This is a genomic window from Pseudomonas arcuscaelestis (genome assembly GCF_016881005.1).
Taxonomy (GTDB): Bacteria; Pseudomonadota; Gammaproteobacteria; order Pseudomonadales; family Pseudomonadaceae; genus Aquipseudomonas; species Aquipseudomonas arcuscaelestis.
Genome location: NZ_JACOPV010000008.1, coordinates 1 through 217,454, shown reverse-complemented (window position 1 = coordinate 217,454; position 217,454 = coordinate 1). Strand labels below are relative to the sequence as shown.

Annotated in this window: 287 protein-coding genes and 1 pseudogene (1 of these 288 running past the window's edge); 214 read left to right on the top strand and 74 right to left on the bottom strand. The window is 55.5% G+C overall.

Features of this window, described 5'->3' with window-relative positions:
- The 25 genes from H8F21_RS14630 to H8F21_RS14510 all read left to right on the top strand — a co-directional run.
- Positions 1-2,022, top strand: the 3' portion of a protein-coding gene (locus tag H8F21_RS14630) for a helix-hairpin-helix domain-containing protein (protein ID WP_236043028.1). 189 nt of this gene lie to the left of the window's left edge; only the last 2,022 of its 2,211 coding nucleotides appear in the window; its start codon lies off the left edge, out of view; it ends in the stop codon at positions 2,020-2,022.
- Positions 1,994-2,446, top strand: coding sequence for a hypothetical protein (locus H8F21_RS14625; protein WP_203584730.1), 453 nt, complete (start codon positions 1,994-1,996; stop codon positions 2,444-2,446). The genes H8F21_RS14630 and H8F21_RS14625 overlap by 29 nt, the downstream gene beginning before the upstream one ends.
- Positions 2,447-2,450: 4 nt before the next feature.
- Complete coding sequence (locus H8F21_RS14620) at positions 2,451-4,250, top strand: type IV secretory system conjugative DNA transfer family protein (RefSeq protein ID WP_203584729.1); 1,800 nt, start codon at positions 2,451-2,453, stop codon at positions 4,248-4,250.
- A gap of 39 nt (positions 4,251-4,289) precedes the next feature.
- On the top strand, positions 4,290-4,631 hold the full coding sequence (locus H8F21_RS14615; protein ID WP_203584728.1) for a hypothetical protein: 342 nt from the start codon (positions 4,290-4,292) through the stop codon (positions 4,629-4,631).
- Positions 4,632-4,721: 90 nt separating this feature from the next.
- On the top strand, positions 4,722-5,072 hold the full coding sequence (locus H8F21_RS14610; protein WP_203584727.1) for a hypothetical protein: 351 nt from the start codon (positions 4,722-4,724) through the stop codon (positions 5,070-5,072).
- 4 nt (positions 5,073-5,076) lie between these two features.
- The gene (locus H8F21_RS14605) at positions 5,077-5,457 is read left to right on the top strand and encodes a hypothetical protein (protein ID WP_203584726.1); all 381 of its coding nucleotides are present in this window, start codon (positions 5,077-5,079) and stop codon (positions 5,455-5,457) included.
- A 16-nt stretch (positions 5,458-5,473) separates the two neighbouring features.
- Positions 5,474-5,857, top strand: coding sequence for a hypothetical protein (locus tag H8F21_RS14600; RefSeq protein WP_203584725.1), 384 nt, complete (start codon positions 5,474-5,476; stop codon positions 5,855-5,857).
- Positions 5,858-5,859: 2 nt separating this feature from the next.
- On the top strand, positions 5,860-6,492 hold the full coding sequence (locus H8F21_RS14595; RefSeq protein ID WP_203584724.1) for a hypothetical protein: 633 nt from the start codon (positions 5,860-5,862) through the stop codon (positions 6,490-6,492).
- Entirely contained in the window at positions 6,489-7,283 is a 795-nt protein-coding gene (locus H8F21_RS14590) for a hypothetical protein (protein WP_203584723.1), read from the top strand. Before H8F21_RS14595 ends, H8F21_RS14590 begins: the two co-directional genes overlap by 4 nt.
- Positions 7,280-8,845 carry a TraB/TrbI/VirB10 family type IV secretion system protein gene (locus H8F21_RS14585; protein ID WP_203584722.1) on the top strand — a complete coding sequence of 522 codons (1,566 nt, stop codon included), beginning with the start codon at positions 7,280-7,282 and terminating at the stop codon, positions 8,843-8,845. Before H8F21_RS14590 ends, H8F21_RS14585 begins: the two co-directional genes overlap by 4 nt.
- A gap of 91 nt (positions 8,846-8,936) precedes the next feature.
- Positions 8,937-9,260, top strand: a complete 324-nt coding sequence (locus tag H8F21_RS14580) for a TraV family lipoprotein (RefSeq protein ID WP_203584721.1) — start codon at positions 8,937-8,939, stop codon at positions 9,258-9,260.
- Positions 9,248-9,736, top strand: a complete 489-nt coding sequence (locus tag H8F21_RS14575; protein ID WP_203584720.1) for a hypothetical protein — start codon at positions 9,248-9,250, stop codon at positions 9,734-9,736. The genes H8F21_RS14580 and H8F21_RS14575 overlap by 13 nt, the downstream gene beginning before the upstream one ends.
- Positions 9,729-12,608, top strand: a complete 2,880-nt coding sequence (locus H8F21_RS14570) for a VirB4 family type IV secretion system protein (RefSeq protein ID WP_203584719.1) — start codon at positions 9,729-9,731, stop codon at positions 12,606-12,608. The genes H8F21_RS14575 and H8F21_RS14570 overlap by 8 nt, the downstream gene beginning before the upstream one ends.
- A complete protein-coding gene (locus tag H8F21_RS14565; RefSeq protein ID WP_203584718.1) occupies positions 12,592-12,966 on the top strand; it encodes an outer membrane protein assembly factor BamD in 375 nt (124 codons plus the stop codon). The genes H8F21_RS14570 and H8F21_RS14565 overlap by 17 nt, the downstream gene beginning before the upstream one ends.
- Before the next feature lie 4 nt (positions 12,967-12,970).
- Positions 12,971-14,293 (top strand): hypothetical protein, encoded by a 1,323-nt coding sequence (locus tag H8F21_RS14560; protein WP_203584717.1) that lies wholly within the window; start codon positions 12,971-12,973, stop codon positions 14,291-14,293.
- Positions 14,274-14,933, top strand: a complete 660-nt coding sequence (locus tag H8F21_RS14555; protein WP_203584716.1) for a hypothetical protein — start codon at positions 14,274-14,276, stop codon at positions 14,931-14,933. Before H8F21_RS14560 ends, H8F21_RS14555 begins: the two co-directional genes overlap by 20 nt.
- The gene (locus tag H8F21_RS14550; protein ID WP_328824483.1) at positions 14,930-15,613 is read left to right on the top strand and encodes a lysozyme family protein; all 684 of its coding nucleotides are present in this window, start codon (positions 14,930-14,932) and stop codon (positions 15,611-15,613) included. The genes H8F21_RS14555 and H8F21_RS14550 overlap by 4 nt, the downstream gene beginning before the upstream one ends.
- Positions 15,582-16,379, top strand: a complete 798-nt coding sequence (locus H8F21_RS14545; protein ID WP_203584715.1) for a thioredoxin domain-containing protein — start codon at positions 15,582-15,584, stop codon at positions 16,377-16,379. Before H8F21_RS14550 ends, H8F21_RS14545 begins: the two co-directional genes overlap by 32 nt.
- Before the next feature lie 7 nt (positions 16,380-16,386).
- Positions 16,387-17,268, top strand: coding sequence for a conjugal transfer protein TraF (gene traF, locus H8F21_RS14540; protein WP_203584714.1), 882 nt, complete (start codon positions 16,387-16,389; stop codon positions 17,266-17,268).
- A 1-nt stretch (position 17,269) separates the two neighbouring features.
- Positions 17,270-18,652, top strand: coding sequence for a hypothetical protein (locus H8F21_RS14535; protein WP_203584713.1), 1,383 nt, complete (start codon positions 17,270-17,272; stop codon positions 18,650-18,652).
- A complete protein-coding gene (locus tag H8F21_RS14530) occupies positions 18,652-20,679 on the top strand; it encodes a hypothetical protein (RefSeq protein ID WP_203584712.1) in 2,028 nt (675 codons plus the stop codon). The genes H8F21_RS14535 and H8F21_RS14530 overlap by 1 nt, the downstream gene beginning before the upstream one ends.
- Positions 20,680-20,843: 164 nt before the next feature.
- Positions 20,844-21,794, top strand: coding sequence for a hypothetical protein (locus H8F21_RS14525; protein WP_203584711.1), 951 nt, complete (start codon positions 20,844-20,846; stop codon positions 21,792-21,794).
- Positions 21,791-22,339 carry a hypothetical protein gene (locus tag H8F21_RS14520; RefSeq protein ID WP_203584710.1) on the top strand — a complete coding sequence of 183 codons (549 nt, stop codon included), beginning with the start codon at positions 21,791-21,793 and terminating at the stop codon, positions 22,337-22,339. Before H8F21_RS14525 ends, H8F21_RS14520 begins: the two co-directional genes overlap by 4 nt.
- A 67-nt stretch (positions 22,340-22,406) precedes the next feature.
- Entirely contained in the window at positions 22,407-22,823 is a 417-nt protein-coding gene (locus H8F21_RS14515; protein ID WP_203584709.1) for a hypothetical protein, read from the top strand.
- Positions 22,820-23,080 carry a hypothetical protein gene (locus H8F21_RS14510; protein ID WP_203584708.1) on the top strand — a complete coding sequence of 87 codons (261 nt, stop codon included), beginning with the start codon at positions 22,820-22,822 and terminating at the stop codon, positions 23,078-23,080. Before H8F21_RS14515 ends, H8F21_RS14510 begins: the two co-directional genes overlap by 4 nt.
- Here H8F21_RS14510 and H8F21_RS14505 read toward each other — a convergent pair.
- From H8F21_RS14505 to H8F21_RS14490, 4 genes are all read right to left on the bottom strand, one after another.
- Positions 23,077-23,676, bottom strand: a complete 600-nt coding sequence (locus tag H8F21_RS14505) for a hypothetical protein (protein ID WP_203584707.1) — start codon at positions 23,674-23,676, stop codon at positions 23,077-23,079. The two genes, H8F21_RS14510 and H8F21_RS14505, sit on opposite strands and share 4 nt — an antisense overlap.
- Entirely contained in the window at positions 23,669-24,739 is a 1,071-nt protein-coding gene (locus H8F21_RS14500; protein ID WP_203584706.1) for a ParM/StbA family protein, read from the bottom strand. The genes H8F21_RS14505 and H8F21_RS14500 overlap by 8 nt, the downstream gene beginning before the upstream one ends.
- A gap of 15 nt (positions 24,740-24,754) precedes the next feature.
- Positions 24,755-25,546 (bottom strand): hypothetical protein, encoded by a 792-nt coding sequence (locus H8F21_RS14495; protein ID WP_203584705.1) that lies wholly within the window; start codon positions 25,544-25,546, stop codon positions 24,755-24,757.
- Between the two features lie 2,333 nt (positions 25,547-27,879).
- Positions 27,880-28,212 carry a hypothetical protein gene (locus tag H8F21_RS14490; protein WP_203584704.1) on the bottom strand — a complete coding sequence of 111 codons (333 nt, stop codon included), beginning with the start codon at positions 28,210-28,212 and terminating at the stop codon, positions 27,880-27,882.
- A gap of 465 nt (positions 28,213-28,677) precedes the next feature.
- On the opposite strand from H8F21_RS14490, the gene H8F21_RS14485 reads away from it, so the two are divergent.
- From H8F21_RS14485 to H8F21_RS14465, 5 genes are read left to right on the top strand one after another with little or no spacing between them, the layout of a single operon-like run.
- Entirely contained in the window at positions 28,678-29,409 is a 732-nt protein-coding gene (locus tag H8F21_RS14485; protein WP_203584703.1) for a helix-turn-helix domain-containing protein, read from the top strand.
- Entirely contained in the window at positions 29,406-30,794 is a 1,389-nt protein-coding gene (locus tag H8F21_RS14480) for a hypothetical protein (protein ID WP_203584702.1), read from the top strand. The genes H8F21_RS14485 and H8F21_RS14480 overlap by 4 nt, the downstream gene beginning before the upstream one ends.
- Positions 30,787-31,098: a hypothetical protein gene (locus H8F21_RS14475; RefSeq protein ID WP_203584701.1), complete on the top strand. Its 312-nt coding sequence runs from the start codon at positions 30,787-30,789 to the stop codon at positions 31,096-31,098. Before H8F21_RS14480 ends, H8F21_RS14475 begins: the two co-directional genes overlap by 8 nt.
- A 51-nt stretch (positions 31,099-31,149) precedes the next feature.
- Positions 31,150-31,746, top strand: a complete 597-nt coding sequence (locus H8F21_RS14470; protein ID WP_203584700.1) for a hypothetical protein — start codon at positions 31,150-31,152, stop codon at positions 31,744-31,746.
- Between the two features lie 12 nt (positions 31,747-31,758).
- Positions 31,759-32,997: a hypothetical protein gene (locus H8F21_RS14465; RefSeq protein WP_203584699.1), complete on the top strand. Its 1,239-nt coding sequence runs from the start codon at positions 31,759-31,761 to the stop codon at positions 32,995-32,997.
- Positions 32,998-33,061: 64 nt separating this feature from the next.
- Here H8F21_RS14465 and H8F21_RS14460 read toward each other — a convergent pair whose 3' ends face one another.
- Positions 33,062-34,618, bottom strand: coding sequence for a GGDEF domain-containing protein (locus H8F21_RS14460; RefSeq protein WP_203584698.1), 1,557 nt, complete (start codon positions 34,616-34,618; stop codon positions 33,062-33,064).
- Positions 34,619-34,831: 213 nt separating this feature from the next.
- Here H8F21_RS14460 and H8F21_RS14455 point away from each other — a divergent pair, with 213 nt between their 5' ends.
- The 9 genes from H8F21_RS14455 to H8F21_RS14415 all read left to right on the top strand — a co-directional run bounded on the left by H8F21_RS14455 (position 34,832) and on the right by H8F21_RS14415 (position 42,057).
- The gene (locus tag H8F21_RS14455; protein WP_203584697.1) at positions 34,832-35,965 is read left to right on the top strand and encodes a hypothetical protein; all 1,134 of its coding nucleotides are present in this window, start codon (positions 34,832-34,834) and stop codon (positions 35,963-35,965) included.
- 283 nt (positions 35,966-36,248) lie between these two features.
- Entirely contained in the window at positions 36,249-36,767 is a 519-nt protein-coding gene (locus tag H8F21_RS14450; RefSeq protein WP_203584696.1) for a hypothetical protein, read from the top strand.
- Between the two features lie 93 nt (positions 36,768-36,860).
- Complete coding sequence (locus H8F21_RS14445) at positions 36,861-37,406, top strand: hypothetical protein (RefSeq protein ID WP_203584695.1); 546 nt, start codon at positions 36,861-36,863, stop codon at positions 37,404-37,406.
- A gap of 182 nt (positions 37,407-37,588) precedes the next feature.
- Positions 37,589-37,732: a hypothetical protein gene (locus H8F21_RS14440; protein ID WP_203584694.1), complete on the top strand. Its 144-nt coding sequence runs from the start codon at positions 37,589-37,591 to the stop codon at positions 37,730-37,732.
- Between the two features lie 699 nt (positions 37,733-38,431).
- On the top strand, positions 38,432-38,983 hold the full coding sequence (locus H8F21_RS14435; protein ID WP_203584693.1) for a hypothetical protein: 552 nt from the start codon (positions 38,432-38,434) through the stop codon (positions 38,981-38,983).
- 138 nt (positions 38,984-39,121) lie between these two features.
- Positions 39,122-39,424, top strand: a complete 303-nt coding sequence (locus tag H8F21_RS14430) for a hypothetical protein (protein WP_203584692.1) — start codon at positions 39,122-39,124, stop codon at positions 39,422-39,424.
- Positions 39,425-39,682: 258 nt separating this feature from the next.
- Positions 39,683-40,252 (top strand): hypothetical protein, encoded by a 570-nt coding sequence (locus H8F21_RS14425; RefSeq protein ID WP_203584691.1) that lies wholly within the window; start codon positions 39,683-39,685, stop codon positions 40,250-40,252.
- A gap of 160 nt (positions 40,253-40,412) precedes the next feature.
- Positions 40,413-41,438 (top strand): protease SohB, encoded by a 1,026-nt coding sequence (sohB, locus tag H8F21_RS14420; RefSeq protein ID WP_203584690.1) that lies wholly within the window; start codon positions 40,413-40,415, stop codon positions 41,436-41,438.
- A 202-nt stretch (positions 41,439-41,640) separates the two neighbouring features.
- Positions 41,641-42,057 (top strand): hypothetical protein, encoded by a 417-nt coding sequence (locus H8F21_RS14415; protein ID WP_203584689.1) that lies wholly within the window; start codon positions 41,641-41,643, stop codon positions 42,055-42,057.
- 239 nt (positions 42,058-42,296) lie between these two features.
- On the opposite strand, the gene H8F21_RS14410 is transcribed toward H8F21_RS14415, so the two are convergent.
- The gene (locus H8F21_RS14410) at positions 42,297-42,476 is read right to left on the bottom strand and encodes a hypothetical protein (RefSeq protein ID WP_203584688.1); all 180 of its coding nucleotides are present in this window, start codon (positions 42,474-42,476) and stop codon (positions 42,297-42,299) included.
- Positions 42,477-42,867: 391 nt separating this feature from the next.
- On the opposite strand from H8F21_RS14410, the gene H8F21_RS14405 reads away from it, so the two are divergent.
- Both H8F21_RS14405 and H8F21_RS14400 read left to right on the top strand, forming a co-directional pair.
- Positions 42,868-43,242: a hypothetical protein gene (locus H8F21_RS14405; protein WP_203584687.1), complete on the top strand. Its 375-nt coding sequence runs from the start codon at positions 42,868-42,870 to the stop codon at positions 43,240-43,242.
- A gap of 54 nt (positions 43,243-43,296) precedes the next feature.
- Entirely contained in the window at positions 43,297-45,408 is a 2,112-nt protein-coding gene (locus tag H8F21_RS14400) for a hypothetical protein (protein ID WP_203584686.1), read from the top strand.
- A gap of 160 nt (positions 45,409-45,568) precedes the next feature.
- On the opposite strand, the gene H8F21_RS14395 is transcribed toward H8F21_RS14400, so the two are convergent.
- The 15 genes from H8F21_RS14395 to H8F21_RS14325 form a co-directional block, all read right to left on the bottom strand.
- Positions 45,569-46,765, bottom strand: coding sequence for a Fic family protein (locus H8F21_RS14395; RefSeq protein ID WP_236043025.1), 1,197 nt, complete (start codon positions 46,763-46,765; stop codon positions 45,569-45,571).
- 293 nt (positions 46,766-47,058) lie between these two features.
- Entirely contained in the window at positions 47,059-47,511 is a 453-nt protein-coding gene (locus H8F21_RS14390; RefSeq protein WP_203584685.1) for a hypothetical protein, read from the bottom strand.
- A 168-nt stretch (positions 47,512-47,679) separates the two neighbouring features.
- Positions 47,680-47,949 carry a hypothetical protein gene (locus H8F21_RS14385; protein ID WP_236043024.1) on the bottom strand — a complete coding sequence of 90 codons (270 nt, stop codon included), beginning with the start codon at positions 47,947-47,949 and terminating at the stop codon, positions 47,680-47,682.
- Positions 47,950-47,995: 46 nt separating this feature from the next.
- Positions 47,996-48,181 (bottom strand): hypothetical protein, encoded by a 186-nt coding sequence (locus H8F21_RS14380; protein WP_203584684.1) that lies wholly within the window; start codon positions 48,179-48,181, stop codon positions 47,996-47,998.
- A 90-nt stretch (positions 48,182-48,271) separates the two neighbouring features.
- On the bottom strand, positions 48,272-48,424 hold the full coding sequence (locus H8F21_RS14375; RefSeq protein WP_203584683.1) for a hypothetical protein: 153 nt from the start codon (positions 48,422-48,424) through the stop codon (positions 48,272-48,274).
- 16 nt (positions 48,425-48,440) lie between these two features.
- Positions 48,441-48,782: a hypothetical protein gene (locus H8F21_RS14370; RefSeq protein WP_203584682.1), complete on the bottom strand. Its 342-nt coding sequence runs from the start codon at positions 48,780-48,782 to the stop codon at positions 48,441-48,443.
- A 9-nt stretch (positions 48,783-48,791) separates the two neighbouring features.
- The gene (locus H8F21_RS14365; RefSeq protein ID WP_203584681.1) at positions 48,792-49,037 is read right to left on the bottom strand and encodes a hypothetical protein; all 246 of its coding nucleotides are present in this window, start codon (positions 49,035-49,037) and stop codon (positions 48,792-48,794) included.
- A 16-nt stretch (positions 49,038-49,053) separates the two neighbouring features.
- On the bottom strand, positions 49,054-49,773 hold the full coding sequence (locus H8F21_RS14360) for a hypothetical protein (protein ID WP_236043021.1): 720 nt from the start codon (positions 49,771-49,773) through the stop codon (positions 49,054-49,056).
- Positions 49,774-50,001: 228 nt separating this feature from the next.
- On the bottom strand, positions 50,002-50,247 hold the full coding sequence (locus H8F21_RS14355) for a hypothetical protein (protein ID WP_203584680.1): 246 nt from the start codon (positions 50,245-50,247) through the stop codon (positions 50,002-50,004).
- Positions 50,248-50,423: 176 nt separating this feature from the next.
- On the bottom strand, positions 50,424-50,981 hold the full coding sequence (locus H8F21_RS14350; RefSeq protein WP_203584679.1) for a hypothetical protein: 558 nt from the start codon (positions 50,979-50,981) through the stop codon (positions 50,424-50,426).
- A 99-nt stretch (positions 50,982-51,080) separates the two neighbouring features.
- Entirely contained in the window at positions 51,081-51,494 is a 414-nt protein-coding gene (locus tag H8F21_RS14345) for a hypothetical protein (RefSeq protein ID WP_203584678.1), read from the bottom strand.
- 333 nt (positions 51,495-51,827) lie between these two features.
- The gene (locus tag H8F21_RS14340) at positions 51,828-52,061 is read right to left on the bottom strand and encodes a hypothetical protein (protein ID WP_203584677.1); all 234 of its coding nucleotides are present in this window, start codon (positions 52,059-52,061) and stop codon (positions 51,828-51,830) included.
- A gap of 8 nt (positions 52,062-52,069) precedes the next feature.
- Positions 52,070-52,363: a hypothetical protein gene (locus tag H8F21_RS14335; RefSeq protein WP_203584676.1), complete on the bottom strand. Its 294-nt coding sequence runs from the start codon at positions 52,361-52,363 to the stop codon at positions 52,070-52,072.
- Complete coding sequence (locus H8F21_RS14330; protein ID WP_203584675.1) at positions 52,360-52,659, bottom strand: hypothetical protein; 300 nt, start codon at positions 52,657-52,659, stop codon at positions 52,360-52,362. Before H8F21_RS14330 ends, H8F21_RS14335 begins: the two co-directional genes overlap by 4 nt.
- A 287-nt stretch (positions 52,660-52,946) precedes the next feature.
- The gene (locus H8F21_RS14325; protein ID WP_203584674.1) at positions 52,947-53,405 is read right to left on the bottom strand and encodes a helix-turn-helix domain-containing protein; all 459 of its coding nucleotides are present in this window, start codon (positions 53,403-53,405) and stop codon (positions 52,947-52,949) included.
- Positions 53,406-53,722: 317 nt separating this feature from the next.
- Here H8F21_RS14325 and H8F21_RS14320 point away from each other — a divergent pair, with 317 nt between their 5' ends.
- From H8F21_RS14320 to H8F21_RS14270, 12 genes are all read left to right on the top strand, one after another.
- Positions 53,723-54,199 carry a phage protein NinX family protein gene (locus H8F21_RS14320; protein ID WP_203584673.1) on the top strand — a complete coding sequence of 159 codons (477 nt, stop codon included), beginning with the start codon at positions 53,723-53,725 and terminating at the stop codon, positions 54,197-54,199.
- A gap of 453 nt (positions 54,200-54,652) precedes the next feature.
- Entirely contained in the window at positions 54,653-55,183 is a 531-nt protein-coding gene (locus H8F21_RS14315; RefSeq protein ID WP_203584672.1) for a hypothetical protein, read from the top strand.
- Positions 55,184-55,301: 118 nt separating this feature from the next.
- Positions 55,302-55,694, top strand: a complete 393-nt coding sequence (locus H8F21_RS14310) for a hypothetical protein (protein ID WP_203584671.1) — start codon at positions 55,302-55,304, stop codon at positions 55,692-55,694.
- Between the two features lie 4 nt (positions 55,695-55,698).
- Positions 55,699-55,965 (top strand): hypothetical protein, encoded by a 267-nt coding sequence (locus tag H8F21_RS14305; RefSeq protein WP_203584670.1) that lies wholly within the window; start codon positions 55,699-55,701, stop codon positions 55,963-55,965.
- 234 nt (positions 55,966-56,199) lie between these two features.
- On the top strand, positions 56,200-57,114 hold the full coding sequence (locus H8F21_RS14300; RefSeq protein WP_203584669.1) for a hypothetical protein: 915 nt from the start codon (positions 56,200-56,202) through the stop codon (positions 57,112-57,114).
- A 192-nt stretch (positions 57,115-57,306) separates the two neighbouring features.
- A complete protein-coding gene (locus H8F21_RS14295; RefSeq protein ID WP_203584668.1) occupies positions 57,307-57,822 on the top strand; it encodes a hypothetical protein in 516 nt (171 codons plus the stop codon).
- A 4-nt stretch (positions 57,823-57,826) separates the two neighbouring features.
- Positions 57,827-59,254 (top strand): hypothetical protein, encoded by a 1,428-nt coding sequence (locus tag H8F21_RS29605; protein ID WP_236043020.1) that lies wholly within the window; start codon positions 57,827-57,829, stop codon positions 59,252-59,254.
- Positions 59,255-59,859: 605 nt separating this feature from the next.
- Complete coding sequence (locus H8F21_RS14285) at positions 59,860-60,510, top strand: hypothetical protein (RefSeq protein WP_203584667.1); 651 nt, start codon at positions 59,860-59,862, stop codon at positions 60,508-60,510.
- Between the two features lie 286 nt (positions 60,511-60,796).
- Positions 60,797-61,072 carry a regulator of G-protein signaling domain-containing protein gene (locus H8F21_RS14280; protein ID WP_203584666.1) on the top strand — a complete coding sequence of 92 codons (276 nt, stop codon included), beginning with the start codon at positions 60,797-60,799 and terminating at the stop codon, positions 61,070-61,072.
- A gap of 237 nt (positions 61,073-61,309) precedes the next feature.
- Positions 61,310-62,356, top strand: a complete 1,047-nt coding sequence (locus H8F21_RS14275) for a hypothetical protein (protein WP_236043019.1) — start codon at positions 61,310-61,312, stop codon at positions 62,354-62,356.
- Positions 62,248-62,580, top strand: a complete 333-nt coding sequence (locus H8F21_RS29600; RefSeq protein WP_328824484.1) for an HNH endonuclease — start codon at positions 62,248-62,250, stop codon at positions 62,578-62,580. Before H8F21_RS14275 ends, H8F21_RS29600 begins: the two co-directional genes overlap by 109 nt.
- A 184-nt stretch (positions 62,581-62,764) precedes the next feature.
- Positions 62,765-63,007, top strand: coding sequence for a hypothetical protein (locus tag H8F21_RS14270; protein ID WP_203584665.1), 243 nt, complete (start codon positions 62,765-62,767; stop codon positions 63,005-63,007).
- Between the two features lie 77 nt (positions 63,008-63,084).
- Here the strand turns inward: H8F21_RS14270 and H8F21_RS14265 are convergent, their stop codons facing one another.
- The 5 genes from H8F21_RS14265 to H8F21_RS14245 form a co-directional block, all read right to left on the bottom strand.
- Positions 63,085-63,450 (bottom strand): hypothetical protein, encoded by a 366-nt coding sequence (locus H8F21_RS14265; protein WP_203584664.1) that lies wholly within the window; start codon positions 63,448-63,450, stop codon positions 63,085-63,087.
- A gap of 54 nt (positions 63,451-63,504) precedes the next feature.
- Positions 63,505-63,921: a hypothetical protein gene (locus H8F21_RS14260; protein WP_203584663.1), complete on the bottom strand. Its 417-nt coding sequence runs from the start codon at positions 63,919-63,921 to the stop codon at positions 63,505-63,507.
- A 96-nt stretch (positions 63,922-64,017) separates the two neighbouring features.
- The gene (locus H8F21_RS14255; protein WP_203584662.1) at positions 64,018-64,392 is read right to left on the bottom strand and encodes a hypothetical protein; all 375 of its coding nucleotides are present in this window, start codon (positions 64,390-64,392) and stop codon (positions 64,018-64,020) included.
- A 108-nt stretch (positions 64,393-64,500) separates the two neighbouring features.
- On the bottom strand, positions 64,501-64,884 hold the full coding sequence (locus H8F21_RS14250; RefSeq protein ID WP_203584661.1) for a hypothetical protein: 384 nt from the start codon (positions 64,882-64,884) through the stop codon (positions 64,501-64,503).
- 7 nt (positions 64,885-64,891) lie between these two features.
- Positions 64,892-65,305: a hypothetical protein gene (locus tag H8F21_RS14245; protein WP_203584660.1), complete on the bottom strand. Its 414-nt coding sequence runs from the start codon at positions 65,303-65,305 to the stop codon at positions 64,892-64,894.
- 420 nt (positions 65,306-65,725) lie between these two features.
- On the opposite strand from H8F21_RS14245, the gene H8F21_RS14240 reads away from it, so the two are divergent.
- From H8F21_RS14240 to H8F21_RS14175, 14 genes are all read left to right on the top strand, one after another.
- Entirely contained in the window at positions 65,726-66,442 is a 717-nt protein-coding gene (locus H8F21_RS14240) for a hypothetical protein (protein WP_203584659.1), read from the top strand.
- 320 nt (positions 66,443-66,762) lie between these two features.
- Positions 66,763-67,026: a hypothetical protein gene (locus H8F21_RS14235; protein WP_203584658.1), complete on the top strand. Its 264-nt coding sequence runs from the start codon at positions 66,763-66,765 to the stop codon at positions 67,024-67,026.
- Positions 67,027-67,322: 296 nt separating this feature from the next.
- The gene (locus H8F21_RS14230; RefSeq protein WP_203584657.1) at positions 67,323-68,033 is read left to right on the top strand and encodes an ATPase, T2SS/T4P/T4SS family; all 711 of its coding nucleotides are present in this window, start codon (positions 67,323-67,325) and stop codon (positions 68,031-68,033) included.
- A 214-nt stretch (positions 68,034-68,247) separates the two neighbouring features.
- Entirely contained in the window at positions 68,248-68,766 is a 519-nt protein-coding gene (locus H8F21_RS14225) for a hypothetical protein (protein ID WP_328824477.1), read from the top strand.
- Positions 68,767-68,823: 57 nt separating this feature from the next.
- Positions 68,824-69,258 carry a hypothetical protein gene (locus tag H8F21_RS14220; protein WP_203584656.1) on the top strand — a complete coding sequence of 145 codons (435 nt, stop codon included), beginning with the start codon at positions 68,824-68,826 and terminating at the stop codon, positions 69,256-69,258.
- A complete protein-coding gene (locus tag H8F21_RS14215; RefSeq protein WP_203584655.1) occupies positions 69,248-69,616 on the top strand; it encodes a hypothetical protein in 369 nt (122 codons plus the stop codon). The genes H8F21_RS14220 and H8F21_RS14215 overlap by 11 nt, the downstream gene beginning before the upstream one ends.
- A gap of 214 nt (positions 69,617-69,830) precedes the next feature.
- A complete protein-coding gene (locus H8F21_RS14210) occupies positions 69,831-70,055 on the top strand; it encodes a hypothetical protein (RefSeq protein WP_203584654.1) in 225 nt (74 codons plus the stop codon).
- Positions 70,056-70,257: 202 nt separating this feature from the next.
- Positions 70,258-70,914, top strand: coding sequence for a Bax inhibitor-1 family protein (locus H8F21_RS14205; protein WP_203584653.1), 657 nt, complete (start codon positions 70,258-70,260; stop codon positions 70,912-70,914).
- Positions 70,915-70,999: 85 nt separating this feature from the next.
- Positions 71,000-71,689 (top strand): hypothetical protein, encoded by a 690-nt coding sequence (locus tag H8F21_RS14200; protein ID WP_203584652.1) that lies wholly within the window; start codon positions 71,000-71,002, stop codon positions 71,687-71,689.
- A gap of 406 nt (positions 71,690-72,095) precedes the next feature.
- Positions 72,096-72,398: a hypothetical protein gene (locus H8F21_RS14195; protein WP_203584651.1), complete on the top strand. Its 303-nt coding sequence runs from the start codon at positions 72,096-72,098 to the stop codon at positions 72,396-72,398.
- A gap of 119 nt (positions 72,399-72,517) precedes the next feature.
- Positions 72,518-72,739 (top strand): hypothetical protein, encoded by a 222-nt coding sequence (locus tag H8F21_RS14190; protein WP_203584650.1) that lies wholly within the window; start codon positions 72,518-72,520, stop codon positions 72,737-72,739.
- Between the two features lie 127 nt (positions 72,740-72,866).
- On the top strand, positions 72,867-73,514 hold the full coding sequence (locus H8F21_RS14185) for a hypothetical protein (RefSeq protein ID WP_203584649.1): 648 nt from the start codon (positions 72,867-72,869) through the stop codon (positions 73,512-73,514).
- Between the two features lie 71 nt (positions 73,515-73,585).
- Positions 73,586-74,095: a hypothetical protein gene (locus H8F21_RS14180; protein ID WP_203584648.1), complete on the top strand. Its 510-nt coding sequence runs from the start codon at positions 73,586-73,588 to the stop codon at positions 74,093-74,095.
- A gap of 526 nt (positions 74,096-74,621) precedes the next feature.
- Positions 74,622-75,680: a hypothetical protein gene (locus tag H8F21_RS14175; RefSeq protein WP_203584647.1), complete on the top strand. Its 1,059-nt coding sequence runs from the start codon at positions 74,622-74,624 to the stop codon at positions 75,678-75,680.
- Between the two features lie 81 nt (positions 75,681-75,761).
- Here H8F21_RS14175 and H8F21_RS14170 read toward each other — a convergent pair whose 3' ends face one another.
- The 4 genes from H8F21_RS14170 to H8F21_RS14155 all read right to left on the bottom strand — a co-directional run bounded on the left by H8F21_RS14170 (position 75,762) and on the right by H8F21_RS14155 (position 77,703).
- Positions 75,762-76,130, bottom strand: coding sequence for a hypothetical protein (locus tag H8F21_RS14170; protein WP_203584646.1), 369 nt, complete (start codon positions 76,128-76,130; stop codon positions 75,762-75,764).
- Between the two features lie 418 nt (positions 76,131-76,548).
- Positions 76,549-76,752, bottom strand: a complete 204-nt coding sequence (locus H8F21_RS14165) for a hypothetical protein (protein ID WP_203584645.1) — start codon at positions 76,750-76,752, stop codon at positions 76,549-76,551.
- Between the two features lie 138 nt (positions 76,753-76,890).
- The gene (locus tag H8F21_RS14160) at positions 76,891-77,373 is read right to left on the bottom strand and encodes a ParB/RepB/Spo0J family partition protein (protein WP_268963066.1); all 483 of its coding nucleotides are present in this window, start codon (positions 77,371-77,373) and stop codon (positions 76,891-76,893) included.
- A 78-nt stretch (positions 77,374-77,451) separates the two neighbouring features.
- The gene (locus tag H8F21_RS14155) at positions 77,452-77,703 is read right to left on the bottom strand and encodes a hypothetical protein (protein ID WP_203584643.1); all 252 of its coding nucleotides are present in this window, start codon (positions 77,701-77,703) and stop codon (positions 77,452-77,454) included.
- Positions 77,704-78,178: 475 nt separating this feature from the next.
- Here H8F21_RS14155 and H8F21_RS14150 point away from each other — a divergent pair, with 475 nt between their 5' ends.
- Positions 78,179-79,156 carry a class I SAM-dependent methyltransferase gene (locus H8F21_RS14150; protein WP_328824476.1) on the top strand — a complete coding sequence of 326 codons (978 nt, stop codon included), beginning with the start codon at positions 78,179-78,181 and terminating at the stop codon, positions 79,154-79,156.
- Between the two features lie 94 nt (positions 79,157-79,250).
- Positions 79,251-79,511, top strand: coding sequence for a hypothetical protein (locus H8F21_RS14145; RefSeq protein ID WP_203584642.1), 261 nt, complete (start codon positions 79,251-79,253; stop codon positions 79,509-79,511).
- Between the two features lie 33 nt (positions 79,512-79,544).
- Here H8F21_RS14145 and H8F21_RS14140 read toward each other — a convergent pair whose 3' ends face one another.
- Positions 79,545-80,525: a hypothetical protein gene (locus H8F21_RS14140; protein WP_203584641.1), complete on the bottom strand. Its 981-nt coding sequence runs from the start codon at positions 80,523-80,525 to the stop codon at positions 79,545-79,547.
- 467 nt (positions 80,526-80,992) lie between these two features.
- Between H8F21_RS14140 and parS the strand changes: the two genes are divergently transcribed.
- Positions 80,993-81,442, top strand: coding sequence for a type II RES/Xre toxin-antitoxin system antitoxin (gene parS / locus H8F21_RS14135; protein WP_236043018.1), 450 nt, complete (start codon positions 80,993-80,995; stop codon positions 81,440-81,442).
- Positions 81,442-81,939 carry an RES family NAD+ phosphorylase gene (locus H8F21_RS14130; protein ID WP_203584639.1) on the top strand — a complete coding sequence of 166 codons (498 nt, stop codon included), beginning with the start codon at positions 81,442-81,444 and terminating at the stop codon, positions 81,937-81,939. The genes parS and H8F21_RS14130 overlap by 1 nt, the downstream gene beginning before the upstream one ends.
- A gap of 111 nt (positions 81,940-82,050) precedes the next feature.
- Here H8F21_RS14130 and H8F21_RS14125 read toward each other — a convergent pair whose 3' ends face one another.
- From H8F21_RS14125 to H8F21_RS14105, 5 genes are all read right to left on the bottom strand, one after another.
- Positions 82,051-82,287 (bottom strand): hypothetical protein, encoded by a 237-nt coding sequence (locus H8F21_RS14125; protein ID WP_203584638.1) that lies wholly within the window; start codon positions 82,285-82,287, stop codon positions 82,051-82,053.
- Between the two features lie 276 nt (positions 82,288-82,563).
- Positions 82,564-83,160: a hypothetical protein gene (locus tag H8F21_RS14120; protein WP_203584637.1), complete on the bottom strand. Its 597-nt coding sequence runs from the start codon at positions 83,158-83,160 to the stop codon at positions 82,564-82,566.
- A 4-nt stretch (positions 83,161-83,164) separates the two neighbouring features.
- Entirely contained in the window at positions 83,165-83,356 is a 192-nt protein-coding gene (locus H8F21_RS14115) for a hypothetical protein (RefSeq protein WP_203584636.1), read from the bottom strand.
- A gap of 15 nt (positions 83,357-83,371) precedes the next feature.
- Positions 83,372-83,590, bottom strand: a complete 219-nt coding sequence (locus H8F21_RS14110; RefSeq protein WP_203584635.1) for a hypothetical protein — start codon at positions 83,588-83,590, stop codon at positions 83,372-83,374.
- A 15-nt stretch (positions 83,591-83,605) separates the two neighbouring features.
- Positions 83,606-83,767, bottom strand: coding sequence for a hypothetical protein (locus H8F21_RS14105; RefSeq protein WP_203584634.1), 162 nt, complete (start codon positions 83,765-83,767; stop codon positions 83,606-83,608).
- A gap of 299 nt (positions 83,768-84,066) precedes the next feature.
- Between H8F21_RS14105 and H8F21_RS14100 the strand changes: the two genes are divergently transcribed.
- The 3 genes from H8F21_RS14100 (at position 84,067) to H8F21_RS14090 (ending at position 85,772) form a co-directional block, all read left to right on the top strand.
- The gene (locus H8F21_RS14100; RefSeq protein ID WP_203584633.1) at positions 84,067-84,330 is read left to right on the top strand and encodes a hypothetical protein; all 264 of its coding nucleotides are present in this window, start codon (positions 84,067-84,069) and stop codon (positions 84,328-84,330) included.
- 255 nt (positions 84,331-84,585) lie between these two features.
- The gene (locus H8F21_RS14095) at positions 84,586-85,167 is read left to right on the top strand and encodes a hypothetical protein (protein WP_203584632.1); all 582 of its coding nucleotides are present in this window, start codon (positions 84,586-84,588) and stop codon (positions 85,165-85,167) included.
- A gap of 191 nt (positions 85,168-85,358) precedes the next feature.
- The gene (locus H8F21_RS14090; protein ID WP_203584631.1) at positions 85,359-85,772 is read left to right on the top strand and encodes a hypothetical protein; all 414 of its coding nucleotides are present in this window, start codon (positions 85,359-85,361) and stop codon (positions 85,770-85,772) included.
- Positions 85,773-86,103: 331 nt separating this feature from the next.
- Here the strand turns inward: H8F21_RS14090 and H8F21_RS14085 are convergent, their stop codons facing one another.
- Both H8F21_RS14085 and H8F21_RS14080 read right to left on the bottom strand, forming a co-directional pair.
- Entirely contained in the window at positions 86,104-86,361 is a 258-nt protein-coding gene (locus tag H8F21_RS14085) for a hypothetical protein (protein WP_203584630.1), read from the bottom strand.
- 438 nt (positions 86,362-86,799) lie between these two features.
- Complete coding sequence (locus tag H8F21_RS14080; protein ID WP_203584629.1) at positions 86,800-86,970, bottom strand: hypothetical protein; 171 nt, start codon at positions 86,968-86,970, stop codon at positions 86,800-86,802.
- Positions 86,971-87,388: 418 nt separating this feature from the next.
- On the opposite strand from H8F21_RS14080, the gene H8F21_RS14075 reads away from it, so the two are divergent.
- The 3 genes from H8F21_RS14075 (at position 87,389) to H8F21_RS14065 (ending at position 88,713) form a co-directional block, all read left to right on the top strand.
- Positions 87,389-87,814, top strand: coding sequence for a hypothetical protein (locus H8F21_RS14075; RefSeq protein ID WP_203584628.1), 426 nt, complete (start codon positions 87,389-87,391; stop codon positions 87,812-87,814).
- Positions 87,815-87,991: 177 nt separating this feature from the next.
- Positions 87,992-88,312 carry a hypothetical protein gene (locus H8F21_RS14070; protein WP_203584627.1) on the top strand — a complete coding sequence of 107 codons (321 nt, stop codon included), beginning with the start codon at positions 87,992-87,994 and terminating at the stop codon, positions 88,310-88,312.
- Positions 88,313-88,467: 155 nt separating this feature from the next.
- Entirely contained in the window at positions 88,468-88,713 is a 246-nt protein-coding gene (locus H8F21_RS14065; RefSeq protein WP_203584626.1) for a hypothetical protein, read from the top strand.
- A gap of 93 nt (positions 88,714-88,806) precedes the next feature.
- Here the strand turns inward: H8F21_RS14065 and H8F21_RS14060 are convergent, their stop codons facing one another.
- From H8F21_RS14060 to H8F21_RS14050, 3 genes are all read right to left on the bottom strand, one after another.
- Positions 88,807-89,031: a hypothetical protein gene (locus H8F21_RS14060; protein ID WP_203584625.1), complete on the bottom strand. Its 225-nt coding sequence runs from the start codon at positions 89,029-89,031 to the stop codon at positions 88,807-88,809.
- A 2-nt stretch (positions 89,032-89,033) separates the two neighbouring features.
- Positions 89,034-89,243 carry a hypothetical protein gene (locus H8F21_RS14055; RefSeq protein ID WP_203584624.1) on the bottom strand — a complete coding sequence of 70 codons (210 nt, stop codon included), beginning with the start codon at positions 89,241-89,243 and terminating at the stop codon, positions 89,034-89,036.
- 397 nt (positions 89,244-89,640) lie between these two features.
- Positions 89,641-90,705, bottom strand: coding sequence for a hypothetical protein (locus H8F21_RS14050; protein ID WP_203584623.1), 1,065 nt, complete (start codon positions 90,703-90,705; stop codon positions 89,641-89,643).
- Between the two features lie 503 nt (positions 90,706-91,208).
- Here H8F21_RS14050 and H8F21_RS14045 point away from each other — a divergent pair.
- The 5 genes from H8F21_RS14045 (at position 91,209) to H8F21_RS14025 (ending at position 95,060) form a co-directional block, all read left to right on the top strand.
- A complete protein-coding gene (locus tag H8F21_RS14045) occupies positions 91,209-91,541 on the top strand; it encodes a hypothetical protein (RefSeq protein WP_203584622.1) in 333 nt (110 codons plus the stop codon).
- Between the two features lie 295 nt (positions 91,542-91,836).
- Positions 91,837-92,214: a hypothetical protein gene (locus H8F21_RS14040; protein ID WP_203584621.1), complete on the top strand. Its 378-nt coding sequence runs from the start codon at positions 91,837-91,839 to the stop codon at positions 92,212-92,214.
- Positions 92,215-92,461: 247 nt separating this feature from the next.
- A complete protein-coding gene (locus H8F21_RS14035) occupies positions 92,462-93,094 on the top strand; it encodes a hypothetical protein (RefSeq protein ID WP_203584620.1) in 633 nt (210 codons plus the stop codon).
- Positions 93,078-93,725 (top strand): hypothetical protein, encoded by a 648-nt coding sequence (locus H8F21_RS14030; RefSeq protein WP_203584619.1) that lies wholly within the window; start codon positions 93,078-93,080, stop codon positions 93,723-93,725. The genes H8F21_RS14035 and H8F21_RS14030 overlap by 17 nt, the downstream gene beginning before the upstream one ends.
- Before the next feature lie 87 nt (positions 93,726-93,812).
- On the top strand, positions 93,813-95,060 hold the full coding sequence (locus H8F21_RS14025) for a hypothetical protein (protein WP_203584618.1): 1,248 nt from the start codon (positions 93,813-93,815) through the stop codon (positions 95,058-95,060).
- Between the two features lie 87 nt (positions 95,061-95,147).
- Here the strand turns inward: H8F21_RS14025 and H8F21_RS14020 are convergent, their stop codons facing one another.
- A complete protein-coding gene (locus tag H8F21_RS14020) occupies positions 95,148-95,450 on the bottom strand; it encodes a hypothetical protein (RefSeq protein WP_203584617.1) in 303 nt (100 codons plus the stop codon).
- 435 nt (positions 95,451-95,885) lie between these two features.
- Here H8F21_RS14020 and H8F21_RS14015 point away from each other — a divergent pair, with 435 nt between their 5' ends.
- Positions 95,886-96,674, top strand: coding sequence for a hypothetical protein (locus tag H8F21_RS14015; protein ID WP_203584616.1), 789 nt, complete (start codon positions 95,886-95,888; stop codon positions 96,672-96,674).
- A 291-nt stretch (positions 96,675-96,965) separates the two neighbouring features.
- Here the strand turns inward: H8F21_RS14015 and H8F21_RS14010 are convergent, their stop codons facing one another.
- Entirely contained in the window at positions 96,966-97,826 is an 861-nt protein-coding gene (locus tag H8F21_RS14010; RefSeq protein ID WP_203584615.1) for an Ig-like domain-containing protein, read from the bottom strand.
- Between the two features lie 492 nt (positions 97,827-98,318).
- Here H8F21_RS14010 and H8F21_RS14005 point away from each other — a divergent pair, with 492 nt between their 5' ends.
- Together H8F21_RS14005 and H8F21_RS14000 are read left to right on the top strand one after the other, a co-directional pair.
- Positions 98,319-99,026 (top strand): ATP-binding protein, encoded by a 708-nt coding sequence (locus H8F21_RS14005; RefSeq protein ID WP_203584614.1) that lies wholly within the window; start codon positions 98,319-98,321, stop codon positions 99,024-99,026.
- A 127-nt stretch (positions 99,027-99,153) separates the two neighbouring features.
- On the top strand, positions 99,154-99,858 hold the full coding sequence (locus H8F21_RS14000; protein WP_203584613.1) for a hypothetical protein: 705 nt from the start codon (positions 99,154-99,156) through the stop codon (positions 99,856-99,858).
- Here H8F21_RS14000 and H8F21_RS13995 read toward each other — a convergent pair.
- Entirely contained in the window at positions 99,855-100,181 is a 327-nt protein-coding gene (locus tag H8F21_RS13995; RefSeq protein ID WP_203584612.1) for a hypothetical protein, read from the bottom strand. The genes H8F21_RS14000 and H8F21_RS13995 overlap by 4 nt on opposite strands.
- A 266-nt stretch (positions 100,182-100,447) precedes the next feature.
- On the opposite strand from H8F21_RS13995, the gene H8F21_RS13990 reads away from it, so the two are divergent.
- From H8F21_RS13990 to H8F21_RS29770, 4 genes are all read left to right on the top strand, one after another.
- Positions 100,448-100,864, top strand: a complete 417-nt coding sequence (locus H8F21_RS13990; RefSeq protein WP_203584611.1) for a hypothetical protein — start codon at positions 100,448-100,450, stop codon at positions 100,862-100,864.
- Positions 100,865-100,996: 132 nt separating this feature from the next.
- Positions 100,997-101,755 carry a GNAT family N-acetyltransferase gene (locus H8F21_RS13985; RefSeq protein ID WP_203584610.1) on the top strand — a complete coding sequence of 253 codons (759 nt, stop codon included), beginning with the start codon at positions 100,997-100,999 and terminating at the stop codon, positions 101,753-101,755.
- A 79-nt stretch (positions 101,756-101,834) separates the two neighbouring features.
- The gene (locus H8F21_RS13980; protein ID WP_203584609.1) at positions 101,835-102,323 is read left to right on the top strand and encodes a hypothetical protein; all 489 of its coding nucleotides are present in this window, start codon (positions 101,835-101,837) and stop codon (positions 102,321-102,323) included.
- A gap of 673 nt (positions 102,324-102,996) precedes the next feature.
- A complete protein-coding gene (locus tag H8F21_RS29770; RefSeq protein WP_268963065.1) occupies positions 102,997-103,122 on the top strand; it encodes a hypothetical protein in 126 nt (41 codons plus the stop codon).
- A 25-nt stretch (positions 103,123-103,147) separates the two neighbouring features.
- On the opposite strand, the gene H8F21_RS13975 is transcribed toward H8F21_RS29770, so the two are convergent.
- Positions 103,148-103,528, bottom strand: a complete 381-nt coding sequence (locus tag H8F21_RS13975) for a hypothetical protein (RefSeq protein ID WP_203584608.1) — start codon at positions 103,526-103,528, stop codon at positions 103,148-103,150.
- A gap of 374 nt (positions 103,529-103,902) precedes the next feature.
- Between H8F21_RS13975 and H8F21_RS29595 the strand changes: the two genes are divergently transcribed.
- Both H8F21_RS29595 and H8F21_RS29590 read left to right on the top strand, forming a co-directional pair.
- Entirely contained in the window at positions 103,903-104,835 is a 933-nt protein-coding gene (locus H8F21_RS29595; protein WP_236043016.1) for a phosphoadenosine phosphosulfate reductase domain-containing protein, read from the top strand.
- A 56-nt stretch (positions 104,836-104,891) separates the two neighbouring features.
- Positions 104,892-105,728 carry a hypothetical protein gene (locus H8F21_RS29590; RefSeq protein WP_236043015.1) on the top strand — a complete coding sequence of 279 codons (837 nt, stop codon included), beginning with the start codon at positions 104,892-104,894 and terminating at the stop codon, positions 105,726-105,728.
- Between the two features lie 18 nt (positions 105,729-105,746).
- Here H8F21_RS29590 and H8F21_RS13965 read toward each other — a convergent pair whose 3' ends face one another.
- Both H8F21_RS13965 and H8F21_RS29585 read right to left on the bottom strand, forming a co-directional pair.
- On the bottom strand, positions 105,747-106,070 hold the full coding sequence (locus tag H8F21_RS13965; protein ID WP_203584607.1) for a hypothetical protein: 324 nt from the start codon (positions 106,068-106,070) through the stop codon (positions 105,747-105,749).
- A 416-nt stretch (positions 106,071-106,486) separates the two neighbouring features.
- Complete coding sequence (locus H8F21_RS29585; RefSeq protein WP_236043014.1) at positions 106,487-107,485, bottom strand: hypothetical protein; 999 nt, start codon at positions 107,483-107,485, stop codon at positions 106,487-106,489.
- Between the two features lie 184 nt (positions 107,486-107,669).
- Between H8F21_RS29585 and H8F21_RS13955 the strand changes: the two genes are divergently transcribed.
- The 11 genes from H8F21_RS13955 to H8F21_RS13905 all read left to right on the top strand — a co-directional run bounded on the left by H8F21_RS13955 (position 107,670) and on the right by H8F21_RS13905 (position 113,231).
- The gene (locus H8F21_RS13955; protein ID WP_203584606.1) at positions 107,670-108,146 is read left to right on the top strand and encodes a hypothetical protein; all 477 of its coding nucleotides are present in this window, start codon (positions 107,670-107,672) and stop codon (positions 108,144-108,146) included.
- A 74-nt stretch (positions 108,147-108,220) separates the two neighbouring features.
- Positions 108,221-108,418, top strand: a complete 198-nt coding sequence (locus H8F21_RS13950; protein ID WP_203584605.1) for a hypothetical protein — start codon at positions 108,221-108,223, stop codon at positions 108,416-108,418.
- A gap of 179 nt (positions 108,419-108,597) precedes the next feature.
- The gene (locus tag H8F21_RS13945; RefSeq protein ID WP_203584604.1) at positions 108,598-109,098 is read left to right on the top strand and encodes a hypothetical protein; all 501 of its coding nucleotides are present in this window, start codon (positions 108,598-108,600) and stop codon (positions 109,096-109,098) included.
- A gap of 61 nt (positions 109,099-109,159) precedes the next feature.
- Positions 109,160-109,441 (top strand): hypothetical protein, encoded by a 282-nt coding sequence (locus tag H8F21_RS13940; protein WP_203584603.1) that lies wholly within the window; start codon positions 109,160-109,162, stop codon positions 109,439-109,441.
- A gap of 132 nt (positions 109,442-109,573) precedes the next feature.
- Positions 109,574-109,774 (top strand): hypothetical protein, encoded by a 201-nt coding sequence (locus tag H8F21_RS13935; RefSeq protein WP_203584602.1) that lies wholly within the window; start codon positions 109,574-109,576, stop codon positions 109,772-109,774.
- A gap of 175 nt (positions 109,775-109,949) precedes the next feature.
- Complete coding sequence (locus H8F21_RS13930) at positions 109,950-110,324, top strand: hypothetical protein (protein WP_203584601.1); 375 nt, start codon at positions 109,950-109,952, stop codon at positions 110,322-110,324.
- A gap of 88 nt (positions 110,325-110,412) precedes the next feature.
- A complete protein-coding gene (locus H8F21_RS13925; protein WP_203584600.1) occupies positions 110,413-110,703 on the top strand; it encodes a hypothetical protein in 291 nt (96 codons plus the stop codon).
- 90 nt (positions 110,704-110,793) lie between these two features.
- Positions 110,794-111,573, top strand: a complete 780-nt coding sequence (locus H8F21_RS13920; protein WP_203584599.1) for a hypothetical protein — start codon at positions 110,794-110,796, stop codon at positions 111,571-111,573.
- A gap of 155 nt (positions 111,574-111,728) precedes the next feature.
- A complete protein-coding gene (locus H8F21_RS29580; protein WP_236043012.1) occupies positions 111,729-112,376 on the top strand; it encodes a hypothetical protein in 648 nt (215 codons plus the stop codon).
- A 121-nt stretch (positions 112,377-112,497) separates the two neighbouring features.
- Entirely contained in the window at positions 112,498-112,875 is a 378-nt protein-coding gene (locus H8F21_RS13910) for a hypothetical protein (RefSeq protein WP_203584598.1), read from the top strand.
- A gap of 80 nt (positions 112,876-112,955) precedes the next feature.
- Entirely contained in the window at positions 112,956-113,231 is a 276-nt protein-coding gene (locus H8F21_RS13905) for a hypothetical protein (protein ID WP_203584597.1), read from the top strand.
- 107 nt (positions 113,232-113,338) lie between these two features.
- On the opposite strand, the gene H8F21_RS13900 is transcribed toward H8F21_RS13905, so the two are convergent.
- Positions 113,339-113,611, bottom strand: a complete 273-nt coding sequence (locus tag H8F21_RS13900; protein ID WP_203584596.1) for a hypothetical protein — start codon at positions 113,609-113,611, stop codon at positions 113,339-113,341.
- Positions 113,612-113,625: 14 nt separating this feature from the next.
- Positions 113,626-114,336: a CPBP family intramembrane glutamic endopeptidase gene (locus tag H8F21_RS29825; protein WP_203584595.1), complete on the bottom strand. Its 711-nt coding sequence runs from the start codon at positions 114,334-114,336 to the stop codon at positions 113,626-113,628.
- A gap of 209 nt (positions 114,337-114,545) precedes the next feature.
- Between H8F21_RS29825 and H8F21_RS13890 the strand changes: the two genes are divergently transcribed.
- Positions 114,546-115,586, top strand: coding sequence for an SMEK domain-containing protein (locus tag H8F21_RS13890; protein ID WP_203584594.1), 1,041 nt, complete (start codon positions 114,546-114,548; stop codon positions 115,584-115,586).
- A gap of 286 nt (positions 115,587-115,872) precedes the next feature.
- On the opposite strand, the gene H8F21_RS13885 is transcribed toward H8F21_RS13890, so the two are convergent.
- Positions 115,873-116,289, bottom strand: a complete 417-nt coding sequence (locus H8F21_RS13885; protein ID WP_203584593.1) for a hypothetical protein — start codon at positions 116,287-116,289, stop codon at positions 115,873-115,875.
- 223 nt (positions 116,290-116,512) lie between these two features.
- On the opposite strand from H8F21_RS13885, the gene H8F21_RS13880 reads away from it, so the two are divergent.
- On the top strand, positions 116,513-117,157 hold the full coding sequence (locus H8F21_RS13880; protein ID WP_203584592.1) for an SOS response-associated peptidase: 645 nt from the start codon (positions 116,513-116,515) through the stop codon (positions 117,155-117,157).
- Between the two features lie 135 nt (positions 117,158-117,292).
- Here the strand turns inward: H8F21_RS13880 and H8F21_RS13875 are convergent, their stop codons facing one another.
- From H8F21_RS13875 to H8F21_RS13855, 5 genes are all read right to left on the bottom strand, one after another.
- On the bottom strand, positions 117,293-117,688 hold the full coding sequence (locus H8F21_RS13875; protein WP_203584591.1) for a hypothetical protein: 396 nt from the start codon (positions 117,686-117,688) through the stop codon (positions 117,293-117,295).
- A 71-nt stretch (positions 117,689-117,759) separates the two neighbouring features.
- A complete protein-coding gene (locus tag H8F21_RS13870) occupies positions 117,760-118,155 on the bottom strand; it encodes a hypothetical protein (RefSeq protein ID WP_203584590.1) in 396 nt (131 codons plus the stop codon).
- 127 nt (positions 118,156-118,282) lie between these two features.
- A complete protein-coding gene (locus tag H8F21_RS13865; protein ID WP_203584589.1) occupies positions 118,283-119,287 on the bottom strand; it encodes a hypothetical protein in 1,005 nt (334 codons plus the stop codon).
- A gap of 82 nt (positions 119,288-119,369) precedes the next feature.
- Entirely contained in the window at positions 119,370-119,822 is a 453-nt protein-coding gene (locus H8F21_RS13860; RefSeq protein WP_203584588.1) for a hypothetical protein, read from the bottom strand.
- Positions 119,823-119,834: 12 nt separating this feature from the next.
- Positions 119,835-120,065 carry a hypothetical protein gene (locus tag H8F21_RS13855; protein WP_203584587.1) on the bottom strand — a complete coding sequence of 77 codons (231 nt, stop codon included), beginning with the start codon at positions 120,063-120,065 and terminating at the stop codon, positions 119,835-119,837.
- Positions 120,066-120,390: 325 nt separating this feature from the next.
- Between H8F21_RS13855 and H8F21_RS13850 the strand changes: the two genes are divergently transcribed.
- From H8F21_RS13850 to H8F21_RS13840, 3 genes are all read left to right on the top strand, one after another.
- A complete protein-coding gene (locus tag H8F21_RS13850) occupies positions 120,391-121,380 on the top strand; it encodes a ParB/RepB/Spo0J family partition protein (RefSeq protein WP_203584586.1) in 990 nt (329 codons plus the stop codon).
- A gap of 131 nt (positions 121,381-121,511) precedes the next feature.
- The gene (locus tag H8F21_RS29570; RefSeq protein WP_236043011.1) at positions 121,512-121,889 is read left to right on the top strand and encodes a DUF6283 family protein; all 378 of its coding nucleotides are present in this window, start codon (positions 121,512-121,514) and stop codon (positions 121,887-121,889) included.
- 114 nt (positions 121,890-122,003) lie between these two features.
- Positions 122,004-122,465, top strand: a complete 462-nt coding sequence (locus tag H8F21_RS13840; protein WP_203584584.1) for a hypothetical protein — start codon at positions 122,004-122,006, stop codon at positions 122,463-122,465.
- A gap of 809 nt (positions 122,466-123,274) precedes the next feature.
- Here the strand turns inward: H8F21_RS13840 and H8F21_RS13835 are convergent.
- Positions 123,275-123,787: a toprim domain-containing protein gene (locus H8F21_RS13835; RefSeq protein ID WP_203584583.1), complete on the bottom strand. Its 513-nt coding sequence runs from the start codon at positions 123,785-123,787 to the stop codon at positions 123,275-123,277.
- 95 nt (positions 123,788-123,882) lie between these two features.
- Positions 123,883-124,311 carry a hypothetical protein gene (locus tag H8F21_RS13830; RefSeq protein WP_203584582.1) on the bottom strand — a complete coding sequence of 143 codons (429 nt, stop codon included), beginning with the start codon at positions 124,309-124,311 and terminating at the stop codon, positions 123,883-123,885.
- 140 nt (positions 124,312-124,451) lie between these two features.
- Between H8F21_RS13830 and H8F21_RS13825 the strand changes: the two genes are divergently transcribed.
- Positions 124,452-125,765, top strand: a complete 1,314-nt coding sequence (locus tag H8F21_RS13825) for a phospholipase D family protein (protein ID WP_203584581.1) — start codon at positions 124,452-124,454, stop codon at positions 125,763-125,765.
- Between the two features lie 13 nt (positions 125,766-125,778).
- On the opposite strand, the gene H8F21_RS13820 is transcribed toward H8F21_RS13825, so the two are convergent.
- The 3 genes from H8F21_RS13820 to H8F21_RS13810 all read right to left on the bottom strand — a co-directional run bounded on the left by H8F21_RS13820 (position 125,779) and on the right by H8F21_RS13810 (position 127,682).
- Positions 125,779-126,039 (bottom strand): hypothetical protein, encoded by a 261-nt coding sequence (locus H8F21_RS13820; RefSeq protein WP_203584580.1) that lies wholly within the window; start codon positions 126,037-126,039, stop codon positions 125,779-125,781.
- Entirely contained in the window at positions 126,029-126,352 is a 324-nt protein-coding gene (locus H8F21_RS13815) for a hypothetical protein (RefSeq protein ID WP_203584579.1), read from the bottom strand. The genes H8F21_RS13820 and H8F21_RS13815 overlap by 11 nt, the downstream gene beginning before the upstream one ends.
- A 646-nt stretch (positions 126,353-126,998) precedes the next feature.
- Positions 126,999-127,682, bottom strand: coding sequence for a GNAT family N-acetyltransferase (locus tag H8F21_RS13810; RefSeq protein ID WP_203584578.1), 684 nt, complete (start codon positions 127,680-127,682; stop codon positions 126,999-127,001).
- Positions 127,683-127,878: 196 nt separating this feature from the next.
- Between H8F21_RS13810 and H8F21_RS13805 the strand changes: the two genes are divergently transcribed.
- From H8F21_RS13805 to H8F21_RS13750, 13 genes are all read left to right on the top strand, one after another.
- Positions 127,879-128,232, top strand: coding sequence for a hypothetical protein (locus H8F21_RS13805; protein ID WP_203584577.1), 354 nt, complete (start codon positions 127,879-127,881; stop codon positions 128,230-128,232).
- An 83-nt stretch (positions 128,233-128,315) separates the two neighbouring features.
- Positions 128,316-128,930, top strand: a complete 615-nt coding sequence (locus tag H8F21_RS13800) for a hypothetical protein (protein ID WP_203584576.1) — start codon at positions 128,316-128,318, stop codon at positions 128,928-128,930.
- Positions 128,931-129,114: 184 nt separating this feature from the next.
- Positions 129,115-130,116: a hypothetical protein gene (locus tag H8F21_RS13795; RefSeq protein ID WP_203584575.1), complete on the top strand. Its 1,002-nt coding sequence runs from the start codon at positions 129,115-129,117 to the stop codon at positions 130,114-130,116.
- Between the two features lie 189 nt (positions 130,117-130,305).
- Complete coding sequence (locus H8F21_RS30180) at positions 130,306-130,623, top strand: DUF5983 family protein (RefSeq protein WP_459565140.1); 318 nt, start codon at positions 130,306-130,308, stop codon at positions 130,621-130,623.
- Between the two features lie 56 nt (positions 130,624-130,679).
- Positions 130,680-131,006: a hypothetical protein gene (locus H8F21_RS13790; protein WP_203584574.1), complete on the top strand. Its 327-nt coding sequence runs from the start codon at positions 130,680-130,682 to the stop codon at positions 131,004-131,006.
- Between the two features lie 679 nt (positions 131,007-131,685).
- Complete coding sequence (locus H8F21_RS13785; RefSeq protein WP_203584573.1) at positions 131,686-132,477, top strand: hypothetical protein; 792 nt, start codon at positions 131,686-131,688, stop codon at positions 132,475-132,477.
- A 259-nt stretch (positions 132,478-132,736) separates the two neighbouring features.
- Positions 132,737-132,991 (top strand): hypothetical protein, encoded by a 255-nt coding sequence (locus H8F21_RS13780; RefSeq protein WP_203584572.1) that lies wholly within the window; start codon positions 132,737-132,739, stop codon positions 132,989-132,991.
- A 50-nt stretch (positions 132,992-133,041) separates the two neighbouring features.
- A complete protein-coding gene (locus H8F21_RS13775) occupies positions 133,042-133,611 on the top strand; it encodes a hypothetical protein (RefSeq protein WP_203584571.1) in 570 nt (189 codons plus the stop codon).
- 191 nt (positions 133,612-133,802) lie between these two features.
- Positions 133,803-134,393, top strand: coding sequence for a glutathione S-transferase family protein (locus tag H8F21_RS13770; RefSeq protein WP_203584570.1), 591 nt, complete (start codon positions 133,803-133,805; stop codon positions 134,391-134,393).
- A gap of 50 nt (positions 134,394-134,443) precedes the next feature.
- Complete coding sequence (locus H8F21_RS13765; protein ID WP_203584569.1) at positions 134,444-134,791, top strand: hypothetical protein; 348 nt, start codon at positions 134,444-134,446, stop codon at positions 134,789-134,791.
- Complete coding sequence (locus H8F21_RS13760; RefSeq protein ID WP_203584568.1) at positions 134,788-135,306, top strand: NADAR family protein; 519 nt, start codon at positions 134,788-134,790, stop codon at positions 135,304-135,306. Before H8F21_RS13765 ends, H8F21_RS13760 begins: the two co-directional genes overlap by 4 nt.
- Positions 135,307-135,364: 58 nt before the next feature.
- Positions 135,365-135,625, top strand: coding sequence for a hypothetical protein (locus H8F21_RS13755; protein WP_203584567.1), 261 nt, complete (start codon positions 135,365-135,367; stop codon positions 135,623-135,625).
- Positions 135,626-136,481: 856 nt separating this feature from the next.
- Complete coding sequence (locus H8F21_RS13750) at positions 136,482-136,976, top strand: hypothetical protein (RefSeq protein ID WP_203584566.1); 495 nt, start codon at positions 136,482-136,484, stop codon at positions 136,974-136,976.
- A gap of 88 nt (positions 136,977-137,064) precedes the next feature.
- Here the strand turns inward: H8F21_RS13750 and H8F21_RS13745 are convergent, their stop codons facing one another.
- Positions 137,065-137,520: a hypothetical protein gene (locus H8F21_RS13745; protein WP_203584565.1), complete on the bottom strand. Its 456-nt coding sequence runs from the start codon at positions 137,518-137,520 to the stop codon at positions 137,065-137,067.
- A 990-nt stretch (positions 137,521-138,510) separates the two neighbouring features.
- Between H8F21_RS13745 and orn the strand changes: the two genes are divergently transcribed.
- The 3 genes from orn to H8F21_RS13730 all read left to right on the top strand — a co-directional run bounded on the left by orn (position 138,511) and on the right by H8F21_RS13730 (position 140,186).
- Positions 138,511-139,104, top strand: coding sequence for an oligoribonuclease (orn, locus tag H8F21_RS13740; protein WP_203584564.1), 594 nt, complete (start codon positions 138,511-138,513; stop codon positions 139,102-139,104).
- Positions 139,105-139,222: 118 nt separating this feature from the next.
- Positions 139,223-139,612, top strand: a complete 390-nt coding sequence (locus tag H8F21_RS13735) for a hypothetical protein (protein ID WP_203584563.1) — start codon at positions 139,223-139,225, stop codon at positions 139,610-139,612.
- Between the two features lie 49 nt (positions 139,613-139,661).
- Positions 139,662-140,186, top strand: coding sequence for a hypothetical protein (locus H8F21_RS13730; protein ID WP_203584562.1), 525 nt, complete (start codon positions 139,662-139,664; stop codon positions 140,184-140,186).
- A 126-nt stretch (positions 140,187-140,312) separates the two neighbouring features.
- Here H8F21_RS13730 and H8F21_RS13725 read toward each other — a convergent pair whose 3' ends face one another.
- Positions 140,313-140,738 (bottom strand): hypothetical protein, encoded by a 426-nt coding sequence (locus tag H8F21_RS13725; RefSeq protein ID WP_203584561.1) that lies wholly within the window; start codon positions 140,736-140,738, stop codon positions 140,313-140,315.
- Positions 140,739-141,443: 705 nt separating this feature from the next.
- Between H8F21_RS13725 and H8F21_RS13720 the strand changes: the two genes are divergently transcribed.
- The 44 genes from H8F21_RS13720 (at position 141,444) to H8F21_RS13505 (ending at position 169,746) form a co-directional block, all read left to right on the top strand.
- Positions 141,444-141,953, top strand: coding sequence for a hypothetical protein (locus H8F21_RS13720; RefSeq protein WP_203584560.1), 510 nt, complete (start codon positions 141,444-141,446; stop codon positions 141,951-141,953).
- A gap of 88 nt (positions 141,954-142,041) precedes the next feature.
- A complete protein-coding gene (locus tag H8F21_RS13715; RefSeq protein WP_203584559.1) occupies positions 142,042-142,677 on the top strand; it encodes a hypothetical protein in 636 nt (211 codons plus the stop codon).
- Positions 142,678-142,738: 61 nt separating this feature from the next.
- A complete protein-coding gene (locus H8F21_RS13710; protein ID WP_203584558.1) occupies positions 142,739-143,257 on the top strand; it encodes a hypothetical protein in 519 nt (172 codons plus the stop codon).
- 291 nt (positions 143,258-143,548) lie between these two features.
- Positions 143,549-143,896 carry a hypothetical protein gene (locus H8F21_RS13705; RefSeq protein ID WP_203584557.1) on the top strand — a complete coding sequence of 116 codons (348 nt, stop codon included), beginning with the start codon at positions 143,549-143,551 and terminating at the stop codon, positions 143,894-143,896.
- A gap of 119 nt (positions 143,897-144,015) precedes the next feature.
- Entirely contained in the window at positions 144,016-144,294 is a 279-nt protein-coding gene (locus H8F21_RS13700; RefSeq protein WP_203584556.1) for a hypothetical protein, read from the top strand.
- Between the two features lie 131 nt (positions 144,295-144,425).
- Entirely contained in the window at positions 144,426-145,109 is a 684-nt protein-coding gene (locus H8F21_RS13695) for a hypothetical protein (protein WP_203584555.1), read from the top strand.
- A 134-nt stretch (positions 145,110-145,243) separates the two neighbouring features.
- Positions 145,244-145,933 carry a hypothetical protein gene (locus H8F21_RS13690; RefSeq protein ID WP_203584554.1) on the top strand — a complete coding sequence of 230 codons (690 nt, stop codon included), beginning with the start codon at positions 145,244-145,246 and terminating at the stop codon, positions 145,931-145,933.
- 152 nt (positions 145,934-146,085) lie between these two features.
- Entirely contained in the window at positions 146,086-146,394 is a 309-nt protein-coding gene (locus tag H8F21_RS13685; protein WP_203584553.1) for a hypothetical protein, read from the top strand.
- Positions 146,395-146,472: 78 nt separating this feature from the next.
- A complete protein-coding gene (locus H8F21_RS13680; RefSeq protein WP_203584552.1) occupies positions 146,473-146,946 on the top strand; it encodes a hypothetical protein in 474 nt (157 codons plus the stop codon).
- A gap of 129 nt (positions 146,947-147,075) precedes the next feature.
- Positions 147,076-148,002, top strand: a complete 927-nt coding sequence (locus H8F21_RS13675) for a hypothetical protein (protein WP_203584551.1) — start codon at positions 147,076-147,078, stop codon at positions 148,000-148,002.
- A 58-nt stretch (positions 148,003-148,060) separates the two neighbouring features.
- Positions 148,061-148,426 (top strand): hypothetical protein, encoded by a 366-nt coding sequence (locus tag H8F21_RS13670; protein ID WP_203584550.1) that lies wholly within the window; start codon positions 148,061-148,063, stop codon positions 148,424-148,426.
- A 75-nt stretch (positions 148,427-148,501) separates the two neighbouring features.
- Entirely contained in the window at positions 148,502-149,194 is a 693-nt protein-coding gene (locus H8F21_RS13665) for a hypothetical protein (RefSeq protein ID WP_203584549.1), read from the top strand.
- A 363-nt stretch (positions 149,195-149,557) separates the two neighbouring features.
- On the top strand, positions 149,558-150,040 hold the full coding sequence (locus H8F21_RS13660) for a hypothetical protein (protein ID WP_203584548.1): 483 nt from the start codon (positions 149,558-149,560) through the stop codon (positions 150,038-150,040).
- 27 nt (positions 150,041-150,067) lie between these two features.
- Positions 150,068-150,379, top strand: a complete 312-nt coding sequence (locus H8F21_RS13655) for a hypothetical protein (protein ID WP_203584547.1) — start codon at positions 150,068-150,070, stop codon at positions 150,377-150,379.
- A gap of 224 nt (positions 150,380-150,603) precedes the next feature.
- Positions 150,604-151,209, top strand: coding sequence for a hypothetical protein (locus H8F21_RS13650; protein ID WP_203584546.1), 606 nt, complete (start codon positions 150,604-150,606; stop codon positions 151,207-151,209).
- A gap of 113 nt (positions 151,210-151,322) precedes the next feature.
- Positions 151,323-151,679, top strand: coding sequence for a hypothetical protein (locus tag H8F21_RS13645; protein WP_203584545.1), 357 nt, complete (start codon positions 151,323-151,325; stop codon positions 151,677-151,679).
- A gap of 196 nt (positions 151,680-151,875) precedes the next feature.
- Entirely contained in the window at positions 151,876-152,250 is a 375-nt protein-coding gene (locus H8F21_RS13640; protein WP_203584544.1) for an Arc family DNA-binding protein, read from the top strand.
- A gap of 211 nt (positions 152,251-152,461) precedes the next feature.
- A complete protein-coding gene (locus tag H8F21_RS13635; RefSeq protein ID WP_203584543.1) occupies positions 152,462-153,097 on the top strand; it encodes a hypothetical protein in 636 nt (211 codons plus the stop codon).
- Between the two features lie 51 nt (positions 153,098-153,148).
- Entirely contained in the window at positions 153,149-153,475 is a 327-nt protein-coding gene (locus H8F21_RS13630; protein ID WP_203584542.1) for a hypothetical protein, read from the top strand.
- A 138-nt stretch (positions 153,476-153,613) separates the two neighbouring features.
- On the top strand, positions 153,614-154,198 hold the full coding sequence (locus tag H8F21_RS13625) for a hypothetical protein (protein WP_203584541.1): 585 nt from the start codon (positions 153,614-153,616) through the stop codon (positions 154,196-154,198).
- 205 nt (positions 154,199-154,403) lie between these two features.
- Positions 154,404-154,850, top strand: coding sequence for a hypothetical protein (locus H8F21_RS13620; RefSeq protein WP_203584540.1), 447 nt, complete (start codon positions 154,404-154,406; stop codon positions 154,848-154,850).
- Between the two features lie 138 nt (positions 154,851-154,988).
- On the top strand, positions 154,989-155,435 hold the full coding sequence (locus H8F21_RS13615; RefSeq protein WP_203584539.1) for a hypothetical protein: 447 nt from the start codon (positions 154,989-154,991) through the stop codon (positions 155,433-155,435).
- Positions 155,436-155,473: 38 nt separating this feature from the next.
- Positions 155,474-155,908 (top strand): hypothetical protein, encoded by a 435-nt coding sequence (locus H8F21_RS13610; protein WP_203584538.1) that lies wholly within the window; start codon positions 155,474-155,476, stop codon positions 155,906-155,908.
- Positions 155,909-156,005: 97 nt separating this feature from the next.
- Entirely contained in the window at positions 156,006-156,497 is a 492-nt protein-coding gene (locus tag H8F21_RS13605) for a hypothetical protein (protein WP_203584537.1), read from the top strand.
- Positions 156,498-156,596: 99 nt separating this feature from the next.
- Positions 156,597-157,427 carry an RNA polymerase sigma factor RpoH gene (gene rpoH / locus H8F21_RS13600; RefSeq protein WP_203584776.1) on the top strand — a complete coding sequence of 277 codons (831 nt, stop codon included), beginning with the start codon at positions 156,597-156,599 and terminating at the stop codon, positions 157,425-157,427.
- Between the two features lie 28 nt (positions 157,428-157,455).
- Positions 157,456-157,731 (top strand): hypothetical protein, encoded by a 276-nt coding sequence (locus H8F21_RS13595; RefSeq protein ID WP_203584536.1) that lies wholly within the window; start codon positions 157,456-157,458, stop codon positions 157,729-157,731.
- 139 nt (positions 157,732-157,870) lie between these two features.
- Positions 157,871-158,194: a hypothetical protein gene (locus tag H8F21_RS13590; protein ID WP_203584535.1), complete on the top strand. Its 324-nt coding sequence runs from the start codon at positions 157,871-157,873 to the stop codon at positions 158,192-158,194.
- Positions 158,195-158,411: 217 nt separating this feature from the next.
- Complete coding sequence (locus tag H8F21_RS13585) at positions 158,412-158,909, top strand: hypothetical protein (protein WP_203584534.1); 498 nt, start codon at positions 158,412-158,414, stop codon at positions 158,907-158,909.
- Positions 158,910-159,055: 146 nt separating this feature from the next.
- On the top strand, positions 159,056-159,376 hold the full coding sequence (locus H8F21_RS13580; RefSeq protein WP_203584533.1) for a hypothetical protein: 321 nt from the start codon (positions 159,056-159,058) through the stop codon (positions 159,374-159,376).
- Positions 159,377-159,402: 26 nt separating this feature from the next.
- A complete protein-coding gene (locus H8F21_RS13575) occupies positions 159,403-159,846 on the top strand; it encodes a hypothetical protein (protein WP_203584532.1) in 444 nt (147 codons plus the stop codon).
- Positions 159,847-160,047: 201 nt separating this feature from the next.
- Complete coding sequence (locus tag H8F21_RS30015; RefSeq protein WP_413243034.1) at positions 160,048-161,067, top strand: Ig-like domain-containing protein; 1,020 nt, start codon at positions 160,048-160,050, stop codon at positions 161,065-161,067.
- A gap of 263 nt (positions 161,068-161,330) precedes the next feature.
- Positions 161,331-161,789, top strand: a complete 459-nt coding sequence (locus tag H8F21_RS13565; RefSeq protein ID WP_236043010.1) for a GntR family transcriptional regulator — start codon at positions 161,331-161,333, stop codon at positions 161,787-161,789.
- Positions 161,782-162,132, top strand: a complete 351-nt coding sequence (locus tag H8F21_RS13560; RefSeq protein ID WP_203584529.1) for a hypothetical protein — start codon at positions 161,782-161,784, stop codon at positions 162,130-162,132. Before H8F21_RS13565 ends, H8F21_RS13560 begins: the two co-directional genes overlap by 8 nt.
- Before the next feature lie 166 nt (positions 162,133-162,298).
- Positions 162,299-162,727, top strand: a complete 429-nt coding sequence (locus H8F21_RS13555) for a hypothetical protein (RefSeq protein ID WP_203584528.1) — start codon at positions 162,299-162,301, stop codon at positions 162,725-162,727.
- Between the two features lie 164 nt (positions 162,728-162,891).
- A complete protein-coding gene (locus H8F21_RS13550) occupies positions 162,892-163,137 on the top strand; it encodes a hypothetical protein (protein ID WP_203584527.1) in 246 nt (81 codons plus the stop codon).
- 27 nt (positions 163,138-163,164) lie between these two features.
- Positions 163,165-163,710, top strand: a complete 546-nt coding sequence (locus H8F21_RS13545; protein ID WP_203584526.1) for a hypothetical protein — start codon at positions 163,165-163,167, stop codon at positions 163,708-163,710.
- 201 nt (positions 163,711-163,911) lie between these two features.
- A complete protein-coding gene (locus H8F21_RS13540; protein WP_203584525.1) occupies positions 163,912-164,430 on the top strand; it encodes a hypothetical protein in 519 nt (172 codons plus the stop codon).
- Between the two features lie 64 nt (positions 164,431-164,494).
- On the top strand, positions 164,495-164,977 hold the full coding sequence (locus H8F21_RS13535; RefSeq protein WP_203584524.1) for a hypothetical protein: 483 nt from the start codon (positions 164,495-164,497) through the stop codon (positions 164,975-164,977).
- A gap of 2 nt (positions 164,978-164,979) precedes the next feature.
- A complete protein-coding gene (locus H8F21_RS13530) occupies positions 164,980-165,348 on the top strand; it encodes a hypothetical protein (RefSeq protein WP_203584523.1) in 369 nt (122 codons plus the stop codon).
- Between the two features lie 21 nt (positions 165,349-165,369).
- Entirely contained in the window at positions 165,370-165,789 is a 420-nt protein-coding gene (locus tag H8F21_RS13525; RefSeq protein ID WP_203584522.1) for a hypothetical protein, read from the top strand.
- Between the two features lie 88 nt (positions 165,790-165,877).
- Positions 165,878-166,294, top strand: a complete 417-nt coding sequence (locus H8F21_RS13520) for a hypothetical protein (RefSeq protein ID WP_203584521.1) — start codon at positions 165,878-165,880, stop codon at positions 166,292-166,294.
- Positions 166,291-168,231 carry an AAA family ATPase gene (locus H8F21_RS13515; RefSeq protein ID WP_203584520.1) on the top strand — a complete coding sequence of 647 codons (1,941 nt, stop codon included), beginning with the start codon at positions 166,291-166,293 and terminating at the stop codon, positions 168,229-168,231. The genes H8F21_RS13520 and H8F21_RS13515 overlap by 4 nt, the downstream gene beginning before the upstream one ends.
- 71 nt (positions 168,232-168,302) lie before the next feature.
- A complete protein-coding gene (locus H8F21_RS13510; RefSeq protein WP_203584519.1) occupies positions 168,303-168,857 on the top strand; it encodes a hypothetical protein in 555 nt (184 codons plus the stop codon).
- Positions 168,858-169,107: 250 nt separating this feature from the next.
- Complete coding sequence (locus H8F21_RS13505; protein WP_203584518.1) at positions 169,108-169,746, top strand: hypothetical protein; 639 nt, start codon at positions 169,108-169,110, stop codon at positions 169,744-169,746.
- A 136-nt stretch (positions 169,747-169,882) separates the two neighbouring features.
- On the opposite strand, the gene H8F21_RS13500 is transcribed toward H8F21_RS13505, so the two are convergent.
- On the bottom strand, positions 169,883-170,689 hold the full coding sequence (locus tag H8F21_RS13500) for a cold-shock protein (protein WP_203584517.1): 807 nt from the start codon (positions 170,687-170,689) through the stop codon (positions 169,883-169,885).
- Positions 170,690-170,888: 199 nt separating this feature from the next.
- Here H8F21_RS13500 and H8F21_RS13495 point away from each other — a divergent pair, with 199 nt between their 5' ends.
- From H8F21_RS13495 to H8F21_RS29565, 12 genes are all read left to right on the top strand, one after another.
- Positions 170,889-171,350 (top strand): hypothetical protein, encoded by a 462-nt coding sequence (locus H8F21_RS13495; protein WP_203584516.1) that lies wholly within the window; start codon positions 170,889-170,891, stop codon positions 171,348-171,350.
- 45 nt (positions 171,351-171,395) lie between these two features.
- Entirely contained in the window at positions 171,396-171,773 is a 378-nt protein-coding gene (locus H8F21_RS13490) for a hypothetical protein (protein WP_203584515.1), read from the top strand.
- 408 nt (positions 171,774-172,181) lie between these two features.
- The gene (locus H8F21_RS13485) at positions 172,182-172,436 is read left to right on the top strand and encodes a hypothetical protein (RefSeq protein WP_203584514.1); all 255 of its coding nucleotides are present in this window, start codon (positions 172,182-172,184) and stop codon (positions 172,434-172,436) included.
- Between the two features lie 36 nt (positions 172,437-172,472).
- The gene (locus H8F21_RS13480) at positions 172,473-172,955 is read left to right on the top strand and encodes a J domain-containing protein (protein WP_203584513.1); all 483 of its coding nucleotides are present in this window, start codon (positions 172,473-172,475) and stop codon (positions 172,953-172,955) included.
- A gap of 94 nt (positions 172,956-173,049) precedes the next feature.
- Positions 173,050-173,472, top strand: a complete 423-nt coding sequence (locus H8F21_RS13475; protein ID WP_203584512.1) for a hypothetical protein — start codon at positions 173,050-173,052, stop codon at positions 173,470-173,472.
- 235 nt (positions 173,473-173,707) lie between these two features.
- Positions 173,708-174,064, top strand: a complete 357-nt coding sequence (locus tag H8F21_RS13470; RefSeq protein ID WP_203584511.1) for a hypothetical protein — start codon at positions 173,708-173,710, stop codon at positions 174,062-174,064.
- Positions 174,061-175,725 (top strand): SNF2-related protein, encoded by a 1,665-nt coding sequence (locus H8F21_RS13465; RefSeq protein WP_203584510.1) that lies wholly within the window; start codon positions 174,061-174,063, stop codon positions 175,723-175,725. The genes H8F21_RS13470 and H8F21_RS13465 overlap by 4 nt, the downstream gene beginning before the upstream one ends.
- Before the next feature lie 72 nt (positions 175,726-175,797).
- Positions 175,798-176,331 carry a hypothetical protein gene (locus H8F21_RS13460; RefSeq protein ID WP_203584509.1) on the top strand — a complete coding sequence of 178 codons (534 nt, stop codon included), beginning with the start codon at positions 175,798-175,800 and terminating at the stop codon, positions 176,329-176,331.
- Positions 176,332-176,395: 64 nt separating this feature from the next.
- Entirely contained in the window at positions 176,396-176,887 is a 492-nt protein-coding gene (locus H8F21_RS13455) for a hypothetical protein (protein ID WP_203584508.1), read from the top strand.
- Between the two features lie 154 nt (positions 176,888-177,041).
- Complete coding sequence (locus H8F21_RS13450) at positions 177,042-177,692, top strand: hypothetical protein (protein WP_203584507.1); 651 nt, start codon at positions 177,042-177,044, stop codon at positions 177,690-177,692.
- 225 nt (positions 177,693-177,917) lie between these two features.
- A complete protein-coding gene (locus tag H8F21_RS13445) occupies positions 177,918-178,220 on the top strand; it encodes a hypothetical protein (RefSeq protein ID WP_203584506.1) in 303 nt (100 codons plus the stop codon).
- A 19-nt stretch (positions 178,221-178,239) separates the two neighbouring features.
- Positions 178,240-178,662: a DUF6283 family protein gene (locus tag H8F21_RS29565; RefSeq protein WP_236043009.1), complete on the top strand. Its 423-nt coding sequence runs from the start codon at positions 178,240-178,242 to the stop codon at positions 178,660-178,662.
- Positions 178,663-179,049: 387 nt separating this feature from the next.
- Here the strand turns inward: H8F21_RS29565 and H8F21_RS13440 are convergent, their stop codons facing one another.
- The 4 genes from H8F21_RS13440 to H8F21_RS13425 are packed head-to-tail and all read right to left on the bottom strand — an operon-like array spanning position 179,050 to position 184,520.
- Complete coding sequence (locus H8F21_RS13440; protein WP_203584505.1) at positions 179,050-179,493, bottom strand: hypothetical protein; 444 nt, start codon at positions 179,491-179,493, stop codon at positions 179,050-179,052.
- Positions 179,477-181,528, bottom strand: a complete 2,052-nt coding sequence (locus H8F21_RS13435; RefSeq protein ID WP_203584504.1) for a hypothetical protein — start codon at positions 181,526-181,528, stop codon at positions 179,477-179,479. Before H8F21_RS13435 ends, H8F21_RS13440 begins: the two co-directional genes overlap by 17 nt.
- A complete protein-coding gene (locus H8F21_RS13430) occupies positions 181,528-183,246 on the bottom strand; it encodes a hypothetical protein (protein WP_203584503.1) in 1,719 nt (572 codons plus the stop codon). The genes H8F21_RS13435 and H8F21_RS13430 overlap by 1 nt, the downstream gene beginning before the upstream one ends.
- The gene (locus tag H8F21_RS13425) at positions 183,243-184,520 is read right to left on the bottom strand and encodes a site-specific integrase (RefSeq protein ID WP_203584502.1); all 1,278 of its coding nucleotides are present in this window, start codon (positions 184,518-184,520) and stop codon (positions 183,243-183,245) included. The genes H8F21_RS13430 and H8F21_RS13425 overlap by 4 nt, the downstream gene beginning before the upstream one ends.
- Before the next feature lie 36 nt (positions 184,521-184,556).
- On the opposite strand from H8F21_RS13425, the gene H8F21_RS13420 reads away from it, so the two are divergent.
- The 7 genes from H8F21_RS13420 to H8F21_RS13390 all read left to right on the top strand — a co-directional run bounded on the left by H8F21_RS13420 (position 184,557) and on the right by H8F21_RS13390 (position 188,470).
- Complete coding sequence (locus H8F21_RS13420; RefSeq protein WP_203584501.1) at positions 184,557-184,958, top strand: hypothetical protein; 402 nt, start codon at positions 184,557-184,559, stop codon at positions 184,956-184,958.
- Positions 184,959-185,043: 85 nt separating this feature from the next.
- Entirely contained in the window at positions 185,044-185,397 is a 354-nt protein-coding gene (locus tag H8F21_RS13415; protein WP_203584500.1) for a hypothetical protein, read from the top strand.
- Between the two features lie 13 nt (positions 185,398-185,410).
- Complete coding sequence (locus tag H8F21_RS13410; protein WP_203584499.1) at positions 185,411-185,857, top strand: hypothetical protein; 447 nt, start codon at positions 185,411-185,413, stop codon at positions 185,855-185,857.
- Between the two features lie 151 nt (positions 185,858-186,008).
- Positions 186,009-186,506, top strand: coding sequence for a hypothetical protein (locus tag H8F21_RS13405; RefSeq protein WP_203584498.1), 498 nt, complete (start codon positions 186,009-186,011; stop codon positions 186,504-186,506).
- A 157-nt stretch (positions 186,507-186,663) separates the two neighbouring features.
- Positions 186,664-187,152, top strand: coding sequence for an Arc family DNA-binding protein (locus H8F21_RS13400; protein WP_203584497.1), 489 nt, complete (start codon positions 186,664-186,666; stop codon positions 187,150-187,152).
- A gap of 241 nt (positions 187,153-187,393) precedes the next feature.
- Positions 187,394-188,050: a hypothetical protein gene (locus H8F21_RS13395; protein ID WP_203584496.1), complete on the top strand. Its 657-nt coding sequence runs from the start codon at positions 187,394-187,396 to the stop codon at positions 188,048-188,050.
- A 63-nt stretch (positions 188,051-188,113) separates the two neighbouring features.
- Positions 188,114-188,470, top strand: coding sequence for a hypothetical protein (locus H8F21_RS13390; RefSeq protein WP_203584495.1), 357 nt, complete (start codon positions 188,114-188,116; stop codon positions 188,468-188,470).
- A gap of 208 nt (positions 188,471-188,678) precedes the next feature.
- Here the strand turns inward: H8F21_RS13390 and H8F21_RS13385 are convergent, their stop codons facing one another.
- Positions 188,679-189,059 carry a hypothetical protein gene (locus tag H8F21_RS13385; RefSeq protein WP_203584494.1) on the bottom strand — a complete coding sequence of 127 codons (381 nt, stop codon included), beginning with the start codon at positions 189,057-189,059 and terminating at the stop codon, positions 188,679-188,681.
- Positions 189,060-189,185: 126 nt separating this feature from the next.
- Positions 189,186-190,544: a glyoxalase superfamily protein gene (locus H8F21_RS13380; RefSeq protein ID WP_203584493.1), complete on the bottom strand. Its 1,359-nt coding sequence runs from the start codon at positions 190,542-190,544 to the stop codon at positions 189,186-189,188.
- A 287-nt stretch (positions 190,545-190,831) separates the two neighbouring features.
- Between H8F21_RS13380 and H8F21_RS13375 the strand changes: the two genes are divergently transcribed.
- Positions 190,832-191,641, top strand: coding sequence for an N-6 DNA methylase (locus tag H8F21_RS13375; RefSeq protein ID WP_203584492.1), 810 nt, complete (start codon positions 190,832-190,834; stop codon positions 191,639-191,641).
- Between the two features lie 71 nt (positions 191,642-191,712).
- A complete protein-coding gene (locus tag H8F21_RS13370; RefSeq protein WP_203584491.1) occupies positions 191,713-191,976 on the top strand; it encodes a YebG family protein in 264 nt (87 codons plus the stop codon).
- A gap of 38 nt (positions 191,977-192,014) precedes the next feature.
- Here the strand turns inward: H8F21_RS13370 and H8F21_RS13365 are convergent, their stop codons facing one another.
- Positions 192,015-192,278 (bottom strand): sulfurtransferase TusA family protein, encoded by a 264-nt coding sequence (locus H8F21_RS13365; RefSeq protein ID WP_203584490.1) that lies wholly within the window; start codon positions 192,276-192,278, stop codon positions 192,015-192,017.
- A gap of 192 nt (positions 192,279-192,470) precedes the next feature.
- On the opposite strand from H8F21_RS13365, the gene H8F21_RS13360 reads away from it, so the two are divergent.
- Both H8F21_RS13360 and H8F21_RS13355 read left to right on the top strand, forming a co-directional pair.
- Entirely contained in the window at positions 192,471-192,680 is a 210-nt protein-coding gene (locus tag H8F21_RS13360; protein WP_203584489.1) for a hypothetical protein, read from the top strand.
- A gap of 267 nt (positions 192,681-192,947) precedes the next feature.
- Complete coding sequence (locus tag H8F21_RS13355; RefSeq protein WP_203584488.1) at positions 192,948-193,340, top strand: hypothetical protein; 393 nt, start codon at positions 192,948-192,950, stop codon at positions 193,338-193,340.
- Positions 193,341-193,348: 8 nt separating this feature from the next.
- Here the strand turns inward: H8F21_RS13355 and H8F21_RS13350 are convergent, their stop codons facing one another.
- Positions 193,349-194,644 carry a hypothetical protein gene (locus H8F21_RS13350; RefSeq protein WP_203584487.1) on the bottom strand — a complete coding sequence of 432 codons (1,296 nt, stop codon included), beginning with the start codon at positions 194,642-194,644 and terminating at the stop codon, positions 193,349-193,351.
- Between the two features lie 1,349 nt (positions 194,645-195,993).
- Here H8F21_RS13350 and H8F21_RS13345 point away from each other — a divergent pair.
- From H8F21_RS13345 to H8F21_RS13255, 19 genes are all read left to right on the top strand, one after another.
- Positions 195,994-196,746 carry a hypothetical protein gene (locus tag H8F21_RS13345; RefSeq protein WP_203584486.1) on the top strand — a complete coding sequence of 251 codons (753 nt, stop codon included), beginning with the start codon at positions 195,994-195,996 and terminating at the stop codon, positions 196,744-196,746.
- 187 nt (positions 196,747-196,933) lie between these two features.
- A complete protein-coding gene (locus tag H8F21_RS13340) occupies positions 196,934-197,296 on the top strand; it encodes a hypothetical protein (RefSeq protein ID WP_203584485.1) in 363 nt (120 codons plus the stop codon).
- 180 nt (positions 197,297-197,476) lie between these two features.
- On the top strand, positions 197,477-198,640 hold the full coding sequence (locus H8F21_RS13335; protein ID WP_203584484.1) for a phosphoadenosine phosphosulfate reductase domain-containing protein: 1,164 nt from the start codon (positions 197,477-197,479) through the stop codon (positions 198,638-198,640).
- A 311-nt stretch (positions 198,641-198,951) separates the two neighbouring features.
- On the top strand, positions 198,952-199,182 hold the full coding sequence (locus H8F21_RS29560) for a cupin domain-containing protein (RefSeq protein WP_236043007.1): 231 nt from the start codon (positions 198,952-198,954) through the stop codon (positions 199,180-199,182).
- Positions 199,183-199,184: 2 nt separating this feature from the next.
- Positions 199,185-199,640: a hypothetical protein gene (locus H8F21_RS13325; RefSeq protein ID WP_413243039.1), complete on the top strand. Its 456-nt coding sequence runs from the start codon at positions 199,185-199,187 to the stop codon at positions 199,638-199,640.
- A 186-nt stretch (positions 199,641-199,826) separates the two neighbouring features.
- On the top strand, positions 199,827-200,030 hold the full coding sequence (locus tag H8F21_RS13320) for a hypothetical protein (RefSeq protein WP_203584481.1): 204 nt from the start codon (positions 199,827-199,829) through the stop codon (positions 200,028-200,030).
- Entirely contained in the window at positions 200,027-201,118 is a 1,092-nt protein-coding gene (locus tag H8F21_RS13315; RefSeq protein ID WP_203584480.1) for a COG3904 family protein, read from the top strand. The genes H8F21_RS13320 and H8F21_RS13315 overlap by 4 nt, the downstream gene beginning before the upstream one ends.
- 199 nt (positions 201,119-201,317) lie before the next feature.
- Positions 201,318-201,509, top strand: a complete 192-nt coding sequence (locus H8F21_RS13310; protein WP_203584479.1) for a hypothetical protein — start codon at positions 201,318-201,320, stop codon at positions 201,507-201,509.
- Between the two features lie 26 nt (positions 201,510-201,535).
- Complete coding sequence (locus H8F21_RS13305) at positions 201,536-202,150, top strand: YkgJ family cysteine cluster protein (protein WP_203584478.1); 615 nt, start codon at positions 201,536-201,538, stop codon at positions 202,148-202,150.
- Between the two features lie 115 nt (positions 202,151-202,265).
- Complete coding sequence (locus H8F21_RS13300; protein WP_203584477.1) at positions 202,266-202,772, top strand: DUF1643 domain-containing protein; 507 nt, start codon at positions 202,266-202,268, stop codon at positions 202,770-202,772.
- A gap of 442 nt (positions 202,773-203,214) precedes the next feature.
- Complete coding sequence (locus tag H8F21_RS13295) at positions 203,215-203,547, top strand: hypothetical protein (protein WP_203584476.1); 333 nt, start codon at positions 203,215-203,217, stop codon at positions 203,545-203,547.
- Between the two features lie 120 nt (positions 203,548-203,667).
- Complete coding sequence (locus tag H8F21_RS13290) at positions 203,668-204,276, top strand: hypothetical protein (RefSeq protein WP_203584475.1); 609 nt, start codon at positions 203,668-203,670, stop codon at positions 204,274-204,276.
- Between the two features lie 9 nt (positions 204,277-204,285).
- Complete coding sequence (locus H8F21_RS13285; RefSeq protein WP_203584474.1) at positions 204,286-205,113, top strand: hypothetical protein; 828 nt, start codon at positions 204,286-204,288, stop codon at positions 205,111-205,113.
- A gap of 173 nt (positions 205,114-205,286) precedes the next feature.
- A complete protein-coding gene (locus H8F21_RS13280) occupies positions 205,287-205,520 on the top strand; it encodes a hypothetical protein (RefSeq protein ID WP_328824470.1) in 234 nt (77 codons plus the stop codon).
- A gap of 11 nt (positions 205,521-205,531) precedes the next feature.
- Complete coding sequence (locus H8F21_RS13275; protein WP_203584472.1) at positions 205,532-206,143, top strand: hypothetical protein; 612 nt, start codon at positions 205,532-205,534, stop codon at positions 206,141-206,143.
- A 54-nt stretch (positions 206,144-206,197) separates the two neighbouring features.
- The gene (locus tag H8F21_RS13270) at positions 206,198-206,578 is read left to right on the top strand and encodes a hypothetical protein (RefSeq protein WP_203584471.1); all 381 of its coding nucleotides are present in this window, start codon (positions 206,198-206,200) and stop codon (positions 206,576-206,578) included.
- 62 nt (positions 206,579-206,640) lie between these two features.
- Positions 206,641-207,525, top strand: coding sequence for a hypothetical protein (locus H8F21_RS13265; RefSeq protein WP_203584470.1), 885 nt, complete (start codon positions 206,641-206,643; stop codon positions 207,523-207,525).
- A gap of 68 nt (positions 207,526-207,593) precedes the next feature.
- Positions 207,594-208,208 carry a DUF262 domain-containing protein gene (locus H8F21_RS13260; protein WP_203584469.1) on the top strand — a complete coding sequence of 205 codons (615 nt, stop codon included), beginning with the start codon at positions 207,594-207,596 and terminating at the stop codon, positions 208,206-208,208.
- 188 nt (positions 208,209-208,396) lie between these two features.
- Positions 208,397-209,539: a TniQ family protein gene (locus H8F21_RS13255; RefSeq protein ID WP_203584468.1), complete on the top strand. Its 1,143-nt coding sequence runs from the start codon at positions 208,397-208,399 to the stop codon at positions 209,537-209,539.
- A 48-nt stretch (positions 209,540-209,587) separates the two neighbouring features.
- Here the strand turns inward: H8F21_RS13255 and H8F21_RS29820 are convergent, their stop codons facing one another.
- Positions 209,588-210,298 (bottom strand): TnsD family Tn7-like transposition protein, encoded by a 711-nt coding sequence (locus tag H8F21_RS29820; RefSeq protein WP_328824469.1) that lies wholly within the window; start codon positions 210,296-210,298, stop codon positions 209,588-209,590.
- A 402-nt stretch (positions 210,299-210,700) separates the two neighbouring features.
- Positions 210,701-211,132: pseudogene (locus H8F21_RS30010) on the bottom strand (TniQ family protein); the annotation flags it as partial.
- Between the two features lie 846 nt (positions 211,133-211,978).
- Here H8F21_RS30010 and H8F21_RS13245 point away from each other — a divergent pair.
- The 3 genes from H8F21_RS13245 to H8F21_RS13235 are packed head-to-tail and all read left to right on the top strand — an operon-like array spanning position 211,979 to position 216,161.
- Positions 211,979-212,812 (top strand): PDDEXK family nuclease, encoded by an 834-nt coding sequence (locus H8F21_RS13245; protein ID WP_236043006.1) that lies wholly within the window; start codon positions 211,979-211,981, stop codon positions 212,810-212,812.
- The gene (locus tag H8F21_RS29550; protein ID WP_236043005.1) at positions 212,809-214,821 is read left to right on the top strand and encodes a transposase; all 2,013 of its coding nucleotides are present in this window, start codon (positions 212,809-212,811) and stop codon (positions 214,819-214,821) included. The genes H8F21_RS13245 and H8F21_RS29550 overlap by 4 nt, the downstream gene beginning before the upstream one ends.
- Entirely contained in the window at positions 214,818-216,161 is a 1,344-nt protein-coding gene (locus tag H8F21_RS13235) for an ATP-binding protein (RefSeq protein ID WP_236043003.1), read from the top strand. The genes H8F21_RS29550 and H8F21_RS13235 overlap by 4 nt, the downstream gene beginning before the upstream one ends.
- Positions 216,162-216,287: 126 nt before the next feature.
- Here H8F21_RS13235 and H8F21_RS29765 read toward each other — a convergent pair whose 3' ends face one another.
- Complete coding sequence (locus tag H8F21_RS29765; protein WP_268963064.1) at positions 216,288-216,413, bottom strand: hypothetical protein; 126 nt, start codon at positions 216,411-216,413, stop codon at positions 216,288-216,290.
- Positions 216,414-216,954: 541 nt separating this feature from the next.
- Between H8F21_RS29765 and H8F21_RS13230 the strand changes: the two genes are divergently transcribed.
- On the top strand, positions 216,955-217,209 hold the full coding sequence (locus tag H8F21_RS13230) for a hypothetical protein (protein WP_236043002.1): 255 nt from the start codon (positions 216,955-216,957) through the stop codon (positions 217,207-217,209).
- The last annotated feature ends 245 nt before the right edge of the window (positions 217,210-217,454 follow it).

Genomic DNA, 217,454 nt, shown 5'->3' with positions numbered 1-217,454 from the left:
TGGAGTCCAGATCTCCCAGGTGGGGATTTCGATACGGCATCATTTTCGTCGATGCCGCCCAAAGCGCTGGAAACCCTACCCCGATACCTCACCAGCTTGACTCAGAACCGGGTGCCGATCGCTGCGACCATCAAAGCAGTGCAACACTTCGGCGAAAACCTCATCGACGTGCTCGAACGCGCCCCGGGCCGCCTCGTTGAAGCAGGTGTATCTGAGCACGATGCCACAGTGTTGGGTTCAACGTGGGAAACGGAACGGTCACACCAACTTGCATTGGCACAGATCGACCTGGAAGGCATCCCGCCTGAAAAGCTCGCCACACTCCAGCGTCGACTTGGCTACGCGACAGACCTGAACACAGTTCTGCGCCAAGACCCATACCTACTGTACGTCCATTTCGACGACATGATGTTCACAACAGCCCAGTCGCTTGCTAAGCGCTTCCGGGTCACCAATGACACTGTATCAGCGGTTAAAGGCGCAATCGTAGCAGTGCTTCGCAGGGAGGCCTGGCTGGGCCATAGCTACATCGAGGGTGTTCCACTAATCGATGCTGTATCGAAGCTACTCAACCTAGATCGCCAGACCCTATTCCCCCTGATCAAGGAAGGGGTGACAGAGCTGAGCCGGGCGAAGGTTGCGCGTGCGGAAGATCGCAAGCTTCAGCTTTTCAACCTCTACGAGATTGAGAAGTCATTGGTTGAGAAAGCGATCGGATGGACGAAGCTGAATGCCGATGAGCTCGAGGACCTTGTGCCTTCCGACGATATGGCCATCAAGCTGCTGCGCCCGCTCAAGTTAGGCGCGCCGGCCTCAAGAAGCCTCGCCGCTGGACTGTGCTGCCTCATGAGCGAGCGCCTGGCGCTGGTGCAATGCGAGACCCTAGACGACCAGTTGACGATCGTGGAGGGCATTCAGCTGTATCTGAATGGGTTTGGTACCGACGCGCTCATCACAGCTGCATCCCGTGAAATGGTGACGGAATTAAGCAGTCGATTGGGGGATGAAGCCCAGGTGTTGAGTTACGCGGAGCTCATCGGGCTTGACCCTGTAACTGGCGTGCCACAGCAACACAAAGCAAACCCCATCCCTACTGACGTAGTAGTTGTCGTAGGCACTGACGCAATGGGTATTGAAGAGATCGATTCATTACTGGATGCCATGCCGGCGACAGGCCGGATCTTCATGCTCGGCGCACCGAAAGACCTCCCATCCCAAAACGTTGGCCAACCTTTCGATGAGTTGGCAAAGGTCCCTGAGATCCGTACGTTTATTGCCAGTTTCTGGCTCCCGGCACGCTCAGAAAATCGCTTGGCAGCTAAGAACGTGTGGTCTGGCTCGATCAAACCTGACGACAGCTTTGTTCCTGGCAGGCCCATCTGCTGGCTGAAAGCACCGCGAGATAGTATCCAGGCGGTGGTAAATGTCCTGCTGCAGCAGCTGTCTGACGCATGCGAGATCTCGCCTCTTCATGACATCAAAACAGTGGTCGCCAGACAGCACGCCGATGTACCAGGTTCAGATGCCATAACCTGGCTTACACGATCTATTGCTAACGAATTCATCGGTCCAGATGAGCCGGTGCAGTTTCATGGTAAGGCCCTCTTCAAGGGTATGCCTGCGTTAGTGCACCAACCCCTTTCTCTTGAACACCCAGCGTTCTCAATCTTCGAAGCCACTGAGTTGTCGGCCGAGCAAATGGTTGCGACGCCGCGGACCGGCAACTCAGTGGTCCTGGACCACAAGCGCAGCCTGAACCTCTTCCATGGAGCGGTGTTAACACCAAAATTCATCCGCGGCCGGGTGTATGAATTCGTGATCCTCATCGTGCTTAAGGAGCACATGGGTCTGTTCAATGCTGAGCTCCTATCTACCCTGCTGAACAGTGCTAAACGGTCGCTGATCCTGGTAGGCGAATTGGACGGTATCGCTGAAAGTTTCCCGGGCGATGAGCCCACCCGAGTTCGTTCCCTGCTTTCTAAATGGATGGAAAATGATGGCGACCAAATTGAGCAGTACTGAGCCAGGCCCCGTGTACCTGCACGAACTGGAAAATCGACAGCAGCTTGATAACTGGCTTTCCAAGCAAACCTTGCGGGCAACTGGGCGTGAAGACTTCTGGCAGGACGTACTGGGATACACAGTATCTGCTGCCCTCCTCGCCATTCACCTCCAGCCAGAACGCACCCGGCCAGGTCAAAAAACCGAATTCGAAATGCTCGTTTCCGCATTGAACGACTTCAACATCCTGGCAAACCTAATTTCCTGCATTGACGCCGGAGCCTCAGCGCTGCACGAGGATGGGAGCGCCTACCTCAACGAGGTTATCGACTACTGGAGTGTGAGTAGCCCCGAGCTCAGGGCCCGACAGTATCGGCATTTGCTACACCTCTCATCTCAGAAGATTCAAACGCTCGCCGCGTCAACTCTTCGTTCAGCCGGGTAAGCATATGTCGATCAAATCTGCCCGCCTTAACGCACGGGATGCGGCCAAGCTCAAAACGCAGCAGGCACGCAGCATCGCATTGAGCCTTCCGCTTGTTGGTGCAGCGATCCCTTTCCTCCCTTTGCCCCTATCACTTGCGATCGCAGTTGGCTGCGCTGCTTGGACGTTGTACCTCGACCGTCGTGACAATGAAGCCGAGGCGCCACTAGTCTGGGATCGCAGCTACACACAGTCTGATCTCGCGGATTGCGATTTCCAACGCTCTACTTTCCTGGGCAAGACGATGCCGTGGGTCGAGTGGAAGGAGCGGGTTGACGCTGTAGCGAATGAGAAAGGCGTGTCGAGCGCCGATGACGTGCGTCAATCACTCATCGAGGCTTATCCAAGCATGATCCCGTTCATGCTGTCAGATGACATCATGACACGGCATATGGCGCTGCTCGCCGCGACGGGTACCGGTAAGACCGAACTGATTCTCGCTATCATCCAGCAACAGATAAAAAAAGGGGCTGGCCTTCTGCTAGTAGAAGCCAAGGCCGATTCTGACTTATCAGGCGCCATTTACGCCATGATGGAGGCTGCGGGCCGCCTCGATCAATTCAAGCTGGTCACATTCGAATTCCCGGAGATAAGTCACACCTACAACCCATTCTTTGCTGGGGGCGTGCGGGCTACCCTTTCTACCGCAATGAAAATGCAGGCCGCTTCGAAGGAAGAGTTCTGGACAGACGTTAACCGGTACTCGCTCTCGGCCGCTATCCTCTGCATGAAGCTTCAGCCGGGTGAGCCGGCGTTTCACATTAAAGACCTCATTGCGGTCCTGTCTGACTTCGACTTGCTCCAACGGTATGTCAAAACGATCCGGGAAGCGGATTCTGACGCTCACAAGGATGGTAAGGAATTCCTACTCTCCTACATGCGCTACTGGTACGACGAGGAGAAAGCTGAGTGGAACCGGAAACAATTCAAGACACTGCTTCAGGGGGCGATCTCCAAACTCTCGGCCTTCGCACACTCTGAATACTCCAGAATCGTTAACACGTACAACCCTGACGTTGACCTGAAGGACGCCATCCTAAACGGAGAGGTAGTAGTACTTTCCATGTCTGCCCTCGCCGACAAAGATGGCGTGGAACTTATGGGCAAACTGTTCATCTCGGACCTGGCCAGGGCCATCGGTGAAATTCAACTCCAGAAGCTGAAACCACTGATGATCTGCCCTGCCATCTTCGACGAATACGGCTCGTTTGCCGAAGAAGGTCAGATCACTCTATTTCAGCTCGCTCGAAGCGCAAACGTCCCGATCATCATTGCATTCCAGGGCGTCGGCTTTCTTCAGCAGAAGTCCGCCCCATTCGTTGAAATGGTACTCGGCAACTGTTGGACGCATATTTATTGCGACATTCGAGATGCGGAGACCAGAGCATTTGCATGCAAGCTCGCAGGCACGACACTTAGACAGTTTGAGCAGGAAACACAGGGCACGAGCTCTGGCGCAAGCCACAGTTCAGAGCAGTCCGGCATCATCTCGAACGAGAACACAGGCGCCAGCAGCAGCGTCGGTTCGAAGGCGACGCGAGAGGACCTCCTCCAGCCGGATGACTTCCAGACGCTAGATCAGGGTGATGGCATTGTCATTGCCAAATCCGGCACTTACCGCATCCGAATGCCTATGGTCCGAAGCTCTTTCCCCAACGTTCACTTCCGCGACATGAAGCTGACGAGGCGCCACTCCCGTGGCCGCACAGGTATCAACGCCTGGGCGAGCTTCACCGAAACGAACCGCAGACTGCTCGATCTCTGACAAAAACATTTCGCATGCAGAATCTTTTTAGGGGGCAACATGACTTGGCTTGAGAAGATCAGGAACTGGGATTACAGCCTTGATGGCGTAATCACGTGGATCCTGAACCTGATGGAATTCCACGCCCAGCGCGCTGGTATCTGGGGGTACATAGGTGTTGTGGTGTTCATCATCGCGGTAGGCCTCGCCTTTCCGGCAACCAGGGGTGTCACAAGCCTGATCATCAGCGGCATATTCCGGATGTTCTTCACCTTCATCCAAAACGTACTGACCCTTTTGACAGCAGACCTCTTCAAGTTCTTTGGGCGGATTCTCCTGGCCATGTTCCACCGCACGCGGCGCTGGATCGTCGACCTGGCAAGTCGCACCACTCGCAACTGAGTAGAAAACCCGGGCAATCCGGGTTTTTTTTTCTGAAAACCTCAGAAATGGGGCAGTCCCTTTCCACTATTTAGTGAAAGGAGATTCCTCATGAAAGCCATCTTTTTAGCCATCTGCATTTCGACTGTTGCGCTCAGCGCGACGGCTTCTGAATTTGCGGGTGATTCCTACGTCATCGACCAACGCGACCCCAAGTACCAAGCCGCTATCGAGCACCTATCGAGCGCGAGCCAAGCACTTCGCCTTGCCCAAGACGAGTTGAAAAAAGCTGAGGCCTCCCACCCCCTTCCTGGTTTGGATCTGGTGCGAATGCTGAGCCAGGTCCGACCCGTGGAAGAAACCATCAACGTAGTTCTTAGCCCGGAGGTAAAGCGCCTCCGCTACCAGGAACTTACGCCTGATGGTCAGTTTTTCACTACCCCCCCTCGACTTGGAGATTGAGACGATGACCGTCAATGGATTCACCCCATCACTACGCCTGGAGGAAATGAGGCGGTTCATGGTCAGCATGTTTTTGCTGCTTGCCGTGGCCGCCTTATTCCTCATTCCGGAGTTGGCACACGCCGCTGATACGTCGTGGAACGGCCAGTTCGGCCCGGATTCGACCCTGACGAAAAACACCAACGCCAGTTTGCAAGGTTGGTGGAAAACCGCTGCCGGCTGGGGTCTCTGGATCTCTATCGGTTGCCTGCTCTTCTCCATCTTCTTCATGGGGGGGAAGTGGTGGTGGATCCCCGTTTGCGTCTTCCTTGTCTGCCTGTTTGGTGAGAAAGCAATCACGCAAGTAGCTAGCTGGGCTGGCTTCGCCGACTTCGCTACCACCTGACGAGACGAGCTCACAAATGCACTTTAGAACCACAGCAGACAGCGATACCTACGCATATGCAACTTCTCCATTGAACTTTGGTGGAGTCGAAAAAGAAGACCTTCTGTTCTGGATGCTCCCGATGGCGATCGCAAACCAGTTCATGGACGACCCGTTTTATGCATTTGCGATCGGTTGCTTCTGCTTGTGGCTCTACAAGCGACTCACTATGAACACCCCCCCGGGGCACATGGTACTTCGCTTGAGTGTGTGGATGGGTCAGCTCGAAAACGGCGAGCTTGCCGAGATGTATCCAGCGATGAAAAAGATTGCCCGATTTATGAACAGGTTCTTAACCAATCTTTGGCTAGAAGTTGGACTCCTGCCCTCCCCAACCTATTGCAACCGATACGAGCCATAAGAATGAGTGAGAAATACGGGGTACCACTTCGATACTTTAACCTCCTCGGCCGGGGGGAATTATCTTCGAACAGAATCAGCGTTGCATTCATCGCTGTCTCGCTCGTGCTGTCTGCTGTAATCGCATTCCTGATCAACGTAAACATTGAGCTGCAAAGAACTAACGTAGAGCTCCAGGGCAAGCGCGTAATGTATGGCTACCCTAACGCTGAAGGCATTTTCATCAGCGAGAATGAAATCCCTGAGCGCCATATTGCAGCGTTCACCGCTGTATTCCTGGATAACTTCTACAACTTCACCCCTGAATCCTCATTCACCAATGCGAATGAGGCATTACGACTGATGTCGCCACGACTGCGGGCCGTGCAGGAAGAGCCTTTGAAGCTGGTTGCCAAGCAATCTGCTCAGCAGCAAATCACGCAGGTTTTCGTACGGACTTCGCCATACAAGTATGAAACCTCGCCCCAAGGCTACATCGTTTCGTTTCAAGCCCAACGCTACCGCGCGACGCTGAACACCGTATTTGGCAAGGCCAAGTTCAACGTAAAGATTTTGCTCAAGCCAGTTAAGCCGTCCAAACACTTCGAGTGGGCCATCGTCGCTGACGATATGCAGACTCAGGAGATCACGCAGTGAAAAAAACCATTCTGGCTGCGATGGTTGCCGCAGTCCTTGCTACACCCGTTTTTGCAGTTGAGGAATGCAACCGTTCCCCACGCTCTGTTGTGTATGAAAACTCACCTGTTGACGTATACATCTCGAATGACACCCAACGTGCAGAAGTGATCTTTCCAGAATCATATCTGCAGGGTGTCAACCGCGAGCGTCCAGACGGACTTGAATTGTATCCAACGCCGATCAAGAACAAGCTCGCGTTCAATAGCTTGGACACACAGTACGTCGGATTGGTAACTGTTGACGGGGCCTCTGGACAATCCTACTTGATCAACCTGATTACACGCCCAGGTTGCGCAGATAGTCAGGTATCAATTGAACTCCAAGCTCCTGTTGATCGATCTCAGCTTGAGCGGAATGGTAAGGGCCATGTCAAGGGTCTAATGAACTATATGTTCGACGGCACCGTACCCAATGGCTATCGCAAGAACAACTTTTCAAAGCTCACAAAACAGCAACGCGTGGTATTCCGTCAAGGGTCTGTTGAGTTCTCACTCCAGTCCCAACTGGTTGGACCAAAATACACTGGCACCACTTACGAAGTAGTCAACCGAGGTCGTACCGCATTCAAAGTTGCGATCGACCAAATCGACTATTCAAACAAAGCCGTTCGGGAGTCCATCGGTATTGCCCGGCAGGTTTCCATGTTGCCATCCTCTCGTGTATTGGGCCCATCCCCTGAATACATTTCCGAGATCTACGGGGACTCCCACCGCGGGCTGCTCTTCATCGTGTCGGAGAAGAGCAAATGAGTGCTAACCCACCAAGCCCATCAGGGCCGAACAAAAAGCTTATCTGGATCTTCGCGGCCATCGGTGGGGGCATGTTCCTCTTTGGCAAGTGGACGGAAACCAAATCCTCTGAAAAACCGGTAGCTGGGGTGCAGGCCCCTGCCCCCATCGATGCGGGCCCTACGGGCGTTAACCAGATCACTGGCCAAGATGCGGATGCTGCCCTCGTCCAATTCAGCAAACAGCTTGAGGCAATGAAGGCTGATGCCGCCCGCGCACAGAACGACCGGCTCAAGAGCGATAAAGCTCGTGACCAGCAGATGCGCGAGATGCAGCAGCAAAACAACGCTCAAACGCGCGCGCTTAGCGAAGAGATCGCCGATCTGAGAAAGAAAGGCGTGGACGATCTCTATGCCGCGATAAACAAGAAGGACACTTCAACCAATAGCTTTCCTGACGTACCAGGGATGAAGGTGCCTTCGGGCGGCCTGTCGTTTGATGGTGATCTTGATCTAGGGCCGGCCACTGGCCCATCCAGCGCTCCTGTACCGCCGCCGAACCCATACGGACCGAACTACATCGTTCTGACCCCATCAATCCAGGCCCGGACAACTTTCCAAGGCGACAGCGGTGGCGGCCCAGGTACCCAGTCAGAATCGTCCCTGTTCGCCGACATGTCGGCACCAGGCGCGAATAACCAAAACGCCCACGCCGCAAACGGGAACCTCAACGCTCAGTTCAACGATGTGTATGGGCAGCCGGCAACCAATCAGCAAGCTTTTCAAGGCGCGCCGCAACCGGCTGCTCAACCCGCTGCTCAACCCGTTGCATTAACACCTGAGCAAGCCGCGGCAAAGAAAAAGGCCGAAGGTAAATACACGATCGAAGGCTTCTCGTTTGTTGAAGTCACGACACTCCACGGCGTCAGTTGCCCAATTGGCGCGAATGCACCCGGTGCATCCGACGGCAACAAGATCCCTGCACGACCTGTTGTGCTCCCAATTCACGGCATCTTCCACGGGCCCAATGGCGTAGTCCGCGATGTCGGTACAGCGCACTTGATGGGCTTGTGTTCGGGGGAGAGAACCTCGTCCTCCTCAACCGGCCGAGCAACCATCAAGGTAGAGCGAATGAGCTACTGGGATGCCTCTGGTGGCGCTCAGATGGTTACAGCTAGCGGTTACATCGTAGATATGCGCGATAACGAAGCGAACGTTTACGGGAAGCTGGACAAGGCCTCAGGCCGTACCCTGGCCCTCCAATCCGCCGCGGCTGCAGCTGCTGCATATGCGACGACTCTGAGTTCGGCAGAGTTCACCAATACCAGCTCCGTGCAGAACGGAACGTCCAGCGCCACTAGCCAACTCACTGGAGATGCCACCAAAGCAGCAGTTTCACAGGGCATTGGCGCTATGTTCCAAAAGATCAGTGACCGCTTTGAAGCAGAAGCAGACGCGGCGGTTGATACCGTGCTGGTAGAGCCAGGCATCCGTTTGCGCTTCATCACCACACAGCCGATCGATGTAGTTAAACCCCTCGAACCCTTCGACATCGACGCTTCGATGTACGACACGCTGATTTGAGGTGGCAGTAATGACGACTTCCACTTCCCCATGCCGATCTCCGCGTCGCCAGATCTCCGAAGCGACACGAACCAATCGCGAGCCAACGACCATGAAGAAATTTCTTGTCCTTTCCGCTGTGGCACTGGCTCTCACGGGTTGCGCTTCTGACGATGAGCCATTCCGTAAAGGCGCGACCATGGATCAAATCTACGAGACCGTGAACTCGTCTGGAGGCCAGGACACCGTCCGCCTGCTTCGCGAAGGCCTCCGTGCTCGCCCTGAACTCGGTGCCAGTGATCCGTACTACCCAATCCGAAACCCTGATGTTGTCGCGCCTGTTTGGGTGGTCCCGTACGCCGACAAGAAGACAGGCGTGAAGCACGGCGGCCGGTGGGACTACGTGATCATGGAGGAAGCAGATTGGGCAAATTAATCAACGGCTTCGGCCTCAGCCTCGCATTCCTGGTCACCCCTTTGGTTAATGCCGAAGGGATCACCCAGGAACACAAGGATGCAATTCGTGAGCACTACGAGAAGCTGATCCTGGGTAGCGGTCAGGACCTGACCGTGCGCCAGCCGGATGTCGATCTGTATCGGAAGATTTTCCAGAAGCCGAACGTTCTGGATACGCGCCCGCTGCCACCCCCTGACCAGATTCCATGGCCTCAGATTTTCAAAAATCAGAACCTGACCTTGGGTGAAATTCTCAAGCTCGCTTCCGCGGCAAGTGGGTACGACGCGGTGTTCGACCCTGCTATCAACCAGAACCAGGTCGTACTGCTGAACACAGCGCCTAACTCGCTCCGTGACATAGCCGAGTACGTAACCCGGGTAAGCACGGCTCAGATCACCGTATATCCAGAAGCGCGAAAAATTACCGCAACCCAGAAGGTACCTTCCAATGGCTGAGAAGCAGAATTTGCACCTCTTCGACTCAGAGCTGGCAGGCTTAGGTCGACGTAACTACCAGGGCGGAATGCCGATTCAGCTGCTGTCGGATGCGTTTCTGTATGAAGCCCAAGGGCGCTACTTCCATACCCTGGATGGTCGCTTTGCGAAAATCTGGAAGATCTCGGGCATTGACGCATCGATGCTGAACAACGAGGGCCTGTTCGACGTTACGGGGTGCTTCGCCGACATCTTGAATAAGTACCCGGCCGGGAGCACTGGGCAGCATATTCGCCATACCCACCGAGACATCCGATCGATCCTTGGCGTTTACCAGGATCAAATTGACCCTGAAGCAGGCGAATTTGCTGCCGAGATCGCTCGCTCGATTATGAGCCGCCAATTCAAGGCCGCAGTGTCGAGCAACGGTTTTTTCGGTGACGCATCAGAAGCCACGATCAACCAGATGAAAGCAGATGCACTCGCGGAACTCGGCGATGAAACTGACGAAGACGTGCGTGCAACAGCATCTGAAGCGATCAAACGCGAGGTCCGGGAGGGCCGCTTCCCCCACGTTTCTGACTTCTACATCGTTTTCATGTGGGAACCCGAATACATCTTCGGGAAATTCTTTGACAACACCGTCAAGGCCTGCCTAGCGGCCGTAGGTCTTGCCGATGCAAATAAAATGGCGGAGCGCTCCTATAACGGCCATGCAAAGATCTTTGGCCAACACTGCACTGAGATTGAGCAGGCTCTCGCCACATACAACTTCAATCCTGAAGTCCTGACTGGTCAAGGCTACCTCAACCTTCACTATGCCCTGATGAACCCAGTGCGAAGCTTTGAGATCGAGCCACCGAAATACCGGGCCGACATCCCAATTCTTGAAGCCCTATCCAACCCGAATATTGTGGAGACACGCGATAACCTCGCGGCAACCGCAACCTTCGCGCATGTACAAACCGAGACCGATGGCTGGACCATCCATGACCGTAACGTGCCCTACTACATCAGGCCGGTATCGGTTATGGGCAAACCTATTCGCAGCACCCCTGGCATGCTGCAGACAGCTATGGCAGGCATCGAGTCCGAAAGTCTCGTGACCATGAACTGGAGCATTCCGCGTCCCGTGGTCGTCGCAAGTCGCTTAGCAATTCGCGGCCGAATGATCGCTGCTAAAGAGTCTATGCGAGTCGGTGACCGCGAAACTCGTGATCGCCAACGTGCCGACTTGGACGCAGTGCGTAACAAGGTGTCCTCGGAAAACGCCAGCAACCGAGAGCAGTTCTTTGACCTGTCCGTCCACATCAATCTGATGGGGTTCAACAAAGACATCATTGACGACCAGGCAATGGCTCTTGAGCGCCGGCTATGGCGCATTGGCCATAAAGAAATGCTCCGGGGTGACGCTGTCGTTCGAAACAGCATGCCGTTCAACTTCCGCACGACGAGCATGAAAATGCTCAAACGAAGCATCCCGCATCTCACTGAAAGCGTGTCGCACATGGCACCGCTATTTGTTGAGTACCAGGGCGTGGCGGACCCGGCCATCTTGATGAACAACAGAGCTGGCCAGCCTATCTTCCTTGATCTCTGGGGCCACAATGTCAACACGGCTCACTCACTGATCTGTGGGACTACCGGTTCGGGCAAGTCGTTTACGTTCAACAACCTTCTGATGGCGCTACGCGTAAAGTACCGACCTAAGGTTTGGATCATCGACAAAGGCGATTCGTACGAAAGCCTCTGTTTGGTGTTGAACGGCAACTACGTCCGCCTCACTACTGAGTCGTTTGTAGAGCCAGTTTCTGGTCGCACTATCGACCCTATCTGTATCAACCCATTCGCTCTCAAAAAGGACGAGAACGGCAGGCACGAGCTACCTGAGCTTGATGAGAAGTTCTTCGTTGCTCGTATGTTGATCATGATGATGGAAGCCGGCGACGGCTCAGGAACGACAAAGTCGAATCTGACAAAGGTCACTACCTCCCTTCTCTACCAGGCCCTTGATGATTTCTACCGTGACTGGGTAGAAACACGGCCGATGGATGAGCCGCGCTTTAGGGACTTCATCCCTTACCTCATTGATACGGACTTCGAAGAACAAAAGGGTAAGGTCCTCGCTGAGAACCTGACGCTTTACTACGGGAACGGGCCGTTCGCAGCGATCTTCGATGGATATCTCGATGTCGACTGGGAGAACGACTTTACGGTGCTCGAGACACAGCGCATGTCGAAGTCACCCGCCCTCGGGGTTGTAACGCTGGCCCTTTTCCGCCAGATCGACCTGTACTGCAAATTCAAGCTGCAGCGTAGCCGCAAAAAGGTAGTAGCGGTCGACGAGGCCTGGGCCACCCTATCCGACCCGAACGCGGCCAAAGCGCTTTCCAGCTTCTATCGTGAACTACGTCGTTACGGTGCTGGCTGCCTGTTGATCAGCCAGACCGTTAAGGACTTCGTGAACCTGATCAAGGCTGAAACAAGCGGCGGTGGCGACTCCCAGGACGGCATTCTGGAAAACACCAGTCACTACTTCTTCCTCGCCTGCTCAGAGTCGGATTACCGCGTGGCCAAGGAGGAGCTTGCATTTTCCGATGAGGAAATCGATCTGTGGCGCTCACTCGCATCGCTACCGCCGATGTACTCCGAGGTGTTCTATCGGATGCGCACCAGTCAAAGCCTCTACTACTCAGGCGTATTCAGGCTGTTCTCGGCTCCGATGACCTTGTGGATCGCTAGCTCTCACCCCGATGACTACAACATGCGCGAGCTCAAAGCCAAAGAGCTTGTGGAAACACTAAGACTCGAACCTTCCGACGCGCGCCAGAAGGCGATCATCGAACTTTCAAAAACTCATCCCTTCGGAGCCCGTTATGGCCAAGTTGTTTAAGGCTGCCGCTTTCCTGTGCGTCGCCCTCACCGCTGGTTGCTCATCAAAGTATGAGCCCCGCGAGACCATTGTTGATACCGAGGAGAAGCCTACAAAGGAAATGTACGCGCCCAAGACTGAGCTAGAGCGCCGTGCATATTCCGAGGGTGTCAGCCAGGTTCTGACTGACATGAAAGGCAAAATGCGCGCGCGCGACCGGTTCACCTGGGATGCCCCCCAGATCCAATGCGGCGTAAAGATTCCTGGACGTGTGGTTAACGGGATGCTGATCCCAGAGCATGAAGAATGCGTCCAAATTGCCCCGGGCCGCTGGTCCGAAGAGGCCCCAACCTTCCTTCCTGTACTCGGCGGAAATTAAGAACATGAGTGAGCCAAAAAAACCAAGTGCCTTGGGTGATTTGATCAACGTAATCACTACTGGCGCTGCGAGCCTTACCGCCGGCAAGAAGAAAAAGCCTGACCAAGGCGCAGAGTCTGAGCCGCCAATCACGGAGCCTACAGATATCACTAGCGAGCCGCGGCCGCTAATCGATGAACTTGAGGACCCCCTCCATATCGATGAGCAAGATCAGGAGCAGCCAGGTACACCCGCGAAAAAGGGGATGACGACCAAGAAAAAGGTAGCATTGCTAGCGGTCGTCGTCTGCGCTGGCGTATTGGCGCAGAACGGTTTCTTCATGCCCGACAACCAGGCAATCAATCCGCCCGCAGAGCAGACAGCGAATGCGACAACACAATCGAGCGACGATCTGCCGGCCATGCCGCAGCTGCCCGATAGTGGGTTGAGTTCCGAACCTGCCTCTCCTCTGGGGGGCGGGACGCAGGCTGATGCCGATGTGGGTCAGACTCTGGATCAGCTCGATCTCGATGGACCATTCCAAAAACCGCTGGCGAATCCTGACCAAAACAAAGTTACCAGTGAAGCAACACCACCACCTGGTGATGGTTTCGGCTTCCCTGTGCCCCCATCTGAGATGACCCCGCCCCCACTGGAAGTCAGTAAAGCACCATCTCTCGAGACGCCTGCAGGTGACATGGTTAGTCCCTTTGGTGGAAGTACCGAGGCGGTACCGGCACCAGTTCAAACACCAACTCCTGCTGACCCAAGCAACGTGTTCGGAAGCATTCCGACCACGCCAGCTGCGATGCCAATTGCAGCGGAAACTCCAGCTGAAAAACGCGACCCTGTTTTGGGTAGCACTTCATCAAAAAACCCGGATAGTGGTGACCAGCCGAGTCAGAACAACGGCATGGTCAATGTGAAAGAGATGGAAGCTCAGCTTGCGAAGAAGGACGGAGAGATCAAGTCCCTTAAGGCGCAGCTAGAGCTAGCAGCTAAACAGGCGCCGAAGTCCCAAAGCGCTAAGCCGGCAGCGGCTCACATCCCTAAACATAAACCTGTTGTTGCGCAGCGACCTTCGCCACGGGTGACAACCCCTGTGGCCAAGGTCGCTCCAAGGCCGAAACTCTGTGTGAAAGCGGTAGCCCCACCAGCACGTAACTGCCCTACGTGCGTAGCACATGCCTTTGTCGTCGATACCGGCGCTGAAAGCATGGTTGGTCAAGGTGATTTCTTGGCCGGGTACCGCGTGTCCATCACAGGGGATCGCCTCGATCTACAGAACTCGGATGGCCATGTAGTACACAAGTTCTGGAGTCAACCAAATGGGTGCCCGTCGATTTAACATTCATGAGCAGATCAGCAGCGCGGATGAGCTGTTCCTGGCCCGTCTAGCTGCTGAGGTCTCTGAGTGTCATTTTCGCGCACCCAACTTGATCGAAGTGCGCTGGGGTATCCCCAGCGCCAGCGAAGCCGATGAGCCGAAGCTGGAGCCGGGCAGACTAACGAAGGCCCAGCTCGCCGACCTTGAAGCAGCAGTGAATCTGTTTGTTAACCGGCATTACCACGATGCCCGCACGGCCTTAGAACCTTTCGTAGACATGAACCACGAAGAGGCTTCAAAGCTATACATCAAGGTCCTGCAGAAGCTCCGAGTACCCGACTGGGACAAGACCGCCAGGCGAATCAACCGCGTCAGTACGGATACCCTCTTTGTACCTGCGGGCAGTACCGAGGTAATCGATGGTCAAAAGGTATTCCTGATTCACCAGGGTCTCAGCAAGTCCATTGGCCACGACGCACCGCGGTGTGTGGTCAAGTACGTAATTCATCACGAAATGCTCCATGAGCAACTGGGTACCAGCGCAGACAACCCTCATCCACCCCTATTCCGGAGGTTAGACCGCAGCTTTCCTGAGCGCGTGCGTTCGGTACGCTGGCTCCAGAAACACAGCTTTTCAACAATCGATGGTGGTCCGCTGTGATTCGGTGGTCACTGCTTCTGTTGATGGTTTACACAAGTTGGGCGTACAGCTCGCCGTATGACGCGGTTATTGATGCTGCTGCTCAAAGACACGGTGTCGACCGACTGCTTCTTCGCGCTATTGCAGCCCATGAGTCTAGGAAAAATCCATGGACGTTCAACGCTGATGGCGAGTCGTTCCAGTTCAAGAGTAAAGACCGCGCAGTAAGTGTGCTCTGGTCACTCACAAAAGCTCCATGGCTTGTGAAATCGGTACTGCACAACGGAAAGGTTTCCCGCCGATTTTTCGCAACACAAGGTGCAGCAGAACTCTATGCGAACTACGCCCGTACTTCAGGCCTGCGTCTTCGCACAGATGACAGCAGGAAACTTAGTAGGGGAGAACTTCGGGTACGGAAACTTAGATTGATCAATACCGACATCGGCATAGCTCAGGTGAACTACAAGTGGAATGGTCAAGGCATCGCGACTGTTCAGACTTGGTTTGATCCAGCGTACAACCTGGATTTTGCTGCAGCTCGAGTTGCAAAACTAAAGAAGAAGCACGGAAACGAGATACTCGCCGCTGGTTATTACCATTCAGCCACGCGAACAGCGCGCGAGGTATACCTCGGGTACCTGATCCCAAAATACAAAGAGGAGAAACGTCTTGCGTCCGTATCTTTGGCTGCTGTTCGCTAGTTTGATCTCAACTCACGTGTTAGCGGGCCCAGTTGGGCCCAATGCAGACCAGCGTGTAGGCGAAGGTTTAATGGCAGCGCTTAAAGGTGAGAAGCAGAAAGCCTGGGACATCCTTTTCCCAGAGGCTAAAGCAGGAAACATTATTGCGATGTTCCACCTTGGCAACCTGATGCTCCGCTCACCTGAATATCCAGACAACTTGCCACGAGCCGAAAAGTTTTTTAAAGCCGCCGCGGACCGAGGTCACAAAGGTAGTGCAGCAATGCTTGCCCAAGTAGAAGGAATGCTGGCCAGACAAAATGGTACCCCAACTATAGCGGGAACAAGCGGACTTCCAATGCCGAAAGACATTGCAGCTGCAAAGCAGGCTCAGGCGCGTATGCAGGCACAGGTTGGTAGATTTGTTGGTGAGCAAGAATCGGTCGCGCCAACTGCAACTATCAAAATGTTCATTGCTGACAACGCTAGCTCAGCGGGTGACCTAGTCGAGATTGCTAAAGATGCAAAAGCTCGCTTTGGTCAACAGGTCGCTTTTGAGTACTACGTCCTGATTGACCAGGCAAATTGGGACCCGCGCCGTGTCTTTACCCCAGCATCAGGCTCAGTTCCGTTAACTGGCTTCCGCCCGGACATGAATGGAGTGGAGGCCAGTAAATACGGTATTCGATCTACACCGGCAATTGTGATGGTCCCACAAAAGGGACGAGCGAAAATTTTGAGCGGCGCTCAGTCAGTAATAACCGAACTATCTGCTGTTCTCAGGTAAGGAAATTATGAAGAACTCTATAAAATTGGCCTTAGCGTTCATTGCTGGAGGCCTGGCCGTCAATGCGCCATCCGTACTGTCAGATGCCAACAATCCTAATGAGGTACTGACAAACGCTATCGCTGTTGCGATGGCGAAGGTTGACAAGTTCAACGAGGATCGTGAGAACGCTGAGCTGGACAAGCTACCGAACATTCTCGATTGCCAGAACATGGACTGGATGCGCAATTGTTCTGAGCTGAACCGCAATGCCAAGAAAAACCCTCAAGCGCCTATGCGCATGATTGGAAAATCCGGTATTGAATTCAACTTCCAGCCCGGCACACCAAGTGCTGTGATAAACCTACAGTTGAATCAGACCCCAGAGGCAGCTGCAGAGCTGGTCTCGTATATGGACAACACGTGGGGCGAGTATCATAAGTCAGCCGAACTGTACAAAATGGCCATGTGGAAGAATGGCGATCTCAAGAACATCAAAGGTTTGGATGCCGCAACTGAAAAGTCAGCTGCGGTCAAATACATCGACACTGACAACGTAAGCATGTCTGTATTTGTAGAGTCGACCTGCCCAGTATGTGAAAAGCAACTACAGATCCTTTCTACTGTGCAGAAAAAATATCCAAAACTTAAAATCAAGGTATTCCAACTCGATGGCGACCGCGATGCGTTCCTCAAACATGTGACACAACGGGGTCTTACTGGGCGTGTACTTACCCGGGAGGAAAGTATCAACATCCAGAAGCTCGGTGTGACCTCGTGGCCGATTTCCTGGATCGACAACACAAAGGTAAATCGACGTAAAAGCCTGGTGGGTAACCGTACACTCAAACAACTTGAAGATCATTTCCAGGCAATGACTTACATACAGCCAGAAAAAAAGGGCGCATAACATGAAGAATATTAAATTCAAGAGCGTCCTGGCTGTCACAATTTCAGCGTTGGTATCGTTGAGCGCTGTTGCGGCGCCGTCTGAAATCGTAAAGGATTCATCCGATTCACCGTGGGATCGCCGAATGGACGACGTCACCGGACTGTTTGGCGAGACGGTCAAAGGCAGTGCCGTCAGTGATGCAAGCAAGACAAGCAGCTTTGCGTTTGACACCTTTGCCCCTTTCCAGGATCAAAGGACAGACGTTGTTAGTGGCTATGCAGCCACAGAAGTCGGCGTTGGCTGTAATGGCTTGAACCTTGGCACTGTTCTCGATGGTCAGATCGGACAGTACGCAGAGATGGTTGAACAGTTCATACAGAACGCTCCTTCACTGGCCATCATGTTTCTCGCTTATAGCCAGCCGACTGTAAAGTCTGTGATCGATCAGTTGAATACCGTTGGTCAGTTTGGTCTCGACCTCTCTAACCTCACCTGCTCTGGTGTACGGTCACTTGCCGACAAGGCCTACGACGAGAAGAAGCAAGCTCTAGCCGAGGCCGATTGCACGGTTGACGAGGGTTTCAAAAGCTCGAAATGCATGGCAGGCGAAGGGCTGACCGGATCCTTGATCAGCCAGATGAATGAGTTCAAACAGAAAACATCGGATCGCGCGAACAGCCTAATGGGTGGGGTCTCGAGTGCGACCGGCGGGTTAGTTGGTTGGAAATCTTCAGTATCTGGCGGAACCAATAATGGTGCAGGCACTGGCTCTGGCCTCGGCGGTGATAAAGCATCAATTTCCAGTAAATCCTGCAGCGGCGGTGCACCTGAAGGCAGTGCAGGTCTTGTGCTTGCAGCTTCTGAACTTGGTTGCGAAGACATCAAAAAGTACGGCGCGCTCGTCCCCTCCTATAGCGTTCAAGGGGATGCGGCTTCCGTAAGCCCGCGGTCGTTAACAATCGAGAGTCTCTCTAAGTCCTTGACTACGGAGTACATGGAGCTCTACCACTCGGTTTATTCCGCCGACTCATCCAGCTTCAAGAACACTAAATCTTATAAAGAACTCATCTCTCGTTCTGAGATTGTTGTGAGTGACCACGAACATCAATTCATGCGGAACCTTGCTAAAGGCAGCCCGGCAATGTTCATCGCTACTGAGCGGCAACTTGCGACCCTTGCAATGCTTAAAGAGCTTGATGATGTGATTTCAAAGATCGAGATCGGGGTTTCGAGCGGTATTGCTAACCAACCTGACAATGTAATTCTGAGCACCGAGGTTGTTGAACGAACCAAATACTCGGTCTTCGGTCTTCGTCAGCAATACAAGGCACTTCAGGCTCGAATTCAGCACGACCAAGATCGGCAGAAAGTTGTTAACGGCATGCAGCGGATGACTCAGTAATGGCTACCGAATCAGATGTACCCAACTATGACTATCTACAGATAGTCAACTCAAACTTTGGCGAGCTGGTCAGCCATTACATCAACATGTGGCAGGCCTATAATCAGTCCTTCACTCAGGCGGCAATGAACCTCTGCCTCTGGGGTGGTCTGGCATGGGTCAGTCTATTGACTATGAAGGCCCCAGTCGACCGACTCAAGACCGCAGCAAGCGCTGCTGGTGTTGTGCTTCTGGTTGCAATGCTATTACAGCCAGGCAACTACAACATAGGACCAGCTGGCGGATCCGTGGGGCTTTCCGCAGGCGCTGGTTGGTCTGTGCAACTCATTGGCAACATTTATCAACTGTTTAAATCAGCACTCGATAGTGTTAACCGAGAGACCGCGATGGAGCTTGCATTTGAAAATGCATACCATGTTACGGATGAAGGTACTCTCAGAAAATTTAACGATAGCCCTGTTCGCGAGATGTATGAAGATTACATAACACAATGTCAATCCGCTCTCGCCTCCACTGCAGGAACAGAACCAGACACAAGGGCGCTGGGTAAATTTGTTGGACTTTTCGGGTCTACGGGGATTAACCAGATAGAGGTTAACCAGATTACCAAGGACAGTTATGAAGCAATCAAGGCAGGTGGGCCTGCAAACAGCAAAGCTCTAAGTATGTATGTAGGCGGAAACATCTGGAATGGTTACCAGATGCTGAAGAAAGACTACGAGGTTGCTGGAAATGTAGACAAGGCTAGAACCATGCTTGGGAGAATTCCTGAGGATGCAAACCCGTTCCGGGATGGTACGAAGTCGTACCTTATGCCGTCAGAGGAGTATTGGGTAAGACAGTATTTCCCCGATAAAAAGAACGAGGGGAGATTAGAATTCGAGAAGGCTACTGAAAATGATAATAACAAAATGTACAGAAACCCAACACTGACTGATACATCTCCTATAACCCCAGAGCAGGAGGTCAGGTTTTACCCTAAAGACTGTCTACAGATGTACGGGATGGTTCATAAGGCTGTTGCGAATTGGACCAATGCTGTGAGCAGAGAAATCCCTACAGCCAAACGATCGGCATTTATGCGCGACGGAATTCATGCCCAGGAATTGATGATCAAAAATATTGAGAACCTTGCTGAGCAAAGGAAACTTGATAAGGAAAATCCGTCCGCAATTCCTCTTTTCGGCTCTGAAACCCGTTCCGGCCAAGCTTTCAACTGGGGTGTCGATGACACTGCGAAGTCGCTCATGACTAAAATCCAAGACATTGGAATGTGGTTTAAGCAGTGGATGCTAACGTTCAAGATCCCTACAATGATCAACGGATGCGCGATGCTCGCTGGGATTTTGGTGGTTTTATTCCCAGTCATCTGTGTATTTGCCGTTTTTGTTAACCCCAGTATTCTCATTAGTTACGTGAAAATCCTGGCGTTTTCGTTCATGATTCCACTCATTAATAATCTTTGCCTGACAATGGCAGCTACCTTGCTGGCAATGAACAGCGAGTTAATGACAGGCCTGACAGCGGGTAATTTTTCAGAAAACTATCCGTTGCTCATATCCGCTAGTTCTGCCCAGTACATTATTTTCATGGCACTGACTGCAGTCGAAATCATCATCGCTAAAATGCTGATCTGGGATGATGTAAAAGGCCTTTCCGGGTTCAACCCTGGCGGTGCAGCTACTGGAATGGCTGCAACTGGCGGCGCCGTGGTCGGCACAGCAATCAAGATCGGCAGTAAAGCTTTGAGCATGCTCCGCGGCCCAGCCAAGCTAGTAGGCGCTGCAGGCAAAGCTGCTAACGCTGCCAAAGGAGTCGGTGGTGGTGGAGGTGGCGGTCTTGGTGGCCCGTACTCTACGGGAGGCATGAATGTGAGATTCACTCCACCTGCACCTTCCAAAAGCTCGTACTCAGCTGCCGGGAGTCAACTTTCACGGAGCCCGACCCCCACGAAGCCTGCCCAACCCTCTGGCCCCTCAGGGCCGACGACCCCGCCGGCACCAACACCAGGCACCCCTAAACCCTGAAAACAAGCCCGCGCAAGCGGGCTTTCTTTTGGAAATGCGGGACAGGCATTGGTGTCAATTCGCTTACACGCTCATAATCCGCCCCAATTTAAGATCTACCTCGGGGGTTGGAATCCCTGGCTGGGTCGTTACAACGATTCATGTCCACATAACGGAGCTGAATTATGAAGAAGTTGATGGTTGCGGCACTCGCCGCAGTAGCATTGGCAGGATGTGGTGAGTCCAACACGCCAACCACCCCATCTTGGATCGGAGGTGCCCTCCAGGATACGGCTGCTTTCCGTCTTCCAGGTTCTGTCATTGCCCTGAAGAGCGTCCCCGATTCGAAAGCGCCGGGAGGCCGGGCGTGGTTCTTTGACAAGTCGGATTGGAAACCAAAAGGATGGTCACTCTGGATCGCTTCGAACGTCTATTCCGACTACAAGGCTCCAGGCAACGATTTGGCCCTTTTGCGAAACGGGTTCGGGCGAGCTGATTCTGCTGCAGACCGATCGGCCAAAGACAGCCTTTTCATCGGTGGTGTAAGTCAATGGTTGAAAGCCAACAACATTGATGTTGAGGTCAACTTCCTGGGTTATGACGGTGTTCCGGCCTCACTAACGGCTAGCAACAAGGCCTACAGCGGCTATTGGCTTACCTTCAGAAACTCGCCTTGCGAGAAAGCCTTTCGGTTGTGCATCGACAACTACTTCGTTTCGCCAGCAGCACGCGTATCGGGTGGGCCACAACTTTCGTTCAAGGATTGGATCACCCCTTACCTGCAGATTGGAAACGACACTACAGGCATGGGCCAAATGCAGGTCATTAACCATATGGGTGGGCTGGCCGACGAGGCGAGCAAGTTCTATGACTACTGGCCAACCATGGTTTTCCTAGTAAACCCGGATGGCAAGGTGACTCGAGCCTGGCTTCCACAGAAAAGCGACGTAGCCACCGTAAAGCGGGTTCAAGCAGCAATCGTTTCGGACGTTGGCGGTAAGTACAAGGGTGTCCCGCTTTCAGAAGGCAATGGTTCGCAGCAACCATCTCGGCAAGCCTACTACGGCCAGCATTACATTGAGACTGGCGTAAGCAAGGTTCTCGAAACGTTCCAAGAGATCATGGAATCCAAATGATAGGCGAACTGACTTTCCAATGGGCCGGCACTCCTCGCCCAGCCTACTGCCTCGACCTGGCTGGTAATCTGATCCGCTGCGCCGCGGCCGGCCCAGAGAAAGGGTTGGTAGCCTTCGGGGTTGAATTGGTTTCATCGGCCTCTGAGTTGGCTTGCCCTTACCCATGGACGCTCGATACTGAGGCACTTCTACTCAGGTTGGCACTCGTAGCCGAGAGCCAGTCGAGCGTGAGTGCTGCATACCCTGGCCTCCAGTTGCAGAAGGCTCCATACCCTTTCGTGCCGCACCTCGCTGTCACGGAAGATGAGCAGTTGATCATGAAAGCAATTGAATTATTTCCCACTCTATCCGGTGCCAACTCGGTAGCAGTACGAGAGCAGCTCGAAGCGAACGGGGTTTTCATGATCCCTGAAGTCGACATTTTCAGCCCAGGCATCCATGAAACGGCCGGTGATGGACTCACGGTTCCTCCGGTCAAAACGATGGCTGTTGGTTGGATGTCGAGCATGAAGGTATACCGTAAGTCTCTGGTTCGATCCGCATAATTTGCCTCTCCTTTATGTGTGCCACCAGCAGGACAGAAAAATTATGCAGTTTTGGAGCAAGCCAGCGATGCAAATCTACACCGTCGACGCCTCATACCTCGATGAGAAAGATGCCTTCGATGCTAATGAGGTCGTGGAAAACTGGGGGCCGTCCTCAAACGTTTTTTTGAAGAGGTCTGCTGCTAAAGCTCAGGTAGGCTTCCAAGGCTCGCTAACCATTGCTGACTTCGCTGAGTGGGTCGCCGAACATGTTCTGTCGCTCCCCAGCCATACAGGGGCTGCACTTGACCTGGCTATGGTATCGGGCCCTTCAGGCATCCAGGTTCAATTCTCAGTTGTCGATCGGGTACCTGACATTGACTCACCCATCGAAGCAGACAATCCAGGATTTCTTGAGTACGCACTGAAGTGGTTTGCCGCGCGGAGACCAACAATCCGTGTTTACGTTACCGAGGGGCTTTTTTGGGTGGAGCGACTGAAATGACACAGCGCGACGATTTTTATAGTGAAGCCGACCTGATCGCGGCTATCCCAGCTCTCGAAGACGGACTTCATGTATTCGGGCTACAGAACCGGGTAGCTCATCTTCTACCGAAGGTGCACACATCCGTGCCCCTACTCGCCTCCTCCGGTGAGTCTGACCAGCTGCGACGTCTTGTGGATTGCTTTGTGAACTGGGAAGGGAAAGTAAAAATCGCAGCCCTTCAGGATGAAGGGCTGCTCGACGTTTGGGTCGTTTAACTGAACTCCATGGGAGGCAGATCAGCTAGAGGGTCAAACATCTCTTCCTCCAGATCTTCACTCCTCACCGCCGGATGCATCTCTGGGGCCTCTGCAGCAGCACTGGTCAAAGGTTTGGTTACATTTGAGCCAACAGGTGGAACATCATCCTCTGCAGCACTCCGCCCACTCACTACCTCAGGGTGGGCTTCGGCTTTATGCTCAGCGCCCCGCGCGGCGCTAGTTCCCTCGCCTAACAAAGCTTGATTCAGCGCATCGCTCACCTTGCCTGGATCGGCCTGCCTCATCATCTGATGACGGTTCAGTAGATTGATAATCGCCTGGCCTTTCACCCCGCGGGGCAGTGCGCGATACAGGGCAAACAGCTTTGGGTACCTCGCCTTGGTCAATGTGAATTTCACCTTCTGAAATTCAGCGCCATCTGAGACGTTGTAATCGGCCTCAGTGATTGGCCAAAGGCTAAGACAAGCTTCCGACATGGCCAGCACCACTTGGTTGCCTGCCTGCCGCGGATATTTTCCCAGCACCTCGACAAGTGACTCGTGCATATCTGGGTAGAGTCTCTCCCTGATCACAAGGCTCTCTGGCTTAGTCACGCTGTGCTACCTTCACGCGCGCATGGTCTTTGAAGTTCTGGGTCACATAGAAACGGTGATAGCCTCGGACGATCGAGTTCTCAGGATCTTTGGCCATGTAGATCCGAGTGTTGATGTAGGTCCCCAGCAATTTCGCGCCCAGCACGACTGCCCCCCCGCCGGCTGCTACCATTCCCGCCAGGAAATCAGTCGTCCCCCAAACCGCTTTGATGCAACGAACCAAGACATCTTCAGCGAACTCCTGGCGAGCTGGCAGGCTGATCGGTTCGATGTCGATACGCGAGCCGCGCCAGGGGATATAGCCCTTTCGCAGCCATGTATCCATCGTGTATTCGGTGGTTTGATTATCGAGTGCGAAGTCCTTGGGCAGTCGGGCTTTGGCTGGCAACATGGAGTTCAGAGCGTCAACCTGTTTCAGTTGCGTGAACAGCTTTTTATGGATGTCAGAGACACCGCTGGACTCGCCGTAGCGCAGTTTGTCATCTGAACTGACCTTCCCGTCCACAAACTGGCCGGCATCGATTGTGCCCTGGCCAATATCGATGATCCCCAGCTTTCCTTCCATAACGACTTTCGGATCAATGCGCTTCCCTTCAGGGTCCAACAGCTCGGGATCGAACCATGGGCCAACGTACTGAGGGAGCACGACCACATTGGCCGGCTGGTAGCCCTCCTCTATGGCCCACCGTTTCAGGTCCGCGGCAAAGTCGGCTCGGCGACTCTTGAAGAATTCCGTCGGCAATCCAGTAACGATGATTGGATGTTTCTGGCCGACTTCCTTCAGCACCTTTAGGAACAGGACCTTGATGGTATCTGAGCTGTAGTAACTGGAGTCAGTACTGCGCGGTGTAGCGCCATCCTCCCGGCAGTCATCGCCGATGTAGAAGGAACCGAATTTGGTCTTGAAGGACTCACGTGCAAACCCGCCCCCCAAACCCTGACTTGATTGAGCAGGTGCGACTAGCGACGCAAAGGAGCCTTTGATATCGCCGGCGCCTGCAATGTAGCTGGTTGTACCGTTACCCAGGTCAACAGCGATCAACTGATCAATGCTCTGTGACATACATCATCCTTCTACTTAGAGCAGCGCTCGGACAAGGGCTCGTGCTGAGCCCCATTCTTCCAGAATCGCTGCCATTCTATTTTGGTGGTTGTTGATACTTCCCGAATGCTTGCCCAGGTGGCAGTGAGCAATTATCTCTTCTGTCAGCCACGGCGAAGGCTTGCGGGATGGACGAGACGACTGGCTAGCAGCAACCTCATCCGGGCTCGGATCCCGACCTAAATCAAGCTTCAAGCGGTCTCGGAGCTTCTGCATTTTCAAACGCTGCTTGTAGCCACAAACGTCTCGGCTACTCCTTCTACCAGTTCTCCTATCGAAATACTCCACCACTCTGTAGCGCGGCTCAGCAGGTGATAGTGGATCAAGCAGCGGGCACTCTCGCCGGCAGATAATCGAACGGAATCTTACCGGTTGTCGCGCCTCATTGAACTCAAAAACGAGATGATCCAACTCTTCATCGATACGGAGAAATCGCTCCACCTCCCCTGCGGCAAGCACGCTACGTTGCTCACACGCATCTGAAATCGCTCTGATCCATTTCTCAAGCCCTGTAGCCTTAGATTTAGGTATCAGCACTCCCAGGTCATCTCCGGGAAATGCATTCACCCACCGAACAGCGCGCCTCGCAGCTTGTAGGAATGACTCCAGATCCTTCGAGAAGGATTTGGCTGCCTTGCGTCCTATGAGTTCGGCCATATGGTTCAGTCGATCCTCATGTTTGCGCAATGAGACCCGCTGAAAGTTTCCTGCCCCTTTGCTGCCTTTCGAAAGGTAGACCTCGATACATGAGACTTGGCCTTTCTTCATGCCGGCTCTCCATGTCCACATCAGAGACCATCCAGTTGGGGACCGTCTTTGAGTCCAACCTCCCTCGTAGCCCAAAACTTTATCCGCTAGGCCCTTCAGCGAATCTTGAACAAACGCCATCTCATCGAGAAGGCCAAGCAAGGTTTGCTCGCGGCGTGCCGTGACTTCAGCCAGGCGCTCAAGGAATGGTCCAGCGAGGTCTGTATCACGAATGTTTCTACGCACTTTTCGACCCTATAAAGCCTTTTTTCGCTGTTTCTGACCTATCTAGTGCTTTCGAGAACACCACTGCTTCCCGATCAGCACCGCTACACGCCCGCAAATAGCCTGCCTTGCACCTGAGAATGCCCTTGTGCACCCATCAATCACACCGGCGCGCCCCCGCAAGTGACAGAGCGCTCTCAATGCTGGCACCCCGAATCAACCCCATAAATGACGACAGCGTGCCATTGGAACACCGTCCATTATCCCAGCATTTCCTGCAAACGCATCCCAAAAGCACCTCATGAAATCAGTTGTTCGTTAATCGCCGGTTTCTGCACCTTTTGGTAGCGATATGTTGCATTATTACAATTGTTTAGGTGGCGGCCTGCCTGCGAATGCCGCCCATAGAGTAGGCGAGAAAACACGTTAATCCCCGTCTAATGTAATAATACGGATGTGATCTGTTTTGCGCATTGCTTAGCCTTTTCCGATCTCAACCCTAGAATGGGTCAGTACAGATAACGTCATGTCAAAACACAAACGTGAAAATCGGTCTTCAAACCTTCCATCTGACCGGCTAAACAGCACAGTGGTGAGCACCATCCTGGGTATTCACAGGAATACCCTTAAACGCATGGCTTCATCAGGAACACTTGCCCCTGATGGGCAAACTGGTGGCGGAAGAAATTTCTGGCTTCGATCGACCGTAGATTCATACCGTCTTGGCGCACTGACCTCGGCAACGGTTTGGTACGTTGGGAGTCCACACTTAGAGGGGTTGCAGCTGCCGCTTCGCTCTGGCCACCGCGTGTTAGGCCAGACCGCGGTCTGCATACCCTTGTCGGCCTCAAACCGAACAGAGTGCCTTGCTGAACTCCTGATCTTCATCGCCACCACCTCTCCACATGCCCTAGCTCTCCCTGCCGGCGGATCGGGAAACAGTGAACATCTGCTAGTTGCGGATGCATGCAGAAGAGAAGGCGTGCCGGTGATCCTCTACCCCGTATGAGATCTGAGGTCGACTGTGGAATGGGCAGCCACGCCGATGCACCCTACCCGCACCACGAACGCCCACGCGACTGCCGCACACATCACCTCATGCAAAACAGTGAGGGTCATCGTTTAGGGATAGGGCTATGCACAGATCACCACAGATAGCTGAGGCCCACTCGTTAGCGGCTCAGCATGGACGAGGGTCAGTCCATCAGGTGGCACATGACGCAACCGCATAGCAGCCATCCGGCATGACGCTACGGCAGTCTCACCAATCGCAGTACTCTCGGTCCAGCTGGCTCCTGATGCATGGAGCCCTGGATTAGCTGGCCCACTTCGCCCTCTTCTTCAGCGCTCACTGTTCTCCGTGAACGGGGTTCGAAACGGATGAGCTGCCAAAGATGAGCACGCACCAACCCCGCAGCTCTGCTGCAAAGGGAAGGGTAATCACAGGTTGCCGCGGACGTGCCCTTTAGGTTGATCCGGGATTAAGGTTGTTGTGTGGGCCAGCCCACAAACCTATCCCTGCTTCTGGACCAGGGCAGGCCTTTGGCCTGCTGCCTACGGCATGCTCAGCTTCCATTGCCGCAAACGGGGATCTATCCATCCGTGCCTAGCGGGCATCACGCATCAGTATTCAGGCCTTCAGTAGAACCCTGGTAATGCCTCTCGATAACGCGTCACTCGTCGTATTACAACCCACTCGGAGAAGGCTCGACGCTTGGCACCCACAAATGCCTGCCATCGCAGCGCGATCAAAATGGATGCGGGCCATGGCCAGAGATTGAACTCTGCCTTCCGCTCTGGCCATCGCTCGAGGACTCTGCCGCCCCGATGCGGCTCTTGATGCTGATAGTGAGGTCACACAAAACAATGGTCAAAAGACACGGCCACTTTCAACCGTGTAGTCCATGCGGGATGGGTTGATGGCGCCAGGCATGGGCTATAGATGCAGGTAACTAAAGAGCAACCAATGCATCCGGCCCGGCTGAGGGGAAGGCAACGCTTTTACTCATGATTGGCATGCTCAACCAGACCTTGCCCTTACTGTCGCGGCCGGACATTCGCGTTGCTGGGCAACACGGTTTAGCGCTCAGTCGCCAGATACGCTCTCCTGGCCAGGCCACCTCAAGCAGCTAGTGGAATGCGCCAGACACTGGCAGGGCCATGCTTACTAGCAGGCCAGACTTTGGCGCGCCTAGATGGTAGGCATTCACCAGGGCGGATACTAGTTCGCGCCCTGCCCCCGCATTCTCGTTCATGTGATCGGCCACTAGCTGCATCGCACCCTGGGTGTCTAAACCCTGCCAAATCACACGCGCATCGACGACCCCCTCATCTATATAGGCAAGAGAGATGAGCGTCGTCGCAGACGCTACTTCGATTACGGCCCAGCCGCGCATTCGATTACGAATGCTCTGCTCTGCTGACCGGGCCAATGTGATTGCCTGCTGATACGCGATGTTCATGACTTCTCCTAACCGTGCAGACCACAACATAACGGGCCGGAGAAAATTTTCTAATACCTCGACGGGCGGTAGTACATTGCCATCAACCCTGATGCGATGGCCATTGGTGTGCCATTAGCGTCGATATCCAAGCGTCAATTACCTTACGCGAGAGGGGCTGCAGCGTTTTTCGGAGTGAACGGCATTGCCCACAGTTGCGTACCTGATGTCGCATTTTAGGTTCAGCTGAACGCTTTTGCGTGGAAAATCAGACCCTTTTTAGAGTTGCCTGTCCCATCCGCGCCCCATAGAATCGCGCTCAATTACTTCGGTACACACCTACGGGGTGTCCGGGGAGCCAAGCGGTAGAGCACTGCTCACCGTATGTAGAAGGGGGTCGACGGCTGTCGTGGCTGTCGAACAAAGCAAATGCCAGGGGACTGGCTTTGCGCTTAGGAGCCGATCGCTTGATCGGAGGAGGGAGGCATGCGCCTCGTTAGGAACAGTTGGCTCGCTGGGCTTTCCCACGAGCAGTTCTTGAATCTTGACCCGTGGGAGTTCGTCACGCATGACGAATCTCAACAGCAGTGGGTAGCAGAGATCCGCACGAAGCTCTCCGTACGTCTCAGCGACGTAGAGCTTCTGCATATCGTCTACCTAGGCCTCTTTGATGCCACCAAGAATGCCATCAGAAATTACGCAGGCGGAGCCCCTGAGGGTCGCGGTCGCTGCCTGATTGGCTATGCGCTCTCCTACATTCGCAAATACGGATGTGCCCAGGTTATCGAAGAGGTTCCTGGGGCCGGCGCGTATCAACTCGTGGATGAAGATGCCCTCGATTATGCGCCTCGTGCCCATGGCCTCGAGCCGGACTACCTAAACGCCGCCTCCAACTACACCGACAGCTTGTCGGCGCTTCCGCAATTCCTCTCGGACGGCATCGTCCTGAGTGACGAGGGATTGCAGAAACGTCACATCCACGTTGAAAGACTTCGCCGCTTTCTCACCCACCGCGAACATCAGATTCTTCGCCTGGCCGTTCTCGAGCAGCACTGTTCTGTAGACATGTGCTCAATGCTTGGGCTTGGTGAAAAACAGGTCTGGAAGGTTCGTCGCCAGCTCAATCGAAAGCTGGGCGATATTGCGATCGACCAGGGCATCAGCCCTGAAATCGTCGCGGCATTGCGTGGAAAAGAGATGGCGGTCGTAGGCGAATGAGTGAATCGATAACAGACTTCATCAAGGATAAGGTGTACCCGCGACTTGACGCTGTCGACCGCGGCCTACTAAACCACCTGCATCCCAAAAGCCTATCTGCGAACGGGTCGTACGTTCTGGACTGCCCTGTATGCGGCAAGGACCGAGCTTTCTACTATCCAAATCGCTCAGGCATCCAATGCAACAGAAAGGAAAACTGCCCCAGTCCATTCACCTCCCTTTGGGATGCCCTGGCTAAAAACGGCATGGCAAATGGTGAGGTTGTGAAGGTGCTGTGTGAGGCCGCCGGCGTCGAGCCTCCTGACAACCGTGATCCTGATTCCAAGCAGCAGTCGCGCCAGAACAGTGGTGGTCGCCCTCCCCTCACGACGGGCCAAGCAATCATGCACGTGACTCAGCAGCTGGCCGCGCGTAACAAGCACATCCTGGACACCTTTCAGCAAGCTCGCGGATACACCGACGAGGACATGGCTTCGCTACGTCTCGGCGTGTTCACAACCAACGATGAGGTGCTATCCCTTCTGCACTCGTTGGGGATAAGCAAGGAGCAGGCTCGCGATAAAGGTATCGTTAGTTTCGATGACGCTACTCCGGAATCCATTTGGTCAGGAATGGAAGGTCGCGTCATAGGCTATTGGCCGCACCCTGACGGGGACGCCCGAATCTGGGGACGGATCCCATCCGGCCCCGGAGTACCAAGGGTCAACCCCAAATACAGGTTTTCGCCAAATTCGTCCAAGGACATCCCCTACCTTTTCAGGAAGCGCCAGAATTCAATCCTGGTCGCCGTCGAGGGGACACTTGACGCGTGGGCTTTGCAACTCATGAAGCTCTGGGGGTGCGCCATTGGCCAAGCTTCGATCAATAGCGCACAAGCCGCGTTCCTTTTCAGCCAGGGGGTTACCGAGGCAGCTCACATGGTCGATGGTGATCATGCTGGTTACGAAGGTGCCCTTTCTTCTATACGCGAAGCCGAAGCAGTAGGTATCACCCTCAGCATCATCGCTCTCGGGCGAGGTATGGATGACGCAGACAAAATGCGTACCGTCGGCCGGGGTGACGATCTGCTGAAACTGGTTCAAAACCGCATGAATGCAGGCGAGTACATGGCTCGTTACTGCGCGTCCCTCCTCAATCAATCAGTCCCAGATCTTCGACGAGTCGCGAAGATCAAGACAATCGCCAAGGGGCTAGGTCCTACATCCCGACGCAAATGGCTGGACTGGACCGCCAGCCTGGGGATTGCCGTGGACGAAGAGTCAGAAGCGGTTCGGATTTTAAGCAACCTCGTATTGGGGGGGCTCTCGTTTGAGGAGGCCGCTGGTGTGGTTCAACGCCGAACAGGATATCTAATCACCCTTACCAAGGACGCCACTCATGGCTGAGTCGAGCTCGCAAGGGTCGCCATCCGGCCCAATCGTGAAGTCCCTCAAAATCGTGCTCTTCGTCTTTCTCGTGCTCTTTCTTGCGAAGGTGTACCTGCGAGCGCCTGAGTACCGCTACATCGAGGTTTGTTATTTCCCGCACAAGGTCTTCCAGCTCGCCTGGATTGATGCTTGGGGCTTGTTCGTCCCAGACGACAGCGCCAGCTACCTGAGTCATTCAAATGACGTCAGCAACTTTTTCCGCTCATGCACCCAACATGCTGCTGGTTGGGATTGGCTGAGATCAATTGGCACTCACCAGTAAGGAACACCCATGACTACCGAAAACACTGAACCTCAAGTAAGCAATGCCCACTTGGTCCCCGAGAAAACTCTCCGGATCGATGGCGAGCGCACTGCTGCGATGTATGGGCTGTCAATCCGTGTCTCACGGCTTGATAGCCGCCTGCTGGCTCTCGCCGGCCAACTTAACCAAGAAAGCCGCAAGCGTTATCGCGCCGCCTCCGAAGGCTTCCAGCGCCTGGTAGCCCAATTTGAAGACGGCCTCCTGCAGCTCGAGAAAGACGTCGATATTCAATCCCGCCGCGGCGGTCGCCAGGAAGGCGGCCAACAGCCGCGTCGCCCTCAGCGTCCTCAGCGTCCTCAACAGTCTCAACCCCAGGCCAAAGCCCCTCAGCAAGCTAAGCCCGAGTCCGCACCGAGACAAGAACAGGCACCGGCGGTTAAACAACAGACAAAGCCTTCTACACCCACCCAAAATCCCGCACCAAAGAAGCAGGAGCAGAACACGGCCGGTCAACAGCCAAAAGCGGAACAACGCAACGGCCAGCAGCCAAAAGAGCAGCAGTCAAAGCGGCAGGAAAAACCGGCCGCCAACAACGGTAACAAAGGTCAACCGGGCAACAAGCCTGCGCAGAAAAATCAACCGGCTGCGGCCGCAGTAACTTCCTAACGGAGCTGGACAATGAGCAGCTGGAATAATTTGAAAGACGCTGGCCGGATGCTTCCCGCCTGGTTCACCCCGTTCCTTCTAGCGGGAGCTACCATCGGGCTGTATGTCATTGCCCGCTATGTCACTGCTGAAAAGCCCGCTGAGCTTGTGGGTTCCGCAACGCTCTCTGCCATTGTCCTGTCTCTGCTCATCGGCTTCGCCTTCATGGTCAGTGCGATTGCGAAGGCCAAAGCCGGCAACGTAGTGGCCGCTATTGGGGAAGGGTTTCAACGCGGCCTGACTTTCGTATGGGTAACCACCGCCGTATGCCTTTCGGTATACGTCTGTGCTACTCCGGTATACCGCCTGGTTACCGAGAACACTTTCTATACGATTACGGCTATCGGTGTTCTTGGCCTCCTTGCCATCGGCTACTGGGCTTCAGGTCTGAAGCCCAAAGCCGATCCGACTACGAATGATCTTGGCATCGCATCAACGACCGCCCTCGCGCTTCCGGCCAACTTCACTCCAACGATTGAGCAACGGCCGGCTTTCCAAGTGACCATGGCTGACCAGAACCGACTCATGGTTCACCAGGCAGCCCGCATCATCGCTTACAAGGGCAGTAACTGCCTGATCGCTGACTCGTTCAGTGCTCACCTGGACATCAATGCGCGTACCGCGAAAATCTTCAGCGACCTCAATCTGCTCTCCACTGCAGACATGATCTATTGGCGGTTGCACATGCTGCTGATCGGTAGCGCCGCTGAGCAACTCATCCTCAAGTCTTCTTCTGAAGCAGCTATGGATGACCTACAGAACTTCGATGATCTCGCCCTGCGCTACCTGCAGATGACGAACAAGGGCAACTTCTTCAAGCCTGCTTCCGATCAAGAGGCATTGATGAAGGCTAATCGTCTGAACATTCTGCGCAACAACATTGGACAGCGCTGCCATGCCGCCGTTGCTCAGAATGAAAAGCTCGTCGTCGAACTGGTCAAGCTGATGCGGGGACGCCCTACCCTGCTGCACATGGATTTGAAGCACATCCTTGACCGCGTCCAGATGCCCGAGGATTTCCCGGCCGCTGAGTTCGACTCGAACGAGGCAATGGAGAATGTGCTCTTGCAGCTCACCCACGACGAACCTGAGGACATCGTTTGTCTCGACAAGGAAAGCGACATTTCAGAGGGTAGCTTCACTGAGCAGCAACACCCCTCGAACGTACACACCTTGAATCCTGGAGCAGGACAGCAGTCATCCCGCGCCTGAATGCCGGAAATTAAAAAGCCCCGCATATGACGGGGCTTTTTCATGTCCTCGATTTGGGTTTGATCTACCCGAAAATCTCAACCCGATTGCGCCCTGCATGCTTTGCCTTGTACAGAGCATGGTCTGCGGACTTCATCGCTGCAGGCGCCGCGCCGTCCAAAGGAGCTACCCCAGCACTGAAGGTGCATGCAAACCACTTCCCACTATCCCCACCGCCCTCAAGGCCGGACTCAAACTGCAAGCTGCTAAACAGATCCCGGATACGATCAATCACGCGCTTGGCTTCAGTGGGCCCTGCCCCGACCATCAGCACCGCAAATTCCTCCCCTCCCATCCTGCCGATATAGTCCGTCGATCTCAGGTTGTCAGAAAGGATCTCAGCCAGGCCCACCAGGACCTTGTCACCTACGGGATGGCCAAAGGTGTCATTGACCTGCTTGAAATGATCAATATCTATCATCACCATCGTGTTCTGCGCTCCCGAAGCCGCGGCTGAGAGCCGAGAAGCGGAGGCCATCAGTTGTGCATGGTTCAGAAGCCCAGTCAGGGGATCACGACGCATTCGTGAGTCAAAAGCTTTCGATCTCGAGATGAGGGCCTTAAGCGCCTTGATGAACGCCCCCCTGTTTAGCGGTTTCTGGACAAACGCGTCTGCGCCCTTCGAGAGAGCTATCAACTGGGTTTCCGCATTCCGCTCGCTGCTGAGGAAGACAATCGGCATGGCCGAGTCGTTGTCCTGCCTGATGACGCTCGCCACCTGATCCCCATTCGCGGCCGGCATATGGTAGTCGGTGACAACGACATCGGGGCGAAACTGATCAATGGCCTCCAATACCCCAGATGGGCAGAGTATGTGCATCACCTCAATCCCTTCCTCCTGCATGTACTTGATGGCCCGGTACGCGTCGGTTTTCGTGTCATCCAGGAGAAGAACCTTGTACCCGTTGATCTGAGAGTCACGAGCCCGGCTGCGGATCAGTGTCCTCAGGGTCTTGACGTCAGCGTCAACGCCGAGCAGACGCACGACACCAAATGTGGCTGCAACCAGCCGCTGCTCGAAGGACAGCGGCGCATCTACGGCCACCACGACGAGCAGATCACTATCGTGGTACTCCGAAAGCCTCTGCAATGCCGCGCAAGCTACCGGGTCAGAGACTACATCTCCTCCAACCAGGACCAGGCCAGAGGTTGGCATTCGTTCCCCCAGTTCGGACACAAGGTCTATGCTCGCGTTCAGGTCCAAAGTGAGGATTTGTAGCCCCATTGAAACCAGACCCTCGGCAAAGAACGATGCACGTTCCCCAAAGCCGGGAATGTAGATCGCGGAGGGGCCTTGGTCACTGGCGCGAGCATCGCTAGCCCGCCGACTTGCTGCCTGTAGCGTGTCCATCTGCTGTTCAATACCTTCTAGAAGTCTTGCTGTCAGTGTTTCGCTGCGGCTGACCATGTCTGATAGCACGTCCAGTTCGGCAACGAATCCCCCATCGAGGATTGCATTTCTGTTTGTGCGGGCCTTGGCAACGACTGATTTGAAAGCCTCAAGCCTGTATTCACTGGGCCGGATCTGAACCTGTGAGCGCCAGAAGGACTGCAGCACCAGGTTGATGGTTTCGTGGTTCATTTCAATAGGCCTCCACCTGTAATAGTGGCCAGCTACTGCTCCATTTTTGGGGTTTTCCGAAAAAATATTTACCCAACTCCATCTGACCTCAGTTATGCGGACAGGTCGCCAGCATCAAATGTCCGCCTTACTAAAAAGCAGGCCGTTCAGATACGGCGGGCTTCTGGCACACGGCTCCTGGTTAGACGATGTGGGCCTCAGTAAGGAGCAATCATGGACACGATATTGACGTCAGCCCTGACCAACCGAGTTGCTATGCGCTATGCCAGGCGGGTCTGCAACGACCGTGAGGCTGGAATGCCCCTAGAGCTGGCCCTGACCTCCCGGGCGGTTCCTGAGGGGCTCTGGGAGGACATGAGGGCTATCACGGCCGCTGTGGATGCCGGGTGGTTCGCAGTGCCAGCGGGCCCTGGCCTCACCTATAGCAAAACCCAGCATGGGGCTCTTACGCTGCTCAGCAGTCGCGCGCCCTGGCTTAATGCCCTCCATGCCGAGGCGACCGCGTTTGAGTCCATGCGCCAGGCCACAGGGATTCCCCTCGTAAAGGGATTCGGGGTTATCTCCCTCCCTGACTTCCAGGCTGATGCAGTTGCTGCCGGCACCCGGCTGGCCAGACTGCCGCGCGAACATGCGGCAGGCGAGATCACGCTCGAGCTTTGGGTTCAGGTCCTTCTGGATACCCAAGCTATTGCACAACACATCAGGACGCAGATGGAGTGCCTCAGCCCAGCGTGGATGTGGGACCCACTCCACCCTCTACCCGTTCAAATCGAGCGCCTCAGGGATCACGGCTGCCTACACCTACTGCTTGCCTATGTCTCGAACACCCGCGACCGTTACCTGGACACCTTCGAACGTAAGCTTCTTGGCGACGTACAATACCGTGGCCTTGCCCCGGCCGAGTATGAGCGGCGCTGGGCTGCAGAGCTTCAGCGCCGGGCAGACGTGGATCGTTCCCACTGGCAGGAAACCTATGCACTGATTCGACGGCTGGCAGGCATCATGGACGGTGTTGCCAGCTACCACCAGGCAACCCTGACTCGACGCCTCAAGCAGGAATCCAATGGAGCGTTCCGGCTCCAGCGTTCGGAATTGACAAGGGATGGCTTAGTCGTCGAAGTCCGCCCAAATTTTTGCGTAGGGCAGAACCAGAAGCTCGAAACGGGCTTCATGCTTGTGAACTACTGCCAAGCCCTTGCCGATGAGACAGAGTCAGCCGCTCTCTCTTTTCCGGCGTACCTTGATGCCTGCGATCGCGCCTCTTCCCGGATTCGAGATCTGGAGGAGCCTTCGTCAGCGCCAGCCCCCCGCCGCCCGCGAGACGATTTCGATACTGCTGCAGCCTGATCTACCTAATTACCCCTAGCCGCTCTCTGTAGCGGCTTTTCTTCGCTTGGCTCGCATTCATTCCCTAACTGAGGGTGCAAGACCAGGTTGAGGGATCAGTCTGATTTTTGGTCCAGTCCCTTACAGCGGGTTTGGCGGCGTGGCGCCTGGGTTGAATCCCCACCCTCATTGGGGGTTTGGCGCCTCGATGTGGGAAGCAACGAAATCTCACCAAAGCGGTTCTGGCACGAGCGGATTCCAATGACCATGGCGTCATTCACCCATCGCCCAAGGAATTCAACCTATGTCTCTTTTTGAACAGATCCATACCGTCCTTCGCTCCACCGGCTTTGTCACCAATTCACAAGCATCCGATCTGGCCGAGTCAGTACAGGGCCTCATCCACAATCGCGAAAGGCTGCTCAACGCTCGTATTCACGCGCTGGAGGACCGCCTCAAGGGCCTGCAGGCCCTGGTAACCACCGCAAAGGATGGTGCCGACGCTATGGACGCGGAGGCTTACGGGGCTCGCGCGCTATCCACGTTCGAGGCTATCTGCGCCCCAGGGTTGTTCGAGCCGGACGAAACAGAGGCGGTTGATCCAGCGCACCCGCCAACCACACGACTGGTCATTGAGCGCTCAGGCAACGAGATCCGGGCCACGTATTCCGACCTTCCGGTAGATATCGTGATTGTTAACCGCGCCCCTGGTGCGGGAGATGACGCGGAGCCGGAATCGTATACCCAGGGCTATGCCCAAGGCGGCGCGGGGCGGATCAGCGACATTGAGCGCCATTTTGAGGATGCGGAAGCGGCTGGGTAAGAGGCTGCCGGAAAATGTCATGAGGGTGGTTCTGGCACACATGAAGCCACCCCATCATGGACTCATCAACTGATCGCCTTGAAGGTACCCTCGATGTCCACCGAAGTTCATCTACCCACCATTCAATTCACCGCCTTTTCCGTCCAACACTGTCTCCGGGTTAACTACCCAAATGACGTCCAGTATCGACCTATCCACCCGATGCAGACCTGGGCTGCCCTGCATTCAGTCGACGGGCTTACGTCCTTTGATGAAGCAGAGCGGGAAATGGGACTGTCGCTATCCCTGCTGAGCGTGGAGAACGCTGAGGGTGAAGGCGTGGTCGTGGCATCAGAGCGGTGCGAGGCCTACCAGATCGCGCACGGCGGGGAATGCGAGGAGATTTCAGTGTGTGGCGGCGAGTATGGTGGTCACTACTGGCGCATCCTTGCGTTCGTTGAAGGAAGCGACAAGGCCGAGGACGCCTATCAGATGATGATTGGCGACTGCGAGGAAGTCGTTCGCGCGGCATGCCAGACGCTGCAAGCGTTGCTGAACCTGCCGAATGCCATGCGCAAGCATAGCGAGGCTCTGAACAAGGCAGAGGTCTCCCCTGATGGTAGCAACTACAACGAGCTACTGGAGCTTGCTGGGGTCTGATCCAGGCCCAGCACCACTGACCCAAGGCCCGGCACGCTCCGGGCCTTTCCCGTATCAGGAGAACCGATATGACTAGCGCCAGCGCACAAACACCCAGCATTCAAGCCCTACCAGCGGGAACCTATCACGCGTCCGGGCCAGTTTGCGGGATTCACACCTATTTCGGCCCCGGTGGAGCGGAGGTGACTTTCACACGAAAGTACCGTATTGGTGCGGCATGCTCGGACGCCCCTTTACCGGCCACGATTGACGTTGATTCGTTGCGCCAGCTGCTGCATGTTGAGGGTGAACGCATCCAGATTGCGCCGTTTGGCCGGGCACGCTAGGTCTTGCCCCCGCTATCCACTCACACTCAAACTGCGCTATCGAACCCGGGCCATATCTCATGTACCAAGCCAGCTCCGACACAGCAGCACTATTCGAACGGCTCAGGGTAGCGCGCCTCCCTCCCCACCAGCTGACATTGGAGCAGTTCCTCAAGCTGGCCGAGGCAATCGCGGTTGCAGGGTGTGAGCGTCGCTGGGAGGTGAGTCATGGCCGCTATCTCACGTGGGCGGAATCTGACAGCGCTGCAGAGGCTCTGGCGAGCGTCCACCGGCACGAGGTGGAAACGGCTCTACAATGGAACCTCAATCCTTCCGGCCGGGAGTACTTGCCCTCTATCCCGAGCCAGAGTGTGCTGAACGACTACCCCGATCTATGCCTAACCTATGCAGGAGTCGTCCAGGGCGTAGGGCAACCTGAATAAGGTCTACTGTTCTGTTGACGCCATACCCACCCTCCCTCCCCAGCTCACCCCTCGCACAGGCCCGGCACACACCGGGCCTTTTCGTTTCCGGGCGAAATCCCAGGGCATTCATTCCCTCAGTCAGGAATCAAAGAATTGAGCAACTCAGTCAGGGCCTGAGGCTTGAATCCCGCGCGACGGGTCCGATGTTCCCAAATAATTCGCCAGCCCCTGCTTCTGGCACACGCTTTTCGCCTTGAGACTGGCCCCACCAAACACGTAGCCCGGAGGCCAGATCATGCATAACACTCAATCGACTACCCCATCCAACGCCCAAGGCGCCAAGCAGCCTCATGAAATGCTGCTGAGTGAGTTCGTGACAGCAGCGCAGGTCGTTGCCTTGACCAATCACGGTCGCAAGTGGGAGGTCCGCCTCGGTGCATACAACGCCTTCTCTGATGCCGACGACGAGAAGGCCGCCTTGCGCGACGTACACCATGCAGCGGTGAACAACGCCCTGTACCTGAATCAGGCCGATGCGCCAGTTATCCCAAACAAGCCATCGGTGCCATCCCCTGATGTGGTCAGCGCCTACCCAGACCTGGTTGAACAATATGCCGACGTTCTGAGCGAAGCCATGCGCGAACCGTCCATCGCATTGCCTCAGGTCAGCCGTATGGAGTTTGACGCCCTGGTAGCCGCCCTCCGTCTGTTGCAAGTAGGTTTGGTCGGCGGGCTGGTGCGCGCTGATGATGGCGACATCGGCGACATCCTCACTGACAGTGGTACCCATGTCGGGCTGAAGGCTGATGAGGTGGACAGCCTTTGTGAGCGCATCCTGTTCTTGTAAGCGGCGATCAACTCACCGCCCCTTCCCAATCAAGGCCTGGCTCATGCTGGGCCTTTCTGTATCCTGACTACCTGCTTCTGGCACACCCATTTCGGCCTGACACTGGCTCCATCAAACACAGAGCCGGGAGGCCAAGCCATGCAGAGGGTTGATTCGACTACCCCACCCAGCGCCCAAGCGCCAACTGTAAAGACCTCAGCGACAACCCAGGTAACCGACTTGTTCGGGAACGTTCTCCAGGTGACCGACCTGGACGCTGCCATCGCTGAGCGGCAGATGTGCGTGGACGCCCGCACCTGGTTCTACACCCGGCCATTCAAGTACGACAACGGGATCAAGGTCGACATCCCAGAGCGTGCCGGGGAGAAAATCCCATTGTCCCAATACCATGAGGACCTGCTGACCAAGCTGCAGGCGCTGAAGGCTCAGCTGACTTGCTGACTGGATCGCCACTCCCACAGCAGCTAACCACCCCTAGGCCCGGGCACGATCCGGGCCTTTTAGTGTCCGGCTTCAGTTCCAAGGTGAGGATTTCGGAGGGCCTCCATCTCGGTTTGGCGTGGCGCGGGAGCGATATTATCCGCACCTTCACAAGTCAGGAGTTCACCGGCGATGATGGGGGACGAACCCATAACGGGATGCGATGGAAATGCTCCACCTCCCACAGGCACCAACATCTGGACACCAGCTGCGGTCGCGATGCTTGGCAAAGCTGTAGATCGGGAGGTTGCCGAGCAGCTGGGCGTCAGTAGCAAAGCGGTCTACACCGAACGCACAAAACGTGGGATCGGGCCGTTCGTTGCCAGGGCGAATTGGACTGATGACGCCATCAGCAAACTCGGGACGATGACAGACGCTGATGCAGCCAAGCAGATTGGTATCAGCAGACCCCGCGCCCGTGCCAAGCGTGAGGAACTGGGCATTGCCCCGTTTGATCCCAATACCGCGTTTGTCCTGCCGGCTGAATACGTACCTCAACTCGGCAAGGTCTCTGACGGTTCGATAGCCAAGGCACTGGGTGTGTCCCAACCCACAATCTCGGCCATCAGGCGAAACCTCGGGATCAGCGCTGTAATCGCGTTCAGCTCTCCACGACCCGGGCTCGATAACGAGTTGGGCAAGGACACGGATCAGAGCCTGGCCACCCGTTTCGGGGTCACCCGTAGCTGTGTGCGGATGCGGCGCTTGCGGCTGGGTATTCCCAAATTCATACCCGGCTCGGGGGACCCAACCCAGTCTCAGGATGGCAATTCCACGCTACCCGTGTGAGGGCCAAGCCTCCATTTCCAGGGTTCGGCAATCCTCCCTGATAAACCTAGATGCCATGGTTCTGGCACGCAGGGAGTGGCCATATCCTGGCCCCATCAAAAATACAACTGAGTGGCGGGTGCCGCTCAGCATCTACAGCGCCACAACCTAGAGAGATCCCATGACGGAATTGTTTTTCAACTACATCGAGTTTCTGATGAAGGCCCTGACCTGCTTGGTCGCATTCGTGGTCGTACTCACCATCATCGCTGGCATGCGCGGCGGCAAGGGTAAGGCTGGCGAAGGCAAGCTGCGCGCCCGCTCCCTGAACAAGTTCTATGAAGCACTCTCCCAGGCGGTGAATGACCTCACTATGACCAAGGGCGAGCGAAAGGCCGCCGCGAAGGCGCAGAAGAAAGCAGATAAACAGACCGACAGTTCGGCTGTTCGACCAAAGCTGTTCGTCCTGGACTTCAAGGGTGACGTTCAAGCATCGGCGGTGGAGTCTTTGCGTAACGAGGTCACTGCACTGCTTGCTGGCGCGAAAGCGGCCCAGGATGAGGTGGTGGTGCGGCTTGAGTCACCCGGCGGTTACGTTCACTCGTATGGCCTTGCCTCCTCCCAGCTGCAGCGCATCACGAAAGCAGGCATTCCCCTGACTGTGTGCGTGGACGAGGTTGCCGCCAGCGGTGGTTACATGATGGCCTGCATCGCGGACAAGATCGTCGCCGCCCCGTTCGCCCTGATGGGTTCCATTGGTGTCGTGGCTGAGGCACCGAACGTAAACCGCCTGCTTAAGCGCTTCGACGTCGACTACGAGGTTTACACCGCCGGCGAGTCCAAGCGAACCCTCACCATTTTCGGCGAAAACACCGATGAAGGCCGTGAGAAGTTCAAGGAGCAGTTGGGCCGCGTCCACGAAATGTTCAAAAAGCACGTCAGCGATCACCGCCCACAGGTCGACATCAAAAAGATCGCCACCGGTGAAGCCTGGCACGCCAATGAGGCGCTGGAGCTGCAGCTGGTCGATGAGTTGATGACCAGCGATGAGTACTTGGCCGGCAAGGCCCAGGGCTACGACCTAATTCAACTCGACTTCGCTCGCCCCAAGAAGAGCGCCCTGCGGAAGCTGCTCAGTGGTTCAGCCGCCATGGCCATCGAGGAAAACCTCCCGCGCATCATGGCCCTGTTCAACAAGGCCCACTAAGCCACAAGGTCCACTCTCTCCATCAGAGCCCGCCCATTCGGCGGGCTTTTTCGTTCCCGGAATTCGATGAGGTCTCGAATCACGAGCCAGGCCACCCCGGCGTTATGATGCCTGCCATTCACTGGGAAGGATCAATGACCAAGATGGGAACCGAAAGCCCTGTGCCGGGTGCGTCAGATGCTCAGAGCGCCAGCAACAAGCCGTGCAGATTCAGACAATGAAGTGGAACCTGACCAGCCTAAAGCGCCGCTACGATGGGCTGCACCGGGATATGTACACCATTGCCGCCCGCGAGGTACCAATGGGGCTGCCAGTGGCCGAGTTCGCGGCAGCTGCCATTGCTGAAGCCTTGGCCGGCCTGGCTGAACCAACCGCCTACCCGGACCCGGCCGCACTCGGTAACTCCGTAATCCGGGCCGCCTACGAGATCCTGCACGGCTGCACGCTCAAACCAGAGATCTCCCAGCACCTGGATGTGAAAACTGTCGCGAGCGTCGCCCAGCGGCTGAATGATCACCTCCCTGCAGAAACCCTGGAGGCTGACAGCCATGAATGGGTGATGTTCGACGCCCATGACGGGGGGTTCGTTCATCTGTCGCAAGTGCCGGGAGCTCGCTGAGAGCCCTGGGTTCGACCACCGCCCACCGGCGCGCCTGGGTTGCTTTGGTCGCCCGGTCAGCGCTGTTGCCCTGCAGGATGCGCATTGAGAAGCGGCCGTTCAGCAATGACCTATCCAGTCGGGCGTTGAACACAGACTTCAGCGCCCGGCTCCGGCATTCCCTCGGCGTAACATAGGTGCCCGCTTTGGTTCTGGCGGGCGCATTCATTTCCGGGGTTCGGGTTTCTATCAATTCACGGTCAGGCTTTGGGGATGAATCCCTGGCCGCACAGAATGATCATCAAGGGCCTGATTACCCGTACAACCGGTTCGTACAGCACGCTGACGAACAGACTCAGCGGGCTGCGCGTGAGTGGTGCTACGAGGTAGGGTGCAGGAGTGACATAGGCCAGCGCTTGCGCCTGCTGTCTGCTAAGCAACTGGCTATCCTCCATGCCTACGCATCCGGCTGGCAGGAGGACACACAATGCACACTCTCCTGGGCTCCAGACGACGCACAACCAACCATTTTCGGACAGATCAGGCAAACAGAGGTTGGCTTCCAAAACACCGGCGAGCTGCAGCGGCGAGATGCAGCGGCGAGATGCCAAAACGCTATCCCACTGATCCAACCCGGGCACACTGTCGGCTCAACTGTGGCGGGAGCCTTCGTTTCCTCGGGTAGAATGCGAATGAATTCATGGCCGAGCTTTGGGTAGTAATAGGCTGCCCTCGCGCACGGCCGGCACGGTACGGATTATCTGCCCCGCAGGCTTCTGGCACAGGCAATGCACCTGATAATTCAGTCACTACCAGATGGACGATTCACCCATGACTGACAATGTCTTCACCTACTCCATTTTTACCAAGTTAAACGAGCCTGAAATCGCCGATCCGGATCATCCGTACAACCAGTTCGTACGGAACGCTGATCGGCAGACTCAGAAGGCTGCAATTGACTGGTGCTACGAGGCAGGGAGCAAGCCAGACATTGGTGCGCTGCTGACCCGGATGTCTGATCGGCAGCTCTCAATCTTCAAGGCCTACGCGGCGGGCTGGAGGGTGGACGTTGAGTTCACGCTCTCGTTTGTTCCTTACGAGCTGCATGAGCCGGTCGAGGAAGCGATCAGGGAGCAGGTGGCCGGGTTCCAGGTCATCCGAGATCTCATTGAATCTGAACACCAGCGCCGCTTGATTCAACCTTGAGCCATACATCACCGCCCGCCGGGCGAGCCTGCAATCTGACAGAGGCCTGTGCCCATGAGTCCCCAATCGAACATCCAACGCCCAGGTGAGGAAGCCATTGCACTATGGGAGCAACTCACCGGGCAGCAGCTAGAATCCCTGACTACCTCTCTGGTCTCCCGCGAGTTCAGCTTGTACGAAGCCAATCAGCGAATCGCCGCAGCGATCAAGACGGGCGACAAAGCCATCGTAACCCTGCTTATCCGCTCTCAGGTGCCGCGCTTTGCCAAATCGGCAATCTTCCCCCTCAGTGAGTACCGTAACGGCTCAGAACGCCTCACAGGCATGCTGGCGACCATGGACAAGCTTGATTCACTGTTTCAGGAACCAACCATTTCCCAGCTGCACGATGAGTACCAGGCCTATGCAGAAGGCTCGTTGGCGTTCTATCGGGGGCTGGAGCGGGAGCAGCTCTCACAGGAGGCGCGGGAGTTTGTTGCCGCAGAGGGTGGCAGCGTGGGGCTGGATGCGCTGCACAGCATCGACCGGCTGACCCGCCTGATGATCCGTGACGGAATCCCAGCGCCAGCTTCAGATGCCAAGCTGGGGCGCCACATCTACGTGATCGCCCAAATCGAGGACCTGGTGCAACACGCCAAGCAAATCCCTACCGGCTTTTCGCTCTGCGTGATCCGTGGGGAGAACATCGCAAGCAGCTACTTCGTCATGGTGGTGCGCACCGGTGGCCGTATCCTGGCGCTGACTGACAAGGGCAAGTTCAAACACCCCCTGCAAGAAGAGCGCATGGCGGCACGGAACGACCGATTCAACGCCTACCGCATTGACGGGAGCCACTTCCCCTACTCGCTCCTGAAGATCCAGTGGCTGGACCGTAACCGGGTTGCCAAGGAGAGTGAGCCGCGCGCCACAAACCTCCCGACCCGCGCCGGGCTGCCGGTGCTGGCGGACATCAGCGAGCTCGATGACCGTGAGCTGCTGTGGCTTCAGTTGTTCATTGACCAATGCCGGCAACGTTACTTCGAGCAGGGCCACACCGAACCACTGCTGGCCACCGGCTCGATGCTGAGTATCGCGCACAAGCTCGCAGGTGATGGTGGCCAATACCCTGTGCTGGCTGACCGCCAACTCGAGTTGGTTCCTCGCCCCAGTAAGGAACTGACCGCCGCATCCTTCCACGAGTCCGACCCCGGCTGGGCTAAACGTAGCAACCCGAATCTCTGGATGGAAAGCCGGTACGCCGACCAGGTGCCGGAGGAATGCCTGTATATCCCTGAGTCGGTGATGCAAGCGGGCCAGCTGCTGATCGGCCGTGATGAGAAAGGCGCCCTGGCGGTGAGGCACGGGGAATCGCGCAAAGGACTGTTCGAACCAGATTTGAAGGCAATTTCCGCGCACTCCCTCGACACCCCGGAGCGCATTATTGCCGACGCCCACTACACGGCGCGGCACAACCAAGTGGAGATCATCAAGGGTTTGGCTGCAGCGGACTACAAGGAGCGCGAGCAGGACATGAAAAAGTGGTTCTACAAGGCCGTGGCCAAGAACCTCCCCGCGCTGGTGCACGACCTGTTGCTGGCCAACCATGCGCGGTTCCGCCTCCCCCGCACGGAGAGTGGGCAACCTATGATGGGCGTCAACGGCACCAATAGGCGATCCATCGTGTTCACTTACGAGGCACTTAGCCGGCAATCCGGACCAGACCGCCGTGACCAGCTGCGGTTGGAACATCTGATCGGCGTCACCAACCAGGCAGCGGCACAATGGGATTGCTACCTGCAGCCCGGGCAACACGTGCCGGCCAACCTGTTCATCGCGCTGAGCACCGAGACAATTCACGACATCATGGTTCTCACTGGGCTGCCGCTGTCTGATATCCCCCCGGAACTTCATACCCGAGGTCTGAACATCTACAGTGGCAATCACATCCTTGAGCGACTCGATCCGCTCAGCCGCATTGCGAACCCATGGGAGTCGATGAGGCTCCGCTTCCGCCTACCCGTGAGTTTCAAAGCGTTCAAGGCCTACCGATCGAAGCATGGGCTGAAGACGCCAACGATTGGCTTGCTGGAGTCCTGGGCGCGCGAGGGTGGCCAGCTGGCCCACTTGGAGGGTGTTCCGGATACGAGCAGTGTCGACACCGGCCTCGGGTTGCCCCCTGCCGATTAATCGGACGTGCTGATTTGGCAATACGGACATTTGCCCCGGTGTAAAAGTCCGTATTGCTTCCGTGCCTCGTGCGCCGCCGGGACCTCAGCGCCAGCACACTTCGAGTAACGCCATATGAATCGGCCGGTGTACAGATCCGGCCGGGCCGCGCAAAGGGTGCTTAGGTGAACCGGCGGTGAAGGTCGGGGAACACCAGCTGGGCAAACCAAATGGGCAGGCCTGGATGGAGCTCGCGGGACTTCGGCGACGGTGCTTCAACGACCCCGATATTGATCAGGGCTTTCAGGTGCTCAATGGAAGCGCGATCCGGAAGCCCAAGATAGATTTTGAAATCTGCCCGGGTTACCTCCCCCTGGATCAACAGAAGGTGAAGTGCTCGTGCCGCCCCCGGCTTGATCCCGGCCTCAACAAAGTGAGGGTCGAACCGGACGATGCGCTCCAGCCGGTCGCGGAGAGTGTGCACACTCATAGCGTCGGCGGTATAGGCGATCTGGTCTTTGCAAACCTCAAGCATGAAACGAACGAAATCTACCAGGCCCGACTGGCTTAGCTGGCCGCGACCATCCAGGTCCCCGCGCCGCGGCTGATCGGCAGCTCTCAGCCTGGCGTAGTACTCATCCTGGCGCTTGGCCAACCCGCGCGAGATCGACCACAGAGGGGAGCCAAGGCCGATTTTGACCAGCTGCAGGTGTGTCATCATCCGAATCAGGCGACCGTTGCCATCCTCAAACGGGTGAGTGAACGCCAGGCGGTGGTGGTAGGCCAGGGCATTCAGCAGGCGTGTTCTGGGGTCTTGGGCCATACCGTACGCTTCTTGCATCCGATTGATCATCGGCCCCACCGATTCCCAGCCAGGCGCAGCGTGATCGCCCACGAAGACATTCTGCTGTGACTCATCTCGCAGCTGGCCCGGTACCAGCACACGCCCGTTACCCAGGTCCAGATCCTTATCCGACGAGCCACTGAAAAGGCGCTTGTGGGCCATGCTCACAAGATCTCGAGAGAACATGTCCTTCCAGGTTGTATCGCCGAAACGTCGCAGGTAGCGCTCAAGGGTTTCCTGGGCCACGATGTGGGTGACCGCAAGCAAGCGCAGATCTTTGGCTTCGCGAACCTTCACCCGGGGCGCAAGTGTGGCCGGCTCGGTGAATTGGCCCTCAATCAAATTGCTGTAGTAGCTGTTGGTCAGGCGCATCAGGTGGCCTACCCGCTTAGCCGTCTCAGCCGGGATCGCGCCTTCCAAGCGACCAAGCTGGTATGGCAGCTCGTCGGCCATCGCCAGTACGTCAGCTGGGTAGCCGCCTGAAGGGGTAAGCGGCTCAAGCCAATGCTTACCTTGAATGAACTCGAAGGCCATGATGATTCCCGTGGCAGGCGTGCACATTTTTTTGCACAGAATAAACGCCACTATACCTCAACTAACACGGGGCCTTCAGAGCATTTTGGCAGGCGCGAACATGAAGCACTCTACACATTTAATTGCACACATTTCTGCGCAAACTGTCGGGTGCTCACCCAAGGACTGAAGCATGACGGTTCAGGATCTAAACCGTAGCTTGAAGAATGGAGTGTGCTGCGGCCGGTTTGGCAGCCCCTAACGACGAAGGGAGACTTTGCCGTTGGGGCTTAGAGGGGCTTCCAGGGGAACAGCTATTTGCTTTCAATGGGGATCTGAACCCGGCTCTGCACCAAGAAAAATGCCTTCTCGCCGACATCGCCTTTGACTTGGCCCAGCGCCCCAGAACTATCCAGAAGGGCACCAGGTACGTCGGTAACCACAACAGTGCCGCCTGGCTGCATACATGCAATTGAGGCCAGTCCATCACTCGGCTTTACGTGACCTTGATTGTCATTAAAAACTGGAATGTGGATTGCGCATTTGGCTGCTTCAAGCCGATCCATTGCTCGGTTGATCGCATCGGGCAACGTCCCTTTAGGATTACCCAGCGCGCCCCAGTTCTTGACGTACCCGCTGAGGGTGTCACCCGAGCTGCTCACGACGAACGGGATAGAGGACAGATCAGGGACAAAAATGTCTTTCTCGGCACCAATCACAGGTGATGCAAGAGCCAGCAAAGCAAGGGCCGCGACTACATTTTTCATTGAATCTCCGCTGAGGGTCTGAAACGTGAGGGGTGTAACGACAAAGGGCCCAGTCTATCTCGCGCCCCACCTGACGCAACTCAAAAGCCAACTTCGGATTTCAACCAGGCGCCCTCCCTCATCATGCGATCACTCGATCATGGTCAGAACCCGAACTCAGGGGCCTGATCAGGCGTTAGCCCATTCGTCCGGCTCGCCCAACTCAAGCTGCACCGCCGAATTGACAAAACCAGCCAGGTCGGCGGCGGCGACCTCCATCACGGCACGCAGTTGGCTTTTTTCGTGGATATCCCCCGCACAGGCCAGCCAAGCATGCCGCGCCTGGCGGTAGGCGTTGAGCTGTTGCACCGCGATATTGTGGAGGTCGATGGTCAGCGACCCGCTCAGTTGCGCCGGCGGCTCGGTGTAAAGGTACTTCTTGGGGGTGATGGCAGTCATGGGTGGCGGCCCTTTCCGGGTCTGGTGGGTTCGGACGGTTCCGTGACTATGGCGCGTCTTTAAGAACAACGTGGGTTGTAGCCTGGCTGAGGATGTTCTGGCAACGCTCCCACTGTTCGGGGTCGTAGTTGGCCGTGACGGAGACGCCACAATGACCAGTGTTGTGAAGCGCCAGCAGCTGCTCCTGCTCATCTGCTGGGGCGGGGTTAGCCTGTGGGCTGCGATTTCTCATAAACTGGTCCTTATAGCGCCGACCGATCCGGCGCTTCTAATGGATTTGCCCGCTCGATGGCGGGCTCATGGGACAGCGATCATTTTTCAATCACCTAGCGGCGTCGAGTGCTGCTTGCAGAATCGCCTTCAAGGCATCGAAGTTTTTTATACTGTCTTCCTGGCTCCCGCCTTTGGGCAGCAAGCCACGCTTAACAGCTTCTTTCATCGCCGCGTAAACCATTTCATTTGTGACTGTAGGCATGCGTTCTGTTCCGTGACTATTCGTCGTTGTCGTCCGAGTAGTATTCGGACAGGTCCTTGGTTGCCAGCTCCGGGTACACCTGCTTAATGCAGTCGAATGCAAATGCCTGTGCTTCGGCCTCCGCCCGGAAGAATACAGGCTCGATGTAGGGTGCAACCGCCGGCCTGGATACGCCTGCGAGGTGATCAAAAGCGCTCCCGTGATCAACCTCAACAAACCATCGGCCATCTGCGCATTCCACAAGGTTCAAGCCCGCATTAGGGAATTCGCCCATGGCCCAAGAAACAAGCCCGTCCAGATGCTCGTGGCTGATCGTGTTGTACAAGCGGTGAGTGTTTACGGGCGCGGTGTTGTTCATGGATTCCCCTTATCTCTTTAGCAGCTGTGAAACGACCCAAAGCGTCCGGTCGTTTACCCACCTGGCTAGAACAGGAACACTGATAAACGTTGCAGCGAAGGCCAGCAACACAAACGGCATCTGGCCTTGGTCGGTGTCACCCAAAACGGCCGGGGTGAATGCGTACCATGCACCAACTATGGCGGCGATCGCCGTTGCCAGCGCGATCAGTGCGCAAAGCGTTTTGGCGATCCAAGCAGTGAAGGTATTGGTCATACTTTTCCGATAACGGCTAGGCCGCGACAAGGCAAGTGGTCGATTGGGCGCCCTCGATGCGCCGGAATTCTACAACCCACACCCAAGGGTTAGCATCCCACCGATTAGAAGCCGACGGTTCAAGCTTGGCGCCTTTGGGAAACGACCAGCCGTTGTTGTGACGCCAGAGTGTTTGGAATGACTCCAATGGCGTGCTAACGCAGAAGGTCCCATCCCCGCCCAGGTGGTAGTCACGCCAGAATTGCCGTTCATGTTCGCACTCAGGGTTTAATTTGGGTACGGGAATAATCCCCTCGGCGATGCACTGACCGTCACTGATTGACTGCAACCGCTCGACTCGGACCGCTGTGATTTCGAGCTGGATACGCCTGGCCCACCGCGGCATACGTGTTCCAGGGCGAACATTGTGCGGATATTCCCAGTGGGCTACTGATCCATTGAACGCAGGGTCCTCGCAGCCTGAATACAGCACCGGGGCCTTGTCTGCGACATAACGCGAAAGAACCACAGCTCCGCACGGAGAAAGCTGAGACTCAGTGTCCTCCTGCACCCAAAGCTGATCACCGGTCTGACCGTACATGCAAAGCTCACTTGCGCGCTCTGCTATCCACTCCGGAGAGTGGCCGGCCAGCAACCCCGCGGCGGCACCCTCCACTTCAAACCGGGCAACGGTTTTTTGACCTTGCAGAATGGCGCGGACCATATGGCTGTTGAACAAAATCGGGCGTTCTTTCATTAAGTACAATCCTTCGATCTGCAGACTGGGAACCATGTCCTTGGCCTGCTATAGCCCGCACGGGGCGGGCTTGTGGTGACCGCGGATCGCCCTACAGGAAAACGGTGTCAGTGATGGTCTTGTTACCATCAGAGTAGATGGTCGCCATCTGCAACCGCCCCCGCTGCCCAGCAGGCGCTGGGCTGGTCATGTCCGTGTCATTCTAACCAGTAGGCCTGGGCTGAGCGATTACACCCCACCAGTCGAAATCGCGATAATAATCGCGATCAATGACAGAGCTACGGTCGAGAAACACTCTACCGCTGTCAGGGAGCGTCTAACCAAACCAATCAGAAGTGCTCCGAGGAAGACAACAAAAGCGATCCAAAACAACAAAGGAGCGCTCATAACCAAGCCAAAAATCATCAGCAGAATCCCGCCAATTGTTAGGCCAGGACACATCAGGTCTTTCTTTCGATCAGTTAAAGTCAACATTGGAAATCCAGTTATTAATGGTTTGTAAGGCTCACAGAGCCTCATTTCAGCAAGGAATTTCTGTTCTTGAAACAGGAAATCCTTAGGTGCCCAGCAGCTACCGGGCTACAGCAGCTGTACTGTGTCTAAGTGCACCGAGGCATTGATTTATCAGCTACAACTGCAGCGATCATGCCCTACAGAAAAACGGTCTCAGTGATGGTCTTGCTACCATCAGCGCCGACGGTTGTCATCCGCATGCTCGCACCCTCGCCGCCGCGTGGCTGAAAGTCCTTGGGAGGCTCAATGAGGAAACGGATGGCGCGTGTCTCTTCGCTACCGAGAGTGATGCCATTAGGGAAGCTTTCGCTCTCGGGGAGACAATCTGAAAAGTACGGGCGCACTAACTCAACCTCAGCGGGAGTGAGTGGGTAGAACGCGTTGTTGGAATGCTGCATCAACCATCCGCCATCGCCATCGCCAGGGCCAGGGCCAGGGCCAGCATGACACAAGATGTAGTTATCCGAACCGAACTGGCCCTGCTTGATACGAACCTGGGCGACCCATCCGATTGAACCGCGCGGCGAATTGCCATGCGGGCCTGTCTTCACGAACATGCCTTGCTCGGGCATGCGCACTGATCCGAAGTTGCCGACTGTTTGCATCCAGCGGACTTCGTGGTCGGCCCTGATCGCATCATGGATCTGCGTGTGCAGTTTATCGAACTCGGCTTGGTTAGTTTCATTAAGCGGCATGGGTTGCGTCTCCTTACGATTCAATAGGGTGGGCACTGAATGGGGCCTTCTACGGCCGCGGCCCAGCAATGGGCTGGGCTTAGGCAGTACCGCGACTCTTCAGTAGTGGAGGTCGTCAATGAAGCGACGTACCGCTTCAATTGTTGGTTCGCTCAACCGATGGTAAGTCAGAAAGTGAAAGCCCTGTTCTTCCTCGTCCCACTCATCCAGCTGGTCAGCATCGAACGACCAACGCTCGCCAGCATGGGTAATGTTGGTCCACCCATCTACCGCCGCCACCCACGCACCGTGATCCTCGGCACTCAACAAGCAGACGACATCATTAAGGGAAAACTGCAGGGCGTTGGAGACATGCGCTTGGTCATTGCCACTGGTCGCCAGAATGATGCCCTTGGCGTGGCCGGCCGCTTCCGATGGCAGCTCGATGACGCGAATGACGTAACGAACGGGTTCCTCGCTCGACTGCAGCACATACCCCACGAGTTGATTCACTTCGATATTGGCGATGCTCATTTCAACTGCCCTCCTCGGCAATGGGATTCGATGTGCCAATCCTGTCTTGGAATCCCGCGTGCCAGAAGCCAGTGCTAATCAAGTATGTAGTTGCTGAAAATGATGCTGAAGGTTTGCATGCTCGTTTTCCTGCCTTAGAACAGCCAATCGAGAGAGATATCGCGTTGTTCACGAGGGCGATCCGGCGTCGCTGGACGATCAAACTCTTCACGGCAAGGATCGCACAACGTGTAGCAAACACCGGCCGTCGTGTAGCTTCTGGCCGTTGGCTGCTGCGTACGGCAGCGATCGCAGCAAAGACAAAGCGGTTTCATCGGCATCGTAGTTTTCCTATCACTTGATGAAGCCCTTCCAAGGATCAGGGACAGCATCCCCTGCGGTCACGGCCATCGCATCGTTTTTGGAAAGCTCGGCCAACATCTGCCTCTCAGTATTGGTGAGAAACGCTGCCTTAAAGCCGATGAGGCCATCTGCCTCGACTGTGATGCGATCACCGCAACCCGGGTTTGAAGGAACAACCCGCACATTTCCGGCTTCGTACGCCGCTTTTACGATTTCGTAGAACATGCGCTTTACTACTGGGGCGCAATTGGTAGAGCCAGCACATAAGCCGATAGCGCGTCAGCCGCCGACTCACTCAGTTCATCACGGATCTTCGCGGCATTGATCATGCCCAAAGCCATACCGCGAAGACGCTCCACGGGCACAGTCGCAGGCAGTACCAAATCGCTCAATGCGCTTACCAATTTCCACCGTGCGCCGGAATGCATCACGTCGAGCAGCGGGCGTAAATGATAAGGCAGGCGTTCAAGCTCGGCGGAACGGCGGGCTCTCAGGCCCTCAAATCCATCGGGGTTACACAGGTTCATTGGCTATTTCCTTCTGAATGGGCAGACTGACGCATGGCGACTGCCAAGGCATGCGCCCACTTAGAGCCGTAATCAATAGAGCCAAAAGCGTGACGCTCAGCCCGCTCGACCTCGCTCATCGTGGGCACACGCAGGCCCATTTTTTGGGCTTGAATGCCGGCCTCTCGATGGACGGCGTTTCGTTCGGCGGCCTGCCATTCGTCGAGGCTACGTTCAGCACGCATTGCAGCCTCAGCCTGGAACGCCCCATAGATACTTTTGGCTGGCTCGGTGCGAGGTTGAAAAATGTCTGACATGAAAACTCCTAAGCGTTTACGGATGGACCATTGAACTGGGCAAGATTTTCGTCCAGCACCCTTACAATACGATCGGACATTCAACCTGCCCGGACATGTCGTTTGAGTGTCAATCTTGGACTGTAACCCCGCGTGCCAGAAGCCAGCACCAATCAAATTTTTTGCCTCGAAACTACAACGCAAGGCACAGCGTGGTTACCAAGTTCGGCAAAACCATTCATGTGCCAGCGGAGTTGATGCTCTCCGATGCGCCCGGGGCCGAGGGCGCGGCGGAGGTATGACAGAGATCAGACGCTGCGAGAGTCAGCGCTGAGCTCTGCAGAGGTTTTCTCCACAATGGCTATGGCCTCAATCAGCTGCTGCGATGCAGGGTGCTGCGACTGGGTCAGTACCCCCAGCGCCGCTTTCAGTTGCTCGTGTGCCACTTTCACCAAAATATCGGCCTGGACGATCCCCTTTATCCGGGCCTGGGCGTCCGCAATGATGCTGTGACCAATGCTGGTTTGCCCTGAGCGCCCAGGATGACCCGTAAGCCGATCACCCTCCATAAGCCATTCGACATCCACATTGCAGGCTTTGGCCAGCGCAAGCAGGCCCTTCGAGCTACCAATTTTCCCGGACTCGAGCGCAGAGATAGTCTGCTGAGAAACCCCGGAAGCCTTGCAAAGCTCTTGCTGACTAAATCCCGCATCCGTCCTGGACTTAACCAGCCGATCGGCGAGGCGCTCAAACCTTGGTGCACTCATTCGGGCAACCCTCTACAAAAATGTTTGTCGCCCCTATGTGGCATCAAACACGCGATTAAGTGAACTTGTTGCAATGATCGCATGCCTTTGAAGCTCTGAGCCAACAAGTTTCTTTGTAGTTGGCGTCAAATTACGGACCTGAGGGGTCATGGGGGTGATGAAATGAATGAATCCCTGATCGGGGGTCTGATTCGTCACACCAAATGTTCGGAAATGGGAACAGGCTCTTTGAGCCAATTGATCTGAAAGGTACAGGCTTCTGGCACGTGGGTTTCCAGGACAGGATGGCACATCAAAACCCTCAGACTGGAGCCCGCATGAACACTCAACCCGTATTCACCCCTTCCCCACTAGCGGGATTTGTCGCAGTCCACCTCAACGACCTTGATGGACCGGCGCTCGATTGGGCCGTGGCTAAGGCTGCGGGCATTGACATCAAAATCGTTCCTCCCGTCCACAAAGAAGTGGCCCGTATCTTCTGTGTCACGCCGCATGGATTTGGATCATTCCGCCCCAGCAGCGACTGGGCAGATGCTGGTCCACTGCTGCGGGAGTTTCAGGTGGCTCTAACCCCGGAGGCTCACTACGGCGCGGAAGGAACCGAGACGTCGGAACGCTGGATCGCGAACATCTACTACGCAGCCGGCGAGCAGTACACCACCGAGCCATGCCGCAATGAGCTGGTCGCCCTGTGCAGGGCCATCGTGGTTACCAAGTTCGGCGAAACCATCCATGTGCCAGTGGAGTTGATGCTCTCCGATTCGTCCGGGGGCGAGGGCGCGGCGGTTGCATGATAGAGATCAGGCGCTGCTACCAATGACGATTTGGCCTGGCGGTCAACGTTGACCGCACACCTCAGACAAGGGGGCTCCGCGGAGCTCTCAAACCCATTGTTGGCCCGGCACCAGCAGCCGACCTATTTCAAGAAGAACGCCCGGGCTTACCGCGCTACTGGTTGGCCTAGCGGTGGTTTCCGCCCTGGGAATTTCTAAGCTTCATGGTAAGTCTCGCGCCGATGCTACTGATACGCTCCTTTCGGCCTTGAAATAGGCTGCATCAAGGATCGGATTCCTCCCCCAGTTCCGACCTTTTCTGTGCATTGAAGCCCCGGAGGTGCATGGGGTGATGAAGTGAATTCCTGACCTGGGGTCTGATCCGGTACAGCAAATGTTCGGAGAGCGGGGTTCTGCCACAAGGAAGCTCCCCTGATGATGGCCGCACTTCCCAAGTACCCCGGAGCTCCAGATATGAACCCAGCATTCCAAGAAGCACTCGCAGCCCGCCTCCTCTGGGTTGATGTCGAAGTTCTCGCCGGAATGGAGGGCTTTGAGGCTCAGACCGACGACGCGGTTCAAGCGGCGTATGACGCTGTGCACGAACTCGCGTCCAACGAAGTGCTGATGCACCGCCACTACGGGCCTCGCGCCCCGCTGATGTTCCAGGACCTCCCCGAGCTGGCCGACCAGTACAACCTGGCCCATGAGGTTTACACCCAGCTCTACTACAACAACTATCACGCCGGGGAGCTAGCCCTCTCCAGCACATGGCTCGAGCCAGCCAAGCCACTTGATCTGCCCTACAGCAAGTGGCTGGTTGCGGTGCAAGCGCGGGTTTCAGAGTTAAAGGGCGATCTGTTCACCCAGGCCGAGCCCAATGAAAGAGAAGTCTGCCCATGGCTGATGGCGTGGGGCCGAGCCCTGGACGTTGAGGAAGCTGCACAAGGGGTGATCCGCCACTACGAACAGCAGAAGGTGCGCGAAGTGGAAACCTACTCATAACCCATGGTTGGGCGGCAATGCTGCCACCAGATCCACACATCTGCGGTAGGGGCTTCTGGCACATGCACAGAGGGGACACCATATGCGCAACAACTCCCTACAGCCGAAGAGTTCTCCCATGACCACGAAGTCCTCCACCTTTCGACCAGAGATCGGTCAAACACTGTTCATCGGCTTTATGGCTGAGAAGCCATTCGCGGTGACAGTTACCGGCTTCCACCATGACCCGCGCTTTTCTAGTGAGCAAATCGAGTTCACGGTCTGTAGTAACGGCAAAAAGGACTCCACATCCCTCAGCTTCTATACGTTCTTTCCTGACGCACCGCTGGACAGCAAATTCGTGTTCTGCGTAATGCTGGAGTGTGAGGGTGATTACTACGAAGATAAATACTTCTTCGAACCTCAGAGTGCATTCGACCATATGGACGCCCTTGCGTCCGGCGCGATTAAGCCCCGCGTGGACTTTTCGTGTAATGATCGTGCTTTTCACGTACAGGTTGAAAAGGTATGAATCGGTGAAGATCAGAACGCAGAAAGGAAGTATGTTCCCGCTCAATCGCCCTCAACAGGTATGGGTTGGCGACACTCCTGAGGTGATGCAAACGGCTCTTTTCGCCGGTCAGGAGATGATGGCCATCACCGACGACGCAGGGGGCTTCGAGCTGCGCTATCTGGGGCTCATCGGTAGCGGGTATTCCACAATGGGCGAAGCGATCGCGGCGGCACCTGAGTTTGGCCGGTTCGTGCTGGAGTGCCTTCGCTGCCTCATCCAGGACGCATAGCGACCCACATTTCCCGATCCCCAAGCGAGGTATGAGCAATCAGTACCGACCTTCGGAATTGAGGAATACGGACATTCTCCGAGCGCAAGTGTCCGTATTAGCTGGATGCCTGCCCGCCCGGCGTCTTCCTAGCGCCAGCTCGTACTCTGGAGAAGGTTGGGGAGCGCTTTCACCCGCCTCGGGCCAGCTGGACATTTAAGGTAGCATTTTGGCTTTGCGGCACTCTGAGGATCCATGATACTTGAAAGCATCGAAACGACCCCGGATTCAGTGATGCTACGAGAAAAGGAATACCTGATTAGCAACGCACAGGCGCAGCAGATTCTAAGAGGCTGCCCTCCTCCCGCGGTTAGAAACGTGCTCGCCACACTGACCCGAGTAGACCAAGTATTGCTAACTGGGCATGAAACACGTCGATCGTCGATGTCCGTCCTTAAAGCCCTAAAATTGGGAGCCAAGAACCTGCTGAAGTCTCGGGCTGCCGGCAAAGTCGACAAGCCGCTATCTATCATCTCGGGAGTACTGGGTACCATCGGGGATTGCCTGCTCCTAGCGGGTGTGCTGTACAGCTGCCATTGGGGTATCAGTTACGTTGGCTCTCAGCAGGGTGCGGATCTTAATGGCGCCACAGTGGCTACTGTTTTCGCGCTGGCTGTCGCCGCAATAGGTGTGATTGCTATCGTCACCCGGATCATCAAAATCATCCTCGAGAAAGATGTAGACAGGCTGTCGGGGTTCGCCATTAACGAGGAGCAGGTTCAGGAGATCCTGAAATCCTCCACTGCACCGGGTTACGTCATTAAGATTCTCGATAACCTCCCGGTGATTTTCAGTTATCAGAATTCCGACGCGGACCTCAATCTGCAAGCCGTGCGTGACATGGAGGCCGATGCAACGCTATGCCATATCGCCCCTTCAGCAACCGAGCAACAGGAGCCAAAGCGGTGGTGGGCTAAGCCCGTACTCCTGGTGGCACTCCTATCTATGGCCTGGCTGGCGTTCGGAGCACTGCTCACCGAGCACTATGATTATCTTCAAACTATTGGCGCAGTCGCAGTTCTTGCGTTTGTCCTCGATGTCCTGGTCTGTTGGCATTGGGCACACAAAACGGATCGGTTGATTGCCCAGCGACCAGGGTTGACCTGGTAAGCATCTTCAACAAGCTCGCGACTTTCGCGGGCTTTGCTTATGTGCAGTACCTCGCAACACCAGCACCTGAAAAGCGTGCCCCCTTTTTGGGTTCCGGCACGTTGAGTTTCGGGAGATGATCCTCGCATCGTCCCGACCTGCTGCGAAGCACATTGCGCACCAGGACACTCAAGATGCAAAGGAACCGTCCACATGAGCCCCCCATCCAGTAAGGCAAGCGTCGTCACGCTGCCGCACGATCTGGCTGATCGAATTCTTGTTCGCCTCAACACAGCAGCATCCGCATTCAAGGCCGCGAAGGTTGAACGTGACGAGTTCCGCAGCCTGCTCTCTCATCCCGGTACCGGCGGCGGCATCTGTCTGCCCAGGGAGAATGCTGAACGTATCCTCACCCGGCTGAAACTGACCGCCAGCAGGTTCAATGCCGCAGCGGTAGAGCGCGATGAGCTGCGCACACTGCTCAACAACCGGCTCCCGACCGAATGCGACAAAGGGATCCTCTGTCAGGACCTGAACTGCAGTGCCGACAGTCCAGTGCTGACCCCTGAGGAACTCGCTGCGCAATTGAGCGACCTGCGTCTGCGCCACAACCGCCTGCAACGGGACATGCAAACAATCGCATCCCTTCAGGTGCCTCGCGGGGTCACGATCTCTGACTTTGCATCTGCAGCTATTGCGGGTGCCCAATCCAACAACGTAGGGGCCTAGACCGATGAGCAACAACCAGCTTGTACCAGGGACACAGAGCGATCCTCATCAACTGCCGGACGTAGAGGCGACGGTGCAGTCGCTTCAAGAGGCCTACGAAGGTGACAGCAGCCTGGGCTTCATCAATGACGCTGCAGTCCTGCTGGGAAAGCTCATTGGTTCAGAGCTTCAGACCATTCGCGACAAATTGCAGCCCGGCTTCGGCCATTGCCAACTGGATGTGCTGTGGATGGATGGGCGCTCAGCGGTAGACGCCATCATCAGTTATGACCAGTACAGCGCGATTCTGAAGACTATTTACCCCGAGCTTAGTGGGGTGAGTGCGGCCTTCCAAGCGGCAGTGAGCCAGCACACCACCGGCCGAGAGCCAGTCGACGTGGGGCGCCTTCCCCCGCCCGAACGCCAGGCGCTGTGGCAGCTGATTGACAATGCGCTGGTCGGCACCGTTGAGCCAATGTTGCGTGGCGATGTGTGCAACATCTTGGCCACAGCCCTGGTCCAGTGGACCGACCGGCAAAGCGCCGAACTTGAACTCCGAACGTCGTGGATGAATCGCCTGGTCGACTACTTCACCGAGTCCGGGATGCCCGAAGACATGTTGGCCGAGTACAAGGCCATGAACGCCGCTGCCGCGCCGGCAGCGCCCGTCCTGCCCGGTGCAGCTGAGTATCGCCTGCTCCGCGAAGGCGAAACGATCCTGGTCGATGATCAGCAACTGGGTGGTGACGCTGCTACTTGGCTGCTGGTAGGTGCAAAGGCACCGCTCAATGTTGGTTCGGCTTTCAGCCCCCAAGGCATGGCACCGGTGCGCCGCCGGAGTGTGCAGCCAGTGACCGTGGTTACCAGTCAGACTGACACCGAAGTCGCGCGGCTTAGCCTGGCCGATGGAGATGACCTGACGCCGGCGACCTGGGCGGACTTCGTGCAGCGCCTACACCACGACTGCGTCGGGGATGGAGTGAGAAGCCACTGCACAGCCGAGGCTTTGTTCACCGTTGAGGCGCGCCGGCTGGTGTATGGCATTGACTCGGACTACAGCCAAGACCTGGTACTCACATGCGAAGACCGGGAATGGTTTTCGCCCGAGGAGTATTGGAATGGGCTGAGTGAGGCCCAGCGAGAAGGCCTTGACCGTTCGATGCAGGAGCTCGAAGAGAAGAATTTCCTCGATGCAGATGAAGATGAACGCTGGGAGATTCTCGGTAAACTGCCGGAGCACAGTGTCGTTGGCTACCAAGAAACCTGGGAATACGTAAACTCTCACCTTACCAAGGACGCGGCTGAGGCATTCATCCGCCGGAAGAAGCATGACTACCGGAAAGGGCTGCGGGTATCGGTGGAGTCTCAGATCTTTGCATGGGAATTCAATACCATCAAAAACGCAGTCCTTACCGGCCGCCTGCAGCTGGTAGATGCGCCAGCAACAGCATAGACCTGGCTTCAGTGAGCGAGCCGCACGCAGCCGCGGTTCGCCCCCGGGCACCTGGTCAGGTGGATCCGGCAGGTACACATTCAGCCTGCAAGTTGAATGAGCGTCGAAATGGAGCAACCCGAAATGCAGGACCAAGTTAAGGACTTCAATGACTGGTGCGCCAGGGAGTTCTTCACCCTTTTTCGAAAGGATGCCCTGAAAGCGGTCGGGGAAGCCCGGTACAGGGCAATGAAACTGGAGCCCGTGGATCGCCGTCTACTGCGTGCCACCTTCAAAACCTTGCAGTGCAGCACAAGCAAGCCGCTCGGCCTCTCGCTGGCCAAAAGCGCCAAATGCTCATCGGTGCCTGGGGCTTCACCCTAATTTGCTATGCGTTTGGAGTAGGAGATTTTTCACTGTTGGGCGGCGTAGTAGGTTCGGCTGCTGTCTTTCTTGATTACTTCTACTGCATGCGATTGTCCAGGAAATGGAACCAACTGGCGGATGTGCTCGAAACCACCTAGATCCAGAGAGACACAATTAGGGCCAAGAGCCTAGATATCGCCGGACAGGTACCAAGCCACACCGACATCAACACTACTCACATCAGGATGGAATGACCCGCCATGCAACAGCATGCACAGGACTTCGATAACTGGAGCAAGTCGTTCCAGGCCCTCTACCGCAAGGATGCCATGCGAGCAATCGCAGAAGCAGAGCAAATGGCTCGGGGGCTGGACCGCCAGGAGCGTGCCCTCCGCTGCGGTACGTACAAGAACCTTGCATTGCGGTATAGGCTCGCCGGCCACCCACTGCATAGGCCGAAGCCGTATTTGTTTGCCGGGGTTTGCGTAGCCACCGCCATCGGATGGGTGCTTGGATTTGGGAACATGTCCTTGCTCTTGATCGGTTATGCCGTGGTCGCCATGGGTGCTCACCAGCTTATCTGCAACCGAACTGCCAATGGTTTCAGCTGTCTGGCGGACGTGTTAGAACCCACAAGTAGCCAGGACGAAGCACCCTTAGCCCCTGACACAAACCCTAGTCGAGGACTTGAAATGATTGATAAGGCAGAGCAAGACCGGGAAAACTCTAATCGTTTCACAGAGAGCGCGATCGCCCGCTACGAGCGCATCATCAAAGCCGCAACTGCGATGACAGACGCCGAGAAGGTAGCACTCGCAGAGTGGGAGGTGGAACACGTCACGGGTAGCGGCGACCACGGCACCAGTGATTGGCCCGGCTGGGAAGCAATCATCAACCGCATTAGCCACTGACCCAGGCTGCCGGCCTCCGATCATTGCGAATTTGCCGGACTGCACCGGCGGGGTTACGCTCTATTACGTGGTTCCCTTCAGTTGTAGATGCACCCGAAGCCTTAGTGTGGCAACGCTGAGGCTTCGTCGTTTCTGGGCACTGGGCACTGGCCCGGACCAGGAATCTCGGGCGGTGCTGCGAACCAGAAGCATCAATCCAAAAAAACCTTTTCCCCATGCTTCTGGCACACCCGTTATGGACTGAAAGTTACTTCATCTAAGTAACCACCCCCACTGAGGTGAAGCCATGACCATGACCGCCCGCCAGCTGCTCACAACCTGGATCGAACAAGAAGCACCAATCGAGACTGTAAACAACCTGGTTGCTGGTGCCGACACAGCTGAACGGGTGATCTGTGACGCGGCCAGGCGGGCGTATGAGCTCATCTGGAGCTGGTCAGCTCCACGCTACATCGGCAGCGCTGGGACTGCACAAGATCGCTTTTTCGAACGTTGCGGTGGTCGCGCGCTCGAACGTCGAATCCAGCGGGCCAAATGGCTGGCAGTACGCTTATGCGGCTGACAGGTACGCCCTGACGGCCGGCACGAGGCAGTCGACTGTACGCTCTGTGCACGCCTGCCTGCACCAGCTGGTTGACGGCGGCGCGCCAGCCCCACTCCAGCATCTGCAGCGGTAGAAATAGAAAGCCCGGCATGCCCGGGCTTTCTTGTGCCCGTGGACCGGGTACCAAACCAACGTCCAATCACCGATACTGCCTCTCTCATCAGATATGCGCGTCCCTTGAGTGATGGAACACCCATGAAGAAAAAGGCCATACGGCCCAAACCACGGATCAAAGCCGGGACATTTTCACCCAAGTGCAGACTTGGTCGGTGGGGCGGGTACCGGGCGTGGGCCGAGTACATGGCCAAGTTCACACGCTATGTTCAGGTCGCAATGGATGGCCATCACGATGATTGGTCGACGCAACAGGGGGGTGACCTGAACCCGGAGGTGCAGGCCTATGCGCTGGGCGATGCGGATCTTTACAACCTGGTGGACCCTCAACGTCTGGTAGTTGGCCCGGCCAGGCCTGAAGCCCCACGGCACCTGTATGCCCTCGATGCTGATGATCTCCTGGAGTTCACAGCAGAAGACGTACTTGCGGCATGGACCTTAAGAACCCAGTGTTGCGGAACGAAAGAAGTAGCTGCAGAGCTTTACGCCCTATTCCGGGTTTTGAATGGTGATGATGATTCCTACGCTGGCCCGGCGGCATACCTGGACGACCAAACGGTGCTGGCCATGTTCCCGGTACCGGAAAGCCAAGAGCAGGCAGTTCGGGCTGAGCTCTCAAGTTCAGGCGCTGCGATCGGCAGTGTGGATGCACCTGAGCCAGAGGTTGAGGTTGCCCAGGAGATGGCTTCAGGGCTCACCCTTGCTGATGTGCGCGGACTGACTATAGAGCCACTGAAGGCAGCATGGGGCAATCGGCCAGAGAGCTTCGCATCACTGGAGGCTGCAGCCGAAACGTTGGCCATCCTACGTTCGCTGAACTCAAAAGCCACCGAGAAGCCCAGCTACAGGGTCATGATGGAGCATGACCTGGTACAGGACCTGGTGGACTCTCTGCCTCTGGAGATCGCACACAACGCGCCAGCACCGGCTGTGGAGCTTGAATTGCTGCGTAGGGATCAGCGGGTGGGCGGACCCAGGCAGCGGTCGTACGCCCTCGGCAAGGCAACTTCAGGACATCGCTGTTCCAACGGTACGGCGGCGCGTGCTGCATCACCGGCTGCAAGGTCGATACGCTGCTCGAGGCAGCTCACATCATCCCCTATCGTGGCGATCAGACCGATGATGTAAGCAATGGGCTGCTGCTGCGAGTGGATCTGCACCGGCTGTTTGACGCGCACCTGGTCACCATCAATCCGGTCACATTCGAGGTCGAGGTGACCAGCACCATCGAGGACGAGGGGTACAGGGCGTACCACGGTAAGCGCCTGTTCAGATTCAGTCCCAAACCTCGGGTTTTATTCCTCGAGACCCATTATGCCGCGTATCAGCGGGTCGCCGGCGATAGGCTATAGCGTCCTGAGTCTGGAACCCAAGCGGACAAGGACTCCCCTTAGTGGCCGCTTCACCCACGACGTAACGCCAACTGGCGTTGATGCACCTTTGGCTCGGCCCTTTTCGGGGAAACGTGTGAGGGTTCTGGCACTGCTGACCTGGCCTGATGATTGCCGTATCAACATCACAACGAGGTAAAGCCCCATGACCACCGCAGCCATTGCCAGCTCGCTCAAATCCCAAGTTGAAACCACTGGTGAGGATCAACCTTCACAGTTGTCAGCTTCGCAAAAGCAAGTCATCGCTGAACTGCGTGGCAGAGGCTTCGCAGTAGTCCTCTTCTCGCCAGTGGAGCTGGACGGCGTGTCCCCGGATCGGTTGGAGAGCCGCTTGGTTGCAGATGGGAACGAACACATCGAGGAACTCAACGAGTTAGAGAACAACTAACTGGTGGATCCCCCTGGAACGCACCAGCCCGCCTTAATGGCGGGCTTTTCCGTTCCAGGGGGATGAGCGTAGCGCTATTAGGATTTAGCCGCGTTGTGGCGTTCGATGCTGTCGAGAAGAACTGCGCAACTCGCGACATGCTCACGCAAGCGGTCGCGAAGTGGGTAATCCTCTGAGCGCTCGGCAGTGTCGGCCGCCGCCTGGTAGAGAGCGCCAGCACGCTCCAGATTGCGCTGCCGGCTCTGCGGTTTCCACCACTCAGCATCAAACGGCCAGGATTGCGGTTGCGGGCTGCTGCCGTCAGTGGCATCGCGGTAGCACAGCGCTGCCAGCTCCAAGGCGCCTGCGCCAAGTTCATCATCATTCCGAGCAGTCCGACCTTCGGATTCGATCTGTCGCTTCCGCTCAGCAGCGATCAGCTGGGCACCGGTGATTTTGCTCATTGGGCTACTCCGTGACTACTAAACGCTGGGATGGCGTCGGATGGGCTGAACTCATCAACCACGCGCACGATCACGCGCGACATCAACGGTGCGGCTATGGGTGCCGTGGATGCGCTCTTGCCGCTCATGCCACAGATGGCCAACGATCGCACCGACAACCCCGCCCATGGCACCCTGAATGGTCATGGCAACCCATTGCACATCTTCGCGCGCACCACCAAAAACCAACACTACGGCGCATGAAAGTAGAGAAAAAAGAACGGCTACAAAGAATGCCAAGCAGAAGCTCTTTACCTCAGCACCCGGAACAGTTGCACCTTTATTGAGGTATACCGCCCCCACACTGGATACGAATGCTGAAATAGCCACGCACAGAGTGATCTGCAAAAAAACAGGGTTGCCGGGAAAAATCATCGCCAGCATTAAACCGAAGGCGCTCGCCAACAGAAGATAAATGTGTGCTGCTTTCATACGTCAATTTCCTTGCTATTCGGATCGAAGACAAATTAGGTGCAGTTCGATGGCCGGTGACAGGCCAGGCGTACGCTCCACTCGTTCCTTCAATAGTTAATCGGTGAATCCATCATTTACTTTAACGACAGGGTTGTTCCCAGCCAAATGGGACTGCTCCTCAAGCGCCATGCATTTGAACGCAGGTTCCTCACAATCCACCTGAAACAGCTCAAAAGCATGTTCAAGCTCGCCGTCTACCAGGGCAGGGATGGAATCGTCCTTGCGGTATATCGCTGCTGCCAGGCGATGGTTGCCATCCACAACCGGCCAGCTTGGGCCCCAGTAGCCGAGGCTTGGGCAGCCGATGTCGAGCTGGATCGGATCACTAGCAGGATTCAGTACCAGGTAAGCGATGCGTGCTGGGTGGTCATCACCGTCTGGCAGCGGCGCAAGCCGGTCATCCTGAAGAGCGATTTTGACGTCTTTCATGGTTACCTTGACTCCCCAGGGAGAGTCATTGCCGTACGGATTGCTGTACGCTTTCAATCGAGGTAGCGGGATGTTTACTGGCATCTTCGTCGGTTTCCAATGCGTTCTTCATTTCTCGACTGGGGCGCTGACTTCTTTCTGCTCGCCCACCTTGCCGGCGACTTGAGCTAAGTCGAGCGGTTCAAGGCCCGCCTCCCTATCACTGCATAGTTGCCAAATACGTGCACTTGTTCGAGGACCGAATTCAGCTTCAATGGCGTTGAGCTTGGCCTTACCCTGCGGTGACCAATACGTCAGGAACATACCCACCATCACTATGATCACCATGATGATGACGAGATCGAATTCAGCGCCAATAAACGAGCACAAAGCCGTCGAAATAACAGATGTCATTATCAATGGAAGTTCAAGATGATTGAACCTCTTTGGGGCCGTCCTCAGAAATACCTTTGTGTAGGTGACCTTGGTTGCCCATTTTTCAGTGATAAGCATTAGCTCGCTACCCGGCAGGCTGTGCAGTCGTTGTCGCGGCAAGAGCTACATCAATCTGCTCTAGCAGCAGCTTGAACTCGGCTGCATGCGCTTGCCCGGCAGGGTGGTTTGTGTTCTGCATCCCGCGCTGGTAGTCGACACTCTTCCGGGCTTTCGAGAGCAGATCGCGCATCACCTGGTCAGCCGAGCTGGCAGCACTGCGAGCTGCGTTTTCCAGTGCGAAGGAAACAATCATCCGCTCCGCTTCTTGATATTCGTCACCGATCGAAGCAAACGGAACGCACAGATTCGCAAGCTCATGCAGCTTGCAGTCTTCCGGCAGAACTGCGTTCTTGCGCCACACCAGGACATCCCTTGCAAGGGAGGTCAAATTCGTCTCGGTGAAGCCACGGGCGGCAATTCGATGTAGCTGGGCAGTCATGCTGTTCACTCCCTGGTTTAACGGGCATTGGCCTTGATGGTAAGCATATGGTCTCGCCACTTTCCGCGTGCCAGTAGCCCCGCGACAAATATTTCTGATCACGTCTTCGGCTTGAAGACGAACGCGCTGGCCTGGCCCCTGCAGCTAGTCACCGCTCTGCGGATCGAGTCGTGTAGCTCAATTCTCAGCGTGGGATCTGAACCCTATTCCATGCATTGTCGCAGCTTTTGGGGAGGTAAAAACGTGAGGCTCGGTCGCGATTTCGGGTCCGCGGTTGGGGGCTGACTCCTCAGACCAGGTACAACTCAGCCCGCTGGCGCCAGCCCCCCTTTTGCGAAAGCGACCTCAGATGAAGGTCGCGGGGTTCTGGCACAAGCAACCCTCAAGGATCCTGGCTCCAACTTGAAAAGGAGTCCTGCCATGCAACTGACTGTTCGCTTCAGCTACGTCGAACCAATCATTCCGCCCCGCTGCCGCAACCCAAGGCGCGTTCGTTTCCACGACGGCGTGGAGGTGGTCACCATTCGCGAACTAGAACTATCGGCCGCACCCGTTGCAATCATTAGCACCAAGGCGGATAGCTCGGACTCAGCATCGATTGAGTACCGTTGGTTTGAAGGGATGCTATGGACCAGCTGCAGCGTGTACGGCTGTACCCGACAGGCGCACACATCCGGAGGGAAGGACTTTGACTATCCAATCCCAGGCTCGGAACTGTCATTGATCACCGACAGTGTGACAATGTCCGATCACCAGTTGGGTGTCTTCGTGTCTGTGAGCGAGGGCAAAGAGGCCATTGGCCAATACCTTCAGGATTGGGCTCAAGGCTTGATCTTCATCGACGGCAAGCTCTATCGCCCGGCCGGCGAGCCACGCTACGTGGTGATGACCTTCGGCCTCAGCAACAACCACGGGGGAACCGCAGTGCTGTGCACAGATCACTCGAACCCCAACATCAAGGAAGTATCGTACTTTTCGTTGCACCAACTCGAACAAGCGCAGCAGTACGCCGGCCGGATTGCATCTGCGCGAGGAGACACAACGTCATTCAGTGGTGATCCAGGGTTCTGCTTCCAAGTCTTGATCCCTGAGGCGGTTCAGATCGAAAACAAGACCCACCACCAGGTGGCAGCATGACCCTACCTCCAGCGAAGGCCTCAAAGGTCGCCAAACCGATCACTGACCATGCCTACCTCAACCACCCAGGCGGCTTTGTGTGCCCGTGGTGCTCTTCGATCAACGTTACCTTTTCTGGTACCCAGCTTACGTTCAATGGGGACTCCATTGGCCAGGCGACCTCTTGTGACGACTGTGATCATGGGTGGGAAACCATTTACACCCTGACTGGGTATGGGGCGTGACACTACGAGGCAAAGTCCGCTGATTCACGGCCAATGGGTTCTGGCACGGCAGGTCTGGGCTGATGATACCTACATTATCAGACCCAGGCTTTCATCATGACTTCCGCCCCCACTCTCCCCACGGTTTCACCCCAAGTCGAAAAGAGCGGCATGTGCGCCTGCGTGCTCAAGCAGTCTCAGGTCGACCCCTGCCTCGACTGTGCGATCGCAGACCTGGCCAGCGACGATGATGAGGAAATCTGGTTCCCAGCTTTCAGCGAAGCTGATATTACCCGGGCACGTCACCGGGCGGCTGCGGCAGTTGCCAAGGATCACCGCAGTACCTTCACTGCGACTGCAACTTTGCGAGAGGTGTTCTGAGCGGCCAGGCCTACTGTTGCCGGGTATTAGGTTGGTATGCCGGGTGTATTTCGACATCCCAGTTTGGGAAGGACATTCCAGCCGCCTATGAGAGACTTGTGTTCTGCATACCAGTGATGATTGCCTCCAGTCATCAGCGGTATGCATCAGAGGCGCTCACAGCCTGTCGTCCTCGCCGGCAACGGTACGGTGAATGTGGGATGTACACCAGATGCCATTGGTAGACCCTGCCAGGCTTCGAGAATGAGGACTCCGAAACCGCTAAGCGGTGCCTGCACACCTGGGAATACTCATCAATGAACGTCTCGCATTACAAGCAGCTTGCGAAACAACGTCGCAAGGCAATTCAGGCGGTTACCGGCCTGGCAATCTCTCACTCTCAATCGCTGGAAATTGTAGCTCGCGAGGAGAACTATCCTTCTTGGGACGCCTTGTGCGGTGTTGTGGCCCGTAGGGCTGTCACCCCGATCAGTTACTCGCTCACTGTTAAGCGTGAACCAAAGGCAACCCGAACGGCTGGAGCGATCTTCACAAGCAATCCCGCGGCCCTCTCAGATATCCGGTCGATCATGGACAAAGAGGAGGGCTCCCTAGTTGTGATTTCCTCAGTCACAAGCCAAGGGAAGTCAACTACGACGAATGCCTTGATCAACGATTTCGTTGATCGCCGGGCTGGGCACCCGAACGTAACAGTTGCCGAGCACACATCCCCGAAGCCCCAAAGCCTGGTTGCACGTGAGTTTGACTCCAAGACCCGCGACCTTCTCCGGTGCGACCCTGACGTGGTGATCGTGGGCCAAGCGAACGAAGAAGCAGTGTTACTGGCTCTAAGAGCAGCGCACGCGGGTCAGAGAGTGCTGCTCAAGGCACACGCCAGCAGTGCCGTGGACGTTATCGCTCGGTACCTGGTCAAAGGTGACTCAGCCTCAAACGGCTTGGTCAGCCGGCTGATCAACAGAGGATCCCTAGTGGTTGTCCATCAGCATCTAACCTCCTTCGAGGGCTAACCGCAGCTGCGAGATACACCGACCCGCCACTAAGCCAAACGGACATACCACCAGCGTGCATGTCCGTTTCTTTCCCCAGCCTGGCGCGCATCCTAATCGTTGGGAACGCCCAAGGGCCCATTGGAACCGCCAGAGATTTTGCCAAGTAGGGCTTCTGGCACACGCTACCCACTCTCATGATTCACCCCATCACTTAGAGAATCGGAGCGACATCGTGACAACACAGGCCAGCGCCCTCCTCCCCAACCTGGTACCCGCAGAACTGCTCAAGGCAGCTATCGATCAACTCAGTAAATGGGACCCTAAGGCTGCAACTCGACTCAGTTGGGTCAACTGGCGGCAGGGCTACCAGATCAAGATGTGCTGGTATGGCGGCGCAGCACTGAACTGCTACCTCGACTTCAAGAAGGACAGCACCGCCCGGGACGCTGTGCTCAGGCATCTGTTTGAGCGACATGCAGGTCCAGGCAAGAAACCAACCATGATCAACGGCCATGGTTGGACCGCTCTGGACCATCAGTTCAGCACCGGGGAGTTTCTCAGCGTCAACGAGATTGCTGAAGTTGCTAAAGGCCTTGGATACGAATTCACGGTCCTCTACGTCCAAGAGAGTGTGAGCGCCCGGCCGGCCTTCTCACTGATGGAGATCCCTCTGGTGCCCGGCGAAACTGGCAAGGAGTGGATAGACGGGGAAATCGTCCCATACGCCTGCCCGTTGGGCATGAACCTGTAGTGAATCGTGATGCGCCATAGCCGCGCAAAACCGAGTCAATGGATAAAGGAGCACGAAATGACAACCAAGCCCACGCATTTCAAATACCAATGCCGGATCTGCAGCAAAGAGTTGCTCCAGGCAATTGTTGTGAATGCACCCTCTGAAACCCCGATCCCGCGCTGCTGTGGACGCCGAAGTGACATGGCTTACAAGGGTGTGCACGTCCAAGTCGACGCCAACCAAACTGGTACCGGGACCGCAGATGGTGAACAGTTCACCTTTGAACCCGACTCCAAGGCCATTTGGACCAGTACCGCGGCAGCGAGCGCAGGTGCCGTTGAGGTCCTGATTTTGGGCCCGACCGACGAAAGCGCCTATGATCGGCACGACGTCGGACAGATGTATGACAACCGTCTACCAGACGGTTCAGATGATTGCGCCTTTGAGGATGAGCTCGCTCCATCCCCGCTTGGCGTCCAAGTACCTGAGGAGTTGATCAATGCCGACTGAGAAAAGAAGTGTCGAAGCCCTGATGAAGGACTGCCAGCGCGGTGTGGCTGGAAAAGGCTCATCAATCGAAGCGGCTAACAACCTTTTGGCCGAGTGCTATGGTGCCCTGGGCAGGTTGGACAAGGAGAACGAGGCGCTGAGCGAGAACGCGGAGCTTCACACGCAGATTCAGCGCGCTGCCGGAGAACTTCCAGGTGCCTGGGTCATAAAGCTAGTTGTCGAGCGCCAGTGCGGAGGGGTTGAAGTGTTCGACGAAGCCGGTGTAGAGGTTGAATTCGACGGACAGGGCAGTCTCAGTGAACAGGTTTCCGACGCCATCGAGCTCGCCATTTCGATGCATAAGGAGGACCAGCATTGATCTTGCCATAGATGTAACGGCCTACCTTCCGCTCAACCATGGCACAAACTTCCAGGAGATCGAACGCTGATCAGCCAGATCATTTCAACGTAGCGGACGACGACATTGACGAGGATGTGTTCGACGGGCAGCGCTGATTCGGCCCTCAGGTGCCTTGGGATACAATCGCCCAGGGCATGGTGACTACTGCCCAGACCTCTTTGGATGAGGACCAATGGCTTATTTCGTCATAATCTACCGTGTCAAGGGCTACACCCCGGCCGACGCATTGCGGCCAGATCCCTACTGGGGAAAGAAAATCTTTACCGCCAACGGCGAGGCGGTCGGTACTCATGACATCGAGGTCGTCCGCGCGCTCGCAGGGTCATCTGAGTGGATACCCGAAGGCTACGAGTTGCACTCGGTGGCTGACACGGACGCCATCCCTAGCCCTTCATAACGACCTGTTCATCCGACTCAACCGGCACATTCCCCGTCTACGCTTTGAATTCCGTGGACTGGTTTTGAATTAGCGAAAACGAGAGAGTGATATAGCATCGAGCCAAATCTACTCCCTAGGCTAGTGGCATGGCCCATCAAGCATTGGAATAGAACCCTGCGCGACGTCCATGGTGGCCGTCGGCAATGCATAAGGGCTCATCATGTTCTCGAACGACACTTTCAAGCGAGTAGGCATCAACCATAGGCTTTCAGCAAATACCTACAACCTGGTGCTGGGCGCGGTGCTGCTCTGGGGGTTCGGCCTCAATTGGTGGCTTGTGGAAACGGTGCCGGCCGAGGTGGTTAAAGCCATCAATCCGATCGCTTTCATCATTGGTTACTTCGTCAGTGCATTCGCTGGCCTGTTCATCATTTTCAGCTCCAAGAAACCCGCTTTCAGCTTCTTCGGATACAACCTGATCGTTGTGCCGGTCGGCCTGGTGCTTGTGATGTTCATCCCGGGCCACTCCCAAGAGCACATCATGGCAGCCGCCCGCATCACTACCATCCTGACCGTGGCCATGATGGTCCTGGGCACCCTTTTCCCGGCCTTCTTCAAACGCATCGAGGGCGCACTCCTCGCGGCGCTCTTCATTTCGCTCATCGTTGAGCTCGTCCAGATCTTCGTGTTCAAAACCGATGTCGCACTCATGGACTGGATCGTTGCGGCAATCTTCTGCGGCTATATCGGCGTCGACTGGGGCCGTGCCAACCAGATCGAGCGGACTGTCGACAATGCCATTGATAGCGCCGCTTCGTTGTACCTCGACATCATCAACCTGTTCATGCGCGTGCTGCAGATCGCTTCCAAGAAGTAGCCGCAGCACAGCCGCCCTTGGTTCCGGGGGCGGCAAAACACTCATACCCTGCCCTAAAATTCGAATCCTAGGAGACGTTCTCAAGATGAAGCTTGCCCATTTGTTTGTAGCCGCGGCCACGCTCTCGCTTGGTCTAACAGCCCAGGCCGGTGAACAACTGGCACTTCAGGCGATCCTGCTTGAAAACGGGAAAGTGATTTCCAACGACATCAAAGAAATCACTGACGGCGGGACCGTACAGTTCAAACCCTCACGCACTGTCGCTTACGAAATCCATGAAACCACCTGCTACACCGGTTTTAGCCGGTGGCTACGCCCTTTCAGTCCGGCATGTCATGTGGCGGTCAAGCAAGCTCAACGCCCGATTGGCCTTACCGCAGAGATCACGACTCAGTTTCTGTCAAATGGCACCCAGCTCCTCACCCTCACTGGTAGCGTGGTTCAGGCAGTCGAGTTACCATCTGAAGAAGCGCAGGGTGAAGCCGCACGTGGAGTGAATACTCAGTTTCGCGAAAGCACTAGGGAAACTCAGGTCATTACTTACCCAGGTGGTATCACTTCTCTGGCGGGCTTCTGGAAACCGAACGACACAGTCCTCGTGCTGAAGGTTATTCCTGCCAATGACATGGCGGCTGAAAGCAAGCTTGTTCCAGGGACAGAAGTGAAGTACATGGCCTGCAAGATGCCGGATGGGATTCAGGCGCAAAATCCAGGCTGGGGTTGCCGGGTGGATACAGTTTTCACGGACAGCGCAGATCAACAGCTCATCAAATAAAACCCATTCCAGGCACCGAGCACCCAGATCACTCCCCCAGGTCGGTAACAAAATGGCAGCCAAAATGAAGAGATTTTCCATGTACGCAATCGGCCTGGGGTTGGTTGCCGTTTCGTACGGGGTTTATACCCTCGCCGTGGTACCTGCTTCTCAGATAGGCCTTTTCGGTATTCCCGAGGCCGCATGGGCTGGATCGGCCATAGCACTTGGCGCGGTTCTCGTGCTTATGAATGTGGTTGTTCGATCGAGATAGGCTCTCCGGTTCACCGATCCGCACGAAAGCAAATACTCGAAAGTTCGCTAAGAAAGGGTGCTGGTGGCACGCACCAATCGCCTGGAAGATAGCTCCATGTTTTGAGACACCCTCGATTCGACGAGCCAATTTCCTTCCAGCGAGCACGACATCATGGCCACGACTGCAGACGTCACCCTTTCTTCCGGCATCACAATCCAGCTGGTGCAGCCCAACTCGATCGCCGATGGCGACGGCTTCTATATCAGCCACAACGATCACGACCACCGTCTGTATGGCGGGGAAACCACTGCCCTGGTGTTCGGCCAAATGCAGGCCTTCTACATTCTGAACGGAGACCACCGCGAAGCGTACGCCCCGCTTATCCCCCAGGGGTTCGAGGCCTGTATGGCTTATTTCAAAGCCAATATTCAACTCATAAACATGCGTAGTGAACGTCCTGCAATGCCAAGCTGAGCCAGCCCACCTACATGTTCCGCTGAGAATGTACGAAATCGCCAGTAACGCCCTGCACCTGCGGGTGCTGAAGCCGTAAATAGGCATGGATTCCATGCCAATATCAGGAAAGGATAAACATGAGCAGCCGCATCGAATCCAAGCCCGTTACCGGGCTATCAACTGCCCAGGAGGACAACACGCTGAAGAATTGGGAGTCCTGGGACCGTACCATCGGGCGCCCCGTCTCGGGCTGGATTGATGTTCGCTACATCGACGGTAAGGAGTTCCTGAATAAACGGGCCGAGGACTGCTATTGGGGCGCTGACAGTCTGATTGGCTCTTGGCGCAAGGCGAAGTGACGAGCGCCCACCGCACCCGCCGGCGCTTGGCCTGAGTAAGGCCTTCCAATATCAGTTAGGTGGTTCTGGCACACCAAATTCGGCCTGATGATGGCTCCACTGTCCAAACACAGATCGGAGCCTCACCATGAACCCAGCATTCCAAGAAGCCCTCGCCGCCCGCCTCCTTTGGGTTGATGTCGTAGCCCTTGAGAGCATCGAAGGATGTGAGGCCCGGACTGAGGCGGCGCTGCAAGCCGCATACGACGCAGTCCACGCGCTGGCCTCGAACGACGTCCTAACCTACCGCCACTACGGCCCGCGGGCGCCTCTGCTGCTACAGGACGTGCCCGAGCTGGCTGACCAGTACAACCTGGCCCACGAACTGTACACAGAACTCTATTTTACCAACTACCAAAACGGGTCGATCGGCACGCTGTCCGAGCACTGGCTAAAGCCAGGGGTACCGCTGGCGCAGCCCTACAGCCAGTGGCTAGCGGCGGTAACCACTCATATCGCCCAACTCATGGGCGTCACGTGCTCTCAAGCATCAGATGCAACTTCAGGGCAAACGAAGTGCCTGCTTCTGGCCTGGGGCCGTGGAGAGCCTGTTCAGGAATCGGCTGTAGCAGTTCTCGAAGCGTACGAATGCCTGAAGGAGTGGGAGAAGGAGCTCGAGGAAGAGGAAGCCCACCGCAAGCATCTGGAGGACTTAGCTGACACCTACAACTCGATTGAAGCCGAGTTATGGGCTGGCTGGCGCGAGGATTGTTCCGATATGGGTATGGCTGCTTAATCACTTATGCCCTCCGGGGTGCGTGGGCCCACCCCGGTAACTGGGACACTTTCCATTTGAGGTTACAAACGATGACCCCCGACCCAGGCTATTCAATGTCGGCTGATCAGGCCGCCTTCATTTCTGAGCTAACGGGCATGAGCGCCGGCGATCGTGGGCAGGCGCTGACCGCCTACGCGGAGCAGTACGGGCAAGCTCACCTTGTGTCCTTGTTCACACAGTTCATCGGGATGGCCAACTCAGTCGTCGAGAACTGCGCCGCGATGACCGACCTAGTGCTGATCACTGAAATGGGCATGCACCCGGACAGGTTCGACAGTATCAACCTACCCACCATTGCCGGAGCCTGCCAGGGTGTTGCGTTGGCCGCCCAGGCGGATCCTGCCGGGGCATGTGAAGGATGTGCCTACAGACTGGGCACCATGGCCAACCAATCGCCTATGGCGACCTCTGACGCGTCCTACATGGCCATTGAGCCCCGTGGGTTCATGTGCCACGCCGAGGTCGATGAGTGCGGCAGACCGTTGAAAGTCTGTGTTGGACACGCAAAGGCATGGAAGGCTGCTCAGGCCGCAGAGTAGTAATGCAGGCCTTGGGGCCCCTCAGCACATGACGTTTCTGCCGTCGACGTGACAAGGGCAAGTGCATTTCTTGAAACGCTCGAGGCTCTTCTCTGGCCACCCATCTTCGAGGAGTTCCTTTGCAAGGCTGTCGAGCCGTTCCTGATCAACCTTGCTCTCATCAGGCTTGAACTTCAGGCGCTCAGCGCCACAGCATCCCATCATTTCACTCACCACTCTTAGAGGCCAGGCATCAGCCAGGGATATCCCAAATGCCTAGGCCCGGGATGTTACGTTCAAAGTATAACGTCCTGGCAGTCGTGCTCCATCCGATTGAGCACGTTGGTTTTGCCTGAACGCGAATTGGGTCCCTCAGCCAGGCGCGCGAGTTATGCAGCCGGGCTGCCATTCAGGTCCAAACAGAGGGCCTGTAAGGCCCCAAGACGACCACGAAAAGTTGAGAAGAGGGTGCTTCTGGCACAAGCCTATCGCCGTGACACTGAGCCCATCGAAACACAGCATCTTAGCCTTTCAAGGAGCTACACACATGAGCGCTACAGTATCCACCGGCAAGTTGGTAGGCGCATTCCGCGGCCCCAATGGTCAGCTCTGCTACGTCATGTTTGAGCGGACCTATGAAAAGAACTGCTACCCGCACACCCCACGCTGGAGTGCCCTCATGATTGGAGACCTCGCTTCGACCATGAAAGCAATCTTTCGCTCTGCTGCTGCCTGTGAGGGTGGCTCGCTGCAGGGGGCTGGCGGCCGTAGCATCACCCCTGAGAACTACATCCGCGGCTGGTTGCGGGAGCTTGAGAGCCCGGTTCAGATGGCTGACCGGGAGATCGAGCTGCAGATCAAGGATACCTTCCAGGCACCAATCACACAGGGGGACTTTGTCCGGGTAAAAGACGCATTGCTGAAGCTGGGCAACCAAGATATGGTTGAAAGCCTTGAAGCCGGTGAATCCGTGACGGTCTCCCTGCACCGTGACTGCGAGATTCTTAGCGAGATCTATGACGGCCGGCACACCGGTGCGTGGCGCGTGATCCCATCCTATGATGCGCCAGTCAACGGCTTGCGTAACCTGGACCTTGGATACATCCCCAAGAAAGCCAAAGCCTCCCAGGTACCGGTACCACGCTTCATGAAGGTTCACGAGAAGGACGACAACGTACTGATACAGGGTTCGGATGGAAGCTGGACCTGCGCTGGCTGGGCTTACAGTATCCTATCGGAGTATGTGGTCGGCCTCTGGCAGGACGAATTGAGTGAGCCTGGCTGCTACCGCAGTCGCCTGAAGGCGCTCCGTAATGCCGTTCAGACTGCAACCTGTATCGACAGAAAGAGCGTAACCGTTGTCGTAGACACCCTCGTTCCTCTTGAGCACCATCAGCGGAGAAACGTAGAAGGCAGTTCAAAGAAGGTTGCCCATACCCGGGTCGGCAGCGAACTGCGCTTCAACATGCCCGAAGCACTCGACGAGCTCTACTATGTCACTCGACTGCCGGCGGAGTGCACTACATGGGTCATCGGGGACAGCAAGCCAGTGATGCGCGCTGCTGTAGTGAGCACACCGCCCGCGCAATTGAGTCTACTGGGCTGACTTGATCAACCTGGCGGCCGCAGCTAGCCCACCAGCCCGGTACCGACCGGGCTGTTCTGCACCCAAACCCGCTTTTCGAGCTCAGTTCACTTGCGTGGCTGGGCAAGGAACAATCCTGTCCACGACATTCAATTTTGGCTCGCCGGGCCCTTTTGGAACACCTGCAATAGAGCTAGTCGATTCTGTGCAGATACCATTCGCCATCGTTACGACTGTGCCAACCCAAACCCGACCTTGATCTATCGACACGCTATTCTGGACGTCTTGGTAGGTGCCGAATTTTTTGGCCAATCCGATCTGCTCGGGAGACATCCCTTCGGATCCTGGCGCAATATGCTTGATATACAAAACGTCGTGACCTGTTTTGGACAAGACTGATGGCTCCGCGTTGGCGATGCCGACGTTCGCCAGCAGGAGGATGGCCGCAGTGCCGAGTGAAGCAATTCTCATAACTGGATCCCTAGATGTTCTGAAAGTGGATTCGAATCCTACATCCATCCAATCGCCGCACCACCTTCAGGCCGGTATTTCCACGATGATCGGGCTCGTGGCTTCGAGGCTGCCGACTGCCGGCTGGGCTCACGACCTTTGCTACTCTGATCGGCCAGAAGGCCTTAGCAGCGACCACTTGGGATGCACGCCCTTTGAGCAATGCCACCACGTGCTTGCCAGAGCCCACCCATAACAAGCCGTGGCCAGGCAGAAAATACCTGTGACTGCGGCAATCCATGGCGCAAAAGGGTCAGTGTCGAGTAGCGCATATACACATGCACCACCACAAAGCAAAGCAACAAGCAGAACCGCTATGGTGTATCGGCCCAAACCATCAGGCACGGCGGACTTTTCAGCCTTCATTTCTCAATTCCTATCACTTGATGAAGCGTTTCCAGGCATCAGGAACAGGCCGAACGTCCCGGGCAATTTTCGCCCAGAGAAGCAGAGAAAAGACCCCAAATCCAACAAGCCAACCCATCTGGTCTTCCAGCCCGGTCGCAAGGAACAGGTAATACCCTATTACAAGTAGCACTACCGATAGAGCCAAGCCCAACGTGAAGGCGAGGATGGATTTCATGAAACACGTCCTTAACTCAGGAGAGACGAAAGTGAGCGATACGCACTGGCCCGATCCCGGTGGATTAGCCAGTCACGAGTCGCCCACCACAGAAACTGTTCAGTATTGTTGCTCTCAGGTTGTTCTACTTGGCCCATATCACGGCTCTTCCCGGCTGTTGATGCTGCAACTGGACAACAACGCATCAAGGCGGCTTTGAAACTCCGGATTAGCAGCTACGAGGCCGCGAAGCTCAGGTAACCGTTCAATAACGGTCTCTTCTGCTACCTCCCCAAACTCGGCGACCAGGCTTTCAAGACCTGAAAAGGCTTCTTCAGGCGCAATGGATTCACGAGTCATGTTGAGCATGAGGGATACCGTGGCCTCAGTATGGTCATCGAACTCCACGACTCGAATAGGAACTATGTCCATGCCAAGCTTCTGAGCAGCAAGCCAACGAACCTCGCCACCACCTTCGATGATTTGATAGCGGTCGCCGACGCGGTTAACCAGGAGAGGCTCCAGGATTCCTAAACTACGGATGCTTTCGGCCATAGCGTCGACTTGTGCCTGGCTGGGAGCTGTAGGCCTCGAACCGCTTTGCACGAGCTTGTTAGTCTGGGTTGCGGTTGGGGTGCTCATGTAAGACTTGCCTCATTTGAACGAAGGGGCAGAAAATATTCGTGCCCAGTCAAGGGCCAAAGTGTGCAGCGTGAGTCATTATACGTCGTCGCGCATACGAGCAGTCGGGGACCGCCATGCATCGCGTGCCTGATCCGCCTCATCTTCGAGCAGGCGTTTGGTGTCCTCGTCAATTAGCCTCTCGAAAGCTAGCGCGGCCACATATCCTGACGCCCAAACCCAATGATGATTCATGTCTACCGCCGCGAGCGCTGTGCTGATGGCATGAATCTGTACGCGCGCACGTTCAAGGGTCTTCGGGTGGTTCTGCTCAATCTGGATCAGAGTCATGACGGTCCTTTCCGTGATCATTCGTGCCGCGGGAATCACTGGTAACCAGCATAACGGCAGGTCGTGAAATCCCAAGCGGCCCCAATAGCGAGATATTAAGCCTCGCGCTTAGGTTTGGTTTCGGAACTTGGGGAACCTGCCGAGGTACGTTCCTCCCCTGAAGCATTCAACACTGGTTCGCAGCGCGATATCGGCGTCCTCATTCCCGATCCCTGGCATTCAATGCCAACGAGCTTCGCGTACTTGCGCATTCACCGTACCGTTGCCGGCGAGGACTCTGTCAGTACCAACCAGATAAATCAAACCAAAATCTATGCTTCAAATTCATAAGGGATGCCCCGCTCTCTCTGCCATCGTCCTGTATTTATCCTGCGCTGGGTGCTAGTGGCACGCCCTGTACCACCCCACAATCCTCCCATCAGAACTACCAGCACAATCATTTAGTTATCTGCCGAGGCGGGTTAAGGAAATCCAGGTGGCAAAGCTTTCCAAGGTCGCGGCTAAGCTGCATCAACAAGCCCTCGATCTAGTCTATTCCGACAAGCCCCTGCGCCTGGACGACCGCTATTTCATCCTGGAAAACTTTCACGAGTCCGCGACGAACATGAATGGTCTCGCTGGCGCCTTCTTCACACCTGAGGGCCTGGCCAACGACTTCTCCATTGAGGTGCCTGAGTGCAAATCGCTGATCGACCTTTGCGCCGGCATCGGCCGGCTGGCATTTGCGTGCCGGGAGCGTGCAGAACGCATCGTCTGTGTTGAGCTAAACCCAGAGTACGCCGCGGTAGGAAAGCGCGTCATGCCAGAAGCGGAGTGGATCGTCAGCGATGTCTTTGCGCTCGGTGATCTTGGTCGCTTCAACGTGGCGATATCGAATCCGCCGTTCGGGGCGGTAAAGACCGGCCACGCATTCAACGGCAGATACACCGGCGCAAGCTTCGAGTACAAGCTGATCGAGGTGGCCAGCAAGATTGCTGATCACGGCGTCTTCATCATTCCCCAAGCGTCCGCGCCCTTCCGCTACTCGGGTCAACCGAATTTCCGTGTTGAGATCACCCGGGAGTGCCAGAAGTTCATGGATCAATCCGGAGTGCTCCTCGAGCATAATTGCGGCCTTGACACCTCCGCATACCTGGACGAGTGGCATGGCGTTAGCCCCATGTGCGAGATTGTCTTGTGTGATTTCACTCAACCTCACAGTGAGGAGATAGAAGTACCTGTGCTGATGGTGGACAGCGAGTCGGTAAGGCACTCAGCACCGGTCTGCCTGGAACCAGTCGCAGAGCCAGCGGGACAAGTGATGGCCGCCGTGCTGGAATGCCCTGCGCGAGAGCCAGAACCAGAGCCTGAGCCGGTACCGGTACCGGTACCGGTACCGGCCAGAGCAGAACGCACAAAGATAAAAGCAGCCACTCCTGGATATTCGCAGCTCTCCCTTTTCGATGCCGCTTAAACCTGACCAAGCTTACCCGGCCGGCAGCCTCCTATCCCGTGGGTGCGCTGCACCCATGTATCATGCTGGAAAGACAATCACTCCGAGATACCCCATGCGCTGGACACTTCTTGGTCTCACCTTGCTGGCCACACTCGCCCAGGCCGATACCACCGATTGTTACTCGATCAGGGACAAGGATAAGCAGCGTTACTGCTTAGCCTCTGCAAAGGGTGATCAATCCAGGTGCTACTCCATTCGCGAGCACGACTCCAAGCAGCTCTGCTTGGCCGAGATCAAAGGCAATCGATCCAGCTGCTACAGCATCAAGGATAAAGACACCCAGCGGTTGTGCCTGGCCAAGGTGCCCAGGTAACGTTCCTGGGCACCTCAAGACCGGGTAAGGAACTCAGCCTTTCGGGCAACTGCAGCTGATCAAGTTCGCAGCTCCGGCCGCGTAGAGATCGCCACACTTAGGGCAAAGTTTCACAAGAGGGAGCCGTTCGACCGGATGCCCCAGCAGCTCAGGCAGGGTTCGTTTCCGGAAGCCTGATACCTCTCTGCGGATGTCACCAATGGCTTTGACATCGGACCAGGCCGGGGTCGAGGTCGTAGAATTCAGCGAATAGACACCAGAGACTACCGTATATGAGATCGGGCTCTCACTATCGCTGCGGTGCTGCAGCAATACGAACCCAACGCCTATTTCTGTACGTGGGTTTACGCCCCCAGGAACCCAGTCGTCCGAGGGCTGCCAGGTGTGAAAGCCGACATCCGCCAAGGAAGGGATTGCCTCATTCATAAAGGCGCTCGGGTAGCACCAAATCCAGGTTGGAGCACTACTGATGAACTCGGCAACAGTGCGGACGCCACGGCCGACGTCGACCAACTGGTTTCTCATCAACCTCAGGTGCCCGGCAAGCGTTGAGGCCGGCAGCTCAGGAAGTCTCTTCGCCATGATCTCTGCGCTGGCCAGACTCGTTGGTCCATTCCCTTCCGCGCTGAGGATCTTGAAGATCATTTCCCGGCTATGCGTGAAAGCATCATCAAAAAGGATCCGCAGCGCTTGCACGCGTAACGGGTAGTGATAGGTCAATAAGTCCCTGACGAGAAGAGTGAGGAACTTTGACTCCTCAGCGTCCACACCCAACAGACTTGAGATGCGGGCTCTCAGCATACCCAGTTGGAAATACGGCTTAGCGCCGTTGACGTATTGCTCATTGAACGGTTCAAACGGCACCCCATACTGGGCGATGGACTCGTGAGACCAGAAACCGTAAGCGGCCGCCAGGAGCTGGTAGCTGATGGTTGGTTTGAGCGCGACGCCACGCTTGGCAAATTCGGTGATGAGCAGCCTGGATGCAGGCTTGAGCAGATCTTTCGCGGGCATGACTAATCCTCTGGCCAATGCAGATGTGTCGTTTTTATCCGCCTTATACGACCTGCATTGATTGACGATTAATCAGAACAAGATGCAAATCACGCTTCGCTTTGCGGCGGTGGTCGGTGGGAAGCCTGGCCACCCTAGCAAACTTGAAAGCCCCTCGCAAATGGGCCATGGGGCAATTCCCCTACTCGAACCCCATCCAAGGACTTGAACATCTGCGGCGCAATTAAACGTCCGGATCAGTATTAGCTTAGCCAAATAGCCATCACCCGCGCGCTCGGACCCCAATACGCAGTTGATTCCCTATTGGCGTAAAAGGTCCTTCTTTTCCATTCGGATCTTACTCAGTGGCGGCTTAGCGGCGTCAGCCATTTCCACTGGCACTCAACCGGCCAGGCGGCCTGAAATTGGCACGCACCGTAAATTGGCGTTATCATTAATGCCAAATGGCAAAGAGCTTCGGAGGCGACATGAAAAGCGCGGCTCATTCAAGCAACATCACTATGGTTACCCTCCTACTTCATGACCGGGGCATTGACGACCGCATGGACGTTTACCGGGCAATTGTTGAGGGCTTTAGCCTTCGCTCTGTGCTGGCCATGATCAATTCTTCGGAGGTCTACAAGCGCGGCGGCGTCTTATCGAAAATTGTGGGCACCTCCGAGCGGACACTCGCCCGACGGATGAAGGAGCCAGACAAGCCCCTCACTGCTGAGCAAAGCTCGAGAGCACTCTACTACGCCGAGGTAATGGAAAAGGCGACAGAGGTCCTGGGCACTCGCGCGCTTGCAGAAGAGTGGATTGAGAAACCTGCCATAGGCCTTGACGGTGAAGCACCGATCAACCTGATTGCCAACGCAGTGGGCTATGAGCTGGTCAGCGACTATCTCACCAGGTTGGACCACGGGGTCTATTGCTGATGCCGAAACACCCTATGAGCAGTGAGGTTCATTTCTGGCGTCTGGATTCGAAGCGATATGCCCATTCTTGGGATCATGGGATTGGTGCTGAAAAGGGTGGCGGCCGCTGGAACCCCAAGGGTCTAGCGGTCGTTTATGCCAGCCTTGATGCATCGACCGCGATCCTAGAGGTCGCGGTTCACAAAGGGTTTGGCGCGCTGGATGCTCTACCCCACGTCCTTACCCAAGTCAGAATCACTGACCCTTCGAAGATACACATCCTCGACACCAGTGCTATCTCCAACTCGAACTGGCTTATCCCCGGCACTCCCAGCCAAAGCCAGCAGCTCTATGGCGCGGAACTACTGAGTGAGCACCCCTTTGTGGTGATCCCGTCGAGCGTCTCTCGGCATAGCTGGAATGTGGTGATGAATCCAGCGCTGGCGCGGGGACTCTACGAGGTGGTGCTCCAGGAGCCGTTCGCTCTCGACGGCCGGCTACACCCTCCCCTCCACTGATTCATCACCTGCCCGTGGCATGGGCGCGCCATCAGATGCGATGGTGGCCTACCTACAAAGGCCCAGGCAGCGGCTAACTCGCCAATGGGGCCTGTGCAGGGAAGCCCGGGGTCACCCCTCGCTGACTGCCGCTGCCCTGTTCGATGCGTTGTCTTGGGCTGACTTTCCCGATGCGTCTTTGCACTCAAGCGCCTGCTTCTGCCAATCCCCTGCAATCTCCTTCCAGGTATTGAGCTGGCTCTTGTAGGGGACACTGATCAGCAACATGCCCAGAATTATTCCTGCGCTTGCAGCCGCGGCGAGATGAAGCCAGCGCTTGCCCCTTTGCAATTCTTTGTTGCTGGTCATCTAAGTAGACTCCTCCGGGACTCCCTGGTGGGCCGATCTCCACATCCAATTGGAGCTCGTACCGATCTCAGCGCCCGAAAGATTAAGGCTACTGAGAACATCATCACACCTTGAATATGACGCCCTGGGTATCAACTTCCAGGTATCCGTTAGTATTCTTCAGAGTATTGGCCGTGAGTTCAGCCAGAGGTAAGGGTTTGTTAGCGTTTGACATTAGCCTGCTCTCAGCCAAGGTTTAATAGGTTGGTTTAGTGTAATAGGCGATTCAAGTAAGGACTAGAGGAGCTTGTTCGGTGACGGCCCCTTGTAGAAACCTTTGCTCGACGCCAGGATGTGTTTTGCATCCACCTCAATTGCGTCCCGAGCCTGGGGGCTCAAGTGGTGGCTGGCCGCCTCGTAGTAGGCGCCGTACATCTCGAGGCTACTGCGTGGGTAGGCGAGAACAGGCCAACGATTCCCGGCCTTACATAGGAGCTTTATAGCAGCCCAATAGAGCGCCAAGAAAAATGCCGGGATGCCAAACACAGGATTGTGCACGGCGACAAAATATTCCTTGTAGAGAGCTACGAACTCTCCAACTTCAGGTTTGCTTTCAAACTCAAAAAACCCCTGAAGAGCCCACGGCCGCACCTGCATTGCCATAACCGCCGCGGCTACTGCTGCAATCGACAGTAGGCCAACCTCCTTAGGTGACTGCGCGTGCAAGTCGTAACGTACGGAGAAGTACACCCGCATTAAGTGCCCACCAAATAGCCCCCAAAACATGGGTGCAGGGTTCTCCAGGCTGGACGTGTATGACGAGAGCAAAAAGTAAAGTCCCACGATGCAGATCAGGGAAATCACACACCAGGCTTGCTGTTGACGAGTCGACATATGGTCAGTCAATCCCGCGCTGGGCGTAACGCAGGCCAAATGCCCGCCCGCTAATCGCGGCAATGCCGCAAGCTAGCTTGCCATCAGCACACAGGACGTGAGCCATCTTGGCAAAGCGAGTGTCTGGACGCCGCCAAAAGCTGGCGTCTCGGAAGGCGGCCATCAAGACCGGTACAGGTGTGGCAGTCGTTGTCATAATTGTGCTTTCCGCTTACTCGTCTTCTACTTCTTCGAGCTGGCCGAAAAGCGGTATCTCAAGCAGATGGGTGTCTCCCGGCCGGGCAACCTCGTGAGCCCGGAGAATCCTCTGAGCCAATTCGATCGCTTGGTCTTTGGGGACTACCAAACGCACTGAGTCAGGGTAATAAGATTTTCCATCCAGCATCACTTGACCTTTCCCGACGGTGAACTCTTGGTCTTTGCATTGCATGATTCGCTTCCGTGATTATTTGATTATGAAGTGGACGGTCAGCGTTACGAGCGCCAACCATACTGATATCCCGGTGGCAACAACTGCCCCTCTAGCACCAATGACAAAGCCACAGATCGCAATTGCAAGCACCTGCAGCAATATCGCCCATGAGAAACCGTGCAACGTGATATCCATGTTCGATTCTCCGGTTACTTGATGAGGTGACGCTGAATGAACTGCGCTCGCCCGATGTAAGTGGTTCGCATGGTTCCCTCAGAGCCCCTCTGAAACATTCGGGATCAGCGCCTCATGGGTCTCTATGAACGCCAGCCAATGGTCACCCCTACCGGCGTGTGCCAGAAGCCCTTCGCACCTAATGTTAGGTTGAGGATACCGGCCAGGGGGCGATTCACAAAGTCACCGCAACGGCGGTACCGGGCATGAACGTACTAGAATGGGCATCCATGGATCGCTAAACGCAACCGAGACCAATCATGCGCTGGACACTACTCAGCCTCACCCTTCTGGCCGCCTTCGCCCAGGCCGACGCCAGCTGCAACTGCTATTCGATCAAGGACATGGACAAGCAACGCTACTGCCTGGCATCTGTGAAGGGTGATCCTTCGCGTTGCTACTCGATCCGCGCCCACGACGGAAAGCAACTGTGTCTGGCCGAGACCAAAGGCACTCGTTCTACCTGCTACAGCATTAAGGACAAGGACACCCAGCGCCTGTGCCTGGCCAATGTGCCGAGGTAAGGTAGGCGTGGTTTCTTGTTCGAACCTGAGGCTAGGGCCTAAATCGCGCGCCAGCCGTTTGGTACCACTCCCGAGCCCCGCCTCAATTCCGCCTTTCACGCCACGGTTCGCCTCCAGCCGACCCGGCCGACTGTCACACGAAAAAAGGACGACGGGTTTTGGATAGGGGGTTTCTAGCAACGCTTATACCATAGCGTCATCAATTACCCCGGCCCTTCGGATCGAATCTTTAGGGTCAATGATCTGGATGAAGTTATGGATCAAGAAACATACAAAACCCTGGCACTGATGTCGTCAGTAGGTTTTGTCGTATCGACGATCGCGTGTAGCTCGCCCCGGCTTGAAACGGCCGTAAAGGGCATTCTGGGTGCGATGTTCTCTGTCGTGGTTGCTATTGCGCTGGCCGTGACGAACTGGGAAGGGTTCAAACACGCTACTCACGTCGCGCTTCCTATTTATGCCATACCCATCGTGATCGGCTTGCTCTCGTGGTGGAGCCCCTTCGAACGCTACATGAACGCAAGGCAGTCAAGCGCGGAACCATCCCCAGGGGCTCATGGCAATGCTTATAGGCAGCATGGCCCTGCGCAGTCAGCAGATTACTACCGGCGTGAGGTCGTTGCCCTAGACAAAGTCATTCCTGGTGCATCGCAGATCCTGCCGGATCCATTTGTGCGAGAGCTCTGCGTGAACCTCTACTTCAACTGGCTAGTCACTTCGTTTGAACGTGGCGATGACTATCTGACTGTGACCCTAAGTCGGCGCGGCGATACGATGAGCAAGCGCTACCCCTGCCAGCCCCAGCTGGTCAGTGCGCTCACTCCTCCCCTGATCTGACTCCATCCAAACCCGAAGACGGAGACTGACGCTTAGCCGCAGTCGCGCCCATAAGCGAAACCGACCTTTACAGCTCCCTAATATCGGTTTCGCTAGTGGTTCTGGCACAGGCTGCCAGGCATCACTATCTGCATCCTCACCAAACCACTTGGATCGCCTGGCGCACAAGCCAGCCATCAAGGATGCCAGTCATGCTCAAAGCACTCTCTGCAGCTCTGACCGCAATGCTCCAGGACGAAAGCACCTTTGCCCGCGCTGAAGCCCTGTACGCAGAGACATTCAGGTCACCGCAGACGTTCACGGTTGCTGACGGCTTCTACGACCGGGAGTGTCTGGTCCAGTACCTTATGGAGCCCATCTACAAGCAAGTGTCGGCTGGAGACCAATCAGCGCCAGCGTATCTCTCTGAAGAAGAGCACGGTCTATGCATCGAGCCGGAGATCCTGAAGGCCGGCTGGACGGAAGAAGACGCTGAACGGTTCGTCGACCATGTGGAGTTCGTAGAGCTTTGTAACTACAAGGGCGAGGGTGAAGGCTTTGAATTGGCCTCCCGGGCAAAACACCTGAGAGTTTTTGTCAGCAAGTACGACTACCACGCGGCTTGATCATTCAGCAGGTCAACCTCATCGCTTTCCAGAGCAGGCCTTTCGATGAGTGAGTATCGTGAACAACCATCCGGTGGTGGGCTGGAAGTGTGCGTCGCTTCGGGGAGGGGTTGCCGGCGGCGGCACGTCACGCTCAATTAATCCTGTGAGGCGGCAATTCCAAGCAGTCTCAGGTGTTTCATACAGCTGTCGGTATTTGTAACCGGAGACTCCCTCTTCGAGGCCTAACAATCGTTCACCGTCCTCAAAATCGATTGTAAAAACCCGGTGCGACACGCTCTTACCCTTCCAGCGGTGCCCGCGCTGGACGGGCTTATGGTGTAACAAAGTTCTACTTGTATAGGCTTCGAAGAATTTGTGCTTCGGCGCTCTTGATGAAGTAATTCACGGAAAAGATGAACAACATCAATAATGTCGCCTTCAGCTGCCATTCAGCTGGTAGCACCCCAAACATACTGAGCACTGAAGTGACAGCCAGCACAATTGCCGGTAGAGAGAGGATAAAAGCAATTTTCCGGATCTTGTCCGCTTTACGTAGCTGCTGCGCGACATGTATGCCCTGGGGCTTATCTTGCTGATTCTCAATCATCACAACTTTCCGTCAACATCGGTTAATTTGGTGGGAATGTTCTGGTGGTCTGTATCCCGGCTGGCCTTATAACTCGTAGCCAGTCCCTATGGCTAGCGAGCAGCTCGATAAACATCTTTCAGCTGAATCGCAGCCAGGGCCTTCGCTCGCTCCGGACATGCATGCGCCCAGTACTCGTCTCTCTGCCAGGCCTTATCTGGGGAGCCGCAAACGGCTGCGGCACCAGGATCAGTTGCAAGCATTTCAGCGTGGCTTGGCATCAAGAACCACGCGGCGACCCCAACTACTAACGCAGCGCCATAGCATGAGATATCCAAAACCAACGTAGTCACCGTTTATTTGATCGTGTCAGTAAAACCCCAAAGCAGGCACGGGGCACGGCGGTGTGCCCGCAGCCCTATTCAGTATAACGACGCTGAACTGCCCGGCACCCTCATCTCAAAGGTCAACCAGCCCTACCTTAGAAGCCTTCCAGTGAATGAGGGCAATTACCGCGCCCATGACAAAAAAACCAGCCACAGGCTTTGGGCCAAGTAGGAACACCAAGACACCGGTGATCAGAAAGACCACGGCTGCTGCAAGGTGGAAATGCTGCGGCTTGAATCTCATTACACATCTGCTCCCCAGATGAGGCTTTGAACGGCAAAAGCACTTGCGCCGCAATAGGTCATGGATCTTTCCATCCGACAATGTCTGCACCCGGGCCGGCCGCAATTGCGGCAATTGTAAGTCAGGGATGTGGAAATTCGGTACCCCGGTTTTGACTTCCAGATCACCAATGCCGGATTTATAGTCAAAGGCTCCAGTCCCTGCTGGCGCTGAAGCTTGATGCTTCTGGCACGTTGGTTTGAACGATACGCTGACTACACCTCAAAGCACTCCCGGCGAACGCGCCGGGGCTGCGCGGGAAAGGACATTGACAATCACAGACGCCCTTCCTTGCCCAACCGGGCAGGGAACAAGGCTGGCGGCGCAGAGGCGCAGTCAGATTGCATATGGGGTACAGGTCTAAAGGGTGGGAAAGGCAATGAGCGACACGGAAACGTTCATCAAGGATGCCGCCAGCAGGGGGTGGTCCAGAAATGAGGTCTGCCGCGTCTTGGGTATCTCCTGGGGATCACTGCAGGCGATCCTGGAGATCATCCCGCCTCTCAACTGGGTGCCAGGCAACCAGTCGTTGAGTCGACGCCGCAGCAATGAGCAGCGCCGAGGCTTTTTCCCGCCGGCCGCACGAGCAGCACAGCTGGCTGCCATTGAGAAACGCCGGCAGGATTCGCTTCTCGAGGTCAGGGGAACCCGGGGCACCATGAAGGAGCTGGCCAAGGTGTGGGGAGTGAGCCCCAGCACCGTGCGTCGCCGCATGAACGATGGCCAATCCCTAGAACAAGCTTTGACCACTCCTCCGACTCCCCGCAATCTGCGGCGACAGGGATTAAAGGTGCAGGGATCCTAATTACAGGTGTTTTTGGTGGGGTTGCCTTGAAAAGGACCCACGTAGCCGTAATGCTATGTCTCGATTTAGAATCAAGCCGATCCAAAGTAGCTGCACTTGCCAATGCTGCGGCGGAAGTGATCGGCAATGGCCACCCTCCCCAACCAACTCAAATCTTGATTTCGGAACTGAAACTGAATGGAAGCGCCCTCTCGGCATTACCCAACACACCCTAACGCTTCCGCAACAACACCTGAACTGCAGGCTATTCGAAGAAAGGTCGACATCATTTCGATGACCTTCACTGTCGCAGCCTTTGCCCTGGGCATCGCAGCCTATCAATGGCCCTCCGCTCTCGGGCGCTTCATCGGCCTGATGGGGATGATTGCCTGCGTCTTCACAGCTACCTATTCCGTCGACCGCGGTGATGGGATTTCCAATCTGTTGCGCAAGAAGCGCTCTGGTACAGGCGCCCTCACACTCACTCCAGTTGTTCAACCATCCGAGCATGCTGCCTGACTGAATGCATAGCTGGTTCTGCGAGGGCGGGATCGTAGATTCCGCGCCTGGCAGCCATCATGCTGAAAAACGATACAGGGTTTTGGTTAGGAACAAAGCGGTACTCCTCTTAACATGGATTCGGTGTAATCCACCTAGACCAGAGGACCTTTCTCGTGACAACAGTTGAGCGCATCCGCAATCTCACCTACCGCCTGAGCAAAATCATTTGCTTAGTGATTTTTGCCAGCCTGATGATCTGGCTTTCTCCAGGCGCTGATTATCTTCGCAGCATTGGCCTTCAAAGTGACCTGATCCGCATGGTAATGCTCGGCGGCGCTGTGCTGCCGGCTTTGTTCGCTGCAGCAATCCTGCGAATGCTGATTGCTCCGCCAGCTCCTGAAGCAGGAAGCACCAACTAACGACGCCGAGAGTAGGCTGAGGCCAGGACACTGCTAGTCACCACCTACCGGGGCAGTGTCATCTGGTGTACCGGTGAGCTACAACTCCGCATCTCACTTTTCAGCGGGCGGTGTTCTACGCCATTTCCGCACTTGGCTTTCGAAGTGCTTCCGGGCGGTATTACCATTCCAGCAGGCCATAACAGACCGGCCATCCTCTGCAACCGAAACGATGCGCACCTTGAACACTGCCTGGCGGCGCATCGTCGTGTTACCCATTTTCTGCGAGACGACGTCGTAAACCACGTCGTCTGGTTTGAGCGCTGTGATGGCGACCACCGCTACACCCTCCTTGTCGGTGCACCTGCACGCAGAATTGCTTCAGCGTTAGCCTTCCGAGCCCGTGCATCCCTGAGCATTCGGGTCAGCTTGTCATGAGGGAGAGTGCCGGGTGTCAGGTTCTGCAGAGAACGCTCCAGGCGCGCGATTTCGTTCTGCGCCTCGGTACTAGATCCTTTTACCGCGCGGCGCTCGGCGGGCTTCATCTTCATGCTCATATCCATCTGATTGAGGCTGTATTGGGGAGTGACCTGACATGACGTTTGATTTCCCTATGACAGTAAGCTATCGCGGGCCATCGGTTCTCCAGGCCACTCCCCAATACAGCCGAGTGAGTGGTTGTTACGACGAGGCAACTTTGCCTCGCTCTACGTCGTGCCACCAGCCCACAGAGTAAATCAGGCCGTTGACCGGGCCGGCATGCTTAGGAGTCCAGCCACTCCTCGAAGCTCTTCGCCGACTGGCCCAGGTCGCGGCAGGCTTGTACGTAGATGTCGTAGCGATCGCGTAGGGTTTCCATGATTGGGTCTCACTCTTAGGGGTAGAAGTGAGGAGTACCCTATCGCGATCAAAGTCGTGCCAGAACCATGCAGCCCGCGAATGGCGAAATCACTCAAGGCCTGGTGGGTTGTTCGCCATTGGGCGAAGAGTGAAGCACTCACCTTCCACGCTGACTCTGAACTGGCGTTCGGTACCGAGGTGCTGCAGCATGACTGAAAAGTGGCCTGGACCTTTGCCAGTGAGCCGCTCATCCGTAGTCACATTGTCGACGCACTGGATCGAGTGGTACTGACTGAAGCAGGAAAATGCCTGCCCGCCTTTCACGATCGTATCGCAACCATAAGCGTTCGCCAGGTCCAGAGCTGTCAGATGACGCAGGCTAACTGGGGTTGGCAGCAGTGAAGGAACAGCGCCCTCCCATGGCGTGGGCTCTCGAGGCCCCGAGCCATCCATGCTAGCAATGACGCCCTCGGTGCTTGTAGCCCACGCTTGGTATTCATCCCATGCCCGCACGGCGTCTGGGCTTGCATGCGCAGCCTTGTAGGCCTTCGAGGCCAAATAGGCAGCGAATGCAATGGCCTTAGGTTCAACACCATTTGCAGGGAGGAAACGTTGATGTAGGCACAACAGCGCGCACCAGCCTGCAACCACGTCAGCATGGACGGGTGCTTCGTCCAGGAGCTGCACAGCCGCCGAGTACTGCTGCCATGGCGCTACACCGGTGACATCCAGTTCCCAGGACTGGTTTTCACCGAGCCACAGTTCGCCGGTCAACTCATCAAAGATCCTGGCGAGAGCCGTCGAAACAACTGCCGCCGTATTGCGGGCGTAGGCAGCGAACTCGGCAGAGGAGCGGATCTCTATGACAGTTCCGGCATACGTCAGCGTATTGTCTGCCAGGATGGCTTTACCCACCTGGATCGGGGACTCAAGGGGCACTTCGGCTGGCCGGGGACTGACCTGCGCTGGGGCATGAATGTGGTCTGCCCACTCCACGACGTCCCAGTCGTAACTCAACTCATATCCGTCATCAGCAACGCGCCAGGTGCAATCGCTTTCATCGACCTTTATAAGACGGCTCTCCAGCGTTGCCCCGGTTGTGCAATGGCGTAGCCTACAGACTACAGGCTTGCCAACAGTTGGGTACCGCTCTTGGGGTTTGATCCATGCCATGGGGTGTGTTTCTCAGTTCGTGCCCCGGAGGGCCTGGCCGTACGAGCAGCAATGCCGGTAGTACGGATGATGCTGCACAGGTTAACGATCAACGTGACGTGCCAGAACCCTACAACAGGAAACCCGACAACACTGGCAAACAGGCCTGGCCCGCTTCCGGCACACGCAAGGTCATTTGAGAATGTCCGCTCATTCAGTCAGGAACAAGGTTGCACATTATGACACTCCAAAAGGGCTCCTTGCCTGGGACCGAGACTACGATTGTTCGTACGCTCGAGGTAGATATGCGTTCTGCGCCCCCATCTGCGTGCGGCGATCAACAGCAGTTGGTTGATGCGCTGCTGGCTGAGAGCGCCCCCACCCAGGCACCAGGCCCTCAACCGCCTCGGCCGCTTCGCCGGTCCCCCGAGGATTACCCAGGTGCAACGGGCGAGCTGAAAGCGCATGAGTGGAACGCTTCGTGTGCAGCCCATGACGAGCACATTGCGTGGCTTGAGGCACAGTTGAAGCACTTCAAGTCAGCCGCCAGCGCCTACGGCGATACCGCCATTTACCTGCAGGCTGAACGCAACCAGTTGCGCGAAGATGTTGCCAACGCTGAGTGGTACCAAGAGCGAAATCTCAGCGTGAAGCGAACGCTTCGCGCGAGCATAGGCGTAAAAGATGCGCATTTTGAGCTGGTTGCCGCCGCTCGGGACAAGCTTCAAATCCGAAATGAGCATCTGGTTTCGCTGCTGCGCATGTACAGCTCTCGTGGGCTTTCACCCATTTTGACAGAGGCCGAATTGTCCGAAGTCGATGCCGTACTCATGGAGTATTCGCAATGTGGGGCTTAGCCAGGGAGCCCGACTGATGACCTACCTTGATCGGTATGCCGGCCGGTTGGTAGCCGGGCGCAGCGCCTGGCTCGCTCGGGGTACCACGGCGATGCAGGTGACCTGCCGAATCGTCTTGAAAAGATCACAGGCCTGTATCGACTGAAAAACAAGGTGGCGTTTTGAGTAGGACCTATGCCTGCACAGCAGTAGGATTAGCTCCCACCAGCCAACAACGCAAACCCGCTCTCCGACCGTTCAGTTACCAGTGTTGGATGGTGCGTGAAGGCCCCAAGATAGTGAGGAGGACGCAGAGTTGAAGACACACACCCCAAAAACCGTGAAGAAAACCTTGCATGATGTAGCAATGGTTCTCGGCAATCCTGTAGCCAGCATCGGGATTCCCTTTATCCTCGCGGGCGTCATCGCTAGCCAAGCCGTCAAACCCTTCAAGGGAGATCTCAGCGGTACAACCCTAGCTTTGGTCTACATAGGGGGTACGGCCCTCCTGTGTTGGATCCTCACCGATCTCTATGCCCGGTTCACCGGGCGCCGGATCTTGCGAGCTATTGAGAAGGACTATGGTCCACTCACACGCGCTCATGTGTACAAGGTTTTTGCGGAAGCAAAGGGTGGTGACCTGATCGATCTTGATATTCCTGCCCTGGCACGCTCCTACAACGAAGCTAACTAACCCTTCCTCGTTAGCTTGTGTCTTGCCCAGCTGCCGGGTGACTCTCGGCAGCTTCACAACCTCAGATCAACTTCGAGTTACGCAGCCACCGTCGAACCGAGAGCGTGAAATTCGGAGTGCCTATTTTGGCTGGGCCCGTCCCGCCTTCCGCGATAGCCTCTCCTCCCAGCAAGGGTGGTTCAGTGCTTCTGGCACATCGGCATGCACCGCACACTTGGCGCTCCATATTTGCCTCAGGGAGTAAGGCATGAACCGAATTAACGCACTTGAAACAGTCCTGCGCGGCTTGCGAGAGAATGCATGTGAGGTTGATCGCCAGGCGATCGATGCAGTTCTGGCCATTCCAGTCAGCACCCAAATTGTGCCGATTTCCACGCCTGCTCACTATGGCTGGCTCATGGACAACATGGTCCTGGTCCGCAGCGATGACCGAGCTGAACATCTTCAGCAAGCTGGACAGGTTCTGATGAAGCTATACGACGGTGAAGCACTCGCAGCGGCTCAGGGTAACGCCGCTGAGCGTGAAGGGCTGATCACTTACCTTCATGGCCGAATGGTCGCGTACAAGAACCTCTACGAATCCACGCTGCTCGCCACTCAGTTCAACACATGTAACTGCGGTCACACCGGCGACTTGGAGCGTGAGCGCTGCGGCAAAGATGGCAATGCATTCGCTGTTCGCTGCCCGGCATGCAACAAATCAGTACAGGCCTTCACGGAGGCTGGTCTGCCAGCGTCCTGGAACGCAGTGAACCGTAAACATGCGCCGGTGCCTTTTACGGATGAAGCTGGACCAGGTACCGGCCAATTTGCCACGGAACAGATCTGCAGTCCGGGGATGAAGCAAGCGGCCGGGGGTAGTGATGGTTCAGCAAAGTAGGCAGAAAGAGCACGCCATCGAATTTACCGGCCCGAAGGTGCGCGCCACACTGGCCGGGGCCTGCTCAGTTACCCGTCGTATCGTCAAAAAGGCAGCTGCGCAATGGTTGATCGACCACTCACCTGACTGGGTGGTGAGCAAAGCCTACGACCTTTGCCCATTCGGCCAACCTGGTGACTACCTGTGGGTGCGCGAGGCATGGAGTCAGGATTTCTCACAGCACTACCCCTACACAACGACCTGGTACCGCGCCGACGACGATCGTGCCTACGAGATCGTGGAACGGGACGGGATTCGAGGGATCTGGAGCCCAGAGCACAGTGAGCATGTCCCCTTCCGCTGGCATTCCAGCCGCTGCATGCCCCGGAAAGCCAGCCGAATCACCCTCCGGATGATTGGCTTAAAGGTTGAGCGGCTACACGACATCACCGAGAGTCAAATCATCGCCGAAGGTGTTAGGCCGATGCGGGACGGAAGCGGTACCTGGATTGGTAGAGAGGGTCCAGGCCGCATGGTTACGCCCTGGCTAACTGCGCGAGAAGCATTCATCGATTTATGGGAAGCCAGGCACGGTCCCGGCAGCTGGGCAGCTAACCCTTGGGTTTGGGCAATTGAATTTTCGAGAGCATAGCCATGATCAATAAACAGCAGCCCCACGCGATGGCGCAGCAGCAGGCCATCGACCAATTCCCCATTCCAACTGCAGGGGACGTAAAACATGACTGCTAGTCAAACTTGGAGAATGCTCCCGGTACCGCTGACTGCGGAAATGGAAGTAGCTTTCACTGAGGCCTGGTACGCCAAACGCCGATGCATCGACGACGTCGACATGGCAGATGCATGGCAGGCTGCGTGCGAAGCCGCACCCTCGCCTCCCCTTGACCCGCACACAGAGTCGCTTAGCCGCCAGGTGGGCAGGCTCAACTCCATGCTACTCACTGCCGGTTCCAACCGTGAAAAGCTGCAACTTGCAAACGGGGAGTTACTCACCCTGTTGCGGGAATCACTCAAGATCGATGAGCATGGCTTCTACAACGTGACCATGTGCCCGAACTACCGCCAGCGGGTTCGTGAAGTACTCCAGAAGCACGAGCCTCGCCGGCCGAATCAACCGTCAGTGGTCGACGATGACATTGACCATCTGCAAAAAGCGCTGGAGGCCGAGCGGCCTGGGTCGGAGGACATCAGATGCATTCTCCATGACACCATTGCACGAGCTGAAGCCGAACGCGATGCTGCACTTGCCGAGCTCAAGGCTCTTCAAGATCAACGCGTCCCGGTGAAATTGGTCGTGGTGCACAGAGGCCATGAAGTTGATGAGCCTCAACTGAGATTCAGCGACGACTTTGCCCGGGAGTTCGATGGCTTGCCGGCAGGCACTGAGGTCTCACTTTACACCCGCCCTTCTCCTTCTCGCTTCCGCGGTGAGGGTTTGGCCGACCTACGATTCCCCACCATGCTCCGCCAGATGTGGTCCGGCGGTGACGTGCAGGCCTGGCTCGACGACCAGATGCCGATGTATGCCTGGCCAGGCCTGCAGCGTGCCTCGTTCCAGTCCCGTGTTGGCCCGTGGCTGATCGAGTGCTTCGGACAGGACATCGCCAACGACAAACAGGAGCGAAACCATCGTTTCCTCGAAGAAGCATTGGAGCTGGTCCAAGCTTGCGGGGCCACCGAGAGTGAAGCACACCAGCTTGTCGACTACGTGTTTGCCCGCGAGGTCGGCGAACAACCACAGGAGGTAGGCGGTGTCATGGTGACTCTGGCCGCGCTCTGCTATGCCCATGAGTTGCGTATGCACCAGGCCGGCGAAACCGAACTCGATCGAATCAGCAATCCCGAAGTGATGTCGCGAATCCGGGATAAGCAGAGTCGAAAGCCAGCTTTCGGGCCGCTGCCTGGCGTGTATCCGGATCGTGAGCCTATCGATAGCGGTGCGCCCACCCTCCACAGCACCCACAAGTAGGAACGACAGGCCAAGCGGCCAGGTGGCCGATGGTTTCGATGTTGCCAGCCCCGCTGGTCTGCACCAGCGGGGAATAATTCAAACCCCTCAGCTCTCAGTTACCCGAGCCCGCAGTTCAAACGCATAAGCCAAAGCCACGAGGCCACACAATGTGGCCATCCCGCGCGGCCCGGGAACCGAGTAAAAGAGGTTGCACATTGCCCCGAGGACCATCAAGAAGGTCAGCAAGCCGCGGGCGATGGTCCAGCGCCGTTCGCGCCGGGCTCTGACCTCCTTTTGTTTTTCCTTCTGCTCAATGAGTGCCAGGCAATGCCGAATTTCATCGCCGGTAGCTTCGCCATTTCTCCACTTTTCACGAATCAAGGAGATTTCGTCACATTGCACGGTCATTAAAGTACTCCAGAAAAGTAGGTATCTAAGCCGCTCTAGGCCAGCCTGACCAGGGAATAGTACTTGAGGTGTGGGTTAGCACAATCCAAAACCGATGTTCAGATTACTTGCCCCTGAATTGAGGATTTCAAGTCATTGTTTTGGCTTTGGATTCCTATGACCAATACGTATATTTCCCCGGGTCAGCCATGGATGGTCCAGTCGTTTAGACCGTATAGGTGTTACCCATTGAAAAACCCCATCCTCAGCTACTTCTCACAGCGGCGCATGGGCCCAAATGGTCCAACAGGACCCAGCCACGCAACAGACGGGGAATGCCGGCGAACGCTGTGCGGCCGCGCAATTCCAATGGAGAGCGCTATCAAGCCACTACGCGATGCGGGCGGAACCGTTACGTGCCGAACTTGTAGCCAGGCCCTGAAGAAGAGAAATGTAGTGGACACCTACATCGGGCCCACTTCCTTTTTTACTGGCGGCAGCACGGTGATTGGTGACCTGGTACTGAGTGATTTTGGCTGGGGCGGTTTCGATCGGACGTTTGAACACTTCTTTGCATACGGACACCTGCCGGATGGTCAGCTGCTCGATGCAGCACGCAACCTCGCTTCAAACGATCTCCCCGGCTGGAAAGAGCACCATGACACCGTATTCCAACACTGGGTCACGACCACCTTAGAGGTACACGAATACCCTCAGTGCTTTAGGCGATTCGAGCGTCATCGTGATCTGGATGACGAGTTCTATACGTCCCATCGCGTCAATGAGTTGAACATCACCGTGTTGCGGCACGAGTCCTGGCCGTTGATTTCCAGCCCCAGGCTTTCGGATAGACGCGAAACTGAATACGCGGTACGGCGCTTTGTTGATTGGCACCGCGGCGCGCGCCAGCTCGGTAGACCGGCTACCCCGAGCGACGTTGAGATCGATCAAACCCCGGGGTACACGGTAGTAGGCGTACCTCCTGGCGGACTTGATGAATTATGCCTGGAGTGGCCGTCAGCAAGCTTTGAAGAGGCAATGGTGAGCATTCTGCGTCACGAAGCGAACGGTGCTACAAACTTGTCCTTGGTAGGTGACGGGTGCGGCCTTGACCTGGAACAGCTCAAGGGTGATGCGGGGACCATTATCCGGTACGGCATACGGAAACATGGGCCGGACACCCCATTTCATAACTTTCTGCAGTGGTACGAGGTGGGTGGGCCATCTGAAGACACCCACAGCTAGGCCATTTCCAAACGTCAGCTTTGAATAGGTGAATAGGTGAGCACGATTTAAGATTTACGTGCTCGACGTAACGGGGTTCTGGAAAGCTCAGCGGGCGAGTTGAAACCGTTTATATCCCCAAGCTAGAGGGCGGCAGGCTTGAGCATTATATGCTTGCCGATCGTCTGCCTAGTCTTGGCTCGGCCTTTTGACGGTGAGCAGCCACTTTTACTGGAAATGCTAATCTCACTGGCCAGTGGGCGAGACAGCCCTCCCAGCCCATTCCTCGGGCTGGGAGTGGTTAATTTCGATCTAGTGGCCGCCGCCGCCGTACGAGATATTGATTGTCACCCTAACGTCCTTAATGACTGTTGAGCCTCCATTCGTCGCGGTGAACCTGATAACCCCTTCGTGGGAACCATTACCCCTCGCAATAATTCTGTACTGAGTATCTGTTCTTTTTTCTACCTCAATCTTGTTGCCGGAGATAACAAAGGCGCTGGTCGTACCGCCATTTGGCAGTGAGAGAAAGTAGTCAAAGCCAAAGCGAGCGTTTGGATTACGGTCGCTAGACATCTTGCTGTAGCGGACCGAGTCATCCCCTCCGATCGAAACATCGGCTGGCTTGGTCCCGACCGCGGTTTGTGTCAGGGTGATTAATATCGTTTGGTAGATTGGCTGGGCATTGCCTCTGTTCCGTATGGCTCCGGTTACAGCGCTCTGCTCCCGGTCCTGGCGGTAGGCAATCTGGTTCTGCGCGCAGGTCGAGCTTTGAGTGAACGATGCGCCAGAGGCAACGGAGGACGTAGCCGGCGTCCACGCGGCACAGTTATAGGCTGCGCCATAGTCCGCCCAGCCCGTATAGGCCGGCGCGATAGGCACCCATTTGTCCGTAAACGGAATAATGATTGAGCCCGTCCCACCATCCTCAGACGTCACCGCAGTAACCGTAGCGCTACCAATCACGCTTGAGGAACGGAGTTGCACTGTCGCGACACTGTCCTCGTCTGTCTCAGACTGGGGCACACTCAGGTTGCCACTGGTGGTATTCCAGTTGACGACGATCCCTTTCCCCAGTCCGACTCCGTAATAGTCTGTGAGCCTGGCGGTGATAGTTGCGATCTCACCTGTCGCCGCCAACGACACCGGGTTGGAGATCAACTCGATCTTCACGGGCATCTCACACGTGCGCCACCCCCCGCCGTTTTCACACACGACTGGTTGCCAACCGCTTGCCCCACTGCCAGAGATCCTGATCCCCTTCCAGGCCCCATCGGCAGATGCAAGTCCTACCGACAAAATTGCAATTACTGCAGCGCATGCGGCTAAAACGTTGCTGCGCCTATAGCGAGTCCATCTCGATCCTGTTACGGGTTGCATAGCGAAGCTCCGGTTTATTTTTGTGTGATTAAGTGTGTCCGTTAGCTCTTCATTTTCGCAACCCAAAACACCATCTCGGAATCCGGCAAAAATCACGCGCCAGGGCCGTTGGTTCCTGCCTGTTGCTGTCCGCCCCGGGGGTGTCCAAGGTCCTCAACTCCTCGATCACGGCCTAGGGGAATGGAAATCAGGTCACCGGGAGAATCTTGGCGAGCGAATCATCCGTTAGACTCACGCATTCACGACACGCAGCCCCATGCGCGCCACAACATTCTGGAGTCGAAGATGTTCTTCGCAGACGTAAAGTCAGCCTGGCTTGCTGGAGAGGTCAAAATTGGCCTACCGCCCTTCAACTTTCTGTCTCAGGCCAATTGCCAACTCACCGTAGAAGCGCGCGGAATCATGGGGCTTAAGGCCAAGCTGCTGTCCCGTTCCGACCGCATGAAGCTTCTGCAGCTGGTACAGCAGACTACTGGCCACCTCGAACGAGAGCTGCCTTACATGGCCATTCGTCAATGGCTGGAAGCTGGGAGGGCTGTATTACTGACCGGCCGGGCAGGATGCGGGAAATCACGCTTCCTTAAGGACGCCCTGCCAGATGCCACCTACGTCAACGGCCGGACCTCCGATCTGTCGAAGACACACTGGTTTTGGCACCAGGTGACCAAGGATCCGCACCTGCCACTGGTGATTGATGAGGCCAGGGCATTCCCCGAGCTGGTCCTGGTCGAGATGCTGAGGATCGTAAGAGAGCAAGGCCGCGGTTACGTGCTCGTCGAGCAGTCCCAGGAAGGTCAAGCGTTCAATACCTTATGGCAACTAATGACAGGTGCTCCGGTTAACCCCTCGGGATACGCGGACAGGCAGTTCGTATGGGTAAAGATGGTTTCGTTTGATGGCGCTGAAGCATCAGCAAAGTGGGTGGGCAAGGTGGTTGAGGAGCATTGCCTACGCGGCTCTGGCCTGGGACCTGCAATACGTCTGGCTCAGTAAATTTGTAGCTATTGATAATCCTCTATCCCCCGGCTCACTGGGATCTGAAGGACTGAAATCCGGCTTCTGGCACGCACCGAGTCAGGTGAAGATGGCGTCATCAACTCCAAACACAGGTATTGCCGATATGAACTTCCCTGCCCAGACCAACCAGCCAGGCCAGCCTAAATACGTCCGTTTCGAGGTGCAGCACTGCCTTCGTGTTATGTACGGCATCGACTCCCAGTATCTACCCGTTGACCAGCGCCAGGTCGCAGCTGTGCTCGAGCCCGTTAGCAGTGTGCAGAGCCTTGATGATCACCCCAACCTCTCCCTGATCATCTCGCAGCAGCCAAACGGCGTGGAGCACGCACTGATTGATCACTGTGACGGCGATGTGTATCTCGCTGCCGACGCCGGCCAAGACCCAAATTCGGTCGTCAGCATGGCGCGCTTCGCAGGAGAGGCCTGGCGGGTTGTGGGCTATGAGGAAGGGTTCCCAGATGAGCCATACCAGATGATGGTCTCTGACAGCCTGTTGGCGGCCCAGACCATGTGCAACGGCTTACAGGCCCTGCTCAAGCCAGTTCGCGTAGTGCTCGGGATGAATGGTGGAGCTCAGCAGTTCATCTGCTCCGACCGCGCGGCGGAGTTGTTGGTAATGGACAGCGCATACGCTGAATTGAACAAAGAAAACGGCTCGCTGGTGATCTCCAGCCCGTACGTAGGGCACATGGACGAATACGCTGGTGAGCATTACCGGTCGACCCCACTGACCGAAATGGTGCAACACTTCTGGGACCAGATCCCGGGCCCCGAAGCAGGATCTCAAGAAGCCTCCCAACGGGTTTAATGCCGCCTGGGTTTCCACAGCCCCGCGCTGGATGAGGATGCCTCACCAGCGCCACTTGAGTTTTTTGACCGTGCAGCCCCGACCTTTTGTCTTGAAGCTGGCTGCTCTGCCTTGCCCGCCCCCTCTTCTACTTGCCGTAGGTAGTCACGCCACTCGGCCTGCTCGGTATCATCGTGAGGGATCGAATGCCCTTGCACCTGGAGATCGCGCTTGAGCTTATCCCTGCTAGCTGCATCCAGGGCGTAGTTGTTGATCGTGAATCCCTCTTTCACCTTCTCTTGCACCTTTTCTTCCAGGAACTTGCTCCATTCAGCCTTATTCATGGGGTTACCTCGCGCCGTGGAGATCCAAGCGTTTGGGGGCAATGGCGTCACCGGTGATGCATAAGCGTAGGCCGGGGCAAAGAGCTGTCAAATTGGCCCAGTTCCCCTTCCCCACTAATACCGATAACGCTGAGCCCTCTATCCGCCACCAGGCATGCAAATTTTGGCCGCCTGAGCTACCAGGAGAAATAAACCGCTGCATGGTTCTGGCACGGATTAAACAGCCCCAAGCTTTGCTCCAACGTCATTTACCCAGGAGCACGACAATGAACAACCAACCCCAGCGCGCAAGCGCCATCGTCAACATCACCGCTGCTGCCCAGGCCCCGATGTTCAAACACCATGCTTGTCCGATCTGCGAAGATACGGGCCTCGTAGCAACTGAACACAAAAACGACGCCGGTGAGTTTCTCAATGGCCGCTGCTGGAAGAAGTGCGAAGCAGCTGATGCGGTAGTGTGGAGTTCCACGCAGGAACAGTGGGTCCGTCCTACTGAGCAGATTCGATTCACACTGCGCAAATGCGAAGCCAGCACCAAGAAACCCTGGATCGTTGAAGACACCCACTCCGACCCAGCCGAGGATCCTGTGCTTTACCACTTCGCCAGCAAAGCCAAGGCGGAGCACTTTAAAACTGAAATGGAAGCCGAGCATGGGAAACCATCGGAACCGGCTACGCACTGAGCAGCATCCACCAAGACCCGACTCTTCGATGCTGTAACGTCGATAAGAATCAACGCACAAACCTGCCCACGCGGCTAAGGAACCCAGGTGCCACTGAAAAGAGCCTCTCACCAACTCGAACAATGCTGTTACGTGAAGCATTTGCTCGTGTTCGAGCACCAGATCGGTAACCGGCGAGATGTCACTCCGGTTGTCACTGAATACACTCGTGCGGCCGTTGGCTCCGCACCAGAGGGTCAGTACGAATTTTTCCGCGCCCGGGCTGTTCACTCCTCCGCGATGGGGTCGAGCTTCCATGGCTGGCACAACCAGGTATCGATCACGATATGTCATCTCACCAAGCAAGTGAAGATCGGTCCGACCGGTCAGTTGATCATGAGTCACCGTGGACGCGGCCTGGGGCCGGCGCTCATGGCCTGCGTCATCACCTGGCTGAAGGAGCGTGGTGTCCCTGAATACACCATCGCCCCGGGCTTCCTATCCTCAGTCGACGCTAGCAGCGACGCTGCCCGTGAACAGCGCAACCGGTTCTATATGGCGTTCGGGTTCGTCCTATCCAAGTATGACGGCACCCAAACAGGCCTCGATGTCGTTGAAGGATCGTTTACTGCCGAGAATGTTGGGGCCCTGACTGTGCCCGACCGTTACCAGGACCGTTTGAAACCCTGGTTCGACTTTGAAGATGAACTCAAAGACGAACGCGAATCGGGCGTTCGATGTCTCGCTGAGCTCAAGGCCATGGATCAGTGGACACATAACAAGTCGTCGTTCGGCCGCTGGTTGCTGCGCATCATGGGCTGGCCAGTGGGGTTTGCCACTCGGCACTTGCACAAACGTAAGCCCTGGGAACCTGAACAGCCCGGTCCTAGGAAATCCCAAGCCGGCCGTTAATCTCTTTACGGAGTTGTCCCAAGCTTTGTACTCCGATGCGCCGGAGACCTTAGCCCCCCTCCAAAACAGGAGATCAGAAATGAAACATGCATTGTTGTTGGCTGCGGCGATTTTCGCCATCGCCTCCCCCGTGTTGCAGGCTGCCGATCGCCTGCAGGTGAACACTGAAGTGACGGTTGATGGGAAAGTGGTTCACCACATGACGGCCTACGTCGCTAACGGCGAGAAGATCCACTACTCACGCAACAAAACCCACGAGGTTGTGACGGGTGTTGTCGCCGGTAAACCTCATAAGAAGCTCGAACCCATCGGCTTTGAAGCGAACATTACGCCCCGTATCACCTCCGACGGTGAAGTGCTGATCACCAGCTCAGCGTCGTACGTAGGGGTTAACAGCGAATCCCCCGACACCTCCGCCGGCAGCTCCATCAAGATCACTGACTTTTGGCAGCATCGCCTGGGAGCTACCCGCTTAGGTGACCTCGGTGAGCGGATCAGCCTGGATCATCTGGAGAAGTCAAGCTCAGGCCATACCGTCGATGTAGCTGTAACCGTTACCCGAACCTGATCCACTCAGCTGCCCTCTTCTGTCACGGGCAGCATTCGAGAAGTAGCGTAGGGTCAAGCCTGGCCCTACCTACAACCCTTCCCAGCTCCGCATAAACTGCCAATTCCGACACCGTGATTTGAGTTGCGCACCCTGTTGGTTGCCATCACCCTTGATCCCCCACACAGGTCATGGATCACATCGACATGAAATGGCTTTTCACCAGGCACCTCCCGCTTCTACTTGCGCTTGCCGGCACCGCGGCGATCGCGACTCCCCCTGTTGCGGCCAGCCAGGCCGCCCGCGACCGGGGCCCATCCCCCAGCGCTGCAGCCTTCGCCGCTTGTGTAGGTCACAAACTCGGCGACCGCGTCCTGGTGAAGGCGTCACGTGGGAAGACACTGCGTGGCGTCTGCAGGACCTACCGAGGCGAACTGGCAGCCCGGACACACATCCGTCACAAGAAGCAGAAAGGGTGGTGGGACAGGATCATGGCATGGTGAGAGTGATTCACTACAAGTAGCCCACCAGGTGGGGAGACACAGGTTCGAGTAAATACGGTGTCTCGCTTCTGCCACGTAGGAATAGGCAATAGCCTGGTGTCACATATTTGAGGATGCCCAATGGCCACGTTAGCCTTCTGTGACTTTGAGATGCGTTGGAAGCACTCCAGGTTGCTTCTTCCGAGGCATCCGTGATCACGCTGGTTGAGCAAATCGATCAGCAGTTCAATGCCGATGTGCTTGATGTGAGCCCCGAACAGTGGGCGCGCCTATCGTCTGAGGTGATGGTGGCGCAACGTCGAATCCGCGGGGATTAACAACGCTGCAGGCAGCCAAGGCAGCTCAATTGAATAGATGACTGGCAGCAGGCTGCGCACCAGTTATCGTCGACACAATGTTATGACTCGCCAGCCATTCAGAAATCTTCACAAGAGAGTGAGGGTTGCCACTCGCCACCGAGTAGACGAACCCAGTACTGAGCAGCACCAGCACACTCCGATCATCAAATACGAACAGACTGAAATCAGCAGACTGTTCATAGTGGATGAACTTGGCAGAGTTGACGGCCTCAGGCACGAGCCAGTCAAACCCTCGGCCGGCGTCTGGATTGACCAACTGAGCCAGCAGAATGGCACGTCGCTCCTTAGCCGGCACTACTGGCCTGTTGGAGGCCTGGATGGTGGCGTCGACTAGCGCCAGATGTTCAAACAGGCTGGTGGGCACTCGCCAGTCCTCATAATCCTGAAAGGTACTGCGTAGGATAACGCCGTGCGGGGCGATGGCGAGCATAATTTATGGGTGGGCGGTGTCATTGATTGCTGCAGGTGCTTCGAGCCTACGCGAGCTAGCGCCAGCAGCTCTGTCGATCAGATAGGCCTTCCAGGGCTGGTGCGCGCGCCGGCCAACTTTTTCCATTCCTCTCCTTGGATTTCAAATTCGACCCGCCCTGAACCCTTGAGATAGGGGCTGCAACCACTGGATCAACCTCAGCGGCATCAACAGTCACTGGCCCCTAAGTACCATCTAGGGGTTCTGGCACGCCGATACCACCCTGAAAATGGGCTCATTCTGATATTGATCAAAGTGAGCACGACGTCATGTCCACAGTACAGACCAAGCTGAACCAAAGCATTCAGGCAGGCCTTTTCGAGGAGGCTCAGCCTGCTGATGCTCGACCCTCGACTGTGGAGCTGAGCTTCGATCAAAAGGTGGTTGCTGCCATAACCGCCATTAAGCAACAGGTGCTGGCTGGCCGGCACCTGGTGGTCGCATGGTCGGGTGGCAAAGATTCATCGGTAACGCTTAACCTGGCGTTCACGGCCCTACGCGAACTGAAAGCAGAAGGCGTCGAGATCCCCACCCTTCATTGCATACATTCAGACACCCGCATGGAAAACCCCAGGGTACTCATGTACAACAAGGGCCAGATTAAATCGATCGAGGCACATGCAGTTGCTACCGGCATCCCGACCCGGGTATGGGTTGCCTCTCCCACTCTGAGCAACGACTATCTGGTGGCGCTACTTTCGGGCCGCTCAATCATGAGCGTTGGGGCAAACACGAAATGTAGCGTGATGGCAAAGGGGACTGCCCTGGACCGTATCAAGCGCCAAGTGCGTGCATTTGTGGCTGAAAAGACTGGCGTCAAACCTAAGCATGCAAACTTGGTGAGCTTGATCGGCACTCGATTCGACGAGAGCACTTCCCGCGCAACCAAAATGAAGGAGCGAGGCGAAAGCTCGATCGAGGCTGTTGATGCCATGGACGATGGGCAAATGGTATTGAGCCCTATCGCAGACTGGAACACCTTCGATGTATTCACCTACATCGGACACGTGCGGTCGCAAAAGATCGAAGCTTACGACCCGTTCGATGAGTTGGTCTCTATCTACCGCGATGCAAATGGTGGCGAATGCATGGTGAACAGCTTTTTGAGCGGGAAGGAGCAAGCGCGGCCAGCCTGCGGGGCCAGGCTCGGTTGCTGGAATGCGCGAGGATTTCGTCAGATTCTAGTGGAGACAATATCATAGCCAGCGAGGGAGGGGCTTACAGATGGATGGCTCCGCTACGTGACTTACGTGCATTCATGATCGCCAAACACTTCGATCCCTCGGCGCGGTGCTGGCTGGCGCGCACCGTAAACGAGGAGACCGGGACCATAAAAGTTGTCCCGAATTCATACAGCCCGAAACACGTCCTGGATCTGCTGCGCATCATGTTGACCATTCAGATCCGCGAGGAGATCGCCGCCAGCAAGCTCGGAATCGCACCGCGCTTTACCATACTGGATGAACGTCAACTGATCGCAATCGACTTCATTTCAGCCCGCTATGGGTACCAGAATTCGTTTGTGGCCCTGCGCACCTACAAAGAGATCTATGAGGGTGGGAAGCGCTACGAGATCCCAGACCTGGACTCTATTCCGAAATTCACAGAGAAAGACGTCTCCTTCCGTGCAGAAGTTCCATTTGCCGACGCCGAGTATCACAGCGCCTGGCGAGGGTTTCGCAACCTGTCCCACGCTATGATCGACTGGGAGGCCACCACCACACTCGCGGACGGGACCATTGTCCAGGCCGCCAACATCGGCAACGAATTTGAAATCGACGAAGAAGGTGCTGAGCTCTTCATGGGGTTCGATCTTGATTACGCCCTTGAGCGCATAGGCCTACTCGACAATCCAATGGGAGTTGTCGACTACTTTGTTGGCCTAGGGACGGTCACCCTTTACAAAGGCAGCCTCGGGGAATGGGATCGGATGGCCAGAATCAGTAACCAGATCTTCGCCCATGGAATCAAGTCGATCCTTCATGACCCCCACGCTCTGGTGGTGGCGTTGCGGGCGAAGTTCAACGTTGAACCAGTGATTGCACCACCCCGGGCTGGGCAAAATGCCGTAGCCCAAATTTCGTTCTGGCTTTAGAACGCAGCGCTTGCGACCCTACAGAGGACTTTTCGCGACTCGCCGGTTCGTTTCAGAGCTCGCTCTATCCGGCTTTGCAGGTACCAGCCAGACCAGCTGGCTGCGCAAGGCTAAAATCCCACCGAGGGCCAGTAGGACAGTGCCCGTGCAAGTCGACAAGACGAGTCCGAAAGCGATGTCAGGCCAAGCAGCTGCCATTTGAGTCGCATTCGGTGATCCAGCAATGACTGTATCAACTACCATTTGGTTGGTTCGCATGATCGCCATGTAACCGGCGGTACCCGTCATTGCTGACGCGAGCAGCAGCAATACACCAAAAAATGTCCTATTCACTTCCTTCATAACCCTCCTCAGGAATTGGTTGTTCGGCAACGGGATTCGTAGCCAGCCCAAGTAGCCTAACGTCCGGCATCATTGAAGGCTATTCAAACCATAGTGCCGAAATTCAATCATCCAATTTACCCGCAAACCAACCGATCCTGGGAGGTGCTGGCCTACCGGCGGACCCTGCCCATTTCGGGTTTGTGGTCGTTCATACCGGCGGCGGCTGCATGGCGTTAAGAAAGCAAATCGGTGACTACTACATGCTGATCACTTCGGAGGACGGTTGTTACCTACCCGACCAGGACGGCTGGGAAGAATATCTGATTGGTGTGTACCGAGATTCTGATGATGCCGAAATCTCAATCATGACGGCGCTACAGTGGAAAATGTCGATCCAGGCACTCGCGTCATCTTCGCTAGCATCCTCGACTTAGTCAGATGCCATACCGCTTGTGGCCGCCTGAGGTGATGCAGTAGCGGCCACCCCGTGGCCCGTAGCAAACGTTTCCTCCACTGCATGAGCATCCCCCGCCGCTGTAGCCATTCGTTTGGCGTGTCCCTGATGGGGACTGGCTGGACTCCCGGTCATGTGCTTCGGCGGCCTCCCGATCCTTCTTATACGCATTGCCTTTCGCCAAGATTTTTCCTCGGTCTTTGACCTGGTTCAGTTTGAAAGGCCAGTTCAGTTCCACCTCCCTTGCCATCGCTTTGTAGCTTGCAACTGCCCTGTCTGCTCGAACCTTCGCAGCGTAGGGATAGGCCTCCTGGTAGCGGCTGATAGCCAGGCGTCCACCGGCGCGCAGTACGTCGTTATATAAATCCAACGAGTTGCTGAGCTTTCTCACTTCGTACTGGTAATCAAACCTCGACACGGTCCCATAGAAACCAGAGATCTGGGCACCCGCGGCCGCAGCTTGTTCAAGGGGCCCTTTCATCCCCTCGATGCCAGCACTTGCTTCCTCCAGGGCCTTCAAGCTATCCGATCTCCCCTGAGCGACTTGCTCCAGGTATTTCTTTGCGGCCGCGTCGTACTGCTCGGATTTGGAAGCAAAAAGGCCCCTCACTTCCTCAAGTGACCTCAAGTACAGATCCAAGCTGGAGGAATCAACGTAGACGCCCACCCCGGAGCCAGCCCCATCCCGCGTTCCTATTTGGATCTTGGGCGCGGCCGGGTTCTGGTAACTCGCGGATGGAAACCCCATAGCTCGGGCATTTTGATCAGCCTGGGAGACGATCACTCTGTCCAGGAAGCGGGCGCATGCATCGACCTTCTGGCCGATCGGCCCGCAGCCTGGACGATTCAAGTCGAAGATGCATGTCGGCGGGACTTCAGTGCGTGGACAAGCCGTGCGGTAATCCTGCTTAAGTGCAGTCTGGCAGCCTGCAAGCATGGTGAACGCAACCACAGCGAGCAGTCGATATAACGCTGGCATTCAATGAATCCTTAGAAGAGCGGAGGACGGGAGCTTGAACTCAAATTGAGAGTTTGAAGGGGCAGACAACAAAATCAAATCCCCTGCAGAGATTCGGCCATTCAGAAGTTCACTGGATTCACAGGTGCTTCTGGCACGTTCGCTACCTGATATTCTGAGCCTCATTAACCATCTAGGGGTCACCATGTCTGTAAACATTAGCCTTCTGCTTCAAGCCCACGGGATTGAAATCGTCTCTGGAAACCGCCGCGCCGAAGTGATGCTCGAGCTGGGCCAGGCAATCAAAATCGTTGATCAGAATGGCAACCAGTTGATGATGACCCTCAAAGACCGTCAGCTCCATTTCACCGAAATGAGCGGATCTCCCTCCTACGACATCATGGTCAAGCGCCATACCGTTGACCCTGTCCTGATCACAACTGTCGCAGGAGTGAAGATGGAGCTGCGGCCCATCGCTATGAGTCACATACCTTCAGAGGACCCGCAAGCTTGGCTGCGCTTCATAGGGCCGCACGTGCCGGGCACGTCACTCAATGAAATCGAACAGAAGCGCCTCCAGAAGTACTTGAGACTTCATCACACTGAAGCGGTCACCGATGGTCAGGATGTCTTCACCCTGGCAGGAGACATGCTTGCGCATTGCAATCCGTCCCAGCAGTAGCAACAGAGACGCTTCTGGCACGCCGACCTTTCCTTGATGATGGCCTCATCCAAAACGTAAACAGGGATTGAGCCATGCACACCGGAAAAAACTACACCGCCTGGGAAACAGAAATCACCCAACTGATCGCCGATGACCTTGAAATATCGTACTCCGATGCTGCAGGCATGGTTGAGGCCCAGGACTTCTTCCTGATACAGCCCTGGGGCAAAGGCATGACTGCACGTGAAACCGCAGACGTGATACTCAAAGCGTCCGAAGCCGCTGACTGAGCACGTCACTTAAAAGGCGGGCCCCCATTATGGCGGTGCCCGCCTTTTTTATTCCCGATTCATTCTCCACTTGAGCGAATGAAATAGGGCCCAGATTAGAGTCAAAAATACTCCCTAGGGGGTTCTGGCACACAGAAAGCAACCACAACATGGCCACATCAAATCTTGAGGTGTCAGCCATGAACCGAGTCAAAGCCCCAGCATTATCAGTTGTCGCCCAATGCGTAATGACCTCTGTCGTAGTCAGCGCCAGCCATCCTACCCTTGGGCCGGTCTACTGGTGCTTCACCGACGGGACTGACCATAACGCGCCGAGCTGCTACACCCTGACAACCCACCTGGAAAGTGCCCTGACGCTGCGCAAAGGGTGGCGGGAAGGGATCATGGCCTGGAGTCTCCGTGATCACATGGACAAGGTCCTGGCCGACGAGGAGCAGTTCCTTGAATCCTACGATCTTGACCACAGCGAAGACGGCTCCTGGGCCACAGCTATTACGCTCGGGGGGATGTTGAAAGTGCTGCATGAACGCAGCGGCCAAAGCGTGGAAGCCTTTGCCGAGTGGTTAGTCGGCGCAGTCTGGCTAGACGTTGAGGTCCCGGACCTTAGCCTCGACAGTCCTGTCACGTTTGAAGTACCCCAGTTCAAACCTGAGGCCGCCTGGCCCCGCATGCGTGCTTAACCGATCTGGCGGGTGCAAGCCCGCCGCCACCCCAACTGCGACAATTCAAGGATTCTGAACAATGCCTAAGTACCTGAGCGGGAACTGGAGCCACATCTTTGACGGTGAGGAACATGAGCGCATGACCCGCATAGTGGTCGACGCCGAAACGAAAAAGCTGGTGTTCGCCCAGGTTCAGCGTATCCGCAGCATGAGTACCAGCTATTCAGAGGCCCATCCGGCTGAGATGAAGGACCTCGAGGATTCTATTCTCAATGCCAACTGCGAAGTGTTCGACGACCCTGCCGACTACGGCCTGACGGGTACCGAGGCTATGCCGGGATGGGCTGAAAACCTAGCCTAAAGGGTTTGTGAAATACAACGGTAGAGAAACATGCTTGAAATCCAAGCTCTGGTTTTGGCTTGTGTCGCGCTATCGGGTTAGTAGACTAACAACTCAGTCAAAAGATTCTTGACCGCTCAGGAGCGTGCAACAATGAATACCACAACACGAGGCTACATGATGGCCTTGGCCTGCCTCCCGGGCCTACTCATCGCGCTGTTCCTTCCAACTGATGGGGCCGGTGATTATTTGTGGCCTGTACTCGCCCTGATTATCACGGTGTCGCTGGTTGCTGCGTTGGCTTGTCAGTTCGGTAATGAAAAAACCAAGGCTTGGGTTGAGGCCCGGTTCTGATTTTTTGTGTCCATAAGCCACTTTTGGCGTCCTAGACAGCCGAAATAAGGTGCATCACCCACCTGACGCTCTAGAAGGGAGATCAAAACAAGGTGTCGAGGGGTTCTGGCACAGGTGGATCAACCTGATCATAACCCCATCGAAACCACTCATCTCCTTTGCGCAGGCCCTCACCATGACCACTTTCACGCCCGACTATCTTGCAACCAAAGCTCGTATTGCCGCCACCCTCTCCACTGCGGGCTGGACAGTCGCTTCGCCCCGCGACATGGAAGTGAGCTGTCAGATCGCGCAGAAGGATTACCAGACGGCTGTAGGCGTTAAGACCGCGACTATCTCCCTGGAGCCATGGTCCACGTCCCTAATGGTGGTTGGTAATTATCAAAGCGAAGGCCGCAATGCCTTGAGTACCAACTCCCTTATGGTGAACCCTGAGATGGCTGATGCGGGTCTTGCCGAAGCAGTAGCCAAGTACGTTGCCGGCGTCGATAAGGAGGTCGATGGCACCTACGCCCGTCGACTCCACCTCAACTATCCGCAATCCGCTTAATGGCATCAACATTCGACAACCTGTTCTGGGGTGCGCGAGGGGTCACACGGCTGTAGCCTAACCCTCGCACCCACAGATCAGGATTCAATTGAAGATGTATGCCGTTATACAGTTCGCTCGGGACCTGTGGAATGGAGCCCGAATTCTCATCCCGCTACTGGGCATTCTGCTCTTCACCTGGGCATTCGTATCGCTCATCACCTCTGGGGCACAATTTGAGGACGCGCTGGCGCTCGGCGTTTCAACAGCAGATCTTTCGCCAGGCGCGCAGCTGACCCGGTACGGGCTACTTTCGTTCTTTTTCCTGTTCAGCACCTTCTTCACCGGCTGCAAGGTACGTGAGGCAACAGCGCTTGCAAGCAACCCAGCCCCATTGTGACGAGGCCTGGCAAAGTGGCTCATCCGGTTCTGGCACGCCGCAAGTGAGGCGATGATGGCTCCATCTAACTGAATACCCGGACACCACTCCATGCTCAACTCATGCAATCTGTCGTTTCAGGCCGTAACACAGGCATATCACACCATTTTGGACGGCAAGGCTGACAAGGCCTTGAGTTTCACCTCCTATACTGTCGTCCTGGTGCGTGCCGGCGAGCTTCACTTAGCATTGAATAATGGCGGCGCGATCAACATCGGGAACTCACTACAACTCACGGAGGAGCACTGGGACTGCGAGCGCGGCTGCTGGAGCGCACACGCCTCTTCGGAGTTCACCACTAGCTCTGCAAGCTTCCCCCTACTGCTCGACATCACCGGCAGCACCATCACCAGCTTCAATGTCGATGCGCTGAGGTTCACCTTTGAAGGCGACGACATCCAAGACCCCACACTGTCGGAGTGCGGCCGTTTCACAATGTCGCCGTCCTACTATGGCTTCAACCAGATCGATGGCGGTGCCTGGGAGCTGGCTATTGGCGAAGGCGATTTGCTGCAGCTCGCAGGGGACGCCTTCATCCGTATGAATCAGGCTGGAGAAATCACTGGCCGAGTGTTGCTCTCTGAGGTGAAATTTGACTTTGAGTCCGACCCCGACGCCAAGCCAGCCAGCTACCTACCAGAAGCTCTAGCCAGGGCCGCTCGCACCTCCACTGGCATGATCGAGTACACGGTTCCGTCGCTGATGGCCACCGCTATCGCAGAAGGCTACAAGCTCGGGTTGTTCGAGGTGATCGGGAACGGGTTGGCGCACATCACTGAGAAAGGGAAGCTCAAGGTGCAAGGTGGCGCCGTCACTGGTGACTCAGCATGACCGGGCAGGTACCGGTAAAGCCTCGGTCAGCAGAGCCTCGACTGATCCGAAACATAAGCCAGTATTTGGATAGGTCGCTGTCCCTCTGGCTTGCGTCCCAACCACAATTGAGCCATGACGCTCAGGTCGAAGCCCCCGACCTCTGGGGCGCGCTCATGTCTGTTGCGGTTGCTCATGCCCGGTGCCTGGTAGCCAATTTCGAGATTCCAAGCCGCGGCAAGGATTTGGAACAGTTCTTGGCAAAATACTGCTACGAGCATTTCCAGACCCCTCACATACCTCCCCATTTCGCAGCTTCGGTGTTTCTCCAAAAGGCAACGCCGGCGGACTGGGCGGACTTGGCCGTTGAATTACGTGCACCTGGCTGGCTCGATGATGAGGTGACGGCATGGGCCAGACACCAGGGCCTGCCGGCCAAGAAAATTGCAGCTTCACCCGCTGAGGTATCGCGAGCGTCGCCCCCGCAGCCATCAACATCCCAACCCACCCAGGGCAATAGTCGTGGCAAGGGGAAAATCTTCGACGTTGAAAAGGTGCTCTGGTTCGCAAGTGAGCCTAAGGGGCTGCATGTCTCACCAAACGAATCTGCACGCTTTAGCGACCTTGAAGAGATCGTTGAAACACTGCTGGAAGCTGGCCATCTGGAAGAAGCCTCCCAGGACAATACTGGCACCTACTACCGTTGCACACACAGTGGTCTGATCGAGCTGTACGAACTCAAGCTCAAATACCGCACCAGCCATGGAAAGTCGACCACTGAAGTGGAAGCCAAGCTTGTAGAGCTGCGTGCCGGCCCGCTCTAATCCCGGCGCGGCTTGTATGAATTCGGAGGACCGGTTTTGGCTACCACCTTGTGATGACGGGGGGGCAGAATGTCATTTGGACCCTATGCCCCGAACCGGCGCTAACGACAAGGTAAATTCAATGACTGAAAGCACCATCGAAAAACCACTACCAAGCGAAGCCCTGAGCGGCGGCCACGGAGATGCTCCAGTTCTGGAAGCGGTAGCACCACACCAGCAGCTAGCTATCCTGATTGGGGTGAACGCTTGTTTCGCCTCCGGAATGCAGATAGCTGAAGTAGTCCGCGCGTATGTTGCATCCACCTCGGACGAGGTCATATACGAGCGGTGGCAAAGGGCAGAACGTCTCGTATCGTATTCTCAGGCCAGCCCACAGGCCGCGCTTCAAGAAACCAGGCTTTTCTCTACTGAGGTGAACGGAATTCTGCGGGTGGTTTCAGATCCCATGAAGGCGGTCGCAGCGGCAATCGAGTACCTCAAGGCAGTGATCCCGCGCTGAATCATCTGGTTATCGGCAGTAAGCGAAGTCTGGCTGCCGATGGCTGATCTCTCATGTCAGACACCAGGACCCTTTCCAGTATGTTTTCCAGCAAACTCGGCTTTGTTACTGCTCGGATCTTCAGTGTCATAGCCCTCATCTCTAGCCTGGTCAGCCTGATTGCACTGATCACTTACCTGCTGAACCTGGTCGAGATCTCCTCCATATTTTCGCGTTGGTTCGGTACCGGTACTTGGCTGCCGTTCTGGACGATAGTCGGTGCGGGGGTGCTGGCTCTAGGTGCCTCTAGCATAACGACTCGACTTATGGCCCAAGCGGTCATTGTGGCTGAGCAAGAGCGGGCTATGCGTGAATAAAGCTTGCGAGGATTACCCCCGGCGTACCGGGGGGTGAGTGTGTGCTGGCCTAGCCGCACTGGGCCTATGCCACATCATTGCCCCTGTTCTGATGATTCAGGACCCGGTCAGAGGACCCCATTCAGCCCCAGATAGCAGGCTGTTGCGAGAAAGGCAGAGAACCACAAGCCGGCAAACACAGCTTCCCGCACGGTCGTCGCTGCCAAAATGTAAATAGCTAATCCCGCACAGATCCCTACACCAACACAGGCGTTTAGGTACAACCAGTTTTCCAGCATCCCGGGCAACTTAAACACAATTGCCAAAATGACCACCGGCACGAGGTAGAGCAGTGCAAGTAAAACCCAGTCTGTAATCTTGTAGCCGCAATAAGTGCTCATTTAGCCCCTTGATGCTATGCCCACTGGCCAACAATCCAATTCAACGACAGACCGAAGACCGCGGCTGAGCTGTGCATCAGAATGGGCACCGCTAATCCACCGGTGCGGATCCGCGCCAGCGCAAATAGAACCCCCAGGGCGCCCATCAACACCAATGTGGGCCAATTGCTGTACTGGCTGTGGATCATCATGAACAGTCCCGCAGTAACAGCCACGGCTACCCATTTCCAGACCCGATGATTCAGTGGGAACACTCGTAACAGAAAGTGGCGGAAAAACAGTTCTTCTGAGATCGGCGGAAATACGATGATCATGACGATGCACAGCATCTGCTCAGGAAGGCTCATCCCAGAGAACAAATTCACCATATAGTCTTCGCGGGGAAAGCCCAGACCTACTTCTAGGCCCACACAGACCAGATAGGCCAGCAGCACCAGCGGGACGAAGACCGCCAGGCTCCTGACCACATCATTTCCGACAAGAGCGCGAATGGCCGATACGGAACGTGCCTGGACAACCACCAGTAAGACCAGAGCCAGTGCAATAAGCCCGTGCGATCCCATGTTCCAGAGCGAACTCCAATGTTCTCGACCAACGAGGGAAAACACTGCTAGACCGCCAAATACGAATACCGACGCGGCGGTGATTGCAATCAATACGCGTCGCCAGAAATGGTACGGCCCCACATCAGCGGGCTTTTTCAGCGTCATAGGTTCGTACTGCACGAGGTGGATCCTTCACAATGGAGTTGGCGTTCAGTTTAACCCGCGGCTTACTGATGCCAACCATGTGAACCCTTGCAGAATCCACGCCCTACTAACCGCCAGGACGGTTCGGACGTTAAGCTGCGTGCAAATCAGCAACTGGAATGCATGCGCTCAGTCGTGCATTGCATCGACGAGATAACCAGGTTTCAGATAGTGAGGAGCAGCCAATGATTACGCGCGGCCATTTGATCGGCCAGATTATTGATGAGTTTGTAGCCGTCGGTGAGCAGGCGAAATTGAGGTCATCGCTTACCCTCAATGACCTACCGGTCTACTGTGAGAATTTCTTTCGTGACGTGATCAACATCACCGAAGGATGGAATCTCGTGAACCTGAACGAGAAGCGCCAGAACGAACCAGGCCTTGACCTGTCCGATGAGGCCAAGAAGGTTGCGGTCCAGGTTACAAACACTCGCACCAGCGAGAAGATCAATCACACGCTTCAGAAGATCACTGAGGATCAGGCCAAGAAGCATAAACGGTTTATTGTGTTCGTTATCGGTGGCCGTCAGAAGACGTACGACGCAGTAAATAGTGAACTAGCGGAGAAATACAGTTTCGATATAGCTGAAGACATCTGGGACACCCACACCATTGCCAAAAAGGCTGTGTCCCTGCCTATCGAACGCTTGCAGTCACTGCACGAGCTGGTACGCAAGGAGATGGCGCGCGTCAAGGTTGAGCTACAGATCCCCAATGAGGATGGCGAGTACGCAACCAGCGGCTATACGCAATGGGAGCCCATCTTGAAACCTAAGGCTGGCTCTGGAAATCATTTCAATGACTGGTTAATTGCTGATCGCATAACGCCGGCTGACCCTCAACACCTTCAAGCAAGCCTGGCTCTTTTCGCGAGCCAACTGGCCGCCCTTCCCAGGATCACGCGTGAGTTTTTGGTGATGCTTTATGAGAGATGCGACCCTGACAGGAATGGTCGCTTTCGAACCTGCCCTGCTTTGGTTCTCCCTAAAGTACAGCGAACCTACTTAGGTGATGATCTCCAGGGTGAGCTAGATATCCTAGTGGACGCTGGTTTAGTGGCACTTGCGCTTCCTGAGGACGAAAGCGATCGGGATTCGCCGGCAGAGATCGGCTTGATAGTTCCCGGGAAGTGCCCGGAACTGAAGTCTGACTTCCACCGGTATGTCGTCGAGAAGGGCCTATCGTTCAGAACCGTGGTCGGCGGATTGGACCTTTCTGGGTTCTGACTCAGAGGGTCGAGATCTGGCCAGGCAGACAACGGGGATAATGCTCTCCGTCCTGGCCAGTTCGGTTGTTCACCTACAATGCTCTGAACTACTTTCCGCCCGCAGCACGACGAAGGACTTTACCGTCACTCAGAGTCACGGTTCCCGTGTTGTGGAACGCCAACCAAGCAGCTCGCTCAATTCTCGTAACACGGCGCAATGAAGAGGCGATGGCGAACTGGCAATTGCTGCCCTCCATCCTGCATGGCTTAGGTTTACTGGCCGTCTTAGCTCTCGGCCTGAAGACTTAAAGGTCCCCTTGATCCCAAGCAGCAGTATCAACACTCTTGGGCCTTCCACCGGCCGGTCTCTCCATCAACCTTCGTACAAGCTCAGCGACATTTGCCGAGGCCTGATAGTAGACGGCCTCCGAACGCTCGAAGTTAGCAAACAGCAAGGCTTTGCGAACCTCCGGGATGTCACCTTCAAACTCAAGGTCCGCCAGTGCCTGCTGCAAACCCTCTTTGGCCCGCTGGAGCTCACCCACATACGACAACAGTGGGCTCCTGAATGCCAACGTGTCTTCCTCGGCTGCCTCGCTCGAGCGACCGAGCACAAGGAGTGCAGCGCGCTCTGCAAGCGCCTGGGCCGGCAGCGCACATGCTGCAGGGTCGGTCTGAATCCTATCAAGGGCTGTAGCCAAGATAGTCAAAGGCGCGGTCATCTGTACTCCTTACAAGAATCGGTTCAACGTCTACTGACCATCTGGACAGGTAAGTCAGTCACACCGCTCTGATGAACGGTTGCAGACGAGTTGCTATCCCGGGCAGAGAGCGATCCCCCAGCCTCGGTAATCAATTGGCCGATCCATGCATGGCCCTATCACTGCTTCGCGACAAAACATGCCGCCGGCGGTCTATCCTATGCACACCTAACGGAGGCAGACCATGTGCTCACATTACGAAGCGCCGTCGCACCAGCGTCTTCTGGACGGCTTCGGTGTAGCGCCACAACTCTCCTTCAAGGAGGATCTTTGGCCCACCTACCACGGCCCTTTTCTCCGCCTGCCTGGTGACGAAGAGGCTGACAATCATCAATCAACATTTGAAGCTTTGACCGGCCAGTTCGGTCTGTTGCCGTTCTGGGCAAAAGACCAAACACTTGGCCGGCGGACCTACAATGCACGCTCAGAGACCGCGTCCAGCAAACCTTCATTCCGTGACGCCTGGAAAAAAGGACGCCACTGCATCATCCCTGCAACCGCGATCTATGAGCCCGACTGGCGCACTGGCAAAGCAGTGCCAACCAGGATCACCCGATCAGACGGAGGCATCATGGCAATTGCCGGGCTATGGGATGAGTGGCGCTCCCCCGACGGGGAACTCATACATAGTTTCGCCATGCTCACGGTCAACGCAGATGAGCACTCCCTCATGAGCCAGTACCACAAACCCCAGGATGAGAAACGATCCGTAGTGATTCTGCCCAATGGGCTGATAACTGATTGGCTTCGCGCGGGAGCAGACAAATCCATGGACTTCATGCGGCTCTACCCTGCGGACAGACTCTCTGCCGAGGCCAGGCCCGCATAGGGACCTATTCGACCATCCTACCGACGGTAGCTTTGAGGTGCACCTCAAAATGGGCCCTCGAAATACTACCGGGAGGCAACTCTGGCGGCGCGCCAGGACAGATCGATGAGCGGGAGCAACCCTAGGGTTTAAGAGTTACTCGGAGGTAGCAGCGCTGGTCATCTTTTCAGAAGTGTGGCAGCGACGGTTGGGGTGGGTCATCCAGGCAAGACACACAAACATGAGGATGCGTTGCCAGCCCTCCCCCGGGAACATGACGGCAGCAAAAGCACCAACCACTGCACCCAGGCGGATCGAGTGTACATACCAACGATTTGAGACAAGTCGCTCGATCATCGAGCCGGCGGCGAACCTAAAGGTCCATGGTAAGAACCCGAGCATGTATGCGCATACAAACGCAGCGGTGAAAGCTAAAGGAATGTTCGTGAGTACGTAGATAGTCTGGAACAAGAGCATACCGATTAGAAGCTGGTACCAAGCCTTCTGGCGGCTCATCATTGCAGAATGGTTTTTCCGAAAGTAGTCCAACATTCTTATCTGCCCGATTAAAAGGAATAGCGAGGCGCATGCCCCGCTAGAGGTGGAGCAAACAGGCCCGAATGCTAACCGACTTTCGGGTTCTGAGCCTTTTCTTTGTACCCGATACAGCGCCATTCAGGGTTCATCACGTATCCCAGCATCAGGATCATGAGGAGGCGCTGCCAGGCCTGACCTGGGGACGTGTAGATCGTAGCGAGATAAATGATGCCGCCACCGACAGTCAGGTAGGTGAACCATTTGTTCATTGCAATGCGCTCGAAAATCGAGGCTGGTGCAAATTTGAAGGTCCAAGGGAAGTAACCGACCATCAGCGCGAAAATGTAAGCAAGAACCGCGGCTTTAAATTTGCCGGTGATGACGAACATAGCCCAGCAAAGGATCACGAGCCCCATCAGCTGGACCCACGTTTTCTGCAGACTCATCATCGAGTAAAAGTTTTTACGGAAGTAATCTAGCAAGGTCATCTCCTTAGGAGTGAAGGCCGATTTCGGTATCAGCACCCATCCTATGGAGAAGATCTCTGCCCCGCACCCCAAATCATCACTTCCAAATTCACCGATGCGGGGCGTGCGAAGGGGTTGCGCGTTATTTGACTGGACGCAGCCCCAGGTTCTGGTGGTGCAGCCGGGCCAGTGCCTGTTCCAAGGGCTCGCCTGTCCTCGCTGATTCCAATACAGGACCGAGGATACTAAATCCACGCTCGGCTGCGGCTTTTGCTTCCATTGCCTCTAGCCTGGCAAGCCCCAAGCGATACAGATTGGCAAATGTGGCGCTGGTGTTTTTCGCAACCTGAAACGGGGGGCTTTCAGCAGTTACGGGCATACCTAAAAATAAGGCTATAGAGCGTTGCCACTGCCCATGCATCAGGTACATCAAGCTAATGTCGCAACACACGTGACCGTCATGAAGCGTGGCCACAAGGTGGATCTGATCATTGGCTCGAGCCTCTGCAATGAAGAGCTGCAGAAGCTTGGGACCTTCAACCAGGATTCCGTCGAGCTTGAACTTCTCCTGAAGGATCGCACAGGCATCTGTCAAATCGATTGCCGTCGGCGCGCTACCGGGGGGCGGACTCGCGTGAGCACCCTGACCGCCTACGGGTGAATCTCCCGCCTGATGCAGACCCACCCGCTCTGCAAATTCCCGAGCGTTGGCCTGATGCTGGTCTTCACCAGTGGCGACCACCCGCTTGAAGACATCGGTCACACGGTAGCCAAATCTCGCGAGGGCATCCTGATCCAGGGTCTCGATTGCTGAGCATGCGACCTTTCGAAGCATATCGAACTGAGCGCTTAGCGCCGGCATGCCGTGCAAAAGCCACTCACCCCTCTCCCGTTGGCTGCACTGCACATCTAATTCAGATCCCAGCATGGGTGCCCACTTTAGCTGTATCCCGAAAATCAGCGTCAGCGGAGCAAAGACATCACCTCCTGCATCAACCTCAAGTTGATCAACGAGCCCTGCCTCCCGAGCGATCACTTTGAGCGACTCGTTAAGCCAATCGGCAGCGACAGCCCGGCCGTCAGTGTTGGCAGCGCTTTCCACGCTTCGGGTGATGGCGGAGAGATTCAGTAAAGGGGTGGCGGGCATTGGCTAATGCTACATTCATGTTTAACGACAGGATAGCGCCCCTCAAGGATGGCGCATGCCCAAATTTTACTTTAGCGATTTGCTACTCGGGCTTTACAGCATCTGACAACCGCCGAGGGTCACAAGCCTTGGCAAGTACTTGCGGCACCTCCATACCACGCGCCTGGTAGCCTGCGTTCAAGCCAGAACATGCTGAAGAACGCATTTCGTTGTCGATCGAACTATCACCGAAGTTCATAAGTGACAACAAAAGCATGTAGGTCCTTGTAGTTTCATCAAGTTGGAGCCGATCAACGGTGGCCTTAACCGCATCAAGTTCTGAGACGGTGAGGTCTAGGCTGCCCTCCCTTGCAAACGTGTCCATGAGAACTTGCCTGGCTTCTGGAAGGTACTTCGTGCGTTCAATGAGTTCGACGACATCTACAGAGGGAGCACGCTTGAACTGTGGCTGACCTGAAAAATACGATACCGCGCCGATTACAGCTACACCCGCAAACCAATAGGCCAGGATTGCTTTAAAACTCAATAGAGACATGCGAGATACCCTTTACTCTTGGGAGGAAGCACGTTTTGCTTTGCCCTCGGCCCGCTTCAACAGCCCCAACCGGACCGCAAAAACAGTACCAATGACCCCCAACACAAAACCTATACCCTTGTGCTCAAACAGAAGAGCCGTACTGCCAGCGAGCCAGAATGAACCGCCAATTAAGCCCAGATTTCCATCTCGATCTAGAACACTCATGGCGTATTTAATCTTGGCGGTGAGGGATTTAATCATAGGGTCTTCCTAATTGATGATCGGGCATGCAACCGCCTCGTATTACGCTAGGATAACGGTTCAACACCAGATCCCAACTCAACGCACACAGTTTCCCATATCTTCAAGGGGGCGCGACCAAAACCTGCGCCTTCGTTTCTGAGGTGTGGTGCCCCTACTTCCATCGCGGATGGCTGCCGGAGAGACAGAAAACCTCACCTTGCCAACCAACATCTTTCTATGGATTCCGTTGGCCGCGCCGCGGTGGAAAATAGTCAACGTCGGTGGTTCTGGCACACGTAATTCCCCCTGAGACTGTGCTCATCAACTTACTGGAGCACTACCCATGACCACCCCTTCTATTGCTTCAAACCTGATTACCCCTAAAGCAGTAACCGCCCTGCAGGCCTGCAACTCTCTGCGCAAATTTCATGACGTCACTCAGCACCTGGTCAAGGAACAGCAGCTGGGCCTGGACTTCGCACCAAAGCGCAACAATGCCTTCGCCTTGCCGGTAGCGCTGCTGGTCTGCGATATGGCCGACTCGATTCGCTCCGATCTGGATGCAGACGCAGTCCGCGGCTTTGCTGACGCCTACAAGGCAGGCGACCATGTTGACCCGATCTCTGTCATTCCTGAAAACGGCAAGCTGCGTGTTGGCGCGGGTTTCGCTCGGTATGCAGGTCTTATGCTTGCCATCTCCGAAGGGTGCACGATCAAGCAGACTTGGGTCATGGAAATGGACGGAAATCCGCTCGCAGCGTTGATCCGCCAGCTCAACTCAAACCGCCAAGTACCAATGAAGCCGTTGGAGCTGGCTAACGCCTACCGCATGATGATGGACGAACACGGCTGCTCTATCCCCCAGATAGCCACCCTGCTGCACGTCAAAGCTGATCATGTGCGCACGATGCTGGATCTCGACCGAGTAGCGCCTGAGGTCAAGGAAATGGTTCTGGCCGGCCAAGTAAGTGCCAAACGGGCAGTTGCTGAGGATCGTATGTGCAGGCGCGAAGGTTCCAACACCGTGGTTCACATGCAGGGTCAGCTGGCAAAGGCCAAAGCAAACGGCTTCAACAAAATCACTGACAAGTCGGTTGGCGCCCCTACCGCGCTGTTCAGCAGAAAGGACCTCGACGCTTCGGTACCGGCTCTGCTGAAACTGGCTGACGCTCTTGAGGAGCACCTGCCGTTCATGGAGGCTATCCCAGACGAGGTCACTCTCCAGTTGACCCTGACTGGCAACCTGCAGGCCCTCATCTCTGCGCTGGCCAATCTGCGCAACGCACACCGCACCGCCAACGGTGAAGGACTGCCAGCAGCCGCAAGTAACTGACATTTCCTACCAGCTGCCCGGAAACCGGGCAGCCCTGCCTGACCGCGCAATCGTTCCCGGGCCTGGGGATCAACCGTCCCGGTTTCTGCCATAATTGCGCGCGATGGATTACCCGCATTAGGTCTACCCACATGTCCAGCGCTTGCGAACTAAACCCCCTGAACAAACCTTGCCGGTCCTGCCCATGGCGTGTCGACCAAGATGCAAGGGATATCCCTAACTTTGAATTGGAGCGCGCAGAGCGGCTCATTCACTGCTGCCCAGACAAAGCGGGTATGGGGCCAAGCTACCTCGACCCTATGTTTGCCTGCCACCAAAGCCGCGAAGGCGAGGAGTTTGCGTGTGCTGGTTGGCTGGCTACCGTCGGGCATGCTCACCCCCGCATCCGCCACCTGGTTAGCAAGGGGCAGATCCCAGAGCACGCCCTGAAGCCAGGCGTCGACTGGCCTGAACTGCACTCTGCCTACCATGAGGTGCTGGACAAGCTTCGCGAGACATCGATCGAATAATACGTGGGCCGTGTGCCCGGCCCCGGAAGTAGAAATTGGCTAAGCTTGAGCGCTTCTGGCACACCCACCGACACCGTACGATGGCTCCATCAACTCCCCACCTCTGGAGCCATCATGGACATGAACAAAACGCTGACCACGTCTGGCATCTTTCGACCAGGCCAGCCACCGCAACTCTTCCCTGAGTTCGACGCTCACCTCCATCGCATGCAGGCCTTGGCCTTTCGCGTAGGCGAACTTCTCATCGGCCAGCCGGCAGGCACCGTGGCGCTCATCAACAAATCGATGCAGATCGGGATTGTCCCGTTCAGTGGGAAGATCGAGACGGTGATGCTCGAGCATTACACCCCCGATCAGCCCGACGAGGATGTTCAGTGGTTCTGTTTTACCAAACAGCCCTACCAGGATTGCGACTGGGGTGGAGAGGAACAAATCGACGAAATCAGTGCACAGCTTGAAGCGTGGCTTGCTGCCCCGGTTCTAGGTCAGCTGCTACCAGCAGACCGGCTTCCGACCCTGGCCCAGGGTCTTGAGAAGTGGATCGGTGAATACGAGCGATCCCTACTGCCGACCTGAGAGAAGTAGTGCCATGCCCGGCAGTCCAGCCTGGACGCCGGGGGCACGCACGTTTAGGCCACGGCCGGACGGGCCAGTCGCTGACACCGCAGCGCCAGTTTGTGCTGGTAGTCTGCTCCCGTACAGGTAGCCTCAAGACGAATCACATCGCTTAGTGTGACGTGAGACGCCCCATCCGCATGGATTTGCACCAATAAATCCTCACATAGCGCCACAACATATTGCGGCACCTTATGCTCAGCGCTCTGCTGATTCGCTGCCCTGCTTTCTAACCGGGCGGCCACCCCTTAACCACCAGGTTCCAATAGGGGTCTAACTCATTTTGATTCTGGGCCATTGCTTCACTCGATCTGAAAGTTGGCTATAGGTCGGGATGGCACTTAGGCCAATATGAATCAAACACCATAAAGGGTGCTGCTGGGCCGGCCGAGCCAATAACCCAGCAACCTGCACTTTGCTCCCCTACGACTCTCGGACACAGACAGCTGATGCGTAAACTGGACTATTTTCGCGAACAGCCTTTTCAAGCCAGGCTGAAGCCGCAGCTTCGCATCGTTCCTTCTTGAACCCTTTTATATGGGTGATCGCCGAGCCGCCAGGTGCTGAACCAGAGAGTGTCAGAATCAAAATCCAATACATTTTTTTAATCCTCTTTTCCCGACGCTAAGATCGCGCCGCATCTAATTGCTAAGCCCCAACGCCTAGGGCATGTGTGGGGCGAGATAATCGGAATCGCGAACAACGCTCAAGATCACGCGAGCAATCCATAAGCCGGATTATTTCCTAGAACACTGACGTAGCAGGTGCTTTTAGCTGGCCTCAGAGGTCTCATGCACCCGCTTCAGCACAGCAATTCCAAGCATCGTGAATGTGAGCTCGAAATCATCGATGCCTTTTTGCAGGGTATCAGGCATTTCGGCGACCAGGCCTTTATCCCGACAGGCTTTAGCCGCGCGTAGCTCTTCCCGGCTGCAGCTGATATGGCTGGTCAGATTGAGGTCATGATCAAAGGCGCTCAGGAACGCACGTTGGGGTGCAGTGAGTTTTTTGGCGACGCTAACAGCCTGGCGGTCTACCAGCCACTGTTCAACTCGCTCTGCTGGAATCTCCACCTTCGCCCATGATGCGAATGAAACCCGCGTAGAGTTATTCTCGGAACCGGCCTCTAGCCCGCCAGCGGACACGTAGGACTTATAGCGCAGACAGTCTTCGTCGGCGACACCTTGGTACAGTTTGTACTGCGGGCCTTCCGCAAGAACTTCCCGGAGACCGCCTTTACCATCGGTGTAGAAGCGGCCTACAGCGATATCAGCTTTTTTCATGGTCTGCCCCTCCTGGGCCTATGCGTTATGTGGAGCCAGCATAACGGCTGTCTGGGCGTGCCAACACCCCCGGACCGAGCAACATCCGCTCAAAGTTACCCTTGCTCAGACTCGATCTCATGCCGCAACTCGGCGGCGTGCTCGTCGACAGTCGCCTGGTCCCCAGGAATGTAACGAGCAGGCAGATCATCGGTTGGAGCCACGATCACCGGCGGTAACCCGAACTGGTCCGCGGTGATGTCTACAATGAACGCTTGATCACCCTCCCTGGCCTCCACCCAGTAGTGGCCATGTCCAACCCAGTCAATGAACAACCCTCCGTCAGCCTCTCCATCGCCGCCACGGACGATTGCTTGGAGATTGGTGAACCGATTGATCACCACACTACAAAGCACCGCGGCGTACAAGCAGGTACCCAGCGTGCGCTGGTGCCACTGCGATTGAGCAAGCACCCGTTCAAAGATTGCGCGGGTACTGGCGGCCAGGCTGGCAAGTTCAGCGGGCGCAAGGTGGTGTACTTCCATCTCATCATTTCCAAGCTGAGGGTACGGTGCGTGATTGTATGGCTTGTGCGCCGCCCCCACCACCAGCCGCGCCGCCGGTATACTGGCTGTTCGCCAACTTATCGCGCGCTCCGCGCCCCCAGAAGTCCAGGGACGGTTGAATGATCCGCATCAGAACCAAGATGGGTCCACGATGGCAAAAGCAGATTCGAGAGGCATCAACGCCCCTGACTGTGCTATCACCCTACATCACGACGAACAGCACCCTTGAACTTTTGGCGAAGAAACAGGCCACGTTCTACACACGATTCGAGGTCCGAGACTTTGTATGCCTTGCGTCTACCCTCGCCGCTTTCAAGCTCTTGTTGGACGCCAAATGCAAGATCTACGAGGTAAAGGATCTCCACGCTAAGGTAATCATGGACGAAGCCGATTTCGTCACACTCGGGAGCCAGAACCTCACCTTCAGGGGCTCCGCCGAAAACAAGGAACTCAGCGTTTGCTTCGATGACAGCCAGGTCAATACCTGTGAGCGGGTTCGAAGCGTGGTCAACGATTGGATTGATGACCCTGACCTTGAACTGATCGACTGGCCCAGGTTCTTGAGAATGGAGAAGGATGTCGAAGCCGCCCAGAAGGCCTATGAGGATTTCAACGAGGCTTTATCCAAGATCCAGGGGGCGGCTGACGTCTACCAGGCCGGCCGGGTCCAGGCCGCAAGGGAACACCAAGAGCGGGAAAGAGCATTACGGAAGGCTAAGAATTTGGCAGCGATCGGAGCTGCGGTCCGCTCAGGCGTTCCATCTGGCACAAAGTACACCGGGACCGTCAAACCTTCGGAGGGGTCGGCTCGGCTTAAGTTCGACGCCAAGGCCGATCTACTTCAATGGACGAGGAAGAACGGCAGCGACCTACCCAGGATGCAGAAGTCCAGCCGCTGCCTCTGCGTGCTCGACCAGCAGAAGGTGGGTTGGGCGCGGCTTGCGAGTCAGCAGATCACTAAGTTCGCGCAACGAATGACGATTGGGGGGATATTACCTAAACCGTTCGACCGCGTGGACGTGACACTTTCCGCCACCCCCAAGGATCTTGCCCGGGCCCCCTCGGACACGACCCTAGTCGCAATCCTGAAAAATGGAAACGGAACAGAGCTGTGCCTGGTCTCGATTCTCTACTCGATCGATGAAATCAGCGTTCTTGGAACGTATGGACCCAAGCGCAAGCCAACGGGCAAAAAGCTCAAGTCGATCGACCAACTCAGGGTCGATCTCAAAAGCTGGATTGATAGCAACGTTGCTGCATTTGAAAGCCTACTGAGCCGCAACATCACCAGCACAACCCCCCTACAGAGGCGGCTTGAGGGGATTAACGCTGATGAATTCTTTGAAGGCATGGATACGGTGGTCGATGTGACTATGGTCTTCAAGGGGCGAAACGGAACAAAGCCCATTCTTGTCGCGACCACCAGAACCTGAGTGCGTTAAACCCTCACAGGGCTGTTCGGCGGGGGATCTTTTGCACCTGGTGAAAGGTGCGTCCGATCGCCCGCTCTGAGACGTTCCGACGAAACTCAGAGTGAGCATCAGCCCTACGCTCGGGTGGAGCGTCGACCCGGGTCATCCAGAACCCCAGATTCGATTCCCAGGAATCGCAGAAATACTCGTGGTCATCCCAGCCTTTGAAAGTGAAACCGATGGTCTCGTGATCCGGGTCGGTTTGAGTAGTCTTGATAATGGTTTCACGCCGCATGCGAAGCGCCTCCTGCTGCAGGTTGGCCGGGGCGGAAAACGCACTTGTCCCCGTCGAAGTGGGCGATGCAGGTACCCTCGGCATCGAAGTACTTGACCCGCCACGTAGGATGGCAGTTGTGGACGTGGCTGCCCAGCTTTAGCTGGTTCGTGAAACGAACGTTCAGGTTGCAGCTGTCATTCATACCGACAATGGTACCCATATCACCGTCGACCTCGACCTGCATTTTTAACTGAACAAACTCCAGCCCGCGGTGTTTAATCATGTCGGCCACGAACTTTTGAGCCTTGGTCATCTTGCGTGTAGCTGCCATACGATCCCTCAGAGGTATTCGCTCGCCCAGGGCAGGCGGCGTTTCAATGAGTAGATTTTTCTGCACAACAGCGCGTGCCAACAGCCCCTACCGGAAAAATCCATCTGCTGCCGATTAGTATTTGGTTCCCAACGGTCGGCTTCGTACAGTTCAGTCCTGGAATGCGATCTCACACTGCTCGGGCTGGCAACGGCCACAGACACGCCGGTGATTGTGGCACTGCCATATTTGACGCAAGGTATACCTGCACCAAACAAGACACGCCGGCATGATGACCGCAGTAGAATCATTCAAACACCTACCATCGGGGTCCCGAACCGTGAAACACAAGCAAGTAGCGTCACCCGTGCCAAACCTCGACGGCCTCAGCGAGGTGCAGAAAGAGCACGTTATGCGTGTTTTCCCTGAATCCCGAGCCCCGATGGCTGACTACCTCCGTGAAGGGGTTCAAGTGACGATCGGTCGGCAGAACGAGGCATCAGGCGATGTTCCGCCATACGCAATCTCGGTCCTCAAAGATCGCGAATTCTGGATCGACTGTTGTGGCACGCCCGAGGAAGCCAGGCAACGGGTGTCCGCGCTGGGATTAGTGCTGGTTGAGTGACTTTACTCAAGGCGGCCCTGCCCGGCCGCCCCGCAAACTTGTTCAGAGTCCAAGGCGCTCTTTCACAAACGCTGCAGCCTGGCGCTCCAGCTGACTGATGTGCCGCTGAAGTTGCTTTTCAGCATTGACCATTTCTTTACGCCCCCAGCGTTGTAGCTGCTGGTTCTGAATATTGCGTACTTCTGCCGACTGATAGATCTGAGCTGCGTCGACAACGCCCATCATCCCCTCCGAACTGAATTCGCGGGTATTCATAACTACCTGGGTGTTGCGTGCTCGCAGGACTTGGAAACCCAAACGCTCATAGAAGCCGACTTTGCTCACAGGGCACGTCAGCTCAGCATGGGGATAGCGGGATAGCGCCTGTTCAATCATCGCCTTACCAATCCCGCGACCACGATGGGATTTCCGGACCGCCATATAGGTGATTCCACACGCTTCCGGGTGTGTAGGCATAGGCAGATACATCAGAAATCCCACTACCTCGAACGGTTCCTCATCATCAAACGCCACCAGCAACTCCACTGGGGGGTTCTCAGGCTGCCCTATCCACTGGAGATAGACATATACCTCACAAGGGAGTGCCCATTCATAAACCTCGAAAAGAAGGTTGCTGGCAGGGACCGCAAGCATGCTCAGGTCGGTTAGATAGGTCGCAACCATTTGGCACACCTGATTCGAGACGGTGGCCGGCGGGGATGTCTCATTGAAAAGCGTGATGGGCATTTGAATACTCGTTGCGTTGCGCGGAGAACCGAAGCTTTTTGCTCGGCGACAGACACCAGTATATCGAGGACTTACTCTCCGCCCACTCAAAGCACTATTTGGCATTTAGGTGGTTCTGGCACACGAAGTCGAGTCCTAAGATGGACCCTATCGCGGACATAATCGCCGAATCACCCATCAGTAAGGAACCTCAGCTATGTCAGATACCTTCGGTCAAATGTTCACCCGCACCCCTTCTGGTAGTCATGTGGTGTGTGAGTATGATCCAGACGTTCTGTGGTTTGAGTACAAGGACATGGCGATCACCAACCCCTTCGTGGACGAGAGCACCGTGGTCGAGGTTGAGCCAAGCTACTACGGCTTCTATGAAGCACGGATTGGTGTCATTCACGCACTGCGCCTCGACCAACCGGATGGCCGCTACATGCTCATCACCGATGAAACCGGTACTGCCCTCCCCGATATGGACCAAGTTGAAACCGCAACCCTCAGGCTCTACGAAGCTGATGGCAAGCTGCTCGCCTATTGCTTCATCGGCGACATTCCGTAATTACTCCCTATCACTGCCCCTTACCATTGGTGCTGAGGGGCTACCTTCCTCACAGCCGCATCACGCAAGATCAAGGAAGCTCAATGCAGCACTACGACGAAATCATCAGCCAGGCTCAGAGCGCCAGAGCTGCCGGGTCTCCGAAGGAAAACCCGTACCCGGCCGGCAGCACCGCCCATGCGTTCTTTGAGCATGGCTGGAACCAGCCACGTCTCCCACAAGAAGCCGGCGTTGTTGCAGGCGAGGTCCAGCGCCTGCGATCAGAATTGGAGTATGCCCGAACGTTTGAGGCGTCCGCTGCCTACCATGCGGGGCTCTACGAGGGGACTGTCGAATCCCGGGCATTGCTTACCAGCTTCATCGAATTGCTGTCTGACGCCCGACATCGTGTAGCAAACCTCTCCCCAGGACCCGTTCCATTTGAGCACCCGCTTGACGGGCCAGTGCTGCGTAGGCTGGATCTTGCCACCGAGCAGTTGCTAACCACTACCGGGTTATTCCCCTCGGATGGTGCGCAAGCCCTCGTTCGCCACCCTCCTGAACAGATCAAGGTGTGGGCAGACATGTACACGAACATGGGTGGCCACGCCCTGATGGTCGAAATGCTGCTGGCTTACCATTCCATCGCAACGAATGGTGGCAGTTCGGGAGAAGCCGGCTCTGGCAAATCGGCTGAACAGGCCCAGATGGAAGCCTAAGTAAATGGGCTGTTCATAACCGGCCTCCAGGAATGAACCGGGAGCTGCGACTGAGAGCTGACATCCTTGCCCGAGTCATTATACTCGGTGATGGCATTTTGCCGCGGCGCAGGGGCCGGCCCAACCTGAGCTTTCCGCAGCATGAATTAACGCGTGGCTACTCCACCCATTTGAAGGACAACAAGTGACCATTTTCCTAATGCTGTTAGCGGTGTTCTGCGCCTACATGGCGTTCAAGCGCCTATCGCCACTGGGGTTTGCCGGTGCAGCAGTGGTGTTCATCTTCGGTCTTGCTTACGAAGCAGGCGGCAGCCTGCTCGGCACATTTCTCTTTCTCGTGCACGAGAAACTCCCCCCAACCGCCATCATCGCAGCAGTTGCGTACGGGTTGTCCTACGGGGTTTTAGTCCTGCTGGGCAAGAAGAAGTTTGGCCGCACCAGTGCGCCGTCTGATGCAACTTCGAAAATGCTCAAGGGCATGAATGTCGTGGTAGGCCGCGTCCTGGATACCCGATCCCGTAGCACCGTTTACACTGATGTGAGTATCGGTCGGAACGCCTTCGGCAACCTTGAAGCCAATACCTACCATGACGTTCAGGTATCCCACAGCACCTGGCTTCACGACTTGAATACAGGCCGTGACGTTCACTATGCAGGCAATGGGGAACTGCGTGCACGCCCCGGGCACATTCTGGGTACTGTCAGCTGGCGCGGCCGCTCTCTGATCGACCACAACTTCTCTACCGGGATGACATATTCGGTTCCCCCCGATACAACCAGCGTGTTCTCCTCAGCTATTTGGGCTGGCATTCTGGTTGTATTCGGCTGGGCGATCTTCCCGATTGCCGCCCTAATGTCCCCGCTGGTTTGGGCGGGCTGGCTCAACTGGAACGGTCACGGAGGTTTCTTCGTGCGAAACGTTGCCCCAGGTACGCATCGAATCGAAGCCGTCATGACTTACATTGGCGGTTTGGCTTATCTGATTGCGGTTCCGATTGTGCTCAAGTCAGGTGACTTTGTGGGGCCAGCCACATTCTGGCTCTACGCAGCTTTGCTTGCCCTGCACCAGTTCGTGGTTCGCGCAAGCCACAAGCGCCAGACTGCACTGATGAAGGTTGCAGCCTCAGAAATTCATCGCCTGTACAAGGAAGCAGAGGAGAAGCACCAGGCCCGCGCCGCCGCTTAAAAGGCATCTAAATTCTATTGTCCGTCAAAGAGGGAAGCCCTACAGGGCCTCCCTTTTTTTGTACTCGCCACCACACCTTTGTTCCCTGCCCTGGGCTACGAAGAAAAATGCGGCTCAACCGCTTAGGGGGTTCTGACACGCGGGGTATAGCTTGAATATGGCTCATCAATCAAGCAATGAGGCATCACCTTGGAAATCATCTCCCTACCTATCATCTGCACCAGTCACTTGTCGCAGGAGGTCGCAGCCAGGCTAACGGATGAAGGCGACAAAAACCCCTGGCTTCCTTGCGCTACATGGCAGCACGGGTTCTTCATTTGCCTGAAGATCATCGGTAATAAGGTCGAGCTGGGTGAGGATGTCCCACAGTGCCTCAGAGACATCGCCAGCTGGATCAGTAACAAGGGCCTGCCTTGCTCTGATGGTGTCGCCCAGTGGAATAGCACATGGGTCCAGCTGGATCAGGGCGCTGGCGCAGTCGACGGTCTCCCTACCTACGACTGGTAACCCACAACCTAGAGGGCGCTTCGCCCTCCCTTTCTTCAATCCTTACAGGCACCCTTATGAATCCTGATATCAGCACCGCGGTATCTTCAGCCAGCGTAACCCCCATCACCGGCATTAAATTGTCGGTGCCCGGTCTCTTCGCCGACCCTGCCTTTCAGCGCTGGCTCAATAACTCCCAGGCTATGACCTGGCACCATCGTCAAGGGCCGATCGAAGAGGGTGACATTGCTGACGTGGCCATTTGGGTCGACCCTTCAATGACCGGCGAAGGCTCGGACAGCGATATGCCGGGATGGGAACTGATAGTCGAGAAGCTACGCACCGCACTTGGGAGCGGGCCGTTCCACGGGAATCACTTCGTTGTCGTGCTGACCAACGCTTAGGCCCAATACAGGAGTGAGATCGCAGTCTGCCCAAGTACACAAGGCTGCCATGGCCTGGCGGCTTCTGGCACGGGCAGACTTCTCCCATCCTGTCTCCATCACTCGACAGAATGGAGACATCACATGATCAACCCTAGTACCCCCCCGCTCGACTGACCTCAATACCTGGCAACCCAGCTTTTCCCCGTGGAGACAGGGCGGCTGGTACGTCAGTAACGTCCGCCACCCATCAGGCAGCGTCGGCTGTGTGAGCAACAACTATCCGGACGGAAAGTGGCGCATTGTTTGCGACCCCCGCCGCGGGGACCAATTGAATGCACCTGGTGACTACACGTACGGATCGCGTGAGGACGCTGCTCGAGCGGAACGTGATTTGGTCGAGCAGCTCAAGGGCCAATCACCGCACTGACCCTGAACGCTACCCCAGACCGCATTCTGGGCTGCTTGCACCGCTTATCAACCAAGCCGCCACAGCACCAGTGACACCGGTACAAGAAACTCGCGTGGCTTTCAATCCTTGAGGCCGCGCCGAGTACGCCAATCATCCTGGAACCCGCATTGAGGGTCTGAGCCTTACCCGCCTTCGCGCATACCTAAGCAATTAATCGGGCTGTGCGCTTCTGGCACATCCGAAACGACCGGAAGCTGGCCGCATCTCATATCAGCCAGGACACCAGTTATGACTTACCAGCAACCAAAATTCGACGTCGCCGCCCTCGTGCAACTGTTGGGTGATATCCGCGCACCGCATATCGCAGCAGAAATTCTGGGCCAGGCCTTCAAACCGCAAAGGAATGCCCTATACCTCGATTACGCGCTTGAACTACTTCGCCAGCTGCTGCCCGTTGCGGCGTTGGAGAAGGCGTACACCGGAGCCACATTCAACCACCTGCATAACCTGCCAGACCATATGGTTTGCAACCGGGCAGTGCGGATGATGCTTAAAATGCTCGACGATGCCTTCTACGAGCGTTTCAAGTCCGAGCATCCGAAGATCCCTAAACAGCTGACCGTTCGTGAATGGGGTACGTTCATGTTGCAGCTTGCCTCCCATGGCTGGCACAACGGTGTGCCTGTGTTTCCGAGTGCCGGGACTGGCATAGATGCTGGCACCCCGCTGGATTTCATCACTGAGGAACAGTGCGCAATGGCCCGCGCCGCCCGAGTTGGTATCAGTCTGGTTGATCTCGACCCGTTTGAGTTCGCCAGCGAAATCAAAGGCGATTACCCAAACACGTCCTTAGCCGCGCTGGTGTTGGTCGTGACCAAAGCACAGAGCAAGCAACGAGTAGCTCACGTGGTCGACTCCGCCCGAGGACAAAGCACTACCTACGTCTACCACGCTACAGTGGAGCATGCCGAGCAGGGGGTAGACGCCACCGCCCTCAAACTGGGGCTGACGTTGACTCATGGTGAGCGTGAAAATGCGATCCAAGGCCTATACCTCGCGCCGCCGGCCGCCAACGCTTAAACACCCACGTCACATCCAGCCCGGCTATATGCCGGGCTATCTCTACACAAGCTTCGGACCGTTAATCCCAGCCTAGGCGAACAGCTCCAAGGCTGTTCCCGGCGAGGATGTGCAGGGTTGGTCCTAGCATCGCTCGCCCGACTGCCCGTGATGCGTAGAACACCTTAGCCAGACGATTCCCATTTTTGTCGCCGGTGCTTCTGGCACACCCGCACCCGACCGACGATAGCTCCATCGAACTTCATTGGAGCATCATCATATGACCAAAATCACCGATCTCACCCGGTACGCTGACAGCCCTCAGGCGCGTGCAAGCGATGCTCGACTGGAGGCCCCCAAAACTCTCCCTGCGCTGACGGAAGAGGAAGACGATGCTGGTTGGGCAGAGTTCACTCGTGTCACCCGCGAAACGCGTGAGCGTGACGAGCAGCGCTCCAGGGAAACGGTAAGAAACGCCCTTAACAAGCTGGAGGCCTGCATTGGTACCCAGCATTTGGATACGAATGAGGGGTAGGTATCTCCACACCCCAGCCACCTGACCATACCTTCCAGCGAGAACGCAACATGACCGACCATATCCAAGTAATTAGCCATGAACCCCTCTGTCCCGTACGAGTTGACGTCGTTGGCGAAGTGGTCATGGTGTCGAAATGGAGAGTAATCGTGGTGCCGGAGGGGCTGACCTGGGAGGAGAGCCACCGCTCTCTTCTGTCGCGCATACTCACCTGCGAGATGACGCCCCGGGCCGTTCAAGTTGCAGCATCAACAATCCGCTGGACCGGGACCAACTGCGGCAGAGCGTTTCTGCACGAGGCCAAGGAGCTGATGGCGTCCGCAGGCGAAAATGCCTACCTCTTCGCCTGGGCCAAAGCTAACAAGCGAGAATCTGGTAAACGCCTGATCGAACACATCGTTGCAAGGCCAAGCGACTTCAGCCGGATGTCCGGTTTCCCAGCACTGGGTTTGAAGTCGACCCCTCAGGTTTCCTCAGCTGACCATGAAGTCATCGACTGCTTGATGGCATGGTTTGGATGCGAGGCGGGGCAGCTGTTCCTGGAGGATTGTGAGCGAGAGGTCCGGGCGCGTCTAAAATCTAAACTCAAAATCCGCGGCGTGACTCCGAACCCGGCCTAAGGCCTGGGATTCTATGGGTTGAAACCGATCCCCTCCGACTTCAAAAATTCCGCTGAGCCGCTGGGCGCGCGGGGCATTCATTCCCCATGTTCGGAAATGCGAAAGTCCGTAAATGCGGCATCTTTTGCTTTGCGGTACACGCCTAGGCGTGTACCATTATCGCATCAGCCAAGCACTACGGAGTCGTCACAATGTCCATCTCTACCAACACCAAACTGTTCACCTCCCCAAACTGCGTTAAGTCGCACATTGTTCGTTTTGCTGCCGAGGTCAAAGGGCTGGAGTACATCGAGCTGGACATGGTTGAACACGCCCAGCTTGCGCTGTCCCAAGACGTTACCGAGTCGCCCAGCCTGAGCGATCGCAACGTCACTACCGGAGAACTCGACATTATCATCGAGTACATCGATGAGCAGCACCCGCAACCCCCCCTGCTGCCAGCAAACACAGCCAGCCGTGCTGTGTACCGCAAGCAGGTTCGGTCCTTTCACAAGCAGCTGTTTCCATTGCTGAGCGCTGCGAAAGCTGGTGACATGGACGCACAAGCCAATTTGCGTGATTACCTTCAGCAGATGGATAGCATGGTTCAAGGCTATGCCTACTTCGCCAGCAGCAAAATCAGCATCATGGACGTCACCATCGGGCCTTGGCTGTGGGCTGCTAAAGAAGCTGGTCTTTGCCTGAAACCTTTTCGGGCTCTTTCATCCTATGCAGACCGCTTGTTCGTCCTCCCGGCCTTCCAAGCCAGTCTCGGAAAGCAAGTCGAAGACGTAGCAGCCTAACCCGATTCACCAACGGGCCAGCGCAGGTTGGCCCAACGGAAGGTTTGATAATGGAAATCATCGAAACCCTCAAGAGCGCTGGGCATGACGCGGTCACTCTGGTGGCATTGGTTAAGCCCTTCGCTCAACCCCAGAGCACTCACACGGACTGCCTCGCCAGCTTGGCTGACGAGCACGCGAGCTTGTCCGGTTCCATCAGTGTCTTGGGTCCAGGTGCTGACATTGGGAGTGAAGCGGCTCTCGCCCAAGACAATGAGTGGGCGCGTGATGTGATCGACCGCGTTGAGGATGTTCGATCCCGCGAGCCGGAACTGAATATCTACCATATCTGCCGAAAGGCTGGGATTACGGTCCAGCTCTACAAGGAGGCTCGCGCTTACTACGGTGGCATCCAATGATCGTTGCAAATGGGATGCTTCTGTTCCACCACAGGTCCGAGATCTACAGTAACTGGTACATGCGACCTGTAACCATCAAGGGGATTACCTTCTGTTGCCTAGAGCAATTCCTGATGTTTGCGAAGGCCCGGCTGTTTGGAGATGAAGTCCGAGCTGCGGAAATCATGGCCACTTCCGACCCGGCTCAACACAAAGCGCTGGGCAGGCTGGTTGCAGGATATGTGGACGCCGTATGGGCTGCCCGACGCGGAGCGATCCTCAGGTCCGGTTTATATGCAAAGTTCACCCAGCATACGGACCTCAAGGCCGACTTACTGGCGACAGATGGTCTGGAGCTTGTAGAAGCAAGCGGCAAGGACCTGGTCTACGGCGTCGGATTTTGGCAGTCGAATCCGAAAATCTATGACAAGCGGAACTGGCGAGGGCTTAGCTTGCTCGGTCTTGGTCTGATGAGTGTAAGAGATCAGATCCGCCGGGAAGTTAATGAGGGGCTTCCGCACCGCCTGTATGCCTGAGGCAGCACCCACCACTTGCTGTGTACAGATGATCTGTTGTCACAACCCGGGATTAGATATGGAAGTTCCAGCCAACGCTTTGCCCAAGGGCACCGCTGTTAAGTTCACCGACGCATGGCTTCAGCAGGTTTCGCCAGCTGAGGCCCGGCGTTACATGGGCCGTGAAGGTCAGATTGCTGGCTACCGTGCCCAGGAAGGCTCGGGCACCCCGGAGCCGATTGTCGACTTTGACAAGCTTGGCCGTTACAAACCGGAGCGCCTATTTGAAGTGCCGTGGGCAAGGCTTGCACTTGCAGAGCCGAAGGAAGCGAAAGACTGAATCATGGAAATATCGCAAGACAGAAAGTCCCTCGCATTCCGCGAAGGACAACGGGCCAGGAAAGACGGCCTCAAGCTAGAAGACTCTGCAGTTAAGAATCTCAAAATCGGTACCCGCCAGTACAGAGAGTATCTGGAAGGATTCCGCTCGCTAGACACATCGGTAGAGGAGATCAAGTCCAGATAGGTCTCATACACCCAACGTTACTCAGTCGAGCAGGAGCCAGGCTGCCCTCCAAGGTGAATCATCCAGTATCATTGCAGTACGGTCAGGACATCTGCCCGTTCAAAACAAAGCCTGCGGGCATCAGATAGGATTCAGTTGTGGGACTCATTTGCGCACTAGCCTGGCAATTCCTCGTAGTCTGGGCAGCGATGAGGATTGGGTTCTCATTGCAAGTAATTGACTCGATGAGAATCCCAGTCAGGGATTCAAGTGTGTGCCAGCTGATCGGCCAACCCATTGCGGATGGCGCTTGTATCTTGACCGGTCGTGCTGTCGCTAGGCTCGATGGCACTTGGACTGTAACCTCGCTGACTGAGGAGACAGTCACACTCTCGAATATCACTTCGGGGTTCCTGTACGACCCAGCTCAATGGCATATGCTGGGTGGGTGGATCGCTAGCGCAGCCCTAATCATCGTCGCCACGGTTCTAATGCTCCTCCCTGTGCTTGTGCTTAAGCCGAAGCTACACATTTTCAAGCGCCTGAGGGGCCTGGCAGCGAAGTAGCCCGGCCGAACTCAGACCAGCACGAGCAGAATGCTCACGAATTCCGACACCTGGTTTTGGGTTGCGGTAGCTGTGCAGCCGTTTAACCTTCGGAGATTCCACTTCTCCATCTCCCAAGGTTGCCAATGAAAGTCCTCGCCATCTCCGCTGCATTAGCCCTGTGGACCACAGCAGTCAACGCCGACGACCTCTACAAAGTCGATGCGCAGTTAACGGTTTCTGGTAACAAGGTAGGCGCATTCACGACAGAGCTCCCAGCCGGAGCTTTCAGCAAATTCGAAAACACGCAGCACCGCCCCTACACCGCATCCCTGGCAGTCAAAGACAACAAAGTTACGGAGAAGGTTGAGAAGGACTTGGCGACAGGGTTCACGCTCACCAGCACAGCCATTACCACTACTGATGGGAAGGTCCTGTTCACGTATGCGATGGACTATTCAAGGCTGATCAAAATGACCCGGAAGCCTGTAGCTGGGACAAATGAATTTATCGACCTTCCCGAAACTTGGGAGATCGGCCATTCAGGCTCTGTGTTGTTCACCGATGGCGTTCCCGTGACCCAGAGCGGTGGAAACAGCACCGACCAGTGGGAATTGAAGATGACCGTCACGAAGATTTGATCACGGGCCGGCCCGCCTGGCGCATTTGGGCGCCCGGGGGCAACTCGTACACTGCTGAAGCACCAACCCCTAGAGCGCTACACGCCCCTCACAACGCTGGTTGAGCCTTCGGTATGCCAGCTTCATCCAGCTCGTTACAGAGACCGTCACAGATGGCCTGGCTCAGCTCGTTGTGATCCATGAAGCTAGGCAGGCGACCGTAACCAAAGCTGGTGGCCTGGTTCTGCAGCTCGAGTGTCTCACCCTGGTCATCGAGAATGCTCACCAGCAAATCGTGGTACCACCACTCACCAACATCCCACCCCTTAGCCTGCTCATCACTGACCTTGATTAGGTTGGCATCTCCTGGTGAGGTCCCCTCCTCATCTGGCACGAAGGTGATCTGGATGTTTCGGCCGCGGTATTGGAGTTTGAAGCTGAACTCCTCAACAGAGTCTGGCATCTCGGGAACGGCGGTAAGCCATGGTGAGGCTGGAGTTGGACTCAACTGCAAATGGCTAAGGCCAACAACAGGGGTCACTGGGCGAGACTGCTTGAGATCCATGAAAACTTCCTTCTCAGAATGAAGGGCCATGTTCTCCGGGGAATTGGTGTGCCAGAAGCATGCCGGACTAAGTACGTCCGGCATGAAACAGATGCGGTACCTCTACGGTACCGCCGAGAGGGGATCAGATGTAGACCTGTTGCGCTCCACCGCGAGGCAGTCGGTTGCGGCCTGGAATCTGGGCCAGACGTTGCCGCCAAGATGCGCTGGCGCTCAGTTTCGGTGCCGGCTGACCAGCGCGAGTGACCGCACGGGCAGCCGTGGCCATTCTGGATTTGACCTCACGCTGAGGTGCAGGACGTTCAGTGGTTTGCTCTACAACTCGTGCTGGGACGGACGCAACCTTATCCAGCGATCGCAAACACGTCTTACAGCTGACCTTGTCACGTTCCTGCGTCATGGCCAGGCTTGCACCAGTACGGCCGCAGGAGGAGGTGTTCAGGGCTTCCGAGTAATGAGTGACCACGTTTGTATCTCCGTTTGAATTGGCGCGCTGTATTCAATGCCCGCCACTTGCGCGCTTGCAGTGGCAGTTTTCGTTGAGGTGGTCATCGTCTCAGCGAAATCCGCGTGCCAGAACCAGCTGGATCATTTTTTTCCGCATCCCTTTGGTTCGCCTTTCTTGATCCTCCCGACATAATGGTTACCCAACTTAGGAAATCGAGGTCAGACATGACAGACGCTAAAAGCATAAAGCTCACGGCTGCCCAGGCCAGGGTGATGGAGTGGATGAGCCAAGGGTGGAGCGCCCGTGTTTCCCACGGGTCGGCAGTGGAGATCAACGGGGTACGGATGTGCAATGTCGACACACTAGCTGCCCTTCAGCGCCTTGGGTTGATCGCAAAAGGAACAGACTCCCCATATTGGGAAGCAACACCAGAAGGTAAGAAGTTCAGCCCCAAGTCTGGCCAATAGAGAGTCCCGTCAAGATGGTGGTGGCACACGGGTGCTGGCCGGACAATGGGCACATCCAACTAAGAGTACAGAACGATGCTACCTCCCCCTCGCAGGCTCCCCTGGCTAGACCTTGAAACTACCGGGTTCACTCAACTCCATGAGCGGATGGTCTACAAACACCGGATTCTCGAAATTGGCGCCCTGGTCACCGACGAGCATTTCAACGTCGTAGCCTCCTTCTCTGCTGTGATTCAGCAACCGATCGACGTTGTTATGAAACTCAGCGACGAGGTTGTCGTTCAGATGCACACTCAGAACGGGCTCTTCGATGAGGTGGCTCAATCGACCATGACGCTTGAAGCAGCCGAGCGCGAACTGATCCATTTCTACCGCTCGAATGGGGTTCCTGACATGGCTGCCCCGCTGTGCGGTAGCGGGATTCACTTCGATCGCATGTTTGTTGAAGCCCAGATGCCGGCGCTGAATGACTTCTTGTTCTATCGCAACCTGGACGTCAGCGCGGTCAAGGAATTCCTCAAGCTGATCTCCCCTTCCTTCGAGCCAGCAAAGCGAAAAAGTCACCGGGCCCTCGATGACATTCATGAGTCGGTAACAGAGGCCAGCGCCTATCGGGACCTTCTAGGCCCACTGCTCGCCACTTTGCACAACAAAGCACCTACAGCTTGAACGAGCGCCGCCTATGAGCCGGTCCTGCGCCAGCACTTAATTCGGAAGCTCATAGATAGCCGGAGCACCACTTTTGCTGGGGTATCATGGCCGCTTAGTTGGAACGCACGGCGGCCCCATGAGCAATACCTGCAACCCTCTACCCCAAACCGAGGAGATTAAGTTGCTCCTCAGAACGGCTTTAGCCGGTACCGGCATTGCAGTTGAGTCCATCACCACTACGGTCCTCTGCCTGCAGGCGATCGACCAAGCGCGCCGTTCATTTCCCGAAACACCAGAACTCATTGAGATTGAGCGCCGTCGGTTGGATGCTGCACTTCGCTTGGTCTGCCTGGTTGGATATACAAATGCCACGGCGGCCCCCGGCCTGGCCAACAAAGAGGCGGCACAGCTGTTTCGCGACTTCGCCAACGGAGTGCCTGTATCGGCTGATCGGATGAAAAGGCATCACACACTTTCGCGGCTATCGGTCGTCAATGGTGCTGACCAGGCACCCACGGCGCGGTGACCGTAGGTGAACCCCCGCGCTTACAACAAACTCCAGTCTGAGGAAAGCAATGACCGATAAAAATCCGAAGATGTACGCTGAACCATTCAATGTGTCCCGCTTGGGTGGCGAACTTGCCAGGATTGTGAAGGATCAACTCGACTTCCTTGGGCCGCGGTTGGTCGTAGGCGCAGACCGCGCCACCTTCACACCGGGATTTGCATTCGAGGGGCTGGTTGGCAACGCTTACCGTAAGCGTTCACTGACTAAGTTGAGCGCTGGCCCGAGCGGTGAGTCCTGGTTCTCGATCGTTATGGACGCCACAGGGGATAAATGGACGGTTGACTACCTTCTTGGTACCGACAACCTGGTGAGAGTGGTGACACCGTCTGCAGAATTCAATTGGGTTCACGAAACCCGTGGGCTTGCTGAAATCGTAATCCGGCCCCTGTTTGTAGACTGGGTGTTACGGCGTGGGCTGATACGTGAATACGGTGAGGACTATTCCGACCACCTCATCGGTGATGCGATGTTCGGCCGCTACACTCGGTCCATTGCACGCCTCTACTCAAAGTTTGGCATCCAGTGCCGCTAGCCTTCGGCGGCGCCCTCTCCAGCATTCGCCATGAATAGAGCAACCGGCCAGGCCATCCACACTCACGGATGGCCCTAGGCATTTACGGACACTGGACTCAGGCAAACGCCCGCGCTTGGCGACTCATTACCACCATGGCTCGAGACGAACCTTATGGCCGTCATTGATCGCCGCCGAGTTTGCTTTGTAGAAGGCCTCATACCGGTGGAGATGCTCCTGGCAGAAGGACTCCAACTTCTCCTTTGGGAGGCGCGGCGAATAGACCAGACTAGACGATCCGTCCAGCTCCGCAATCATTGCCGTGCCGTCACCGAAATCGTGGACAGCAGACCCTGAATAATCCATGGCCCGCATTGCTGCTGTGTCCGAAAAATCAACGAGGATAGGGGCTTGATTGACAGGACTGGCAGGCAAGTGAATGACCCCATCTTTTTTGTAAGCGGGGCCTGCAACAGTCACAAGTTGGTCAGACACGATCACTTGATCGCCCTCAACCAGCTTGAAAACATCGGTCAATTTGAATCGGTCCCAGTCGAATTTCTGTACCTGCATGTCGGTTACCTGGTTGTGAGTAGACCGCGCAACCATAGAACACGCGTCCTTCTTGCGCACTCCAAAACACCATCACCAAATTATCCGACTGCGGGAAATACCTGACACCCATCCGGTGACCAGGAGGGGCACGGTAAATCGGTTTTTCAGCGAAGCGGACTTACCTCGGGCTCAGATGTCTGGTTCGCCCTCGGCCGCGAGTTATCCTGCAGCGACACTACTCTCTCGGAGCGGCGCTTCTGGCACAGGGTGCACGTGTCATGATTCCAGGCATAGCCTCCGGTATCATTCGCGCCAAATGGTTGGAAAGTCGGTACCGGCAACGGAATTTAAGGTTGAAAAATGCCCCTTCATTACTGGTTGGAAACGAGCGTCCTTCGTGATCGAGTATGGCTACAGGCTTCCGATGGAAGCACCGTGGGCAGGTTCAGCCTACGCGGCATTGATCTGCACAACACAGTGACTGAGCAAATGGCAGGTGCGCCAGAATGCAGGCTCTGCACCCATGGCGCGACCACTATTGACGACTGGAATCTCTTTCGTGAGAAGGCCCTCGAATGGTGGGGCGTAGACGTGCCGGCTGATGCCATCTCAATCGAAAAACTAAAAGGCTCAACCAGTTCCGCTTTACCGGCCCGGTCCGTTTAGGTTCTGGCACACGCCCTTTGGCCTCATCCTGCAAGCCTCATCTACAGGAAACTCGATATGCCGCACGATACTGAAAGCCAACACACTGCCATCATCGTTCCAGCCCTCATCGAGACTTTGAAGCGCGAAGGCTGGCACCTCCAGTCCGTGCGCGGCATCGTGTCAGCCTGCCACACGATCAAAACAGTGGAAGAGCTCTCAGAGCACCTCCCCAACCTTGATGTTGCAATTATCGAGTTCTCCGAAGGCCCTGCTGCTGAAGTCGTCAATCTCCTGCGATTCGACAACCTCGCCGAACCTGAAGGTCAAGTGTACGGTTGGACCGGCCGCGGGAAGCCTGGCTTTGGCACACTCGTTGAGGAATTCGTTCAGTCCATCCCCTCGTTGTTGCTCCAGCAGATTGCCGACCAGGACCTCAGCCCTGACCAGCTTGCGCTCAAGTACGCCAGCACAGGGGAACACAGTCTGTATCCGAAGTCAGACTGGCGCTATGAGGTGGCCTGTGTAAACACACTGAGGGGCTATTGGGACTGGGTTGCTGCGATGCTTGACGAGGTTGCGGTATAGGCCCAGCGCCGCTGCGACTCCAACCGCCTGCGGGGCTTCTGGCACGTCCAATTCACCCTGAAGATGGGTCTTCATCAAGGAGACCCTCATGCAAATCAATACTCTCAAAGGCAACATGCTCAGCTTACACTTGTGCATTGCCCTGGATTTGCCAAACACCGGCACATTGGAGGCACCCTGGGATGCCTGGGAGTGCGATCTGATCCGTGAAGGCCGAGAGTTCGGCCCATTCGACACTCCTCACGCAGACCAAAACCCCTACGCCTGGCTGGCGATCATGCCCACGGTCAGCCGGCTGCAGCTCTCCAGCCGCCCAATCGGCATCGATAGCTGGCTGGTAGAGACGCCTGATGGGCGTAGCTACATGGCGCGCCGCCTTATTCACGCCTACGCGCTGGCCATTATCGGCTGCACGCTGGGGGACGTACTCCCACAGTGGTATGAGGACCCGCATTTCAATAAGAAAGTTTTCCTCCCGCCGCTCAACGTAGAGTATGGCCAGTCCGGCCCGGATGAGGGGGTGCCAACCGCCAGCACATTCCAAGCCCCGGCCTTGGGTGCGATCACTTATGGCGAAGCGCTCGAGCTAGCCAAATCAATGACCACCAACGCACAGGCTTTCAAGTACACCTGCGACGGCCATTCATGGGTCCAGATCCATCTCATGGATGGCACAGTACACCCGCTTTACCAAGGCGATAGCACTATCGGGCTAGCCCGCTGACCGCTTACGACTAAAAATTGAATGAGCTAGATTTACTTCTGTCATTTTTTGGAACCTACCTATGCAAGACAACATCTCACCAGCAACCATCTATTCAGCTTCCAATCCGCGCCAAGCAGGCCTCTTTCCGGATTCCCAGCATGACGAGCTCTGGATCGCCGACATCAAGGCCTGCCAGCCGGGAGGCGCATGTCGGTTGTTCAAGAATGTAATGTTCGTCGAGTCTCAGGGGGCCGTATACCTGTACGGGCTCGAACATGAAGACGGTCGTCCTAGAGAAGTCAAACCGGTGCAGGCTGATTCTCAGCAACTCTTCGTCAACTTTGTACGAGAGCAAAATGATGCTCTGCTGACCATGATTGGGTTGCTCGCTCCAGTCTTCGACGGGTCGGAATATGCTTGCCAAGCCCGTGTCACTGCAGCCTACATGATCCGACGTGAACACCTCCGGTTTCTAGCTGTTGGCTATCGCAATCGTGATGGCGATTACGTCAGAGAGAAATTTGAAGACCCTGATGATTGGCTCGAGAATGCAAGGGCAATCGTTCCTTTCGACACATTGGAAGTGGAAGAATCCTAAACTGGATAGTTGTGAGAATCCCTGAGCAGTCGCTGATGGCTCCCGCCCCCGATTCAATTCAGGAGCGTGAGATGCTGAGTGAGTTTGGGGTTCCAACCGAGGGGCGGCACGGCACACACGCTGTACCAGGGCGAGAGCCTTATTGGGCTCCCCACCCTCCCCGCGAAGTGAACCCTAGGGCCAGCATTGAAGACCCCGGTTTCAAATCCACGCTGTACCAATCCGGTACACTTCAAGCATGCAGGCGGGCATTTATCCTCCGCCTGCAAGTCAAGATTTAAGGAATTCCCTGTGAAGCAATCTATCAATCTCCCTATTGGCCACCCCTATGTGGACGGTAAATCCTCCGGTGTAGCACTGATGGCGCGCGAGTTTATGCGGCCCAAAGGTCAGTGGAAGCAGTTCTGGACGCGACACCTGTTGAACATTTCACCAGACAGCCGCCTACCACGCGGCTTCAGCCCAAAACTGGTGGATGAGGTTTCTCTGAGAATCTGTGACGAAGCGCCAGCGTCTCCCAGCTGGATGGATCTGAATAAGGACTCGATCGCCGAGGCCGTTCAGATGCTAACCCCCGCCGCACCGGTGAAGAAACCCGCACGCAAGAAGCCAAAACCAGCAGTAACTGCTGTCGAGTGATGGACGCTGGCCTGCCCGGAATGGACAGGCCACCCCAATACACCATTTGGTTATTCCCGCTTCTGCCACACCCATTCCCGCCTGATGATTGATCCATCGAAACCCAATGGAGAATCACCATGGCAGCGCTGCATGATTTTCGCTTCAACCTTCGCAAAGTGACATTCCAAGGCAATCTGGTTATCGCGGCCGCCGGCAGTGCTGCGATCCTGCTCGAGGAATGCAAGCTGATGTCCTACGCCGACGCTCAAGCCCACCTCACCAAGCTCAGCAGCGCGCAGACTGTAAGTCACTCTGCAGTGCTTAGTCTCAAGTACCGGCACGACAAGAAGCCGCGTGGCTGGAACAACAATCCTCGAAACCGTATCGATTTCGAAGCCCCCCAGCACGGGGCTTGACCACGAATTTCGATGCCATCGCTTTCGCGGGGGCACCTCACCTCTCATACATAATTGGCGCATCTCAATTGCTCGGTGCACCTCAGGCGCGCCAACCCACCCGCCTTACCACCAAACCATGAGGAATCTTCGTGACGGACTCACTTGAATCGCGCGTACAGCGCCTGGCGCTCGCGAACCATTTCATTAGCGCAGTCGCCAGTTGCGGCCGGCAGTTCTTTCTGCACAAGTCCAGCGGCCGCGTCGCTGAGCTGCGCCTCATCACCGACCAGGTGTTCATCGTCGATGAGGCCACTCAACACCAGGTCAATACCCACTCCGACCGTGACTGGCCCAACTTCTCCCACGGCGGGGGCTTGCGCGACTTCATCTGCTCAATTCGTGATTACGTCATCAGCGGCGATCAAATCCGGCATGAGTATTTCAAAACAGTGCCAGCCGGCGAGCGTGTTGTTAACCATTGGGGCTATGAGAACGAGGCTCTTGATGCGGTGCGCCAGGCCGGGCAAAAGCTGGGCATTGTCACCATCGAGCCTACATCGGACTGTACTAACCCGCCCCTTTCCACGCTCTACCTGAATGGCGGCCTTGGGCGCAAGCCGCTCACTCACAAGCACTACCTAACCGAGTGCAACAAGTGTGGCTGGGTGGGCAGCTCAGAGGAGAGTGCTGGGACGTCCGGGCCCCATGACGATTCGGATGTTATCTGCCCTAACTGCCACCGCGATGATTGCAGTGAGATTGATACTGCACGCGCACTCGAAATTCTTCAGGCCGTGGTCTTAGGACCAATTCCGAGAATAGTCAGCAGCTGATCCCATTGATGACGGGGCATCAGGACCTGTGAGTTGAGCAACTCAGCATGCTTTGGGTTTGAACATGGTGTTTTGGGTTGTGATTATCCCCCTATTATCGACAATGACTGGCCTCCTATCTCTGAGCACTTCACATGCAAACCAAACCAACTGTATTCAGTTCCGCATCTGAGATCACAATCGCAGCAGAAAAGTACGGCCCTATCCGACTCACAGCGCCTGGCTATTCCTTCGAAATTACCCGCAGCTTCAGCGGCAGCGTAGGTTTGGTGCTTCGTGCCATGGATGAGGAGGAAACGCGCCCGGGGTTCGATCATCCGCTCTCTTACGTGGTGACCGGCGGCCTCTACGACAAAGTCCTGGCTCATTTCACCTGCAGGGCCGAAGCGGACAAACTGATCGAAGGAATCACCTCGCTGTACAGTCGTGTACACACCGAAGTCTCCGCGGGCCCCGACCCAAAATCGTGGACGTCACGACTGATGACGCTCGGTGAGTTCTGCGGGGGAGCCTTAATCGTCGGCTTGCTGTGCTCTGTCACTGCCAACGTCGGCTGGAACCTGGCATCCCATGTTTGGGATTGGGATGACGGAGCAAAATATCCATCACCGATCGTCGAAAGTGCCCCGTCTATGCAAGGTGATGCTGTGTTGGCCGTGCTCAAGGAATCTCTGCGCATACTTGAGGAGAAGGCGAGCAAAACTGACCTTCAAATTTATGGAAGTCGCGATCTGCAGGAATGTCGTCCGATCGGTGGATGGAACCAGGTCGAGTCCGATCAGGGAGCTGCAAACAATATCGAAACCGAGGAGCGCTCTGAGTAAAGCCAGCGCTTCCAGACCCCAACGGCTTAGTGTCGCCCGGGCCGAAGCACTGGCTTTCGGGAACATCGTAGATTGAACAATCCTCGCTTGACTGGCTTCTGGCACTGCCCCGGGGGCCTGAAGATGGGCCACCATTTAGCGAGGAGTACCCCATGTATACCAAGGCCCAACTTTCTAACCTGTTCGACTTGATCTCCAACCTTGGCAACGTTTCGCCAACTGCGCCAAGTGACATGGCTGCCGCTCAAGCAGAAGTGAACCGGCTGATGCAGCTCGATCAGGAGATGCTGCTGGTGTGCCACGAACACCGGCACGGGGTAACGAACTATCCCGTTCTGGCTCCTCGAGGTACCGTCCTTGGAGAAGCGCAGATGCGGGCAATGCTGGCCGAGGAGTTCGAGCCTGAAATTGGCGAGTACCTGAACTATGAGGTACTCGGCAACCCTGCATTGATTGAATGATTTGTAGTGGCCGGGGGCTTCTGACACCCCTAACCCGCCCTGAAAATAGGCACATCATTCACCGACAGGCATTATTCGATGGCTAACTCCCTAACTATCACTCTCACTGAACTCAAGACCCTCGGCAGTTCGGAAGTTCATTGCGGCTATGTGGCAATGGATGACTTCAACGAAGCCGTATGCCGCGTTTCAACATCGTGGGAGTCCTTCAAGGCTGAATTCCCCACTCTTGAGGCTCTGCTGAGTCACGTACTGGGTGAGGACGTGTTCTCCGGTCTGAACGCCTCATACACTGTCAACGGCCTTTCCATCGAGCTGGATGAATCACAGGATGAGGATCAATCGCTCAGCTACATCAGCGTAGAGGGTGCTGAGTTCATCTACGGCGACGAGTCGATTACACCATCGCCGCCAGTCGAGCAGGTGGCAGTGGACACCCTTCGTGGCCTGCTGACGGAGGCACTAGACTTCACCGTCGGTGACCTCGACTACGATAACTTCGAGCTCCTCAAAGACCGAGCTGCGCCATACCTGCCCGGCTGGAACCGCTGAAGCAAAGCCCTCCCCACCGGAGGGCTTTTTTATACCTACTCAATGGTCGGTGATTTCTTGTGCGCCGCTTCTGGCACACCAAAACCTGCCCGAAAATACGCTCATTCAGAAATTCATCGGAGCAGCAAAGTGAAATCCTCCTACGTTTGGACCGCAGAAGCAATCGCGCTACTGGGTACCGACACCGACTCTGCGATCGCGCAAAAGCTGGGCATTACCATCGGCGTGGTAGCTGGCAAGCGGACCCGTCTCAACATCCTGCCTTCGCGAGCCAGCGCCGCGATCGCTGACGTTCCGACTACCCCGCCAGCCATAAAAGCAACTCGTATCACGACCCGATCCAGCGAGCCAAAGCAAAAATTCTGGACGCCTGAGCGCACCAAGATGCTGGGTACCAAGAATGACTATGAGCTGGGCAAGCTCTGGGGGGTTAGTCATAAGCGGGTCACCAGCAAGCGAAACGGCATGGGTATCGAAGCATTCAACAAGCATTCGCGGATCGAATGGACCCCGGAGAAACTGGCCATCCTCGGCACGATGACCGACATTGACGCGGCCAAGTTGCTGGGGGTAAGCCGTAGCTGCGTACATCTGCGCCGCACTGAACTTGAGATCCCTGCCTTCGTGACCCAACAGGAAATCACCTGGACCGAAGAAGCGTTGGGCCTTCTGGGCATGATGACTGATAAGGATGTCTCAGCTCGGACGGGAATCCCCAGTGGTTCGGTCGCATACAAACGTAATCAACTATTGATCGACGCCTTCGTAGGTGAGGCCTCGAGCAGCTGGACCCCAGAGCGCGACGCCATCTTGGGAACCATGACTGACCGAGAAGCAGCTGCCGTACTCGGTGTTTGCCATCAGACGGTGATGCTTCGACGCAATGCGCTTGGCATCCCAGCAACGATTCCTAAACCACGCCACACCTGGACCCCGGACCAGGAGCAAAGGCTGGGGACGGCAACCGACAGCCAGCTCTCCCGAGACTTTGGGGTTTCGCTGAATGTGGTCAGCCGTAAACGCAGCCAGCTGGGCATCGAGCGCTTTGCAGCCTAAGTGCCTGCCGATCAGGCCGCCTGGCGTCATTGATAATTTGGATGAAGAGGCTAAGGAAATGGGTACCGTAGACGACGCAACCGGTAAAGAAGATGAGCAGCTCAAGGCACAGCAAGTAGTCGCAGAGCTCGAGCGTCTGCATCCTGAGATCGCATGGTCCCTTTATCCACTGGGGGACTATGACCAGATGGCTGAGCTGGATGCCCCAGATCTACTGGTGAGCTTTGGCAGCGAGGCGCAGCAGCTCGAGGAGGGTTTGGTGGATGCCTTCTCGACAATCACAGGCGAGGCCTGCGAGCCATCTCATTGGGGAATCTCAGTTGACGCCGCGCTGATCCTCCAAAGCCACAACCGGGTGTTCATTGCGAAGTACCGGAACTGTGATGGCCCAAAATACTTGGCCAGTAAGCAGAAATCCGACTGAAAAATTCAACCTGGCGGGTGGTTCTGGCACTGCCGAAGACATATGACAATACGCTCATTAACTAAGGGGTGAGTCATGTCGGATCAACCAGCAACAGCACAGACAATCGATGGTGCACTTCAGGACGGTAGCCTGCCACCAATGAACCGCATTCGGTTGCGTGCTCAGCTGGGGATGGTCGAAGACATTACTGCGTCGAATATCAGGCTTGCGACCGCCCTGCTGCTGCAGCGGGTGCAGGATTACTACACGGTTGTTCAGTACACAGGCCCGGCATACGTCTATGGCCGAGTGGACAGCGAATTCCCTTCTGCTCTGTATGCCAAACCAAAACACAGCTACATGAACGACACCTGGTTCCAACAGGAAATGTCTCCTACGCATCCGACCTGCACCGTCGAAAGACTCTTCAGTGAGGCCGGTTGGTTGTGCCTTGATACTGCCTGCCGGTTAGCTGTTGCTGAGCTGGCGCGCGAGGTACCTGAGGCCCGCGCAGTACTTGACCAGGGTCGGTACGCCATCAAAGGGATGTGTCAGCAGCGAGAGTTGACGGAACTCAACTGGAAGGACTCCCGCCGCCGGCTGGGTACCCCAGGCATCCGCAAAATGCTCAAGCGGTTCAGTTCCAAACTGCGGTTTGTACGGATCGGCAAAGGCAAAGGTATCCTGCCAATAATCCTCCCCCATGAGCGGATCACTACATCCCATATCTACCGCGACATCACAGACTGGTCCTACGAAGATCAGCCTGTGGCACACGCCTGCTGAGCAGGCTTTTCCAAACCTAGAAAAGTGGACTCATGATGATGACGACCTGGACGGTTGTGCGATTCCCAAATGGCAGTTGGAGTTACGGTGGCAAACCCACCGATCCTGACTACGCCGAATGTGAGGTTTTTAGAATCCCAGCCGAGAGCGCTAAAAAGGCTGTGAAGGCTGCTCAGAGCAAGCGCTCCGCGGCACTAAGCAAAGCCAAACGCCTGGCAGCAGCGCAAGCAGCACCAGAACCAGAACCAGCTCCTATTGCATAGGGGCTGGTTCTTCCAGGTCACGGCTTCTGGCACAAGCCAAAGAATTCCAAGATTGCACTACTTCGATGCATCACGTTTCTTCCACGGAAGAGGTCTGAAGATGTTCAAAAGCACTAAAACTGTCATCAGCACCGCACTCGATCGGGCGGGCCTTGCAGTAGCGTCTGCGGAGCACGCCTATAGCCACTTCGGCGAGAGCTTCACTCGCCGGGCCGAATGGGCGAACTGGATTGAAGGCTTTTTCGAAGGCCTGGCCATGGGGATAAAGGCGGTTCGTTCGCGGGAACCCGCATTCGATCCCGCCTACAAGGCAAGCGTTAGCTTCACGACCCAAGGGGAAAGCCTATTGGTAGAGGTTAACCTGCCAGATGCCGACGGTCTCGTTACTCCAGTCGTGAGCACCTTGAACTACGCCGAAACCATGGCTGCCGCGTCTGGGCTCAAAATACTGCGCGGTACCGGCGTTTTCGCCCTGGCCGACGGCCAGGCCGCAGCGTTCATCCGCTGTGCGGAGGAGCTTCGAGCTTCTCGAAAATTCGTTGCACCCAACACACTGGGCACTACCCGCCCGGCAACACACTAATCACTAAAGCTTCCGAAGGAATAGATCATGATCCAGGCACCTGCCATCACCACCACTGCTGCCGCATCTAACCTGGCCGCCTTCGCCGCCTGCATGGACGAATTGGCCGTTCAGATGGTCGAGTCGGCTGACATCCTGCGCACATCTCCAATGTCCACCATCACTGGTAACGACATCGCCAAGACTGTAACCAGCATGGAGCTGCGCGCTAGCCAGATCCGCGATATCACCGTTCAGTTCCGCCAGTCTGGTGACATGGCCAGCTTCAACCAGGCCTGCGAGCTGGCCGGCTGGAAACCAGACCGCCAAGCCCTCGCCAAACTGCAGGTGGCGCACTGACTGTGGTGGCGAGACCAACGCTGTTGAGCGGGCTTTATCCCAACAACCATGGGCCGGACCCTTCGGCCCGGGCACGCGGGGGCCGCGGCCGGATTTCGGGGCAAATAGTTGAAAGACCCGCCTCGGAATCCAATTTTCAGTAGCTACCATTGTCTCTTTTAGCTATACCTGTACTCATCGTAGCCATATGGATTGGCTGGGGGCACCCGCCGCCCGGCAGAAAAATGAGTAGAACAGGCATTCTCAATAGCATCGACCTATCTAGAGGGGTCGATATTGCTTCATCCCTGGACTTGAAATACGAATCCAGCCGGGAGAGGCGAAAAGCACGAATTCATCTTTCACTCATGCTCACCACTGCCGCCGCGGCACTCGGGAATTTCCTACCTGGCCTTCAGATACCCACCGTCTGGGTCGCCTGCTCGGTTACCGCTCTGCTCCTCGCCCGCACACTCCCAACGGTACGATCCGCTCTCCGCAAAACCAAAGCGACCAAGGAATCTGCCCTGCAGATCCAGTCCTTGCTAGTCGAGGAAGTTCACGGGGAACAAGCATTCGCCTTTAAGGTCTCGAAGTTCCAACCGAAAATGCGGTTACGCATTGCAACGATCTCCAAAGATAATCGCGTCAGCATCCGTACCTATAGCGTTGCGCCTGGCACCCCGCCGACCCTCAAGGTTGAGGATCGTCAGATTTACGTGAAGCGCTGGCTGACAAGGACCTACGGGGATAAATGGAACCAGCTCGCCCTGGATCGCAGAATTTCGGTTCCGCGTGCAAGAAATCCTCAGTTCAAATTTGGGACTGCCCCCGCTACCCCGATGGACTGAATCCGCAGGCCGGGTATGAGTCAGCGCCTGTGCAATTAGTTTTCATCACCCGCTTCTGGCACAGCTGACTCGCCCTGAAGATGGCTCCATCAACTTATGACTGGAGCCACCCCATGCACCAACAGATCAACCTGGCCACCCGCGACGGAATTCGCTCCGCTGAGCTGTTCACCACGTTCCACTGCAAAATTGCCGGGGAGCGCTACACCTTCGCAATCCACCGCCACCTCTCCTGCAATACCCATGTGAAGGTCTCTGAGCTGAAGACGGGTATGGGTATTGCCGAGATCCTCTTCGCTGACCTGGTGGAAAGCGAAACGCCTTCTTTTGTAGTGGCTGACCTCGTATCCCAGGGCAAGCAGGCCCTTGCAGAGCTCATCGACACACGTGGTGAGCAGACTGTAGCCCAAGTGCTGATGGACAATCGTCATTTGGCTCAGGTTCTCAATGATCGTGCCGTGGTGCACTAATCACCAATATCTAGCTAGTCAGCTTGTGAGTACCGGTCAGGCTGGAGCGTTGGCCACCGGCGACGTACGACTAGTGAATTTGGATAGGCTGTTTTCGCTAGCCTTCCGCCACCATACCAATAGAATCATGCCATTCGCCGCAGAAATCCTAGATAGAGGATGGTGGCACGCTCAGAAGGGACCGAAACTGAGCGGCATGTACCGGCCCCGCCGGCAAGACAGAGAGGAAAGAGCAGTGCCCCCATCTTATAATGCCTACAACAGCCGAACCGCAGATAAATTCGTCGTCAGGCTGCCAGCGGGAATGCGCGAGCGAATTGGTGAAGTCGCCAAAAACCACCACCGCAGCATGAACTCCGAGATCATCTCTCGCCTGGAAGATAGCCTATCGCTTGAGGAGGGCGAAGGCAGCATGCTGATCCACAGCGATAGTCTGTCTGCTAGTGAGCAGCAGATGCTCAAGGCCTTCCGCAAGCTGGCTAATATGCAGCAGAAGGCTCTCGTGGACCTGATCTCCGTTAAACCCACACTCAAGGATCGGGGACAATTGGCCGAAGCCAAGGTAGCCTAAACGTCCTTCAGCCCAACAGCCCGGCTGCCAAGCTCAGAACCCTGATGCTGGCACCGGGCTTTTTAATGGCCACCGTTCAAGTTCCGAACCACCCGCCCATTAAAGGCGGCCGTTCAGATGCCCGCTAAATGAGCGATCAGCTACCGATCGGGCTTCTGACACATGGTAAGTCGAGAGACTCTTACTCCATTAACTCAGTGGAGCATTCCCCATGGAACACGATCAATCTACCTGCCTCAACCTGAACCAAGCGTTTCTGCGCTACAACGCCTTGGGTGTCACCCGCAACGTTCGCCCCCGGGCGCGGGTTTGCTTACAGGGCCACTCCACCCAACTCGTCAAAATCATCCTCCTCGCTGACTACCAAACTTCCTACTGGGATCCGCGCCTGGCAAGTGCCTACGCGGTAGCAGCTACGTTTGTTCTGGACGGAGCAACAGCCCGCAGCTACCAAGCAGCTGTAGATACGGCGATCCGAATGCATGGCCGCGGCGCGCCGGCGCAAAGCAAGAGAGCGGAAATGCAGGCCTTGTGCGACCTAATCGCGGACAGCAGATCTGTGTGCATACAACTCGACCCAGCAATCGTTGACCTTCTTTGTGGAACCAGCGGGCCTCTTCAAGCCCTGGATGAGACCTTGAAGAACATTAAGCAGCGCGCCATATACAGCGGCCGCTGCCCCATCATCGGTATCAAAGGTGAATTCACTGCAGAGCAGATCGGTGCACTGGTACGCGATACCCTGGCTGAGGGCCAGACGACGTTTACCGAGGAGCGCTTCGCGTGTGAAGCAACCGTGGGTGAACACACCAACTGGCGCTTTGAACAGATCAAACAAGCTGCGTAGGCAATGACAATCGGGGCCCTTCCAACCCCGACCATGAGGAGAACCGTATCTATGCGAATGGACCATGCACCTTATCCAAAACACGCGCCTCACATTGTCGCCGCGCTTGAGCGGGCCATTGCAGACAAGGCTGACGGAGTGCTGTCAGGGTTTCGGTTGCTGGGTGCCCATGGTACCGGCATGCGTAAAGCCTGTGGGTTCGCCTTTGGCCGCCTGGGCTTCTCAGACGAAACCCCCATCCATACCAGTACGATCATGTGGGTTGGTATGGATGCCATCACCACCAGCAGCGGTCGACGCTATGTAATAGCCGACTACCAGGGTGACGCCAAAGCTGAACTCAAGGCACTGAAGGCCGAGTTGAGGAAACCAAAGTAGGAGTTACAGCAACTGGCTGCCGGTACTTAAAACAGCTAGCTGTCTATGCGGGCCACACTCAAAATTAAGCTTTTCCCCTGCTTCTGACACACCTCGACCTCGCTTGTAATGGGCTCTTCAACTAATGAGGAGCCTGATATGACCCACGCTATCAATACCCCTGGCAAGAAGTGGATCCCCGCAGCCAAAGTGATAGCTGAAACCCCCACACATGGCGACACCACTGTCAGTGGCTTCTACAAGCGCCTGTCCTCGGGCATCCACTTCTACGGGCTGGACGGTGTCCTCTTCGCCTGCCTGATCACAAATCGCCATGGAGAACGCTTCTTCGTAACAGCTAGCGAGACGACTAAGGGTCCATGGTTTATGCACAGCACGTGCTCCCTCACTGACATCAAGCTGGGTATAGATGGTCTGGGCTACAGGGCCCAAAAAGAACTTGAGCAGTACATCGTGGATGAACTCGATACCCTCAAAGCAAACGCGGCCCTGGCAAAGCACGGCGTGACCTTTGAGCAGTTCGTAGGCATGGCCAACCAAGAGCCGACCGCCGATACCACCCTGCAGGCCATCCACATAGCCGGACTTACCCACGAGCCCCAAGGGATTGAAGACGACGGTTACCTTCTGGCCACCCGCCTGGGTCGCCATATGCTTGGCGCTGCTGGCTACGCCCCGGTGAACGGAAAGTGGGTAAAGACCGCCGGTGCGATTGCCGCATAACCACCGCGACGCTCGCCGGTGACTCGGCGAGTTCAACTGTAGCGCTTATACCCCAATTGGTCCTGAGCAGCCCAGCTGCCTTTAGCCGGCCGCCTGGGCTACGGACAGAAATAAAAGAGGGATTTCGACAGTTCGAGGCTTCTGGCACAAGCCGATCCAGTCAAACCTATCGTCTCCATCAACACTGTGAGAGTGAGCACTGATCATGAAATACCTGTTCTGCAATCGCGTTAACTTCACCTGGGGCACCATCGCCCTGAGTTTCATTATCTCGAATCTGGTAATCACTGCATTGCTGGCACTTAACCTGTTCAAAGAGGACCCGAACAGTTCATTGGCGATCGTCGCAGCGACACTACTCGTGTCACCGGCGATGTTCATGGCTCGAAAACGCTGGTATCCAGAAGCACATGAAGCGTGTCACTGGGCGATCAAATTGGTAGATGCCCGCGTCTTCTCGACAGTCATCGTTTTTGACCTCCTGGCCCGTTCATCGAGCTCGCTTGCCTTGTCCATGATGATCTCGTTTTCGGACTTCAAACCTGTAATTGTGCATGCCGTGTCGCTTGCGGTGTATGTCGTCGCGGCTGTCATAATCGGACGTTATCTGTCCCAGCGCATTCTGCCTTCTAAAGCGCTGGCTACCTCGTAAGCCTGTACTGAGTGCTCCCCGAACTTTGGAGACCCCAGTTTGGGTAGCACTCATCACATTTCGGCTACTAGACTGCCCGCAATTTCGGGAACAACAACGGTAGATCTGAAGGTAATGAGCACAAAGAGTACTCGGATAATGAACGGTGTAGCCTTGCTCGCAATGTTTGCGACATCCGCTGCCCTCGGCTGGGTTAAGTACAAGTCCAGTCTTGACCAATATCCGAACGACATGTGGTGGTGGGAAGGAAGCGTAGGTGAGAACACCGTCGCTCTTGACGGTGATCAGGACTTACTCACCTCCGATGGCTTCTTCCTGGTTCTTGATGGTGGACCAGAGCTGAAACCCGGTGACAGCTTCTACGTTCTCCATGCCACCAATGACCACTCACAGGGCATGACCTATCACTGCGCAAGCCGGGACCGGGATCGTTGCTACCCCATCAGCCAGGTCATTACGTTCCCTATGGATACCTTCACACTCAACCAAGGGCTCGTTGCGGCTAAGCCCGCCAGCCAATCTCACATTGATTATGTACAGCAGGTCGTAGAGTCCACTGGACACTCTTCCAGCAGCCGTAGCTAATCAACTGCTCCAATCTCTAGAGCCAGAGGAATCCCGATATGCAACAGCCCGCCACGTTCGAAACTGGCCAGACTGTCTTGGTCACTTCCCAATCGCGGAATCCAAGTGAGCTTGGCTATGCCGAAGCTCTCGCCATGGTCGGCCATATTTGTGTGATCAATGCCGATAACGGCGATCTGGGTGTCAGCGTTCTTGACCCTGCGATGAAAACTGCCTGGGTGTTTGGGCGGACCGAACTCACGCCCTGCCCTCGGCTCTCAAATGACGAACTGCGCGCGATCAAGCTCATGGCTATGGGCAATCGAGCAGAGCCCGTGCCCGGGCCGCGGATCGCAATAGGCGGCAACCCTGTGTGCGACGTACAGGCAATCTGTAATCTCGCAACGCTTGGGCTGGTAGCTCAGGTGCCTGGAACGAATTCATGGGCAACCACTTCTACTGGGGCGCGACTTGCCATTAAGGCCGCAGCGTAGCTTCAAGCCGGGTGAAAAAGTAATTGCGGGTGGTGGCTTCTGGCACACGATGGCCGCCCCCAAAATTCCCTCATCAACTTAATTGAGGGAAGCAACCATGGATCTGATCGACAACATCAAACGCTCCAAGATGGCTGGCGTAGAGTTCAAACGGTTCAAGTCAGCCAAGGGCTTGGATGGTCGTATCTGGTCAGCGGACCTGTACTTGAATGGCCGCAAGCTCGGTGAGCTGGTGGTGGAAGGTTTCGGCCCACTTGCTACTAATGTCTCGAGTGACGACGTTTCGGCGGCAGCAACAGCACTCAAAGGGGCCGGGTACGTATTGGAGGCGCCGGATGAAGAATTCCCCGTCCCAGTTCCACCGGGTGACTTCGGTTACTTCGAAACTGCTCTAGGCTTCATGGCGGCCGAGGTTGAAGACCTCAAGGCGTTAAAGAAGAAAGCCAAGGTCAAGACCATGTTCGAGCTGACTGATGGAATGTGCTGCGAAATCAAAGCACCATTCACCACTCTCATCGGCGACCAAATCCGTAAAGAATATGGCAACCGCTTGAAATGCATCACCAACGAAGAGCTTGCCGCTCTCTGACAACAGCAGCCCGCCACGAAGGCGGGCCCACCTCCCCCGTAAGGAATTGCTCCATTGAACTCCATCACCTTGTCTAGCGCGGCGGCAGCTCAGATCCCCATGGTCCCCGGATCCAACGTTGATGCTTATCTGGCCGTGCTGAACACGATCCCGATCATGAGCGCGGAAGAGGAGCACTCCCTTGCCGTCCGATTGGCCGAACGCCAAGACGTCGAAGCCGCTCGCCAGCTGGTCGCTTCGCAGCTTCGATTTGTAGTGCGTGTTGCAAAGGGCTATGTGGGCTTTGGGTTGCCTCTCGGCGACTTGATCCAAGAAGGCAATGTTGGCCTGATGAAAGCCGTCAAGCGCTTCAACGTCGCTGCACAGGTGCGTCTGATGACCTTTGCCGCCCACCATATCAAGGCAGAGATCCATGAGTTTATTCTGCGCAACGGTAGGATGGTCCGCCTGGCCACCACGAAGGCCCAGCGAAAGCTCTACTTCAATCTGCGAAAGCAAGAGCGATCGCGCACCTGGCTCACTCAGGACGAAATTCATCACATCGCTGAGACTCTCAATGTGAGTGTCCGTGACGTCCGGGAGATGGAATGCCGTATGGCCGGCAATGATACGTCCTTCGACCCTGCCGCCGATGCCGATGACGAGACAGCATTCCTGACCCCGGCTCACCAACTCGCTGACCACCGCTATGATCCGGCCCGACAGTATGAATCTGACGCTGAATCCGATGGCTTGTCTGGCGATCTGCACGCGGCCCTGGAGAGCTTGGATGACCGCAGCAAGGACATCCTGACACAGCGTTTCCTCGGCAATAGCAAAGCCACTCTGCACGACCTCGCGGCGCAGTACAAAGTCTCTGCTGAGCGAATCCGTCAAATCGAAAAACAGGCGCTCGCCAAGCTCAAAGTCGCCATGCCGATGGCAGCCTGACCCTAGACACGGACCCGAGGCGCGGACTATGGAACTCAAAGATCGAATTCAACTGGCCAGGTGGCTCAAGTGCGGTGCGACCCTGGCGGAGGTCGAGGATGCGTCGCACGTCGGGCTTGTCGACAACACGCGCTTTACAGCAGTTGCAGTACGAGCCTACAAGCTGCTCTGGACCTGGTCGGCCCCACGCTTCGTCGGAGAAGCCGGCCATGTTCAAGAGCGCTACTACGACCGCTGCGGCCGTGCCGCATACAATCGCCGGCTGGAACGGGCACTGGCCATCACAAAACAGCTTTTAGCTTGACCCTGCAGATTCCCATCGCACAGGGCTTCTTCATCGGAGCCCACCTCTTCCATGCACCTATTCGCCTCGCCGCCGTAGCGTTCTGAAGGGACACGTGCCAGCATGAAATGGTTGCTCTCGCGACTATGCTGGAGGTCCCGTGTCAGATCCCGCACTCTCCGGCGCCATCTGTGTGGTGCTCTCCTGTACCCCGGTTCTGGCGCAAGACCCCGCCCGAGGTTGCATCCTGTTGAACCCTGTTCAGCCAAACACGCTGTACGCCCAGGACCTTGAGTTCAATGACCTGTGTAGCCAGGACGGGAAAGTGATCAGCATCGTCAATGTTGATAATTCCCGAAGCTGGGAAGGCAAGATCGTCCCTCCCTATAATCGGGTGAGGATGAGTGCCAAGGGCGAAGCGACAGAAACCCAGGTCACTTTCAGAACCCCGACTGCAACCTACCAGGTTCGTATCAAACCCTAATTGTCAGTTCTTCCTGGTCTAGGACGTGCTCTCCCCCCAGCGCACCTTGTTAAACAGACGCCTTACATGGGCGCAGCGAGGACTCGGCTCCGACTGGAGGGTTTTGTTACATTCGCCCCATTAAATTCTGATACAGCGTTTTGGGTTGTGTAATCGCGGCCCCCTTCCTACCATCGTGGTTGCATTACCATAGCAACCTAATTTGAGGGTTTGAATCTTGAAGAACGAAGCACCAAAGTTACCTGCTGGTGAATGGAAGCAACAAGTCGCGGACCTGTCGGCAATCATCCCACTAACGATCGCCATCGTGATCACGACTCTGTTCAGTAGTTCGGACCCCAACGCAAAAAGCCTGGCTCAAGTGGTATTCGCTGTCGTAGTAACCACAACGATGATCACCGCAATTGTTTCAATCTTGATCATTAACCGTGCTCTGGCGCGGAGTCGGGTCGATGTCACCAGTCTGAAACCCTGCGTTTCAAACGAACGCAAACGGGTTTGGCTTTTAGGTGTTTGGTGCCTGCTTGCGTTTGCAATCACGTTAGCGCAACCATTCGCACTCATGTCGAGAATGGGCCTAGACCCAGGCACGGTGGTAATGGTCAGTCGCTCACTTACCTTTGCTCTCGATCTGGCTATGATCAGTGTTACTGCGATCATGCTTTCTCTTTACCGCATGCCGGCGACAGATGAATCGGCACCTGCGGAAGCATAGCCCCGCCCTTTAGACGGTCTGAACTGGCCGTCTACACTTCCCCGCATGGGCTGGTGATCCCAACCCATGCTTAGTTGCTGCGTCGGTGGTAGTGGCACATCCAATCGGGCTGTTCAATGTGGCAAATCCCACAATGAGTTGCCGTTATGCGCCACGATCCAGATCAAACCATCGAAGTCATGTCGACCTACACTGCCCAGGCAGTTGGCCACCGCGGGCGTACAGTTCGTCTGAACGGTGGTAAGGTGCCCCTCGCGACAGCGACCTACAACCGCAGCCAGGACGATAAGACCAAGGAGCAGGTGGCCGCCCGGATTGCAGCCCTCTGGAACCTGGCTAAGGGTTCGAGTACAGCTGATATCGAGGCTCTAGTAGACAATGGGATCACCTTGTCAAAGATGGTTTCCATGGCTTTAGAAAATCACTCTGAGCATGCTTCTGGCACACCTCGTGCCGGCCAACAATAGGCTCATCGACTCATAGGTGAACCGTCATGACCGCAGCAGCCAATCAAGCCCCGCTATTTGTTTCCCCCCTCCTGGTAAGCATCGGGATCAACGATCTTTCAAAGATTGTTGCCCAAACCTACGATCCGCAGCCCCAGATCAACAAGCGGTCCATCACCTACCGGGAACAAACAACCGCGTACTTTGACGACGTCGAAGCGCAGCTGCGCTTAGTCGTGCGATTGACCGTAGAGAGCAAGAAGCGCGGCACCAAGCGGGTGCCGATTCCAAATAGCTTCCCAAGCGTAAGTATCAGTCGGTTGGAAGGCTACGACCCCGAGAAGAACACCTGGGGAACATTGAGCCATACCACCGAATACCCACAAGAACCTTCGCCGGACGAGGCCTGGGAAGCTCACAAGCAGCTCGAGGCCATCCGTTCGACAATGAAACAAGACAGTCGCTACAACTGGTACCCAGTCGCCAGGTAGCACTCACTTTTCGGCATTCAAAAGCAGGGCTTCCCGCCCTGCCTCCCCGGCATCGTTCTTTTCCTTCAGATAGCTGTATATCCCTAGAATCACTGTATATCGTATACGATTATAGATATTGATTTTGTTATACCGTTTTGGATTGCGATTAATACAAAATGGTGCGAACCTCGATGCCGATTTCACTATTCCGGTATTCGTATGCGTCTTGGTAGCGGCAATCGGTATGAGCCACAGTCTCATACGGTCATGCGTTCTCTGGTGCAGGGCGCCCTGGCTTGTGCACTTCTGGTTGCTCCCGCCATCTCGGGGGCACAGAGCACCTGGGAGAAGATTCGAATCTCAGGTGCCGGTGCCAACGGGTGGCAGCCCGTAGTGTGCGCCAACGGGACTGGCTGGCAATCATGCGAGATGCCAATCAACATCGTCCTTGCCGCGGCCCCGCCATCCATTCCAGCAAATGGCTCGATGACGACGATCACCGCCACGCTTACTGATCACTACGGCGTAAGCATCGGAGCCGGCACACAAGTCCATTGGCAGACAACCCTCGGGACATTAGATGCGCCCACTACAGAGACTGACGAAGACGGTGTGGCGACAGTCCACCTCAAATCTGTTCCCGTGATTGCAAACGCAACAGTCACAGCAACCTCCTCCGAGGGCGGCTTAGCCACAATCCTGATCCCTTTCTCGGACTATTGGGTAGCCATCGCCTCGGTCTATACGGCGTGGGCCAATAACGGCGCCCCGTACAACTGTTCGGCATGGTCGCCGGCCGCAAACACTGTCGCTGCAGGCACGTCCTTCACACAGAGCGCGAGCTGCAATCAAGCGCAGATTGCATATCGACAGGATCGACAACAGAGTCCCATCACTGGGGCAATTCGAAACGTTGGCGGCCCAGTTCCTCTGTCCCAGGTCATCAATGTCACAGCAACACACTCGACCGTTGGGACCATGCCACCGCCAAAACCGACGACCCCATGGAGTGAATGTAAGTTCGACATGGAATGGCATGGCATGACATTTAGCGGCCAGTACTTTTGGGTGGTTAGCGGATATGATTTCGATTCGGTCGTGTGGGACACTGCCGGTATGGCCCCTACAGCTTGGGTGCCAGCTGGGACCACCAAAGTGACTGTTGATGGCGTCACCTATTACCGAGGTGACTGGGTTCAAACACAGGACGGAGCAAGACAGCACCAAATTTGCCGTTGAGTGGCAGTTCTGTTTCCTAGGGCGAGCAGGCGGCGTAATGCCGCCTAATGCATGAATCCACCCCCAGCAGTGCCCCAAGGGTGGCCGACTTGGTCACCCGCGCCACCCACTGGCAGCATTGACCCACATTCACCTGCACATCCCCCGAAGCGTAAAAAGGATGTCGAGCAAGGTTCTCGGATTCTGAGGGGCCATTTTGGCTTTTCTTCAACCGATCCTGAGTTCATCATGCCCTATAACACATGAATCCTCAGGAGCATCAATTGGAAGCGTTGTCCAACGCCACCCCTACCGAGCGGCTTAACCCGCCCCGCCAAGAGGTTGCCCCGCTCAAGCAATTGAACTCCCAGGACTCACTGCAACCTTCAGCAGTTAGCAATGTGATCGAGGAGCATCTGCGGGATGAAATCCTCACCGGGAAGCTGAAGCCAGGCACACGGATCAAGCAGCAAAAGCTCGCACATTCGTTCAATGTAAGTCGCATGCCTGTTCGAGAGGCGCTGCGTAGGCTTGAAGGCCAAGGCCTGCTGGTTGGTGAGTTCTATAAGGGTTACGTGGTATCGCCTGATGCTGCCTTGGCAGATCTATCGATGCGACTGCGCCCTCTCCAGGGCCTTTATGCCCAACTTACTAGCGATGAAGCCCGCAAGGCATTCGAAACCGAGGTTCTGCGGCTTCTACGTGGAGACGACTTCAATAGTGCGACCCCTCCCGATGAGTAATTACTGCTACCGAATTGTTCTCGCCGCGTTTCTCGGCCTGCCGGCCACCTATGCAGCCGCGGACCCGGTCATTGTGCGCAACCTTCAAGGGATTGCGGCCGGCATGGCCAGCCCGGTGGTTCTGAAGGTCGAAGGGTCTGACGCTAATTGCACTTTCATGGGTCATCTGGTGCATTTGGCACCCGGGACCCCTGATGAAAAGTGGGTGATAAAAGCTGAGCAGCGCACCTGCCTTAAGTCCAAGGCTGGGGATTTGACTATCTCTCGTGTTCAGGCGCTTGTCCCACTGAATGCCCTACCGGTTAAGAGGAATAGCGCGCTCAGCCTTTACTTAAGGGATTGAGCCCGGCATCAAAGCCATTGACCAAGGCCCGAAATAGTTTCCGCATGCGAAAACATTTGGGCACAGAGATCTCGCTGAAGAATGAAATCCTAAACCCACAAACCTATGTCCGCTCGACTGACGGACACCGTCATGGGGCATTTTAGAGGCCCCGAAGAGGAGAGTTATGGCACCCGATGTAAATAAGCAAACCATGAACCGCGCAATAAGTGGCGTCCTGACGTACTCGACAATTGTTTGTGGCCTCACTCTGGTTATCGGATCAATGATCCCAGAGAACGTCGCGAGTTACCTGCCCCATTGCTGGATCTTGATCGCGGCTATGGTGGGGAACACGAGCAACAAAACACTGAAGGCTGCGTTTGCTAGCCCAGTGATGGGTGTTGTAGGGATAGCTTCCGGCCTCGTATTCGCCGGGGCCTACTTCATCCTGGCTTATGAGCTCTTCGGCGCAATGGACCTCTCCCAAGCAATGGGCACCCTAAAAGACACGGCCGTTGTCCTTGGCGCGGTCGCTATCGTGGTGTTCTCTAACATCGTTGCACACCAAATTGCCAAGCGGCTGTTCGGTAAGAGTTTAGCTACTTGGATTTAAGGCCTGCGCTTCAACCTGTCTATGGGAATGCACCCATACGGTAGCCTGGAATAAATGGCCATCGGCACAGGCTGTTGAGCACAAATCGTGCACCAATCCTTACCGCTGGTGGCACACCACAACCCAAGGGAAGATACACCTCACGCTTTTCAGGAGTTTCAAAGATGCACCGCACCACCACTCTGCTGCTGGCAGCCGCCACGTCAGCTGCAACCTTCAAACTGTTGGCGAAGACCCTGGGCCAGGGTGAGAACGTAGTTCTTGCGACCGCTCACATGGCCCAACAGGATTTGATTGCCCTGGAGGCCCATGCCCTCGCAACCGGCGTGGACCTCTCCAACCACCCCCTGGTTGGCATGGTACCGGGCACACGCCCGGATAATTTCAATACCGCTGTGGTCCCGGCATAGCGGTTGATCAATAGTTGAGGCCAGTCCATGGAACAGACTGATCAACGGGTCGCTAGAGCGACCTGGTCCCAGAAACTGGTTACCTACTATTTCGTCGACGTGGACATGCTGGCAACGGCTATCCACGGAGCCCTGCCCAAGACTGCCCGTGACGCTCACAGGACCAAGGATATTGCTGCCCTACTGACGAGCGATCTCGCACTGTTCCCCGAGCGTGCTGCTGGCTGGTACCGGACTGACGGAGACAAGGAGTTTCTGGGGGTGCACATTTTTGTGCGCCGCTACAGCAAATGGATGAAGCTGCTTGGGGCATCGCTAGGCTTCCAGGTCGAGTCGATGCTGATCGAAGATGAGTGGGTAGACGATCCCAGGTATACGGAGCTCCAGGCCGTTATCTGGGGGCTGATGGATCGCGTTCGTGCGGACCTTAAGGCTGCCCGGGAGATCACTTCGCCAGAGGCAATAGAGGCAGCATTCAACACGGTGAGGCGTTCGGTTTCTGCAGGCGAACCCCCGCACCAAACCCATGTTCGCGCATCGCGGATCACCCGGGGCCTACGCCTGATCAGCTGACCGCTTGGCTTCAGTGAGAATTCCGCGGCCCGCGTTTGGGTTGCAGCCAACGACCATTCCGATAGCTTAGGGGCATATTGCTGCGAGAATTCTCCAGCTGATATCCACCGAGGCACTCTATATGTCACAACACAGCCATTACTTGGACGCCACCGAACCCAAGCCAAAACCGGGATTCCGCGGCGCTTGGTCGGCCTGAGCATGGGCGAAGTCACCGCTAACTCCTACCCGCCCACTGAATGGGCTTCAGCCTGCCGAATTCAAAAGATCGAGGCCCAAGAAGCCTATGGGTCAGGAGTGGCCTGCTTGGCGATGGTCACCGGGCAAGACTATAGCTCAGCTCGACAAGCCTTCGTTAAGGCCGGACTGGCCCAACGCCGCGGCGGAAAGGTCGGGCTGTCGACCAACATGGCCGAGATGTCCGCAGTGATCACCATTGGCGGTCTGGCTAACACCCCACGCAAGTGGGCCGGCTGGAATCAGTTCCGAGGTCTGGGAATAATCAAGATTCGGTACCGGACAGAAGGAAGGGATCGCTGGTACTGGGCCGTCGCGTTCACCCATAGAGAATACGGCGTCGTGCTCTTCGACCCCCACGACTCACTTCCTTCTTTCCGCTGCGCCCCCATGGACGTCCTGATGCATGAGTTCGACAAATATGAGGTCGTCGGGAAGTGGCTACAGGTCGAAAACATCCATGCAGTCGATGACGATGCATAGTGCAACCGGTGTTGGCACGCGCCTGGCTGGTACAGACTGGCTCCATCATTTCAAGGAGCCAGGCATGCAATATCCAACACAACTCCAGCTGAAAACGCTGTACGAGGCCAACGAAGAGATCATCCAGCACTTGAGCCAGCAGCCGATCATTTCCGCAGAGGACCTGCAGGGCAGACACAAGAACGTCCTGACCCGGCTGGCTAGCGATTACTGGGGGTGTTTGTCGCCCGAAGCTCGCGAGGCATTGCTTGAACACCCTCACCATTTCGTGCGTAGCTCTGCGGTTATCGGCCAGCAAGATTTGGCCAAGGTGCTCGCCGGCGACATCCAGGCGCTGAACGCGCAACAACTCCGGCTGCGCAGGCAAGACCTTGCTCGGCGCGCGGAAGAAATGGGAACGGACGAGGCCCTACAGGAATCAATACTGACACAAGGATCTCAGGCCAACAGTGACATGGTCTGCATCAATGTTGAGCTGCACGCAGTTCGCACGCGCTTGACCTCACTCGGTTACCCCGAGCCCCCCGCCAACTTCATCTGGATCTGATTATGGGAATGCAAACCAGCCACCGCGCCAGCAGCATTTGCGCGATTCAGGTACATACCCGCTCTGCGCCGCGACGCCTCAGGATTCGCCCAGTCTTCGCTCGACATAGCCGGGCAACATCTGCTCAGGACTGCGCTGTAGCTGCGGCTGAAATTGCCAGTTTCCTGCGCCAGCAGTTGCCATCCCAATGGCTTGTAGAAGGTGCGGACGCATTCAATTTTGAACTTGCCGGGATAGTCGACGGCCTTGAGGCGATCACCCCGGTCGCCTACCCTGCCGACCCGCCTGATCAGGCCCTGGACGAGCTAAACGAACAACTGGCCCGGCTTCTAGACTGGGCTGACGACCTCGGGATTACGATGGTTGCGTAATCCCTGGGGCCTAGTGCACTTTTGACCGGTTTGAAAGCAATTCAGTTAAACTTGGCAGCAATGTCCTGGCGCTCATTTGGCTTCATCGTTCTTGAAATGCTTCAGGCGCTCGATTATCCATCCACCAGGATCGATGCAATGAACTTCCTTGCAACACTACCGAGCCATACCTACTGGACCTTGAAGTTCCTCCGTCGAATGCAGGTCGTGTCCTTGGTCGCCCCGTTGATTCTCATGGGTACCGGCATTATCACGCAGGCATGGGTTTTCACCCTGGCGATGATTCCTCCGTTTATCGTGCTTTGGTGGTGGATTCGTATGGAGCGTCGACTCTTGATAGATCTTCATGCGCGCCATCAAAAGATCATGAGTGCCTTCAATTTGGAAGCCGCCCAGGTTTTAAGCTGTTGTTCACCAGCTGGGTCCAACGACGCCCCCTGAGCCTGGTTACTACTCACCGGAAAATGCCTGCTGCTTCTGCCACACTCTCCTATGGGGCAGAATGTCTCCATCCTTCCAAGGCATTTCCATGGCTATCCAACCAATCGAACCTGCTGTACACGAGATGCGCACAGCTGCTGAGCTAGCCGTGTTTCGGCTTTACGGTTTTCTCGGTGCCGGCGCTCGACTGCACAAGGCTCTCGACGCCCTTGTCGGCACCCAGACCACAGTGGCTTGCCCAATCAAGGATAGTCCGCACGTCTTCAAGGTTTCGGTGCTTGAGCGCCGGCCAGGCGCCCCTTTGCAACTACAAGTTGTACACGCACCTGACTATGATGGCGTGCACGAGCGGGTGAACAGCCCCCCACACACACCTGGTCACTGGACCGCCATTCTGGAAGCTGCCATCGTAAACGGCCCCTTTACCCTCGCGGCACTTACGGTTGAGGGCCGAAAAGTAGATCTGAACACAGTACCCGAGCAGCAAGACAGCAATCCACGATGACCCCGAAGACCACCCTTTACCTTCCGCTAAGCGAGCAGAGCGCCGAAACTCTGGCTGCCTATGAGGCTCGGCCAGCCGACATTTTGGCTCAGTGGTCGGTGCACGAGATTGCCTGCGCCTCTGTAATTCAGAACGCGGCCTCGTTCGCGGGCCAGTCACTTCGGTTGGACAAGACGGAAAAGGCCCTGGCTGAGTTGATTTCTATTGGCCTGCAGGTAGACGCCTCTAAGGGTTCGGGCGAGTTCGCCACGTTGATGGCCGCCCGGTTCAATCGGGAAAGCTTCAAAGCCGGGCTTGGCGATCTTCAGAGGATCCCTGCCAGGTTGCTCAACCCGGAACAGATCGATGATGGTGGATACGTCCTCCCGAGTGGAGAGTGGAACTTCCACTACAAGATCCAATTGTCAGAGAAGCTGAACCCCTTCACCGAGGATTTCTCGACCCGCGAGGGCAAGACATTCACCCTGACAAGCCAGCAAGCTCGGACCTTCCGGGTTTTCCAGACGGAGCCGGACGAAAGCATGGACGTCCAGGCCCTGGCCGGGACGGGGAAGACCTTCATGATCGAGCGGATGGTCGACAGCTTGAGCCGTTACCGCCCGCTCCTGCTGGCATACACGCAGGTCCAACTCCAAGCCTTGATGTCTCGAATCGGTGCTGAGCGCGTTGTGGGGATGACGTTTGGCCAACTCGCGACGGAATGTCTCGAACGAGACCAAACCAAACCCAATCGCCGGGGCGGGAAGCGCGCCTGGTCGACATATCAAATGACCCCGTCCGTGGTGGCTGAACGCCTCGCGCTGGGGCCAGTTGGAACGATGGCACCTTGGCAGGTCGCGCAGACATGTAACCGCATGGTGATGCGCTTTTGTTTCGGCAAGGACCCTGAGATCGATAAACGCCACATCCCGGCTCTGGATACGAACTTCAGTGATTTGGACAAGCTAGCGCTGGTCCAGTACGCACAGCGTTTCTGGCAGCAAACGATCGAACCGACTGATCAGAAACTGGAGTTACCTTTACGCGGCTATCACCGAATCAAGCACCTCGCGCTTGCTCACGACGCGTTTATTGATCCGAGCTATACCCACATCATCATCGACGAGAGCCACGATCTGACTTGGCCGATGTGCTCATTCCTCGACCGATGCCCTCAGCCTGTCATCACACTAGGCGATGCATGCCAACGGCTCGATGGCAACTTGAGCAAGCGATCACCAGCTACCCGCAATCGCGAAGTAGTGCACTCCATCCGCGCCGGCCGACAGATTGAGGGAGTCATCAATACTCTAATCGACCAGAACCCCGTAGTTAACGTGGGTCACCTGGAAGGCAGCCGTGAGCGGGATACGAAGGTTGTCTTCTACGACAGCGCAGAGATTCCTACAGAGCCCACGACGATCCTCTGCAATTCTGAATGGGGATTGTTTGAATGGTTTCAGCGGCTGGGTAATGCCGGCGCGAAGTTCAGCCTTCTGCCCGGGGCGGACAAAGCTTTCAGGCTGTTCGTACTGGATTGCGTTGAACTGTTCAACAACAAGGTTCGGCCGAGCCACAGCGCCCTGTTCAAGTACACCAGCTGGTCATCCCTACGCAAGGACATGGCAAAGGACGACTCAGCCTTCATCCGCATCGAGCGCATGCTGAAGAAGGGATACAAGTCGACCGACTTTGAAGCATCGCTGCAGTGGCTCGACAGTACAGGCAAGGCACCTCTAAAACTAGGCAGGGTATCGGATGCACGCAACGCAGAGGTCAACACTGTTATGCTCGCGCCCGATCTACTGTCATCGATCGAACCTGGTGATAAGCAAGGCGCTGCTCGGGCGCTGGCCGCAATCTATACGGGTGGCACCCGGGCACGTTACAAGCTGATCGTCCCTGGCGAAGTCCGAGATTGGGCTTCCGATCTGGCAGCTATAGCCAACCGATTTTAGTGCTCGCCTGGTTCTGGCACGCACTAACCTACTCCAACCTGAGTGTTCACCAAATAACTCAGGAACATCGCATGACTAACCAGCCCCGCGGCGACAAATTCGCTACCCAGATCCTTGCAAGCGGATGGGGTGCTGATCAAGACCAAACTCCTGAAAACCCTGAAGTTGTACCATTTTGGCTTTATTCGCACGGCTATCACTGCGGTAGCCGATTGATGGCGCAGCTGCAAAAGGACGTGTACGACAACGGGATTCCGCGCGAGGAGCTGGCCGGTCTGCCTGCCGACCCAGGAACAGCTTATAAAGCTGCTCTACAGCACTATGAACGCACCGTTGATAGCCAGAAAGAAGGTCAGCATCAGCGGTTGATTGCTGTCATGTTCAACTACACCAGAAGCTCAAAGCTGTGGGCGGTTCTAGCGAACCACAAGCATGCCCACGGTACTCACATTGTTCTACTCGATTGGTTCACTCGATCCAACGTGCATGTCCTGGTTCAAACGGCCGTCCTCCAACCTACGCCCCTTACACCAGAACAAGTAGCCGCTGCGGGCAAGCTGGCAATGGATAATCACCTCGCGAAATTCCCAAATGACGTTCCTCGCCCGAGGACAGCCCAGAACTGAATTCCGAAGGCGTGATTTGGATGGTCAGCTATTAGCCAGTGATGGTTTAATTCTCTTGCCCCGGGGTGGGCGCGAGACTCTACTGCTTCACGGCCTTTGTGCAAGTTGCTGAAGATTCGAAAGCCTTCGGGCATCCCCATAGTTCATAAGCCCATGCCCACCCCGGCATGGGCTTTTTGGTTTTGGGGTTCTGGCACATCTACATCCAACTCAAGATGGCCTCATTGAACAGATCACCAGGACTCTTGAGATGACTACTGCGCCAAGCGAATCGACATCCACCATGCCACCTAAACTCGATGTACGCGAAACAGAGATGCTGGGCACGCGCGTCCGCGCTGCTTGCTTCGATGCTCTGGCTTGCTCCGACATGAACTACTCCGCAGCCGGCATCACGTTTGAGCGTGATGGAAGGTTCACTAAGGCCAAGCACAGTGGTTTCACTGTTGTCTCAATGATGGGGCGATTTTCTAAGGGTCAGCTCTTGCAAGCCCTTCGCAGGAATATCGCCGACAGCGCCCGCGCCGTTGCAAGCGACGTCTTCGATCAACTCAAGCGTGACCTTAAGCTGCCCCGTGGCCACGTGATTGGTTTCGATGTTGCGGCCAGCCTGCACCAGGTTGAGCACCGTGGTAGTCGCCGGCTGACTGCCCATGTGTTTCGTCCACCAGGCGCGGTTTGTCGGGCATTCTACGGGGAGATCAACATTGACCTATACGCTTGCCAGGCACAAATCTCTCTGAAGGAGGGCGAGCTTTGGGGTGACGGCTCTTCGCTGCTAAACGGCGAAAACCTCAATCTGCAGGCAGACACCTACAGTGAGCTGTGTGTGTTGATCGCCGAAGCATTCAACAGGGTGACCTCACCACAATTGCTAACCAAGCTCTGAAACCTCGATTGAAAAACGATAGGGTGTTTTGGCTGGTCATTCTGAATTAAGGCGTTACTCTGTAGGTCAGGCAGCAGGATGTTGCCTGAGTCCATTGCGTTAAGTAATCGCCCCCCAAGGTGTTGTGCCGGATGACCTACTCCCCAAGGTCATCCGGTTTTTTTTTGCCTGGAGCACTGCTCGATGAGAGACGCTCATTCACAAACGCCGCGGCTTTCCTCCAGAAAAACAGGCCTGTCAGGCCGAGAATCTTGAGAAGTGTTCTGGACCAAGAGAGTAGAAGACCTACCACAAGCGTCACTTTCTCAGGCTCGATCAGCCGGGTTTCTGTGGCATCAATTGCCCATGCATCGCTTTGTGGTGCTTGCTTGCTCTCCCACCACTCGCGAAGCATAAGCATTCGGTTTTCCGAGTCAGCGATGGCTGCAGGGTCGGAACTGGTAGTCACAACCTGTACAACGGCAAAATCCCCGTAGAACCGATGCATCGTCCAGCGATAATTGCTACACGCCGCACTGCCTGTGAACTTCTCCATTCTTGCGTTCAACACTGCGTTTGCACCGAACTCCCGCGCCTTTCCTTTCAGCAGCTCACGTGCCTGATTTGGGTCATTGGACTGGCCCCATCCGCTTCCCGTGCCCAGGACTACTTCCATGCCCTTTGGAGGTCCCCCTTTCGACCAAACGAAGTCGCTCGGATCCACATAGATAAGAGTGGATGCTGTACCTGGTACAACCTGGGTTGCTTTTGAGCCTCGTGGAGTGGGGACAGGGATGAATGAAACCCGCTGACCGGTTCCCAGCGCCGCGCCGCCTACCACCTCACTCTGGTGGAAAAAATAGTGCTCGCCATCGTCACCAGAAACAAACCCATACCCTTTGGCCTGGACGAAGCTAACCACTTCACCTTCGATACTGCCGGCAGCGATGTTTTCCTGAGGCATGAATAGCATCCTTCAATTCCGAGCTGAGGATTCTACCTGTTATGAACAGCTACAGGCCTCTGGATGCTTGTGATCTGTCCGTCTACATAGCAGCGGAACTATGAGCCCTCCCCCGGACGAAAATAATCTTGGGGAGGCTTCTGGCACACCAGGGCAGGCATGAATATGGCTCCAGTAATCAAGCACTGGAGCTACTCACATGTCGAACATCCAATACCCCTACCATCCTGCCACCGGCCTGCGCTTGGTAAAGACCATTGATTTTGTGCCCGCCGGCGTAGCCCAGGACATTATCAAGCTTGATGGTGAGATCCAGTATGAGGAGGCCGGGGGCTCAACCATGCACTGGGACAATGCCGAAGGTCAGCGGCTGGGCGGCAACACCTTTCTGGCCGACGAAGACGGCAATGAGTGCCTCTCAAGCGAGGCTGTCTGGAGTGCTGTAGAGGCCGATAGCATTCCCATAGAGGTCCCTGGCGATCATTCCTCGGTCACAATGCCGAACTCTCTACGAGCGCAACTCCAAGAGCTGGCAAGTGCCGCCCGGGAGGTCGTACTCGACAGTGAGCAGGGATCAGATGCGAAGGCCTCCTCCAGCGCCTTGAAAGCTCTCCTCCAGCAGCACGGATTGTGGGAAGACTTTGAGCCCAATGAAGCCTAACCATTAATCAACTCGGGGCCAAAAATGGCCCCGCCTGGAGACAAAATGTCAGCACTCCCCCTACAACCGAAAAGGGACATCCCCTATTCCCACGTCATGATCTTCAGCGATGTCCGAATGGAGGAAAAGGTATCTGAGGGAATCATCGGCCCGCTCTTCTTCACGTCCGAGAGTGAAGCGCTGATGCGCATCACCGGCTATTTCCTGCCGCGTGTTGAAGAGTATGAGGAATTACAGGAGGCCTGCCTGGGCGCGCTGGCAGCCATTGGCCTGGACGAGACTGAGCCCAATGGCTCGCTATCACTGAGCAGGCTTGGGGAGCTGCCGGTGAGCGCTCTACAGGAGCTGTGTAGCACCTACGTTCAGGTCCGAGCCGCTGACGGCTACCAGTGTTTCTATTGCGTTGAACAAATTCCTGACTGAGAGATGGAATGCAACGGCGGCAATCCACGGGTGACGTCGAGAAGCGAAGGCTGTTCGAGGTGACATCTCAACCATAGGCCAGCGACCCGCGCCAGTGGCTAAGGTTTGCCGACGCCTGGTCCTCTATGGCTGTTCCGCCAACCCACGCAGGAGCCGATCCCCAGGCCCAGCAATAACAGGCCCAGGATACCTAGCCTTGACAGCCCCAGCTGGGGCAGGAAAACCACGATTATGGCACCCATGCAGACCAAGAACGTCACGGCGTAGATGGTGCCGATCCGCATGCCTCGCTTTGCCCGTTCTGCGTCCATGACTACGACCCATACCCTAAAAACGTATAGGTACTTTGGCTGGTGGCACGCCAGCATCCCATCGACAATCCTACTACCAACTTGCGAGGGGACGGAAATGGCATTCGAGCTGAAACGCTTTCTTGAGTTCACCGGCACCGTGGCGGGGATTGCCGGGGCAGTACTACTGTCGTTGAATGTCAGCTATTCGCCCTACGGGTATGTCCTCTTCTTGTTCAGCAGTCTGTTGCTTGCTGGTCACGCGCGCATAATCCGCGCCCGATGGCTGCTCATGCTGCAGGCCTGCTTCCTAATCACTATTATGAACGGGATATACCATTGGCTCTTGCTGCCGGTGATGGGCGGCCAATAGGCCGCTCCGACACACTCCATCAGACTCGAATCGACTATGCGCACTCACTATCATAATTTGCAGGTCCAGGAAGGCGCAGACCCTGCTGTCATCAAGGCCTCTTACAAAGCCTTGGCACAGCGGTATCACCCCGATCGGAACCCCGACAACCCGGATGAATCAGCCCGGATCTTTCGCATCATCACCGAGGCATATGAGGTCCTTTCGGACCCAGCAAAACGCCTCAAGTACGACGCGAACCTTCGGGCACAGCGTGAAGCAGCTGCAGCCGCGGCACCAAAGAAAATACCTCGCTCAGCATCTGATGCTGTTAAATACCCAGCCAGGCCCGTCAGCGCTGACGACCCCACCTTCATGTTCCGGCAGTTTGTTCAGCAACTGGAGCAGGTGATTAACCAGGTCGCATCCAACCCAAGGGTTCCTACTGCATTCCGATGGCTGCTATCACGGCCTTTGAGGTTGATTTTGCTGCTCCAGCTACTCCTCGCGGCGTACCTGTTCCGCGATGTCATTCTGTAGGTAGCCCTCACAAGGGCTCGAAAACCTCATAGGGCTTCTGCCACCTCGGTTACTGATGAATCATTGATCCATCAATGATTCAAGGGGCAAGCCCATGCAATCCAACAGCAGCACCCCCATCTCGGCTCAATATCCTGCAGGCGATATCGGCATGCCATCCGACGAGATCCTCGCCGAAGCAATCCGCAAGGAAATGTCAGTTGAAGCGATAAGCGCCGAACGCGAAACCCTGACTCAAGCATCTAAAGCCCGTTATGAGGCGGGTGATCGCACGGGGCTCCCTGCTCCATCAGGCCATTACATGGCGGGCGACGCCGCTGGAATGCTCGTACTCGACTGGATGACACAAGCAGAGCGAACGCGCTTTCATGTGCTGGCCCTGGCGCTCCCAACCTCCGGTGAAGAGCAAGAGGCAGCGCGGCTACGAATCCAGGCCCGCATCGCAGCACGCAGAGCCAACAAACGAGACGCAGGCGATCAAACACCACCGTCAGCGCCAGGCAAGCTATCGCATTGAGGCGAGATCCACAGCCAGTAGCAGAGCCTCACACCCTCCTTGCGCAACAACGCATTGGAATTGCAGATGTCTGATAGGGAATAGCGGACTAAATTTCGATGATGTGTTTTGGGTAGCGATCATTGGTCCGTTAAGGTGTACTGGGGTTAATAACAACCTTGGTACATCCCCTATGACAGCACACCCCGTTGAAGCCACAGGCAGCGATGAGCGCATAGTCGCTATCCGAAAGGCAATGGCCAAAGTAGCCCACTTTTGCAGCCACCAGCGCGTTGAAACAAGGGACGAGAAATTCGCTCAAACGCAGATGGAAACCTTGCTCACAGGGTCGGGTTTCACAGTGAAGCGCGAACATCGACTTTCTGATGCGGACATCCCTGACTTCCTCATATCCGAAGGCGGGTTCTCAATCGTCCTTGAGATGAAAACCCGTGCCAAACGAATGCAGATCTACCGACAGCTCGAACGTTACTCCAAGCACGAGGGTTTCGATGGCATTGTCCTGTTGAGCGGAACTGCCATGCAGATCCCTCCAATGATAGGCGACAAGCCAGCACTGTTTGCTTCGCTGGGCCGGGGGTGGCTGCGATGAGCTCTTACGGCCAACTCACCCTGACGGACAACAAGCGCACCTGGCTAATTCAAGGTCTTGTTCCGCACGTTGCGATTCGCCTCAAACAACTATTCCCCCGGGTCTCCAAGACGCAGGTGGATCTGTTCACTTTCCCTAATGACCTTGATCACTGTAGCGACCTCTCCTGGTTCACCAGCCGCTATCCGCTTGAAATTTCGGACTCGGACGCCCGCGCGCTGAGGAAAGGCCAGAAAGGGTATGTAGCCCGTAAGGCAGAGCTTGAGACGATCCTGCTGCCAGATTACGCCCCCTCTCCTTTTGCCGGCCTTAAGCCCGCCTGCCAGACCCGCCATTACCAGATGCAGGCAGCAGATCTGGCTCACGCCACCCGCACTCTTCTGCTAGCCGACGATATTGGGCTGGGCAAGACTGCAGCTACTGTGATGTGGCTTCTGAATCCTGCGTGCCGGCCAGGCCTTGTAATCGTGGAGACTCACTTGCAAGACCAGTGGAAGTCCAAGATTGAGGAGTTCTCAGACCTCACTGCGCATATCATCCGAACAGGGTCCCCATACGACTTGCCCGAAAGCGATGTCTACGTGATTACGTATGGCAAACTGGCGGGCTGGGTCGACCTCTTCAGAGAGCGCTTCTTCAAATCCGCGTGCTGGGATGAAATTCAGGGTCTGCGCAAAGGAACGGAAAGCATCAAGGGGGAATCATCGTTCGTCCTCGCTCAACATGTTGACTTCCGACTCGGGCTCTCAGCCACACCGGTCCATAACTATGGCATTGAGATCTTCAATATCTTCGAGATCCTGCAGTCCGATGTTCTGGGTAACCGCGTAGAGTTCATACGCGAATGGTGCACTGATGGTAAGCACGTCGCAGACTCGGCTGCACTCGGAGCCTATCTCCGGGAACAAAAGGTCTTCCTCCGCAGGCTCAGATCGGATGTAGGGCGGGAACTACCGAAGGTCAACACCATGGTGGAGGATATTGCTCACGACCAGAAAGCTCTTCGCTCCATTGAAGAACTGGCGAAAAAGCTAGCGATGCGCTACGAAATGGGTTCATTCGAAGAGCGTGGCCAGGCTGGACGAGAGCTAGATATGCTTGTTCGGCAGGCTACCGGCATATCCAAGGCCCGGGTCATTGCCCAATACGCCCGGATGTTCCTTGAGGACAATACGCCGATTGTGCTCGCGGGCTGGCACCGGGCGGTCTATGACATCTGGTTGTCCGAGCTGGCTGACTTCAACCCGGCTATGTACACAGGCTCCGAGTCCCCCGCGCAGAAGAAAGAAGCCAAGCGACGGTTCTTGGCGGGTGAAACGAACGTACTCATTCTCTCCCTGCATTCTGGAGCTGGCCTCGATGGCCTGCAGGACCGGTGCAGCGTAGTGCTGCACGGTGAGCTTGACTGGTCCCCGAAAGTACACGATCAACTAACAGGTCGCCTTGATCGAGATGGGCAGAAGAACCCAGTCCTATCTGTGTATCTGGTTTCGCAAGATGGCTCCGACCCGCCAATCATCGAGCTACTAGGGGTAAAAGCAGCACAAGCGGCCGGCATTACAGATCCGGGCCGAGTGTTCGAAGCGAACGTGCCTGATACCGGGCGCATGCGTTTGTTGGTCGATCGCTATTTGCCTAAGCAGACCCAGGAAGCAGCTTGAGGCTTTTGCCACACCGAGTTGCACCCAATCATGGGCGCACCCACTCACGAGGCACAGAAACGAGGTACACCCATGGAGCTTCTTCACTTTCAGCAAACCGACAACGGCACTTGCCGCGTCTACTACAAGGACGCTGCCAAAAAAATCGTGTGCTACAAACCCTCCCACATCCGGGGCCAGTACGCGCTCTTTGCATGTTCCCGCGATGGAGAACCCTCTCATGAAATCGCCCACCAGAACTTCAAAGTCGACTTTCTCCCGGTAGCTGAAGATGGAGCCACCGCAATCGAGTTCACGTCCTGGTATCTGGCGGCCGTCGGTGAGGGCCAACGGATCATCGCAACCTTCCACCCAGAGGTGTGGGTGGACGACTACGCGGTAGAAGTTGCCCCGGGGCCGACCAATATCGACGTAACCTCCGAGATTCTGCGGATGGGCAAGACCAAAGCCTTGCAACTGATCGACAACCACCACGACACAGATGAGCTTCGGATGGCAGTTGATTCCCCACAATGGGTTAAGGAATGGCCAGGTCCCCATCATGTCAGCTGCAATGACTCCATCCGTGAGTACTTCACCCTCGAAGCTTACGCCGCAGCGAGTTGATGAAATCAACCGGTCGACGGCACATTGCACCCGTCCAGAACTCAACCCTTACCAGGAAGCATGCGTGAAAAAACTATTACCCATTGGCCTTGCACTATCGCTGGTCAGCAGGGCGGCCCTTGCAGCCCTCCCTAACCCCGATCCGAGTGTTGCCTGCACCTACATGCAGTCTGAGGGGCTCATTACCGGTGAGTGGCGTGTCAGCAGCCCCGATGAAGCAGGCTGCAGCAGTCCCGCTAAAGATATCGGCGGCGGGACCCCACCGAACAACCTCGCTTACCTAGCCAACGGTGATGCGGCCGAAGCTCACACCCTTAGATTGGCACTGAACGTCAACCAGCCCCAGGCCCCCGCAATGGGCCTTCAGCTGCTGTTGCAGGCCTCTCATAGCCTCAGCGTAAAACTCACCGGGAAACGCATGCCACCCCAGCTTTCCAAAGCCATTACCTCCCGGGAAGGCAACGCTAGTGCGATGGTTGGCCAGGTCAACATCTCGGTAGTCCGGACTGACTGGCCGGGCAGTGACGGTTACAACCTGCAAGTGAGATTCGATTAAAGCTCTCGTTGGAAGCCCTCAGCTTAGGGCTTCTGACACACTACTCTCGGTCCGACAATTTACTTCATCAACCAATTGATCGAGGTTCAAAATGTCGTGCGCCGCCCAAGCATCTACTTCTCCGCTCCTTCACTCCGGCCTGCCACGTGAAGAGTTGATCCAATCAATCGCATTGCTCTATCAGCAGGCCATGCACGCTAAGTGCGCTGGGCAACCCCGCGATGTCCGTGAATACCACGTTCGTTTGGCAGCAGGCATTGTTGAGCGTGATTTCTACAGCATCGAGCACATATGCAATGGCCTGAATCAGGTCGGCAAGGACACTTTCTGCTTGGTCACCGGCCTTACACTGCCCCGTGCCCAGGGTGCTTCGCGGGAGGCCTTGCGAGAATGGTGTGGGGTCAAAGAGCTCGACGACAAGATCATGGCAGCTAACAACCGCCTGCTGACCGCGCACAAGTCAGCTGAATCCATCTTCAAAGAGAATACGCCAAGCATCATTGAGATGATCGAAGGCTGGTACAACGCCGGCTTTGTTGAGCTGATCAGCATGAACAAGCGCACTTACCTGGCCAACCGCGCGAAGACACAGGGGCAAGACCTCTCCACCCGAGGCCTCCACGCAGCAAAGTTCCGCCCGTACCTTGAGGCGTATCTTGAGCTGCAAGCGCTGCGTATTCAGAACGGTGAGATCACTGAACCTGTGTTCGTTACGGCCACGCCGGTGGCCGAGCCAGAGCCCCAACCTGTTGCAGAGAGAGCGCAGCAGTACAGCGTTCCCGAGCAGCAGGGATTCGAGTTCTAGAAGGTCCAGAAACGGAACCCCAACCTGGCATTTCAAACTACCCTAAGTATTTTGTTCGATCAGCTGGTAAGCGGCACAAAATGTAGTGTCGCAACATTTCCGGTCTATTAGCGATCGGGTTGGGGCGCATCTACAAGCGGATCAATGCCGAATGTGTGCCCGCATGCTGTTGGCACACCGCCAGGCGTTGGAAGATACGTCCACTCAATTTGGAATGTGTCCTTAATGAAGCCTTATGACTACGAAGCCCTTGACCAGCACGGATCGCCCTACATCCGTCCAGCCCGTATTATCTCCGAGCTCCCTTGGGTTCAACGCAAAGCCGCGCTAACGAAGGCGCTACCTCAGATTGGCAAGATCGTCGGCCTTGAACCAAAGCAGCACCTGTCCTTCGGGTTGCCCATCTTCAAAGCGTTTGGACTCAATGCCAAAGAAGCGCGTAAACATCCTCAAGCGAGCCTGCTGAAGCTCAGTGGCGCAGACATCAGTCTCGACCTGGTACCGGGCTACGGCAGCCTGGCCGAGTAGAAGGATCTCCACTATAACCATGAAGACCCCAACTGTTACTGAGGTGCGTCCGGCCGACTGGAACCACAATGTGGTCACTGTGACCGGCGGCACAGGGGCTCATTGCAAGCGGCCCTGTAAGCGATGCCCATGGCGCAAGGATGCAGTGGGTGAGTTCCCCGCGGATGCGTTCAGGCATTCAGCCAGCACCGCTTACGACATGGCACAGAGTACTTTCGGCTGCCACTCACGAGGAATTGAGCGGCCGGCGGTATGCGCTGGCTTCTTGATGGTCGGTGCGGCACACAACCTGCGAGTGCGGCTCAAGCAGATGAAGGGGGAGTGGCTTGACGCAACGGACGGTGGGCACGAGCTCTTTGAATCATACCGGGCGATGGCAGAGGCCAATGGCGTGCCGGCAGACGATCCGGCGTTAATTCCGTGCCGCAGCAAGCGAGACTGAGGCTTCTGGCACGACTAGTCCCCGCGCAACATAGCGATAGAACCTAATCCGGAGTTGTCGCTATGCTTCCACCACGCCTGCTTAATGGCATCACACGCTCGTATACCATTGAGTGCCTGATCCCTACTCCATCGGTGGAGAAAGATCTGGCCCAGATGCCTGACTCTCGAAAACTTATGCGATTTGTACTGCCGACCTGGCAGCGAGACGAAGTCTGGTCCCTAAGCCAGGGGCAACGGCATCATGGAGAGGCATGGACATCTCTGAAAGGTACATCGCACCTGCGTTTCAGCTAGGTTTAGCGATGTCCATACAATATACACAAAACCGTGGACGTTTCTACCTATAGTGTCCACGGTTGATTGCCGTAACGAGACCGGCATTGCCCTACATTGAGACACCGGGCCAGATTGGTTTGATTTGAGCCGTGGCCTTTACTGCTTTTAATCGCTCAATCTCGTGTGTCAATTGCAGAATGAGGGCATCCGACTCTGCTAGGAGCCCCAAAGCGTTGTCTCGTTGCGCTTTCATTGAAGCCAATTGCTGACGCAGATCTCGCTTCTCACTTCGATTGGCGGAGTGTTGTTGCTTGGGCTCAGTTTGACCTCCATGACTGCTGACCCAGCTTTGAATTTCAGCAACGAGAATAGGGAACCTGGCTTTTTTCAACGCGGAGGGATCTAAGCCTGCCTCCCTAGCGACGTTATTCTGGCTAACAGGACTTCCTTTCGGCAATAGGTTCGGAGTGTTCTGCTTCAACCGATCAAAGGCGTTTCTGAAGGCCACCTCCGCTCGGCTGACCTGCTTTCCGTCATTAGATGGCGATGACATTGATTATGTTCTCCACAGCTTTCACCTGCATTTTCAGCGATTCTTCCAAGGGGGAGTTCGGCTGCGCAGAAGCTAGTCGTTTCCGCAGAACCTCACCAAGCGAACGAATGCGAGGAAGACTGTTCATATCGAATAGTGCATCGTTGCATGCTGGCCGACCGTCGGCACCTGCGCAGCGAGCTACATTGTCCCATCCACCGAAAGGGCATGGATGCGGGTTCGTGCATACACCACAAAACGTGGGACGATAATCGATAGTTCCCCGCTGCGCTTCGCCAATGAGTGCTTTATGGTCCTTATCACTGATAATTGACAGCATCTGCTCCTTTCTCTTCTCGCCGTGAGGACTCATGAAGCGAGATGTCGATAGCATTGACAGTTCGAGCGCTACGACCTCGTACATGGTGCGAACATATTCAGCGTTAGCCGCCTCGTTAAATTTTGACCTCATATGGAGGTGCCCATTTCCATAGTAACGAGTCATTGCTCTGGTTACATGCTTCAATTGATATTGAACTGCGGCATCTGTAACAAGGCCTGAGGAAACTATATTGACGACCCCCGTTCTTCGCATTTGATGCCAAGACAGCGGCCATGGCTTTCCTATTGCATATCGCTCAGGATCAAGACTTGGAGTAACAAGCAAAGCCGTAGCCAAGTCCGCTCCTGTCAAAGAGATTGACGATTCGTCAAATAGCTTTTTGTTTGACCCGATGCAGGTGTTAAATGATGGTATCGCGGGTCTGACGTCGAGATTTTGACCTATGTAGTCTGATTTTCTGCGCCAAGGCTCATAGGGTCTTAGTAGCAGGTATGGGTTTCTGAGGTCCTCTTCGATGGTAGGAACATCCGGATTGGCTATAGCAGCGATATTTCGTAAGGATGAGATTAACCTTAAGGCGTTTACGGCGATCTCTGTTGAGGGCGATGTGATCCACCTCGCGTCGTCATCTTGAACAGTCTTAGTCGTTACGCCTTGTAGGATGTAAATACTCTCCCCAGTCATATCGTCCTTTTCTATGCGTAAACAGTCAGATCGAAGTGAGTACGCCTCATCAATTCTCATTAGTGAGAAGTTAACTATGTATGCTGTGCATACCATGCTAATGAATGTGAAATACGCTGACATTGCAGCGGCACCATTTTTTTCGACGTCATTCATCCATCGGTCAAAAAGAGAGTTTAATCCGAATTTCTCTAGAGTATCCGTAAAGGTGCCATGGAATATACAGCCTGACGTCTTGCCAGAAAGGATATGATTTTTCTTGTTGAATGGTCGTCGATGGGCGGGCAACTGTTTAGAACAAGCGTTTTCTAGAGATCCCGCATTGTGGCTGTAAGCATCAAGCATAAACCGAAAACAGGCTTCGATTTGCGCGGAGTGGGCTAGGAAATCATCAATGCAGGATTTCAATTGGCTTATCTGGTAAAGCCATATCCGCGGAGGTATATATGCTGTCTGCGCTTTTTCGTGTTTAACGATTTGTCCAGCGAATTGCGATAAAGCAATGTTGTCAAGAAGGCTAAATCCTAACGATTTTCGAGATTCCCAAATTGAGTGCATCGTGCTAATGAAATTTTTTCGTCCGCCCCTTGCAATAACAGTTGGAAGCTTCTCTAGAAGTATGGGGAATCTGCAGATGTCCGAAGCATTTATTTTTGACAGCGAACAGAATACGAAGAATACGCGCAAAGTAGTGAACTTAGAATATAAAGTTCTTGCACTTATTACCTTGCCTGGACGGTAGAGCAGCCATGCTACTGTCTGACGAAAAAGAGCGCTATTCTCAGGGGAGATTCCTGGGTCATTTTTTCGGCGTCGGCCATCTCCAAAGTTAAGAGATCGGATTCTCCCGGACCATGGGGTGATGTCCCATACTGAATCGCCATAAAGGCTGATTACTTTGCCCTGGGCATCCATCACTATGGGGAAGTCATCGGCAGGGGGCCAGTCTTTCAAGGTATAGTTCGGGGAGTCTGGCTTGATTGAGTCGCTTTCTATTTTCAGCGAGCCTAGCGCGAACGCAATGTCCATCACGAAAGCTCCATGAGCTGTATCAGTCCGTCGAACATAGGGTGATATTTTTCCTCAAGCATACGGTTGTTACACTCATCAACCCATTGAGAACGTTGTTCGGAAGATGACTCGAACAAACCCATCTTTTCGGTTATGCGATTCACGACTAGTAGAGCGGGATGATCATAGGGAAATCCGTTAAGCGGTCTGAAGCGATCCACCTCACGTACTTTCAATGTCCTGTAGGTCATTAAGGCCCAAATGTGATCAAGTGAATCCACATCCCTGTGATACTCACAGAAAAGACATCCCGCAGCGCTTCTGCAATCTGATAACGGAGCGTTCAACGGAGCTGTGACAATGTGAACACCTATCCCTTCCTCCCCTGAGCAGGCTCCAGGGGCCGGTGCTGCCACGAAGGGGTCTCGTTCCCTGTGATAGCGGGAAATCTGTGCGGCTGCAGCTTGATGATGTGGGCGCTCGTACGTCCGAAGCAAAGTTTTAACGGTGTGCTGGGACATTGCTGCCGCAATTGTTGGGTCGTGATTTTGCCTAACAAGCCAGTTGACGCGTGCACCGCGTAAAGTGGTTGGCCCACAGTATTTAACATTTAGTTCCTTACACCGCCTGGTTATAGCTTGGAAGGTTGGAGCCTTGTGGGAGGCTTTGATTTGATACTTAGATACAAAGGGGAAAAGGCGCTCTTCCTCCTCGGGGAAAATACTATTCAGCCACTCAAGATAAAGCGTGAATAGTGGTCTATATTCCTTGAATATTCTAAATTCGGCATCTCCGAGCTTGCGCTTCTTATATTCTCTATAGACTTCAGTTCCGTCATTGTCCGTTTGAAACCGAAATTTCCCACGTTTAAGCTTGAATGCTTGAGCCAGATTCAGACCTGTCTGCGAAATAAAAATTAAGAGTTCTGCCTCTATCCGAAGGTTTATCAAGGGGTGCCTTGTTTGAAGGGACGTATCATTTTGACGGCGCAGGGCTGTATCTAAAATCCTTTGTTTGTCTGTCCTACTACGTTTAACGTTTTCAATGTTCTGAAACCGGTCTGGGCGTGGGAAACCAGACCATTCTTCCAGCGTAGTACCGTTCTCGAACGTTATGATTAGAGGAAGGGGGCCTGATATAGCTTCTTTAGTTAGAGCTTCAGATATGCATATTAAAATACGTCCAAACGTAAAAAGAATTTCCAGGTTTTGCTTGTCGGCCTGTGTTCCCAACACTTTTTTTGTGTCGCGAGGCGCGGATAATCTAGTAAGCTTGATGGGGCCGGACCTAACCCCAAATATTTTTCTGTATACTAGATCCACATCTTTTGCAGTGCGATAGGCCGTCATGATCTTCAGGTCTTTCACCACATTCACTCGATGCAGCAATGATTCAGCCCACTCTACATAAGTCTCAGCAAAATTGGATGGATCGATGTCTATATTCTTCCCGTCCGCCCACGCAAAAAAGAAGCGGATTAGGATAATACGTTTTTCAATAGTTCGTTGACTTAGTCCTCTAGCGATCTGGCCGCTAAAGTACTCGAACATCAGACTCACCACCTCTCTGCGCTCAGCAATTCTAGGAGTGATCAATCCTGCCTGGATGCTAGCGTCCAGTTTGTTTTTAGGCGTGTCTGCTCCGCCCAAGTATAAAAGAGCTTTTAAAGCATACGGGCTTTCATGAGTGCCATAGGCGAGGCCCTTCAATTCAAAATCAGTGGTTTGTTCGGTCATGCCTCGTCCTGTTGCCTACCTAGCCCCAAGAACCTGCGGGTGAACTCATTGGCTAGCTCAGCCATGTCAGCGCTCTGTTCAATGAACTTTATATACTTAATAGTCGTTGCCTCATCTTTGTGAAGCATCGACGCTTTGACTAACTGAATAGCATCGCTTAATGGAAGCGCTTTGCAAGCTGCTCGGGCGAGTTCAGTCGCAAAAGTGCATCTAGATCTATGGAAGTAAAATTTGTGGAACGCGTTTATTCCTTCCCTAAGCCCAGCTTTTCTGAGTCGGCCTAACTCTACATTTACAGTCCTGCTCGCATTGCCATCTGAGGCTACGTATGAAGTTCCGTGTCTCGTCAGGAATACGAGGTTTCGATTTTCTGCGTTCGCCTTTGCTTGCCGCAAAAGCCTTCTGCGGCTACTAATGTAGGATTTTAATAATCTCAGGTCTTCGTCAGAGATTAATATTTGTCCTGTAACTCCAAATTTAGTAGCAACCGGAGGTTGTGCGCCTGGTCCCACGCTAAGGCAATGAAAACCTGGAAAATTAAACGCAGACACGGCATTAAGAACTGTATCGACTTTCAAATCAGTCAGGGTGCCGATCCGCATTCCCGTGCCAAAGCCTAACCGCAGTAGTAGGTCGAGTTCTTCACTAGCGTGCTCGTTGCTGAATTTGAGAATTTTGACAACGTCAGCAGTGAGTACCGGAGTCAAACCTTCTTCAAGACTTGAAGTGTCAGCTCTCCGATTAGGGATGCTCAGGTCTGTACTATTTACTCCCATTGACCTTTCCAAACCGAAACGGTCGACTATCTTTATTCCGATGTGGCGATCCTGCCAGGCTGGCCATTCAGGAGAAAGGAGCTTTGTTGCCATAAGCCACTTATAGAATCTGATCACTGCGCCCATTCGTTGTTGGGCTGTTGAAGATACGAGCTGGCCACTGTCTATCGCGTTAATCAGACTGCCGCGGTATCTGACTAGACACCGATCTGATTCTCTTGCTGGGAAGTGCCACCAATCTATTCCTTCAGCCTCGAGCCATTTCGCGTAAGCGGTGATGTGCCGCATAAACGTAGTGATGGTGGTTGGCCTCGTTTTCCTATTCTCGGCTTTTTGAAGCGCCCAGAGGTTCGCCTCACGCCAAGGGGTTTCATCCCTCCAGCAAATTTGAGGCAGATTTGAAAAGCAGTTCCTTCTCTGGGCCTGGACCCACTTTACTGCTCCGTCATTTACTTCCGCGCGATGAGGGCTGTGGCTAATAAATTCAAGGGTTGCCATAGGGTGTCTACGCCGTGGTTTTGTCCATGCTAAATCATGAATGGGGTAGACGTCCTTGCCTTCATGTTGCCGGTACAGAAGATTGCTTACGTGGAGGGCATATTTCTTGGCTTTGGGGCAGGATTTTTGGTGGTCAACGGGCGCGACTGGATTGGCACAAGTGGTGCACCCGCTCCAATGTCCGGCTGGCTGGTTGACGGTCAGCAGCGCGTGTCTGCGGTGAGGGATTTCCTCAACGGGACCTATCCTATTTTCGGAAGCATCTACTGGTCCGACATTTCCCGCTCTGAGCAAATGAGCCGATTCCTGACACAACCATTCCCTCATCTGGAGATCCAGTACATCGGGGATGAAACAACCCTCAAGGATCTCTATAAACGGCTGAACCGCGGAGGTAGCACTCATACCGACGAGGATATGGAGCGGCTTGGCCATTAAGCGACCGTTCAGGATTTATAGGGTTCTGACACGCCCTCCCGCCGGTGAGGATTGCTCAACCCAATCGAAGTATACGAGGCTTCAAATGTCGTCTGTTGTGCTCTGCCACATGAACTGTTGCAACGCTGAAGGTGTTAGGCTTCCTGCCACACGCGTGCTTGCCCAATCCGTCGACCAGGGCGTAAACGTCTCCTACTTCCCCTGCTGCGACACTCATGCTGCCACCTGGTGGGATGGGAGTGACTGGGATGGTCGCCATCTGGAACAACAACTGATGGATGTGCTTACGCTTGAGGACTTTGTCGCATCTCATGGATTCGGCGACGCCACTCAGGAGGGCATCCAGCTGGCCCAGTCACTTATTGCCAGCGGAGATGACTACGCCACAGCGGCCGCGGAGGTCACAGCTCGTGGATTGACCGAAGACCCCGACAACTAACTGGCTAGAACTCATGACCAACAAATCAACTCGCGCCCTGAAGATCAGTGATGAAGAGTTCGACCTTTGCGTAACTCTGAACACCCATGCAGGCCCGCGCACCAGCAACGAAATGCTCTCTGCACTTCGGCGTGTGTTGGTTGAAGGCATGGAACCCGTTGATGCGCGAGCTGAATTCGAATCCATCACCAAACAGGCTCATAGCAACGCACTAGCCAGGCTGAAGGCCCAGTACAGCACACGTATCGCAACCCTATCGCCAGACCAGTTCGAGCTTTGCGTCAGCGTGGTTTGCCCGGACATTTCCACCCGAGCCAAAACACTGGCCCGCGCCCACCTCGTGGAGTGCACGGACGAGCTTACGTCGAGCAGTGCTGCATCGGCCTTGGAAGCGCGCGACGTCATTCCCAAGATCCGGGAATTTCACCTTCGAGTGCTCACGGCCTACATCGTAAAATAGAGCCTCTCGATGTCTGAATGAAGGCCTGCCACGTGCGGGCCTTGTCATCTGAACTGACCCGAAATCGACTACACAACATATCGCAGCCACCCGCTTCTGGCACGTCTTGAACCCGCTGATGCTGGACTTTCACAACCAGTGGATCCAGACCATGTTCGAAGCACTCAGAGCCGCAAATGCTGCAAAATTAACCCTCAGTAACATGAAAGGCCCGGCAAGCCGGGCGGAGCACCGCTCTTGGTCGTGCACCATCCTTTTTTACGGTGCCATTGTGGGTTCGGCATCGGGGTCTGCCCGCAAGAACGAATTCACCCTGGTCCTCAATAAGGGGCTGCAAGACCAGATCATCCAGACCTTGCTAAATCACGGTTTCGAGCTCGATCTAGGCAAAATTCCGAAGTCTGCTATCCGACCGACTTCACCCTCCAATTTCATGCGCCTGGCCATCGCGCAGATTGCAGATGAGATGGATATGGTCAAGGAGCTGCGAGAAGCAACCTCCAAGGCCACCCTGGCCATTATCGCGACTGATCCTGGCAAGGTTGAGGTGTTCCCCTACCCCTATTCTCAAGAAATAAAGGACGAACTACTGAAGAGCTATGGGCCAGCCAACATCGAAATCTTGAACGAAAGCATCAAGGGTCTATGACCTCTCGGACCAGCCCCTGTGCTTTGCGGCCAGTGGGCTGGGACAGCCAGATAGCCCCTTGGTGGACATTTTGTCGCCATGGGATTACTGGAAAAAGTAGCAAGTTCAGTGGACAATGCGCCTCGCTCGATTTTACATCTGCCCTGAGGGCACCAAAATGATTCGTTCTTCCAGCGTGACTGCATCACCGCAAACCGCGTTTCCAGCGGCGCCGTCGCGGACAGCTGAAAAATTTGTGCTGCGTATTCCGCAAGCCCTCAAAGAGGCTGTCGAAAATGTAGCTCGAGGCCAGTTCCGCAGCTTCAACAGCGAAGTTGCTCTGGCGGTTATCAGCCACTTTGAAGGGCACCGCCGTTTGATCACCATGCGCAACTTGTTGGTCAATCGCCTTGGCGCTAAGGCCGGCAAAGAGGTCTTAGCGCAATTCGAGCGGATAGACCCGGATGCTGGTCTGAACCTCAACTACAACGTTCGCTTCCCTGACGGCGTGCGCGACGAATTGAAGGAGTCCTCTAACACTTCAATGCGAGACATGGTCGCCAATGCCTGCGCGGACTGGGTCCTCTACAGTACGCAGATTGAAGGTCTTCTCAGACGCTGTGAAGATCCTGAAATTCAATTCCCGCCCCACGGCATCAAGCACTAATCTCCCGGCGGGGTGTACGTAATAACCCGCCGGCCCATGCACCATCTGTCACTGCTCGCTGCCTCTCCCTCCCCTTTACCATATCGGTTTGAATGCTGTTTTTCGGCCTGGTGCAGCTATTTACTCTGCAAGCATCGGCCCCCTATCAGCTGCTACCCGCCCTGTTGCCGATCTCCCCAGCTGGGGAGCCGGGCATCTATAGTTAAATCCACACAGGCCAGACTGCACGGGATCAATGGACATGAGCACACCTGAAAAGGACGCACCGCGGCGGGGCAAACCCTCTGCTCGAACAATCGCAGCGCTTTGCATCCTTGCGGTGACCGTGCTGGGCTCGATCCACGCCGGCGTGAAGATCCGGGAGTACAACGACTTCACCGGCCAGGCTCTTCAGTTGATGGACTCATTCACCGCTGACCAGGTCGCAGGACGGCCACTGGCTGAATACCAGTCTGCCTTTGCAGGGCTGGAAATGAGTGATCGTGCGCTTGGGAAGATGCTGGCTATTGCCTACAGGGAGCGAACTGGAAGCCTGCAGGAACGTGATACCTCGATCATCGCAGCCGTCAACAGCCTGCGAGGCAAAGACCTCTACAAGCTACTGAGCGCGGCGGAGCCCATGTTCGATCCCTCAGCGCGGAAAGCATATATCGAGGGCACTGCCGGTGCCGTTGGATTCCCAGGTGTCGACATGAGATTCAACACCTTCAGGGCTGATCAGAAGGCGGCTATGCAGAGGTGCCTCATCCTGCTGCAGCAATCCTATGGGGATGACAGCATTGAAAGCCGGCTCAAGTTTGCTATCACCCTCTATACCGGTACCCACTGGGAAACCTGCACAGTTCCCATTCAGTCCAGATACAAACCCAGTGCCGTGCCATTGAATCAGACTATCTAACCTGTCGCTGGTGGCACAGCTATCTCCTGTGATCATGGATTTAATTCATCCAGGAGCGCCAACATGAACACACCACCAGGAACCAAAACAACCCGCAGTGCCGCCATCGCAATCCACACCCTGCCGCGCCTCGAGCTGGGCTGTGTCGTTGGCACGCGTAGCTTTGTGGATCTGTTCGAGTCCGCTGTGTACCGCCAGACAGTCATCGACATTGTCCTCACCCGATACATCTCGGGTGATTGGGGTTTAATGGGTGAGGATGACTGTGCGTCGAATGAGGCGGCTCTCGATCCTGCCACCCAAGATCGCATTGTTGCCAAGTACAGCGTCCTCCTCGAGTCTGGCAGGGAGGAAACCATCTATGTGATCACAGAGGCTGATCGCTCTCTCACCACCCTCCTACTGACGGCGGAGTATTAGCGGTTAACCGGTGCCGGGCTGTCGCCGGCATCCGCACTGACTAATATGTCCGCGACTTTAGCAGGCCCGGATGATCATCCAGGTAGCGTCGAGAACAACGTTGCTCTCACCTTCAGGCAGCAGGGGCTGATGCCACTCGCCAGAGCGACTAATTCAAGGGCATTGAAAAGGGGCCCGAAGCCCCTTTTCTACGCGGATGACTTGCCCATTACATGCCGGCAGCTTTCAGCAGCGGGTTGCTCGAGGAACCGTTTCCGCCGTTGGTCTTGTAGGCGTCCAGCAGCTTGCCGCTTTTCGACCATTCAAAGACCGTTGCTTCAGCCTTGTTCTGACCCACGAACGGGATCGCCGTGATGAGATTGTAGTCATAGCGCCACATTTCTTTGCCGCTCAATTCCGACTTCGAGGATGGGTAGCCGATCTCCTTGACCACCTGCTCCTGTTTAGCATTCGCGGATTTGAATTGCTGGACCTGTGCTGGCGAGACGAACGTACCGGTCTCGTAATCGAGTGGACTTTTCCCGTTTACGCAACCGCCCAGTGTGGCGAGAGAAAGGGCTGCGGCGGCAAGCAAGACTACTTTTTTCACGTACGATTTCCTTTGTTAGATCTGGCCAGCTGCGTCATGCGGAGCTGACCTCGAGTCACTGATTGGCTCGCCGAGCAACATAACGTCAAATTATCGTATCTGCGAGCCAAAACGCACATATCAAATTCAGGATAGCTCCGCCCCGGATTGTCCTGCCCAGATTGCATTCAGATCCTCAAGAAACCTATCAACCATGAAACCTTTCGGTCCCTCGTACGTTTCTAGTTCGTTCATGTGAAGCAGCCGCTTCTTGAGCTCTGGAATGTAGATAGCCCCACCCCCACTCTCGCTGTTGTAATGCGATTTGGTGGTTGCCACGACTACCTTGCCATCTCGGTGAAAGACAGCCTCAACTGCGGCCTTAGACATCAGGCCAAGATAGGGCACTGCAACCGCATTCACTCCTCTATCGCGGAGGGTAAGGGCATGCATGAATCCAGTGACCAGAACAACTGGGCGCTCATCAATCAAGTGGGATAGGTATACGGCATCTCGTGGGTAACCCATGCCAACGACGTAAGGATCAGAACCCTCTCCGTCACGGGCCCTCAAGGACTTCGGCCGATACCCCCAAAAGCTTGCAGGTCCTCCACTGGCATCTTCAAGGAAAGTAACAACCAGGCCGTAAGGTAAGCCGAATGGGGGATGCGTTTTAGGGGATTCTGGTATCGGAGTTTGTCTAAGCCATCCAAGGCTGTGAGCCTGGTCAGAGCTAATACCATTTTCAGACAGGGTAGCCATAACTGATCGGGTATCAGGATAGTAACCCAGGCCTAACTCGCGGCCAGGATGAAGGCGATCGCTCAACACATTCGTGAGATGATGGTCTAGTCCAAATTCTTTAGCAGCTACATGAACGATCCCATTAGCATGCACCCTACAGACTCTTTCCAGGATACTGGGCTGGTGGTCAAAAAGGACGTATGGCACTAGTCCTAAAATCGAACGTTCGACAGCATGACTGAGCGCCCGACGTACAGCCTGAAAGGTCGCCATATCGGACATCATCGACCTGAAAAAATTGCAACTTTCCAGCCTCAACTTGATCCCGCAGAGGCGACATTTCAAGTCCTTTGGGATATCGCTCTCCATTTTGCAGCACCAGTATCGGTCCCACCCTACGGGTATTGATTTTTTCCAGACCGACGTAAACAGCGCACCATCATTGATAGCCTGTTCAATCTCTTCGAGCTCAGCCTGAAGGCCTGGAGAAGGTTTCGCAGGCAGGTCTTTGCCGATCCACTCGGCTAGATGCTGGTAGCTATTTGCCGGCGAGCGAAGTAGCTCCAGCGGCAAAGAACTCTTCTTGACCTTAGGTGCTTTCGACTCGTTTGCAGCGAGCGATGAAAGGGTATTCCAGTCCCGAACACCTTCCTGGGCCGCCTGAGCTTCCAGTGAAACTGCGCGTGTGACCTTGAAGCCATGTTCTTGCAGGAGGGTGCGCAGGCGATCCGCCCGCTTCTTGAATTGAGCAACGGTTTGCATGAAGTCTCTCCAGCGGTGCGCGTCCGTCGAAACGGCTAGGGCCCTCCTTTGCCAAAAGCACCGCCATGAGGGTTTCAAGGCTGATGTTTGGGTTTGAATCTCTGCTTGAGAGGCGGCATTCACCGTACCGTTACCGGCGGAGGGGGCAGGCTGCTCGCGGCCTGGCCCATAGATTATCGGCAGCAGCGCACTTTGCAATCCAAAACGCTATTTCCTTTTCTGGTTATGGTTCTGGCACACCCTCACCGCCGCCAGACTCTGAGATATCCCAACTCGGAGTGCAGAGAATGCCCAGCACCAAAGAACACCTGAAGTCGATGGCAAGCGCCATCGATGCGATCCGCTATTACCCGGCGCAGAGCGTTTTCACAGATTTCGTCGAGATGGCAGCAATCGCCATTCGCAACGCGTATGACCACACCGGTCGCGAGGAGCGTGAGGCGCTGTACCTCAAGCTGCTCCACAAGTACAAGCCTGAAGACCGACACCGCTTCAGTGAGCTGCTGCAGCAGCTCGTTCAAGCACTGCATGAGGAACCCGCTGACATCCTGGGTGAGTTGTACATGACCCTTGGCGTTGCAAGCGCGGCACGCGGTCAGTTCTTCACTCCACCGTCGATTTCAAATCTGCTTGCCCAGTTGGCTATGGACACCGACCGCATCCACCAGGACGTCGCCCGGAGAGGCTTCATCACCCTCTCGGAGCCAAGCTGCGGATCTGGAGCGATGGTCATATCCTTCGCCCACAAGATGCAGGACCTGGGAATCAACTTCCAGCAGCACCTCCACGTCACATTGGTCGACCTTGACCTTCGAGCCGTCCACATGGCCTTCATTCAGCTAAGCCTGTTGCATATCCCGGCTATCGTGGTCCACGGCAACACCCTGACCGTTCAAGAGTTTGACCACTGGCATACCCCGGCCCACGGCATGGGCCTGTTTGGAGTGAAGCTGAAACGTGGGTTTGCCATCGATAGCGACATGGGCCAGGCCTACGTTGCAACCGGAAGCGCTTACGCGGAAGAAGATTTGACGTTGCCGCTTCTGGCACGCGCTGGTCAGGGCAACAATCTCTCTACTCAGGGGGCCACCCTGTAACGGCTTCGCCGGCGGTAGCCATATGGCTAAACCGAAGAGGTCGAACACCAAACCCAGAAGAGAGGCCAATAATGGCTGTTGAAATTCTTTACCGTAGTAGTCGGGATGAGGCTAAGATTTTTATGGACCGCAAGTCAGCTGATGCCCATGATCAAATGCTTGAACTCGCAGAAGGCATTGCCGAAACCCTGGCCCGAAACTTCCCAGAACTCACTGAGAAGCAGAGTGAAGATCTCGGTATCTTCATGGCCAAGAACCGCCCAGCATTCGCCGCCGCGTTCAAAGGGAACTTGGCGACTCTTGCTGAAATTAACTCAGCAGCGCCGAGCGAGTAATTCGAGCAAATCGGGCCGGTAATCCGGCCCGCACCAGTTCAAGCTGGGCGCTTTATTCTCACCCAGAACCCGAATACACCCTCCTCCTCAGCCTCCCCTATCAACTCGTGCCCGGTTTGCTGAACAAAGGTTCGGAAGTCTCGCCGGGTACCCGCGTCCGTCGACACGACCTGTAGCACCTGCCCATCCGCCATTCGGTTGCATTCAAGCCGGGCCTGGAGCAGTGGCAGTGGGCACTGCAACCCTCGTGCGTCAACGACAGCATCCGGCTCCGTGTATTCCAGAGTGCTTGCATCACACATCTGCTGTTTTTCCTGAGTAGGTGAAGTGCTGGCCAGTGTACCGCGCAAATGAATGGGGGCTTCTGGCACACCCCCAACCAAAAGATCATTGCCTGGTCAGCGGTTCAACCGGCAGCCCATGGCGTGCCCGACCGCGCAATTTATCCAGCTCCGTGACCACACCACCGCGGGGTCGATTCAAAGGAAGTTCGCATGAAGCTTAAAACCGTCTACCTGGATCCAGCGCTTGCCCCAACTCGGGATCCGTTGAAACTGCAGGCCCAGCACGCTTACCTGAAGGAGCAGCTTATGCGCTCCGCATACACCGACTACCACACACGAGGTGAGCGGGATCAAATGCGTGAAGCCCTGGCGAGCCTGAGCGATTCCCACCGTTCTATCACCGGGGTCTCGCTGAAATGAACGACCACCGAATCCACAACTACGCCTGTACCCTTGAAGCAGCAGGCGAAAAGCTCCAGCTTCAGGTGACCGGCCAGGACCTTCGCCTGGTGCTGTTCACTTCCTCACCTCGGATGCCGGCATGGCAATGGCACTCCGGAACAAGATCAGCGCAGACGTCATCCAAGAATTCCCCTGTAACCTTGACCAAAAATGCACGGTAGCGGGTGAGTCCTGGTCCATCACTATTGAGCGGACTTCCACCATCCAATAATCGTAGGTAGCAGAATGACCTCAATCAGCCAGGCAGCAATCGACGCGGTACGGGACTACATCATTGACGACACTGGGTGCAGGTTCGAGGTCGATTACTTCGGCCACCAGGTAATCGGGGCCGCCGAGGAACACCTCAAGGCCCAGGCACGTGCTGCCGCCCCGCCACTTCCGATTTTGGAGTTCTTTGAAAGGCCGGATGACATGGGCCAAGGTCGTTTGCGAATGATTCTGGACGGGGACTCTGATGTGATCATTGAAGTGATCAACGAGGGTGGTGAGTCCCTGGCTTTGGAGTTCTGCACGTCAGTTATCGGCGGAGGTCGCTCACCCAAGGTAAGGGACGCACTCTATAACCTCATGATGGCGATCCGGGAGGAGAACGATACGAACCCTATCCGCCGGTAGGGACACTGTCAGTTCGAGAGGGAGAGCATCATCTGCTCATGACGCTCTGGGCGTTGGCTGCGTCGAAGCCCCATGCGCTGCTCGATTACGTTCATACGCATTGAGCCAGCCTTCATGTTCTTAATCCACTGAGGCCCAGGGTAGAGAGTAAACCGATAGTCGATCGGAACCGGCCTTCCGCGGCCGCGAACCTCTGGGAAAATCTCCTCGACAGTGAAGCGGACCAGGTAATCATCAGCCTGCATCCGCTCCAACTCTCTTTTAATAGCGTTCATGCTGCCAGAAAGTCGGACGTGGTTGAGCCCCGCCGTTAGCAACTTCATCTCCTGGACAGTGAACTTGTACGGCTGCCCTTCAGATACGTTGGTCACGATATAGTGGATACGCCGCATCAGCGCCGCGCCCACCGGGCTGTAATCCTTGAGCTGCCCGATCGGGTACTGACGATAGGTAACCTTCAGAATCGACTGTACGATCAGCGCGTGTAGTTTTACGCGCCAGATGTCGTCGCCGTTGTTCCCTTCTTTGCTGCTCTTGTTGTTCCGGTCGAAGGAAGGAAGAATCGTATCCCGATTATCAAGCTTGAGATCGTCGCCATAGGACAGCGTCATCACCGAGCTCGAGAGCACATCCAGGGCTTGCCGGATCTGAGTGTTACTCATAGTGCTGCCCATAGCTTTCAGCTGCCGGGCCAGGGCATTGATCGTGAAGGTGACGTAGTAAGACGTGTCACCATTGACTGTCTGCTCTTCAGACTGGATCGTGGCATGGTGGATCAAAGCCTGCTCTACAAGCTGCTCTTTTACCCCGGGAAACCGCCGCATAGGCTTACTTTTCTTGGTCGGGTAAAACGTGCCCGGGAAGAGGGTCAACTTCGCCTCTTGCCCGCTGATTCGGAAATTCACACTGTGGTCGTTGGGGACCAGGCCATCCTTGTTGTTTAGATGGTCAGCTGAGAATTTCGGGATTTGGTCCCAGCCAACCAGGACGTTGCCGAAGTTCTTGGCTTCCTCGGTGCTGTTAACCAAGAAGCTACCGAACAGATCGAGGGCTACGACGGCTGCGCTTTCGGCCGCCACGGGTTTTGCAGGCACAAACATCTCATCACGGACAGTGTGAAATCTAGTTTCCTGCGTACCCGTTGGCGTGGCCGTGCTGGCCGTGTTAGCTCCCATCGTTCCCCCTCGTTCCTTGTAGAAGCTGTATTTGGGGGAAACCGTATATTCCTTGCAACCGATCCGCAACCGGGCCAGGAGATAAAACGACGGATAACCGAGAGATGAATCAGCGGATATTCCGGCCACTGGGGATCGCGCTAGTCACCTCAGACCTGCGCAGCCACTGGGTTAAGTCATCTCAAGGTGGTGGTAGGTGCCGGCCTGCAAATTTTTTCGAAATTGAATCCCATCATTCCCCAACTGGGAGCTTCAGTTCCAGGTTCACATGCGAATAGAGCAAGGGCCGGGAGATGAATCAGCGGATATTCCGTCTAACACACTGGAAATCAGGCCTCAGCAATTCCCTGGAAGCCCCGTATCTATTGGTACAGACGCTCATTACAACCGTCATCAAGCCACGGGCTGCATGGTATTGAAGTGGTGAGAGATGAACTGGCCGATATTCTCAATTCACCCTGTGTTCGCTGACCTTCCCAAGAGATAAAACGGCCGATAATCGAGTTGATCGACGGCTGAGCGTGAGGTTGATACTGCAATTCTTTGATTTAACTCGATTTTGTCTCTTGGCCCCAGGAGACAGATAGCCACATATTGAAGCCAAGGCCTGGGCTAAGCCGAGAGATGAATTGGGGGGTATTACTAGAAGCCCCGCATTTACAGGTCCTCCGCGCGGGTAGAGCTCCAGAGCCAGGAGACAAATCCCGCTTAAATAGGTTGCCGTTGACCGTTTCACCGCTCCCTGACAGGCTAAAAAGCGTTCAAGCGGTCGAAGAACATCGGGTTGCCAGGAGACGAAACTCAATAAAACCGGGAGATAGAAGGCCCATAATTGAAAGTAGGTTGTTTTTTGATCATTCCGGTCGACTTATCCACAGGCCAGCACTGAATGCCAGGAGACAAACCCCCAGAAAATACGATCAGCCAGGAGATGAAACCCCAATAAATCACCTGGCTCATTCACTCAGCGCTTCCCCGGCCCCGCGTAGCCAGAAGACAAATCCCGGGAAAATATTGAGTAGAAAGAGATAGATACGCGCTAAACCGAAAGATAAACCTCGGCATAACCGAGAGACGAATCACCGGCTATTCGACATTCGGCCCAGCAAATTCAAGGGGTTGAGCCATCCCTTCTTTTGATCTTTTTCTCTTCCCTTTTAAAACTCTTTCTTTTAAGGGGTAACCCATCCCTTAGGCCCCCAGCTCGACGGCACCCGAACTATCCACAAGCAATATCCGCGCTTTTGTCTCTCGGCCTGGATCTCCCCGGTGCCGGCAGCGAGAGAGGGTCTGAACCTGAATGAACCGAAAGGTGTCTCCGAATATATGGTGTTTCATCTCCTGGCATAGGAAAGCAAGACGCACACCCTCACGGACACATCAGCTCTCAACCCGATAGTTAGACCCGGTGTCCTCCTCACTGCTAGTGGCACATCACCTGACCAGTGATGATTGCCTGACCGACAGTGGAGGATTCCATGAGCACCAAGATCAACAACGGACTCATCTTGCGCAATTGCACACTCACCGAGGCCCTGGCCAAGCTGCAAGAGATCCGGGAGGAGGTTGTTCGTAAAGCACAGGCAAACGTCGCAATGCAGATTGCAGAGCGGCGGTATTACTGGGCTGACATGGACCAGAATTTTATCCCCATCCCCCGGAAGCGCTATGAGAGCTTCTACTGGCGAATTCTCGAGATCATCAAAGCGGAACGTAGTCGGGTCCTGGGCGAGAACACTCGCAGCCCTGACTGGGACTACACCCTCGACGTGCTACTGATTCCTTTCTCCGAGCATGTTCTCGCGCTCTACTACCTTGAGAACAACCCCGGATTTACTGACCTGCTGACGCAGGCGGGGTTTGAAGATTTTCACTATCAGAATTCCACTGACGGCCCGGAAGACATTCCCCCAGCAGACTGGGATGCTCGCAAGGAAGCATGGAACCAAGCTTTGCCATCTGGGTTTCCATGCCATGCGGGACTGAAGTTCGAAATGGTGTCGTGGCATGACATCAGCCTGGCCTTGCACGACCGTGATCTGATCATGAGAACAAAGCCGGATGAGGGATCACGCAGAATGAAGGTGGCCATGAACCTCATAAACACGATCCCCCTGGTCCCAGGAACGAAGGGCATGGGCATTATGAAGCTGGCGAGGCTTGCGGAATCTCTTGCCGCCGAGCGCGCTCCACACGTCATTCTCGCTGAAGTTGAGTGCGACAACAGCTAGCCAGAACGGGGCGGAGTAGACCGTTCAATCATTGTCCATCTGTGAAATAGTTCACAAACCCGACGAACGGTCTTAACTCCCCGAGCCGCCTGCCGAAAACGGAGTCAGAGCCAGTTAAGGCCGACTGTTGCACCCAAGGGTGCACATCAATGGATGGGGTCATGAGACCCGTAGAAGGAAGAGCAAAATGCCGTACTCAATGATTCTCGTTGCGGGAAGCAAAGGGGAGCTGGTTGAGGTAGAACAGGTTGATCTGTTCACGCACCGTATCAACGAAATGGAGTTCAACATCTCAGTCCATACTGATCCGGTTACGGCCGGCTCGAATAGCAAGCGGCCTCTGGCCGTAAGCCTGTATGAGACTGGCTGCAGACTTGCTGGCCTAAAGCTTGGCGACGATGCAGAGGTGGCAGGGGCCAGGGTTGAAGCGCTTGGAATTCGACTACATGCTCTCTCCACCGTCCAAGGGTTGGAGGCCGAAATTGGTAGCTCCAGGCTTTCAACGCTGCTAGATAACTCGCTGTTACAGCAAACCCACTTCAATCCATAGGCCACAATCTTGCAGCCCGGCAGGATTGCTAGAGCTTTGCATTTGTGATCCTGCCACACCCAATCCTTCAGCCATTCCCGTTCAAGGGAAAGCTATTGCCTACCCCGCATGCTCGGGTGCTTCTGGCACACCCTGTTCCACTCCACCATAGGTCATCGAATTTAGCCCTGGGCCTTTTCCATGACGACGCTACCGCCAGTTGCAACCACCCCTGAGATCGACGTGATCTTGAACCAGAAAACTGTTGTTGCTTTCGGTGTAAGCGGCGGTAAGGACAGCATCGCCGGTTTGATTGCAACTCATCGGTACCTGGACAGCATTGGCTTTATGGGACCTCGTTGCGCTATCCACGCGGACCTTGGATCGGTGGAGTGGTCTCAGAGCATGTTCAAGTGTCAGGAAGCAGCTGACAAGCTCGGTTGGGGAATGGAGGTCGCCGCACGGCCAGCTGGTGGGATGATGGAAAGATGGCTATCGCGCTGGAATGCCAATGCGCAACGTTACATTGACCTGAGCTGTGTTCAACTGATCTTACCTTGGTCAACTCCTTCGATGCGGTTCTGCACAAGTGAGCTCAAGGTCGCGGTAATTCGCAGCCGTTTAAAGAAGTTATATCCCGACTACAACATTGTTAATGCGACTGGCATACGTCGTGAGGAATCATCCAGTCGAGCAAAGATGCCGGTTGCGAAAAGCGATCCTCTGACCGCCCGAAGGGGTTTCGAAGCGTACCAATGGAACCCGATCATCGAGTGGAATGTTTCTGATGTGTGGGCGGCCATCGCCAGCGAAGGACTGGAGCCTCATGAAGCATATTTACGTTATAACATGACAAGGGTCAGCTGCCGCTGGTGCATCATGTCCTCGGCTCCGGACCTCTACAACGCGACTCAGGATGAAGCTGGGCATCCCCTCTATCGCCAGATGGTTGGCCTGGAAGCAGAATCCACCTTTGCCTTCCAGAGCAACAAATGGCTTGGGGACGTTAATCCAGGCCTTCTATCCAGCGAAACCCAAGACCGCCTGCAGCTCGCAAAGCAGGTATCCTCCCGACGCAAAGTGCTTGAAGCCGCTATTCCGAAGCACCTGCGGTTTGAAAAGCAATGGCCAACGTGCATCCCCAGCCTCGAGGAAGCTTCATTGCTCGCCGACATACGTGCTGAAGTGGGTGCCGGCGTTGGACTCAACCTAAAGTACTCCGACGCTCACAGCATCATTCAGCGCTATGAGGAGCTCACAGCGCTGAAATTGATCAAGCAAGGCAATTCCGGTGATGACGCTCCAGGTGTGATCCGGCTGATACCGGCGGTACAGATCCAGCCGCAACAATTGACGTTCTTCTGAGTAATCAACTCATGATCCTGCCTACGACCCTTCCTCGATCGATCCGCCGAATACGCCTGGACACCCAGGCAATCTCAAGGCTCGTAGTGCCTGGGCACGCCCTTGCACTTGCCGAATCATGGGACATCGAGGTTGGTAGCCAGGAGCTGGGTGGTCTACCGCTCCCCAGATTGGACATTGCCGATTGGCTTGGCTGCATTGAGGCCCACCCACACTCTGACCCATCCTGGAGCCAGTTCACATTCCTGACTCTGGCCGTTCAGGCGAATCACACGTTTGAGCTGATGATTGCCCCCGGGCAAGTGGCTTCGATGACCATCAGACCGGGTGATCTGTTTGCATTCCAGCCGGAACATCTGCATTGGCTGCGCGCGAACGGTGATGCCGGCTTCCTTTCGCTGCAGTGGGCAATCCCTAGGCAGGAGTTCATCACGATCTATCGCGAGATCCGTAGGGGGCTGTCGGCAATGGGTGTTCGCTCAGCGAAGGTGCCAGCGGCACTCACCAATTGGAAAGCCACAATCGGGGAGGAATGGCCGTGATTATGTACAAATTCCATCACAGCGCCGTCCTGGACGTTCGCAATCTCCCCACGCCAAGCGACCGGACGCGGGATCCCTCGATATATCCGACCTCTGGCATCTCCGATCTGCCAGGCGTTTTAGCCAGCGCAACCAGCTGGCTTGTTTGCGAGACCCTGTGGCCTTACCGTGTTGAGGCGGAGTCACTGACTGCAGAGATTCATTTTTCGGTGCATTCAGACCATTCATTCGCAACGATCGACGACCTGACTGGCGACCTCAGGGAGCATGGCATCTTCGCTGCAACCCTTTATGCCCAGAAGCCCGGCCCACTATCATGGTTGCGACCGCATTCTTCGTTCAGTGTTGAATACACCGGCTTGCGCTGGGTTGTGCCCCGCGACAGCCTGGCTCAGGAAATTGAGCGAATAGCGCACGAGCTCGCTGGCCAACCTGGTCAGTTGGTTCCCATAGGTTGATTTTCGGTAGGTGGTTTTGGCACACGTACTCCAGCCTCATCATGCAATCATTGCGCATTGATTGAGGTACCCCATATGCCCATGAAGACCGTAGCTGCACCAGTGCTGTACTTTCAGCACTCCGTTTACATCCCTTTCGCTTGGACCCCGGGTCGGGGTGCCGACCCAGAATCCAGGCCTCAGACTTTGGAACGAATCGAGGCCGAAGGCGAACGCCTTTGTGCAGCATTTGGTTTGAAGCTTGATCACGCTGTGTCCTTTAGTGAGGACGCCATCCGGATCTATGGAAATGATCTTGCGAACATACAAGCAGCTGGCGCGGCTATGGCTGACTTTCTGTCCGCGCAAGATGGTTTGAGGTTCGTGGAAGTGGCTGAGGATGGCGTGTGATTCGGTTGATGCTATCAGCAGCTGCGCTCCTCTTATCCGTGTCGGCTTTTGGCGCTGAGCCTGGCAGCGGTGAACAACAAGACAAACGCCTGGTGCCAGCACAGATCAACTTCGTTGTGCCAAAGGCCCCACAGGACATACCAGAGGTCTACATCGACGGCTACATCCATAGACCTACTGTGGAGGCGTTCCGCCAGAGCGGCTTTCTCAGGGACCGACAGGTGGGCTTTGTCTACTTCAACTCACATGGGGGCGACCTAATTGCTGCTATGGAGCTCGGTCAACTCATCCGGGAACGTGGGTTTTCTACGCGTGTGGGTACTTGGAATGGGCCTAATACCAATCCAAGCCCTGGGTATTGCGAAAGCGCCTGCCCCTTCTCGTTTGCTGGCGGGGTGTTTCGTCTAATGGATGGCGTATCCAAGATGGGAGTGCACCAGTTCTTTAAAGCCAGTGGCATTGCTGGTGACACCGACATCGCGACTGGCCAGATCACCTCTACCCTCCTCGCCAACCACCTAAGCAATCTGGGTATCGATCTTCGACTGCTGGAGGTGGCCGGCAAAGCCGGCCCAGCTGAGATGAACTACCTGACCCCCCTTGAGGCCTACGAGATCGATCTAGTCAACGCAGGGTCTCTGCCGGCGACCTGGACAATTCGAGGGGAACATGGGCTTGTTTACCTGATGGGGGAGCAGACGAAGATCACCGGTACCGGCCGAATTGGCATGTCGTGTAATGCGAACAGCGGTGTATCCATGGCTGCGTTCTACAAGGCGTGGTACGACACCAGTTTGCTTGGGATGATGGACAGCCTGGCCCTCACAGTTGATAACAAGAGCTTCGCTGTGCGCAATGCCAAGGTCGGCCCAAGTCTGAAGAACGGGTTCTCATATATCACCTTCGATCCAACACCTGAGCAGCTCGCGGCATTCCGATCCGGCCGTACCGTGGGTTTTTCCTACGAGAAAGCGGGTACCGACTTGAAAGCCCGGTTCACTGTCGATGTGAATGATGCCCAAGGGATGATTGATAGCTTCGCCCAACTTTGTACTGGGGCGCGACCAACATTCGTTGAGAAAATCTGAGGGTAACCACTGAGTTTTCGCATGCGTAAACTCAGGACCCTTGCAAGTCCGACTACCAATCAACTTCCGGCAATAGAGCGAAACAAAGCTTCCTGCGGCTCTTACCAGCCGCCTCTCTCGGGTTCAGATGCCTTTGGGCTAAAATCAGGCTCTGGCATTCGTTAAGGCGCCATGCGCCGATCAGATAGAGGGAACTTTCATGGGAAGCAAGTATTTCTGGCTGCGCAGCCCTATGGGCCTGGCACTCATCGCATTGATGTCGATTTTTCCAACCCTGGCCATTGCGACTTGGCTTGGCAATACGTCTGACTTCTTGGCGCTACTTGTTGGGATAGCGATCGCCGCTATTAGACAGCTAGCCTGGATGCGATGGGGCGACGGCTCGGATTAATGATGACCAACACGCCAGGATAGGCCTTGGAAACCACAAATCTCATTCCGCATTTCAACCTGCCAGCCATGCGCGAGGCAGCTGAAATCACGGCAAATCAAAGATTGCGTGCGATCACGCTGTCGGCTCCCTGGCTGCGCGACCTCGACGATCTGGTGTTCGAGATTGCCCAGCAGCCAGGCTCCCCAAAGGCGAAGCTCAATCGGTTTAGGAAGCTGGCAGACAAGATCGGCAACGCCGTTTCGCCTCACTCTGCATGCAAGTCGTGCTCTCACTGCTGCTACATCGCTGTGACCATTCCCCACATCGAAGCTCAAGCAATTGGGGTTGTGGTTGGCAGGAAGCCCGCCAAAGGAAACCTTAGGATAGGTGGCGATCATCAGGAAACCATCGACAAGAACTTCCGAACCCCATGCCCATTCCTGAAGAGAGGTCGGTGCTCAATCTACGCGGAGCGGCCTATCGCCTGCCGAGTGCATTTCAACCTGGCCCAGGACGACTACTTCTGCGATCCAGCGGTCCCACCGTCTGAAAGCTTCGTAGCCAATGTCAACCTTACCGTCCTGCACGCAGCAATGAATATGGCCTTTATGGATGGCGAATGGGGTGACATAAGGGACTTTTTCCCAAGAAGCAGTTGATATCTTCGCTGCTAACGGATGCCGACCCACACTTCAGGAGTTAGGCTGGGAGATAAATCCCGCTTTAATACTGGCAGTCTGGATCTGTCTTCGCTGATCACAGGAGGCTCTACCGATGTTGGACCTGTTCGACGCACCAACCTTCCCTCAGGCTGCTGGAGCGATATTGTCGCCCTGTCGAGCATACCGTTACGCCCTCTGGCGTAGTTGGCCGGGGGGGACAGGCTACGTTTGCTTCATCGGTCTCAATCCTTCGACCGCGGACGAAACCCTTGATGACCCGACAATCCGAAAGTGTGTAGCGTATGCAAAAGCATGGGGTTATGCAGGGATGGTAATGGTCAATGTATTCGGCTTCCGGGCGACAAAACCTAAGGATATGCTTGCAGCTGTCGACCCTGTAGGTCCTGATAATGACAGCTTTCTCCTGCAATATGCTGGCGGTGCTGCTGTTGTGGTGGCTGCCTGGGGCAACCACGGGGAGCACCAGGGTCGGTTCCGCTCCGTCGCTGCCATGGTGCCCAAGCTGCACTGCCTAAAGGTCACAGGTCTTGGCCACCCTTCGCATCCTCTCTACCTCAAGGGGGATCTGCTCCCAATCCCCTACGAGATCGCCGCGTGAAGGTCCTAACCATCAACCTCATCGGAACCTACTTCAACCAGATCAAATCCGGGACAAAACCATTCGAGTTTCGGCTGAGGACACCATATTGGCGTAAGCGGCTCGAAGGCAGGTCTTACGACATGATCCGTATCTGTTGGGGATATCCCAAAAAGGGTGACACCGAGCGCGTACTCATGCGGCCTTGGCGTGGATACGAGGAACAAACGATCCAGCACGAGCACTTTGGTGATCACCCTGTAGAGATCTTTGCGATCCACGTTGCCGAGTAGGCTTCTGGCACAACCGGGAGTAGGGAGAATGGTCTCAGCAAATTAGGGGATTCGCCCCGGGCCATTTCCTCTACAACCAGGGCTGTCGCGGTCGAGAATCCGTAACCACGTTTTGGGTTGGGATATGCCGTCACCCGCGATAGCCTATCGGAAAACTACTCGGAGACCGCATGAGCCAGCATTATTTGAAGTTCTTCCACGAGCGAAGCGGGTGCGACGTTCGCGTTCAGCTGGGCTGGGACCGTCCGCTCCAAGGCTTCTACATGGTTGCCCTCAAGGAGAATCAAGACGCATTGCCCGATGGCGATGATGGTGTGGTCTACAGCAATCTGTACGACGTCGGCCATACAGCGGATCTAACCCATTACAAGGAAGTCAGCAAGCAGCTCGATTTCCCAATTCCCGATGTAATGTGGCGGGCCGCCTACCTCGACTTCCAGCACAACGCAGTGAACAAGCAGGTGTTCTACGACCTTGAGGGGCGCCTGGTAGATCCATACTGAAGCTTGAATTGTGGGCCCGGGAGTAAGGGCGCCCCAGGGGATACCCGCTGCTAAACCTCAGCAGCTGTTCGCAAATTACTCGTAGGCCAGTTGAATTGGCCAGCCAAAGGGACTTTCGCGTTGGAACAGTTCATTCTTCAAGATTCACGGGGGTTGATCGGCAGCCGCATCAGCTGGTGGCGTGAAGGCGGGTCGTACACCACCAACCTCGACCAGGCTGAGGTATTTTCTCGAGAGGACGCTTTGAATCAGCATCTGTCCCGAGAAACAGATATCCCTTGGCCGCTGAGTTTCGTCAAACCACGCCAAGAGTTGGCCGTCGACTTCCAGTACATCAGCATCCACTGGGTGCCTCAGTCAGGAACTGATCTGTGCTATGTGGCCGCGAAGTTCAACTATGACGGTAACGACATGTTCTGGGTCAGCCCTGCTGGCCAGACGACCGATCTCTCCAAAGCATCAGTCTTCACTGTTGACGAGGCGTTTGCCCAGTTCGGGAGTGAAGCCTCGGCGTTCACCCGTCAAATTTGGCCCAAGGCCTACATCGATGCACGCGCCCGTCCGATAGCTTCAACTGCAGCCATGAAGGTTGCCCAGGCGCTCGAAGGAACTGGAATCACGCTTGTGCAACCTCCGCGCCGACGGAGGTGCCCACCACAATGTGGTGGATGTGGTCGGTTCGTTACCGTCGATCAAGCTCCGGGCGGCGTCTGCCGCGATTGCCGATGAGGATTATTTGTGACTGACATCGTTCAGGAAGAGCGCGCGCTCAACCGGTACCGAGAAGTGGTGGCCGCAGCCGGCGGTATGGAAAATCACATACTGGACAAGTCTGCGCTGTATCAACGGTTGCTGGCCGGCAAGCGCCCCTTGGTCCTACCCCCTCCACTCAACCACAGTTACCCCTGGTACAGCGCAGTCGAGTCTGATTCGCCGGTATCAATCGCTTTCGGACCTACCGAATGGGCCCCTGATTGGAGCACCCACCATGGCGTTGCAATCTGCCAGGACATTTGGACCCGGCTGGAAGGCGATATTGATAGCGACCTCACAGTGACCTTTCGTGGCTGGGACGCGATGGGTTTCGTATGGCGTGTATGGCAAGTCGATGAACACGCGAGCGACGCCACTGCAACCCTTTGCTGCTGGCACCGCAATGACATCAAGCGCCTGACAACCCCCGAGCAGGTCGAAGCCGAATGCCGTTGGCGGGTGGAGCGTGATGCGGCCTGGGTATCAGCTGCAGGGAAAATGAACGATGAAGAGCTTAAAACCGCAATCTTGGAGTCTGACCAGGGCGTAAAGACTCGCGACCGGTTCGCCGAGGCGATGGCTAATCAGCGCGTTAGCCATGTTCGGTCAATAGCCGAAGAACGAGCCGGGGCCGGTCTGCCGCCTGACCTCACTCCGGAGGAAGTCGAGTCGAAGATCGCCGCCGATATGGCCAGCCTCCTTGGCGACACGTGGTTTGTGCGTGACGGGCAGCTCTACCACCGGACATGGCAGATCCAGCGCATTTCGCCGGCCAGCTTAAGTCCGGAACACTATCTGGAGCCTGCGGGCTAGGTTGATCGGCAATGTCCGGGTGTTCGTGCCAAGGTATTCACTCAGGGGGCTCGTGGCACACACCACCCCATTGGAATATGACTTCATTCAAGTCAACCGGACATTCCGCAATGATTCCAACTCTCTCCTGCAGTAAGCCAACCAGTTCTTCGCTTCAACCTGTTGCGTGCGTTGTGAAACCCCTGGACCGCGTCACCTTCACACCACATGAGCCATCAGCGCTCACGCCGATCATCCGCGGGACCGTCTTCAATACGCTCGATACCAGCTCGGGTAACTGGCGTGTTCGTATTGTCCGCGAAGGTGAGGCGTTCCCATTTGGTGTGTCGGCGAACGTGTACACCAACCTTGGCACCTTCGAAATTCACGGCGTCCTTGATGCCAGTGTCCAACCTGCCATCGCCTGAGAGCAACGAATATGAATAATGCAACTCACTCTGCTGGTCTGACTTTCATGCTGGCGGCGCACGAAGGAATCGCAAAGTCCGTTGGCGATCGGGAACGTAGCGCTGCACTCAACGAACTTCTGATGTCCGCTGTTCGCCTCAAAATGGGATTCAGCCCTGATGATATGCCGCGCCTCGCCGTCCTTGGCATGCGAACCTGTGTCGGGGTATTCCGCCCTGCTGATGAGCGTTTCTATGCCCAAGGCTGTATCAGCGGTGGTACTTACGCCCGGATGTGGGAGAAGGCAGCTGGCGTGAAACCATTCAAAGCAGCCCTTGCTGGGGCTGCAGGCGATATCAAACAAGACTCCCGCGTGGCGACCGGCCTGGCCGTACTCCTAGAAGGAGATGATTCCGACGACCTGTTGCCGCGCCATGAGGGCCGTCAGGTTTGGTGGGTTACCTCGGTGAACTGGGCCAATGATACGATCAACCTGAGCCGCTACCGCCTCCGCCCAGACTCTCGTTACCCCTTCACCAAGAACGATCCCCCAGCAAAGCGCCTGACGCTTTCTCGCTGCGAATGGGAGTCTCGGATGGCCGAAGTATCAGCGACCATGGGCAATGGCTCAAAGGCCGCATAGGCTTCTGTCACACTTCACCCAGGATGATGATGGTGCTTTCCAAGGAGAGCACCGATGATTGACCAACGCCGAATACAGCTTATGCTGCGCAACCCCAAGGCAATGATGGACTTCACGTGTACCGGCAGGTTGCCAACTCTCAAGGTTCCGGCCAGCCCGCTTATCACTCTGATCGAGTCCATCCCACCACGTTATCGGAGCCGCATCACAAAGGTTCTGATTGGCCCTTCTCTTGGGTATCAGGGTAACCATCGCTTTCACAACCTGGCCCAGGCCATGAATTGGTTGAAACCCAGCTATACGGCCGCCTCCTACCCCAGTGAGAGCTGGCGTTTGAAGCAATTCGCAAAACCGCTCTCTCTTGAGGACCTGAAACTGTGCTGTGAAGTGCCAGAGCAGATCGAGGCTCACTTGATGCGCCATCGCAAACGCTAGCCTGGGCTTCTGGCACACTCCCTTCCCCCTGATGATGGTCTTATCCCAATGGAGACCACATCATGCCTCACCTTCTAAGCGCTATCGCACCCCTACAGGGCGAATTCACAGCGCCAAGCTGGTTGAACCCTTACCGAGATGGTGAACGCATCGGCCGCTCTCAAGCCATTCAGGCCTATAGCGACTATTACTGCGTCGATGGATCGGCCGACACGGATGGTGCGATCGAGGAGCGCATCGTGCTGCAGCGCACCCCCATGGTCCCCTACGCCAGCCGGACGGGTACCAGGCAGAACCTCGACGCAATGCGTGCAAATGGCTGGGGCTTGCTGGTATCAGCAAAGGGAGTGCTACGCACTGAGGGTTTTAAGAACTTCATGCTCGACAATGGAGCTTGGTCAGCGTTCACCCAGGGACAGCCATTTGATGAACTAGCCTTCTGCAAGGCGTTCGACCTGCTCGGTGAGAGTGCGAGAATGGTGGTGGTTCCCGACATCGTTGCTGGCGGCCTAAAGTCCCTCGACTTCTCGCTCAAATGGCTCGATCGGTTGACCGGTATCCCGGGCATACGCCTTCTGGCCGTTCAGGATGGCATGGTTCCTGATGATGTCCGTGACTTTCTGAATCCTGGGATCGGCATCTTTGTAGGTGGATCGACCTCATGGAAACTGCGGACTGCCCATAGCTGGGGCCTGCTGGCGAGACGCAGACGGTGCCATTTGCACATAGGCCGGGTGAATAGTGCGAAGCGTATTCTACTTTGCTCTGCAGCTGCCGGCGCGCACTCAGTGGACGGGACCTCTGCCTCGATGTATGCCAAAACGGTTGCTCCCCTCACTGCGGCCGTGAACTACGGTGAAACCCAGCCTGATTTCCTCTCCCCCAATGGCCAGGACTTTGAAGCTACCCCATATGACTGTGCGTGGCCTGCAGATCTTGCCCGATAGCTGGTGGCACGCCGGAATGGGCCTCATCCTGCGCCCATCGAATCCGCCGATGAGGCATTGGAGCTTATATGAACCTTGAGGCCATTAAGTCGCAGCTGTCACTGGACTCAACTGCACATGCCCAGAACACTGCCGTTCTACGGCAGCTGATCATGCCGTTGGATGCAGCCAAGCAAGAGATGAACTACCAGTTCAAGCGGGTGCTGCCAGCTTTGACTGAACTGGGGCATGACTTTGGAGGTTTTAGCTTAGAGCCAGACTACCAGCGAGGCCATGTTTGGACCGCGGACCAGCAACGCGCTTACATTGAGAATGTCCTACGTGGTGTCATCGACACGGCGGGGCTGCTGCTCAAGTTCAACTGCCCAAACTGGGAGAACGACAAGTACGAAGGAGCGCTACCACGGGGCTTGGAATGCCTTGACGGGCTTCAGCGCCTCACTGCAGTGGTCAAGTTCTGCGAGGGAGAGGTGCGTCCATTCGGGTTGGCTGTCGGCGACCTGGCCTACAGCTCATTTTCGGTGTCGAACCTTAACTTTCGTGTGGCGTTCTACAATTTCCAGACCCGGGCTGATGTGCTTCGCCATTACTTGGCTTTCAACGGCGGTGGCGTGGTTCATAGCAAAGAAGAATTGGCCCGTGTCCAGGGCCTGCTGCTAGAAGCGATTGACCGAGGCGAGTAGGAAACGTGCGCCAATCCTAACCATCGCATAGTGACCTGCCGGGCAACGAAATTGTCCGCGCTGATTTCCGACAATTAAAGCGGTTATCAGACAATTAAAGCTGTTATCTTCGATCGCCCCACCCCTCGGAGGGGCGATCGCGGTACGTTTCTCCTCCCCCACCTAGCCCTGATCGTTGCCGTTCGAGCATGCCTGCCAATCTGCCTTTGCGAATTCAGCCGGAAGAGTCGATTCGTTCTTACATAGCGCGATCCTTATTCCTCAGTGTCGAGGACTCTTCTGTCGACAAGATTCTCGCGTTTCGAAATCATGTGCGATTCATCACACTCGACCTCAAGCAGATAGCTGATTACTTAGGCTGGCCGGGCTGCTATGGATTAGACCGGTTAATCTGTCTCCACACGCCGATGGCTGTAAAATATTTAATCAAGAATTCACAGGATATTTCCTATTCACGTGGCCTCTACGCCTATGGCAGTATCTCCCACTTTGAGAGGCATATATCTTACTGCCCTGAGTGCACTAAGAAGGATGTAGTAAACTTCGGTTTTTCATATTGGCGGCGTTCAAGCTCACCAATAACAGAATCAACTGTTTGCCCCCGGCATAATATATTGATGCTGACGCACTGCCCATTCTGCAATGAGTCGTTTAGCGATCGTGAGCATGGCATTGGAGTCATGTGGGGTGGCTGCAATGGTCGTTACTTGTGGGAAGTTGATTCTACACCAAACTATGATAGATCAGCTCTACTGCAGTCTCAGTTCAACTTTAAGCTTTGCTCGTCTAAATATCATATTTCTGATGAGGCGGTGTTGTCGGCCGTGCTTCGTAAAAAAGGTGCATTTACAAATCTAGCGCCATCTTGCGACGTTGAGTTCTACATGTTCGAAAACGAATTGGAGTTAACTGCTGAGCGAATCGCGGAGCAAAAACGAAACAATGACGCAACCCTTGTAGAAGAGAATCTTTGCGTCGTTAATAAGTACATATTCGACTACTACGATGATTTCGAAGATCTAGCTCGGGATATCGGAGATCAGGGGTTCACAAGGCCAGTCCAAGAGGGGTGGGGCACGTACTTGGCGATGGGTGGAGAATCGGAGTGGTTTGTGACAGAAGATTATGCATCTGGTGTTGGGGTGTTTTCGTGTCCCTATCCATATGACACAACACTGCGTAAAACCGGTGAGGTCCCTATGCATGAGGTAGGTGAATTATATTGTCCTTGCTGCTGGTTCGTGGAGCTGACGTCTGAAACCATAGTTAGACATCCGCCACGTGTATTGCCAAGTATTCCGATACTAGATGCTTCACGAATTAAAAAATGACTACTATTCAAAGATCGATAAAAACTGTTTCAGCCTAACAGAATCCAATCATAGCATCGTTTTTAGAAATGCTCTGGTGCGAGGATAGTGGCATCGCTTTTCAAGTGCGGAGGCTAAAGCGGGACACGCTAAATATAGAGATGCTCTGCTGATCTTTCTACCGGTCTCCCCCTCACGCAACTTGCGTACCCTCATTTTCACCTGGTTCAGAAGCACATCATCACGTTGTGCCCAGTTCACCGAAGCGTTATTACCTCGTCTCCCTGATTCCATTTCACTTGTTCTCGATAGCAACCACTCTTGATCGTTTCTGTAAAGCCAGGCGTAAACGCTTGGAATTCGGATCCTTATATCTTTCGGGCTACGTTCTGTGTAACTACTACTCGCTGCTAACCAGAGCGCCCGGTGCTCTTTCAGGTTAGATATCAAGCGCTCATGGAGCCACGATTGGTGTACCTCGGGTTCAGAACGAAGCAGTTTGTTGACAGTGGAAACGGTGATCCCAAATGCGTCGCAGATGCCATTTTTCTCTTCCCCGCGGCTTAGATGCTCGAGAATGCCAGCGCGAATGTTTGGCTTGAGCACTTTCGGTTTGCGGTTGGCCGAGGGTGTGATAGCTCGATCTGGTTCAACGGTCTCTTCAGCGAGTTGAACAGTATCCCAAACCTTCTGGGAGAGGCTTTCCGTCAACTTGCGGTCTACAGCACGATCGTATGCTTCGACAAACCCGCTCACTGATCCGTACAGCCAGGTGATCACCGCCAGGTGCTTGAGCGGGTGGCTGCACCCCTGTCGATTACGGACCAGTTGAGTCCAGAAAGCAGGGACCTGCTGAGGGTCTGATGGCAGTGATGTGAGCGGTGGATAGGCTTGGAGTAACGCACAGTGTTGAGAGAATGTGGACGCTAGGTTCTCAGCGCCGACCTTCAAGGCGTCTCTATAAAGTGCTCTCACGACGTCTGGATTAAATTGCCGGGTCCGTCCGCAGACGGCCAGGTCGAGTACCGCGTTGGCTAGCTGCTCGAGTGCCCGCAAGGAGGGCCCAAGAGGAGCGTCCCCATGGGCCGGAGCGAGTGTGCTCTCCTCGGGCAGGATCCATTGTAAGCGCCTCGACCATTGCCGGTTACAGCAGCTCTCCCTAAGCAACTCGCAATGTACAGGGCAGACCTGCACACCAGGGTACTGGTGGGACAGATGCCAGTAGGCAAATCCATGAGTATCTAGATCGGCCGCCATGCAACTTGAGCATGCCTTGAGGGGGTGTTCTGCGCCAAAACGACCAGTCAGCAGACCCAGTCGATACTTGAGTGAACCCAAGACTGGGCTTTCCATGGCTTGAAAAGCTTCCAGTGCGTTCTTAGCGGATTGGAACGGCAAGAAAACTGGCAGGATCGTGTGCTCTAGGATGATCGAGCGTGGATCACCCCACGCCGACATCGCCGCGGGGTTCAGCGCTGAAAGATTGTACGGAAGGTCGTGGGTCGTAGTTGCGGACGTCGTGTTGAATAGCCACGCCAACGTTGCTGAGGTACTGGCTGCGCCCAGCACACAGTGTTGACGGCTACAGGCGCTATAGAAGGTCTCGTCATCCATCCATCGGACGATCGGGGAGTCAACGAGAGCGGGGGAGCACAAGGGAAGCATCTTCGTAGGCTCGTTTGAAGCCGAACTCAGATCATAGGCCCGAGCGACGTCTTCAGATAATGCCTTTTCGGAATAACGATTTCAGTAGCACTGTTTTGGTTTGTCAAAATTACTAAAAGCTAAGTGGCTGCGTATAGCGGGAAGTTTGTAGACAGTAGTCTGCAAAAGCAGAATAGTACGAAAAGTATTTTTTCTGAAGTTTACTCTTCTCACTCCGAAGATACTCTTTTCTATTGTCAGAAAAGAAACCCGAGCGGTAACATTGATCGCTTGCTCAAAGCGAATGTAGGCCGCCCAATATGGGTTAGGATCGGTTCACAGTAGACGTTTCAACCATCAGCAGAGATGTTCCCAGGATGTGGGAATGCCGATAGAGAGGATTTTCATGACATAGCTAGCAGAGAGCGCTAGAGAAGTCAGATAGACAAAGACCCAAGTGCTACCTTGGGCCTCTGTGGATAAGTCAGATATCAGCCCTGACACCTCCATTGTCTATCCAGCGCATGTGGGGCGTCAAGCCCCGCACGACTTCGTTCGTCCACAAGAAGATCGGCGTTATCCACAGCGTCGCGCGCGGGTTCATGCCCGCAGGATAAGGGTTTGCTCGACGGCTTGGTTGTTATCCCCAGTCAGTCGGAGTCGGCAATCTCATGACAATAGGCCCTAGTGATGACCCCGCAACAACGCTTTGACATGATAGTCAGACGCCAAAACGGATTCGAATGGGGAGATGCGTACGTCCCCTCGATCTTGGCGGTACCTGGAGAAGCACCGAGAAGCTCGAGGCTCAGTCGATTGAACAGCCGCTTGCTCGGTCGCACCATCCATACGCTATCGCGCCCGGAACGGCTTTTTACCCAATTCGCTCTCTATCACCCGAATCTTTTTGATCTGCACGAGCAAAGAATGCTTTGGCCGATCCAGCACTCGCATCCTCTTTTCGGCCACCCTTTGATGCATGGAATCTTCCTGCCCCATTTGCGAGGGACCGGCGAGATTGCGCTGGACATAGGCTTCAAGCACTACGAGATAGACATGGAAGGGCCAGATGGTGAGTGGGAAAAGATGCTCTTTCCTTACGTTGGGGACCTTCTTTTGTACCTGCATGGGCGGAACGGTCCCTATGCCTTGAACTGGACGGTCAAGGATAGAAAGGAGGCCTTCGGTGAACGACGGAGCGGCCAAGCGAAGACCCCAGTCCAGCAGAAGAAGGACCGGGTGAAAGCAGAGCTCCGGGCAACCCTTGAGGAGACTTATTACTCAAGCGCCGGCATCAGGACTGTCCAGGTCTCAATGGATATGTTCGACCCTTCGCTCGTCCAGAACCTGGGGCTGCTGTTTCCCATGCACGCTTTGCCGTTGAGGCTCGACGAGAGCTTGCTGGAGGACTTCAGCGGCGCTGTAACAGAGGCAGTTAGAGAGGGCATTCCGCCGGTGCTGGTCGCAAAGCAGTACGCTGCTGATTGGGGCACGCGTGATCAGTTCATCTGCAAAATCTACCAGGACATCTGGCACCGGCACCTACCGGTGAGTCTGCTCGACCCAATCTTGATCGATCAGCCACTTTCAACGTCTGGACCTGACGCGTTGTCGGTGTACGCCTCATTATTTGAGGAGTCTGCCTCATGAGGATCGGGTCACGGATTATTGCTCCGGAGGGGTACAACTGCTTGGAGAAAGGCGCCGTCTATCACTTCCTTCTCAGCGACGGGCTCAACAATCGTGTCCGATTGGTTTTCTTCAACAAGGGAAAAAACCAGATGACCGCTCAGTTGATTACGCTGGGCAGAATCCAATTCGAGCAGGCGCTGGAGGATGGCCTCCTGATTGAGGACGGTACCCAGGATCGATACCCCCCGTGGCTTTCCAATATTCAGGGGATCTCGATTCAGCACTTGGAGGATCAGCGTCGCTCTACAAAGGAGACTTACCTCCAGAAGGTGAATCGCAGATATATGGCCATTGCTGACTTGGTAACACGGTGGCAAAGCATCCTGGGCGGCGAGAACCCTGTTGCCGTCATTGGAGCGCACGCCAAGTCCCAAACTCCGCCACAAAATCCAACCCGGGTAAGGCTCTGGTTTTACACCTACGTCGTTTTTGGGCGAAACCTTTGGGCTCTGCTGCCGCCGGTACATGCGGCTGGTAGGTGGGACCGGGAAAATACGCCCCTCAAGAAAAAATTGGGGAGGCCAAGTCGAAAAGGTAAGAAATATGGTTTCCATGCAGACCGGGCGATGCGGGAAAAAATACTGGCGGGTTTTTTACGTGAAAAGTCTCCGTACGCTACCCAGGAGTCTATTTACAGAAAGGTTCTGGCCAAGGACTTCTGTTGTGTTGCTGTCGTAAACAAGACGGGTGGGCATGATTTCATCCAGCCTGACGGGAAGCCTTTCCCGACATTTCGACAGTTCTGGTATGCGGTAAAAAAACAGATGAGCTCTCGCGAACTAGCCCTGGCGCTAAGAGGACGCAACGGAAGCCGAGCTGTCGCTGGCTCAGATGGTGAGTTCGCCGAGCTAATCTCCAACGTGAATCAAGTGGTCGAATTTGATGGCTACTACATTTCCGAACGCCCGTCGGGTTTGCTTGAGGGAAGCGCACAGGACGGCTACTGCGTAGTTCGAGCAATCTGTGGCCTATCCGGGGCTGTTATTGCAATCGGTTTTTCTGAAGGGCGCGAGACGATGGCGGCTTATCGAATGGCGCTTTTTTGCATGGCAATCAACAAGGTGAAGTTCTTCGACCTGTTCGGGTTCACGTTAGGCCCCGATGAGTGGAGGTGTGAGGGTATGTCTGGAGACATTGTCCTGGATAAAGGACCTGCAGCGACTCTCGACTGCTTGCCCGAGATCAACTGGCTCGGAACACTCGAACTGACGCCCACGTTCGCAGGACAATCCAAAGCAACCGTCGAGTCTTCGCACCCTCGAGACAAGAAACCTGACGAGCAGCCGAGCCATTTTCACAGCGATAAGAACTTCATCGCTTTGGCTCGACGTGAGCTCTATCAGGTGTTGGAGGACAACCAGACCTCGAACGCCAAAAACCGAATGAATGACGACATGCTCATGGCAGGGATAAGGCCGACACCCAAGGGCATTTGGGATTATTGGGATGCTCGAGGTAGAAATTCGTCGATTTCCATGGAGTTCGACACAGCAGTCAGAACCTTTCTGACTCCCGTTCCGGTCACCATCACCAGAGATGCAGTTTGCCTGCATAAACGGAGGTACAGATCTGCAGCCCTGGTGGCCACCGGGGTCTTTGATCGTGTTGCTAGGAATGGCGTCATCCAGGCCACTGGCTACGTCCTCACCATGTGTGTCAGGCACATCTGGATTGAGGTTGAGGGTGTCCTCTATGAATTGGGCGTGGTGCGCTCCACGAAGACGGTAGAGCACACGATCGATATCACACTTGAAGAGCTAAGCATGCTCGGCCAGCTCAGCCGCGATAATGAAGCGATGCTGCGGGACGAGAACCCAGCTGCGAAGCACTCCATTCGTGAACGCTATGAGCAGGCCACCGGAGAAAGCTGGGATGGCGGAGTGCGCAAGCGCGGCCAAGTGCCCAAGAATGCCGCCGCCAGATTGGACAAAGCTGATCACGCTCGAGCAACAGGCAAAGCCCGATGAATAAGGTGATTGATTCGCGGTTTAACGGATGTCTCGAGCTTGAACAAATCCGCCAGCGTGTGACCTTTCGACCGGAACCGATCGAAGATCTGAGCTCGTTGGATCCTTTGCTCGGCGGGAAATTGCTTCAGGAAAAACTGGAGGAGATCTGTCTGCCAAATCAGTTCTCGCTATCGTTCATCCAAGAAATGGTAGGACGTGCGGAGAGCTTCAGTCGGCGCTTGTTTGTCAGTGAGCGTGATTACCAGGCGGGGCTTTATAACCCACCTGTAAAGGCGGTGACTCCTATATGCCTGACTGGTCTTGCAGGTGTTGGTAAATCCAAGGCCATCGAGGGGCTGAGGAAGGTGCTGCCGGGGCCTTTGGAGGTTGAATGCGGCCACTTCCAGGGCCAAGTGACGCTGATCTCTCATTGGTACGCGAGTGCTCAAGACAAGGCCAGCTTGAAGGAGCTTTTTGCACGCTTTGTGTATGGATCTGAGCCCCCCAACCGTGGCTTGAGCATGGGAAAACTTCGGGCTGCATGTCGGCGCAAAGCCTCCAGGGATGGCGTTTCGCTTCTGATTCTGGACGAGGCTCAGTATGTTACCGAAGGCAGTGGCGTGGCCTTGGTGACCAGCATGCTCCTTGATATGGCTCGGATAGGAGTTCCCATGCTTTATGCGGCGAATTACAGCCTGCTGCACAAGCTCGATGGCCGAGGGTCCGAGGACAAGCAGCGATTGATGGTTGAACCAAGAGACATGCCTCCGGACGACCCTGCCGGACAGGATTGGAAGGACTACGTCGCTGAATGTGTGCGGGTCAGCGGGGGGCAGATTCGAGCTCCGCAGGACGAGTTCGCTATGGAGCTTTACCGCTTTACCTACGGGCTCAAACGATTGGTGGTGCAGTTGCTCAAGCTCGCCTATATCGAATGTCGCAAAGCCGGACGGCGCCACATTGGACTAGCCGATATCAATCAGGCTTACCTTTCGTTGGGGTATTCGAGCAATCGGAAAGATGTGGCGGAGCTGGTACGGATCACGGTTGAAGGCCCCAGGGGGACGAATCGGAAGGACCTGTATTCTCCTTTAGCAGCCTCTTCTGCTCCGAAATCCAACATTCTGCCTTTCACCTGGCAGGATCGCGATGAGCGGAGCAGCGCCAAGATGATTGACTCATCTTTGACCGCGCAGGAGCGCGAAGCCGTGAAGCAGATCGAGGCGGCGAGCCGGAGCCCTCAAGCCAAAGCCTCGCGACGCAAACCAGCGCCAAAGTCCACTGCTGAAGAAAGCCAGGCGAGTTTCGCGAAGTACTTGGAGCGAACAAATCCGAAAAAGCCCAGAAAGCCCGGATGAGAGCGCCATTGCAGTGCTGAAGGCTTCCTCGAATCAAACGCAGCTCTGCTCGGTGCGGTTGAGCCGCGGCGGCTCCCTGAGGGCCGGCGTGTTGCAGTCGAAAATCACCGCTTCGGTCAGTGGCGGCTAGTTCACGCTACGCAGGCCCAGCGCCATGGGCAACGCGGCAATCGGCGAGATGTACAGCAGCACGCCGACTAGGGTGCAGGCGAGGTTGAGCCAGGCAATCGGCAAGCGATCGACCAATCCCATCAGTATGTCCTTGGGTACGGCGCCATAGATCGAGACACTGCCAGTCCTGCTGGACTTGATGTGCTTGACGCTGACGGTGGTGAGCCCTCAGGACCATCGACATACTTAGAGACAAGACTGCGTTTCCAACCATCTCGTGATGTCAGGGGGGAAGCGCCCCTCGGAGCAACAAAATGCTGTTGATTACGACTGGAGGTGCATCTGGACCTCAAATGGCGATCTGTTGCTTCAAGTACCACCGTTTCATGCGAAACGGACTCCAGGCCGTACTCGTCGGACATGCTGCTGGAGTAGGCATCACTCCGTTGTGAAGAAGGTTTGGCTGACTACCAGCGCTGGACTGATTCAATCCCTGTCACTTCAATGTGAGAGCGCCATGGGCGCCGGCAGTTCAGTTTGTTTACTTATCTGGTTAATGAGGGAAAGGAGCTGAGATACGCATTCAGCGACGCATCCTGGGTAATTGCACAGACTTGCCCACCCATTTGCATTCGACCTGACCAGTCATTTGCATCGGATTTGGCCAGCACGATTCGTGGACATGACCGGCAGAGAACGGCCGATGCTGTTGAAAAAGTCGGCCTTGGTTTGCGCATTAGAAAAATACGCGTCCGAGCTTGAAATCTTTACTTTTGGCAGAGGCTTCTGGACTCGGATTTCACGTAGCAGCATGCAAAAAAGGCGTTTTCAACAGCCAATTAGCGGGCAGTTTGGGCTGACCGACTTTTTCAACAGAATCGACCCATTGCGGACGTTCGGCACTGGGATTCGAGATTATTTTTTTGCCCCGCGTTGATGGAATCTCACGCTGTGCCCTCAACCCAAATTCAGGTTGCAGGAGCAAGGAAACTACGAAGCACGCCAACAATTTCTTGAAGCGCCGTATCGTTTCTGCGCATCAAATATCCAAAGATCTGTTTCTGCGTCGCTAGCCCCGTACAATAAAATCAAGCAACATATCAAATATAGCCTAATTGTTTAAAAATTTTCTGATAGATATCACGTACCACTTTACTTTTATTTTCATGGTATTTCTGAATA

Excerpts from the sequence above, each read along its gene's own strand:
- H8F21_RS14625 (WP_203584730.1), top strand. The coding sequence starts at position 1,994 with ATGATGGCGACCAAATTGAGCAGTACTGAGCCAGGCCCCGTGTACCTG.
- H8F21_RS14620 (WP_203584729.1), top strand. The coding sequence starts at position 2,451 with ATGTCGATCAAATCTGCCCGCCTTAACGCACGGGATGCGGCCAAGCTC.
- H8F21_RS14615 (WP_203584728.1), top strand. The coding sequence starts at position 4,290 with ATGACTTGGCTTGAGAAGATCAGGAACTGGGATTACAGCCTTGATGGC.
- H8F21_RS14610 (WP_203584727.1), top strand. The coding sequence starts at position 4,722 with ATGAAAGCCATCTTTTTAGCCATCTGCATTTCGACTGTTGCGCTCAGC.
- H8F21_RS14605 (WP_203584726.1), top strand. The coding sequence starts at position 5,077 with ATGACCGTCAATGGATTCACCCCATCACTACGCCTGGAGGAAATGAGG.
- H8F21_RS14600 (WP_203584725.1), top strand. The coding sequence starts at position 5,474 with ATGCACTTTAGAACCACAGCAGACAGCGATACCTACGCATATGCAACT.
- H8F21_RS14595 (WP_203584724.1), top strand. The coding sequence starts at position 5,860 with ATGAGTGAGAAATACGGGGTACCACTTCGATACTTTAACCTCCTCGGC.
- H8F21_RS14585 (WP_203584722.1), top strand. The coding sequence starts at position 7,280 with ATGAGTGCTAACCCACCAAGCCCATCAGGGCCGAACAAAAAGCTTATC.
- H8F21_RS14580 (WP_203584721.1), top strand. The coding sequence starts at position 8,937 with ATGAAGAAATTTCTTGTCCTTTCCGCTGTGGCACTGGCTCTCACGGGT.
- H8F21_RS14570 (WP_203584719.1), top strand. The coding sequence starts at position 9,729 with ATGGCTGAGAAGCAGAATTTGCACCTCTTCGACTCAGAGCTGGCAGGC.
- H8F21_RS14565 (WP_203584718.1), top strand. The coding sequence starts at position 12,592 with ATGGCCAAGTTGTTTAAGGCTGCCGCTTTCCTGTGCGTCGCCCTCACC.
- H8F21_RS14560 (WP_203584717.1), top strand. The coding sequence starts at position 12,971 with ATGAGTGAGCCAAAAAAACCAAGTGCCTTGGGTGATTTGATCAACGTA.
- H8F21_RS14555 (WP_203584716.1), top strand. The coding sequence starts at position 14,274 with ATGGGTGCCCGTCGATTTAACATTCATGAGCAGATCAGCAGCGCGGAT.
- traF (WP_203584714.1), top strand. The coding sequence starts at position 16,387 with ATGAAGAACTCTATAAAATTGGCCTTAGCGTTCATTGCTGGAGGCCTG.
- H8F21_RS14535 (WP_203584713.1), top strand. The coding sequence starts at position 17,270 with ATGAAGAATATTAAATTCAAGAGCGTCCTGGCTGTCACAATTTCAGCG.
- H8F21_RS14530 (WP_203584712.1), top strand. The coding sequence starts at position 18,652 with ATGGCTACCGAATCAGATGTACCCAACTATGACTATCTACAGATAGTC.
- H8F21_RS14525 (WP_203584711.1), top strand. The coding sequence starts at position 20,844 with ATGAAGAAGTTGATGGTTGCGGCACTCGCCGCAGTAGCATTGGCAGGA.
- H8F21_RS14520 (WP_203584710.1), top strand. The coding sequence starts at position 21,791 with ATGATAGGCGAACTGACTTTCCAATGGGCCGGCACTCCTCGCCCAGCC.
- H8F21_RS14515 (WP_203584709.1), top strand. The coding sequence starts at position 22,407 with ATGCAAATCTACACCGTCGACGCCTCATACCTCGATGAGAAAGATGCC.
- H8F21_RS14510 (WP_203584708.1), top strand. The coding sequence starts at position 22,820 with ATGACACAGCGCGACGATTTTTATAGTGAAGCCGACCTGATCGCGGCT.
- H8F21_RS14500 (WP_203584706.1), bottom strand. The coding sequence starts at position 24,739 with ATGTCACAGAGCATTGATCAGTTGATCGCTGTTGACCTGGGTAACGGT.
- H8F21_RS14495 (WP_203584705.1), bottom strand. The coding sequence starts at position 25,546 with ATGAAGAAAGGCCAAGTCTCATGTATCGAGGTCTACCTTTCGAAAGGC.
- H8F21_RS14490 (WP_203584704.1), bottom strand. The coding sequence starts at position 28,212 with ATGAACATCGCGTATCAGCAGGCAATCACATTGGCCCGGTCAGCAGAG.
- H8F21_RS14485 (WP_203584703.1), top strand. The coding sequence starts at position 28,678 with ATGCGCCTCGTTAGGAACAGTTGGCTCGCTGGGCTTTCCCACGAGCAG.
- H8F21_RS14480 (WP_203584702.1), top strand. The coding sequence starts at position 29,406 with ATGAGTGAATCGATAACAGACTTCATCAAGGATAAGGTGTACCCGCGA.
- H8F21_RS14475 (WP_203584701.1), top strand. The coding sequence starts at position 30,787 with ATGGCTGAGTCGAGCTCGCAAGGGTCGCCATCCGGCCCAATCGTGAAG.
- H8F21_RS14465 (WP_203584699.1), top strand. The coding sequence starts at position 31,759 with ATGAGCAGCTGGAATAATTTGAAAGACGCTGGCCGGATGCTTCCCGCC.
- H8F21_RS14460 (WP_203584698.1), bottom strand. The coding sequence starts at position 34,618 with ATGAACCACGAAACCATCAACCTGGTGCTGCAGTCCTTCTGGCGCTCA.
- H8F21_RS14455 (WP_203584697.1), top strand. The coding sequence starts at position 34,832 with ATGGACACGATATTGACGTCAGCCCTGACCAACCGAGTTGCTATGCGC.
- H8F21_RS14450 (WP_203584696.1), top strand. The coding sequence starts at position 36,249 with ATGTCTCTTTTTGAACAGATCCATACCGTCCTTCGCTCCACCGGCTTT.
- H8F21_RS14445 (WP_203584695.1), top strand. The coding sequence starts at position 36,861 with ATGTCCACCGAAGTTCATCTACCCACCATTCAATTCACCGCCTTTTCC.
- H8F21_RS14435 (WP_203584693.1), top strand. The coding sequence starts at position 38,432 with ATGCATAACACTCAATCGACTACCCCATCCAACGCCCAAGGCGCCAAG.
- H8F21_RS14430 (WP_203584692.1), top strand. The coding sequence starts at position 39,122 with ATGCAGAGGGTTGATTCGACTACCCCACCCAGCGCCCAAGCGCCAACT.
- H8F21_RS14425 (WP_203584691.1), top strand. The coding sequence starts at position 39,683 with ATGCTTGGCAAAGCTGTAGATCGGGAGGTTGCCGAGCAGCTGGGCGTC.
- sohB (WP_203584690.1), top strand. The coding sequence starts at position 40,413 with ATGACGGAATTGTTTTTCAACTACATCGAGTTTCTGATGAAGGCCCTG.
- H8F21_RS14405 (WP_203584687.1), top strand. The coding sequence starts at position 42,868 with ATGACTGACAATGTCTTCACCTACTCCATTTTTACCAAGTTAAACGAG.
- H8F21_RS14400 (WP_203584686.1), top strand. The coding sequence starts at position 43,297 with ATGAGTCCCCAATCGAACATCCAACGCCCAGGTGAGGAAGCCATTGCA.
- H8F21_RS14395 (WP_236043025.1), bottom strand. The coding sequence starts at position 46,765 with ATGGCCTTCGAGTTCATTCAAGGTAAGCATTGGCTTGAGCCGCTTACC.
- H8F21_RS14390 (WP_203584685.1), bottom strand. The coding sequence starts at position 47,511 with ATGAAAAATGTAGTCGCGGCCCTTGCTTTGCTGGCTCTTGCATCACCT.
- H8F21_RS14385 (WP_236043024.1), bottom strand. The coding sequence starts at position 47,949 with ATGACTGCCATCACCCCCAAGAAGTACCTTTACACCGAGCCGCCGGCG.
- H8F21_RS14380 (WP_203584684.1), bottom strand. The coding sequence starts at position 48,181 with ATGAGAAATCGCAGCCCACAGGCTAACCCCGCCCCAGCAGATGAGCAG.
- H8F21_RS14375 (WP_203584683.1), bottom strand. The coding sequence starts at position 48,424 with ATGCCTACAGTCACAAATGAAATGGTTTACGCGGCGATGAAAGAAGCT.
- H8F21_RS14370 (WP_203584682.1), bottom strand. The coding sequence starts at position 48,782 with ATGAACAACACCGCGCCCGTAAACACTCACCGCTTGTACAACACGATC.
- H8F21_RS14365 (WP_203584681.1), bottom strand. The coding sequence starts at position 49,037 with ATGACCAATACCTTCACTGCTTGGATCGCCAAAACGCTTTGCGCACTG.
- H8F21_RS14360 (WP_236043021.1), bottom strand. The coding sequence starts at position 49,773 with ATGAAAGAACGCCCGATTTTGTTCAACAGCCATATGGTCCGCGCCATT.
- H8F21_RS14355 (WP_203584680.1), bottom strand. The coding sequence starts at position 50,247 with ATGTTGACTTTAACTGATCGAAAGAAAGACCTGATGTGTCCTGGCCTA.
- H8F21_RS14350 (WP_203584679.1), bottom strand. The coding sequence starts at position 50,981 with ATGCCGCTTAATGAAACTAACCAAGCCGAGTTCGATAAACTGCACACG.
- H8F21_RS14345 (WP_203584678.1), bottom strand. The coding sequence starts at position 51,494 with ATGAGCATCGCCAATATCGAAGTGAATCAACTCGTGGGGTATGTGCTG.
- H8F21_RS14340 (WP_203584677.1), bottom strand. The coding sequence starts at position 52,061 with ATGTTCTACGAAATCGTAAAAGCGGCGTACGAAGCCGGAAATGTGCGG.
- H8F21_RS14335 (WP_203584676.1), bottom strand. The coding sequence starts at position 52,363 with ATGAACCTGTGTAACCCCGATGGATTTGAGGGCCTGAGAGCCCGCCGT.
- H8F21_RS14330 (WP_203584675.1), bottom strand. The coding sequence starts at position 52,659 with ATGTCAGACATTTTTCAACCTCGCACCGAGCCAGCCAAAAGTATCTAT.
- H8F21_RS14325 (WP_203584674.1), bottom strand. The coding sequence starts at position 53,405 with ATGAGTGCACCAAGGTTTGAGCGCCTCGCCGATCGGCTGGTTAAGTCC.
- H8F21_RS14320 (WP_203584673.1), top strand. The coding sequence starts at position 53,723 with ATGAACACTCAACCCGTATTCACCCCTTCCCCACTAGCGGGATTTGTC.
- H8F21_RS14315 (WP_203584672.1), top strand. The coding sequence starts at position 54,653 with ATGAACCCAGCATTCCAAGAAGCACTCGCAGCCCGCCTCCTCTGGGTT.
- H8F21_RS14310 (WP_203584671.1), top strand. The coding sequence starts at position 55,302 with ATGACCACGAAGTCCTCCACCTTTCGACCAGAGATCGGTCAAACACTG.
- H8F21_RS14300 (WP_203584669.1), top strand. The coding sequence starts at position 56,200 with ATGATACTTGAAAGCATCGAAACGACCCCGGATTCAGTGATGCTACGA.
- H8F21_RS14295 (WP_203584668.1), top strand. The coding sequence starts at position 57,307 with ATGAGCCCCCCATCCAGTAAGGCAAGCGTCGTCACGCTGCCGCACGAT.
- H8F21_RS29605 (WP_236043020.1), top strand. The coding sequence starts at position 57,827 with ATGAGCAACAACCAGCTTGTACCAGGGACACAGAGCGATCCTCATCAA.
- H8F21_RS14285 (WP_203584667.1), top strand. The coding sequence starts at position 59,860 with ATGCAACAGCATGCACAGGACTTCGATAACTGGAGCAAGTCGTTCCAG.
- H8F21_RS14280 (WP_203584666.1), top strand. The coding sequence starts at position 60,797 with ATGACCATGACCGCCCGCCAGCTGCTCACAACCTGGATCGAACAAGAA.
- H8F21_RS14275 (WP_236043019.1), top strand. The coding sequence starts at position 61,310 with ATGAAGAAAAAGGCCATACGGCCCAAACCACGGATCAAAGCCGGGACA.
- H8F21_RS14270 (WP_203584665.1), top strand. The coding sequence starts at position 62,765 with ATGACCACCGCAGCCATTGCCAGCTCGCTCAAATCCCAAGTTGAAACC.
- H8F21_RS14265 (WP_203584664.1), bottom strand. The coding sequence starts at position 63,450 with ATGAGCAAAATCACCGGTGCCCAGCTGATCGCTGCTGAGCGGAAGCGA.
- H8F21_RS14260 (WP_203584663.1), bottom strand. The coding sequence starts at position 63,921 with ATGAAAGCAGCACACATTTATCTTCTGTTGGCGAGCGCCTTCGGTTTA.
- H8F21_RS14255 (WP_203584662.1), bottom strand. The coding sequence starts at position 64,392 with ATGAAAGACGTCAAAATCGCTCTTCAGGATGACCGGCTTGCGCCGCTG.
- H8F21_RS14250 (WP_203584661.1), bottom strand. The coding sequence starts at position 64,884 with ATGCTTATCACTGAAAAATGGGCAACCAAGGTCACCTACACAAAGGTA.
- H8F21_RS14245 (WP_203584660.1), bottom strand. The coding sequence starts at position 65,305 with ATGACTGCCCAGCTACATCGAATTGCCGCCCGTGGCTTCACCGAGACG.
- H8F21_RS14240 (WP_203584659.1), top strand. The coding sequence starts at position 65,726 with ATGCAACTGACTGTTCGCTTCAGCTACGTCGAACCAATCATTCCGCCC.
- H8F21_RS14235 (WP_203584658.1), top strand. The coding sequence starts at position 66,763 with ATGACTTCCGCCCCCACTCTCCCCACGGTTTCACCCCAAGTCGAAAAG.
- H8F21_RS14230 (WP_203584657.1), top strand. The coding sequence starts at position 67,323 with ATGAACGTCTCGCATTACAAGCAGCTTGCGAAACAACGTCGCAAGGCA.
- H8F21_RS14220 (WP_203584656.1), top strand. The coding sequence starts at position 68,824 with ATGACAACCAAGCCCACGCATTTCAAATACCAATGCCGGATCTGCAGC.
- H8F21_RS14215 (WP_203584655.1), top strand. The coding sequence starts at position 69,248 with ATGCCGACTGAGAAAAGAAGTGTCGAAGCCCTGATGAAGGACTGCCAG.
- H8F21_RS14210 (WP_203584654.1), top strand. The coding sequence starts at position 69,831 with ATGGCTTATTTCGTCATAATCTACCGTGTCAAGGGCTACACCCCGGCC.
- H8F21_RS14205 (WP_203584653.1), top strand. The coding sequence starts at position 70,258 with ATGTTCTCGAACGACACTTTCAAGCGAGTAGGCATCAACCATAGGCTT.
- H8F21_RS14200 (WP_203584652.1), top strand. The coding sequence starts at position 71,000 with ATGAAGCTTGCCCATTTGTTTGTAGCCGCGGCCACGCTCTCGCTTGGT.
- H8F21_RS14195 (WP_203584651.1), top strand. The coding sequence starts at position 72,096 with ATGGCCACGACTGCAGACGTCACCCTTTCTTCCGGCATCACAATCCAG.
- H8F21_RS14190 (WP_203584650.1), top strand. The coding sequence starts at position 72,518 with ATGAGCAGCCGCATCGAATCCAAGCCCGTTACCGGGCTATCAACTGCC.
- H8F21_RS14185 (WP_203584649.1), top strand. The coding sequence starts at position 72,867 with ATGAACCCAGCATTCCAAGAAGCCCTCGCCGCCCGCCTCCTTTGGGTT.
- H8F21_RS14180 (WP_203584648.1), top strand. The coding sequence starts at position 73,586 with ATGACCCCCGACCCAGGCTATTCAATGTCGGCTGATCAGGCCGCCTTC.
- H8F21_RS14175 (WP_203584647.1), top strand. The coding sequence starts at position 74,622 with ATGAGCGCTACAGTATCCACCGGCAAGTTGGTAGGCGCATTCCGCGGC.
- H8F21_RS14170 (WP_203584646.1), bottom strand. The coding sequence starts at position 76,130 with ATGAGAATTGCTTCACTCGGCACTGCGGCCATCCTCCTGCTGGCGAAC.
- H8F21_RS14165 (WP_203584645.1), bottom strand. The coding sequence starts at position 76,752 with ATGAAATCCATCCTCGCCTTCACGTTGGGCTTGGCTCTATCGGTAGTG.
- H8F21_RS14160 (WP_268963066.1), bottom strand. The coding sequence starts at position 77,373 with ATGAGCACCCCAACCGCAACCCAGACTAACAAGCTCGTGCAAAGCGGT.
- H8F21_RS14155 (WP_203584643.1), bottom strand. The coding sequence starts at position 77,703 with ATGACTCTGATCCAGATTGAGCAGAACCACCCGAAGACCCTTGAACGT.
- H8F21_RS14145 (WP_203584642.1), top strand. The coding sequence starts at position 79,251 with ATGCGCTGGACACTTCTTGGTCTCACCTTGCTGGCCACACTCGCCCAG.
- H8F21_RS14140 (WP_203584641.1), bottom strand. The coding sequence starts at position 80,525 with ATGCCCGCGAAAGATCTGCTCAAGCCTGCATCCAGGCTGCTCATCACC.
- parS (WP_236043018.1), top strand. The coding sequence starts at position 80,993 with ATGAAAAGCGCGGCTCATTCAAGCAACATCACTATGGTTACCCTCCTA.
- H8F21_RS14130 (WP_203584639.1), top strand. The coding sequence starts at position 81,442 with ATGCCGAAACACCCTATGAGCAGTGAGGTTCATTTCTGGCGTCTGGAT.
- H8F21_RS14125 (WP_203584638.1), bottom strand. The coding sequence starts at position 82,287 with ATGACCAGCAACAAAGAATTGCAAAGGGGCAAGCGCTGGCTTCATCTC.
- H8F21_RS14120 (WP_203584637.1), bottom strand. The coding sequence starts at position 83,160 with ATGTCGACTCGTCAACAGCAAGCCTGGTGTGTGATTTCCCTGATCTGC.
- H8F21_RS14115 (WP_203584636.1), bottom strand. The coding sequence starts at position 83,356 with ATGACAACGACTGCCACACCTGTACCGGTCTTGATGGCCGCCTTCCGA.
- H8F21_RS14110 (WP_203584635.1), bottom strand. The coding sequence starts at position 83,590 with ATGCAATGCAAAGACCAAGAGTTCACCGTCGGGAAAGGTCAAGTGATG.
- H8F21_RS14105 (WP_203584634.1), bottom strand. The coding sequence starts at position 83,767 with ATGGATATCACGTTGCACGGTTTCTCATGGGCGATATTGCTGCAGGTG.
- H8F21_RS14100 (WP_203584633.1), top strand. The coding sequence starts at position 84,067 with ATGCGCTGGACACTACTCAGCCTCACCCTTCTGGCCGCCTTCGCCCAG.
- H8F21_RS14095 (WP_203584632.1), top strand. The coding sequence starts at position 84,586 with ATGGATCAAGAAACATACAAAACCCTGGCACTGATGTCGTCAGTAGGT.
- H8F21_RS14090 (WP_203584631.1), top strand. The coding sequence starts at position 85,359 with ATGCTCAAAGCACTCTCTGCAGCTCTGACCGCAATGCTCCAGGACGAA.
- H8F21_RS14085 (WP_203584630.1), bottom strand. The coding sequence starts at position 86,361 with ATGATTGAGAATCAGCAAGATAAGCCCCAGGGCATACATGTCGCGCAG.
- H8F21_RS14080 (WP_203584629.1), bottom strand. The coding sequence starts at position 86,970 with ATGAGATTCAAGCCGCAGCATTTCCACCTTGCAGCAGCCGTGGTCTTT.
- H8F21_RS14075 (WP_203584628.1), top strand. The coding sequence starts at position 87,389 with ATGAGCGACACGGAAACGTTCATCAAGGATGCCGCCAGCAGGGGGTGG.
- H8F21_RS14070 (WP_203584627.1), top strand. The coding sequence starts at position 87,992 with ATGGAAGCGCCCTCTCGGCATTACCCAACACACCCTAACGCTTCCGCA.
- H8F21_RS14055 (WP_203584624.1), bottom strand. The coding sequence starts at position 89,243 with ATGAAGATGAAGCCCGCCGAGCGCCGCGCGGTAAAAGGATCTAGTACC.
- H8F21_RS14050 (WP_203584623.1), bottom strand. The coding sequence starts at position 90,705 with ATGGCATGGATCAAACCCCAAGAGCGGTACCCAACTGTTGGCAAGCCT.
- H8F21_RS14035 (WP_203584620.1), top strand. The coding sequence starts at position 92,462 with ATGAACCGAATTAACGCACTTGAAACAGTCCTGCGCGGCTTGCGAGAG.
- H8F21_RS14030 (WP_203584619.1), top strand. The coding sequence starts at position 93,078 with ATGGTTCAGCAAAGTAGGCAGAAAGAGCACGCCATCGAATTTACCGGC.
- H8F21_RS14025 (WP_203584618.1), top strand. The coding sequence starts at position 93,813 with ATGACTGCTAGTCAAACTTGGAGAATGCTCCCGGTACCGCTGACTGCG.
- H8F21_RS14020 (WP_203584617.1), bottom strand. The coding sequence starts at position 95,450 with ATGACCGTGCAATGTGACGAAATCTCCTTGATTCGTGAAAAGTGGAGA.
- H8F21_RS14005 (WP_203584614.1), top strand. The coding sequence starts at position 98,319 with ATGTTCTTCGCAGACGTAAAGTCAGCCTGGCTTGCTGGAGAGGTCAAA.
- H8F21_RS14000 (WP_203584613.1), top strand. The coding sequence starts at position 99,154 with ATGAACTTCCCTGCCCAGACCAACCAGCCAGGCCAGCCTAAATACGTC.
- H8F21_RS13995 (WP_203584612.1), bottom strand. The coding sequence starts at position 100,181 with ATGAATAAGGCTGAATGGAGCAAGTTCCTGGAAGAAAAGGTGCAAGAG.
- H8F21_RS13990 (WP_203584611.1), top strand. The coding sequence starts at position 100,448 with ATGAACAACCAACCCCAGCGCGCAAGCGCCATCGTCAACATCACCGCT.
- H8F21_RS13980 (WP_203584609.1), top strand. The coding sequence starts at position 101,835 with ATGAAACATGCATTGTTGTTGGCTGCGGCGATTTTCGCCATCGCCTCC.
- H8F21_RS29595 (WP_236043016.1), top strand. The coding sequence starts at position 103,903 with ATGTCCACAGTACAGACCAAGCTGAACCAAAGCATTCAGGCAGGCCTT.
- H8F21_RS29590 (WP_236043015.1), top strand. The coding sequence starts at position 104,892 with ATGATCGCCAAACACTTCGATCCCTCGGCGCGGTGCTGGCTGGCGCGC.
- H8F21_RS13965 (WP_203584607.1), bottom strand. The coding sequence starts at position 106,070 with ATGAAGGAAGTGAATAGGACATTTTTTGGTGTATTGCTGCTGCTCGCG.
- H8F21_RS29585 (WP_236043014.1), bottom strand. The coding sequence starts at position 107,485 with ATGCCAGCGTTATATCGACTGCTCGCTGTGGTTGCGTTCACCATGCTT.
- H8F21_RS13955 (WP_203584606.1), top strand. The coding sequence starts at position 107,670 with ATGTCTGTAAACATTAGCCTTCTGCTTCAAGCCCACGGGATTGAAATC.
- H8F21_RS13950 (WP_203584605.1), top strand. The coding sequence starts at position 108,221 with ATGCACACCGGAAAAAACTACACCGCCTGGGAAACAGAAATCACCCAA.
- H8F21_RS13945 (WP_203584604.1), top strand. The coding sequence starts at position 108,598 with ATGAACCGAGTCAAAGCCCCAGCATTATCAGTTGTCGCCCAATGCGTA.
- H8F21_RS13940 (WP_203584603.1), top strand. The coding sequence starts at position 109,160 with ATGCCTAAGTACCTGAGCGGGAACTGGAGCCACATCTTTGACGGTGAG.
- H8F21_RS13935 (WP_203584602.1), top strand. The coding sequence starts at position 109,574 with ATGAATACCACAACACGAGGCTACATGATGGCCTTGGCCTGCCTCCCG.
- H8F21_RS13930 (WP_203584601.1), top strand. The coding sequence starts at position 109,950 with ATGACCACTTTCACGCCCGACTATCTTGCAACCAAAGCTCGTATTGCC.
- H8F21_RS13920 (WP_203584599.1), top strand. The coding sequence starts at position 110,794 with ATGCTCAACTCATGCAATCTGTCGTTTCAGGCCGTAACACAGGCATAT.
- H8F21_RS29580 (WP_236043012.1), top strand. The coding sequence starts at position 111,729 with ATGTCTGTTGCGGTTGCTCATGCCCGGTGCCTGGTAGCCAATTTCGAG.
- H8F21_RS13910 (WP_203584598.1), top strand. The coding sequence starts at position 112,498 with ATGACTGAAAGCACCATCGAAAAACCACTACCAAGCGAAGCCCTGAGC.
- H8F21_RS13905 (WP_203584597.1), top strand. The coding sequence starts at position 112,956 with ATGTTTTCCAGCAAACTCGGCTTTGTTACTGCTCGGATCTTCAGTGTC.
- H8F21_RS13900 (WP_203584596.1), bottom strand. The coding sequence starts at position 113,611 with ATGAGCACTTATTGCGGCTACAAGATTACAGACTGGGTTTTACTTGCA.
- H8F21_RS13890 (WP_203584594.1), top strand. The coding sequence starts at position 114,546 with ATGATTACGCGCGGCCATTTGATCGGCCAGATTATTGATGAGTTTGTA.
- H8F21_RS13885 (WP_203584593.1), bottom strand. The coding sequence starts at position 116,289 with ATGACCGCGCCTTTGACTATCTTGGCTACAGCCCTTGATAGGATTCAG.
- H8F21_RS13880 (WP_203584592.1), top strand. The coding sequence starts at position 116,513 with ATGTGCTCACATTACGAAGCGCCGTCGCACCAGCGTCTTCTGGACGGC.
- H8F21_RS13875 (WP_203584591.1), bottom strand. The coding sequence starts at position 117,688 with ATGTTGGACTACTTTCGGAAAAACCATTCTGCAATGATGAGCCGCCAG.
- H8F21_RS13865 (WP_203584589.1), bottom strand. The coding sequence starts at position 119,287 with ATGCCCGCCACCCCTTTACTGAATCTCTCCGCCATCACCCGAAGCGTG.
- H8F21_RS13860 (WP_203584588.1), bottom strand. The coding sequence starts at position 119,822 with ATGTCTCTATTGAGTTTTAAAGCAATCCTGGCCTATTGGTTTGCGGGT.
- H8F21_RS13855 (WP_203584587.1), bottom strand. The coding sequence starts at position 120,065 with ATGATTAAATCCCTCACCGCCAAGATTAAATACGCCATGAGTGTTCTA.
- H8F21_RS13850 (WP_203584586.1), top strand. The coding sequence starts at position 120,391 with ATGACCACCCCTTCTATTGCTTCAAACCTGATTACCCCTAAAGCAGTA.
- H8F21_RS29570 (WP_236043011.1), top strand. The coding sequence starts at position 121,512 with ATGTCCAGCGCTTGCGAACTAAACCCCCTGAACAAACCTTGCCGGTCC.
- H8F21_RS13840 (WP_203584584.1), top strand. The coding sequence starts at position 122,004 with ATGGACATGAACAAAACGCTGACCACGTCTGGCATCTTTCGACCAGGC.
- H8F21_RS13835 (WP_203584583.1), bottom strand. The coding sequence starts at position 123,787 with ATGAAAAAAGCTGATATCGCTGTAGGCCGCTTCTACACCGATGGTAAA.
- H8F21_RS13830 (WP_203584582.1), bottom strand. The coding sequence starts at position 124,311 with ATGGAAGTACACCACCTTGCGCCCGCTGAACTTGCCAGCCTGGCCGCC.
- H8F21_RS13825 (WP_203584581.1), top strand. The coding sequence starts at position 124,452 with ATGATCCGCATCAGAACCAAGATGGGTCCACGATGGCAAAAGCAGATT.
- H8F21_RS13820 (WP_203584580.1), bottom strand. The coding sequence starts at position 126,039 with ATGCGGCGTGAAACCATTATCAAGACTACTCAAACCGACCCGGATCAC.
- H8F21_RS13815 (WP_203584579.1), bottom strand. The coding sequence starts at position 126,352 with ATGGCAGCTACACGCAAGATGACCAAGGCTCAAAAGTTCGTGGCCGAC.
- H8F21_RS13810 (WP_203584578.1), bottom strand. The coding sequence starts at position 127,682 with ATGCCCATCACGCTTTTCAATGAGACATCCCCGCCGGCCACCGTCTCG.
- H8F21_RS13805 (WP_203584577.1), top strand. The coding sequence starts at position 127,879 with ATGTCAGATACCTTCGGTCAAATGTTCACCCGCACCCCTTCTGGTAGT.
- H8F21_RS13800 (WP_203584576.1), top strand. The coding sequence starts at position 128,316 with ATGCAGCACTACGACGAAATCATCAGCCAGGCTCAGAGCGCCAGAGCT.
- H8F21_RS13790 (WP_203584574.1), top strand. The coding sequence starts at position 130,680 with ATGAATCCTGATATCAGCACCGCGGTATCTTCAGCCAGCGTAACCCCC.
- H8F21_RS13785 (WP_203584573.1), top strand. The coding sequence starts at position 131,686 with ATGACTTACCAGCAACCAAAATTCGACGTCGCCGCCCTCGTGCAACTG.
- H8F21_RS13780 (WP_203584572.1), top strand. The coding sequence starts at position 132,737 with ATGACCAAAATCACCGATCTCACCCGGTACGCTGACAGCCCTCAGGCG.
- H8F21_RS13775 (WP_203584571.1), top strand. The coding sequence starts at position 133,042 with ATGACCGACCATATCCAAGTAATTAGCCATGAACCCCTCTGTCCCGTA.
- H8F21_RS13770 (WP_203584570.1), top strand. The coding sequence starts at position 133,803 with ATGTCCATCTCTACCAACACCAAACTGTTCACCTCCCCAAACTGCGTT.
- H8F21_RS13765 (WP_203584569.1), top strand. The coding sequence starts at position 134,444 with ATGGAAATCATCGAAACCCTCAAGAGCGCTGGGCATGACGCGGTCACT.
- H8F21_RS13760 (WP_203584568.1), top strand. The coding sequence starts at position 134,788 with ATGATCGTTGCAAATGGGATGCTTCTGTTCCACCACAGGTCCGAGATC.
- H8F21_RS13755 (WP_203584567.1), top strand. The coding sequence starts at position 135,365 with ATGGAAGTTCCAGCCAACGCTTTGCCCAAGGGCACCGCTGTTAAGTTC.
- H8F21_RS13750 (WP_203584566.1), top strand. The coding sequence starts at position 136,482 with ATGAAAGTCCTCGCCATCTCCGCTGCATTAGCCCTGTGGACCACAGCA.
- H8F21_RS13745 (WP_203584565.1), bottom strand. The coding sequence starts at position 137,520 with ATGGATCTCAAGCAGTCTCGCCCAGTGACCCCTGTTGTTGGCCTTAGC.
- orn (WP_203584564.1), top strand. The coding sequence starts at position 138,511 with ATGCTACCTCCCCCTCGCAGGCTCCCCTGGCTAGACCTTGAAACTACC.
- H8F21_RS13735 (WP_203584563.1), top strand. The coding sequence starts at position 139,223 with ATGAGCAATACCTGCAACCCTCTACCCCAAACCGAGGAGATTAAGTTG.
- H8F21_RS13730 (WP_203584562.1), top strand. The coding sequence starts at position 139,662 with ATGACCGATAAAAATCCGAAGATGTACGCTGAACCATTCAATGTGTCC.
- H8F21_RS13725 (WP_203584561.1), bottom strand. The coding sequence starts at position 140,738 with ATGCAGGTACAGAAATTCGACTGGGACCGATTCAAATTGACCGATGTT.
- H8F21_RS13720 (WP_203584560.1), top strand. The coding sequence starts at position 141,444 with ATGCCGCACGATACTGAAAGCCAACACACTGCCATCATCGTTCCAGCC.
- H8F21_RS13715 (WP_203584559.1), top strand. The coding sequence starts at position 142,042 with ATGCAAATCAATACTCTCAAAGGCAACATGCTCAGCTTACACTTGTGC.
- H8F21_RS13710 (WP_203584558.1), top strand. The coding sequence starts at position 142,739 with ATGCAAGACAACATCTCACCAGCAACCATCTATTCAGCTTCCAATCCG.
- H8F21_RS13700 (WP_203584556.1), top strand. The coding sequence starts at position 144,016 with ATGGCAGCGCTGCATGATTTTCGCTTCAACCTTCGCAAAGTGACATTC.
- H8F21_RS13690 (WP_203584554.1), top strand. The coding sequence starts at position 145,244 with ATGCAAACCAAACCAACTGTATTCAGTTCCGCATCTGAGATCACAATC.
- H8F21_RS13685 (WP_203584553.1), top strand. The coding sequence starts at position 146,086 with ATGTATACCAAGGCCCAACTTTCTAACCTGTTCGACTTGATCTCCAAC.
- H8F21_RS13680 (WP_203584552.1), top strand. The coding sequence starts at position 146,473 with ATGGCTAACTCCCTAACTATCACTCTCACTGAACTCAAGACCCTCGGC.
- H8F21_RS13670 (WP_203584550.1), top strand. The coding sequence starts at position 148,061 with ATGGGTACCGTAGACGACGCAACCGGTAAAGAAGATGAGCAGCTCAAG.
- H8F21_RS13665 (WP_203584549.1), top strand. The coding sequence starts at position 148,502 with ATGTCGGATCAACCAGCAACAGCACAGACAATCGATGGTGCACTTCAG.
- H8F21_RS13660 (WP_203584548.1), top strand. The coding sequence starts at position 149,558 with ATGTTCAAAAGCACTAAAACTGTCATCAGCACCGCACTCGATCGGGCG.
- H8F21_RS13655 (WP_203584547.1), top strand. The coding sequence starts at position 150,068 with ATGATCCAGGCACCTGCCATCACCACCACTGCTGCCGCATCTAACCTG.
- H8F21_RS13650 (WP_203584546.1), top strand. The coding sequence starts at position 150,604 with ATGAGTAGAACAGGCATTCTCAATAGCATCGACCTATCTAGAGGGGTC.
- H8F21_RS13645 (WP_203584545.1), top strand. The coding sequence starts at position 151,323 with ATGCACCAACAGATCAACCTGGCCACCCGCGACGGAATTCGCTCCGCT.
- H8F21_RS13640 (WP_203584544.1), top strand. The coding sequence starts at position 151,876 with ATGTACCGGCCCCGCCGGCAAGACAGAGAGGAAAGAGCAGTGCCCCCA.
- H8F21_RS13635 (WP_203584543.1), top strand. The coding sequence starts at position 152,462 with ATGGAACACGATCAATCTACCTGCCTCAACCTGAACCAAGCGTTTCTG.
- H8F21_RS13630 (WP_203584542.1), top strand. The coding sequence starts at position 153,149 with ATGCGAATGGACCATGCACCTTATCCAAAACACGCGCCTCACATTGTC.
- H8F21_RS13625 (WP_203584541.1), top strand. The coding sequence starts at position 153,614 with ATGACCCACGCTATCAATACCCCTGGCAAGAAGTGGATCCCCGCAGCC.
- H8F21_RS13620 (WP_203584540.1), top strand. The coding sequence starts at position 154,404 with ATGAAATACCTGTTCTGCAATCGCGTTAACTTCACCTGGGGCACCATC.
- H8F21_RS13615 (WP_203584539.1), top strand. The coding sequence starts at position 154,989 with ATGAACGGTGTAGCCTTGCTCGCAATGTTTGCGACATCCGCTGCCCTC.
- H8F21_RS13610 (WP_203584538.1), top strand. The coding sequence starts at position 155,474 with ATGCAACAGCCCGCCACGTTCGAAACTGGCCAGACTGTCTTGGTCACT.
- H8F21_RS13605 (WP_203584537.1), top strand. The coding sequence starts at position 156,006 with ATGGATCTGATCGACAACATCAAACGCTCCAAGATGGCTGGCGTAGAG.
- rpoH (WP_203584776.1), top strand. The coding sequence starts at position 156,597 with ATGGTCCCCGGATCCAACGTTGATGCTTATCTGGCCGTGCTGAACACG.
- H8F21_RS13595 (WP_203584536.1), top strand. The coding sequence starts at position 157,456 with ATGGAACTCAAAGATCGAATTCAACTGGCCAGGTGGCTCAAGTGCGGT.
- H8F21_RS13580 (WP_203584533.1), top strand. The coding sequence starts at position 159,056 with ATGCGCCACGATCCAGATCAAACCATCGAAGTCATGTCGACCTACACT.
- H8F21_RS13575 (WP_203584532.1), top strand. The coding sequence starts at position 159,403 with ATGACCGCAGCAGCCAATCAAGCCCCGCTATTTGTTTCCCCCCTCCTG.
- H8F21_RS30015 (WP_413243034.1), top strand. The coding sequence starts at position 160,048 with ATGCGTCTTGGTAGCGGCAATCGGTATGAGCCACAGTCTCATACGGTC.
- H8F21_RS13560 (WP_203584529.1), top strand. The coding sequence starts at position 161,782 with ATGAGTAATTACTGCTACCGAATTGTTCTCGCCGCGTTTCTCGGCCTG.
- H8F21_RS13555 (WP_203584528.1), top strand. The coding sequence starts at position 162,299 with ATGGCACCCGATGTAAATAAGCAAACCATGAACCGCGCAATAAGTGGC.
- H8F21_RS13550 (WP_203584527.1), top strand. The coding sequence starts at position 162,892 with ATGCACCGCACCACCACTCTGCTGCTGGCAGCCGCCACGTCAGCTGCA.
- H8F21_RS13545 (WP_203584526.1), top strand. The coding sequence starts at position 163,165 with ATGGAACAGACTGATCAACGGGTCGCTAGAGCGACCTGGTCCCAGAAA.
- H8F21_RS13540 (WP_203584525.1), top strand. The coding sequence starts at position 163,912 with ATGGGCGAAGTCACCGCTAACTCCTACCCGCCCACTGAATGGGCTTCA.
- H8F21_RS13535 (WP_203584524.1), top strand. The coding sequence starts at position 164,495 with ATGCAATATCCAACACAACTCCAGCTGAAAACGCTGTACGAGGCCAAC.
- H8F21_RS13530 (WP_203584523.1), top strand. The coding sequence starts at position 164,980 with ATGGGAATGCAAACCAGCCACCGCGCCAGCAGCATTTGCGCGATTCAG.
- H8F21_RS13520 (WP_203584521.1), top strand. The coding sequence starts at position 165,878 with ATGGCTATCCAACCAATCGAACCTGCTGTACACGAGATGCGCACAGCT.
- H8F21_RS13515 (WP_203584520.1), top strand. The coding sequence starts at position 166,291 with ATGACCCCGAAGACCACCCTTTACCTTCCGCTAAGCGAGCAGAGCGCC.
- H8F21_RS13510 (WP_203584519.1), top strand. The coding sequence starts at position 168,303 with ATGACTAACCAGCCCCGCGGCGACAAATTCGCTACCCAGATCCTTGCA.
- H8F21_RS13505 (WP_203584518.1), top strand. The coding sequence starts at position 169,108 with ATGACTACTGCGCCAAGCGAATCGACATCCACCATGCCACCTAAACTC.
- H8F21_RS13500 (WP_203584517.1), bottom strand. The coding sequence starts at position 170,689 with ATGCCTCAGGAAAACATCGCTGCCGGCAGTATCGAAGGTGAAGTGGTT.
- H8F21_RS13495 (WP_203584516.1), top strand. The coding sequence starts at position 170,889 with ATGTCGAACATCCAATACCCCTACCATCCTGCCACCGGCCTGCGCTTG.
- H8F21_RS13490 (WP_203584515.1), top strand. The coding sequence starts at position 171,396 with ATGTCAGCACTCCCCCTACAACCGAAAAGGGACATCCCCTATTCCCAC.
- H8F21_RS13485 (WP_203584514.1), top strand. The coding sequence starts at position 172,182 with ATGGCATTCGAGCTGAAACGCTTTCTTGAGTTCACCGGCACCGTGGCG.
- H8F21_RS13480 (WP_203584513.1), top strand. The coding sequence starts at position 172,473 with ATGCGCACTCACTATCATAATTTGCAGGTCCAGGAAGGCGCAGACCCT.
- H8F21_RS13475 (WP_203584512.1), top strand. The coding sequence starts at position 173,050 with ATGCAATCCAACAGCAGCACCCCCATCTCGGCTCAATATCCTGCAGGC.
- H8F21_RS13470 (WP_203584511.1), top strand. The coding sequence starts at position 173,708 with ATGGCCAAAGTAGCCCACTTTTGCAGCCACCAGCGCGTTGAAACAAGG.
- H8F21_RS13465 (WP_203584510.1), top strand. The coding sequence starts at position 174,061 with ATGAGCTCTTACGGCCAACTCACCCTGACGGACAACAAGCGCACCTGG.
- H8F21_RS13460 (WP_203584509.1), top strand. The coding sequence starts at position 175,798 with ATGGAGCTTCTTCACTTTCAGCAAACCGACAACGGCACTTGCCGCGTC.
- H8F21_RS13445 (WP_203584506.1), top strand. The coding sequence starts at position 177,918 with ATGAAGCCTTATGACTACGAAGCCCTTGACCAGCACGGATCGCCCTAC.
- H8F21_RS29565 (WP_236043009.1), top strand. The coding sequence starts at position 178,240 with ATGAAGACCCCAACTGTTACTGAGGTGCGTCCGGCCGACTGGAACCAC.
- H8F21_RS13440 (WP_203584505.1), bottom strand. The coding sequence starts at position 179,493 with ATGTCATCGCCATCTAATGACGGAAAGCAGGTCAGCCGAGCGGAGGTG.
- H8F21_RS13435 (WP_203584504.1), bottom strand. The coding sequence starts at position 181,528 with ATGGACATTGCGTTCGCGCTAGGCTCGCTGAAAATAGAAAGCGACTCA.
- H8F21_RS13430 (WP_203584503.1), bottom strand. The coding sequence starts at position 183,246 with ATGACCGAACAAACCACTGATTTTGAATTGAAGGGCCTCGCCTATGGC.
- H8F21_RS13425 (WP_203584502.1), bottom strand. The coding sequence starts at position 184,520 with ATGGCAACCCTTGAATTTATTAGCCACAGCCCTCATCGCGCGGAAGTA.
- H8F21_RS13420 (WP_203584501.1), top strand. The coding sequence starts at position 184,557 with ATGAATGGGGTAGACGTCCTTGCCTTCATGTTGCCGGTACAGAAGATT.
- H8F21_RS13415 (WP_203584500.1), top strand. The coding sequence starts at position 185,044 with ATGTCGTCTGTTGTGCTCTGCCACATGAACTGTTGCAACGCTGAAGGT.
- H8F21_RS13410 (WP_203584499.1), top strand. The coding sequence starts at position 185,411 with ATGACCAACAAATCAACTCGCGCCCTGAAGATCAGTGATGAAGAGTTC.
- H8F21_RS13405 (WP_203584498.1), top strand. The coding sequence starts at position 186,009 with ATGTTCGAAGCACTCAGAGCCGCAAATGCTGCAAAATTAACCCTCAGT.
- H8F21_RS13400 (WP_203584497.1), top strand. The coding sequence starts at position 186,664 with ATGATTCGTTCTTCCAGCGTGACTGCATCACCGCAAACCGCGTTTCCA.
- H8F21_RS13395 (WP_203584496.1), top strand. The coding sequence starts at position 187,394 with ATGAGCACACCTGAAAAGGACGCACCGCGGCGGGGCAAACCCTCTGCT.
- H8F21_RS13390 (WP_203584495.1), top strand. The coding sequence starts at position 188,114 with ATGAACACACCACCAGGAACCAAAACAACCCGCAGTGCCGCCATCGCA.
- H8F21_RS13380 (WP_203584493.1), bottom strand. The coding sequence starts at position 190,544 with ATGCAAACCGTTGCTCAATTCAAGAAGCGGGCGGATCGCCTGCGCACC.
- H8F21_RS13375 (WP_203584492.1), top strand. The coding sequence starts at position 190,832 with ATGCCCAGCACCAAAGAACACCTGAAGTCGATGGCAAGCGCCATCGAT.
- H8F21_RS13370 (WP_203584491.1), top strand. The coding sequence starts at position 191,713 with ATGGCTGTTGAAATTCTTTACCGTAGTAGTCGGGATGAGGCTAAGATT.
- H8F21_RS13365 (WP_203584490.1), bottom strand. The coding sequence starts at position 192,278 with ATGTGTGATGCAAGCACTCTGGAATACACGGAGCCGGATGCTGTCGTT.
- H8F21_RS13360 (WP_203584489.1), top strand. The coding sequence starts at position 192,471 with ATGAAGCTTAAAACCGTCTACCTGGATCCAGCGCTTGCCCCAACTCGG.
- H8F21_RS13355 (WP_203584488.1), top strand. The coding sequence starts at position 192,948 with ATGACCTCAATCAGCCAGGCAGCAATCGACGCGGTACGGGACTACATC.
- H8F21_RS13345 (WP_203584486.1), top strand. The coding sequence starts at position 195,994 with ATGAGCACCAAGATCAACAACGGACTCATCTTGCGCAATTGCACACTC.
- H8F21_RS13340 (WP_203584485.1), top strand. The coding sequence starts at position 196,934 with ATGCCGTACTCAATGATTCTCGTTGCGGGAAGCAAAGGGGAGCTGGTT.
- H8F21_RS13335 (WP_203584484.1), top strand. The coding sequence starts at position 197,477 with ATGACGACGCTACCGCCAGTTGCAACCACCCCTGAGATCGACGTGATC.
- H8F21_RS29560 (WP_236043007.1), top strand. The coding sequence starts at position 198,952 with ATGACCATCAGACCGGGTGATCTGTTTGCATTCCAGCCGGAACATCTG.
- H8F21_RS13325 (WP_413243039.1), top strand. The coding sequence starts at position 199,185 with ATGTACAAATTCCATCACAGCGCCGTCCTGGACGTTCGCAATCTCCCC.
- H8F21_RS13310 (WP_203584479.1), top strand. The coding sequence starts at position 201,318 with ATGGGAAGCAAGTATTTCTGGCTGCGCAGCCCTATGGGCCTGGCACTC.
- H8F21_RS13300 (WP_203584477.1), top strand. The coding sequence starts at position 202,266 with ATGTTGGACCTGTTCGACGCACCAACCTTCCCTCAGGCTGCTGGAGCG.
- H8F21_RS13295 (WP_203584476.1), top strand. The coding sequence starts at position 203,215 with ATGAGCCAGCATTATTTGAAGTTCTTCCACGAGCGAAGCGGGTGCGAC.
- H8F21_RS13275 (WP_203584472.1), top strand. The coding sequence starts at position 205,532 with ATGAATAATGCAACTCACTCTGCTGGTCTGACTTTCATGCTGGCGGCG.
- H8F21_RS13270 (WP_203584471.1), top strand. The coding sequence starts at position 206,198 with ATGATTGACCAACGCCGAATACAGCTTATGCTGCGCAACCCCAAGGCA.
- H8F21_RS13265 (WP_203584470.1), top strand. The coding sequence starts at position 206,641 with ATGCCTCACCTTCTAAGCGCTATCGCACCCCTACAGGGCGAATTCACA.
- H8F21_RS13260 (WP_203584469.1), top strand. The coding sequence starts at position 207,594 with ATGAACCTTGAGGCCATTAAGTCGCAGCTGTCACTGGACTCAACTGCA.
- H8F21_RS13255 (WP_203584468.1), top strand. The coding sequence starts at position 208,397 with ATGCCTGCCAATCTGCCTTTGCGAATTCAGCCGGAAGAGTCGATTCGT.
- H8F21_RS29550 (WP_236043005.1), top strand. The coding sequence starts at position 212,809 with ATGAGGATCGGGTCACGGATTATTGCTCCGGAGGGGTACAACTGCTTG.
- H8F21_RS13235 (WP_236043003.1), top strand. The coding sequence starts at position 214,818 with ATGAATAAGGTGATTGATTCGCGGTTTAACGGATGTCTCGAGCTTGAA.
- H8F21_RS29765 (WP_268963064.1), bottom strand. The coding sequence starts at position 216,413 with ATGGGATTGGTCGATCGCTTGCCGATTGCCTGGCTCAACCTCGCCTGC.
- H8F21_RS13230 (WP_236043002.1), top strand. The coding sequence starts at position 216,955 with ATGACCGGCAGAGAACGGCCGATGCTGTTGAAAAAGTCGGCCTTGGTT.